This is a genomic window from Nocardia sp. NPDC055321, from assembly GCF_053645575.1.
In genome coordinates this window covers 1-228116 of sequence record NZ_JBSHMS010000017.1, presented here as the reverse complement: position 1 = coordinate 228116, position 228116 = coordinate 1, and the positions used below count along the sequence as shown (strand labels likewise).

212 protein-coding genes, 4 tRNA genes, 1 pseudogene and 2 riboswitches are annotated in these 228116 nt (G+C 69.3%); of the genes and pseudogenes, 110 read left to right on the top strand and 107 right to left on the bottom strand.

All coding sequences use genetic code 11. From position 1 onward, the window contains the following. Nucleotides 1-67 precede the first annotated feature (67 nt). Nucleotides 68-478, top strand: a complete 411-nt coding sequence (locus tag ACWIGI_RS27175; RefSeq protein WP_454205306.1) for a hypothetical protein — start codon at nt 68-70, stop codon at nt 476-478. Nucleotides 479-510: 32 nt separating this feature from the next. On the opposite strand, the gene ACWIGI_RS27170 is transcribed toward ACWIGI_RS27175, so the two are convergent. Beyond that, nucleotides 511-1488, bottom strand: a complete 978-nt coding sequence (locus ACWIGI_RS27170; protein WP_454205305.1) for a helix-turn-helix domain-containing protein — start codon at nt 1486-1488, stop codon at nt 511-513. A 406-nt stretch (nt 1489-1894) separates the two neighbouring features. Between ACWIGI_RS27170 and ACWIGI_RS27165 the strand changes: the two genes are divergently transcribed. The 6 genes from ACWIGI_RS27165 to ACWIGI_RS27140 all read left to right on the top strand — a co-directional run bounded on the left by ACWIGI_RS27165 (nt 1895) and on the right by ACWIGI_RS27140 (nt 7796). Continuing rightward, nucleotides 1895-2407, top strand: coding sequence for a hypothetical protein (locus ACWIGI_RS27165; protein ID WP_454205304.1), 513 nt, complete (start codon nt 1895-1897; stop codon nt 2405-2407). A 236-nt stretch (nt 2408-2643) separates the two neighbouring features. After that, nucleotides 2644-3978: an MFS transporter gene (locus ACWIGI_RS27160; RefSeq protein WP_454205303.1), complete on the top strand. Its 1335-nt coding sequence runs from the start codon at nt 2644-2646 to the stop codon at nt 3976-3978. A gap of 62 nt (nt 3979-4040) precedes the next feature. Next, entirely contained in the window at nt 4041-5333 is a 1293-nt protein-coding gene (locus ACWIGI_RS27155) for a family 1 glycosylhydrolase (RefSeq protein WP_454205302.1), read from the top strand. Between the two features lie 202 nt (nt 5334-5535). Continuing rightward, on the top strand, nt 5536-6096 hold the full coding sequence (locus tag ACWIGI_RS27150; protein WP_454205301.1) for an ATP-binding protein: 561 nt from the start codon (nt 5536-5538) through the stop codon (nt 6094-6096). Nucleotides 6097-6217: 121 nt separating this feature from the next. After that, entirely contained in the window at nt 6218-7156 is a 939-nt protein-coding gene (locus ACWIGI_RS27145) for an anti-sigma factor RsbA family regulatory protein (protein ID WP_454205300.1), read from the top strand. 304 nt (nt 7157-7460) lie between these two features. Further along, the gene (locus ACWIGI_RS27140; protein ID WP_454205299.1) at nt 7461-7796 is read left to right on the top strand and encodes an STAS domain-containing protein; all 336 of its coding nucleotides are present in this window, start codon (nt 7461-7463) and stop codon (nt 7794-7796) included. A gap of 57 nt (nt 7797-7853) precedes the next feature. Here the strand turns inward: ACWIGI_RS27140 and ACWIGI_RS27135 are convergent, their stop codons facing one another. Then, the gene (locus ACWIGI_RS27135; RefSeq protein WP_454205298.1) at nt 7854-8261 is read right to left on the bottom strand and encodes an ATP-binding protein; all 408 of its coding nucleotides are present in this window, start codon (nt 8259-8261) and stop codon (nt 7854-7856) included. Between the two features lie 188 nt (nt 8262-8449). Here ACWIGI_RS27135 and ACWIGI_RS27130 point away from each other — a divergent pair, with 188 nt between their 5' ends. Beyond that, entirely contained in the window at nt 8450-9289 is an 840-nt protein-coding gene (locus tag ACWIGI_RS27130) for an RNA polymerase sigma factor SigF (RefSeq protein ID WP_454205297.1), read from the top strand. A gap of 47 nt (nt 9290-9336) precedes the next feature. On the opposite strand, the gene ACWIGI_RS27125 is transcribed toward ACWIGI_RS27130, so the two are convergent. From ACWIGI_RS27125 to ACWIGI_RS27115, 3 genes are read right to left on the bottom strand one after another with little or no spacing between them, the layout of a single operon-like run. Continuing rightward, nucleotides 9337-9780: a response regulator gene (locus tag ACWIGI_RS27125; RefSeq protein WP_454205296.1), complete on the bottom strand. Its 444-nt coding sequence runs from the start codon at nt 9778-9780 to the stop codon at nt 9337-9339. Continuing rightward, on the bottom strand, nt 9777-11405 hold the full coding sequence (locus ACWIGI_RS27120) for a sensor histidine kinase (protein ID WP_454205295.1): 1629 nt from the start codon (nt 11403-11405) through the stop codon (nt 9777-9779). Before ACWIGI_RS27120 ends, ACWIGI_RS27125 begins: the two co-directional genes overlap by 4 nt. Then, a complete protein-coding gene (locus ACWIGI_RS27115; protein WP_454205294.1) occupies nt 11402-12679 on the bottom strand; it encodes a PP2C family protein-serine/threonine phosphatase in 1278 nt (425 codons plus the stop codon). The genes ACWIGI_RS27120 and ACWIGI_RS27115 overlap by 4 nt, the downstream gene beginning before the upstream one ends. Nucleotides 12680-13530: 851 nt before the next feature. On the opposite strand from ACWIGI_RS27115, the gene ACWIGI_RS27110 reads away from it, so the two are divergent. Beyond that, complete coding sequence (locus ACWIGI_RS27110; RefSeq protein ID WP_454205316.1) at nt 13531-14364, top strand: RNA polymerase sigma factor SigF; 834 nt, start codon at nt 13531-13533, stop codon at nt 14362-14364. 22 nt (nt 14365-14386) lie between these two features. Here the strand turns inward: ACWIGI_RS27110 and ACWIGI_RS27105 are convergent, their stop codons facing one another. Both ACWIGI_RS27105 and ACWIGI_RS27100 read right to left on the bottom strand, forming a co-directional pair. Next, on the bottom strand, nt 14387-15568 hold the full coding sequence (locus ACWIGI_RS27105) for a cation:proton antiporter (protein ID WP_454205293.1): 1182 nt from the start codon (nt 15566-15568) through the stop codon (nt 14387-14389). A 7-nt stretch (nt 15569-15575) separates the two neighbouring features. Next, nucleotides 15576-16058, bottom strand: coding sequence for a cation:proton antiporter regulatory subunit (locus tag ACWIGI_RS27100; RefSeq protein ID WP_454205292.1), 483 nt, complete (start codon nt 16056-16058; stop codon nt 15576-15578). A gap of 575 nt (nt 16059-16633) precedes the next feature. Here ACWIGI_RS27100 and ACWIGI_RS27095 point away from each other — a divergent pair. The 3 genes from ACWIGI_RS27095 (at nt 16634) to ACWIGI_RS27085 (ending at nt 21867) form a co-directional block, all read left to right on the top strand. Further along, a complete protein-coding gene (locus tag ACWIGI_RS27095; protein ID WP_454205291.1) occupies nt 16634-18775 on the top strand; it encodes an acyltransferase family protein in 2142 nt (713 codons plus the stop codon). An 85-nt stretch (nt 18776-18860) separates the two neighbouring features. Next, complete coding sequence (locus ACWIGI_RS27090) at nt 18861-20543, top strand: ABC-F family ATP-binding cassette domain-containing protein (RefSeq protein ID WP_454205290.1); 1683 nt, start codon at nt 18861-18863, stop codon at nt 20541-20543. Between the two features lie 388 nt (nt 20544-20931). Further along, nucleotides 20932-21867 (top strand): nitroreductase/quinone reductase family protein, encoded by a 936-nt coding sequence (locus tag ACWIGI_RS27085; protein ID WP_454205289.1) that lies wholly within the window; start codon nt 20932-20934, stop codon nt 21865-21867. Nucleotides 21868-21882: 15 nt separating this feature from the next. On the opposite strand, the gene ACWIGI_RS27080 is transcribed toward ACWIGI_RS27085, so the two are convergent. Continuing rightward, nucleotides 21883-22890, bottom strand: coding sequence for an LLM class flavin-dependent oxidoreductase (locus ACWIGI_RS27080; RefSeq protein ID WP_454205288.1), 1008 nt, complete (start codon nt 22888-22890; stop codon nt 21883-21885). A gap of 227 nt (nt 22891-23117) precedes the next feature. Between ACWIGI_RS27080 and ACWIGI_RS27075 the strand changes: the two genes are divergently transcribed. The 8 genes from ACWIGI_RS27075 (at nt 23118) to ACWIGI_RS27040 (ending at nt 28425) form a co-directional block, all read left to right on the top strand. Continuing rightward, on the top strand, nt 23118-24413 hold the full coding sequence (locus ACWIGI_RS27075) for a lipase family protein (RefSeq protein WP_454205287.1): 1296 nt from the start codon (nt 23118-23120) through the stop codon (nt 24411-24413). 100 nt (nt 24414-24513) lie between these two features. After that, nucleotides 24514-25695: a PucR family transcriptional regulator gene (locus ACWIGI_RS27070; RefSeq protein ID WP_454205286.1), complete on the top strand. Its 1182-nt coding sequence runs from the start codon at nt 24514-24516 to the stop codon at nt 25693-25695. Between the two features lie 216 nt (nt 25696-25911). Then, nucleotides 25912-26952, top strand: coding sequence for an alpha/beta hydrolase (locus ACWIGI_RS27065; protein WP_454205315.1), 1041 nt, complete (start codon nt 25912-25914; stop codon nt 26950-26952). 32 nt (nt 26953-26984) lie between these two features. Further along, nucleotides 26985-27791 carry an SDR family oxidoreductase gene (locus ACWIGI_RS27060; RefSeq protein ID WP_454205285.1) on the top strand — a complete coding sequence of 269 codons (807 nt, stop codon included), beginning with the start codon at nt 26985-26987 and terminating at the stop codon, nt 27789-27791. A 283-nt stretch (nt 27792-28074) separates the two neighbouring features. Further along, a tRNA-Pro gene (locus ACWIGI_RS27055) sits at nt 28075-28147 on the top strand. A 31-nt stretch (nt 28148-28178) separates the two neighbouring features. Then, a tRNA-Ala gene (locus ACWIGI_RS27050) sits at nt 28179-28252 on the top strand. A 10-nt stretch (nt 28253-28262) separates the two neighbouring features. Then, nucleotides 28263-28338, top strand: a tRNA-Glu gene (locus ACWIGI_RS27045). A gap of 11 nt (nt 28339-28349) precedes the next feature. After that, nucleotides 28350-28425: transfer RNA gene (locus ACWIGI_RS27040), tRNA-Glu, on the top strand. 166 nt (nt 28426-28591) lie between these two features. Here the strand turns inward: ACWIGI_RS27040 and ACWIGI_RS27035 are convergent. After that, on the bottom strand, nt 28592-29047 hold the full coding sequence (locus tag ACWIGI_RS27035) for a hypothetical protein (protein WP_454205284.1): 456 nt from the start codon (nt 29045-29047) through the stop codon (nt 28592-28594). A gap of 77 nt (nt 29048-29124) precedes the next feature. On the opposite strand from ACWIGI_RS27035, the gene ACWIGI_RS27030 reads away from it, so the two are divergent. The 8 genes from ACWIGI_RS27030 (at nt 29125) to ACWIGI_RS26995 (ending at nt 37026) form a co-directional block, all read left to right on the top strand. Continuing rightward, complete coding sequence (locus ACWIGI_RS27030) at nt 29125-29754, top strand: MerR family transcriptional regulator (protein WP_454205283.1); 630 nt, start codon at nt 29125-29127, stop codon at nt 29752-29754. 158 nt (nt 29755-29912) lie between these two features. Continuing rightward, nucleotides 29913-30108, top strand: a riboswitch (cobalamin riboswitch). Nucleotides 30109-30137: 29 nt separating this feature from the next. Beyond that, entirely contained in the window at nt 30138-31175 is a 1038-nt protein-coding gene (locus ACWIGI_RS27025; RefSeq protein WP_454205282.1) for an ABC transporter substrate-binding protein, read from the top strand. Next, a complete protein-coding gene (locus ACWIGI_RS27020) occupies nt 31172-32170 on the top strand; it encodes a FecCD family ABC transporter permease (protein ID WP_454205281.1) in 999 nt (332 codons plus the stop codon). Before ACWIGI_RS27025 ends, ACWIGI_RS27020 begins: the two co-directional genes overlap by 4 nt. A gap of 62 nt (nt 32171-32232) precedes the next feature. Beyond that, nucleotides 32233-33234, top strand: a complete 1002-nt coding sequence (locus ACWIGI_RS27015) for a FecCD family ABC transporter permease (RefSeq protein ID WP_454205280.1) — start codon at nt 32233-32235, stop codon at nt 33232-33234. Further along, nucleotides 33231-34019, top strand: a complete 789-nt coding sequence (locus tag ACWIGI_RS27010; protein ID WP_454205279.1) for an ABC transporter ATP-binding protein — start codon at nt 33231-33233, stop codon at nt 34017-34019. Before ACWIGI_RS27015 ends, ACWIGI_RS27010 begins: the two co-directional genes overlap by 4 nt. Next, nucleotides 34016-34732 (top strand): (2Fe-2S) ferredoxin domain-containing protein, encoded by a 717-nt coding sequence (locus ACWIGI_RS27005; RefSeq protein ID WP_454205278.1) that lies wholly within the window; start codon nt 34016-34018, stop codon nt 34730-34732. The genes ACWIGI_RS27010 and ACWIGI_RS27005 overlap by 4 nt, the downstream gene beginning before the upstream one ends. Nucleotides 34733-34817: 85 nt before the next feature. Continuing rightward, nucleotides 34818-36347, top strand: a complete 1530-nt coding sequence (locus tag ACWIGI_RS27000; protein WP_454205277.1) for an FAD-dependent monooxygenase — start codon at nt 34818-34820, stop codon at nt 36345-36347. 154 nt (nt 36348-36501) lie between these two features. Then, entirely contained in the window at nt 36502-37026 is a 525-nt protein-coding gene (locus ACWIGI_RS26995) for a hypothetical protein (RefSeq protein WP_454205276.1), read from the top strand. A gap of 31 nt (nt 37027-37057) precedes the next feature. On the opposite strand, the gene ACWIGI_RS26990 is transcribed toward ACWIGI_RS26995, so the two are convergent. Further along, nucleotides 37058-37984, bottom strand: coding sequence for a cyclase family protein (locus ACWIGI_RS26990; protein ID WP_454205275.1), 927 nt, complete (start codon nt 37982-37984; stop codon nt 37058-37060). Between the two features lie 156 nt (nt 37985-38140). Here ACWIGI_RS26990 and ACWIGI_RS26985 point away from each other — a divergent pair, with 156 nt between their 5' ends. Both ACWIGI_RS26985 and ACWIGI_RS26980 read left to right on the top strand, forming a co-directional pair. After that, nucleotides 38141-42031, top strand: a complete 3891-nt coding sequence (locus tag ACWIGI_RS26985) for a Pls/PosA family non-ribosomal peptide synthetase (protein ID WP_454205274.1) — start codon at nt 38141-38143, stop codon at nt 42029-42031. After that, complete coding sequence (locus ACWIGI_RS26980) at nt 42028-43365, top strand: M1 family metallopeptidase (protein WP_454205273.1); 1338 nt, start codon at nt 42028-42030, stop codon at nt 43363-43365. The genes ACWIGI_RS26985 and ACWIGI_RS26980 overlap by 4 nt, the downstream gene beginning before the upstream one ends. An 11-nt stretch (nt 43366-43376) precedes the next feature. Here ACWIGI_RS26980 and ACWIGI_RS26975 read toward each other — a convergent pair whose 3' ends face one another. Together ACWIGI_RS26975 and ACWIGI_RS26970 are read right to left on the bottom strand one after the other, a co-directional pair. Continuing rightward, nucleotides 43377-44336, bottom strand: coding sequence for an AEC family transporter (locus tag ACWIGI_RS26975; protein WP_454205272.1), 960 nt, complete (start codon nt 44334-44336; stop codon nt 43377-43379). 227 nt (nt 44337-44563) lie between these two features. Further along, complete coding sequence (locus tag ACWIGI_RS26970) at nt 44564-45346, bottom strand: hypothetical protein (protein ID WP_454205271.1); 783 nt, start codon at nt 45344-45346, stop codon at nt 44564-44566. A gap of 140 nt (nt 45347-45486) precedes the next feature. Here ACWIGI_RS26970 and ACWIGI_RS26965 point away from each other — a divergent pair, with 140 nt between their 5' ends. Further along, complete coding sequence (locus ACWIGI_RS26965; protein ID WP_454205270.1) at nt 45487-46626, top strand: hypothetical protein; 1140 nt, start codon at nt 45487-45489, stop codon at nt 46624-46626. A gap of 302 nt (nt 46627-46928) precedes the next feature. Here ACWIGI_RS26965 and ACWIGI_RS26960 read toward each other — a convergent pair whose 3' ends face one another. The 5 genes from ACWIGI_RS26960 to ACWIGI_RS26940 form a co-directional block, all read right to left on the bottom strand. Beyond that, the gene (locus ACWIGI_RS26960) at nt 46929-47933 is read right to left on the bottom strand and encodes an LLM class flavin-dependent oxidoreductase (RefSeq protein ID WP_454205269.1); all 1005 of its coding nucleotides are present in this window, start codon (nt 47931-47933) and stop codon (nt 46929-46931) included. Nucleotides 47934-48021: 88 nt separating this feature from the next. Further along, a complete protein-coding gene (locus ACWIGI_RS26955) occupies nt 48022-49551 on the bottom strand; it encodes a glycosyltransferase family 2 protein (RefSeq protein WP_454205268.1) in 1530 nt (509 codons plus the stop codon). Then, nucleotides 49548-50210, bottom strand: coding sequence for a methyltransferase domain-containing protein (locus ACWIGI_RS26950; protein WP_454205267.1), 663 nt, complete (start codon nt 50208-50210; stop codon nt 49548-49550). Before ACWIGI_RS26950 ends, ACWIGI_RS26955 begins: the two co-directional genes overlap by 4 nt. 161 nt (nt 50211-50371) lie before the next feature. Next, on the bottom strand, nt 50372-51103 hold the full coding sequence (locus ACWIGI_RS26945) for a DUF2334 domain-containing protein (protein ID WP_454205266.1): 732 nt from the start codon (nt 51101-51103) through the stop codon (nt 50372-50374). Between the two features lie 167 nt (nt 51104-51270). Next, nucleotides 51271-51765, bottom strand: a complete 495-nt coding sequence (locus ACWIGI_RS26940; protein ID WP_454205265.1) for a hypothetical protein — start codon at nt 51763-51765, stop codon at nt 51271-51273. Nucleotides 51766-52393: 628 nt separating this feature from the next. Between ACWIGI_RS26940 and ACWIGI_RS26935 the strand changes: the two genes are divergently transcribed. After that, entirely contained in the window at nt 52394-53416 is a 1023-nt protein-coding gene (locus tag ACWIGI_RS26935) for a hypothetical protein (protein WP_454205264.1), read from the top strand. A 174-nt stretch (nt 53417-53590) separates the two neighbouring features. On the opposite strand, the gene ACWIGI_RS26930 is transcribed toward ACWIGI_RS26935, so the two are convergent. The 3 genes from ACWIGI_RS26930 to ACWIGI_RS26920 all read right to left on the bottom strand — a co-directional run bounded on the left by ACWIGI_RS26930 (nt 53591) and on the right by ACWIGI_RS26920 (nt 55668). Further along, nucleotides 53591-53971: a GNAT family N-acetyltransferase gene (locus ACWIGI_RS26930; RefSeq protein WP_454205314.1), complete on the bottom strand. Its 381-nt coding sequence runs from the start codon at nt 53969-53971 to the stop codon at nt 53591-53593. A gap of 165 nt (nt 53972-54136) precedes the next feature. After that, nucleotides 54137-54652 carry a hypothetical protein gene (locus ACWIGI_RS26925; RefSeq protein ID WP_454205263.1) on the bottom strand — a complete coding sequence of 172 codons (516 nt, stop codon included), beginning with the start codon at nt 54650-54652 and terminating at the stop codon, nt 54137-54139. Between the two features lie 530 nt (nt 54653-55182). Further along, entirely contained in the window at nt 55183-55668 is a 486-nt protein-coding gene (locus ACWIGI_RS26920) for a hypothetical protein (protein ID WP_454205262.1), read from the bottom strand. Nucleotides 55669-55865: 197 nt separating this feature from the next. Here ACWIGI_RS26920 and ACWIGI_RS26915 point away from each other — a divergent pair, with 197 nt between their 5' ends. Further along, nucleotides 55866-56354, top strand: a complete 489-nt coding sequence (locus ACWIGI_RS26915; RefSeq protein WP_454205261.1) for a TY-Chap domain-containing protein — start codon at nt 55866-55868, stop codon at nt 56352-56354. Nucleotides 56355-56517: 163 nt separating this feature from the next. Here ACWIGI_RS26915 and ACWIGI_RS26910 read toward each other — a convergent pair whose 3' ends face one another. Both ACWIGI_RS26910 and ACWIGI_RS26905 read right to left on the bottom strand, forming a co-directional pair. Then, nucleotides 56518-57306: a DUF1963 domain-containing protein gene (locus tag ACWIGI_RS26910; RefSeq protein WP_454205260.1), complete on the bottom strand. Its 789-nt coding sequence runs from the start codon at nt 57304-57306 to the stop codon at nt 56518-56520. Nucleotides 57307-57406: 100 nt separating this feature from the next. After that, complete coding sequence (locus tag ACWIGI_RS26905; RefSeq protein WP_454205259.1) at nt 57407-57715, bottom strand: hypothetical protein; 309 nt, start codon at nt 57713-57715, stop codon at nt 57407-57409. A gap of 127 nt (nt 57716-57842) precedes the next feature. Here ACWIGI_RS26905 and ACWIGI_RS26900 point away from each other — a divergent pair, with 127 nt between their 5' ends. Next, on the top strand, nt 57843-58259 hold the full coding sequence (locus tag ACWIGI_RS26900; RefSeq protein ID WP_454205258.1) for a hypothetical protein: 417 nt from the start codon (nt 57843-57845) through the stop codon (nt 58257-58259). A gap of 107 nt (nt 58260-58366) precedes the next feature. On the opposite strand, the gene ACWIGI_RS26895 is transcribed toward ACWIGI_RS26900, so the two are convergent. Both ACWIGI_RS26895 and ACWIGI_RS26890 read right to left on the bottom strand, forming a co-directional pair. Then, complete coding sequence (locus ACWIGI_RS26895) at nt 58367-58684, bottom strand: hypothetical protein (RefSeq protein ID WP_454205257.1); 318 nt, start codon at nt 58682-58684, stop codon at nt 58367-58369. Between the two features lie 368 nt (nt 58685-59052). Continuing rightward, complete coding sequence (locus ACWIGI_RS26890; protein ID WP_454205256.1) at nt 59053-59709, bottom strand: hypothetical protein; 657 nt, start codon at nt 59707-59709, stop codon at nt 59053-59055. A 280-nt stretch (nt 59710-59989) separates the two neighbouring features. Between ACWIGI_RS26890 and ACWIGI_RS26885 the strand changes: the two genes are divergently transcribed. From ACWIGI_RS26885 to ACWIGI_RS26875, 3 genes are all read left to right on the top strand, one after another. Beyond that, nucleotides 59990-60376, top strand: a complete 387-nt coding sequence (locus ACWIGI_RS26885; protein WP_454205255.1) for a hypothetical protein — start codon at nt 59990-59992, stop codon at nt 60374-60376. 65 nt (nt 60377-60441) lie between these two features. Further along, a complete protein-coding gene (locus tag ACWIGI_RS26880) occupies nt 60442-61635 on the top strand; it encodes a hypothetical protein (RefSeq protein ID WP_454205254.1) in 1194 nt (397 codons plus the stop codon). After that, complete coding sequence (locus ACWIGI_RS26875) at nt 61632-62981, top strand: hypothetical protein (protein WP_454205253.1); 1350 nt, start codon at nt 61632-61634, stop codon at nt 62979-62981. Before ACWIGI_RS26880 ends, ACWIGI_RS26875 begins: the two co-directional genes overlap by 4 nt. Here ACWIGI_RS26875 and ACWIGI_RS26870 read toward each other — a convergent pair. Beyond that, nucleotides 62974-63951, bottom strand: coding sequence for a GlxA family transcriptional regulator (locus ACWIGI_RS26870; RefSeq protein ID WP_454205252.1), 978 nt, complete (start codon nt 63949-63951; stop codon nt 62974-62976). The two genes, ACWIGI_RS26875 and ACWIGI_RS26870, sit on opposite strands and share 8 nt — an antisense overlap. A 148-nt stretch (nt 63952-64099) precedes the next feature. On the opposite strand from ACWIGI_RS26870, the gene ACWIGI_RS26865 reads away from it, so the two are divergent. Further along, entirely contained in the window at nt 64100-64696 is a 597-nt protein-coding gene (locus tag ACWIGI_RS26865) for an isochorismatase family protein (protein WP_454205251.1), read from the top strand. On the opposite strand, the gene ACWIGI_RS26860 is transcribed toward ACWIGI_RS26865, so the two are convergent. Together ACWIGI_RS26860 and ACWIGI_RS26855 are read right to left on the bottom strand one after the other, a co-directional pair. After that, nucleotides 64657-65526: a helix-turn-helix transcriptional regulator gene (locus tag ACWIGI_RS26860; RefSeq protein ID WP_454205250.1), complete on the bottom strand. Its 870-nt coding sequence runs from the start codon at nt 65524-65526 to the stop codon at nt 64657-64659. The genes ACWIGI_RS26865 and ACWIGI_RS26860 overlap by 40 nt on opposite strands. A gap of 377 nt (nt 65527-65903) precedes the next feature. Next, the gene (locus tag ACWIGI_RS26855) at nt 65904-66263 is read right to left on the bottom strand and encodes a hypothetical protein (protein WP_454205249.1); all 360 of its coding nucleotides are present in this window, start codon (nt 66261-66263) and stop codon (nt 65904-65906) included. Nucleotides 66264-66619: 356 nt separating this feature from the next. On the opposite strand from ACWIGI_RS26855, the gene ACWIGI_RS26850 reads away from it, so the two are divergent. From ACWIGI_RS26850 to ACWIGI_RS26835, 4 genes are all read left to right on the top strand, one after another. Continuing rightward, nucleotides 66620-67954: a helix-turn-helix domain-containing protein gene (locus ACWIGI_RS26850; protein WP_454205248.1), complete on the top strand. Its 1335-nt coding sequence runs from the start codon at nt 66620-66622 to the stop codon at nt 67952-67954. Further along, nucleotides 67951-68532 (top strand): GNAT family N-acetyltransferase, encoded by a 582-nt coding sequence (locus ACWIGI_RS26845; RefSeq protein ID WP_454205247.1) that lies wholly within the window; start codon nt 67951-67953, stop codon nt 68530-68532. The genes ACWIGI_RS26850 and ACWIGI_RS26845 overlap by 4 nt, the downstream gene beginning before the upstream one ends. A 105-nt stretch (nt 68533-68637) precedes the next feature. Next, nucleotides 68638-69360: a GDSL-type esterase/lipase family protein gene (locus ACWIGI_RS26840; RefSeq protein WP_454205246.1), complete on the top strand. Its 723-nt coding sequence runs from the start codon at nt 68638-68640 to the stop codon at nt 69358-69360. A 132-nt stretch (nt 69361-69492) separates the two neighbouring features. After that, nucleotides 69493-70242 carry an SDR family oxidoreductase gene (locus tag ACWIGI_RS26835; RefSeq protein WP_454205245.1) on the top strand — a complete coding sequence of 250 codons (750 nt, stop codon included), beginning with the start codon at nt 69493-69495 and terminating at the stop codon, nt 70240-70242. Between the two features lie 234 nt (nt 70243-70476). On the opposite strand, the gene ACWIGI_RS26830 is transcribed toward ACWIGI_RS26835, so the two are convergent. After that, the gene (locus tag ACWIGI_RS26830) at nt 70477-70761 is read right to left on the bottom strand and encodes a hypothetical protein (protein ID WP_454205244.1); all 285 of its coding nucleotides are present in this window, start codon (nt 70759-70761) and stop codon (nt 70477-70479) included. Between the two features lie 281 nt (nt 70762-71042). Between ACWIGI_RS26830 and ACWIGI_RS26825 the strand changes: the two genes are divergently transcribed. The 4 genes from ACWIGI_RS26825 to ACWIGI_RS26810 all read left to right on the top strand — a co-directional run bounded on the left by ACWIGI_RS26825 (nt 71043) and on the right by ACWIGI_RS26810 (nt 75072). Further along, complete coding sequence (locus ACWIGI_RS26825) at nt 71043-71435, top strand: STAS domain-containing protein (RefSeq protein ID WP_454205243.1); 393 nt, start codon at nt 71043-71045, stop codon at nt 71433-71435. A 1-nt stretch (nt 71436) separates the two neighbouring features. Beyond that, a complete protein-coding gene (locus tag ACWIGI_RS26820; protein WP_454205242.1) occupies nt 71437-72204 on the top strand; it encodes an RNA polymerase sigma factor SigF in 768 nt (255 codons plus the stop codon). 260 nt (nt 72205-72464) lie between these two features. Beyond that, entirely contained in the window at nt 72465-73196 is a 732-nt protein-coding gene (locus ACWIGI_RS26815; RefSeq protein WP_454205241.1) for a S1 family peptidase, read from the top strand. Nucleotides 73197-73320: 124 nt separating this feature from the next. After that, on the top strand, nt 73321-75072 hold the full coding sequence (locus tag ACWIGI_RS26810; RefSeq protein WP_454205240.1) for a serine/threonine-protein kinase: 1752 nt from the start codon (nt 73321-73323) through the stop codon (nt 75070-75072). Between the two features lie 574 nt (nt 75073-75646). On the opposite strand, the gene ACWIGI_RS26805 is transcribed toward ACWIGI_RS26810, so the two are convergent. Continuing rightward, the gene (locus ACWIGI_RS26805; protein ID WP_454205239.1) at nt 75647-77107 is read right to left on the bottom strand and encodes a flavin-containing monooxygenase; all 1461 of its coding nucleotides are present in this window, start codon (nt 77105-77107) and stop codon (nt 75647-75649) included. A gap of 248 nt (nt 77108-77355) precedes the next feature. On the opposite strand from ACWIGI_RS26805, the gene ACWIGI_RS26800 reads away from it, so the two are divergent. Beyond that, nucleotides 77356-78057, top strand: a complete 702-nt coding sequence (locus ACWIGI_RS26800) for a hypothetical protein (protein WP_454205238.1) — start codon at nt 77356-77358, stop codon at nt 78055-78057. Between the two features lie 98 nt (nt 78058-78155). Then, nucleotides 78156-78878 carry a TetR/AcrR family transcriptional regulator gene (locus tag ACWIGI_RS26795; protein ID WP_454205237.1) on the top strand — a complete coding sequence of 241 codons (723 nt, stop codon included), beginning with the start codon at nt 78156-78158 and terminating at the stop codon, nt 78876-78878. 55 nt (nt 78879-78933) lie between these two features. Here the strand turns inward: ACWIGI_RS26795 and ACWIGI_RS26790 are convergent, their stop codons facing one another. Continuing rightward, nucleotides 78934-79929 carry an AurF N-oxygenase family protein gene (locus ACWIGI_RS26790; protein WP_454205236.1) on the bottom strand — a complete coding sequence of 332 codons (996 nt, stop codon included), beginning with the start codon at nt 79927-79929 and terminating at the stop codon, nt 78934-78936. Between the two features lie 139 nt (nt 79930-80068). Here ACWIGI_RS26790 and ACWIGI_RS26785 point away from each other — a divergent pair, with 139 nt between their 5' ends. After that, a complete protein-coding gene (locus tag ACWIGI_RS26785) occupies nt 80069-80461 on the top strand; it encodes an NUDIX domain-containing protein (RefSeq protein ID WP_454205235.1) in 393 nt (130 codons plus the stop codon). Here ACWIGI_RS26785 and ACWIGI_RS26780 read toward each other — a convergent pair. Next, nucleotides 80451-81704: a TMEM143 family protein gene (locus ACWIGI_RS26780; RefSeq protein ID WP_454205234.1), complete on the bottom strand. Its 1254-nt coding sequence runs from the start codon at nt 81702-81704 to the stop codon at nt 80451-80453. The two genes, ACWIGI_RS26785 and ACWIGI_RS26780, sit on opposite strands and share 11 nt — an antisense overlap. A gap of 132 nt (nt 81705-81836) precedes the next feature. After that, nucleotides 81837-82205, bottom strand: coding sequence for a hypothetical protein (locus ACWIGI_RS26775; protein WP_454205233.1), 369 nt, complete (start codon nt 82203-82205; stop codon nt 81837-81839). A gap of 378 nt (nt 82206-82583) precedes the next feature. On the opposite strand from ACWIGI_RS26775, the gene ACWIGI_RS26770 reads away from it, so the two are divergent. The 4 genes from ACWIGI_RS26770 to ACWIGI_RS26755 all read left to right on the top strand — a co-directional run bounded on the left by ACWIGI_RS26770 (nt 82584) and on the right by ACWIGI_RS26755 (nt 91295). Further along, a complete protein-coding gene (locus tag ACWIGI_RS26770; RefSeq protein WP_454205232.1) occupies nt 82584-88049 on the top strand; it encodes an ATP-binding protein in 5466 nt (1821 codons plus the stop codon). Between the two features lie 197 nt (nt 88050-88246). Then, nucleotides 88247-89236, top strand: a complete 990-nt coding sequence (locus ACWIGI_RS26765; protein ID WP_454205231.1) for an endonuclease/exonuclease/phosphatase family protein — start codon at nt 88247-88249, stop codon at nt 89234-89236. Nucleotides 89237-89267: 31 nt separating this feature from the next. Beyond that, entirely contained in the window at nt 89268-90245 is a 978-nt protein-coding gene (locus ACWIGI_RS26760) for an alpha/beta hydrolase fold domain-containing protein (RefSeq protein ID WP_454205230.1), read from the top strand. A 192-nt stretch (nt 90246-90437) separates the two neighbouring features. Continuing rightward, a complete protein-coding gene (locus ACWIGI_RS26755) occupies nt 90438-91295 on the top strand; it encodes a hypothetical protein (protein ID WP_454205229.1) in 858 nt (285 codons plus the stop codon). A gap of 12 nt (nt 91296-91307) precedes the next feature. On the opposite strand, the gene ACWIGI_RS26750 is transcribed toward ACWIGI_RS26755, so the two are convergent. From ACWIGI_RS26750 to ACWIGI_RS26735, 4 genes are all read right to left on the bottom strand, one after another. After that, nucleotides 91308-92159 (bottom strand): ABC transporter permease, encoded by an 852-nt coding sequence (locus ACWIGI_RS26750; protein ID WP_454205228.1) that lies wholly within the window; start codon nt 92157-92159, stop codon nt 91308-91310. Further along, nucleotides 92156-92875 carry an ABC transporter ATP-binding protein gene (locus tag ACWIGI_RS26745; RefSeq protein WP_454205227.1) on the bottom strand — a complete coding sequence of 240 codons (720 nt, stop codon included), beginning with the start codon at nt 92873-92875 and terminating at the stop codon, nt 92156-92158. The genes ACWIGI_RS26750 and ACWIGI_RS26745 overlap by 4 nt, the downstream gene beginning before the upstream one ends. A 10-nt stretch (nt 92876-92885) precedes the next feature. Beyond that, the gene (locus ACWIGI_RS26740) at nt 92886-93347 is read right to left on the bottom strand and encodes a hypothetical protein (RefSeq protein ID WP_454205226.1); all 462 of its coding nucleotides are present in this window, start codon (nt 93345-93347) and stop codon (nt 92886-92888) included. A 189-nt stretch (nt 93348-93536) separates the two neighbouring features. After that, entirely contained in the window at nt 93537-94199 is a 663-nt protein-coding gene (locus ACWIGI_RS26735; protein WP_454205225.1) for a helix-turn-helix transcriptional regulator, read from the bottom strand. Between the two features lie 92 nt (nt 94200-94291). On the opposite strand from ACWIGI_RS26735, the gene ACWIGI_RS26730 reads away from it, so the two are divergent. From ACWIGI_RS26730 to ACWIGI_RS26720, 3 genes are all read left to right on the top strand, one after another. Further along, nucleotides 94292-95086 (top strand): class I SAM-dependent methyltransferase, encoded by a 795-nt coding sequence (locus ACWIGI_RS26730; RefSeq protein ID WP_454205224.1) that lies wholly within the window; start codon nt 94292-94294, stop codon nt 95084-95086. Continuing rightward, the gene (locus ACWIGI_RS26725) at nt 95083-95442 is read left to right on the top strand and encodes a cupin domain-containing protein (RefSeq protein ID WP_454205223.1); all 360 of its coding nucleotides are present in this window, start codon (nt 95083-95085) and stop codon (nt 95440-95442) included. Before ACWIGI_RS26730 ends, ACWIGI_RS26725 begins: the two co-directional genes overlap by 4 nt. A 253-nt stretch (nt 95443-95695) precedes the next feature. After that, nucleotides 95696-97258, top strand: coding sequence for an adenylate/guanylate cyclase domain-containing protein (locus ACWIGI_RS26720; protein ID WP_454205222.1), 1563 nt, complete (start codon nt 95696-95698; stop codon nt 97256-97258). A 14-nt stretch (nt 97259-97272) separates the two neighbouring features. Here the strand turns inward: ACWIGI_RS26720 and ACWIGI_RS26715 are convergent, their stop codons facing one another. Both ACWIGI_RS26715 and ACWIGI_RS26710 read right to left on the bottom strand, forming a co-directional pair. Beyond that, complete coding sequence (locus tag ACWIGI_RS26715) at nt 97273-98172, bottom strand: bile acid:sodium symporter family protein (RefSeq protein WP_454205221.1); 900 nt, start codon at nt 98170-98172, stop codon at nt 97273-97275. 115 nt (nt 98173-98287) lie between these two features. Continuing rightward, nucleotides 98288-100543 carry a terpene synthase family protein gene (locus tag ACWIGI_RS26710; protein ID WP_454205220.1) on the bottom strand — a complete coding sequence of 752 codons (2256 nt, stop codon included), beginning with the start codon at nt 100541-100543 and terminating at the stop codon, nt 98288-98290. 304 nt (nt 100544-100847) lie between these two features. On the opposite strand from ACWIGI_RS26710, the gene ACWIGI_RS26705 reads away from it, so the two are divergent. From ACWIGI_RS26705 to ACWIGI_RS26685, 5 genes are all read left to right on the top strand, one after another. After that, nucleotides 100848-102212 (top strand): glutamine synthetase family protein, encoded by a 1365-nt coding sequence (locus tag ACWIGI_RS26705; RefSeq protein ID WP_454205219.1) that lies wholly within the window; start codon nt 100848-100850, stop codon nt 102210-102212. Further along, complete coding sequence (locus ACWIGI_RS26700; protein ID WP_454205218.1) at nt 102193-102993, top strand: gamma-glutamyl-gamma-aminobutyrate hydrolase family protein; 801 nt, start codon at nt 102193-102195, stop codon at nt 102991-102993. Before ACWIGI_RS26705 ends, ACWIGI_RS26700 begins: the two co-directional genes overlap by 20 nt. Beyond that, nucleotides 102990-104351, top strand: a complete 1362-nt coding sequence (locus ACWIGI_RS26695; protein WP_454205217.1) for an aldehyde dehydrogenase family protein — start codon at nt 102990-102992, stop codon at nt 104349-104351. The genes ACWIGI_RS26700 and ACWIGI_RS26695 overlap by 4 nt, the downstream gene beginning before the upstream one ends. A gap of 26 nt (nt 104352-104377) precedes the next feature. Next, complete coding sequence (locus ACWIGI_RS26690) at nt 104378-105145, top strand: 3-oxoacyl-ACP reductase (RefSeq protein WP_454205216.1); 768 nt, start codon at nt 104378-104380, stop codon at nt 105143-105145. A 69-nt stretch (nt 105146-105214) separates the two neighbouring features. Continuing rightward, the gene (locus ACWIGI_RS26685) at nt 105215-107224 is read left to right on the top strand and encodes a molybdopterin-containing oxidoreductase family protein (protein ID WP_454205215.1); all 2010 of its coding nucleotides are present in this window, start codon (nt 105215-105217) and stop codon (nt 107222-107224) included. Between the two features lie 127 nt (nt 107225-107351). On the opposite strand, the gene ACWIGI_RS26680 is transcribed toward ACWIGI_RS26685, so the two are convergent. Then, entirely contained in the window at nt 107352-107810 is a 459-nt protein-coding gene (locus ACWIGI_RS26680) for an SRPBCC family protein (RefSeq protein ID WP_454205214.1), read from the bottom strand. Between the two features lie 65 nt (nt 107811-107875). Between ACWIGI_RS26680 and ACWIGI_RS26675 the strand changes: the two genes are divergently transcribed. Further along, nucleotides 107876-108700, top strand: a complete 825-nt coding sequence (locus ACWIGI_RS26675) for a CPBP family intramembrane glutamic endopeptidase (RefSeq protein ID WP_454205213.1) — start codon at nt 107876-107878, stop codon at nt 108698-108700. A 99-nt stretch (nt 108701-108799) separates the two neighbouring features. Further along, nucleotides 108800-109738, top strand: a complete 939-nt coding sequence (locus ACWIGI_RS26670; protein WP_454205212.1) for a methionyl-tRNA formyltransferase — start codon at nt 108800-108802, stop codon at nt 109736-109738. 82 nt (nt 109739-109820) lie between these two features. Here the strand turns inward: ACWIGI_RS26670 and ACWIGI_RS26665 are convergent, their stop codons facing one another. The 6 genes from ACWIGI_RS26665 to ACWIGI_RS26640 all read right to left on the bottom strand — a co-directional run bounded on the left by ACWIGI_RS26665 (nt 109821) and on the right by ACWIGI_RS26640 (nt 114611). After that, nucleotides 109821-110237: a carboxymuconolactone decarboxylase family protein gene (locus ACWIGI_RS26665; RefSeq protein ID WP_454205211.1), complete on the bottom strand. Its 417-nt coding sequence runs from the start codon at nt 110235-110237 to the stop codon at nt 109821-109823. Beyond that, nucleotides 110237-111148 carry an NAD(P)-dependent oxidoreductase gene (locus tag ACWIGI_RS26660; RefSeq protein WP_454205210.1) on the bottom strand — a complete coding sequence of 304 codons (912 nt, stop codon included), beginning with the start codon at nt 111146-111148 and terminating at the stop codon, nt 110237-110239. Before ACWIGI_RS26660 ends, ACWIGI_RS26665 begins: the two co-directional genes overlap by 1 nt. After that, on the bottom strand, nt 111148-111897 hold the full coding sequence (locus tag ACWIGI_RS26655; RefSeq protein ID WP_454205209.1) for an SDR family oxidoreductase: 750 nt from the start codon (nt 111895-111897) through the stop codon (nt 111148-111150). The genes ACWIGI_RS26660 and ACWIGI_RS26655 overlap by 1 nt, the downstream gene beginning before the upstream one ends. Before the next feature lie 60 nt (nt 111898-111957). After that, a complete protein-coding gene (locus tag ACWIGI_RS26650) occupies nt 111958-113424 on the bottom strand; it encodes an aldehyde dehydrogenase (protein WP_454205208.1) in 1467 nt (488 codons plus the stop codon). 232 nt (nt 113425-113656) lie between these two features. Beyond that, on the bottom strand, nt 113657-113917 hold the full coding sequence (locus ACWIGI_RS26645) for a hypothetical protein (protein WP_454205207.1): 261 nt from the start codon (nt 113915-113917) through the stop codon (nt 113657-113659). A 112-nt stretch (nt 113918-114029) separates the two neighbouring features. Further along, nucleotides 114030-114611 (bottom strand): TerD family protein, encoded by a 582-nt coding sequence (locus ACWIGI_RS26640; protein ID WP_454205206.1) that lies wholly within the window; start codon nt 114609-114611, stop codon nt 114030-114032. A gap of 174 nt (nt 114612-114785) precedes the next feature. Here ACWIGI_RS26640 and ACWIGI_RS26635 point away from each other — a divergent pair, with 174 nt between their 5' ends. Then, the gene (locus tag ACWIGI_RS26635) at nt 114786-115055 is read left to right on the top strand and encodes a GlsB/YeaQ/YmgE family stress response membrane protein (RefSeq protein ID WP_454205205.1); all 270 of its coding nucleotides are present in this window, start codon (nt 114786-114788) and stop codon (nt 115053-115055) included. An 81-nt stretch (nt 115056-115136) separates the two neighbouring features. On the opposite strand, the gene ACWIGI_RS26630 is transcribed toward ACWIGI_RS26635, so the two are convergent. Beyond that, nucleotides 115137-116342 (bottom strand): helix-turn-helix domain-containing protein, encoded by a 1206-nt coding sequence (locus ACWIGI_RS26630; protein WP_454205204.1) that lies wholly within the window; start codon nt 116340-116342, stop codon nt 115137-115139. A 234-nt stretch (nt 116343-116576) separates the two neighbouring features. Here ACWIGI_RS26630 and ACWIGI_RS26625 point away from each other — a divergent pair, with 234 nt between their 5' ends. The 5 genes from ACWIGI_RS26625 to ACWIGI_RS26605 all read left to right on the top strand — a co-directional run bounded on the left by ACWIGI_RS26625 (nt 116577) and on the right by ACWIGI_RS26605 (nt 121611). Continuing rightward, the gene (locus tag ACWIGI_RS26625) at nt 116577-116933 is read left to right on the top strand and encodes a hypothetical protein (RefSeq protein ID WP_454205203.1); all 357 of its coding nucleotides are present in this window, start codon (nt 116577-116579) and stop codon (nt 116931-116933) included. A gap of 90 nt (nt 116934-117023) precedes the next feature. Beyond that, nucleotides 117024-117209: riboswitch (cobalamin riboswitch) on the top strand. Nucleotides 117210-117328: 119 nt separating this feature from the next. After that, nucleotides 117329-118642, top strand: a complete 1314-nt coding sequence (gene glyA / locus ACWIGI_RS26620; protein WP_454205202.1) for a serine hydroxymethyltransferase — start codon at nt 117329-117331, stop codon at nt 118640-118642. Between the two features lie 165 nt (nt 118643-118807). Further along, on the top strand, nt 118808-120211 hold the full coding sequence (locus tag ACWIGI_RS26615) for a lipase family protein (RefSeq protein ID WP_454205201.1): 1404 nt from the start codon (nt 118808-118810) through the stop codon (nt 120209-120211). A gap of 194 nt (nt 120212-120405) precedes the next feature. Continuing rightward, complete coding sequence (locus tag ACWIGI_RS26610) at nt 120406-121059, top strand: NADPH-dependent F420 reductase (RefSeq protein WP_454205200.1); 654 nt, start codon at nt 120406-120408, stop codon at nt 121057-121059. A 90-nt stretch (nt 121060-121149) separates the two neighbouring features. Beyond that, a complete protein-coding gene (locus tag ACWIGI_RS26605; RefSeq protein ID WP_454205199.1) occupies nt 121150-121611 on the top strand; it encodes an SRPBCC family protein in 462 nt (153 codons plus the stop codon). 163 nt (nt 121612-121774) lie between these two features. Here the strand turns inward: ACWIGI_RS26605 and ACWIGI_RS26600 are convergent. The 3 genes and pseudogenes from ACWIGI_RS26600 to ACWIGI_RS26590 form a co-directional block, all read right to left on the bottom strand. After that, nucleotides 121775-122780: pseudogene (locus tag ACWIGI_RS26600) on the bottom strand (DNA topoisomerase IB). Nucleotides 122781-122796: 16 nt separating this feature from the next. Then, nucleotides 122797-123408 (bottom strand): flavodoxin family protein, encoded by a 612-nt coding sequence (locus ACWIGI_RS26595; protein ID WP_454205198.1) that lies wholly within the window; start codon nt 123406-123408, stop codon nt 122797-122799. Nucleotides 123409-123477: 69 nt separating this feature from the next. Next, a complete protein-coding gene (locus tag ACWIGI_RS26590) occupies nt 123478-124923 on the bottom strand; it encodes a M6 family metalloprotease domain-containing protein (protein WP_454205197.1) in 1446 nt (481 codons plus the stop codon). A gap of 292 nt (nt 124924-125215) precedes the next feature. Here ACWIGI_RS26590 and ribB point away from each other — a divergent pair, with 292 nt between their 5' ends. Both ribB and ACWIGI_RS26580 read left to right on the top strand, forming a co-directional pair. After that, nucleotides 125216-125875 (top strand): 3,4-dihydroxy-2-butanone-4-phosphate synthase, encoded by a 660-nt coding sequence (ribB, locus tag ACWIGI_RS26585; RefSeq protein WP_454205196.1) that lies wholly within the window; start codon nt 125216-125218, stop codon nt 125873-125875. Next, entirely contained in the window at nt 125872-126561 is a 690-nt protein-coding gene (locus ACWIGI_RS26580) for an HAD family hydrolase (protein ID WP_454205195.1), read from the top strand. The genes ribB and ACWIGI_RS26580 overlap by 4 nt, the downstream gene beginning before the upstream one ends. A 30-nt stretch (nt 126562-126591) precedes the next feature. On the opposite strand, the gene ACWIGI_RS26575 is transcribed toward ACWIGI_RS26580, so the two are convergent. Beyond that, on the bottom strand, nt 126592-127122 hold the full coding sequence (locus tag ACWIGI_RS26575) for a hypothetical protein (RefSeq protein WP_454205194.1): 531 nt from the start codon (nt 127120-127122) through the stop codon (nt 126592-126594). 292 nt (nt 127123-127414) lie between these two features. On the opposite strand from ACWIGI_RS26575, the gene ACWIGI_RS26570 reads away from it, so the two are divergent. Both ACWIGI_RS26570 and ACWIGI_RS26565 read left to right on the top strand, forming a co-directional pair. Further along, the gene (locus ACWIGI_RS26570) at nt 127415-128071 is read left to right on the top strand and encodes a hypothetical protein (protein WP_454205193.1); all 657 of its coding nucleotides are present in this window, start codon (nt 127415-127417) and stop codon (nt 128069-128071) included. Then, complete coding sequence (locus ACWIGI_RS26565) at nt 128068-128469, top strand: hypothetical protein (protein WP_454205192.1); 402 nt, start codon at nt 128068-128070, stop codon at nt 128467-128469. Before ACWIGI_RS26570 ends, ACWIGI_RS26565 begins: the two co-directional genes overlap by 4 nt. Here ACWIGI_RS26565 and ACWIGI_RS26560 read toward each other — a convergent pair. The 7 genes from ACWIGI_RS26560 to ACWIGI_RS26530 all read right to left on the bottom strand — a co-directional run bounded on the left by ACWIGI_RS26560 (nt 128466) and on the right by ACWIGI_RS26530 (nt 140112). Beyond that, on the bottom strand, nt 128466-129872 hold the full coding sequence (locus ACWIGI_RS26560; RefSeq protein ID WP_454205191.1) for a cytochrome P450: 1407 nt from the start codon (nt 129870-129872) through the stop codon (nt 128466-128468). The genes ACWIGI_RS26565 and ACWIGI_RS26560 overlap by 4 nt on opposite strands. After that, nucleotides 129869-131035 carry an MAB_1171c family putative transporter gene (locus ACWIGI_RS26555; RefSeq protein WP_454205190.1) on the bottom strand — a complete coding sequence of 389 codons (1167 nt, stop codon included), beginning with the start codon at nt 131033-131035 and terminating at the stop codon, nt 129869-129871. Before ACWIGI_RS26555 ends, ACWIGI_RS26560 begins: the two co-directional genes overlap by 4 nt. Then, on the bottom strand, nt 131032-131532 hold the full coding sequence (locus ACWIGI_RS26550) for a hypothetical protein (RefSeq protein WP_454205189.1): 501 nt from the start codon (nt 131530-131532) through the stop codon (nt 131032-131034). The genes ACWIGI_RS26555 and ACWIGI_RS26550 overlap by 4 nt, the downstream gene beginning before the upstream one ends. 241 nt (nt 131533-131773) lie before the next feature. Then, on the bottom strand, nt 131774-132493 hold the full coding sequence (locus ACWIGI_RS26545) for a haloacid dehalogenase type II (protein ID WP_454205188.1): 720 nt from the start codon (nt 132491-132493) through the stop codon (nt 131774-131776). A gap of 104 nt (nt 132494-132597) precedes the next feature. Further along, nucleotides 132598-134955 carry a SpoIIE family protein phosphatase gene (locus ACWIGI_RS26540; RefSeq protein ID WP_454205187.1) on the bottom strand — a complete coding sequence of 786 codons (2358 nt, stop codon included), beginning with the start codon at nt 134953-134955 and terminating at the stop codon, nt 132598-132600. Further along, on the bottom strand, nt 134955-139205 hold the full coding sequence (locus ACWIGI_RS26535; RefSeq protein WP_454205186.1) for a HAMP domain-containing protein: 4251 nt from the start codon (nt 139203-139205) through the stop codon (nt 134955-134957). The genes ACWIGI_RS26540 and ACWIGI_RS26535 overlap by 1 nt, the downstream gene beginning before the upstream one ends. Before the next feature lie 247 nt (nt 139206-139452). Next, nucleotides 139453-140112, bottom strand: a complete 660-nt coding sequence (locus ACWIGI_RS26530) for a GNAT family N-acetyltransferase (RefSeq protein WP_454205185.1) — start codon at nt 140110-140112, stop codon at nt 139453-139455. A gap of 156 nt (nt 140113-140268) precedes the next feature. Between ACWIGI_RS26530 and ACWIGI_RS26525 the strand changes: the two genes are divergently transcribed. Both ACWIGI_RS26525 and ACWIGI_RS26520 read left to right on the top strand, forming a co-directional pair. Continuing rightward, nucleotides 140269-141288 (top strand): poly(ethylene terephthalate) hydrolase family protein, encoded by a 1020-nt coding sequence (locus ACWIGI_RS26525; RefSeq protein WP_454205184.1) that lies wholly within the window; start codon nt 140269-140271, stop codon nt 141286-141288. Nucleotides 141289-141463: 175 nt separating this feature from the next. Further along, complete coding sequence (locus ACWIGI_RS26520; RefSeq protein ID WP_454205183.1) at nt 141464-141925, top strand: hypothetical protein; 462 nt, start codon at nt 141464-141466, stop codon at nt 141923-141925. A 123-nt stretch (nt 141926-142048) separates the two neighbouring features. On the opposite strand, the gene ACWIGI_RS26515 is transcribed toward ACWIGI_RS26520, so the two are convergent. After that, nucleotides 142049-142426, bottom strand: a complete 378-nt coding sequence (locus tag ACWIGI_RS26515; protein WP_454205182.1) for a hemophore-related protein — start codon at nt 142424-142426, stop codon at nt 142049-142051. Between the two features lie 252 nt (nt 142427-142678). On the opposite strand from ACWIGI_RS26515, the gene ACWIGI_RS26510 reads away from it, so the two are divergent. The 3 genes from ACWIGI_RS26510 (at nt 142679) to ACWIGI_RS26500 (ending at nt 145220) form a co-directional block, all read left to right on the top strand. Then, complete coding sequence (locus ACWIGI_RS26510; protein ID WP_454205181.1) at nt 142679-143398, top strand: class I SAM-dependent methyltransferase; 720 nt, start codon at nt 142679-142681, stop codon at nt 143396-143398. Nucleotides 143399-143571: 173 nt separating this feature from the next. Further along, entirely contained in the window at nt 143572-144477 is a 906-nt protein-coding gene (locus tag ACWIGI_RS26505; protein ID WP_454205180.1) for a hypothetical protein, read from the top strand. A gap of 194 nt (nt 144478-144671) precedes the next feature. Further along, the gene (locus tag ACWIGI_RS26500; RefSeq protein WP_454205179.1) at nt 144672-145220 is read left to right on the top strand and encodes a DinB family protein; all 549 of its coding nucleotides are present in this window, start codon (nt 144672-144674) and stop codon (nt 145218-145220) included. Here ACWIGI_RS26500 and ACWIGI_RS26495 read toward each other — a convergent pair. Both ACWIGI_RS26495 and ACWIGI_RS26490 read right to left on the bottom strand, forming a co-directional pair. Further along, on the bottom strand, nt 145207-145665 hold the full coding sequence (locus ACWIGI_RS26495; protein ID WP_454205178.1) for a pyridoxamine 5'-phosphate oxidase family protein: 459 nt from the start codon (nt 145663-145665) through the stop codon (nt 145207-145209). The two genes, ACWIGI_RS26500 and ACWIGI_RS26495, sit on opposite strands and share 14 nt — an antisense overlap. Nucleotides 145666-145804: 139 nt before the next feature. Then, nucleotides 145805-146773 carry an RNA polymerase subunit sigma-70 gene (locus ACWIGI_RS26490; protein ID WP_454205177.1) on the bottom strand — a complete coding sequence of 323 codons (969 nt, stop codon included), beginning with the start codon at nt 146771-146773 and terminating at the stop codon, nt 145805-145807. Between the two features lie 112 nt (nt 146774-146885). On the opposite strand from ACWIGI_RS26490, the gene ACWIGI_RS26485 reads away from it, so the two are divergent. Both ACWIGI_RS26485 and ACWIGI_RS26480 read left to right on the top strand, forming a co-directional pair. Beyond that, on the top strand, nt 146886-147257 hold the full coding sequence (locus ACWIGI_RS26485) for a nuclear transport factor 2 family protein (protein WP_454205176.1): 372 nt from the start codon (nt 146886-146888) through the stop codon (nt 147255-147257). Between the two features lie 69 nt (nt 147258-147326). After that, nucleotides 147327-147629: a hypothetical protein gene (locus ACWIGI_RS26480; protein ID WP_454205175.1), complete on the top strand. Its 303-nt coding sequence runs from the start codon at nt 147327-147329 to the stop codon at nt 147627-147629. On the opposite strand, the gene ACWIGI_RS26475 is transcribed toward ACWIGI_RS26480, so the two are convergent. Then, nucleotides 147605-148021, bottom strand: coding sequence for a nuclear transport factor 2 family protein (locus ACWIGI_RS26475; RefSeq protein WP_454205174.1), 417 nt, complete (start codon nt 148019-148021; stop codon nt 147605-147607). The genes ACWIGI_RS26480 and ACWIGI_RS26475 overlap by 25 nt on opposite strands. Nucleotides 148022-148071: 50 nt before the next feature. On the opposite strand from ACWIGI_RS26475, the gene ACWIGI_RS26470 reads away from it, so the two are divergent. The 5 genes from ACWIGI_RS26470 to ACWIGI_RS26450 all read left to right on the top strand — a co-directional run bounded on the left by ACWIGI_RS26470 (nt 148072) and on the right by ACWIGI_RS26450 (nt 155276). After that, nucleotides 148072-148554, top strand: a complete 483-nt coding sequence (locus ACWIGI_RS26470; protein ID WP_454205173.1) for a MarR family winged helix-turn-helix transcriptional regulator — start codon at nt 148072-148074, stop codon at nt 148552-148554. A gap of 132 nt (nt 148555-148686) precedes the next feature. Further along, nucleotides 148687-150024 (top strand): hypothetical protein, encoded by a 1338-nt coding sequence (locus ACWIGI_RS26465; RefSeq protein ID WP_454205172.1) that lies wholly within the window; start codon nt 148687-148689, stop codon nt 150022-150024. A 398-nt stretch (nt 150025-150422) separates the two neighbouring features. Further along, nucleotides 150423-151913 (top strand): DUF222 domain-containing protein, encoded by a 1491-nt coding sequence (locus ACWIGI_RS26460; RefSeq protein ID WP_454205171.1) that lies wholly within the window; start codon nt 150423-150425, stop codon nt 151911-151913. Nucleotides 151914-152703: 790 nt separating this feature from the next. Beyond that, the gene (locus tag ACWIGI_RS26455) at nt 152704-154509 is read left to right on the top strand and encodes an alkyl/aryl-sulfatase (RefSeq protein ID WP_454205170.1); all 1806 of its coding nucleotides are present in this window, start codon (nt 152704-152706) and stop codon (nt 154507-154509) included. Nucleotides 154510-154661: 152 nt separating this feature from the next. Further along, a complete protein-coding gene (locus tag ACWIGI_RS26450; protein WP_454205169.1) occupies nt 154662-155276 on the top strand; it encodes a hypothetical protein in 615 nt (204 codons plus the stop codon). An 87-nt stretch (nt 155277-155363) separates the two neighbouring features. Here the strand turns inward: ACWIGI_RS26450 and ACWIGI_RS26445 are convergent, their stop codons facing one another. From ACWIGI_RS26445 to ACWIGI_RS26435, 3 genes are all read right to left on the bottom strand, one after another. Continuing rightward, a complete protein-coding gene (locus ACWIGI_RS26445; RefSeq protein WP_454205168.1) occupies nt 155364-155567 on the bottom strand; it encodes a hypothetical protein in 204 nt (67 codons plus the stop codon). Between the two features lie 172 nt (nt 155568-155739). Beyond that, nucleotides 155740-156339, bottom strand: coding sequence for a hypothetical protein (locus ACWIGI_RS26440; protein ID WP_454205167.1), 600 nt, complete (start codon nt 156337-156339; stop codon nt 155740-155742). 114 nt (nt 156340-156453) lie between these two features. After that, nucleotides 156454-156744, bottom strand: a complete 291-nt coding sequence (locus ACWIGI_RS26435; protein ID WP_454205166.1) for a hypothetical protein — start codon at nt 156742-156744, stop codon at nt 156454-156456. Between the two features lie 194 nt (nt 156745-156938). On the opposite strand from ACWIGI_RS26435, the gene ACWIGI_RS26430 reads away from it, so the two are divergent. Then, on the top strand, nt 156939-157361 hold the full coding sequence (locus ACWIGI_RS26430) for a DoxX family protein (RefSeq protein ID WP_454205165.1): 423 nt from the start codon (nt 156939-156941) through the stop codon (nt 157359-157361). A 6-nt stretch (nt 157362-157367) separates the two neighbouring features. Here the strand turns inward: ACWIGI_RS26430 and ACWIGI_RS26425 are convergent, their stop codons facing one another. Together ACWIGI_RS26425 and ACWIGI_RS26420 are read right to left on the bottom strand one after the other, a co-directional pair. Next, the gene (locus tag ACWIGI_RS26425; RefSeq protein ID WP_454205164.1) at nt 157368-157772 is read right to left on the bottom strand and encodes a hypothetical protein; all 405 of its coding nucleotides are present in this window, start codon (nt 157770-157772) and stop codon (nt 157368-157370) included. Between the two features lie 47 nt (nt 157773-157819). Further along, nucleotides 157820-158740, bottom strand: coding sequence for an SGNH/GDSL hydrolase family protein (locus ACWIGI_RS26420; protein ID WP_454205163.1), 921 nt, complete (start codon nt 158738-158740; stop codon nt 157820-157822). A gap of 115 nt (nt 158741-158855) precedes the next feature. Here ACWIGI_RS26420 and ACWIGI_RS26415 point away from each other — a divergent pair, with 115 nt between their 5' ends. Next, nucleotides 158856-160235, top strand: coding sequence for an acyl-CoA dehydrogenase family protein (locus ACWIGI_RS26415; RefSeq protein WP_454205162.1), 1380 nt, complete (start codon nt 158856-158858; stop codon nt 160233-160235). A gap of 8 nt (nt 160236-160243) precedes the next feature. On the opposite strand, the gene ACWIGI_RS26410 is transcribed toward ACWIGI_RS26415, so the two are convergent. Both ACWIGI_RS26410 and ACWIGI_RS26405 read right to left on the bottom strand, forming a co-directional pair. Next, entirely contained in the window at nt 160244-160843 is a 600-nt protein-coding gene (locus tag ACWIGI_RS26410) for a LemA family protein (RefSeq protein ID WP_454205161.1), read from the bottom strand. Further along, entirely contained in the window at nt 160840-161679 is an 840-nt protein-coding gene (locus tag ACWIGI_RS26405; protein WP_454205160.1) for a DUF3137 domain-containing protein, read from the bottom strand. Before ACWIGI_RS26405 ends, ACWIGI_RS26410 begins: the two co-directional genes overlap by 4 nt. A 174-nt stretch (nt 161680-161853) precedes the next feature. Between ACWIGI_RS26405 and ACWIGI_RS26400 the strand changes: the two genes are divergently transcribed. The 5 genes from ACWIGI_RS26400 to ACWIGI_RS26380 all read left to right on the top strand — a co-directional run bounded on the left by ACWIGI_RS26400 (nt 161854) and on the right by ACWIGI_RS26380 (nt 166052). Next, entirely contained in the window at nt 161854-162588 is a 735-nt protein-coding gene (locus tag ACWIGI_RS26400) for a pirin family protein (RefSeq protein ID WP_454205159.1), read from the top strand. Between the two features lie 143 nt (nt 162589-162731). Further along, the gene (locus ACWIGI_RS26395; protein WP_454205158.1) at nt 162732-163262 is read left to right on the top strand and encodes a dihydrofolate reductase family protein; all 531 of its coding nucleotides are present in this window, start codon (nt 162732-162734) and stop codon (nt 163260-163262) included. Between the two features lie 100 nt (nt 163263-163362). After that, nucleotides 163363-164160 carry a CPBP family intramembrane glutamic endopeptidase gene (locus tag ACWIGI_RS26390; RefSeq protein ID WP_454205157.1) on the top strand — a complete coding sequence of 266 codons (798 nt, stop codon included), beginning with the start codon at nt 163363-163365 and terminating at the stop codon, nt 164158-164160. A gap of 30 nt (nt 164161-164190) precedes the next feature. Next, a complete protein-coding gene (locus ACWIGI_RS26385; RefSeq protein ID WP_454205156.1) occupies nt 164191-164853 on the top strand; it encodes a hypothetical protein in 663 nt (220 codons plus the stop codon). Beyond that, a complete protein-coding gene (locus ACWIGI_RS26380; protein ID WP_454205155.1) occupies nt 164850-166052 on the top strand; it encodes a PrsW family intramembrane metalloprotease in 1203 nt (400 codons plus the stop codon). Before ACWIGI_RS26385 ends, ACWIGI_RS26380 begins: the two co-directional genes overlap by 4 nt. 198 nt (nt 166053-166250) lie before the next feature. On the opposite strand, the gene crcB is transcribed toward ACWIGI_RS26380, so the two are convergent. Further along, on the bottom strand, nt 166251-166613 hold the full coding sequence (crcB, locus tag ACWIGI_RS26375) for a fluoride efflux transporter CrcB (protein WP_454205154.1): 363 nt from the start codon (nt 166611-166613) through the stop codon (nt 166251-166253). Next, nucleotides 166613-167092 (bottom strand): FluC/FEX family fluoride channel, encoded by a 480-nt coding sequence (locus tag ACWIGI_RS26370; RefSeq protein WP_454205153.1) that lies wholly within the window; start codon nt 167090-167092, stop codon nt 166613-166615. Before ACWIGI_RS26370 ends, crcB begins: the two co-directional genes overlap by 1 nt. A 348-nt stretch (nt 167093-167440) precedes the next feature. Here ACWIGI_RS26370 and ACWIGI_RS26365 point away from each other — a divergent pair, with 348 nt between their 5' ends. The 3 genes from ACWIGI_RS26365 (at nt 167441) to ACWIGI_RS26355 (ending at nt 169754) form a co-directional block, all read left to right on the top strand. After that, complete coding sequence (locus ACWIGI_RS26365) at nt 167441-168067, top strand: hypothetical protein (RefSeq protein WP_454205152.1); 627 nt, start codon at nt 167441-167443, stop codon at nt 168065-168067. Nucleotides 168068-168074: 7 nt separating this feature from the next. Beyond that, nucleotides 168075-168776, top strand: coding sequence for a hypothetical protein (locus ACWIGI_RS26360; protein ID WP_454205151.1), 702 nt, complete (start codon nt 168075-168077; stop codon nt 168774-168776). A 72-nt stretch (nt 168777-168848) separates the two neighbouring features. Beyond that, nucleotides 168849-169754: a LysR family transcriptional regulator gene (locus ACWIGI_RS26355; protein ID WP_454205150.1), complete on the top strand. Its 906-nt coding sequence runs from the start codon at nt 168849-168851 to the stop codon at nt 169752-169754. 34 nt (nt 169755-169788) lie between these two features. On the opposite strand, the gene ACWIGI_RS26350 is transcribed toward ACWIGI_RS26355, so the two are convergent. Genes ACWIGI_RS26350 through ACWIGI_RS26320 form a run of 7 tightly spaced genes read right to left on the bottom strand, consistent with a single transcriptional unit; the run spans nt 169789 to nt 178144 of the window. Beyond that, complete coding sequence (locus ACWIGI_RS26350; protein ID WP_454205149.1) at nt 169789-170823, bottom strand: aldo/keto reductase; 1035 nt, start codon at nt 170821-170823, stop codon at nt 169789-169791. Continuing rightward, nucleotides 170820-171863, bottom strand: coding sequence for an aldo/keto reductase (locus ACWIGI_RS26345; protein WP_454205148.1), 1044 nt, complete (start codon nt 171861-171863; stop codon nt 170820-170822). The genes ACWIGI_RS26350 and ACWIGI_RS26345 overlap by 4 nt, the downstream gene beginning before the upstream one ends. Nucleotides 171864-171871: 8 nt before the next feature. Next, nucleotides 171872-173065: an acyl-CoA dehydrogenase family protein gene (locus tag ACWIGI_RS26340; protein WP_454205147.1), complete on the bottom strand. Its 1194-nt coding sequence runs from the start codon at nt 173063-173065 to the stop codon at nt 171872-171874. A 31-nt stretch (nt 173066-173096) separates the two neighbouring features. Continuing rightward, nucleotides 173097-174731, bottom strand: a complete 1635-nt coding sequence (locus ACWIGI_RS26335) for a dipeptide ABC transporter ATP-binding protein (RefSeq protein ID WP_454205146.1) — start codon at nt 174729-174731, stop codon at nt 173097-173099. Further along, entirely contained in the window at nt 174731-175531 is an 801-nt protein-coding gene (locus tag ACWIGI_RS26330) for an ABC transporter permease (protein WP_454205145.1), read from the bottom strand. The genes ACWIGI_RS26335 and ACWIGI_RS26330 overlap by 1 nt, the downstream gene beginning before the upstream one ends. After that, the gene (locus ACWIGI_RS26325) at nt 175528-176481 is read right to left on the bottom strand and encodes an ABC transporter permease (RefSeq protein ID WP_454205144.1); all 954 of its coding nucleotides are present in this window, start codon (nt 176479-176481) and stop codon (nt 175528-175530) included. The genes ACWIGI_RS26330 and ACWIGI_RS26325 overlap by 4 nt, the downstream gene beginning before the upstream one ends. Before the next feature lie 4 nt (nt 176482-176485). Then, nucleotides 176486-178144: an ABC transporter substrate-binding protein gene (locus ACWIGI_RS26320; protein ID WP_454205143.1), complete on the bottom strand. Its 1659-nt coding sequence runs from the start codon at nt 178142-178144 to the stop codon at nt 176486-176488. A 360-nt stretch (nt 178145-178504) separates the two neighbouring features. Between ACWIGI_RS26320 and ACWIGI_RS26315 the strand changes: the two genes are divergently transcribed. Genes ACWIGI_RS26315 through ACWIGI_RS26305 form a run of 3 tightly spaced genes read left to right on the top strand, consistent with a single transcriptional unit; the run spans nt 178505 to nt 182052 of the window. Next, entirely contained in the window at nt 178505-179608 is a 1104-nt protein-coding gene (locus tag ACWIGI_RS26315; protein WP_454205142.1) for an acyl-CoA dehydrogenase family protein, read from the top strand. Nucleotides 179609-179650: 42 nt separating this feature from the next. After that, a complete protein-coding gene (locus ACWIGI_RS26310; protein WP_454205141.1) occupies nt 179651-180715 on the top strand; it encodes an LLM class flavin-dependent oxidoreductase in 1065 nt (354 codons plus the stop codon). Then, nucleotides 180712-182052, top strand: coding sequence for an MFS transporter (locus ACWIGI_RS26305; protein WP_454205140.1), 1341 nt, complete (start codon nt 180712-180714; stop codon nt 182050-182052). The genes ACWIGI_RS26310 and ACWIGI_RS26305 overlap by 4 nt, the downstream gene beginning before the upstream one ends. Before the next feature lie 44 nt (nt 182053-182096). Here ACWIGI_RS26305 and ACWIGI_RS26300 read toward each other — a convergent pair whose 3' ends face one another. From ACWIGI_RS26300 to ACWIGI_RS26290, 3 genes are all read right to left on the bottom strand, one after another. Further along, nucleotides 182097-182705 (bottom strand): hypothetical protein, encoded by a 609-nt coding sequence (locus tag ACWIGI_RS26300; protein WP_454205139.1) that lies wholly within the window; start codon nt 182703-182705, stop codon nt 182097-182099. Nucleotides 182706-182707: 2 nt separating this feature from the next. Continuing rightward, nucleotides 182708-183313, bottom strand: a complete 606-nt coding sequence (locus ACWIGI_RS26295) for a hypothetical protein (protein WP_454205138.1) — start codon at nt 183311-183313, stop codon at nt 182708-182710. A gap of 370 nt (nt 183314-183683) precedes the next feature. Continuing rightward, nucleotides 183684-184793, bottom strand: a complete 1110-nt coding sequence (locus tag ACWIGI_RS26290) for a metallophosphoesterase (protein WP_454205313.1) — start codon at nt 184791-184793, stop codon at nt 183684-183686. 191 nt (nt 184794-184984) lie between these two features. On the opposite strand from ACWIGI_RS26290, the gene purN reads away from it, so the two are divergent. Then, nucleotides 184985-185602: a phosphoribosylglycinamide formyltransferase gene (purN, locus tag ACWIGI_RS26285; RefSeq protein ID WP_454205137.1), complete on the top strand. Its 618-nt coding sequence runs from the start codon at nt 184985-184987 to the stop codon at nt 185600-185602. A gap of 8 nt (nt 185603-185610) precedes the next feature. Here the strand turns inward: purN and ACWIGI_RS26280 are convergent, their stop codons facing one another. After that, nucleotides 185611-185847, bottom strand: a complete 237-nt coding sequence (locus ACWIGI_RS26280) for a hypothetical protein (protein ID WP_454205136.1) — start codon at nt 185845-185847, stop codon at nt 185611-185613. A gap of 398 nt (nt 185848-186245) precedes the next feature. Between ACWIGI_RS26280 and ACWIGI_RS26275 the strand changes: the two genes are divergently transcribed. After that, nucleotides 186246-187088 (top strand): hypothetical protein, encoded by an 843-nt coding sequence (locus ACWIGI_RS26275; RefSeq protein WP_454205135.1) that lies wholly within the window; start codon nt 186246-186248, stop codon nt 187086-187088. Between the two features lie 34 nt (nt 187089-187122). Here ACWIGI_RS26275 and ACWIGI_RS26270 read toward each other — a convergent pair whose 3' ends face one another. Then, nucleotides 187123-187488 carry a VOC family protein gene (locus tag ACWIGI_RS26270; protein WP_454205134.1) on the bottom strand — a complete coding sequence of 122 codons (366 nt, stop codon included), beginning with the start codon at nt 187486-187488 and terminating at the stop codon, nt 187123-187125. A 260-nt stretch (nt 187489-187748) separates the two neighbouring features. On the opposite strand from ACWIGI_RS26270, the gene ACWIGI_RS26265 reads away from it, so the two are divergent. Then, nucleotides 187749-189248 (top strand): DUF222 domain-containing protein, encoded by a 1500-nt coding sequence (locus ACWIGI_RS26265; protein ID WP_454205133.1) that lies wholly within the window; start codon nt 187749-187751, stop codon nt 189246-189248. Nucleotides 189249-190544: 1296 nt separating this feature from the next. Here ACWIGI_RS26265 and ACWIGI_RS26260 read toward each other — a convergent pair. From ACWIGI_RS26260 to ACWIGI_RS26200, 13 genes are all read right to left on the bottom strand, one after another. After that, the gene (locus tag ACWIGI_RS26260) at nt 190545-191879 is read right to left on the bottom strand and encodes an NtaA/DmoA family FMN-dependent monooxygenase (protein ID WP_454205132.1); all 1335 of its coding nucleotides are present in this window, start codon (nt 191877-191879) and stop codon (nt 190545-190547) included. Between the two features lie 23 nt (nt 191880-191902). Beyond that, a complete protein-coding gene (locus ACWIGI_RS26255) occupies nt 191903-192967 on the bottom strand; it encodes an LLM class flavin-dependent oxidoreductase (protein ID WP_454205131.1) in 1065 nt (354 codons plus the stop codon). A 27-nt stretch (nt 192968-192994) separates the two neighbouring features. Continuing rightward, the gene (locus ACWIGI_RS26250; protein WP_454205130.1) at nt 192995-194026 is read right to left on the bottom strand and encodes an aldo/keto reductase; all 1032 of its coding nucleotides are present in this window, start codon (nt 194024-194026) and stop codon (nt 192995-192997) included. Nucleotides 194027-194070: 44 nt separating this feature from the next. Continuing rightward, on the bottom strand, nt 194071-195285 hold the full coding sequence (locus tag ACWIGI_RS26245) for an acyl-CoA dehydrogenase family protein (protein ID WP_454205129.1): 1215 nt from the start codon (nt 195283-195285) through the stop codon (nt 194071-194073). After that, nucleotides 195282-196208: an LLM class flavin-dependent oxidoreductase gene (locus ACWIGI_RS26240; protein ID WP_454205128.1), complete on the bottom strand. Its 927-nt coding sequence runs from the start codon at nt 196206-196208 to the stop codon at nt 195282-195284. Before ACWIGI_RS26240 ends, ACWIGI_RS26245 begins: the two co-directional genes overlap by 4 nt. Nucleotides 196209-196236: 28 nt before the next feature. Then, nucleotides 196237-197481, bottom strand: coding sequence for an LLM class flavin-dependent oxidoreductase (locus ACWIGI_RS26235; protein ID WP_454205127.1), 1245 nt, complete (start codon nt 197479-197481; stop codon nt 196237-196239). Continuing rightward, entirely contained in the window at nt 197478-198734 is a 1257-nt protein-coding gene (locus ACWIGI_RS26230; protein WP_454205126.1) for an acyl-CoA dehydrogenase family protein, read from the bottom strand. Before ACWIGI_RS26230 ends, ACWIGI_RS26235 begins: the two co-directional genes overlap by 4 nt. After that, complete coding sequence (locus tag ACWIGI_RS26225; RefSeq protein WP_454205125.1) at nt 198731-200389, bottom strand: dipeptide ABC transporter ATP-binding protein; 1659 nt, start codon at nt 200387-200389, stop codon at nt 198731-198733. Before ACWIGI_RS26225 ends, ACWIGI_RS26230 begins: the two co-directional genes overlap by 4 nt. Then, entirely contained in the window at nt 200386-201180 is a 795-nt protein-coding gene (locus tag ACWIGI_RS26220; RefSeq protein ID WP_454205124.1) for an ABC transporter permease, read from the bottom strand. The genes ACWIGI_RS26225 and ACWIGI_RS26220 overlap by 4 nt, the downstream gene beginning before the upstream one ends. Then, complete coding sequence (locus ACWIGI_RS26215) at nt 201177-202211, bottom strand: ABC transporter permease (protein WP_454205123.1); 1035 nt, start codon at nt 202209-202211, stop codon at nt 201177-201179. The genes ACWIGI_RS26220 and ACWIGI_RS26215 overlap by 4 nt, the downstream gene beginning before the upstream one ends. A gap of 13 nt (nt 202212-202224) precedes the next feature. After that, on the bottom strand, nt 202225-203862 hold the full coding sequence (locus ACWIGI_RS26210) for an ABC transporter substrate-binding protein (protein ID WP_454205122.1): 1638 nt from the start codon (nt 203860-203862) through the stop codon (nt 202225-202227). Nucleotides 203863-204033: 171 nt separating this feature from the next. Beyond that, the gene (locus ACWIGI_RS26205) at nt 204034-204564 is read right to left on the bottom strand and encodes a dihydrofolate reductase family protein (RefSeq protein ID WP_454205121.1); all 531 of its coding nucleotides are present in this window, start codon (nt 204562-204564) and stop codon (nt 204034-204036) included. A gap of 166 nt (nt 204565-204730) precedes the next feature. Continuing rightward, the gene (locus ACWIGI_RS26200) at nt 204731-205327 is read right to left on the bottom strand and encodes a TetR/AcrR family transcriptional regulator (protein ID WP_454205120.1); all 597 of its coding nucleotides are present in this window, start codon (nt 205325-205327) and stop codon (nt 204731-204733) included. 64 nt (nt 205328-205391) lie between these two features. Between ACWIGI_RS26200 and ACWIGI_RS26195 the strand changes: the two genes are divergently transcribed. Further along, entirely contained in the window at nt 205392-206774 is a 1383-nt protein-coding gene (locus ACWIGI_RS26195) for a flavin monoamine oxidase family protein (RefSeq protein ID WP_454205119.1), read from the top strand. An 11-nt stretch (nt 206775-206785) separates the two neighbouring features. Here the strand turns inward: ACWIGI_RS26195 and ACWIGI_RS26190 are convergent, their stop codons facing one another. From ACWIGI_RS26190 to ACWIGI_RS26180, 3 genes are all read right to left on the bottom strand, one after another. Next, nucleotides 206786-207526, bottom strand: a complete 741-nt coding sequence (locus ACWIGI_RS26190; protein WP_454205118.1) for an SDR family oxidoreductase — start codon at nt 207524-207526, stop codon at nt 206786-206788. A gap of 108 nt (nt 207527-207634) precedes the next feature. Then, nucleotides 207635-207790, bottom strand: a complete 156-nt coding sequence (locus ACWIGI_RS26185) for a hypothetical protein (RefSeq protein WP_454205117.1) — start codon at nt 207788-207790, stop codon at nt 207635-207637. Between the two features lie 85 nt (nt 207791-207875). Beyond that, a complete protein-coding gene (locus ACWIGI_RS26180; protein ID WP_454205116.1) occupies nt 207876-209495 on the bottom strand; it encodes an FAD-dependent oxidoreductase in 1620 nt (539 codons plus the stop codon). A 234-nt stretch (nt 209496-209729) separates the two neighbouring features. Between ACWIGI_RS26180 and ACWIGI_RS26175 the strand changes: the two genes are divergently transcribed. After that, a complete protein-coding gene (locus tag ACWIGI_RS26175) occupies nt 209730-209999 on the top strand; it encodes a metal-sensitive transcriptional regulator (protein WP_354986153.1) in 270 nt (89 codons plus the stop codon). A 132-nt stretch (nt 210000-210131) separates the two neighbouring features. On the opposite strand, the gene ACWIGI_RS26170 is transcribed toward ACWIGI_RS26175, so the two are convergent. Further along, a complete protein-coding gene (locus ACWIGI_RS26170) occupies nt 210132-210542 on the bottom strand; it encodes a helix-turn-helix domain-containing protein (RefSeq protein WP_454205115.1) in 411 nt (136 codons plus the stop codon). Nucleotides 210543-210836: 294 nt separating this feature from the next. Here ACWIGI_RS26170 and ACWIGI_RS26165 point away from each other — a divergent pair, with 294 nt between their 5' ends. Then, nucleotides 210837-211547, top strand: a complete 711-nt coding sequence (locus ACWIGI_RS26165) for a VTT domain-containing protein (protein WP_454205114.1) — start codon at nt 210837-210839, stop codon at nt 211545-211547. Between the two features lie 66 nt (nt 211548-211613). On the opposite strand, the gene ACWIGI_RS26160 is transcribed toward ACWIGI_RS26165, so the two are convergent. From ACWIGI_RS26160 to ACWIGI_RS26145, 4 genes are all read right to left on the bottom strand, one after another. Continuing rightward, complete coding sequence (locus ACWIGI_RS26160) at nt 211614-212195, bottom strand: TerD family protein (RefSeq protein WP_454205113.1); 582 nt, start codon at nt 212193-212195, stop codon at nt 211614-211616. A 55-nt stretch (nt 212196-212250) separates the two neighbouring features. Continuing rightward, the gene (locus ACWIGI_RS26155; protein ID WP_454205112.1) at nt 212251-213258 is read right to left on the bottom strand and encodes a hemolysin family protein; all 1008 of its coding nucleotides are present in this window, start codon (nt 213256-213258) and stop codon (nt 212251-212253) included. Continuing rightward, nucleotides 213251-214612, bottom strand: coding sequence for a hemolysin family protein (locus tag ACWIGI_RS26150; protein ID WP_454205111.1), 1362 nt, complete (start codon nt 214610-214612; stop codon nt 213251-213253). Before ACWIGI_RS26150 ends, ACWIGI_RS26155 begins: the two co-directional genes overlap by 8 nt. Nucleotides 214613-214866: 254 nt before the next feature. After that, nucleotides 214867-215442 carry a TerD family protein gene (locus ACWIGI_RS26145; RefSeq protein ID WP_454205110.1) on the bottom strand — a complete coding sequence of 192 codons (576 nt, stop codon included), beginning with the start codon at nt 215440-215442 and terminating at the stop codon, nt 214867-214869. A 389-nt stretch (nt 215443-215831) separates the two neighbouring features. Between ACWIGI_RS26145 and ACWIGI_RS26140 the strand changes: the two genes are divergently transcribed. Beyond that, a complete protein-coding gene (locus tag ACWIGI_RS26140) occupies nt 215832-217100 on the top strand; it encodes a heparan-alpha-glucosaminide N-acetyltransferase domain-containing protein (protein ID WP_454205109.1) in 1269 nt (422 codons plus the stop codon). Nucleotides 217101-217115: 15 nt separating this feature from the next. Here the strand turns inward: ACWIGI_RS26140 and ACWIGI_RS26135 are convergent, their stop codons facing one another. Then, on the bottom strand, nt 217116-218270 hold the full coding sequence (locus ACWIGI_RS26135; RefSeq protein WP_454205108.1) for a hypothetical protein: 1155 nt from the start codon (nt 218268-218270) through the stop codon (nt 217116-217118). A 480-nt stretch (nt 218271-218750) separates the two neighbouring features. Here ACWIGI_RS26135 and ACWIGI_RS26130 point away from each other — a divergent pair, with 480 nt between their 5' ends. The 4 genes from ACWIGI_RS26130 (at nt 218751) to ACWIGI_RS26115 (ending at nt 223156) form a co-directional block, all read left to right on the top strand. Next, nucleotides 218751-219371, top strand: a complete 621-nt coding sequence (locus ACWIGI_RS26130) for a TetR/AcrR family transcriptional regulator (RefSeq protein ID WP_454205107.1) — start codon at nt 218751-218753, stop codon at nt 219369-219371. Nucleotides 219372-219517: 146 nt separating this feature from the next. Next, complete coding sequence (locus ACWIGI_RS26125; protein ID WP_454205106.1) at nt 219518-220852, top strand: flavin monoamine oxidase family protein; 1335 nt, start codon at nt 219518-219520, stop codon at nt 220850-220852. Nucleotides 220853-220977: 125 nt separating this feature from the next. Then, on the top strand, nt 220978-222576 hold the full coding sequence (locus tag ACWIGI_RS26120; protein WP_454205105.1) for a GMC family oxidoreductase: 1599 nt from the start codon (nt 220978-220980) through the stop codon (nt 222574-222576). A 211-nt stretch (nt 222577-222787) separates the two neighbouring features. Further along, the gene (locus tag ACWIGI_RS26115) at nt 222788-223156 is read left to right on the top strand and encodes a hypothetical protein (RefSeq protein ID WP_454205104.1); all 369 of its coding nucleotides are present in this window, start codon (nt 222788-222790) and stop codon (nt 223154-223156) included. On the opposite strand, the gene ACWIGI_RS26110 is transcribed toward ACWIGI_RS26115, so the two are convergent. Next, nucleotides 223144-224295 carry an NAD(P)/FAD-dependent oxidoreductase gene (locus tag ACWIGI_RS26110; protein WP_454205103.1) on the bottom strand — a complete coding sequence of 384 codons (1152 nt, stop codon included), beginning with the start codon at nt 224293-224295 and terminating at the stop codon, nt 223144-223146. The genes ACWIGI_RS26115 and ACWIGI_RS26110 overlap by 13 nt on opposite strands. Nucleotides 224296-224374: 79 nt before the next feature. Next, on the bottom strand, nt 224375-226486 hold the full coding sequence (locus ACWIGI_RS26105; protein ID WP_454205102.1) for an MMPL family transporter: 2112 nt from the start codon (nt 226484-226486) through the stop codon (nt 224375-224377). Between the two features lie 64 nt (nt 226487-226550). Here ACWIGI_RS26105 and ACWIGI_RS26100 point away from each other — a divergent pair, with 64 nt between their 5' ends. Then, on the top strand, nt 226551-227051 hold the full coding sequence (locus ACWIGI_RS26100; protein ID WP_454205101.1) for a MarR family winged helix-turn-helix transcriptional regulator: 501 nt from the start codon (nt 226551-226553) through the stop codon (nt 227049-227051). Between the two features lie 72 nt (nt 227052-227123). Here the strand turns inward: ACWIGI_RS26100 and ACWIGI_RS26095 are convergent, their stop codons facing one another. After that, complete coding sequence (locus ACWIGI_RS26095) at nt 227124-227822, bottom strand: hypothetical protein (protein WP_454205100.1); 699 nt, start codon at nt 227820-227822, stop codon at nt 227124-227126. Between the last annotated feature and the right edge of the window lie 294 nt (nt 227823-228116).

Here is a 228116-nt window from a genome sequence, read left to right as displayed (position 1 = left end):
CGCGCACAGGGGGTCCGAAGTTCACCGAAACCTGGACCGGCCCGATCCGCGTTCACATCATGGATCCATGACAGCCATCGAGGACACCGTCGTCGTATTCACCGCGAAGAGTTCCCGCACGATCCTCGCCGAGGGCGGATCCCAGTCGTGGAGGCTGAGCCCCGCGCGGGTCGAAGCCTGCGAGTGGCTCGTCTGCACCCAGAACGCGCACAACGACGAGCCCTACGCCGACGGCGCCGAACCGCACGGCAGCGCCTTCCTGATCGGCCGGATCTCCGGCGTGGGCCCGACGACCGCGCCCGACGAGGTCACCGGGCGCTGGAAGATCGCATTCAGCGAGTACGCGCGCGTGAGCGTGCCGCGGGTCTGGCCGGGGTTCCACAATCCCGTCCACTACACCGGTCTGGCGGCGCTGGGCATCGAGCTGGAGGGCCTGGAGTTCCACCGGATCGGGGCCGACGCCGGGGCCGGCGGCTGACACCGTCCGCGACCTACCGGGCGACACGCAGGTCAGCGGCGCAGGGTCCGGCTCGGGGGCTGGCCGTAGGCGCGGATGTAGAGCTGGGCGAACCGTCCCGGCTGCGGGAAGCCCCAGCGGGCGGCCACCGCGGCCACGGTGCGGCCGTCGCCGGGGGTGGCGGCGAGCAGGTCCTGGTGGGCCTGTTCCAGGCGCAGGCGGCGCAGATATTCCATGGGGGTGGCGTTGTATCGCTTGCGGAAGGCGTACTGCAGAGCACGCGGGCCGACGCCGGTGTGCGCGGCGAGGTCGCCGACGGTGACGGGCCGGGTGGGATGGGCGTGCAGGTAGTCGACCGCGCGCTGCAGGGTGGACGGGCTGACCGCCGGCGGGCGCGGGCGGTGCGGCCGGTCCATCGCGGGGTTGGGGAAGACCGTCAGCGCGGCCGCGGCCAGGGTGCGGGCCAGGTTCGCCACGACCAGGTCGGTCATGACGTCGGGGTCGGCCAGCGAGATCTCATGGTGCACCAGATCGAAGAGTCTGCTCCAGAAACGTTCGCGGGCCCGGTCGACCGGCGCCAGCGACTCGAAACGAAAGGCGGACAGCTCGATTCCCTGTTCGGCGGTGAGGTCGGCCAGGACCGCGTCGGGGATGTGCAGCATGTCGACGTCGTGGTTCTCGCAGTCCGCGCGAATCGGCACGTTCATCGGGTACACCGAGAACTCCTCGCGCTGCTGCCAGAGGTCGTGCCCGTCCCCGCGTAGTCGGATATTGCCCGACAGCGTCCGCTGGAAGTACACGCTGCCGGTGATCGGGGCGAGATGCCCGATATAGCCGACCGTGCTGCGGATTTCGGTGGCCATCACCGATCCGGCGATGGTGACGGCGTTGCGCACGCTGGCGCCGGGCGCGGCGCGCTGGAACTCGATCACGTTGCCGGTGTACAGCTTCGACACGTATTCGACGGTTTCCTCGGCCTCGCGCGTATGCAGTCGCGCACGCCGGATATCCACGAACCCCGGATCGACCATGTCATCCCTTCGCCGCTGAACCTGTTCCACAGCATGCCCTTTCGGGCCGAGCCCGATCACCGATTCACCGGCAATCCGGCCGAGCGGCCACGATCGGCGCCACCCGGGCCCGCGCCGAGCCATCACGCCCGGGGCACGGGACCGGTCCCCGGACCTGCTCTTTCGCACACCGATATCCGAAAAACGAAAGGTTCCGCAATGCCCGCGCGAGCCCCGCGACCGCGTCTAGGGTGCTGTTCGCGAAACAAATGCTCTCCGTTTCGTCTGCGCGGCCCGTCCTGTGGCAAGCCGGCTTCCGCGCAGGTTCGCTGCACCAGCGGAACGGGCTCGGAGGCCCGGCGACTCACCCCCACCCGGGCCTCCGCTGCCTCCCCGACACGCACCACCTCCCATCCGGGACACCGACGTGACCGAACAAGATGACGTGCGCCCAACGGCGGGCCCGACCCCGTACCTACCGCTGCTCCTGGATCTCGTCGCCTGCTACCTCGAGCGCGATCACACCCGCGTCGCCCGGCTCGCGACGGGCATCGGCGACGCGGGTCGCGCCGCGCTGGACGGAACCATGCACGAGGCGGGCACCCTCATCGCCCATCTGCACACCGTCGCCTTCTGCGCGGGCCAGTCCGTGCACATCGCCGACCTGCAGGACGAGCTGGTGCAGCTGGTGTCGCGGGCGGTGCCGCTGCATCACGAGTTCGCCATCGCCCGGGCCCTGGACGCGATCGTCACCGGCGCCGGCGACGGCTGCCCGTTCGGCCCCGGCGACACCGGCGACCTGCTGCTGTTGCACACCGCCGCGGCGTACTGCGCCCTGGCCGGTGTCACGATCTTCGGCCCGGGCGCCTTCAGCCCGCACGGTCTGCGGCTGATGAGCCTGGCCGCCCGCGCGACCCGGGACGACCGCCCGGACCGCTGACCCGGGCGCGCGCCCGTTCGCCGGACCCACCGCACCGGAAAGCCCCGACGTGACCGGGCTCACATCCCCGCCGCACGCCCCGGTCGGGGCAGGTCCGGCGCGACCGGTCGGCAACCGCTCCGGTTTGAGCAACCGTGAGCCTGGGTAACGGTTCTAACCGTGCGAAAGCTTCGGCGTTCTCCGCGCCGCGGCGGTACCGAGGAAGGTCCGTGGTGCGGGCTGGGAAGGCAGGCACGATGAGGAACGAGACGGCGGCCAATCCGCTGCGAAGATCGGTCGCGGCGTCCGCGATGGGCAATGCCACCGAATGGTTCGACTACGGCGTATACGCCGCTACCGCAACATATTTGACGGCAGCCTTCTTCCCCGGCGAACTCGGGACCCTGGGCACCATGCTCGGTTTCGCGGTGTCGTTCCTGCTGCGCCCGCTCGGCGGAATGGTCTGGGGCCCGCTCGGCGACCGGGTGGGCCGCAAGGTCGTCCTGGCCACCACCATTCTGCTGATGGCCGTGGCCACCGGTGCGATCGGCCTGCTGCCGACCCACGCCACGGTGGGCTGGTGGGCCCCGCTGCTGCTGATCGCGCTGCGCGTGGTGCAGGGCTTCTCCACCGGCGGTGAATACGGCGGGGCGGCAACCTATCTCGCGGAGTGCGCCACCGACCGCAAACGCGGATTCCTGGGCAGTTTCCTGGAATTCGGCACGATGGCGGGCTTCGTCGGCGGTTCGGCGGTGGTCCTGGCCTGCCAGCTCGTGCTGGGTTCGGAGGCCATGTACGACTGGGGCTGGCGGATTCCGTTCCTGATCGCGTTGCCGCTGGGCCTGATCGGCTGGTACCTGCGTGCCCGGCTCGACGAGTCCCCGGTGTTCACCGAGGTCGCCGAGCAGGACACCCCGCCGGCCGGACTGCGCGAGGTACTGACCACCTACCGGCGCGAGACCCTGACGCTGATGGGTCTGGTCATCGCGCTGAACGTGGTGAACTACACCCTGCTCACCTATCAGCCGACCTACCTGCAGAAGACGATCGGCCTGGGCGAATCGACGACCACCACCATGATGCTCATCGGCCAGCTGGTCATGATGGTGTCGCTGCCGTTCTTCGGGCGGCTGTCCGACCGGGTGGGACGGCGGCCGATGTGGCGGTTCTCGCTGATCGGGCTCGCGATTCTGGCGGTTCCGATGTACGCGCTGATGGCGCTCGGCCCGGTGTGGGCCGTCGTGGGGTTCGTGGTGATCGGGCTGCTCTATGTGCCGCAGCTGGCGACGATCAGTTCGACCTTCCCGGCCATCTTCCCCACCCATGTGCGTTATGCCGGTTTCGCTTTCGGCTACAACGTGTCCACCGCGGCGTTCGGCGGAACCGCGCCGCTGGTCAACGAGGCGGTGATCGAGGGCACCGGGTGGAATCTGTTCCCGGCGGTGTACATGGTCGGCGCGTCGCTGATCGGCCTGGTGGCGGTTGCTTTCCTGCGCGAGACGGCGGGTTGTTCGTTGCGCGGCACCGAGATTCCCGAAGCCGAACCGCACGAATCGGACTCATCGCCGAAACCGGCGGCGGTGGCGGGATGAACTGCCGCCCAATCTGATCGGACCGCCGCGAAACACGCTCGCGGGTAAGTACCCTCGATGCGATGGGACAACGTGCACTGTTCATCCTGGCATGCATCGTTCTGACGGTTTCGGGTGCGATCACCACACCCGGAGCCGCCACCGCCGACCCGGGGCCACCGCCGGTGGGCGGCAATTTCCTGTGGGGCGTATCGAGTTCGGGTTTCCAGAGCGAAGGCTCGGCGCCGGACAGCAACTGGCGGCGCTACGCCGATTCCGGCCGGGCCGAGAGCTACCGCGATTCGGTCGATTTCCTGCATCGCTACGGTGAGGACATCCAGCGCGCCGCGGACATGGGCGTCGGGGTCTTCCGGATCAGCGTGGAATGGGCTCGGGTGCAGCAGAATCCGGGCCAATGGGACTTCTCGTTCTACGATGCCCTCATCTCGCGGGTGCGCGCGGCGGGCCTGCGACCCATGATCACCCTGGACCACTGGGTGTTCCCGGGCTGGGCGGTCGATCGCGGCGGCTGGCGCAACCCCGGCATGGTCGAGGACTGGCTGGTCAACGCGCGCGCAGTCGTGGACAGATACGCGGGCGAGGATCCGCTGTGGGTGACGTTCAACGAACCGCTGGCCTACGTGTCGCAGGAGCAGCGGATCGGCGGCATCGGCGCGATCGACGTCTCGGCCATGATCGATCGCATGGTCGCCGCGCACCGCGCGATCTACGACCACATCCACGCGCGGCAGCCGGGTGCGCTGGTGACCAGCAACATCGGCTACTCGGCCATGACCGCGGCCCAGGACGACGCCCTGTTCGTCGACCGCGTCGCGGACAAACTCGACTACGTGGGCATCGACTACTACTACGGCGGTTCGCTGTCGGACCCGCCGAACGTGGCCGCTCTGCTGACCAATCAGCCCACGAGCCTGATCATCGAGCCCGAGGGCATCTACTACGTGCTGCGCCGCTACGGCCAGAAGTTCCCCGGCCGCCCGCTCTACATCGTGGAGAACGGCGTACCCAGCGACAACGGCTCCCCCACCACCGACGGCATGACCCGCGCGGATCATCTGCGCGACACCGTCTACTGGGTGCAGCGCGCCAAGGCCGAGGGCATCAACGTCATCGGCTACAACTACTGGAGCATCACCGACAATTACGAATGGGGCAGCTACTCCCCGCGATTCGGCCTCTACACCGTCGATGTGACCTCCGACCCGTCCCTGACCCGCCGCCCCACCGAGGCGGTCTGGGCCTACCGTGACATCACCGCGAACGGCGGTGTCCCGGCGGGCTATTCACCGGTACGCGCGCCGGCGCTGTGCTCACTGGTCGACCTGCCCTCGAGCTGCTTCGCGCCCGCGCGCTGAGCACGGTCCGGCAACCCGCCGGCGCGCCCCGCTCGCGGGTGGCGTCACTCACGATCACCCGGACCGGCCTGCAAGATCGACCCGAGTCCGGCGGCTGTCCGTTCCGCCACGTTTTCAGTCGCGCATACCCGGGTAGGCCAGTAGCAGAACAACGTGCAGATCGGACAACAACACTGCCTATCGATGCCAGGGGCGATGTGAGATGACGGGGCAATTCAGAACACGAGACACGGGCAAGAACAGGCCGCGACGCGGAACGGCCGGTGCGCACCTGCGGGTCGCGCCCGAGCCGCCGCACGGCATGTCGCCGCCCGCGTCGAACTACACCGAGGTCGCGGTGCGCACCCCGGCCGTGGCCGGGCAACTGGGCACCTTGCGCGCACTCGCCGAGACCGTATGCCTGATAGCCGACTTCGGCATCGACACCGCGGTCGACCTGCGGATAGCGGTGGACGAGGTGGCGTCCGCGCTGGTGCGGGCGGCGGTACCGGGTACCGAGATTGACTGCAGATTCCACTGCGACGAGCAGAGTATGGCCGTCCACATACACGGGGTCGTGGACGCGCTCACCGACTTCGAGACCGACGGGGTGGGCTGGCACATGCTGCGCGCGCTCACCGACGGCGTGCACGTGACCACCGAACCGTACGACCGTACGCTCGCCGGATTCCCGGTCGCCGTGCGCTTCGGGCGCACACGCGGAGAATTCGCCGGGCCGGACCCGGGCCCGTGGGTCGCCCGGGGCGAATCCACCCCGAGGTGAGCTTCCGCCGTCCGGAACGGCGCGTAGCATATGCGATAGTTTCCCCCTCCCGGAGACCGCGCGCGGCGTGGCACCAGGCGACAGCGTCCTCCGGGCAACCGACGATCGGGGCCGCTTGCCGATGACCACCGCCGCGACGACGAATCCCTTCGTGCACCCGGCTCTCTTCTACCGCGACAGTGATGAATACCTCACGGGCACATTGCGTTTCATCCAGGATGGCCTGGCGCTGGGCGAGCCCGTCGCGGTATCGGTGCCCACCGCGAAACTGGAGCTTTTGCGGACCGCGCTGGGCGCGGACGCCGATCGGGTTCGACTACTGGACATGACGATCGAGGGCCGCAACCCCGGGCGCATCATCCCCGGCGTGCTGCGGGCCTTCACCGACGCCCATCCCGCCGACCGGGTCCGCATCATCGGCGAACCGGTCTGGGCCGAGCGCTCCGAGGCCGAATACCCGGCCTGCGCGCTGCACGAAGCCCTGGTCAACTCGGCTTTCGCCGGACGCGCGGCCACCATTCTGTGCCCGTACGACCTGAGCACCCTGCCCGCGCACATGGTCGCCGACGCCTACGCGACCCATCCCACGCTCATCGACGAAACGGGCGAGAGCGTCAGCACCACATATGATCCCGACCACATCGTGGCCATCTACAACCAGCCGCTGGCCGACCCGCCCGCGACGGCGACGACCTACGCGTTCGACGCCTCGACGCTGTCCGAGGTCCGGCACGCCGCCGTGGAGTACGCCCGCCAGGCGGGCATGGGCGCGGATCAGCTCCTGGACGCCGAACTGGTCATCGGTGAGACCACCACCAATTCGGTCGTGCACGGCGGCGGCAAGGGCACGCTCGCGCTGTGGTCCCAGGGCCCGCACCTGTGCTGTCAGGTGCGCGACGCCGGCCATATCGCCGACCCGCTCGCGGGCCGCCTGCCCGCACCCGCCCACACCCTCGGCGGGCGCGGGCTGCTCATCGTCAATCAGGTCGCCGACCTGGTGCGACGACACACCGGGCCGGGCGGCACCACGCTGTACATCCGGCTCCCACTTGGACGCTGAGGTCCGCTCGTGCGGCACGAAAAGCATTGGGGTACGAGCGTGTTCCCGCGACGCCCAGCGAACCCGGGGATGACGGCGGGGTTCGGGCCGGGTAACCGGAACACGTCGAATGCGGCAACTTTTGCCGCCGCCCTCATCACTCGAATAGGGTAGCGGGGAGCGCGCGCAGTGGAGTCCTGCCGACGCCATGTATCCGGAGGTAGCTAACGGTGTCGATGGACGTAATCGGACGTATCAGGCAACATTCCGGCCACCGTGCCGGACTCGACATGGGTGCCACCGAAACCCGCGGGCGGGCCGCGCGGTGAGGGAACTGACCGTTCGTATGCACGCGGTCGAGTCCGCGATGGTGCTGTCCGCCTCGGGCGAGGTCGACATGGTCTCCGCGCCGAAGCTCTCGGCCGCCGTGGCCGAGGCCCTGGCCGGTGAATCCCCCGTGCTCGTCATGGACCTGACCGATGTCGGGTTCTTCGGCTCGGCCGGTTTGAGCGTGCTCGTGGAGGCCCTCGAGGTCACCGCGGGCAGGCAGTTTCGCGTCGTCGCCTCGGCGCCCGTGCGCCGCCCGGTCGAACTCACCGGGCTCGGCGATCTGCTCGCGGTCTACGACACGCTGGACGAAGCGCTCACCGCGGACTCCTGACCGCGTCCCGTCGGCTCGAACAACAGGCTCGAACCCGCCGCCTCCGGGGCGGCGGGTTCAGCGCGGGCTGTTGCGGCGCGCGTCCCGCAGGCGCCCGAACTCCACCACGGTCGGATAACCCCCGGCCGGAATCGCGTACACGCCCTGATCGGTGCTGAGCGAATCGGTCAGCGAGCGCACGATGTGCCAGCTCAGACCACGCTCGTCCAGGGCGTCCTCGGAGGTTGCCACGCCCGCGACCCGCACGGCCAGCTTCTCCTCGTCGTAGGTCAGCTCGCAGTCGAGCATCGATCCGGGAACCGCGGCCAGCATCAGCAGGGTCGCCACCTCGTCCAGGGCCAGCCGGATGTCGTTCACCTCGCCCAGGCCGAAATCGGCCACCAGCGTGACGGTTTCGGCGAGCGCTCGCAGCATCGTCAAGTGATCCGGTGTCGCGGGTACCCGCAGTCCAACCGTCGTCCCCATGGCATTCTCCGTTCCCGCGTGCATCCCCAACCGCCCGGTTCGGGCAGAGTACCCGCCCGAGTTCGCTCACACCGCAGCCGGTCCCGCCGACAGGCACTTCGGATATATTGCGACCGATCACGTTTGAGTAACTCGAACCCGGGTAAATCGCCACCACAGTCGGAATGGAACGGGAGTTAGGAAACCTCATGTCCGAGGCGCAACTTCGCACCCACGGGGGTCGGTCGGCGCGCGCGGCCGGCAATAGCTACGACGATATCGAACCACGGTTCGAGCAGCTGGCGGCATGCGCGGGTGATGTTGCCCGCCACTCGGCGTTGCGCGAGGAGATCATCCGGGACTGCCTGCCGCTGGCCGAGCACATCGCTCAGCGCTTCAGCGGCCGCGGCGAGACGTTCGACGACCTGCTCCAGATCGCCCGGGTGGGTCTGGTGCAGTCGGTGGACCGCTTCGACGCCGCGCGCGGCACCACCTTCCTGTCCTTCGCCGTGCCGACCATCATGGGTGAGGTCCGCCGGCACTTCCGCGACCGCACCTGGGCGGTGCGGGTGCCCCGGCGTACCAAGGAGTTGCAGCAGCAACTCGGTCAGGTGACCGAGACTCTCTCGCACCGGCTGGGCCGACTGCCGACCGCGCGCGAGATCGCCGCCGAACTGGACGTGGACCTGGTCGAGGTCACCCAGGCCATGATCGCGCGCAACGCGTACCAGGCCAGCTCGCTCGACGGCGCCCGCACCGACGACGACTACGCCCCGGTGCCGGTCGTGGAGACCCTCGGGCGGGAGGAGCCCAGCTACCGGCTGCTCGAGGACGCCATGTCGGTGCGCCCGCTGCTCGCGGCGCTGCCGCACCGCGAACGCCAGGTGCTCATCTGGCGCTTCTTCGAGAATCAGTCTCAGGCCCAGATCGGCGAACGGCTGGGCGTCTCGCAGATGCAGGTGTCACGCATCCTCACCAAGACCCTCAGCACCCTGCGCGAGCAGGCGATGGGGCCCGCGGAACCGCAGCGCAGGCTGCGCATCGCCTAGCGCGGACATGAGCTCACGGTCCGGCGGGCGGTGGGCTAACACCCGGCTCAGGCCAGCTTCGGCAACCGGACGACCTGGACGAAGAAGTCGTCGATCTGCTTGATCGCGCCGATGAACTGGTCCAGGTCGACCGGCTTGGTCACGTACGCGTTGGCGTGCAGCCGGTAGCTGCGCAGGATGTCCTCCTCGGCGGCGGAGGTGGTGAGCACCACCACCGGGATGTGCGCCAGATCCGGGTCGGACTTGATGCGCTCGAGCACCTGCCTGCCATCGTATTTGGGCAGATTCAGGTCGAGCAGGATCAGATCGGGCCGGGGTGCGTCGGCGTACGCGCCGCGGTGGTACAGGAAGTCCAGGGCCTCCTCGCCGTCCCGGACCACCATCAGCGTATTGCCGATTTTGTTGTGCTCGAAGGCTTCCCGCGTCATCAACTCGTCCCCGGGATCGTCCTCGACAAGCAGGATGACAATGGGCTCGATGACATCGGTCACGCGGGGGACTCCTGATTCGATTCTGCGAGTAGTTCGGCGGGCGCCGATCGCTGGGCGGATTCGACAAGTGTGAAACAGAATCGAGTGCCGCCGGTGTAGGCGGTGTCGATCCAGATCCGCCCGCCGTGGAACTCCACGATCTTCTTGCTCAGCGCCAATCCTATGCCCGTTCCGCTGTACTCGTCACGACTGTGCAGGCGCTGGAAGATGACGAAGACCTTGTCGGCGAACTCGGGCGCGATGCCGATGCCGTTGTCCGAGATCGAGAAGCGCCACCCGGTCTCCTCCCCCGGCTCGGCCTCGCACCCGATGCGCACGCGCGGGGGCTCACCGGAACGCTGGAACTTGATGGCATTGCCGATGAGGTTCTGCCACAGCATGATCAGCAGGGTCGGATCGCCGTTCACCTCGGGCAATCGTTCCGGCCGCTCCACCACCGCGCCCGAATCCTCGACCAGCGCTCCGAGGTTGGCCAGCGCCTTGTCCACGGTGTGGTCCAGGCCGACGGCGACCGTGTGATCGTTGACCCGGCCCACGCGCGAGAACGTGAGCAGGTCGTTGATCAGCACCTGCATACGCTTGGCGCCGTCGACCGCGAACTCGATGTACTGCTTGGCCCGGTCGTCGAGCTGATCGCCGTAGCGCTTCTCCAGCAGCTGGCAGAACGAGGCCACCTTGCGAAGCGGCTCCTGCAGGTCGTGCGAGGCGACGTAGGCGAACTGTTCCAGCTCGGCGTTGGAGCGGCGCAGTTCGGCCGACTGCGCGTCGAGATCCGCAGCCTGCTCGGCGAGCCTGGCCTCGGTGACCCGGGACGATTCGAGCTCGCTGACGATGCGCACGCGCATGCCCTCCACCGCCGCGGCCACGGTCATCAGATCGGCCGGGCCGTGCACGGTGATGTGATGACCGAAGTCGCCGCCCGCCACGCGCTCGGAGGCGGTCTCGAGGGCCTGCAGCGGGCGGGCGATCAAACGCCGCACCAGGACCGTCAGCGCGAGGCCCGTGACCAGGAAGGCCGCGACCATACCGATCAGGGCCGCGTCGCGGATGCTGCGGGTGCGGGCCAGGTCCGCGCGGTCGCGCGCGGCGGCGGTGTCGAGGTTGGCGTTCTGGGTCGTGAAGTGCTCGCGCAGCCGGTCGAAGGCGGCCTTGCCGCGCGCGGTCGCGACCGGGTCGGGTGTGCGCGTGCCGCCGGCGGCGACCGAGGCGATCAGCGGGTCCGCGTACGTGCTGCGCCAGAGCCCGGCCGCGTTCTCGAGCTCGTCGACGTCCAGGAGCAGTTCGGGCCGATCGTGCAGCAGCTCGCGCAGTTCGTCGTTCGCCAGCGTCTCCTCCCGTCTGCCCTCGTCGTAAGGCACCAGGAATTGCGGGTCGCCGGTGAGCGCGTAGCCACGCACGCCGGTCTCCTGGTTCGCCAGCGCGCCCTGCAGCCGGTACGCCTGGGTGACCGCGGGCTGGATCTGCTTGCCGAATCGGTCCGATACCTGAGTGGTCTTGGCGGTGGCCAGCGCCGACAGGCCCGCACCCACCACCACCACCAGCACCATGACCGCGAGGATCAGTTGGAACCAGGCCCGCACGGTCAGCCGCTGGGTCCAGTTCCGAGGTGGTTCGGGTGTGCTCATACTTCGCTGTCCCGCTCTCCGATGTCGTCGTTCCAGCGCAGGTACAGGACGGCGATGTCGTCGTCCAGTCCCCCGTGTCGTTCGGCCAGCGCCTCGGCGCGGCCGATGAGTTCGTCCAGGAAGACCGCGGGCTCACCGGCCCGCACCTCGCCCGCCAGGGCGAGCAGGCCCTCTTCACCCAATCGATCGTCGCCGACGCCGCTGTGGCCCTCGTAGAGGCCGTCGGTGAACAGCACCAGCCCGGTGCCGGGCGCCAGGATGAGTTCGGTGATGGGCCAATCCGCTTGCCGCGGAGCGAAACCCAGGGCGGGACCGCCGGAGACCTCGAGCCATTCCACGCCCGTCGCCGACCGCACCAGCATGCCCGGGTGCCCGGCGCGCATGACCTGGACCGCGTGCCGGCGCGGGCGCAGCACCAGGGTGGTCACGGTCACGAAGGTGTGTTTGCCGGTGCGCTCGGCCAGCAGCACCTGTTCCAGCAGCTGCAACTGCCGGGTGCCCGTGATGCCGCTGAGAACCAGTGTGCGCCAAGCCAATCGCAGCGCGACTCCGGTGGCGGCCTCGTCGGGCCCGTGCCCGGACACGTCGCCGATCACCACGTGCACCACGCCGTCGGCGTCCTGCACCACGTCGTAGAAGTCGCCGCCCAGCAGCGAGTGCGCGCTCCCGGGCCGATAGCGGGAGACCACGTCGACCACCGGCACGCCGCGCAGCAGCGGGGTCGGCAGTAGTCCCCGTTCCAGCCGTGCGTTCTCCCTGGCTCGCATCTGGCCGACGCGCAACGCCGCCGCCGCGCGCTCGGCCTGCTTGCGCTGGACCGCGTAGCGGACCGCGCGCCCGAACAGCTCGGGTTCGACCCGGCCCTTGGCCAGATAGTCCTGCGCGCCCGCCGTCACCGCGGCCAGGCCGATTCGTTCCTCGTCCAGCCCTGTCAGCACGACCACGGCCACGTCGGCGGCGGCCCGAATGCGCTCGAGCGCCTCGAGGCCGCGGGCGTCGGGCAGATGCAGGTCCAGCAGGACGCAGTCCGGAACCTGGGTCGCGAGCCACTCGCCCGCCTGGGTCACGGTCCGCACCCATTCCAGGGTGACCCCCGGGGCGGCGTCGGCGACCAGCTCCTGCACCAGCAGGGCGTCGCCCGGGTCATCCTCGACCAGCAGGATGACCATGTCCTTCTCGGCGCGCTCGGGCCCGAGCGGCAAGGCGGCGGGGTCGGCCTCGGCGCGCGGATCCGCGGGCAGGCCCACGGGATTCGGCGGCTGCCAGAAGGACATCGGTCGAGCTCCTTCCTTCCGGCACGGCGCGGCACGGCGCCGCTGCCGGAGCATGCTGGGACGAGAGAATACTGCCTCGCCCGGCCACCGTGCGCACACCGCGGCACGCCCGGCCCGACCGCCGCCCAGCCTGTCACAGTCAAGATCGTTCCGCCGACCCCGGGTCGGGTCGCCGGACGCTCCGCCCGCCCGGCTCCCGGCCGCCGCCGGCCCAAGCCTCGTGCCCTGCAACAAATCCCGATACCCACCCGGACGGCCGGGCGCACCCGCCCCGCCGCGGGCGCGGCGCGGCACCCCCAATCGGTGTCGCCCGGTGGCCGTGCCTGCTAGCCTGGACCTATCAACACAGTTCCACCGATGGATTGTGTGCAACGGCAGACTTTGCTGTCCCAGACCCCGGCAGTCGATTCCGTCTCGGCACGACGACGAAGGGTCGACATGCGTACTTCATCTTTTGCCTCGAGATGCCCGGCGTCTTCGGCACCACGATGTTCGACGGCGCCCCGGACCGCGAAGATCTCGCTCCCGTGCGGCGGTCCGGCCGGCGCGAGAGACCATTGCCGCCACAGCGAACAGCTGCAAGGAATCGGCTGATTCGACTGTCCCGCAACCACTTTCACCCGATGCCCCGAACACGGCGTGACCGTCTCCGGTAACGGGTTCCCGGCCATACCAACGGCGGGCGACGCCACCGAGGACCGGTGGCACACACAAGTAAGAGGTCGATACCACCTGCCTCGCCTGTACGCCTGCGCAGCAACCTGATTTCAGGAGACGCCATGCGCAAGTCCAGCAGCGGCACCCTAGTCGCCGAAACACCGCCCGATGACGAAGCAACCCTTCCGCAGGATGTGACGCCACCCGTCGCTCCCCCGTCCCAGGAGGCGCCCACACCCGGCACTCCGCCGCATCGTCGCGTACGCACCGACAGCTACGACGACATCGAGCCTCACTTCGCCGAATGGGCAGCCCTGGCGCCCGAGGATCCGCGACGCCCGATCCTGCGCGAGGACCTCATCCGCCGCTGCCTCCCGCTGGCCGAGCACATCGCCCGCCGGTTCGCCGGGCGCGGGGAGAACTTCGACGACCTGCTGCAGATCGCCCGGGTCGGCCTGTTGCACGCGGTCGACCGCTTCGACCCGGAGTACGGCTCGTCGTTCCTGGCGTTCGCGGTGCCGACCGTGATGGGCGAAGTGCGCAGGCACTTCCGGGACTACACCTGGTCGGTCCGAGTTCCCCGGCGGCTCAAGGAGATTCAGCAGACCATCGGCCCGGCGACCGAAGCGCTGGCGCAGCGCCTGGGCCGGATGCCCCGGGCCGGTGAGCTCGCCGCCGAACTCGGGGTCGATCAGATCGAGGTGACCCAGGCGCTCATCGCGGCCAACTCCTACCGCACCTCCTCGATCGACAGCGCCCTGGATTCGGAGACCGAGAACCAGGCGCTGTCACTGCTGGACGCGCTCGGCGCCGAGGAGCCCGACTACACCCGGGTAGAGGACTTCATCGCGGTGAAACCCCTCATCGAAGCCCTCCCCGAGAGCGAGCGGCAGCTACTGGTGCTGCGGTTCTTCGAGAATCGGACACAGAGCGAGATCGCCGCGCACCTCGGCGTCTCGCAGATGCAGATCTCGCGCATGCTGACCCGGGTGCTGGGCCGGCTGCGCGAACAGGCCCTGCGCGACTGACGCGGGGCCCGCCCGGGCGGTCTCACGCGACCGCCGGGGCCCGCCCGTCGAATCGGCGCAGCACCGGTTCCACCACGCGGGCCGCGATCGGGCCCAGCACCGCCATGATGAGCACGTACGTGGTCGCCATGGCCGCGAACGACGCGGGCACCGCACCGGCCGCCACCGCCAATCCCGCGATGACGATGGAGAACTCGCCGTGCGCGACCAGCGCCGTGCCCGCGCGCGCCCGCCCGTACTTCGAGGCGCCCGCCTGCTTGGCGGCCCACCAGCCGGTGGCCATCTTGGTCGCGACGGTCACCACGGCCAGCACGACCGCCCAGCCCAGCACCGGCGGGATACTGGCCGGATCGGTGCTCAGCCCGAACAGCACGAAGAACATGGCCGCGAACAGATCCCGCAGCGGCTCCAGGATCTTGGTGGCGGTGTGCGCGGTGGAACCGGAGATCGCGATACCGAGCAGGAACGCGCCCACCGCGGCCGAGACCTGCAGCGCCGAGGCCACGCCCGCGACCAGCAGCGCCGAGCCGAGCAGCTTGAGCAGGAAGATCTCCCGGTCCTCGCTGTCCACGATCATCGAGACGTATCTGCCGTAGCGCAGGGCGACCACGAGCACGATGGTCACCGCCGCCAGCGCGATGCCGAGCGTCTTGAGCCCGGCCGCGAAGCCCACCCCCGCCAGGACCGCGGTCAGCACCGGCAGATACGCGGCCATCACCAGATCCTCGAAGACCAGAATCGACAGGATCGTCGGGGTCTCGCGGTTGCCGAGCCTGCCCAGATCGCCGAGCACCTTGGCCACGATGCCCGAGGAGGAGATGTAGGTGACCCCGGCCATCGCGACCGCGCCGGTCAGGCCCCAGCCGAGCATGAGCGCGACGATTACCCCGGGCGTCGCGTTCAGCACGATGTCGAGCACGCCGGCCGCCCACGAACTGCGCAGGCCGGTGACGAGTTCGTTGGCCGTGTACTCCAGGCCCAGGAGCAACAGCAGGAGTACGACGCCGATCTCACTGGCCAGGTGAATGAACTCGTCCACGTGGTTCAGCTCGATCAGGCCGCCGGTACCGAAAACGAGGCCGCCTATGAGGTACAGCGGAATCGGCGACATTCCGATGCGCGCGGCGACCCTACCCAGCAATCCCAGACCAAAAAAGACCGCGCCCAGCTGTATCAGCGCGAGCGCGGTTTCGTGTGCCACCATCTACTTTTCAGCCATCCGTCAAAATTCTGGCGGCAGCCCCTAGGCTTTCCGCGGTACCTACAACTACGAGGACATCACCGGCGGTGAACAGGAAATCCGGGCTAGGGGACGGAATCGCGTGGCCGGCTCGCATGACCGCGACGATCGATACCGTTGTGCGCGAACGCATCTGGGTATCCCCCAGCAGCCTGCCGTCGTAGGGCGAACGCGCGCCGATGGTGAGCTGCCTGGTCACGATGTCGCCGAACTCGCGGTGCTCCTCCTGCAATTGCGCCACGAGCTGGGGTGCGCCGAGCAGATTGGCCAGCACCGCCGCCTCGTGCGAGGACAGTGAGATCTGGTCCATGGCATCGGGATTGCCGGGCTTGCTCACGATCAGATCGATCGTGCCGTCCTTGTGATCGATGATTCCGATCCGGCGGCGTGAGCCCGACAGCGAAAAGTCTTTGCGTACCCCGATTCCGGGCAACTGTGTAACCTCGACGTTCACAAATCCACACTAGCGGCAAATGACCGCGTGCTTCACGGGGAAGTCGGAACGATAGAGAAATCCCTTGCCACCCGCGGTGATGCACTGCGAAATCGAGATCTTCATCGCGTTTACATCGGAACCGAATGGGTACCGGCTGCCAACGGAATTCGCCGGCGCGCGGGGCGGATCGGGCGTGCGAAGTGTCGGCTACGGCCGATCGAGCTGGGGAAAGAGGTAGAGCATTGTTGAGTACGCAGGTCGCGTGAATGCCACGGGCAGCTCCTCTCGGGTCGATACACCATCACCATGGCTCGTGAGCCACGTGCCGACCAGCTTTGCCCGGCCCCTCTTATAAACGTAATGATTCCGTAAAGATCCGACATTGGCAAATCGAGAGCCACCCGATCCGGGTGCCCACCGGCGCGAATCGGCTTGGCGGCCAGCCACTTCTCGGCCACGCCCGGCCGCCGCTCCGGTCCGAGTTTGCCTGCGCCGTCGGTGATCGGGCATCTTGGGAGCCGTTGTGCCGAGAATCTCATCGGCATCCCCGTGCCGCACTCCGGGCCGGGGCCAACCGGTAGTGGGAGTTGATCGTGCGCATTCGTACCTCCGACACAGCGACGTTCACTGTGCCGGTCGAGCGAAACCACCTGCCCTCGCAGATCTCTCAGCACGACACCGACTACCTGCCCATCGTCCGGCCGGACTACCGCCTGGACCTCGACGGACTGCGCGGCGTCGCGATCGCGCTCGTCGTGGCGTTCCACGTGTGGATGGGCCGGGTCTCGGGCGGCGTGGACGTCTTCCTCGTACTGTCCGGTTTCTTCTTCACCGCGATGGTGTTGCGGCACACCGAGGCAACCGGCAAAGCGGGCACGCTGCGCGCCCTGCGCCGCACCGGCCGCCGGCTGCTGCCCGCGCTGCTGGTGGTCCTGGGCGCCATCACCGTCGCGACCGTCGTGCTGCGGCCGTACACCCAGTGGGAGGACATCGGCCGCCAGATCATCGCCTCGATGATCTACGGCCAGAACTGGTATCTCGCCACCGCCGAACTGGACTACCTGGCCCCGGACCCCTCGGTGAGCCCGCTGCAGCACCTGTGGTCGATGGCGGTGCAGGGGCAGTTCTACCTGGTGATCCTGGCGGTGGTCGCGGTCTGGTCGCTGGTGCGGCGCCTGATCCGCAATCCGCGCGCCAACCGCGTCCTGCTGCTGATCCCGCTGCTCGCCGGGGCGGTGGCCTCGTTCGCCTACGCCACCATCGGTGCGGGACAGCATCAATCGTGGACCTACTACGACTCCGGCGCCCGCGCCTGGGAGCTGCTCGTCGGCGCGGGGATCGCGGTCATCGCTCCCTGGATCCGGGTTCCCAAGTGGGCGCGCGCGATCGCGGCCACCGCGGGCCTGGCCATGGTGCTGTCCTGCGGGGTGCTGTTCGACGGCGCCCGCGAATTCCCCGGCCCCGCCGCGCTGTACCCGGTACTGGCCACCGTGCTGCTGATCCTGTCCGGCATGGGCCTGCCCGCCACCCATCGGCCGTGGGCCAACCGCGTGCTGGCCGGTCGACTCTGCACCGAACTCGGAACCCTCGCGTACCCGTTCTACCTGTGGCACTGGCCGATCCTGATCTTCTACCTGGCCGAGAGCGGTCGCGTGCACGCCGGGCTGGGCGACGGCATGGTGGTGATCGGGGTGTCGCTGCTGCTCGCGGTGGTCACCGCGCAGCTCGTCGAGACCCCGCTGCGCCGGCACGCGGGCATCGGCACGACCCCGGTGCTGTCGACCGCGATCTACCGGCGCGTGGTCGGGGTGTTCGTCGGGGCGGTCGGCGTCGCGGTGCTGGTGGCGACCGTCGGCTGGCAGATCGTCGTCGGGCCCGCGGCCACCCCCGAGCCCGCCGTCGTGGCCTCCCCGTCCTACCCCGGGGCGGGCGCGCTCACCAGCGGGATGATCCCGCTGCCGGAACCCTTGCGGCCCTCGCTGTTCCAGGGCTTCGCGGACGCGCCGCCGCCGACCCAGGACGGGTGCATCGTGCCCGACGCCGAGGTCAAGCGCTGTGTCTACGGCAACCCGGCGGGTGAGCGCACCATCGCGGTGGTCGGCGGATCCCATTCCGAGCATTGGATTCCCGCCCTCGAGGTGCTCGCCCAGGAGCAGGGCTTCCGCATCGTCACCTACCTCAAGCAGGGCTGTGCGCTGACCCTGGTGGACCAGCCGTCGTACTCCGAGACCCCGGACCCCGAGTGCAGGCAGTGGTCCACCGAGGTCATCGATCAGCTCGCGCTCGAGCAGCCGGACTGGGTGTTCACCATCTCGACCCGCTTCCGGCCCTACAGCGACGGCGACGAGGTCCCGCCGGAGTTCCCCGAGGTCTGGGCGGCGCTGGCCGATCGCGGCCTCAAGATCCTCGCGCTGCGCGACACCCCGCGCCTGCGCCGGGACGGCGTCTTCTACAAGGCCGTCGATTGTCTTGCCTACCACGGCAATTACGACAGCTGCGGGATGAACCGCAGTATCGCGCTCGATCCCATCGATCCGACCGGCGCGGCCGCGGCGTCCTACCCGTCGGTCTTCCCGCTGGATCTGTCGAACGCGGTGTGCCGCCCCGAACGCTGCCGGGTCAGCGAGGGCAACATCCTGATCTACCGCGACGAGCACCACCTCACCGCCAGCTACTCTCGTTCGCTGGCGCCCGAACTCGGCCGCCAGATCGGCGCGATCACCCAGTGGTGGTGAGCCGGCAGGCAACATCCGGCTATCGCCCGGCACGCGCCCGCTATTCGGTTGCGGTGAGCGCGCCGGTGCGGTTGTCTGGTCCCCCGTGGCCCACGTAGACGTTTCCGATGTCGAGTTCTTCCTCCCCGACGGCCGACAGCTTCTGGACGGGGTGAGTTTCCGGATCGGCGAAGGCGTCAAAGCCGCGCTGATCGGACCGAACGGTACCGGCAAGACCACCCTGGTCAAGATCATCGCCGGTGACCTCGCCCCCGAGGGCGGCTCGGTCGCCAGATCCGGCTCGCTCGGCATCATGCGCCAGTTCATCGGCCAGATCGACGACGAGTCCACAGTGCGCGACCTGTTGCTCTCGGTGGCCGCGGCGCCCGTGCGCGACGCCGCGCTCGCGCTGGACGCCGCCGAGAACGCGCTCATCGAAACCGACGACGAACCAACCCAATTGGCGTACGCGCACGCCCTGGCCACCTGGGGCGACGTCGGCGGCTACGAGATGGAGACGTTCTGGGACAACGTCACCACCAGCGCGCTCGGGGTCGAGTACGACCGCGCCAAATGGCGGGCGACCGCGACGCTCAGCGGCGGCGAGCAGAAGCGCGTCGTGCTCGAGGCGCTGTTCGCCGGACCGGACGAGGTGCTGCTGCTCGACGAGCCCGACAACTACCTCGACGTCCCCGGCAAGCAGTGGCTCGAGCGCACCATCGCGCAGTCGGGCAAATCGGTGCTGTTCATCAGTCACGATCGCGAGCTGATCGCCAACGCCGCCAACCGCATCATCACCCTCGAACCCGGGGTGAACGGCGCGACGAACTGGATTCACGGCGCAGGATTCGCGACCTATCAGCAGGCCCGCGAGGACCGCACCGCGCGCCTGGCCGAACTGCTGCGCCGGTGGGACGAGGACCACGCCAAGATCAAGGCCCTGGTGCTGCGCCTGCGCGAGAAGGCGAAGTTCAACGACGGCGTCGCCGCTCGCTATCACGCCGCGCAGACCCGCCTGGCCAAGTTCGAGGAGGCCGGACCGCCCGAGGCGGTGCCGCTGCGCCAGCACGTGTCGGTACGGCTGCGCGGCGGGCGCACGGGCAAGCGGGCGCTGGTGTGCACGGGGCTGGAGTTGACCGGTCTCATGCGGCCGTTCGACGCCGAGATCTGGTACGGCGATCGAGTCGCGGTGCTGGGGGCCAACGGATCCGGTAAATCGCACTTCCTGCGCCTGCTCGCCACCGGCGGCACCGATCCCGATCACGAGCACCGGCCGGTCAGCGATCTGGAACTGATCCCGGTGCCGCACACCGGAATCGCGGCGCTGGGAGCGCGGGTGCGGCCGGGCTACTTCGCCCAGACCCACTCCCGCCCGGATCTGGCCGATCGCACCCTGCTCGAGATCCTGCACACCGGCGACGAGCACCGCGACGGCATGGGCCGCGAGGCCGCCAGTCGCGTCCTGGACCGGTACGGACTGGTGAAGTCCGCCGAACAGCGCTTCGCGCACCTGTCCGGGGGTCAGCAGGCCCGCCTGCAGATCCTGCTGCTGGAACTGTCGGGCGCGACCATGCTGCTGCTGGACGAGCCCACCGACAACCTCGATCTGCACTCGGCCGACGCGCTCGAACAGGCGATCGCCGAATTCGAGGGCACGGTCGTCACGGTCACCCACGACCGCTGGTTCGCCCGCGAGTTCGACCGCTTCCTGGTGTTCGGCTCGGACGGGGTCGTCTACGAATCCGAGACGCCGGTCTGGGACGAATCCCGGGTCCAGCGCGCACGCTGAACGATCGCCCATCCGGGCCGTTCCGGATGGGCGTTCTCGTTCCGGCGCCGAAACGCGTGTGGCGCCGCGCCATTGCGGCCGGGTTGATGGGAATGCGCCGCCGATGCTAGATTCGTGACGAGCCCCGGATGGGCCTACTCACGGAGGTAGCGGCTACTTCAGCCACCACGAGCGTTCGACATCTCGACGCGAATCTCGCTCTTCATTTTCCAGCGCATAGCACTGCCTTTTCTGTCGGCCTGTGCGTTTCCGCGCGAAATGAATTGTGCCTCCGTGCTCTTCGGACCAACGCCCTTATCCGGCGCGCGCCGAAGTTCGATATTCCACCGTCCAGCGTTCGCGGTTTCGCGCGCCTCCGATCGATTTCACCATCATCGGAAGGATTCTCATGACCGACCACACGAATACCGACACCCCCGCAGCGGCATTCGACCGATTCCAACAGCAGGTGATCGCCGAGTTCCGCGCTAATTCCGGCCGGGTCGGCGGCATGTTCGACGGCGCCGCCCTGCTGTTGCTGACCACGGTCGGCGCCCGCACCGGCCGCACCCGCACGAGCCCACTGGGCCACCTGACCATCGACGGCCGGACGGTGGTAGTCGCCTCCGCGAACGGCGCCCCCGCCAATCCCGCCTGGTACCACAACATTCGACGGAATCCGATGGTCACCGTCGAATTCGGCTCCGAGACCTTCGAGGCCCTCGCCGCGATTCCCACCCCCGCCGAACGCGATCGCCTGTTCGAGCGGGTCATCGACCTCGAACCCGGCTACGCCGACTATCAGCGCAAGACGACCCGCGTCATTCCCGTGGTGGTCCTGCACCGCACGACACCGGGCGACGGCCTCGCCCGGGTACGCGGCCTGGGCGATTTCATCGTCGAGAGCCACGACTGGCTGCGCACCGAACTCACCGCCCTGCGCACGGCCGTGCGCGCCCTCGCCGCGGGCGGCGCGGACACCCCGCCCGCACCGAAACCCCCACTCGCCCACCAACTGCGCACTCACTGCCTGGATTTCTGCGGCGCCCTGCGCCGGCACCACACCGGCGAATCGCACGGCGCCTTTCCGATGCTCGCCCAGCGTTTCCCCGGCCTCGAACCGGTCCTGCGCGAACTCGCCGCCGACCACGACACCGTGTCCCGCCTGCAAGCGCGCATCGAGCACCTCGTCGAGACCTACGTCCCCGGCGACACCGACCCGGCGGCACTGCTCACCGAACTCGACGACCTCGCCGACCGGCTCGAAGCGCACTTCGACCGCGAGGAGCGCTCGCTCGTCGCCGCCCTCAACGCCCTCGGCCCGGCCCCGGACCACCTGCGCTGAGCCGTGCCGGCCGGGTCAGGCCGGGACGGGGGCGGCGACCGCCGCGGCCAGGCGGCGGTGGGAGTCCAGGCGGGCGGCGCGGTCGAATGTGCTGGTGTGCACCAGGATCTCGTCCGCGCCGGTCTCGGCCACCAGGCGGTCCAGCTCGGGCAGGACGGTGGCTTCGGGACCGTGGATATGACCGGTGAGGGCCTCCTCGAACAGGCGGCGCTGCCGGTCGGTCATGGGTTCGCGATCGATGTCCTCGGGCGCGAGCAGGGGCGGGAACTCGCCACGGGTGCGCGAGTAGGCGGCGGACCACGCCTCGGGCAGCAGCAGGCGGTGCGCCTGCTCGACGGTGTCGGCGATGACCACCGACGCCGAGACCATGACGTACGGCTCGGTCCCCCACGCGGTCGGCCGGAAGGTGTTGCGGTAGTTGGCGATCGCCTCGATCATCGGCTCCCGTCCCGCGACGGCCGCGATCACCAGCGGCAGGCCGAAACGCGCGGCGCGCTCGGCGCCGGAGCCGGTGGCGAGCAGGTACGCCGGGACCCTCAGCCCCTCGGCGGGCCAGGCGTGCACCCCGGCGCGGCCGCGCACGAAGTACTCGAGCAGCTCGGTCAGCCGGGCGTCGAAATCCTCGGCGTCGTCCCTGCCGTGCCCCAGCGCCCGGCGCACCCCGTCGGTGAATCCCACCGAACGCCCCACGCCCATGTCCACGCGGTCCGGGAAGAGCGCGGCGAGGGTGCCGAACTGCTCGGCGACCACCAGCGGCTGATGGTTGGGCAGCATCACCCCGCCGGTGCCGACCCGGATCCGATCGGTGGCCGCGGCGACCGCGGCGGCCAGGACGGTCGGCGCGGAACCGGCCACCCCCGGCACGCTGTGATGCTCGGCGACCCAGAAGCGGTGGTACCCCCACCGTTCGGCGAGCCGCGCGAACTCCACGGTCTCGCGCAGGGCCGCGGCGGGTTGCTGCCCCGCGCGCACTCGCGAACGGTCCAGGATCGAGAGCCGGGTCACCGGCGGCGCGGAGGTCATGTTGCATGGCAACGTTCGCGGCGCGCGTTGATTCCTGGCTGGTCGCGACGACCGCTTTCGTGCAGGTGCACAAAAACGTGACGCGGGACTCGGCGGACCGTCGATTGCGCCCGAATCGGCCATGGTGTGAGCTGAATCGCATGGGCCGATCCGCGAAAGTCGGCCGAACAATGGAGTTTGGAGGCTCGGTGAACAGGTCTCGTCGACGCCGGCTGATGGTCTTGACCATGTCGGCATGTTTGGCGGCGGGGGCAACCGCTACGGCTGCGGCGCAGCCGGAATATCCGCACACCTTCCCGCCGGATCAGAATCAGATCCCGCAATTACCGTCGGAGCCATGGCTGTACGACCAATTGCCGATTCTCACCCCGAGCGAGGATCCCTGGTACGCCGATCCGCCGAATCTGGCCGATTACGCACCCGGCGATATCGTGCGCTCGCGCGACGTGCAGACCCGGGTGCTCGGAATTCCGTTCCCGGTGTCGACCCGGCAGCTGCTGTACCGGTCGGAGAACGTGCACGGCGAGCCGATCGTCACCGCGACCTCGGTCATCACCCCGGGCATCCCGTGGCAGGGCAGCGCGCGCCCGGTGGTGTCGTTCCAGGAGGCCATCGACTCGACCAGTTCGAGCTGCAATCCCTCCTACACGCTGCAGACGGGCACGATGAAAGAGTCGGCACTGGTCATCTATTGGCTGATGCAGGGATTCGCGATCAACGTCCCGGACTTCGACGGCAAGTTCAACACGTTCAACACCTACGACGAGGGCAAAATGGTCCTCGACAGCCTGCGCGCGATGAAGAACGACACGGGTCTGGGTCTCACCGATTCCGGTATCGCGCTCTACGGATATTCCGGCGGCGGCTCCGGCTCGATTCGCGCCGCGGAATTGCGGCAGAGCTACGCACCCGATGTCAGGATTCTGGGTACCGCCATCGGCGGCACTCCCGGTGACCTGGTCGGCATCGCCAAGTACGCGTCCGAACCGCAGCCGGGCCTGGCGGGCACCAGCAATTTCACCATGTGGCTCGGATTCGCTTCCCTCGCACGCGAATACCCGGACGTGTTCGACCCGCAGGAGTTCCTGACCCCCGAGGGCCAGGGCCTGCTGGCGGACTTCCAGAACCGCTGCTACGCGACCATCGCGCTCGAGGGCGTGTACCGCCCGATCAGCGAGTACTTCCTGCCGGGCAAGTCGATCGACGGCGCCCCCGAGGTCCTGCGGGTGCTGCGCGACAACAGCCTGGGCAAGCACATCCCGGACACCCCGGTGCTGTGGTGGCACGGCTTCTGGGACGAGCTGATTCCGCCGTCCACGGTGCTGCCGACCGTGCAGTCCTACTGGGATCGCGGTGCCGACCTGCGGTTCTACACCGTGCCGGTGCCCGAGCACATCACCAACGCCGTCACCGGCTGGCCGCCGGCGGTGGCGTGGACCAGCGCGCTGCTGCGCGGTCTGGGGCCCGGCCCGAAGTTCAAGGCCGACTTCCAGCTGCTGCCCGAGGGCTTCCCGGGTCGCTGAGTCCGGCGTGGCGCGGCCGCGGGTCTGTCTGTTACGGCGTGTATCGCATAGTCTGTGCGCAGAGTGTTCGAAGCAGAGTCGCACGAACCAGGAGGTGGCGATGAGCGAACACGCCGGGACGACGGACACCGCGGCCGTCTACGACCTCCTGCGCGAACGGGCGGCCGAGCTGGCCGCCTCGTTCAGCGTCCAACTGCCGCCCGACGACGCCCTGCCGCACTCCCTGCGGGACGCCGACTTCGTGCCCAGCGCGCGGGTGAATCTCGACCTCTTCTTCCGCTATCTGCTCGACGGCGTGGAGCCCTCGATCGCCGACACCCAGCCGCTGATCGACCGCGTCATCACCCTCGTGCACGACGGCCTGCCGGTGGCCGAGGTGTGGCACAACTACCGCGCCGGCGCGGCGTTCTTCTGGTCGGCGCTGGTACCCCTGGTCGAGGAGTCCGACTACCGGGTCATTCCGCAGGTGAGCCTGCGCCTGACCGACTACATCGGACTCGTCATGGGCCGCATCGCCGGCGCGCTGGTCGAGGATGCCCGCCAGCCGCGCTGGGATCTGCTCGAACGGCAGCACGAACTCGCCGACGCCCTGCTCACCGGCCGCGACCCCGGCAGCTGGGCGCTGGATCCCGAGACCACGATCCCGCCGGCGTTCCTCGTCGCCGCGGTCCGCCTGGGCGACCCGACCCCCGGCACCCTGACCCGCATGCGCGGCCGCATGGCGAATCTGCCCGGGACACTGCTGCATCGGGACAGCGGCGGCTGGACGGCGCTGGTGCCGATGCCCGAGAACGGCGGTGATCCGGTGCGGGCGTTGAGCATCGCGCTCGCGCTGCCCCGCGACACCCCGCATCCACAGTTCTGGATAGGCACGGCCGTCGCGGCCACCCACGCCGCCATTCCCGCCGCCCACGCCGAGGCCCAGGTGGTCGCCGAGGTGGCGCGGAGCCTGGCGCTGCCGGAGGTGCTGTGCCGGCAGCAGGACATGATGTTCGAATACGCCATCGCCACAACGGGTTCCACCCGTTCGACGCTGGCCGCGGTGCTGGCCCCCCTGGACGATCAGCCGATGCTGATCCAGACCCTGGAGGCGTTCATCGACAACGAGTTCAATCACAACGCGGTGGCGCGGGCGCTGTTCATCCACCGCAACACCGTGACCTATCGGCTGGCCCGCGTCGCCGATCTCACCGGTTACGACCCGCTGCTGGCCTCCGGCATCTCCACGCTCATGGCCGCGCGCACGGCCCGGCGGCTGGATTCGGCGGCCGTGCGCGGGTGAGGATTCGCCGCCGAGTCCTCGCTCTGTGAACCCCGTTCACATCGCGGTCTCGACACAGGTGAGACAGATACCGATTCAACGGGAATTTCGCTCTGGGGCATGACAATCCGGATCCGAGACGTCAAGATGATCAGGGCCCAGGGGCCGCAGAACAGACACCGTTGTACAGAGTTCAGCGCTTCGGCCTTCGCGGCGCGGACAGGAGAAACCGTGGCAATGTCGCCGCAGTCGCCGCAGTCCTCGCCATCGCTCACGTCCGTGATCGTCGAGCAATCCGGGTCCGCCCGCATCGGCACCCGCATCGCGCATCCGGTGCTGCGCACCACGCTGCAGCAGTTCCTGCGCGCGGGTGCGTGGGTCGCCGATCGCGGTCCCGGCCCGGCGGAGCTGATCTTCCGGGCGACCCGCCTGTCCGAGGCTCCCGCCCGGGTGCTGGGCGCGCCGCGCGGCGTGCGCAGGCACCAGGTGTTCTTCGACAGCTTCCACGCCGAATGGCTGTGGTCCGAACCGATTCCGGACCCGCGCATCGCCCGGGATTCGGCGATCCTGTACTTCCACGGCGGCGCGTTCATCGCGGGCGGGCTGCACAGCTACCGCAGGCACACCGCGCGCCTGGGCACCCTCAGCGAGCTGCCGGTGTTCACCGTGGACTACCGGCAACTGCCGGACGCGCATCCCAACGAGAGCCTGAACGACGCGCTCGAGGCGTACCAGTACCTGCTGGACCACGGGTTCTCGCCCGAGAAGATCGTGTTCTCCGGCGATTCGGCCGGCGGCGGCCTGGCGCTGCGACTGGCGCTGACCGTGCGCGACCGCGGACTGCCGCTGCCCGCGGGGATCTCGGTCACCTCCCCGTGGGCCGACTTCGATTCCACCGCGCGCATGGCGCACCCCAACGCCAAGCTCGACGCGGTGCTGCCCGCGGCGGGCCCGGACATGGTCGTGCGCCGGGGCATCGCCGTCGACGGCGTGCTGGACCCGAGCTGGTCGGTGGTCAATCACGATTTCACCGGGCTGCCGCCGATGCTGGTTCAGGTCGGCTCGCGCGAGATGCTGCTCGCCGACGCGCTCGCGGTCGCCGAGCGCTGCGAGCAGGCACAGGTTCCGCTGCGCCTGCAGATCCGGGAGAGCGCACCGCACACCCTGATTCACCTGGGCGCGGGCCTGCTCGCCGACGGCCGGGACGCCGCCGCCGACGCGGCCGAGTTCCACCGTACGATTCTCGCGGCGGCCGACACCGGTCGCACCGCGGCCTGATTCCGGCGCCCCGGAGCAACCGAAAGGCTCGAATGTCCCAGTCTGCCAGCGCTTCCCGGCCCGCCGTCCTCATCACCGGCGCGGCCGCGGGCATCGGCCGCGCCATCGCGGCGCGGTTCGCCGGGGCGGGCTGGACCGTCGGGCTGTACGACGTCGACGCCGACGCGGTGCGCCGAACCGCGGCGGAGATCGGCGGCACGACGGTCACCGGCGCGTTCGACGTCACCGAGGCGGCGGGCTGGGAACAGGCGCTGAAGGAGTTCACCGAGACCACGGGACGGCTCGATCTGCTGGTCAACAACGCCGGGATCCTGTGCTCGGGCGCGTTCGGCGACATCCCGCTCGAACGCCAGCTCCGGGTGGTCGACGTGAACGTCAAGGGCGTGCTCACCGGCTGTCACGCCGCGCTGCCGCATCTGCGCCGCACGCCGGGCAGCCAGGTCGTCAACCTGGCCTCGGCCTCGGCACTGTACGGCCAGCCCGGACTGGCGACCTACGCCGCGACCAAGGCCGCCGTGCGCAGTCTGACCGAGGCCCTCGACCTGGAATGGCAGCGGTACGGGATCAAGGTGCACGACCTGCTGCCGCTGTTCGTGGCGACCGGGATGATGGACGAGGTCGAGCGCGGCTCCAAGACCTCGGCGACCCTCGGCGTGCACCTGACCGCCGCCGATATCGCCGACGCGGTCTGGCGCACCGCGACGAAGCCGGCCCGCCTGCGCGGGCCGCACGTGCTGGTCGGCATCCAGACCAAGGCGACCGCCGCCGCGGTTCGCCTGTCCCCCACCGCTTTCACGCGCGCGTTCGTCGGCTGGCTCAGCAAGTCCGATACCCTCTGAGCTGCGCGAACCCGTCCGCTCGAAAATAAGTGTCGCGCTCGGCAATTCGCTGTTAGCGTGGACCGCACACACCGACGAGAAAGGAATCGCAGCGATGACCGAGTACAGCATCCCCAGTCCCGCAGCGACTTTCGCCGTCGGCCCCGTCGCGCCGCCGGAACCGAGCACCGCGCCCGCCGCCGCCCTCGCGGAAAGCAGCCCCTAACCGGGCAGGCTTCCCCGACCGAGGGCCGCACCGGGCGCATATGCCCAGGGAGCGGCCCTTTTTCATGCCCTCCCGCCGCGGGACGTAGCTCAACGGATAGAGCGCCTGCCTTGGGTGCAGGAGGGTGCGAGTTCGACTCTCGCCGTCCCGACGATCGCGATACACCGTGCTCCACGGAGCCCGGGCCAGTAGCTCGACACGGAAGAGCGCCTGCCTTGCACGCAGTCGGTTGCGGGTTCGAATCCCGCCTGGTCCACGCATGACGCGGCGCAGTGCTGTGCTGGTTCGGCACCCTGACTTTCACTCAGGACCACGTCGGTTCGATTCCGACCTGCGTCACCACAACTCCACACGGCCTCGTGCTCTGCCGGTCGGGCACCCTGATTCTCAGTCAGGACTACGCGGGTTCGACTCCCGTCGAGGTCACCACCCCCGGGACCACCCGGGGCGGGGAGAGGCAACCGGGCGGGGCCCGGGACCGCTTGCTAGGCGGATCGAGGCGGTGACGCCTTGGGGATCGTGCCCTCGCCTCTCCGCGCACACCCGCGCACGCCGTGGATTCGGCTGTGCCGCGGGCGTTCTCCCCGCGCCGGAATCAGAACCGGTCGATGCCCGCGAGCAGGACGGTCGCGCCGGAGATGACGACGCCGGTGACGAGGGTGGCAGCGCCGAGCCACACCGCGGCGATCAGGCGATTCGGACGAACGGGGTCGGTGCCCAGCACCGAGAGGAAGAACCCGGCGGGCATCAGGATCGCCGCGGCCAGGACCGCGATCGCACCGCCGTTCGCCCAGCCGGGGCTGGCGCCGGCGGCGTTGCCGAGCACGGCCAGCAGCAGGCCGAGCATCACCAGGACCCCGGCGTGCGCGTGCCCGGCGCGGAAGAAGGATTTCTGCAGCTCGTTGGTCTCCTGACCGCCGGTGACGACGCGGAGCAGGAACGTCCCACCGAAGGCGATGGTGGCGACGGAGATGATGGTGGCACCGAGAACAATGCTGATCAGGGGATCGATCAGGGTGGCGTACACGAGGACTCCCGCGGGTTCGTACACTTGATTGGATACTGTTACTACCCAATATTGGATAGTGCTAGTACCTAATGTCAAGGCGCCGAGCGAAGGAGACCCGCGTGCTCATGTCGGAGTTGGCGGCACGGACCGGCGTGCCGATCCCGACCGTGAAGTTCTACCTGCGCGAAGGCGTGCTGATGCCGGGCGAGGCCACCAGCGCCACCCGCGCGCGCTACGGCGAGACGCACGTCCAGCGGATCGCCCTGATCAAGGCGCTGTCCGGGCTCGGCCTGTCGATGGCCCAGATCCGCGCGATCGTCACCCTCATCGACGAGCCCGGCCGCCCCCTGCTCGACACCCTGGCCACCGCCACCGCCCTGCTGCCGCCCGCCGTCGACCCCGGCGAACCCGCCGAGTACCCGCGCGCCCGCGCCGCGCTCACCGCCCTCGGCCTCGCCGTCCCCGACGACTACCCGGCCGTGGCCCAGCTCGAGCACGCCCTCGCCGCCGCCGAGGCCGCCGGGATGCCGATGACCGAGGAGCGCCTGCGCGCCTACGGCCCCGCCGTGCTGGCGATCGCCGAGTACGACATAGCCGAGATGCCCCTCGACTCCGCTTCCCGCGCAATCGAATACGCGGTGCTGGGCACAGCCCTCTACGAACCGGTCATCGCGGCCCTGCGGCGCGTCTCGCACGCCGAACTCTCCGCCCGCCGCCTCGCGCCGAAGCCGGATGGGCACGTCGAGTAGCACTCCCGGGCCACGCCCGCACCGACCGGGACACGAGCGGCAACTCCCCGGGTCGCGACGGCACGGGCCCGGGCGAACTCCCTCGAGCCCCTCACGCGGATCCGAGCACACCGGATCCGTCCGCACCCGAGCGCTTCCCGTGCTCGCGCGTGATCTTGGTACAGTCCCTCCGCCGTGGTGTTCGGGAAACCGGTGTGAAGCCGGTGCGGCCCTCGCCACTGTGATCGGGAAGTGAACAGATCTGTCCGGACGGAGTGATCCGCCGGGGCCACTGGGGTGCCCGCGCCCTGGGAAGGCCGATCGTTCACGCGGTATCCCGTCAGCCAGGAGACCGGCCACGGCAGGCAACACCCCATTCCACGAGGACCTGGAAGGCGGTCTCGGTGACCCCATCTGTTTTCGCGCGCCTGCGTACCGGCGCGCTGCTCGCCTGCGCGCTGCTGCTGACCGGTTGCGGCGTCCAGGCCGGACCGGCGGCCGACGGCGCGAACGCCGTCACCCGCGCAAACTGCGGTATCGACGTCGCCGTGCCGGGGCCGCCGCAGCGCATCTACGCCGCGTACCAGCCCTCCATCGAGATCGCGCACGCCCTCGGCGTCACCGACCGCCTGGCCGGGACCGCGTTCCTGGATTCGGCGGTGCTGCCGGAATACCAAGCCGCGCAGGCGAAATCCCCCTACGTGGAGAAGCTGCCGAGCCGGGACGAATTACTTTCACAGACACCGGATTTCGTGCTGTCCGGCTTCAACGGCGTGTTCGCGACGTCGTCGCAGAGCAGCGTCGGAACCCGGGCGAGCCTGCACGATCTGGGCGTGGAGACCTGGGTGCTGAGCCCGCTGTGCCCGAGCGCGGACGGTCTCGCGGACGAGGCCATCGACCCGGCGACCGTGCGCTTCGACAACGTGTACGCCGACCTGCGGGACCTGGGCGCGCTGTGGGGCGTGTCCGAGCGCGCGGAGACCGTTGTCGCCGACCTGAGTTCGCGCATCGAGGCGGTGCGCACCAAGGTCGAGGGCGCGGCCCGGCCGACGGTCGCGGTCGTCACGCCCAAGGACGACGGCTCCTACACCGTCGCGGGCGGCATCGATTTCGTCAGCCGGATCATCGAGGCCGCGGGCGGGGTCAACGCGTTCGCCGATCTCACCGAACGCCGCAACGTGCAGATCGGCGCGGAGCAGCTCATCGCCCGCGATCCCGACATCATCCTGACCAGCCTGTGCTGTAAGGCGAGCTACGTGCGCGCCGACGCGCAGCCGCAGGTGGACAAGCTCACCGGCAATCCCGCCTTCGCCAATCTGAAAGCCGTGCGCGCGAAAACGGTGCACCCGTTCCTGTTCGCCGATCGCGCCGCCGGGGTGCGCATCGCGTACGCCACCGAACTCGTCGCCGGACTGATCCACCCGGATCTGTTCGCGCGGTGATCGGCACCGTGCGCGGCGCCGGTCTGCTGCTGGCCGGGGCCGCGCTGGCCGCGACCTGCGCGGGCTCCATGCTGATCGGGACGCACCCGCTCGATCTGGCGGACGTGCTCGCGGCGTTCACCGATTTCCGGGGCGGCGACACGGACCGGATCGTGCGCTACATCCGCCTGCCGCGCACCGTGGCCGGGCTGCTGGCGGGCATCGCGCTCGCCCTCGCCGGGGCCGTCATGCAGGGCCTGACCCGCAACCCCCTGGCCGGGCCGGGGCTACTCGGCATCAACGCCGGCGCGTCACTGGCGATCGTGCTCGCCATGGCGGTTGTCGGACTGAGCTCGGCGGCGGGCCTGGTGTGGTTCGCGTTCGTGGGCGCGGCGGTGGCCGCGGTGTTCGTATACACCCTGGGCTCCTTCGGATTCGGCGGCGCGACCCCGGTGAAACTGGTCCTGGCCGGGGCCGCGTTCACGGCTCTGTGCGGGTCGATCACCACGGCGATCACCCTGCTGGACCGCACCACCTTCGACAACTTCCGCTTCTGGGTGGTCGGCTCGCTCACCCGGGCGAGCCTCGAATCCCTGTGGGCCGTACTGCCTTTCCTGGCCGTCGGCGCGGCTCTCACCGTCGCGGTGGCGCGTTCGCTCAACGCCCTCGCCATCGGCGACGACATGGCGCGCACGCTCGGCACCCGCCCGGTAGTGGTCCGAGGTCTCGGTGCGCTGAGCGTGGTGCTGCTGGCGGGCTCGGCGGTGGCGATCGCCGGTCCGATCGCGTTCATCGGCCTGGTGATTCCGCATATCGCCCGCGCGTTCGCCGGGCACGACTATCGCTGGGTGTTGGTCTGGTGCGCGCTGCTCGGACCGACCCTGCTGCTGTTCGCCGACATCGCCGGCCGGGTGCTCGCCCAGCCGCAGGAGATCCAGGTCGGCATCATCACCGCCTTCGCGGGATCGCCGTTCTTCCTCTATCTCGTGCGCAACCGGAAGGTGGCGACCCTGTGACAGGACACGAACCGAGCGTATTGCCCGGGGGGACAGTGCTGTTGCGCTCGCCCGGACAGCGAGTGGTCATTCGGGTCCAGCGCCGCTCGGCCCTGCTCACCGTGGCCCTCACGGCCGCGGCCCTGCTCGTGGCGGCGTGGTCGCTCACCGTCGGGCACTATCCGCTGACCGTCGCCGACGTGCTGCGGGTCCTGGGCGGCGGCGGCACGCTGATCGAGTACGACGTGGTGGTGGCCGATCGCCTACCCCGGGTGCTGACCGGCCTGGGCACGGGCGCGGCCTTCGCGATCTCGGGCGCGATTCTGCAGCGCGTCGCCACCAACCCCCTGGTCAGCCCCGAGATCATCGGCATCAATACCGGCGCGTCTCTGGGAGCGCTGGTGGTGAGCGTCGTGCTCGGCGGATCGGGCCTCGGCCTGGTCGGCGGCGCGCTCGCCGGGGCCTTCGCGGCCATGGCGCTGATCCTGGCGGTGGCGACCAAGGACGGGCTCGACGGCTACCGCCTGGTCCTGGTCGGCATCGGGGTCACGGCCATGCTGTCCGCGGCCATCGCGTTCATCCTGACCCGCGCGAACATCTACCAGGCCCATACCGCGGCCATGTGGCTCACCGGCAGCCTGACCGGACGCGATTGGCTCCACGTGGGATTCGCGACCGCGGCGGTGGCCGCGGTGCTGCCGCCGTTGATCGTGTTCGCCCGGGCGCTTCCGCTGCTCGAACTCGGTGACGACCTCGCCCACTCGCTGACCGGACGGCGCGCATCGCAGCGGACCACGCTCGTCGTGCTCGCCGCGCTGGCCGCGGCACTGGCCACCGCGGCGGCCGGGCCGATCGCCTTCGTCGCCCTGGTGGCACCGCAGATCGCGCGCCGCCTGCTCGCCGGCCGCGGCGCCGCGCTCGCACCCGCCGCGGCGGCCGGCGCGCTGCTGGTGGTCACCGCCGATCTGGCCGCGCGCCGGCTGTTCCCGGCCGAACTGCCGGTCGGGGTCGTCACCGCGATTCTCGGCGCGCCCGTTCTCGTCTACCTCCTCGCCCGCGCTACTCGAATCGGACACGCAGGATGACCGCACATCTGACCACCGCCGGACTCGGCCTCGCCTACGGCGGCGCCGCCGTCGTCACCGGCGCCGACCTGGACTTCCCCGCCGGCCGGTTCACGGTCATCGTCGGCCGCAACGGCTGCGGCAAATCGACGCTGCTGCGCGGCCTGGCCCGGCTGCTGCCGCCCGCCACCGGCGCGGTGCTGCTCGACGGCGCGGACATCGCCCGGCAGCCCGCGCGCACGCTGGCCCGCCGCCTCGGCATGCTGCCGCAGCAGCCCGTCGCGCCGGACGGGATCACCGTCGGCGATCTCGTCGGGCGCGGGCGGCACCCGCATCAGCGCTGGTTCCGGCAGTGGTCTGACGCGGACGACGCGGCGGTGCGGAAGGCGTTGTCCGCCACCGGAACCCTGGACCTGCTGGACCGCACCCTGGACGAGTTGTCCGGCGGGCAGCGCCAGCGGGTGTGGCTCGCGCTGGCGATCGCCCAGGATCCGGAGGTGATGCTGCTGGACGAGCCGACGACCTTCCTGGACCTGGCCCATCAGCTCGACATCCTCGACGTGCTGCGAACCCTGTTGCCGCGCACCATCATCGCGGTGCTGCACGACGTGAATCTGGCCGCCCGCTACGCCGATCACATCGTGGCGATGAAGGACGGCCGGGTGCTCGCCCAGGGCAGTCCGGCGCAGATCGTGCGGCCCGAGTTGATCGCCGAGGTCTTCGACCTGGACTGCACGGTGATCGAGGATCCGCTCACCGGCACCCCGCTGGTGATTCCCGCCCCGCGCACGGTGCGTACCGCATGAGCCGCCGGCACATTCTCGTCGCCCGGCCCACGCCGTCCGGGGTGGATCTCGTTGCCGTGCAACGCCTCGCCGACGCCTGCGGGATCGGCTACGCGGTGCTCGATCAGGACGAGCCGACCGTGCACGACGTGCTCGACGACGCGCTGCGCGACGGCGTACCCGTCACCCTGATCCCGCTGGCCGTTCCGCGCGACCGCTACCTGGAGACGTGGATCGCCCGCGCGGTGGCGAACTGGCGCGAGAGCCGCGGGGTGGACACCGAGGTACGAATCACCGCGGGCATCGACACCGCGACCGAATTCGTCGACCTCGTGCGCACCCGCATGAGCGAGGAGGGCACGGTGATCGGCGCGAGCCCGCGCGCGTTCCGCAGTCCCGCCTGGTCGGTGATCCCCGAGCACACCTCGCACATACTGGTCTGCCGCGGCCCGCGCTGCACCGTCTACGGCGCGGGCGAGCTCTACCGGGAACTGCGGCGTGACAACCCCGACGCGCTGGTGACCCCGACCGGCTGCCTCAACCCCTGCAACCTCGGCCCGCTGTACATCACCTATCCCGGCGGCGAATGGCATTCGCGCGCTGCCGGATCCGGGGCGTCCGGCGAGGCCGGGGCAGCGCACGATGGATCCGCGATCGGTGAAGAGATTTTCCGTCCGCTGGCGGCGCAAGCCGAAAATGAAGCCCCCCAACCCCTTCCCACTCTCAACTTATAGCGGAGAAGGGGGCTTGCGGCAAGACCCGGGTGATGCCGCAGAATCATCCGCCGTAGCCGAACCCGGCGGAATTGGAGTTGTACGAATGCCTGTGCTGGACACCGACGTCATCATTGTGGGCGCGGGACCGAGCGGCCTGATGCTGGCCGGCGAACTGCGTCTCGCGGGGGTGCGGACGCTGGTCTTCGAGCGTCAGCCCGCGATCCGGGACGTGCCCAAGGCCAGCGGGATCGGCGGCCGCATCCTGGATCTGCTGCGCTATCGCGGGCTGTACGAGCGCTTCGAGGCCGCGAGCAGCGATCCGCACCTCGCGCCGCGCTTCCCGTTCGGCGATGTGTACCTGGACTTCACCGCGATGGCCGAGCCTCCCATGGGAGCGCTGCCGCTGCCGCAGCGCGAAATCGAACACATGCTGGACGCGCACGCACGCGACCTCGGCGCGGAGATCCGCCGCGCCAGCACGGTGATCGGGGTGAACCAGGACGAGGAGAGCGTGACCGCGCGAGTACTGGGGACCGACGGCGAGTACGACGTCAGCGCCCGCTACCTGGTCGGCTGCGACGGCGGCCGCAGCCGGATCCGCGACCTGGCCGGCATCGACTTCCCGGGCACGACCTACCCGCAGGTCAACCGATTCGCGGCGGTCACGGTCTCGGACGCGGTGACCGTGCTCGACAACGGCGATATCGACGTGCCCGGCCTCGGCGTGGTGCACGCGGGCTTCACGCGCACCGATCGCGGCGCGTTCGCGTTCGCCGCCACGCCCGGCGGCCTCTCGCTCATGACCACCGAGGACGAGGCCGCCGAGTACGACGACGACGAGCCGCTGACGCTGGACGAACTCGGCGCGAGCATCACCCGGGTGCTCGGCGCCGAGGTGCCGCTCACCGGTTCGACCCGGCTCTCGCGCTTCACGTTCAAGGACCGCCAGGCCGAGAGGTACGTCGCCGGCCGGATTCTGGTGGCCGGCGATGCCGCGCACCTGTTCCCCGCAACCGGCACCGCCCTCAACGTGGGCATGCTCGACACCGTCAATCTCGCCTGGAAACTCGCCGCCGACGTGCACGGCTGGGCGCCCGCCGGCCTGGTGGAGACCTACCACGAGGAGCGCCACCTCGCGGGCGCCCGCGCCCGGCTGCAGACGCGCGCCCAGGTAGCCCTGCGCCGCGGCCACGATCCCGCCGCCGACGCCCTGCGCACGCTCGTCCAGGAACTCCTCGCCGACGAACAGCCCCTGCAACGCCTGGGCAACCTGGTCGGGCACAACGACATTCGCTACCCGATGCCGGACGAGAACCCCCACCCCCTCGCCGGCGTCTTCGCCCCGAACCTCGCCCTGCGCATCGGGGACGACGACACCGACGTCGCGACGCTGATGCGCCCCGCCCGCCCGATCCTGCTCGTTCTCACCGACCGCCCCGACCTGTCGGCCGTCGCCCGGGACTGGCACGACCGCGTCGACATCCACGTCGGCGAGATGACCGATCGCCCCGCCGACGCCCTGCTGATCCGCCCCGACGCCCACACCGCCTGGGCGGCCCACGTCGACGAGTCCCCCGACACCGCGGCCGAGTCCCTGCGCGCCGCCCTGACCACCTGGTTCGGCAAGTCCTGATCTGCGCGCGGCGACGGGGCGCCCGTGCCGTCCGGGTTCCGCGCACTCCGGGGTGACCCGCGGACGAACGCGTCGCGTCGACGCGATCGGGCACCCCGGTGCGGTGATCGCGCGGCGCGGTGATGAGGTGGACGGCGAGTAGAGAGGTAACGGGGTGGGAGACAAGAGAAAACTGGTCGGCTTCGCGACCCTGGGATGGATGCTCGTCACGGCGATCGCGGTGGTGCTGTTCTTCTCCGGGATCGCGCGCCTCACCCTGCTGATCGCGGGGTGGACCGACAGCGAGGTGCTGTACGCGCTGTCCTTACCGGTGACCGCGGTCGTGGGGCTGCTGCTCTGGCCGCAGGTGCTGGGGCTGCTGTGGCGGGCACGGCTCGCGAGCATGCGCCGGACCGGAGACAAGACCGCGGGCACCGTCGTCGAGACCGGCTACAAGCGGGTCCAACGCACCAACGGGCTCGATCAGCACCGGGTGCGGATCGAGACCGAGTTCCGGCACCCGGGCACCGGCGCCGAGCATCGGATTCGAAAGGAATACGTGTTCAACCAGTTCCGGCTCCGGCGCGCACGATCGCTCCAGGAGCGCTTTCCCGAGGGCTCGTCGGTACCCATGCGCGTGCGCGGCAACTACGCGGTCTTCGATATCGGCGAGCGGCCCACGTGGGGCGATATGTGGTGACCCGGCCGGCCCCGCACGGCCGGGCCGTTCCTCAGAAGATCGCGACCGGGGCCACCGGGGTGCCGGTCGCACCCACGAACGGCTCTGGGGTGGCCGTGAGCAGGAACTCGTAGCGGCCGTGCTCGGCGCAGGCCGCGGACAGCTCCTGCAGGTTCCAGTTCTGGCCCTGCAGCATGCCCATCTCCACCAGGTGCAGGGCGTGCACGCCGAGCCACACACCCTCGATCTCGGGCGGGAAGATCTCGAAGACCAGGGTGTCGTTGGCCACGGCGGCCACGTCGCGGGCATGGAACCACTCGGGGCAGCGAATCGAGAGCCCCGGCGAGGGGACGGCGTAGCCCTCGCGGTCACCGGCCAGGTAGAGCCCGATCTGGCCGGTGCGAATCAGCACGATATCGCCCTGTCGCACCCGCACTCGGCCGTATTCTTCTGCAGCGTCCAGGTCCTCCGGGGTGACGGCATGGTTGCTCGGCAGCCGTTCCACGCCGTGGGCCGCGGCGACATCGAGCAGTACACCGCGTGAGACGAGGTGCGTGGCCTTGTCGATCCCGCTGAACTTGGCGCCGCGGTGCGCGGTGATGGTGTCCGCGGGCCGGTTGTTGTAGATGCGCCCCGAATGCGAGACGTGGGTCAGCGCGTCCCAGTGCGTCCCGGCCTGCAAACCCATCGTGACCACGTCATCGCTGGTGGCGACGGTGCCGGGCCCGAACATCTCCCAGTTCACCGCGACCATGCTGTGTAGCGGGTTGACCCGGTTCGGGATCATGCCGGTCTGGATGCCCTGCTGGCTCAGGGGCACGGCCAGTGCGACCCGGTGCCCGGTGCGCACGGTGGCGGCCGCGGCGCGCACCACATTGTCGGTGATGAGGTTGAGGGTGCCGACTTCGTCGTCGGAACCCCAACGGCCCCAATTGTTCACCCGTTTGGCCAGGTCGTGGAAAGCCGATGGTAGTGCCATGCCGCATGAACTTACGGCCAACGGTGCACACCCGACAATCCGCACCACGGGTAGCGTAGACATTCGGTCACCGTGGAGTTCGCCCGCTGGTAACCCTCGTGTGAAACAACAGACGCCGAAGCGTTCGACAGTTCTATGAGAGGTTGGCACGACGCGATGCTGGAGCCCCAGGTCGATACCGCGCTGGGCGAAAGCCCCATGCTGCGGGCGGCGCTCGCCCCACCGGCCCGCACGCTGGTCGACATCCTGGCCGCCACCACGGCCGCGTTCCCGGACGCGCCCGCCATCGACGACGGCGACACGATCCTGAGCTACACCGAACTGACCCGCGCGGTCGAGGCCCGCGTCCGCGAACTGGGTGCGGCCGGGGTGCGCGCGGGCGATCGGGTCGGGGTGCGCATGCCCTCGGGGACGCGCGCGCTGTATGTGAGCATCTTGGCCGTCCTGCACGCCGGGGCCGCCTACGTGCCGGTCGACGCGGACGATCCGGACGAGCGCGCCCGCCTGGTCTTCGGCGAGGCCCGGGTGACCGCCATCCTGACCGCCGACGGCATCGAAACCACCGCCGCGGCAGCGCAATCGGCGGGCGGGCCCACCGCGGCCCCGGAACCCGGCGATGACGCCTGGATCATCTTCACCTCCGGTTCCACCGGCACGCCCAAGGGCGTGGCGGTCACGCACCGCAACGCCGCCGCGTTCGTCGACGCCGAGGCCCGGCTGTTCCTGCCCGCCGAGCCGATCGGCACAGAAGACCGCGTGCTGGCCGGTCTCTCGGTCGCGTTCGACGCCTCCTGCGAGGAGATGTGGCTGGCCTGGCGCAACGGCGCCTGCCTGGTGCCCGCGCCGCGCGCGCTGGTGCGCACCGGCGCGGACCTGGGCCCGTGGCTGGTGCGCCGGGAGATCAGCGTGGTCTCGACCGTGCCGACGCTGGCCGCGACCTGGCCCGCCGAGGCGCTGGACTCGGTGCGCCTGCTGATCTTCGGCGGCGAGGCGGTGCCGCCCGAACTGGCCGAACGCCTGGCCGGGACCGATGATCGCGAGGTGTGGAACACCTACGGCCCCACCGAAGCGACCGTGGTCGCGTGCGCGGCGCTGCTGGACGGTTCGTTCCCGGTGCGCATCGGACTGCCCCTGGACGGCTGGGATCTCACCGTCGTGGACGCGGCCGGAAACCCGGTGGGCGAGGGCGAATCCGGTGAACTCGTCATCGGCGGCGTCGGCCTGGCGCGCTACCTGGACCCGGCCAAGGACGCCGAGAAGTACGCGCCGCTGCCCTCGCTCGGCTGGGAACGCGCCTACCGCAGTGGCGATCTCGTGCGCAACGACGGCGCGGGCCTGGTGTTCCTCGGCCGCGCGGACGACCAGATCAAGCTCGGCGGCAGGCGCATCGAACTCGGCGAGATCGACAACGCGCTGCAGCACCTACCCGGCGTGACCGGCGCGGCGGCCGCCAACCGAACCACCAAGGCGGGCAACAAGATCCTGGTCGGCTATCTGACCGGCCCCGGCCCCGACTACGACGTCAAGGCCGCCAGGGCGATTCTGGCCGAACAGCTTCCGGCTCCCCTGGTGCCGCGCCTGGCGGTGGTCGCCGACATGCCCACCCGCACCTCGGGCAAGGTCGATCGCGACGCCCTGCCCTGGCCGCTGCCCAAGGCCACCGCCGCCGATCCCGGACTGAGCGAGACCGAACGTTGGGTGGCGGGGCTGTGGGACTCGATCCTGGGCGCGGAGGTCACCGATCCAGGCGCCGACTTCTTCGACCTCGGCGGCGGATCGCTCGCCGCCGCGCAATTGGTCGGCGCGCTGCGCGAACGCCATCCCCGCATCACCGTCGCCGATCTCTACGACTCCCCCCGCCTGGGCGCGCTGGCCGCGATGCTGGACGCCGCCGCACCGGTCGCCGCGGCCGCCGAACGCCTCGTGCGCCCGGTTCCGCTGCGCGCCCAACTGTTCCAGGTGCTGGCCACCGTCCCGCTGACCACGCTGACCGGCCTGCAGTGGCTCACCTGGCTGGCCATCGTCGGCAACATCGCGGCCTGGACCGAATCACTGCCGTGGCTCCCGCGCCTGTCCTGGTGGTGGGCGCTGCTGGCGTTCGTACTGTTCATCTCCCCGCCCGGCCGGATGGCGCTGTGCGTAGCCGGATCCCGGCTGCTGCTGCGCAACGTCGAGCCGGGCAGCTATCCGCGCGGCGGCTGGACGCATCTGCGGCTGTGGGCCACGGTGCGGCTGTCCGCGGCCAGCGGGGCCGAAAGCCTGTCCGGCGCACCGTGGATGGTGCCGTTCGCGCGGGCGCTGGGCGCGCGCATCGGCCGCGGCGTCGATCTGCACACACTGCCGCCGGTGACCGGCATGCTCGAGCTGGGCGACGGGTGCAGCATCGAACCCGAGGTCGATCTGTCCGGCTACTGGATCGACGGCGACCTCGTGCACATCGGGCCTATCAGCATCGGTCCCGGCACCGTGGTGGGCGCGCGGTCGATTCTGCTGCCCGGCACCAGGATCGGGAAGAACGCGGAGATCGCGCCGGGCTCGGCGGTCGCGGGCAAGGTCAAGGGCGAACAGGCGTGGGCGGGCTCACCGGCGGTGAAGGTCGGTAAGGCGCAGCACAACTGGCCCGATCACACCCCGGCGCGGGCTCCGCACTGGGTCGCGATCTTCGGTGTCACCTCCATGCTGCTGGCCGCGGTGCCGATTCTGGGCCTGGGCACCGGCGGCGCGTTCATCGCCTGGTGGATACGCGACACCACGACGCTGTCGCAGGGGCTCGGCCGCGCGTTCGCGATTCTGCCGGTGGCGACGCTGCTCAGTCTGGGCGTGTACGCGGCGGTGACCATCGTGGCGGTGCGATTGTTCAGTATCGGGCTGACGCCGGGCTATCACCCGGTGCGCAGCAGGGTCGGCTGGCAGGCGTGGGCCACCGAACGCCTGCTCGACGCCGCCCGCACGTTCCTGTTCCCGCTGTACGCGAGCCTGCTCACCCCGATCTGGTTGCGGTTGCTGGGCGCGAAGATCGGCAAGCACGTGGAGGCGTCCACCGTGCTGCTGCTGCCGAAGTTCACCACGGTCGCCGACGGCGCGTTCCTGGCCGACGACACCATGATCGCCAGCTACGAACTGGGCGGCGGCTGGTTGCACATCGGCGAGGCGAAGGTGGGCAAGCGCGCCTTCCTGGGGAATTCGGGGATGACCGCGCCGGGCCGCCGGGTGCCCAAGAACGGGCTCGTCGCGGTGCTCTCGGCCGCGCCGTCCAAGGCCAAGGCCGGCTCGTCGTGGCTGGGCAGTCCCCCGGTGCGGCTGCGGCGCACCGCCGGAAGCGGGGACACCGCACGCACTTTCGATCCCTCGCCGCAGTTGCGTGTGGCCCGCGCGATCGTCGAGACCTGCCGGTTGATCCCGGTGCTGGTGACCTTCGCCGTGGGGCTCGGGGTGCTGTTCACCCTGGCCTGGCTCGCCCAGACCGTCGGGCACCTGGCGACCGCGCTGCTGAGCGGACTGGTGCTGCTGGCGGCGGGCGCGGTGGCGGGTGCGGTGTCGGTGGCCGCGAAGTGGTTGCTGGTGGGGCGGATCGGGACCGAGGAGCATCCGCTGTGGAGTTCGTTCGTCTGGCGCAACGAGGTCGCGGACACCTTCGTCGAACACGTGGCCGCGCCCTGGTTCGCGCGCGCCGCGACCGGTACGCCCGTACTGAATCTGTGGTTGCGCGGGCTGGGCGCGCACATCGGCCGCGGGGTGTGGTGCGAGTCGTACTGGTTGCCCGAGGCCGACCTGGTGACCCTGGGCGACGGGGCGACCGTCGAGCGCGGCTGCGTGGTGCAGACACACCTGTTCCATGATCGAATCATGGCCATGGACACCGTGACTCTGGGCGCCGGGGCAACCCTGGGCCCGCATTGCGTCGCCCTGCCCGCCGCGAGTATCGGGGCGGGCGCCACCGTCGGTCCCGCGTCGCTGGTGATGCGCGGGGACACGGTGCCGCCGTCGACCCGGTGGTGGGGCAATCCGATCGCGCCGTGGTCCGGCAAGGGCGGGGCCGCCCGGTGAGGGTGCACAAATTCGCCGAGGAGCCGATCGACGACTACCTGCCGCAGAACGGCAATCGCGGGTACCGGGTGTCCCGGTACGAGCTGGACCTGACCTACAAGGTCGCGAGCAACCGGCTCGCCGGGCGCGCGGAGATCACCGCGGTGACGACCCGCGAGCAGGATCGGTTCGCGCTCGATCTGTCGCAGTCCCTGTCGGTCTCCAAGGTGCTGATCACCGGTGCTCGGGTGGCCAAATACACCCATCAGCACGGCAAATTGGTGATCACCCCGGCCCAGCGGATCCCGGTGGGCGGGGCGCTGTCGCTGGTCATCCAGTACGCGGGCACGCCGCGCCCGGTGCGCGGGCCGTGGGGTGAGGTCGGCTGGGAGGAACTGACCGAGGGCTCGCTGGTGGCCAGTCAGCCCAACGGCGCGGCGTCCTGGTTCCCGTGTGACGATCACCCGAGTTCCAAAGCCAGCTACCGGATTTCGATCACCACCGACACCCCGTACTACGCGCTGGCCAACGGCACGCTCATGCGCAAGCAGACCAAGGCCAGCCAGACGACCTGGGTGTACGAGCAGGCCGAGCCGATGGCGTCCTATCTGGCGACGGTGCAGATCGGGCCGTATCGCAAGCACCGCATCGACACTCGGCGCGGGGCGGTACCGATGCAGGCGGTGCTGCCGCTGCGGTTGCGCGCGGCGTTCGATCACGATTTCGCGCGCCAGCCCCGCATGATGGAGGTCTTCACCGAGGCGTTCGGGCCGTATCCGTTCGACGGGTACACCGTGGTCGTCACCGACGACGAGCTCGAGATTCCCATCGAGGCGCAGGGCATCTCCACGTTCGGCGCGAATCACTGTGACGGGCAGCGCGGTTCGGAGCGCCTCGTCGCGCACGAGCTGGCGCACCAGTGGTTCGGCAACAGCCTCACGATCTCCCGGTGGCGCGATATCTGGCTGCACGAGGGCTTCGCCTGTTACGCGGAGTGGATCTGGTCCGAGGCCGCGGGCGGGCCGAGCGCCGATCAGCTTGCCCGCACCGCGCACCGCACTCTCGCGCATCTGCCGCAGGACATCCTCATCGGCGATCCCGGTCCGGCGCGCATGTTCGACGATCGGGTGTACAAGCGCGGCGCGCTCACCCTGCACGCGCTGCGGCTGCTGCTGGGCGATCCGAAGTTCTTCAATCTGTTGCGCGAGTGGACGACCCGGCACCGGCATTCCTCGGTGACCACCGACGATTTCACCGATCTGGCCGGGCATTACAGCCCGAACCCGCTGCGGTCGCTCTGGGATGCCTGGCTGTACACCCCGGTACTGCCCGCGCTGCCGGCCACCCCGCGGTGACCCGGGCGCGGTCAGCCGGCGACCAGCAGGGCCGCCCAGATCGGCAGTAGCAGCAGCGATACCAGCGTCGATTTCACGACCGCGGCGGCGGCCAGATCGATCTCGGTGTCATAGCTCTGGGCGAACAGGAAGAGGTTCTGCGCGGTGGGCATGGCTGCGATCAGGGTCAGGTAGGCGAGCCACGGCTGGCCGACGTGGAACACCGCGTCCGCGATCAGCCACGTCAGGGCAGGGAAAGCCAGGCATTTGCAGGCGATCAGCCAGTATTCGCCGGGTCCGGCGGGGCGCAGGCGCAGGCCCGTCCCGCCCAGGTGCAGCCCGAGCGCGAACAGCGCGATCGGCGCGGCGGCCGCGCCGGCGGTGGACAGGCAGTCCAGGATCCAGCCCGGGATCGTGATGCCGGTGAGGTTGGCGGATATGCCGAGCCAGCAGGACAGCACCAGCGGGGTGGTCAGCGCGGCCCGGACTCCGCTCCACACCCGGGCCGCGGTGGTCCCGGCACCCGGCGCCGCGCCGTCCCCGGGCGCCGATTCGAGCAGCGCGATGATGATCGTGGTCAGGACGCAGACCTGCAGCAGCAGGACGGGGAAGATGGGTGCGGCGTCCCCGAAGAGCAAGGCGAACACCGGGATCGCCAGGTACGCCGTGTTGACCTGGCAGGCGGCCATGACACGCAACGCGATCCCCCGCACCCCGATCCCCCGGGCGTAGGAGACCCCCGCGACCAGGCAGGCGGTCAGGGAGACGGCGAGAACGTAGGCCCCCAGCGCCCACGGGTCGAAGACCCGGCCCAGGTCGGCCGTGTAGAGGCTGCCCAGCAGATACGCGGGGATCGCGAAGCGGAACGCGAACTCGGAGAACAGTTTCGAGGCCGACGCGTCGATGGTCCCGCGCCGCGCGAACACCACCCCCGCCGCGAACACGAACACCACCGGCGCCAGCTTCGCCGCCATGGCGGTCACGCCACCCACATCACCCTCCACACCGACCGGCCCCGGAGCCGCGCGGCCGCTCCTACCGGTTCTCGCACTGTTCCGTGCCCGTCACGAACGCGGCAACTGGCCGCGAGCGTACGTCGGGCCATCGGCTAGCGCGCGAGCGCCTATACGAGCCGAGTCATCGGAGCGCCGAGACGTGAAGCAGGTCCTCCCCCCTGATCGGCGACGGCGACCCCGCCGTGCGCGACCGTGCGCCGCTGTCAGCCGGTGATGTCATTGATGCAGTAGCCTTCCGGGCCCACCGCGACCGTGAACACCATCGGCTGGGTGACGCCGGAGGAGTTCGTGACCGGGACCGTCACCAGGACATCGGAGATCCCCGCCGGGACGGTGGTCATCTCACCGAAGCCGGTGGTGCCGGTCAGCCTGCCGGGGTTGTTGGCCAGAACCGACCCCGGGCAGACGAGAGGATATTTCCCCTCGATGTCGTCGGCGTTCACCGGCTTGCCGATCCACCGGGACAGGTAGCGGCGCACCGCGTATCGCGCGTCGGCGTCGTCGAACGCCCCGTCCGATCCGGTCGCGTACACCCGCGGGCACGCGTACCCCGACGCGATCTCGCTGCGCTTGACGCTGACGGTAGACACCGGCCCCTTCCAGAGGACCGCGAACTGCCCGTCGACCCCGGGCTGCGCGACGGCGGCGAGGATAGCGTCCTTGTCGCCGTACATGTTTCGCGCGTTGCCCGGTTCGATCGTCCAGCACTTACGCACGAGGGTCTCGAGGTCCTGCCCGGTGAGATCCCGTACCCACGGCCGCAAAGCCGCGGCGGCGCCAGGGTTACCAGGCACCTCCCCGACGGCGGCGGACGCACCCGAGGTGATCGGCGCGGCGCTGGTCGTCTCGGCGGAACTGACCGCCGCCGCGGCCGTAGGCAGGCGCGCCGGGGTATGCCCGTCGTGCTGCTCCCCGGATCCACACCCGGTCAGCACCACCAGCAGCAGTCCCAACCCGAGAACACCGTGCGCTCCACGCTCGATCACTCCCCCATGCTAGCGATCGCCCCATTCCCCCAACGTGACTCGACGCGCCGATCAGCACATTCGACCGTTTTGCCCGTTTTGATCACACGCCCATATAGTCCGGGGGCATTACCGCGACAAGATCGAAAACTGGGTGGGGAATGACAGACCAGGCCGAGTCCGAGGCCGCCGATACGACGACGGCTCCGGTGGTGAGACGCCGGAGACGGTGGGCGGCACTCATTGTGGCGGGCACGGTGCTGGCCGGAGCCATCACCGGGGCGAGCTGGCTCCTGCTCGGGGATCACCGGTCCGCGGACGAGATCGCGCTCGACGACTTCCGGACCGCACGTCAGAGCCTGGCCAAAGCCGCGGGTGCGCACTACACGGGGCAGGTCATCGACGATGCGGGCGAGAAGTTCGGTCTCGACCTGCGGGTCACCAATATCGGTGACTTCTCGGGCACCGTCGAGGTCGCACCCGGCCACGCGATGAATCACCTGCGGGTGGGCGACAAGAACTTCGCGAGGGCCGGCCGGGAGGTGTGGATCGCGGCGGGCGTGAGCGAGGATCAGGCGAACTCCGCTGACGGGAAACAGCTTTCGCAGCCCGCGACGATCCACGACCGCACCCTGCACTCGGAGCTCAATCCCTCGATCCTGGGCACGCGGCTCGACACCAGCGTGAGCACGGGCGCCGAGCTGGTGGTCGGCGACACCGTCACCGTCGACGATCAGGCGGCCACCCCGATCGTCAGCGGCGCGGTGACGACCTACGTACGCGACGGCCGGGTGGTCCGAATCGTCAACGCGAGCTTCGATATTCGAGTGACTCAGTTGAGCGCGGACCAGGTGTCCACGCTGTACGGCGACCTGCTCCCGACGGTGACCGCACTGGCGGATGCCAGCGACACGGAGAAAGAGCTGGCCCACGAACTGGGCTGGAGCGCCCCCTGCCCGGCGACGTGCGCGGCGCTGGCCACGCTGACCAGCACGGCGACACCGTTCGTCGAGATCACCATCCCGGGCGTCACCACGCCGGGCACCGACACCCCGGTGGCGTACAGCATCAGGCTCCGGATCGCCGGGGTCGACACCGACCGACCCGACTGCGCGGGCACCGTCGTCATCCCGGCCGGTGAATCGGTCACGGTGTCCTGCGCGTTCGAGGCCCCACCGGGATCTCAGATCAACTCGACCCTCCGGGCCCGCCCGATCCTGGGCCAGGCGCGGGCCGACCAGCTGGTGAAAGCCCTGCGGGACAACGCCGACTGCAGCCGGGCCAAGGCCGCCAACGGCTGAACCGCCGGGCGTCTCGCATGTGGTGTTCGCCGGGGCGTGCGCTCCTCGGCGACATAAAACGGAGAAATCCAGCAGAATCTGCGGATTCAGGACCAGCGGCCCGAGCGCTAGAACTCCAATTCCGCTACCCAGGCAACGATTTCGCCCGCTGCGTCGTGGCCCAGCCGAGCGGCGGAACGGGACGCGTTCGAGGTCATCGGCGTTCCCATGGGCTCGTCTTCCGTGGCCGACAACCGCGTACCCGAGGAGCTCCTCAGCCGGGGAAGTCCCTCGGGTCCGCCCCGGCGCACTTGATCACCGATTCATCGAACCGATTCCTGGGCAACGCGATCCGGGGTCGTGAGCTCGACCGAGCGGATGCGGTCGGCGATGTCGGTCGCGTGGTGGGCCAGGATCAACTCGTCGGCGTCGATCGAGGCGGCGAAGTCGTCGAGGTAGGCGCGGACCTGATCGGGGGTGCCGACCGCGGTGTAGGTGGTCATCGCCGAGAGCTGGGAGCCGTTGGGCGAGGCCAGGAACGCGTCGATCTCGTCGTCGGTGTAGTCGATGCCGGCGGCGCCGCGCTTGATCATCGCGCGAGCGCGGGCGCGGTAGGCGATCGTCTTCTGCGCGTGGGCGTCGGCTTCGTCCTCGGCGGCGAAGACGTTGGCCCCGGCCATGACGTAGGGCTCGGCCAGTTGCTCGGAGGGCTGAAAACCGCTGCGGTAGGCCGCGACCGCCTGGTGCAGGGCGTCGGGGGCGAAGTGCGAGGCGAACGCGTACGGCAGGCCGAGGTGGGCCGCGAGCTGCGCGCCGAACAGCGACGAGCCCAGAATGTAGAGCGGGACAATGCCTTCCGCGCGCGGCACGGCCTGGATGCCGGGGATGCGGGAGTTGCCGGACAGGTAGCCCTGCAGTTCGAGAACGTCCTGCGGGAAGGTGTCCGCCGAGGAGGGGTTGCGCCGCAGCGCGCGCATGGTCTGCTGATCACTGCCCGGCGCACGGCCGAGCCCGAGGTCGATGCGACCGGGGAACAGCGACTCGAGGGTGCCGAACTGTTCGGCGATGACCAGCGGCGAATGGTTCGGCAGCATGATGCCGCCCGATCCGATGCGAATCGAGTCGGTCTGCGCGGCCACGTGCCCGATCAGCACGCTGGTGGCGCTCGAGGCGATCGAGCGCATGTTGTGGTGTTCGGCGTACCAGACCCGGGTGTACCCGCTGCGTTCGGCGGCCCGCGCCAGTTCGACGCTGTTGTCGAAGGCGTCGCGCGCGGTGGCGCCGGGCGCGACCGAGGCCAGATCGAGCAGGGACAGTGCGGGGGCCATACGACGCCGCCTTTCGAAGGACCGGGTGCGATGTTCGGGGCGGGCGCGGTACGCACCCACCCCTGTGACAAGCGTCGCGGGCCCGAACTTATGCCCCGGCGGCCCGGTGAGTGCCGTTACAGTGCCGGCGCACCGCCCGCCGCAGCTCCGACAAACCCGCTCCCACCAGCGGTGATCGGGCCAGCGCGAGCACGCTGTGCGAGGAGGCGTCCGTGCTCGCGCAGCCCGCGAGCGCGGCACGGGTCGCGGGGTCGAGGCAGGCCGCCACGACGGCCGCGGCGATCGGATCGGCGTGGGCCGGGCCCAGGATCAGGACCGCCGAGCGGGCCAGGGTCCAGAGATCGTCGGCGCGGCGACACGGGTCCGGCAGTGAGCCGCGGTGCCGGGTTTCGAAGTCGATCCACGCGGCCGCACCGGTCGCCGGATCGATCAGGACGTTGCGCAGGACCGCGTCGCCGTGACTCTCCCCGGCGGCGTGCAGGGCACGCAGGGCGCGGGCGGCAGCGGTTATCACCCGGTCCGCGTGCTCGGCCGGGCCGCCGTAACCCGTGCGCGGCCCGGTCGATGTGTCCATCGCTTCGTCGGCCGGGACGCCGGGGCGGTGCGGGATGAGCAGACCACCGCGCTCGTCCGGTCGCACGTCCTGCCCGTACAGGGCACGGTGCACAGCATTCTCGCGTTCGTGCCACACCGATCCGGACACCACCCGCACCGGCTCGTCGCACAGTGTGAGCCACAGGTTCCACAGCGGCAGCAGTGGCGCGCGGGCGCGCCGCCTGCGCTTGTGGAACCACCGTCGTCCTGCCACCCGCACCGGTTCCAGATCGTGCATCGCGGTGCCCGCCACCAGCGCGGCGACCCGCAGCCGCCACGGTGACGGGTCCGGGATATCGGGGTGGTCGAGCGGGTGGCGGAAGTGGTCCGCGTATCGGTCGCGGCCACTGGAATGCAGCACCGCCCACACGTATTTCACGAACGTGCGGGTGTAGCCGAACGCCGAAAGCTCCATGCGCCGCGCGGAGGAGTAGACGGTGAGATCCCGGTCGTAGTGGAAGCGATCGCGACGGGCCCGCCACAGACCGGCGAGCAGCGGCCATTCCTCGGAGATCTGGACGCTCTCGTCGAAGGGCCCGAACGTGTCGAAGGCGTCGCGGGTGCTGAACATGAAGGCGGACATGGCTTTCGCGCGTGCGATCGGTAGTCCGCGCACCCGATTCCAGAAGGCCCACCACAATCGCGCGCGGCGGCCGCCGTCGAGTGCGCCGAGGCGGGTGAGCCCGCCGTGGTAGCCGTCGCGCACGTGAGCGAGCGTGCGCGCGAACGCATCCGCGGGAACCTGGGTGTCGGCGTCGACGAAGATCAGCACGTCGCCGGTGGCGAGTTCGGCGCCGAGATTGCGGGCGCGCGCCGCACCCGTCCGGTCCGCCACCGCGACCCGCACCGGACCCGCGGCGGCGAACGATCGGGCCAGGTCCGCCGTCCCGTCCGTACTGGCGCTGTCCACCACGATGATCTCGACCGGCCCACCCGCCGTGCGCGCGGCGATCAGCAGCGACCGCAGAGTTCCGTCCAGCGCCGCCGCCTCGTTGCGCGCCGGGACGATTACCGACAGCTTCATCGCGACCGCTCCAGCACGAACAGGTCGCGCCCGCCGAACGGCACCGGGAAGCGGTCCGCCTCGAACGCGGTGACCCGCAGTCCCGCGGCAGTGGCGGCGGCCCGCACGTCATCACGCGAGAAGACCCGCAGCACCCGCAGCGCCTGCGGGGCCGGCGCGACGTACCCCACCGCCCGAGCCACGCGAAACGCCAAGCGCCCGAACACGAATCCCCGCACCACCAGCGCCGCACGGCCGGCCGGTCCGCCGACGGTCGACTGCAGCACGACGACGCGAGGCGCTATTCGGCCCGCGTTGCGCAGCAGGGCGACCACATCGGAGGGGAACTGCAGCACGTGCAGCACCAGCGCCGCATCGAAGGCGTCGGCCGCGAACGGCAGGTCGCCGTCCCCGCACGGCACCGGCGCGGGCCCGACCACGTGCATGTCGACGACGTCGGTCTCGACGTAGCTCACCCGCGTGCGTGCCCGCAGCGCCTCGGTGTTGTGCCCGGTTCCGGATCCGATGTCGAGCACCCGACCGCTGCCGGGCAGGTGCGGGGGCAACGCGGGCCGCGATCCGCGCCGCCCGCCGGGTCGCGGCTCGCTCCAGCCGCTCGCGTACGAGTTCGCCGAGCCCCGCAGATGTGGATCGCGCGATCGGCGACGTCTCGAATCCACTCGCTGACCGCGATCGGTATCTGGGCGGTCGACGGTCCGCGGCGCTCATCGGGCGAGCCTGACGTGCGGGACGGAAGCAGCGGATCGCCCTCGGGCAGAACCGAATCGGTACCGCCGGGCGATGCCGGGGACTCGCGGACTCACCGACGGAAACCGGGCGCTCATCGGGTGCGCTCCCCGTCGAGCAGGTCGCGGATCAGTGCGGGCGAACGCCCGATGGCGAGTTGGGCGCGAACCGCGGCGAGGGCGTGCGGCAGGAAGCCGCGCCGAACGTCGAAGGGATGGATTGTGATGGTAGGAATCGCGCCCCGGCGCAGGTCGGCGACGTGGCCCACGGCCGCGGCCGCGCGCGACAGCGTCGCGAGCGGCGAGACGTCCCATATCCTGGTGGCCAGCCGCACGAACCCGCCCTCGACATCAGCCGCCGACCCCCATCCGACCCGGTATCGAAGTCCCGCCGCGGCAAGGGTTCTCGGCCCGACCGGACCCAATTGGTATGCGGGCGGCAGGAATCCCTCCACGGCGACCCCGAGCCGCTCGCTCAGCACGCCGCACCCCGCCAGCAAGCGCGCGCACGCGGCCCCGGCCGGGAGCCCCGAGAACTCGTCCGCGCGCCCGGTGAGCAGGCTGATCGCCCCGTAGCCCCGCTCGCGCCGATGTGACCACCCGTGCAACAGGATCTCCTCGGCCCGCCCCGCCACCAGCCGCTCGTCCCCAGCCCGGAGCGGCCGCCCGCCCCAGCGCGGCACGACCCCCGCGGACAGCCGCGCCCCGACCAAAGGCTCCAGCACGTCGAAGATCTCGCTGATCTCCGCACCCCACGCCGGTGTGACGTCGTGAACCGAGACGTGAAAGCGGTCGACCCCGGACCCGCTCGATGAAACTCTCCCCATGCGGCGAATTTACACGCGGGAGAGGTTCACACAGGTCGGGCCGGTTCCGGCTACCCGGCTCCTCGAACAGGCGGGGTTGCAACTGATCCGCGCCGTACGTCAGCCACGCGCATATCTCCTGACGGGAGCTCTGGGTGAGGCCAGGTTCTCGGGAGGTCGAGCGGATTTCAGCTGAAGCCGATGGTGAGGTAGATGTCGGCCGAGACTGCACTCCTGGTCACCATAACCCCCACCGAGTTCAGCGTTTGCCTGGATTCCCAAATCGCGAATGTTTCGAGTACCTGAGAACAGTCCAAACCCCAGCCAGCCCAATGGCTCTCCGCCGCGGCAGTGCATGGGATGGTCTTCGGCGGTGCCATATTGTCATCCCTCACCACGATCCGGGTGTAGAACTCGTCCGGCTTCGCAGTGAACTTGGCCATGTAGCCGCAGCTGCCCGTCCACGCCGGACAGTTGTGCTGGTACATGCGAATCAAGCGGAAACTGTCGGGAATTCGCACATTTTTCCGATCGATCACGCTCTGCGCTTCACTCGTCGTGAGGTCACGGTCCCTCGGTGCTTTCACCTCGAAATCGCGCACAGTGACATACCCGCAATACATCACGGCCGCTGTCGCTGCCACCACGATGACACGGCCCAGCCGCGCCAACTTCCGTTTCACCCGCCCAGACTGCCAGCACGCCGAACGATCCGAAACCGATGACGTCATCGGCCGAGCGGCGCGACGTGGCGATCAGCGGCGGAACAGCGCCGTCCCGCCCGAGTGCGCCGGCCTGTTCCCACTTCCGATCATCGACAACACGAAACCGATGAAGACGTAAGGGATTCACTCCAAGCCGGCCCCGTCGTCACAGTCGGTTGCGCGGCAATCGACTGGTACACCTCCGGCGGGCAGTAGGTCCCCGAACAGTCCGAGAAGTCGAACAAGGCGGGATTCTCCACCCACTTACCGAACACCCACAACCCGCAGGACAACACCAACAGCACCCCGAACACGACCACGTACCTCTTGAACCACACGCGCGCGATGCTAGCTCCCGATACGCCCCGTACATAGACGCGCTGAACTCGGTGCGCGCACTCGAGTTCTCTAAAGCCGGTTTAAAGTGAACCCACACTATCGACCTCTGGGTTGGTAGCGATAACCGCAGGTTGATTATCGACCCGTTCGTCCAGCAAGGCCCGGCGCTAATCCACTGTCCGTGAGGCGATCTCGACCACTGTTCGCCCCTTTCGTCACGTCCATCGAACCTCGGTCGGCTGCCGGTGTCCTGTCGGCGGAGGGCGCTATGTTCTCGATCATGAAGGTGATGGACAGAGAACGGTTCACGGCGGTCCTGCAGGCGTTGAACACCGACTTCGGCACCTGGAGCATGGAGGATGTGGCGGCCGCGTGTGCGCGGGCGGGGTGGGTGGTCGAGGACGATTTCTCCGGAGTGCGGATGCCCGAATGGCAAGGGGGAGCCTGGCTTTCCGATGAGGGTGCCGAGTATCTGCGTGCCGACCCCGCCCTTGCCCAACTTGGCCTACTCGCGGGCACTATCGAACCGCACCAGTTCCGCGACTACGTAGCTCTGGCGACCGCAGTCTGGGGAACGCCGTCGTTCCATGGGGGCGATCTGGGAGGAGTCTTCGTGCGCTGGCGTCAGCAAACGACAACGCGTGCACTGCATTTGCGCGACGACGGCCTCATGTCCATCTCGGCCTTCGCGTCCTACGCGATCGAGAGCATCGAGGACAGCGTCTGGAAGTACAACGAAGCCCTCGAAGAGGTTCCTTTCACCTGGCTCGGTGAGTTGGGCGGTGGTGACATGATCGGTTTCGGACACGGCCATCACCTCGTGAGCAGCTGGGATGACTTGACCGCCGCACTCACCTGGACGCTGCAGGACCTGCAACTAGGCATGCTCGCGTTGGGTAATCCCTTGACCGACAACGACGGTCCGCTCGAGGACATCGTCGTAATCACTCTCGAGCCCACCTCACACGATGACGACCGAGTCCTGCAAATCCTCCTCAACACGGAGGAGCCCGAGGTTACCCTCGGCGACGACGAGCGCTGGCACGATCAACTGGTCGCGCACGGATTCAATCCCCACCCCGACGACCCGCACTACCCGTGGCTGCGCAAAGTGCCGTTCGGCAGCGACGGATGCGCCGAATTGGCCACCCTCGCAGTGTCTTTTCTCCAATTACTCGGACTCGACCTGGACGCAGTCAATGTCGAGTTCTGGCGTTACAACGACCCCTACAAATTCTTCGAACTGACCTGCGTAGGTGTCCCCGAGGCACAGGTGGCGCGCTACCGCTGACCGGTGCCACCGCAGCCGGAACGGGCGTTCAAGACCAGATGGCAAGCGCAACATTCCGGAGAAGCAGACGTTGTGCACGACACCAGGTCTCCGCCACCCGGCACCCCGCGCTGGCCGGTTCCAGTCAGCGCGGGAAGCGGCAATATGGTGCGTTCGCTGATGGTATGAATGGGATCAGTCGGCTGGAACAAAGCGATAGACCTGGGACTCGCGAGCCCGGAAACCGAGGTGCTCGTACAAGCGATCGGCTGCGGTTCTCGATGGTCGCGAAGTCAGATCCAACGTTCGCGCGCCGGCGGCCGCGGCTCGGATTTTGGTTTCCCCGAGCAGCACTGCCCCGATGCCCTGGCCGCGAGCCGCGGCGTCAACCACTCCATCTTCAACGGTGCTCGAAGGCCCGAAGGGATCGGAAAGACCAAGCTCAGTGTTCCGACAATCTCTCCGCTGTGACGGGCGATCAGGACCGTGGCCGATTCGGTAGAGGCCGACTGCACCAACGCTTCTCGGTCCACTCTCTCGGCGGCTCGCGACAGCTGGGGCAGCCGATATGAGCATCGTCTGGACCAGACTCAACTCCGGCTGGATACAGACCGGTGTCAGGATCGGATCCGAGCCAGTTCAGCGCGTTCGCCGGCGAGCGCCGCGGTTGTCCAGATCCGAGTGGTCAGCGGCATCTCAGGCATCTCAGTGTGTTTGGTCTCGGTTGTCGTCGGACCGGCGTCAGGCTGGGGCCAACGGAAACCTGATCATCCGCACCCCACCGTGGCGATCGACCACGAACAGGCGGACGGTGGCAGGTTTGTTGTACGTCAGCCACCGCCGTGGTGGCGCGCATATCTCGTGAGGCCTGTCCTTAAGCCACCGGTCGGTGAAATCGATGTGCTGCAGTCGATCCGCGCCACGTAGGTACGACCGGTCGGTAGCGCCGCGCTGGTGAAGATAGCTTGCCAGCGCGGCGGCCGCGTCGGCCTGACTGCTGTACTGCCGCGCGCTCAACCGCAATCGGAAGCCGCTGTCGGTACTGGGGTCGGTGCCGATCTCGGCCCATGCCCACTCGTTCGCCCGCCAGGCCGAATCCTGCACCGCATGTGCCGGGTTCGTTGGTTCATCGGCTACTGGCGGACGACTGGCCGACACCACACCGGCTACGACGAGCGGGACCCACACAACCCCCACGGCGATCACCGCGGCCAACTCGTTGTGGGTCAGGAACAGAACACCGAGAAAGAGTCCCACTGTGAGACCGAACGCAATCAACGAATCCCACGACAACCGCATCATGACCCCCGCACGCTGATGATCTTGCCCGACCGGAGCCTATCGCAGTGCCATCTCTGGGGCCATGACCGCTAACACCCCCAGCGTCTGCACCACAGATCAAATTTGATCGATATCACCGACTACCAAACACATTGGTGGGCAATGCAACTCATCTGCCTCACTCCGGAGGCACCCTAAGGTCAGAAGGCTTCGGTGGCGAGACACGCGCGACCGGGACGCCATTTTTGGCGGCGATATCGGCACGCAGTCGAGCGGCAGCGCGCAGGCTTCATGGGCCTGCACACGGGCGCCGAGACTGACCGCATCGGCAAACATGGCCCGTTCGGCCGCCAGATCAGCTCAGCCGGATGGCCTACGCCTCGACCGCGCTCGCCGTTCGGCCAGAGCGGTAAGCGGTATGTCAGGGTGGCTGCGGGTGCGGGACGACGCCGACGTCGAGCCACCCGAGGGCAAGGCTGTTCAGCGGCGCTGTCGGAGAGTGGGAATCACCAGAACCGCCACCAGGTTCGAGCGGTACGCGCAGGCCGAAGTTGATCCAGCGGTAAAGGTATCTCCCACCTCAAGCCATCGCGATCGAGTCCCAGTGCCGTCCACTCCTGCTCGTCGTAGAACCTCAGTCGTCCAACCGGAATCGAACCGTCGGCGTTTCGAACGGATGGCTCGATCCACGATCTCAGCCAATCGAGGAACGAACACAAGGACCAGAGCTCTTCATCGTCCGCCTCCTGACGTGCGGTCAACCGCCACCCGTCGCCGTCACGACGACGGGCGAGCGCCGCGAACAGGTCTTCGTCGGATTCGAAATACGCCCCGCCGTGTGTGAAAGGCAGCGCCAGACCCTGCTCGATAGCCACCGAGCTTGGCGGGCGCGATCCCAGTCCCAGATGCCATCGCAGTTCGCTGATCTCGTCATCTGTCATCTGATCGGTGAGATCGAATGCGAACTCGACATGGTAGAAGGCGTTGACCATGGTCGAACCCTACGGCGCATCAACGGTTACACCTGTGCCCTTCAGACCCGCATCGACAAAGCCAACCAACTCGGCGACCGTGCGATCCGACATCGGCCAACCGGCTGCGCCGCCGCTGGACGGATCGGTCAGCGGATACCACCGCTGACCTATCAGCCGATACGGTGACGTCGATGTCGAGGACTCAGGAGGAACTGTTGACCGACACCGAACCCGACCCTTGGCTGTGTTTCGCCAGAACCCTGACCGAGGAGCTCATGGGCGCGAACGTCTACAACTTCGTCTCGGTCAAAGATGTTCACGGCACGGTATGGGCTCAAATTGCCTTGGCGGAAGGCAATCTCGGTGACCCCGGACCATTCGGCTGGACCGGCTGGCACAGCTGGCAGGGCAGGCTCGAGGTGGAGATCACCGACGTCACCTGCCCCGGGACTGCTGTCGGGGGCATAGCTCCGGCCGATCAGCCGCACATGCTCGAAGCTGGCTGGAGCCCCGAGCCACGAACACCGTTCTGGTCCCGCTCCATTGACTGGCACAACGACAAACCGCCATGTCAGGGCGTCGCCGACCTCGTCGTAGCGGCGTTCCGAGACATCATGCGCAAAGACACGCCGCCACCTCTGATCATGACCGAATGGGACGGCTACGACCGAGGTTACGGATTCCCCGAAGACTGGGAACTCTAACCAAGACGCCAGTGGAGGTTCCAGCGAGCGGCTTCCGACGTTCACTCAACTCGGCAGCTAAGTGCGTTCGCCGGTGAGCACCGCGGTAATCCAGAACCGAGCGGTCAGCGGCATCGCGGGATGCTCGCGGCACGCCCATCGGCGGTTGTGGCCGGCGCTGAGATCAATGGCTCTCCGAATACACTTGTGCGGCTTCGAGATCGCCGACAGCGAGGTCATCCGGGTCAATGAAGCAATACAGCTTCCCGCAATCTGCGAATACCATGTCGTTCGTATATTCGCTATCGATCTGTATTAGGAGGAGCGGCCCGCAAGGCTTGTCACGGTCGGCATAGAAGTGCTGCTCGGCCTCGCTACCGGGGAGCACACCACGGTCGTTACGGCCCTGAATTTCGCTTGCCCAGCCACCGATCTGATGCAGCGGCTGGTCCCCCGCCCGCCACGCCTCGTCGAACCTTTCGACCGCTTCGAAGAGTTGTTCGTCATAACACTCGTCGCGGAAATCCAACTCTGGCAACGGCATCTCGTATGCCGTGGGCAAGGTCGGAACCACGCTGTAGGCCAGTGGAACGCGCTCGTACAACCCCTTGTCGTCGATGAGGGACTGCGGAGGCGTGGCCTCATACGAGTTCTCCTCAGCGGGAACGTGCCGGAGCATGCCGCTCTCGCCGTCGTGGAAAATCGCGATCGTACCCGTGGTGGGCAGGTTCAGATCGATAGTCGGCAACTTGGCCAGATCAATGGTCGCGACATGTTCGAGGAAGTACCCTTCGTCGCTGGGCCATTCCTGGCCTGCGGACAACAGAGGCACACCGCCGAGCCAGCCGACCACCTCGTCGCCGTCCCGGGCCTTCCGCAGGAGAATCGCCCTCCGAACCGCCCTGTGGTAGTCAGCGTGCAGTCGCGGCGGAATGTGCTCTCGTAGCAACGCATCCAGGTCAAGCTGATCCACACCGACATCGAAGCACAGGCCGAGTTCGTGCGTTCTACCAACGGCCGCGCATGGCGCCATGAGCGGACGTAATTCGCACGTTGCGGCGGTACCAGACTGCCTAAACAGTGGGTGGAAACGGAGGATCGTCGAAATCCTCGCCCTCGAAGATGTACCGGTAGGACCTGTCGAGGAACTCGTACATAGTGGCATCGTCCTCGAACCACACGCTGGTCAGAAAACCATAGTCCCTCGCGGTCATCCATCGTGCCCGCAGAAGATCGGAGAACTGCGCTCTAGCCTTCGCCGGGAAGTCGGGATTCAGCTCCAGGAAAACCTGGTGCGAAAGCTGGTTACGCCAACCTTCCGACCAGTCGTACAGTCTCTCCGGGTGCATCGACCCGAGGACATCTTCAAGCTCTTCCTCCACGGAGGCATCGTAAGCTCCTACTGGTCGTCGAACCGTCTGCCCGACCGCACGTTACTCGGCGATATACGGTGCGTTCGGCACCTAACCTGTTGATCTCCCCTGCGCCGGCCGGTTAGGTCAGCACGGCATGCGGCATGTCAGTGCGTTCGGTTTGCAAAGTGGCTCAAGAATCGATGCGTACGGATTGCATGAGATGGCCCATATCGCTGCGGCGGCCGCGTGGATCATGCGGTGCCTCGATGGACCGGTGAGTGAGTGGTTCTCCCAACGGGACAGCCTGGACAAGCTGATCCCGCTGGCCAGGCACCCGAGACCGAACTTGGTAAATCGGCCGAATCCGAGCCCGCATGCCAAGCGGCTGCGCGCGACAGTGATCTTGTGCGTGCTCGACGGGCGTGTGACCGAGGCGGGCGGGCTCATGGGCTGGTATCTGGAGGGCGGTCAATTCAGTGCCGTCGATTCCTTTGACCGTGCAACAGCATTCGACGCTGCCCTGTGTGAGCGGTTCCCAGGCTATGCGGAAGCTCGAGCGTTGATGGTGTGAGCCGCGAGGGCGCCTACGGGCCGAATCTCCGAGAACGCCGCGTCGCACCGGTAGGTCAGCGTGGTACCGCGGCATGAGCGCGGGTTAGTAACCTGTCTCGTTGAGTTCTATTCGTCGATGATCGGGTACGGCGGATCATCCAGCCCGTGGTCGTCGAAGATGTAGTGGTATGTCCTGTCGAGGAACTCATATAGCCGGTCGTTGTCGTCGAATTCCACATCGGTGAGGGTGGCGTAGTCCGACGTGGTCATGCTTCGCGATGTCAGCAGAGCTGCGAACTGCGCCTGGACTTTCGTGGGAAAGTCAGGGTTGAGCTCTCGAAATCGCGGGAAGGGGTCGCGCACCTGTTCCCGCGCAAGCTCTGACCACTCGTAGAAGACCTCGGGGCTCATCATGCCGAGGAGGTATTTAAGCTCTCTTTCCACTCTGTGCAGTCTAAAGCTCGGCTATCCGCAACTCGGCGGCAGCGGATGTCCACAAGCTCAAATCGGCTCAGCTCGTTGATCTTCGCCCCACCTGCGCCAACCGCTCCGGCCAGCGCACCATGCGGCATGCACGGATGGTGGGTGTGCTCGAGTCGTAGCCTCGCTCGATCCATCTGGAACTCGTCACGATCATCGTCCAACGGGTCGCCCGAAACGCTGGTTGTCTTTCGCTCACCGGGCGGGATGACAGGGATCCTGCTCACGCAAGCGGACGGTGACCGTGCACAGCGGTCGACACAGGACGCGCTCGACGAAACCCCGCCCTCGCGAAGAATTCTCACGCCGGCCGAGCGCGTCCGGGGTCGAGGTCAGTTCCGGCTGCCCGGCTCCTCGAACAGCCGGGGCTGCAACTGTTCCTCGGCCCAGTCCAGGGTCTCCCGCAGATCCAGCCACATGCGGCGCCGGTTCGTCGCCGGATCGTTCATGCCGGTCTGAGCGTAGGTCAGTACGCCCCAGAGGATTTCGCGGCGCGCGCTCGGGCTCACGGCGGCGAACGCGACCGGGATGGCGATGCCGACCCGGGTCACGGTGAAGCGGTTCTCGGCGCCATGGATTCCGGCGGTCAGCTGGCGGGGGTCGTCGGTGACCTTGATCCATTCGACGATGGTGCCGGGGACCTGCTCGACGAGCATCGCGGTGATCTGCTCCCGGATCATCTCCTCGGGATCGAAGCCGAGGCGGCCGATGAAGGTGTCGTCGCTCGCGAGCCTGGAGAAATCGTCGGCGGGCGCGCCGTGGTTCGGGTTCTCCTCGAACTCGCCTGTCAGAGCGCCGTTCTCATCGACCAGCCAGCAGCCCTTGACCGCCTCCGCCGGGACGTACCCGTCGGGATCGTCGACGTACTCACGGTCGATCGCGGCGACCATGCCGCTGGGATTCTCCAGGGCCGCCGCCACCAGTCCGGCGTCGGGCACCCAGTCCGCGGGCGCCCGCACCACGCGGCGCTGCGAATTCGAAGAAGTCACCGTGCATCCCTTTCATCTCGTTACGCTCAGATTAGCCCGATGGCCCGGTGCGCCGACTCAGGCGACACGCCAAAGCCACGCTCCCGCAACAACACTGACCCTACGATCCGCGCCGGTCGTACCGCCGCCGCGTGACCACCGGGCCGAGGCGGGCGCGGTGAGCCCGCGCGGGATCGTGGATGCACGATAGCGGCCCCGCCCACACCGCGCTCCCCCACCCCGACACGCGCACCGCGCAGGTTCCGCTGATCCGCTGACCAGGGGTGGCACCCTGTCGCCTGTGACCGATTCGCTGACGATGGCCGCGATCGAAACCGTCTCTCGGACGGTCAATTCCTATGCGGTCGCGGCCGCCGGGAAACCCCTGCCGCAGGTGACCTGGATGTGGGAGTGCTGCGCCCGCCTGACCGCGACCCCCGCCGACACCTCACCCGAGGCCGAGTTCTGCGGCACCATCGACCCCGACCTGCCCAGCATCGAGGCGACTTCCCACCTCCTGCAGTGGGCACAGGCCCTGAACATGACCGAGACGACCACCGACCGCGAGGCCGCCGACGGCCGCCGCAGCTTCACCTGCGCCCTGGCGGACTCCCGGATCCGCCTGACCGCGTTCGTCGAATCCCTATGCCCCGCAACCGAAACCCAACCCCTGGTGATCATGTCCTGACAGGGCGTGCCAGCCTTCGCCCGAACCGTCGCTTTATCGCGGGTCCGATGGCTAATGTCGAGCACATGGACGCGGTGCACGTGCAACAAAAGCTCGAACTCTCCCCCGATGAGGCCTTTCTTCTCACGGTGTGGCAATACCGGTTGATGCAGCGCGACATCGCCGCGTCGAAAGGCAAGAACCTCCCGTCCAAGCGCAACACTCGCAACAGCTTCCGAGACCAAGCGGTTGCGGCCATCGTGGCGCGGGACCGCGAGGTCTGGGCGCCTGTCATCGCGACGGTGGTCGACCAGATCACCGCGGCAGGAGAAACCCCCGATCTCGAAGCGCTCGAATCCGCTGGGCCGGAGATCTTCTCGGTGTTGACGAGACGATCCCGAGCACTGCTCCTGCTCATCGACCTGTACGGCTTCGAGCCGTGGGAAGAGGGCAAATGGGAGAAGGCCGTCCGTGCCGAAATACTCACCGCCGCGCATCAATCGATGGGGCCGCTGCATCCCGAGGATCTACAGGGTGTGGAGACCGCGTACAAGGACGCGATCAAGAAGCTGTCGACCACCGGTAACTGGAGCAAGTACGCGCTGCTGGCCGGGGCGGGGCTCGGCCTCGGTCTCCTCACCGGAGGCTTGGCAGCACCAGCGATCGCGACCGCCTACGGCGCGGCGGTACTGGGCTATTCGGGAGCCGCCGCGACGTCCGCCGGCCTCGCCGCGATCGGCGGCGGTTCCCTCGCCGCCGGTGGTCTCGGCATGGCGGGTGGCACAGCCATCATCACCGGCGTCGGTGGCGCGCTGGGCATAGGGACGCTGACCGTCGCGGGCAAGGCTTCCGGGCTCACCGCGTCCCGCATCGCGGCGGACGCAGTCCGGCTGCACGTGGTGACCCAACTCGTACTGCGCGACATCGACGGAAACGAGGAGGCGGCCAAGGCCGTCATCGTCAGCCTCCGCGAACGCGTCACCAATCTCGGCAAGACCGTCGTCACGCTCGCCGAACGCATCGACGCACTGCGTGCGCAGGTGGAGGTCAAGCAGGCGGAGGTGGACGCCGAGCGAGAGGCTCGGGTGGCCGCCGAGGATCGCGTCGCCCGCTTCCGCGCCGTCGCCGACCGGCTAAAGGAAAGAGTCACCGGCCCGGCGGATGATGAGCTGCAGGCGCTGCTCGCGGAACTCGAGGAGCTGGAGGGAGAGAAGAAGACCGTCGAGACGCTCGCCCAAGGTGTCTCCCATCTGGCCGATGATCTCGAGAGCGCCGCGTGAACTCCGACGACCGGACCTCACCCATCGACGACGACTACATCGGCAATCTGGACGCGCTCACCCGCGATCTGGACGACATCGAAAAGCTTGCCGCGGCTGCGCTGTCGGATTCGCCGGGCGATCTTGCTGTGCGCGAGCGTATCGCGAGCACCCCGGGGGAACTCACCTACGCCGGCCTGACCGACCACCACCGGGATCGTCGCGCGGCCGAGGGGTGGGAGCCGGTCGAGATGGCCGATCTGCTGGATCCGATCGCACTGGCACAGCTCGACGCATGGCGAGCGGCGCAACGGATTCCCTGGAACCATGGCGACCTGATCATCGTGGGCATTGCTGGACTCATGGGTGCACTCGGAAACCTCTTCGACGAGAAGGTAGACGCTGCGGTCCTTGGTGGATTGGCCCTGTTGAAAAAGACCAAACTCCTCGCGGATTGGGAGAAAGACACCGCACGACTTCCCATCGATCACAGTGGTCCAAAGTTCGGTGGTCCCACGCACCGCGTCCGATCCGCTGGTCATGACGTCGGCCGCTTCTTTACCGCCCTCGCGCAGGTCCGAACCGGAACCTTCGAGGGCACATCGTGGGACAACGGACAGCGGGTAGTGATCAGGGCGACGACTACACCGTCGGGCCAACCGTTCAAGCAGAACTCCGAGTGGGAAGTAGCCCTCGCCCTTCTACTCAAGCACTGGGCAGCGGATTTCGTGACCAAGATGAGCCTTCCGATGCCGGGCTGGACGCTCCTTTACGAAATGCCCAGCAAGGCCGTGCGAACATTCGCTCACGACGCATACTCCGGTGCCAACTACGGCCAAGGACTCAACCTTCGCTCCGGAATCCTGACGCCCGGGCTGGGGATGCTCGCGACTGAGTTGATCATTCGGACTCACTCGCATCTCGATGCGTACTGCATCGATGACACGGTCCGCCTGATGTCCTCCAGAACTGCCAAACACGCTGAACTGATGCTCGCGGCTCACTCGGCGGCCGGGGCGATCAGCCTGTCGAAAACTGCGGCGGCGGCGGTCTCTGGCGAAAGCGCCCTAGCCGTTCGGCATCTCAATATTCCCGTGTTGCTGCGGATCGGCAAACTCGCTCTGCAGGTTCGTGCCGATACCGCCGCCCGCGCTTCCGCCGAAGCACCCTCATGGGAACAGCTGCTGGCCACCGAGGCGACGAGTTGGACGCTGCCCGAAGCGATCACCCTCGCGGACCTGCTCGAGGATTCCCGGGCGGAGAACGAGTACCCCGCCCCATCGGTTGGCGGATCAGGAACCGTTGTCGGCGAACCAATTTCACTGCTGAAGCAGCCAGGCGTACGGTCTCGCAACAGGTTCAGTTGATGCGGAAGCGATTTCGGTACTCGGTCGGGGTGACGTCGAGGGTCCGGCGGAAAGCCCGGGTCAGGGTGTCGGTCGTATTGAAGCCCGAGCGGGTGGCTATCCGATCCAGGGTCGCGTCGGTCGTTTCCAGCTGGTTGCGAGCCACTTCCACGCGGGCGGACTCGATGTAGGCGGCCGGGGACATGCCCAGCTCGGACTTGAAGATCCGGTTGAGCTGACGTTCGCTCATGTGGGCCTCGGCTGCCAGGTCGGTGACCGTGAGCGGGGACGCGATGTTGCGAGTGATGTAGTGCCGCAACGCGTCCACGCGGCGGGTGGTCGATATGGGTTCCAGGGACACACTGAACTGGCTCTGGCCGCTGGGGCGCTTGAGGTACATCACCAGCTGGCGGGCGACCCGCAGAGCGGGGGCGTCACCGAAGTCGTCGGCCACCAGCGCGAGCGCCAGGTCCAGGCAGGCGGTGAGGCCGGCGCCGGTCCAGACGTTCCCGTCGCGGATGAAGATGGGATCGGCGTCCACCTCGATCGCCGGGTGGTCGGCGGCGAGCTGTTGCGCGGTCGACCAGTGTGTGGTGGCGCGTTTGCCGTCGAGCAGGCCGGCGTCGGCCAGGATGTGCGCGCCCACGCAGACCGAGGCCACGCGCCGGGCCGCGCCGGACAGCGCGCGGACGCGGTCCACCACGGCGGGGTCGCTGACCGCTCGGACGCGGCGGCGTTCATCGATCTCGACCGCGCCGGGTATCAGCAGCGTGTCGATGGCGCGCCCGGTCAGCTCGTCGAAGGTCACGTCCGGCAGGACGCGCACCCCGGCCGAGGTGGTGACCGGATCCATGGTCTCGGCGGCCAGCACCACGTGATAGCCGGTGGGTTCGTCCATCTCCCGCTGCAGCAGTGCGAAGACCTCCGGCGGCCCGGTGACGTCGAGCAGGTCGACGCGGTCGAACAGCACGACGACGATCAAGCGCTCCACGGGTGACCTTTCCAGCGATCAGGGGATGTCCGATTCTGCAGGTTACCCGACATTCCCGACACACCGAATCCGGCCTAGCGTGGAACACGTCGCCCCTCGATGCGGAGTGCGATAGCGAAACCCACTGCGGCAGAAGGATATTGAAGAAATGACCCGGCAGAGCACCACCCTGCGCGACCTCAACGGCTTCGACTCGACCCCGGCGGCGCTGGCCGATTCGACGCTGATCCTGATCGACTACCAGAACACCTACACCCAAGGCGTCATGGAGCTGACCGGCTGGGAAGCGGCCCTGGACGCCGCCGCAGACCTCTTGGCCCGGGCTCGCGCGGCCGGTGCGGCGATCATCCACGTGGTCAACGACGGCGGCGTCGGCACCCCGTACGACATCACCGCCGAGATCGGGCAGATCCATCCCCGCGTCGTACCCGTCGAGGGCGAGCCCGTGGTGATCAAGACCGCACCCAACGCCTTCGTCGGCACCGGTCTCGCCGACCGGGTCGACGCCGCCGGCAACAAGCGGGTGGTGGTGGCCGGTTTCATGACCCACATGTGCGTCACATTCACCACCGAGGGCGCGTTCCTGCGCGGCAATGAGCCCACGGTGGTGGCCGACGCCTGTGCTACCCGCCCGCTGTCCTCGGCGGTCGGCGCGGTGTCCGCCGAGCAGCTGCACGCGTCCGCGCTGGCGACGATCGGCGATCTCTACGGCGTCGTCGTCCCGACCGCGTCCGCACTGGGCTGAGCCGCGGCCGCCGTCCCGGCCATGGCGCTCAGCAGGTGCAGGTTCTGTTCGGACGCCGAGCCGGGTTCGGCGTGATAGGCGATGAGGATCTGCCCCGACGCTCCGGTGACGGTGAAGGTCTCGTACGAGAGCGTCAGCTCACCGACCAGCGGGTTGCGAAAGCGCTTGACCCCACCGGCTTTGGCGCGCACGTCGTGCCGCGCCCAGAGCCGGCGGAAGTCCGCGCTGCGCAGCGAGAGTTCCCCGACCAGCTCGACGAGTCTGGGGTCGTCGAGGTCGTCCCCCGCGGTCGCGCGCAGGCTCGCGACGGTGTCGGCGGCGATGACGGGCCAGTCCGGGTACACCTCCCGCGCCTGCGGATCCAGGAACACCATCCGAACCTGGTTGACTCCCGGGACCGAGCACGCGTTGAGGATGGCCGCGAGCGGGTTGGCGGCCAGCACGTCCAAGTGCCTGCCCAGTACGACGGCCGGGGTATGCGGCCACGACTCCATCAGCCGCAGCAGCCCGGCCGCGACCTTCTCCGGCCGCCGTGCCGCCCGCCGACGCCGCGCGGCCGGCCGGGCCAGCCCCCGCAGATGCGCAGCAGCCTCCTCGTCGAGCGCGAAGACACGAGCCAAAGCCTCGAGCACCTGCTCGGAAGGACGCTTGTCCCGCCCCTGCTCGAGCCGCACGTAGTAGTCCGCACTGACCCCCGCCAGCAACGCGACCTCTTCCCGCCGCAACCCCGCGACCCGCCGCTGTCCACCCCCGGCCAGCCCGAATTCTTCCGGCCGGGTCAGCGCCCGCCGCGCCCGCAGGAATTCCCCGAGTTGGTTGTCGGTGCTCATCAGTCGAGCGTAGGGCGTTCGAGGCGAGGCTGGGTGGCCCTGTCACTCCCAGGAAGGTTGTGGTGCCGGGTCCACGTTCGAACTCCCGCCGCCCAGCTGGACGGCCGGCGCGCGGCAGAGAGCGGCCACTCCGGCGCCGTCGGGGCGGCCACCACGCGGCGGTCGGCGGCCACACTGCGTGCCGGGCGGGGTGCCAACGCACCGCCGGCCAATCGTGCCCACTGCTACGCAACGTGAAGAACCCCCGGCACGGTTGCGGTGGGCCGAGGGTTCGTCGCGCGATGGGTTGTGGAGCAACACCATCGGGTTGTCTGAATCGCTCTATCCATCACCCCTTTCCATATCCCGAGCATCGAAGTGGCTTCGAGCGGAATCGGTTACGCACCGTCCACACGGTCGCGCGGCAGCTCGGTCAGTAGCGAGGTCATCCGCCGGGCGTAGGTCTCCTCCGGATGCACGGTGATCACGTCGAGCTGCCGCACCAGACACCCCGGAACAACCGCACCTTCGAAATGCTCCGGCCCGGGAACGATGACCGCCTCTGCGTTCAACCGCGTCGCCTGCGCCTTCAACCGCGCCAGGGGTGGCCGCCCGAACCGAGGGTCGTAGACCACCATGTCGGCGAAGTCGTAGCCCAGGCGCTCAGCGAGCCTGCGAATTCGGCTCTGGTCCCACAATTGGGCCGGGCCGGACACGTCGGTCCGTAAGTAGCCCAGGCACGTTGGCTTGTAGGCCATCGCAGTTCCCTCCTTGCTCCCATCGAGTGCGCAAAAGTTGCGAAACTCGAGATACACCCCGCCGCCAGCGTCCAAATCGTCTACACCGGACCGGAACTCGAACACACCCCCGGAAACCTCGCGGATCCTCCTCCGTCGATTCATATCCCCGCCTTTCGCTGGTGCAGCAACCTGAATCCACCGACGGAAACCGGTCGGTCCACCCTTAGCGCTGATTCCGAAGCACGAATCCAACGAGAACGACCCGATTTCCGAAACGAGCATGCGCGCACTGATCTGCGTACTTCCAGAGAGGAAAGCGGAAGAATAGGGGTAGTTTCGCGCCTGCACCGTCCCACCGACCCGGAGTAGCCCCCATGGTCGATATCGACTGGACACCAAGTGAACTCGAAGCCCTGCGTACGGCACTACGGATGAACAAAGCCGAGTTCTGCAGGCTGATCGGGGTGACCGCACGCGCACATCGAGACTGGCTGACCGGGCAGACTCAGAATTTGCGTGAGTTCAACCGCCGTCGGCTGTTCGACGTTCTCGCCGACGCGGAGCCCGAGCAACGAGCCCGGTTCTGGGCATCGGTTCGCGCGGGCAACTATGTGGACGACAATGGGCATTCCGCGAGAGGTATTGCCGCCAAAGGACATTTCGACAACAGCGAGCTCGGGCTGTACGCCTGGGAAGTTGGCGAGGACGACGTGAGAAGACGAGACTTCGGCAAGGCAGCGCTGGCAGGTGCCGCGATCGTGTTGCCGGGGGCGAACCCCGGCCAGATCGGTATGACCGATGTGGGCCGCGTGCGTGAGGGGGCCGTGGCGCTGGAATCGGAAGACCAACGCACCGGCGGTGGGCGATTGGTGGACTTCGCGATCGCTGAGCTGGCCAAGGCCAAACACTGGCGTGAGGTAGGTGTTTACAGTTCCGCGGTCGGTGACGAATTCACGATCGCCACGGGGGAATTGGCAGTCATGGCCGGATGGCTCGCGTACGACGCCGACCGCCAGTCACTCGCACGCCGCTGCTACGCCGACGCCATGGCGCTGGGATGCGAGGCCGATGACCCCGGCCTGATCGCGCGCACCTGCCTGATCGGCGGCGGACAGCTGCTGGGACTCGCCCGACGCGGCAAGGCCCGCCCGCAGGTCGCTCTGAAACTCGCGATCCGCGCTCGGGACCTGATGCATGGCACGCCGCCGGGCCGAATTCACGCGCTCATCGCCGTACGAGAGGCGCAGGCATACGGACTGCTGTGTGAACGTTCGGCGTTCGAGCGCGCCATCGCCACCGCCTGGCGCGAGATGGATCAGGCGTTGCATCTCGAACCACTCGACGAGTGTCCGGGCTGGTTGTGGGCGGTCACCCCGGCCGAGATCGCCGCGCACGAGGCGCGCGGCCGTGCCGAATTCGAAGAGTACGACCGGGCCATCGATCTGTTCGACTCGGTGGCCGACGTGGAACACTTCCCCCGCAACGTCATCAACATCGCAGCCTGGCGAGCTGTCATCCGAGCACGCGCCGGCGATCTTCGCGGGGCAGTCACCGAGGCCATGCCGGTTCTCGACACGCTGACCGGCCTCACCTCGATTCGCACGCTGCGAAACCTCGAGCCCATTCGTGTATCCGTTGGCGAAAAAGCGCTCGGTGCCGAGTTTTCCGACAGATACGACACCCTCCTGACGAAGGCCATCACGACATGACCGCCCATCCCACCGGCGTGATTTTCGAGCACTACGACAAGGCCCACGCACACGAACTGCGGCCGGTCGTCGAACAGATCTACCGGCGGTCGTACATAGAAGCCATCGCGTCGGGCGGCACTTTCGACGAGCCCGAGGCATTCATGGCGCGGTTCGACGCCTACACGCACCCGGCCCAAAGGTCCCGGTTCGAGCTGGTTGTCGCGCGAATCGAGGGCGAGCCGGTCGGCCAGACGTGGGGCTGGCCGCTTCGACCCGACGCCGCCTGGTGGGGCAATCTCGAACTCGACGATCCGACTGCAGACCGAGCGGGGTTCGTCGCCGAATCCGGAAGGCGCACATTCGCTCTCAGCGAGCTGATGGTCTGCGCCGAGTACCAAAATCTTGGGATTGCGCGAGCCCTGCACGACGAACTCCTCGGCGGCCGACACGAGGAACGCGCGACATTGCTTGTCGAACCGGACAACTCGCGTGCCTACGCCAAATACCGCACATGGGGCTGGTCTCGCGTGGGCACGCTCCGCCCTCGGTGGCCCGAGGCCCCACGCCTGGACGTCCTCGTTCACACACTGGGGTGATGCTTCCGGGGCCGACCCACGACAACGACGGAGCATCGCATCGCCTCCTGCGCGGCTGGTCCCGAAACCCTGGACCTGGCAGGCGCTCTGAACCCCGCCGAGCACATGCGGTCACACCTGAGCCGCCGGACGCACGGGAGAATGGTCTTGATGATCGTCAATCCATCCGCCCGAACAGTCTTGTGCTTCGGAGATTCCAATACCTTCGGTCAACGGTCGGAAGGAAGTGGCAGATGGCCGGCTGACGTTCGTTGGACGGGGCTGTTGCAGACCGAACTGGGCATCGAATTCTCGGTTATCGAGGAAGGGTTGGGCGGGCGAACCACCGATCTGGACGACCCGGAACGTTGGGATCGCAATGGCCGGAACTACTTCCACCCCTGCCTGCGCAGCCATTCACCATTGGACATCGTCGTCATCATGCTGGGGACGAACGACCTCAAGGTCAGGTTCGACCGGAGTCCGGAGGACACGGCCACCGCGTTGCACGGATACATCGACGACATCGGCCAGGCAGCGTGGACACGCACGGGCAGAGTACCGACGACCATCTTGGTCAGCCCAATCCATCTCGACGCCGACGCGCCCGAATTCGTCGAGAGCACTTCGGAATTCAATGCTGACTCCGTACTGAAATCCCGCGAACTCGGCGCGGCGATTCGCACTGTCGCCGAGCGGCGTGGTGCGCTGTTCATCGACGCGGTAACCGCGGCGCGACCAGGCCGAGACGGATTACACCTGAGCCTGGACTCACACGAACCGCTGTCAAAGCTGGTCGCCCACGAGATTCGTCGAGCGGTCGACTTGCGGCGGCACACAACGCCGTGACCGCCCAGCCCGACGCTGCACGTTCGAGCACCAACCCACACCGAAACCGCCCGCAAGCCCCTGGGTAGCCCTGGCACTACCAGGAACTCCGCGACCTGGCACGGGCCACCGACCTGCACGAACGTTGTTCCCATGACGAACACACTTGCAGGACGTACCGCGGTGATCACCGGAGCCACCAGCGGAATCGGCGCCGCCACTGCGCGGCGCCTGGTCGCCGACGGCGCGCGGGTCGCGCTGCTGGGGCGGCGTAAGGAGCGGCTCGACGAGCTGGCGGGGGAACTCGGGGCGGGGGCCGTCGCGGTCCACGCCGACGTCAGTGACCGGCAGTCGGTGCTGGACGCGGCGGCCTCGGTCCGGGCCGCGCTCGGGCCGGTCGACGCCGTCGTCGCCAACGCGGGGGTCATGCTCGCCGCGCCGTACGAGTCGGCGCACACCGGCGAGTGGGACGAGATGGTCGGCACCAACATAAACGGATTGCTCTACACCGGAAGGGCTTTCATCAACGACCTGCTCGCCGTGGCCGGGGCCGGCGGGGCCGCGGACCTGGTCCACGTCGGCTCGATCGGCGGGCACCAGGTCTTCCCCAACTACGCCGTCTACACCGCCACCAAGGCCGCGGTCGCCCACCTGACCCGCAACCTGCGCGCCGAGTACGGTCCGCGCGGGGTCCGGGTACGCACCATCGAACCCGGCTTCGTCGGCACCGAACTCGGCGCCGGCATGCGCGACGAGACCCAGCTCGCCCAGCTCGAGCAGTGGCGCACCGGCTTCGAGATCCTGACCTCCGAGGACATCGCGAACGCCATCTCCTACTCCCTGGCCGCCCCGGCCCGCGTCAACATCGCCGAACTGATCGTCGTCCCGACTGTGCAGGGCTGAGCAGGGCGCGCTGGCGAGCGGGTATCGCTAGGTCGTCGGCTTACCAGATGGTCGCGTCCTCGCCGAAAGCTGTTGCAGGCCAAGGCGCGCCCCAACGGCGAACCGGCTATCGACCATCGGCAGCCGGGCACCGCCGCGACCGGCGGCGCGATATCTCCACCGGGCGGCAACCCCTCGACCCGTTCGGCCGGCTATCGCGGCGGCAGCCCGGCAATCCCGGCTGGAGCAACGCGCCTATCCGTGCACCTCCAGCAGCTCGAGCGCATCATCGTACGACGCACGAGCGTGGCGCACCTCGGCCACCACGACCACGAGGCCGGCGGCGAGACACACGAGGCTGGTGGCGGCACCGAGGGCGAGCCAACCGGGGGAACCGGAGGCGGCGGCGGTCAAGGTCGATCCGAGGGCGATGATGCCGACGAGTAGCAGGGCGAGGCCGGGGCCGTTGCAGGTGTCCAGGAGGGCCTCGGCGGGCTGCTGTCTCGTATCGGTGGCAGTGTCCGAAAAACGTGCGCTCATCGCGGGATCTCCTTCGGAAGTGTTCTCCCCACCCCCTTTGTTGCCAGCGGCGGCCGATCCGAAACCCGGCCGAAATTCGCACACCTCGCAGGCAACGGTTTGGCCACGCGCGGGGAGGGGTAACCCCAGAGGAGGTTGAGAATACAGCCGATCCTGGTCCGTGCCGCGTCCGGCGAGATCAGTCCACCTCTCGACAGCCGGACAGCGCACCGCCCGACCGCGGTGAGTTGCCGACATGGTGGATCGACGCGGATGGACACCCCCTCACGGGAGGTTTCGCCGTGTCCGCAACCGCAGCTCTGCCGGGGCGTATCGAGGTCGACCTGCCGTCGCCCCGCCTCGCGTCCCGGGCGCACGACGACTCCCCGCACGTGCACGCCATCATCCGCATCGAGGGCGAACTGGACGCCCTCGTGCTCCCCGAATTCCGCCGGACCCTGACCGACGCGCTGCGCGCGGCCGCCGCCATCGTGGTCCTCGACCTGCGCAACACCCGGTTCCTGAGCATCGGCAACGCGGCGGTGCTCATCTGCGCCGCGACCGAGGCCGTGGCGAACGGCGTGGATCTGCGCACGGTTGTCGGCCGGCGCGAGGTCGACCGCGTCCTGCGCCTCACCGGCGCGCGCGGCCTGCTCAACTCCTACCCCAACCTGCCCGCCGCGCTGGAGGTCTGAGGTGACGCGAGTCAACAGCTACGACGACATCGAGGCCGCGTTCGCAGAACTCGAGCAGGCCGGCGACACCGACCGTAATGTCCTGCGCGAGCACATAATCGAACGCTGCCTGCCGCTGGCCGAGCACATCGCGCGCCGCTTCGCCGGCCGCGGGGAGACCTTCGACGACCTGCTGCAGGTCGCCCGTCTCGGCCTGGTCCGCGCGGTCGACCGCTTCGAGGTCGCGCGCGGCTCGCCGTTCCTGTCCTTCGCCGTGCCGACCATCATGGGCGAGGTGCGCAGGCACTTTCGCGACTACACCTGGGCGGTACGAGTTCCCCGTCGCACCAAGGAAATTCAGGTCCAGCTCGGCTCCACGATCGAACTCCTGGCGCAGCGCCTGGGCCGCATGCCCAGGGCCCGTGAGATCGCCGAGGAGCTCGACATCGATCTACTCGAGGTGACCCAGGCGCTCATCGCCTCCAACGCCTACCAGGCGTCGTCGCTGGACACCACGATGACCGGCGACGACAGCGACAACGCCCCGCTCCCCCGGGCCGAGACGCTCGGCGGCGTCGAACCCGACTACGAGCTCATCGAACAGCGCCTGGCGGTGCGCCCGCTGCTGGCCGAACTGCCCGATCGCGAGCGCAGGCTGCTGACCATGCGCTTCTTCGAATGCAAGACCCAGACCCAGATCGCCGACGACCTCGGCGTATCCCAGATGCACGTGTCCCGCATGCTGACCCGGACCCTGAACCGCCTGCGCGAGGATGCGCTGCGCGAGTGAGCGCTCGGGCCGGGAACCGCCGAGCCCGCTCCACACATCCCAGGTCGGGGCCGGTTCGGGCCACCGAGCCACCCAGGCTGGGCGAGCGCGCCGAGCACCCGTCGAATTCGACGCAGCGCTCACTTGCTTAAACTGAACCGACCGGTATGTTTGTCCGGGCACAGCTTCACGGGTCCGCCTGGCGGGCGTTCTTCGCGAGTACGCGTCCCATCCGACACACACGAATGGCCTCAGTGGTATCCACACCCGGGAGGTTCGGCATGTTGTCTTTGGCAAGGATGTGCACCAGCGCCGGATCCCTCTCCGCCGCAACGCTCTTCACGCTCGCCGCACTGCTGCCCGGCAGCGCCGCCGCGAACGGGCCCGCCCCGATGGGCGGTGGTTCGGGCATTGCCATCGGCACCGGAGACCCCGGCGTGGTCGGCTTGTGCACCCTGACCGCCATCGGCTACGACAACGCCGATCGCCTGGTCGGCATCACCGCCGGGCACTGCGGAAACCCCGGCATGCCGGTCTGGTCCGAGGCCTCGCCCGGCACCGGGATCATCGGCCAATTCGTCGAGGTGGACCACTACTGGGACTGGGCGATCATCGAATTCGACGCCGCACGTGTCGTGCCGGTCCGCCAGGTCACCCAGAGCGTGATCAACGGCGTCGGCGCGCCGCCCGGACCGCTGTCCTGGGTGTGCAAGAACGGGCGCACCACCGGCTTCACCTGCGGGCCGGTCTGGGAGGACCTCGGCGGCGGGTTCAGCAGCCACGTCTGCGCGGACTACGGCGACTCCGGAGCGCCCGTGCTGGTCGGCGACCGGCTGGTGGGCATGATCATCTCCGGCCAGGCGATCCACCTGGGCGGCCTGGTCATTCGACTGCCCTCGTGTTCGAACCCGCTCAACCCGATTCACGAACCCGACGTGGCGACGGGCATCGACTTCATCCTCGGCGACATCGACCAGCGCGGCGGGGCGGGCGCCGGATTCCGCTTCCTCTGACCCGAGCCGGGCCGGCGGCTCGGATTCCCGTGTCGTACCGGCCATCCGGTCGACTGCGCTACATTCTCAGCGGGCCGCGACGCCGATTCGGGCGCGGCCCGCGGGTGTGTGCGGGGAGGATGCAGTGAGTTTGGCACCGGGGGCGGTCTTCGCCGGGTTCACCATCGAGCGCTTGCTCGGGGCGGGCGGAATGGGCGCGGTGTACCTGGCCGAGCATCCGCGCCTGGAACGGCAGGTCGCGCTCAAGGTGCTGGCCACCACCTTCACCGCGGACGCCAAGGCGCGCTCGGCGTTCACCCGCGAGGCCAATCTGGCGGCCGGGCTCGACCACCCCAACATCGTCCCGGTGTACGACCGCAGCGAACTCGACGACCCGGCGCTGTGGCTGGCGATGCGCCACATCGACGGCGGTGACGCGGCCGCGCTGCTCGAGCGCCACCCGCACGGCCTGGCCCCCGCCCGCGCGGTCCGGCTGATCACCGACGCCGCCCACGCCCTGGACTACGCGCACGCGCGCGGCGTCCTGCATCGCGACGTGAAGCCGGCGAACCTGCTCATCGAGCACAACCGCAGGCACGGCGAACGCGCGGTCCTGACCGACTTCGGGATCGCCCGCACCCTGGACGACACCGTCACCCTCTCCGGTATCGCCGCCACCTTCGCCTACGCCGCCCCCGAGCGCTTCGGCGACACCCCCGCCGACCACCGCGCCGACATCTATTCCCTGGGCTGCACCCTCTTCCAGCTCCTGACCGGCCGCCAGCCCTTCGCCCGCGAGGATCAGGCCGCCGTCATCGGCGCCCACCTGACCGCAACCCCGCCCTCCCCCCGCGAGGTACGCCCTGACCTGCCCGCCGACCTCGACGCGGTGATCGCCACCGCCCTGGCCAAGTCCCCCGATTCCCGCTACCCCACCTGCACCGCGCTGGCCGAGGCCGCCGCTCGCGCCCTCCCGCCCCTGGCACCCACCGAACGCGCTGCGCATTCTCGATCACCGGTCGCGCCCGAGACTCCCGCGCACTCTTCCTCCGCGACAACGGAATTCGAACGGCGGACAGCCGAACCGCGCGACACGGGAGGCGCTCGGGCCGATGACGCGCCCCGAGCGACCGACGCATCCCGCGCCGCCGACACAGATCGAGCCTCCACTGCCGGGGCGGCCGCCGCCGTCCATGGCGACAGCAACCCTCTCGAGGACAGCGCATCCCGCGCCGCCGACACAGATGGAGCCGCCGCTGCCGGGGCGGCCGCCGCCGTCCGTGGCGACAGGAACCCCCTCGAAGACAGCGCATTCCGCGACGAGGCGGCGATCCCCACCGTCATCGGCTCCCCCGCACCTCGCGTGCCTCCTGTCCCCATGCCGGTAGACCTCGGCAAGCCCGCGAACCCGCGCGTCGATCAGCCGGCGGCCGACGCCCCCGATTTGCCCGCCGCACAACCGAATTCCGATGATCGTCGCTTACTCCCCGCACCATCCGCTGCCGAGATCATCGACTCTCCGGCGCCCGCTCGTCCGAAGCGCCGAGCCGTCATCGCCTCCGGCGTCCTACTCACCGCGATCACCGCCACGATCGGCATAACACTGGCCATACGCAGCGGCTCCGAATCCCCCGCCACCACAGCGCCTTCCACCACAACCACTACCGCGCCGATCACGACGACCACCGCGCCGACAACCACCCCGCCCCCACCGCCGGAAACCACGACCGCCCCACCCGTCGAGGCTCCGCCCCCGGCCGAGACCGAGCCCTACATAGCCCCCGCCCCACCCGTCCAACAGGTGGTCCCCACCTACACCGCTCCCCGCCCCCAGAGCCCCGCGACCCAGGCCCCCGCGATCGTCCCCCAAACCCGAGTTCACCAGTGGCCGGGCTGATCCCGCCCACACGGTCCCACCACCACGTCCCTGACGACCGCAGTCACTCCACCCACCGCTGAGGCCACGCGAGAATCGGAACGGTCGCGACCGATACCGCCTACCGCATCACTCCCCTTCGCCACAAAGGCACACAGATGCGGCCTTCCAACCGATTCGCAGTTCTACCGATGAGCCGGACAGGACTCATCCATGCCATCCATCGAATCCGCCCGGTGCGATCGTGGCACCGCAGGGTGACGGATAGGTGCCGGCCCGGGGTGAAGAACCCGATGCCGCACGGGGATTGCACCGACGAGTTCGTGGTCAGCGCCGACCGGCGGCCACACACGGTCGCGTCACCACCGGGCGATGCGGCACCGAGATCGACTCGGAGGCCGTGCTGCCGAACAGCGCGCAATCGGCCGGGCACGGCGTCCCCGCCACCTGACACACCTCGTACGGATGCGTTACTCGCTATGGGTGAGTTTCCTGCATCCCGGTCCGATCGTTCTGCCCGCTATCGCGCCCGCGCACGGCCGTGTCCGGTGGCGGCCGGCCACGGATACGCGGGCGAACCGGTTCCGAGCGCTGCTCACCCTTTGGTCAGCTGAAAATCCTCGTCCTCCGGCGTAGCGAGCATCTCCTCCATCGTCCGGCGGTCGAACGGCAGCAGGTCGATGTGGCCACCCTCGGTGAAGTACCACGAGTTGCAGCCGGTGTTCCACACCGTGGGCCGCAGGGCCTCGCCGACCTGGTCGCCGAACCGGTCGGTGGCGGCCTCGGTCACCTCGACGGTGTCGAACTCGCCCGTGCTCCAGCGTCGGATCCAGGCGGTGATGTAGCGGGCGGTCACCTCGGCGGCGTGGTGCAGGGGAATCGAGCCGGTGGGTGAGTTCGGGCCCAGGACCGTGAAGAAGTTGGGGAAGCCGGGGATCGCGGTCATGCGGTAGGCGCGCGGGCCCTTGGCCCAGGCGTCGTCGATCGAGACCCCTTCGCGGCCGGTGAGTTTCATCGGGCGCATGTAGTCGTGCGCGCGGAAACCGGTGGCCAGCACGATCGTGTCGACCTCGTGGTGCCTGCCGTCCGCGGTGCGGATGCCGGTCGGGGTGATCTCCTCGATCCCGTCGGTGACGAGTTCGGCGTTGCGGGCGCGCAGGGCGCGATAGTAGCTGCCGGACAACACCTGTCGCTTGCACAGCGGCTCGTAGTCGGGGGTCAGCTCGGCACGCAGCTTCGAGTCGGTCACCTGGGCGCGCAGGCTCAGGCGCGCGTACTCCTGCACCGCGCGCCGCCGCCAGCTCGGCCGGGTGACGACATCGGTGAACACCTTCGCACCCGCCATACCGGCCTGATGCAGGGCCCGGTTCAGGGTCGGTAGCCGATCCAGCACCGCGCCGACGAACGCCGGCTGCGGCAACCACATCGGCGCCCAGATCACCCACTGCGGACTGCGCACGAAATGGGTGATGCGCTCGGCGGCGGGCTGCAGCGCGGACACCACCTGCACGCCGGTCGATCCGGTGCCGAGCACCGCGATCCGTTTACCCGCGGTGCGCACGGCGTCGTCCCAGCGCGCGGTGTGCACGACATCGCCGGTGAACTCGTCCAGCCCGGGGATCTTCGGCCAGGCGGGATGGTGCAGCACGCCGGTCGCGGAGATGACGAAATCCGCCTCGTGCACCTGCCCGCCGACGGTCTCGACCCGCCAGCCGTTCCCGGTGAACTCCGCCGACACCACCTCCGAATCGACGCGCACGTGCGGGCGCAGCCCGAAGTCGTCGACCACGTCGGCCAGGTAGCGCTGGATCTCCGGCCCGGGCGCGAACACCCGCGACCAGTCCGGTTTGGGCGCGAATCCGAACTGGTACACCTGCGAGGGCACGTCGCAGGTCAGCCCCGGATACCGGTTCCAATGCCACACCCCGCCCACGTCGGAGCCCTTTTCCAGGATGACGAAGTCATGGAAGCCGTTGCGCCGCAGCGTGATGGCGCTCGCGATACCGGACACCCCGGCCCCGATGATCACCACGCGCGGTTGCCGCGCCCCGCTCATCGCGCACCCGCCGCGAGCTCGGCGCCACCGCGACGGACCCGGTCCGCGCCGGTCCCTGGATACCTCATGTCCTATACCCCTCGTTCAACCACGGTGTTGATACCGACAGTATTCGAATACCGACGGTATTTCGATCCGCCCGCACTTGTCAACCGCCCGCCGATCCGGACACCAAGATCGATTCGGCCGCGACATGACACCGGTGCGGTTCCCCGGATCCGTCGGACCGCGCCAGTAATCTGCCCGATATGGCAACACCGGATTCGGCGCTGCGCCGCCTGATGCGAACCACGGGAAAACTGCTGGAGCCCTACGCTTTTGACGGCGACGAGCCGACCTGGACCCGGGTCGAGCCCGAAGGCGTTGCCGCCGTGGGCCGCACCCGCACCTTCCGCACCTACACCGGCGGGCAGCAGGTGCTGAGCTTCGGCCTGACCCTGAGCGCGACCCCCGCGCCCTGGTGGGAGTTCTGTAACTGGCGCGAGACCCGGCGCGGCGCCGACCCCGTCCCGCTCGCGGCCGCGACCGGCCCCGGACTGCTCACCGACTCCGCCCTGCCCGACTCCCTCACCGAGATGTGGTCCATGCGAATCCTTCCCGGCCATCCAGGACACGTGGATCAGGGCGACATCGAACTCATTCGCACCGAACTACCCCGCCGCGTCCACGCCTACGCGCGCCGGGCGCTGCGCCTGCTCGAACCCGGCCAATACCTCGAGGAACTCCTGAACCTGCCCGATCAGCACGCCGAGACCTGGGAGGCCATCGTCGTGCTGCTGGCCGAGCAGGGCCCGAGCGCGCACCTCGACGAAGCGGGAGAGCAGCTGGTGCGCGCCTGCACCCCGGACGGCGACACCGACTACGCCCGCGCCGTGGTCGATTACGCGCGCGAACGGGCGGCCGGGGCGGGCGGCGTCCTGACCGCCGCCGCGGCCGCGCACGAGGTCTGACACCGGAACCCGGTCCCCGCGAACACCTTCCGGCAAGGCCGCCGCGCCGCCCGCGCGCGCGACCCGGCGGCCGGACCCCGGTGTTCTAGACTCGGACCGTGCCGACCACGCAGCCATCCGCGCCTGCCGCCCCCGGTGGCAGGCAGGCGCGCTGGCAGCCGCACAACGATCAGCGCCGCGAGCGCATCATCGCGGCCACCATCGAACTGCTCGAGCAGCAGCACGCCGACGCCTCCATGCAGCAGATCGCCGACCGGGCCGGGCTGGCCAAGTCGGTGGTCTACCGCCAGTTCGACGGCCGCGACGATCTGGATCGCCGGGTGCGCACCGCCATCGGCGAACGCTTCACCGACACCCTCGACGCCGCGCTCGATGTCGGCTCCGGCTCGATCCGGGAGATCCTGGCGCGGGCGGTCTCGACCGTCGTGGACTGGTTCGAAACCCACCCGCGCCTGCACGATTTCCTGCGCAAGGGCCCGGCCGTCGACGATCCGGACGATCTCGACGCCGCCACCGGCCTGGCCACCGCCATCTCCGCGCGCACCCGGCGGCTGGTATCCGGCCTGGCCGGGGTGGTCGGCGTGGTGGACGAACCCGCCATCGACACCATGTGTTTCGCCATCGTGGCCATGACCGAGGCGACGGTGACCCGCTGGGCGCGGGACCCGAATCCGGACCTGGATCGCGCCACGCTGGTCACCACCGTGACCGGGTACATCTGGAGCGTGCTGGACGCGGTCACCCGCGATCACGGCATCACCCTGGATCCGGATCGCCCCCTGCTCGAGGTGCTCGCCGAACTGGCCGAGAACGCGTCGTGAGCCCGGGCCCGCAGCCGGCGATTCACGCGCCGGCCGCGACAACCTTCGCGAAACCCTAGGCCACGTGCCGGTTTCCGCGCTCGGGCTCGCTCCGGTATCGCGAGGGCTCGCCGCCCACGTTCAGCAGCGACCACAGCGGTTTGGTGACCATGTTCATCAGTCCCAGGTCACCGGCGAGCTTGCGCATGTCCCCGAAGTAGCCGGACAGGATGCGCCGCTGCTGCGGACCGTCCCAGAACGCCTCGGCGAACACCTCGTCGGGGATGTCGAACTGGCGCGCGAAGGATTTGGGCGGCGCCATGATCTCCCCCGCCAGCCAGCGCATGGCGAGCGGGAACGACACCGCGGCAACGGCTTTGGACACCGGATTCATCCGCGCCAGATGCGCGGCCAGGAATTCCCCGGCGAACGAGATGTGCCGCGCCTCCTCGGCGATGTGAATCTCCATGGTGCGCAGCACTGCCGGCGGCACCGAGTCACCGTCGCGAATGAGCGACTTCTGATAGTGATCGATGGGTTCCTCGCCGCCGAGGATGCCGATGAACAGGATCACGTGCGCGTACCCGCCGGCCACCCCGATGAACGGGGACAGCATCCGGAACACCCGCCGCATGCCCGGCACGTCCACGCCGATGCGATTGACCAGTTCCTGGAACATCTGGATGTGGTTGCACTCTTCGGTCATCTCGTGCAGGCAGTACCTGAACTCCGGCGACCCGTTGGGCAGCTTCATGATGTACTGCATCATCCCGCGGATGAGCACGCTCTCGAAGGCCGCGCCGACCTTGATGACATTGGCGATCCGCCATTTGCCGATCTCGATCTGCCGCTCCAGCGGCAGGTCCCGGTACCACTGCGTGGCGCCCAGCGGGTCGTACTCCGGCGACAGCACCCAGCGGGGGTCGTTCGGATCGATCGCGAATTCCGGTGCATCCCATGCGATGTCCAGGTACGGATCGAAACTGCGGTTGACGGACCCCTCGGACAGGGTCGCCAGCGCGTCTCGGTAGTCCTGATCGAACAGTGTGCTACCCGATTGCGACAGCGTCATCGGTGTCTCCTCGTTCGGGCCACCGGCGCTCCGGCCGTGTGGCGCGTCACAATCAGAATATATGGGACCGCGAGTCCCACACAACCGTTTGCGCGGAATCGTGATTGCCGCGCCGCCCCGCGCGCAGCATGATCGTCGGATGCGGGAGAAGAATTTGGTGTACTGCCGGGTCGAGCGCGCGGGCGCGGTGCTGCTGGTCCGGCGCGCACCCGGGGTGTTCCTGGCCGGGCGCTGGGAGTTGCCCGGCGGCGGCATCGAGGCGGGCGAGCGCCCCGAGGACGCCGCGGTGCGCGAGGTCGCCGAGGAGACCGGGCTGCGCATCGAGGTCGTCGCCGAACGGGCCGCGCACTCGTGGATGGACGTGGCCGGTAAACCCTTGCGCATCAACGCCCGCGTCTACGACGTCACCGAGAACGGCGGCGGCGCGGTCACTCTCAACCCGGCCGAGCACGACGACCACCGCTGGGTGTCCGCTCAGGAGGCGGCCGAGCTGGACCTGGCCGCCCACTTCCGCGAGGCGTTCATCGACTGACCGCGGGCACCTCCGCCGCGCCGGGCGCGGGCATCTGGAACAGATCGTCCCAGTGCCGATCCAGGCGGTGTCTGGCCTCGGGCAGCGCGATCGCGCCGAGCACGCCCTGCTCGTCCTCGGTGAGCAGATCCAGCTTCCGCAGGGTGCGCAGCCCGCCGCGCACGTCGAAGTCGAACGTGGTGTCCCAGTGCCTGCCGAACCACTGCTCCACCACACGATCGAGTCCGGCGGCGGTGAGCGGCTGTTCGGCGGTGCGCAGGAAGTGATAGGTCAGCAGGGTTTCCTTGACCTCGGATTCGGCGGCGGCGTCGAGCAGATGATGGAACACCCCCGCGCCGTTGCCGAGATTGCGGAAGTACAGGTGCTCCTGCAGCGTCTTCATCATCTTGATTCTGCGGTTCTTGAACTTGGAGAACTGCCGCCACAGGTAGCTGCCCAGGGCCGCCAGCCCCGCGAACAGGGTCACCAGCGCCGCCTGGTCCAGGCGCACCGACTCCTCCCGGATTCCGACCCAGAACGCCAGCAGCAGCACCATCAGACCCAGTGACGCGAGGAGTTTGGTGGCCAGCACCACGATGCCCGAGAGCACCGCGGGCACCCCGATGAGCAGCTTGTCCTTGGTCCGCATCCGCACGCGCACGGTCGGATACAGCATCTCCAGGTCGTTGCGCGGCACGTCCTGGAACATCTTGAGCAGCACCCCGCCGCTGGGTTCGCGCTCGGTCGCGTCCGGGCGCTCGGCGAAGGCGATGTACACCAGAACCTTGGCGTAGCTGGTGAACTCGACGGTGCGCTTGCGCAATCCGTAGAACGACTTCACCACTTCGGAGCACTCGCGGGTGCCGCGGCGGAAGAACATGACCGTCTCGATGCCCTCGTCCTCCACCTCGAGGCGCACCTTCATCAGATCGTGCTCGCTGAAGGCTTTCTCGATCTCCTCGGCGTCGATCCGCACGAAATCGGCCTCCGCGGCGAGGGCTACGAGTTCGCGTTCGACCACCGCGCGCGCCCGCGCCCGATCCGCCGCCGTCGCGGCCCGCACGGTGCGCACGTCCTCGGCGGGATCGACGATCTCGTAGGCGTCCAGCACCCGCTCGCCGCGCACGTGAATCCGGTACTGCGCCATCGCCGCCAGTAATCGCGCGAACTCCAGGAACGACTCCCGTTCGTCGGCGGGCAACTCCCCCGCGCACAGCGCGACGACCGTGCTCTTGCGAAACGGCAGAAAGTGTTCGGCGTCCATCGGCAACTCCTCTCGGCGGGCAGGCCCGTCGGCCTTCACCATAGAGGGATACCGACTGCATACGCGCCCAGTCGAATCCGATCCCCGGATCACGAAATGCGCACGAGGGCAGCGAGTACGCGGCGGGCCGGATCAGCCGAGCGCGTCGTCCGCGTCCGCGCCCGCCGCGGTCAATCTTTCGGCGGCGGCGCGAGCGATGGTGCAGGCCTGACGAACTCGGGCCTCGGGATGCGCGGTGCGCTGTTCCAGGGCGGCTCGAATGCGCTCGAAGGATTTGACGGCGTCGGCGTTCACCCCGCGCTGCACCGTGTACTGGTGCTCGATTTCGCGGTATTCCAGATCGAACTCGTCGCACCGCCGGTGCAATTCGGCGATGTGATCGATCAGGTCGAGGACCTCGCGGGTGGTCAGCGTGAGATCGGGCTTTTCCCGCCCCGACAGCAGCGCCTCGCCCGCGATCTCGGCCCAGCGCGCGTGCAGGACGTCGAGAATGTCGGTCACGCGGATCACCTCCTACACCGCGGCAGGACACCCGAGAGCCACTCGGCGACGCTGCCAGTTGGACGGCCCGCCGTCGCGGAGCCCGGAAAAGCTGTGGTGGGACAAGCTGAGAATGCGTAGCAGTGCATCGGACAGGTGCCGCTCGCGGCTGGACGCCTTCCTTGTTCGAGTCCGATTCGCGCGGTCCGTGTCCGGTACCGCGCGGCCGCTCACCGGAAATTCTCCCACCCGTGACCGGCCCAATACGAGGTATTCCCAAGGATACGTGCGAGTAACAACCACATGCCGTGTACCTGGGAGCAAATAGGTGCAGACTACGCGGGACCGATACTCGAAATCCGCGCCCGATCGGGCCAGTGCTGTGGAAGGAGCAGGCGAGTGTTCAGCCGCATCGCCATCGTGAACCGGGGCGAGGCCGCCATGCGCCTCATCCATGCTGTCCGAGATCTGGCCGCCGAGACCGGATTGCCGATACAGACGGTCGCCCTGTACACGGATGTGGATCGCAACGCCACGTTCGTGCGCGAGGCCGATGTCTCGTACGATCTCGGACCGGCTGCCAACCGCCCCTACCTGGACCTGAAGGTGCTCGAGCAGGCGCTGCTCGCCACCGGCGCCGACTCGGCCTGGGTCGGCTGGGGTTTCGTCGCCGAGGATCCCGCGTTCGCCGAACTGTGCGCGCGGATCGGCGTCACCTTCATCGGCCCCAGCGCCGACGCCATGCGCAAACTCGGTGACAAGATCGGCGCCAAGCTCATCGCCGAAGAGGTCGGCGTGCCCGTCGCGCCCTGGAGCCGCGGCGCGGTCGGCACCGTCGAGGAGGCCCTGGCCTCCGCCGCCGAGGTCGGCTACCCGCTGATGCTCAAGGCCACCGCCGGCGGCGGCGGTCGCGGCATCCGCGTCATCACCAACGAGGACGAACTGGTCGACGCCTACGAGCGCACCCGCCAGGAAGCCGCCCGCGCCTTCGGCAGCGGCGTCGTCTTCCTCGAGCGCCTGGTCACCGGCGCCCGCCACGTCGAGGTGCAGGTCATCGCGGACGGGCAGGGCACCGCGTGGGCGCTGGGCGTGCGCGACTGCTCGGTGCAGCGCCGCAACCAGAAGGTCATCGAGGAGTCCGCTTCCCCGGTGCTCTCGCCCGAGCAGGTCGCCGACCTCAAGGGTTCGGCCGAGCGGCTCGCGATCGCGGTGGGCTACTGCGGCGCGGCGACCGTCGAGTTCCTCTACCACCCCGGCGACAAGCTGTTCGCGTTCCTCGAGGTGAACACCCGGCTGCAGGTCGAGCATCCGATCACCGAGTACACCACCGGTTTCGACCTGGTGCGCGCGCAGTTGCAGGTGGCCTCGGGCATCCCGCTCACCGGGACCGCTCCGGCCGAGCGCGGCCACGCCATCGAGGCGCGCCTCAACGCCGAGGATCCGGATCGCGACTTCGCGCCCGCGCCGGGCCGCATCGTGCGCCTGGACCTGCCCGCCGGCCCCGGTATCCGGGTGGACACCGGCGTCAGCGAGGGCGACACCATCCCCGCCGATTTCGACTCCATGATCGCCAAAATCATTGCCTACGGCCGTGATCGCAGCGAGGCGCTGGGCCGGTTGCGCCGCGCCATGGAGCAGACCCGAGTGGTCATCGAGGGCGGCGCGACGAACAAGAGCTTCGTGCTCGACCTGCTGATCCAGCCCGAGGTCATCGACGGTTCGGCCGACACCGGCTGGATCGACCGCGTGCGCGGCGAGGGACGCCTGGTCTCGCAACGACATTCGGCCGTCGCGCTGGCCGCGGCCGCCATCGACGCATATGAGGACGAGGAGACCGCCGAACGGCATCGCCTGCTGTCCACCGCGTCCGGCGGCCGTCCCCAGGTGCAGCACGAGAGCGGGCGTCCGCACGATCTCAAGCTGCGCGGGGCCGGCTACCGCGTGCGGGTCGCCCGCATCGGCGCGCACCGGTTCCGGGTCGGCATCGAGGCCGGGGCCGAAACCCGTACCGCAGACGTCGATCTCGAGCGTTTCGACGAGCACACCGGCCAGATCGTGGTCAACGGCATTCGCTACCGCCTGACCACCGGCACGCACGGCCCCATCCACGTGGTGGACATCGACGGCGTCACCCATCGCATCAGCCGCGACGAGGGCGGCGTGGTCCGCTCCCCCGCGCCCGCGCTGGTGGTCGCGACCCCGCTCGCGGTCGGCGCGGAAGTCGAAGCGGGAGCGCCGATCCTGGTGCTCGAGAGCATGAAGATGGAAACGGTGCTGCGCGCGCCGTTCAAGGCGCGGTTGAAGGAATGCACGGTCTCGGTCGGCACCCAGGTGGAGACTGGTGCGCCGCTGATGCGGCTCGAGCCGATCGCCGACGACGACGAGGCCGGTGACGCCGCGGCCGTCGGTACGGTCGAGCTCGACCTGCCCGCCGGGGCCGTCGCGGCCAGCACCGCCGATCGCATGGCCCGCGGCCTGCAGGATCTGCGCAGCCTGCTGCTCGGCTTCGACGAGGACCCGCACGAGGAACAGCGCGTTCTCGAAGACTACCTCGCCGCCCGCCAGGACGCGCTCGCCGGCAATCGGCGCCCGCTGGCGGACGAGCTCGAACTGGTCGAGGTCTTCGCCGATCTCGCCGAGCTGAGCCACAACCGCTCGTGGGACGAGGACGGCTCGCAGAGCCACGTCCACAGCGCCCGCGAGTACTTCCACACCTACCTGCAGAGCCTGGACGTGGAGCGGGCCGGGCTGCCGGAGTCGTTCAAGGCCAAGCTCGGTAAGGCGCTGGGGCACTACGGCATCACCGAACTCGATCGCACCCCGGAGCTGGAGGCCGCGGTCTTCCGCATCTTCCTGGCGCAGCAGCGTCCGGCCGAGACCGTCGCGGTGATCGCCACGCTGTTGCGCAAGTGGGTCCGCGAGCCCGTGCCGAGCGGCGCGCTGCGCGAGCCGGTCGGCCTGGCGCTCGAGCGCTTGGTGGCCGCCACGCAGGTGCGGTTCCCGGTCATCGCCGATCTCTCGCGCGGTGTGGTCTACGCCTGGTACGGCCTGCCGCTGCTGCGCCGCAACCGCGCTCGGGTGTACACCAACGTCCGCCGCCAGCTGCGGCATTTCGACGAGAACCCGAACACCCCGGATCGCGCCGAGCGGATCTCCGAGATGGTCCGCAGCACCGAGCCTTTGGTGCGACTGCTGGGCCAGCGTCTCGAACGCGGCAAGATGGACAACTCGGCCATGCTCGAGGTGCTGACCCGCCGCTACTACGGCAACAAGGGCCTCACCGGCGTGCGCACCACCGAGGCCGACGACTGCACGTTCGTCATCGCCGAGCGCAAGGGCATGAGCCTGGTCTCGGCCGCGGTCAGCTTCCACGCGCTGGACACCGCGGTGCGCGGGCTCATCGAGCTGGCCGGTGGCGCCGCCTCGATCGAGGCCGACATCTACCTGGGCTGGGAGGGCCAGCCCGAGGACTTCGACGCCATGGCCGCGGCCCTGCAGGACGTGCTCAACGCCCAGCCCATGCCGAACCAGGTGCATCGGATCACCTGCACCGTCGCGGGCAGCGGCGGCGCGGTCATGCACCACCACTTCACCTTCCGGCCCTCCACCACCGGGCTGGACGAAGAGCGGCTCATCCGCGGTCTGCACCCGTACATCGCGCAGCGCATGCAGATGAAGCGCCTGCACAAGTTCGACCTCACCCGACTGCCGTCCTCGGACGACGAAGAGGTGTACCTGTTCCGTGCGGTCGCCAAGGAGAACCCGTCGGACGACCGTCTCGTGGCCTTCGCCCAGGTTCGCGACCTGGCCGCGCTGCGCGAGCACGACGGCCGCCTGCTGGCGCTGCCCACGGCCGAGACCACCATCGCCACCTGCCTGGATTCCATCCGGCGGGCGCAGGCGCAGCGGCCCTCGGCCAAGCGGCTGCACACGAACCGGATCGTCATGTACATCTGGCCGCCGGTCGATGTGACCCGGGCGGAGCTGGAAACCATTGCCGGGCACGTGCAGCCGACCACGGCGGGCACGGGGCTCGAGGAGATCCTGCTCATCGCGCGTCAGCGCGACGCGCGCACCGACGAACTGGTCAAGATCGCGGTGCGGATCTCCTTCGACGCCATCGGCGGCACCGAGGTCAGCATCGTCGACCGCTCCGACGAGCCGGTCGAGCCGCTGGACGAGTACCGGCAGAAGGTGCTGCGCGCCAGCAGCCGCAACACCGTGTACCCGTACGAATTGACCGGTGTGCTGGGCGATTTCACCGAGCACGACCTGGATTCGGACAACGTGCTGGTGCCGGTCAGCCGGCCCAAGGGCCGCAACAGCGCGGCCATGGTCGCGGGCGTGGTGACCACCCGCACCGACCGCTACCCGGACGGCATCACCCGCGTGGTGCTGCTGGGCGATCCGACCAAGTCCCTGGGCGCGCTGTCCGAGCCGGAATGCCGCCGCGTGATCGCCGCGCTGGATCTGGCCGAGCAGATGCGGGTTCCGCTCGAGTGGTACGCGCTGTCCTCGGGCGCGCGGATCTCCATGGAGTCCGGCACCGAGAACATGGACTGGGTGGCGGCCGCGCTCAAGCGGATCGTCGAGTTCACCCAGGACGGCGGCGAGATCAACATCGTGGTCGCGGGCATCAACGTCGGCGCGCAGCCGTACTGGAACGCCGAAGCCACCATGCTCATGCACACCAAGGGCATCCTGGTCATGACCCCGGATTCGGCCATGGTGCTCACCGGTAAGCAGTCCCTGGACTTCTCCGGCGGCGTCTCGGCCGAGGACAACTTCGGTATCGGCGGCTACGACCGCGTCATGGGCCCGAACGGGCAGGCGCAGTACTGGGCGCCGAACCTGACCGCGGCGCGCGAGGTCCTGATGTCGCACTACGACCACACCTATGTGGCCCCGGGTGAGAACGGCCCGCGCCGGGCGGCGACCACCGACCCGGTCGACCGCGACATCTCCGATTTCCCGCATGTGCTGGCGGACAGCGACTTCACCACCGTCGGTGAGATCTTCTCGGCGACCGCGAACCCGGATCGCAAGAAGCCCTTCGACATTCGCACCGTGATGCGGGCCCTGGCGGATCAGGATCACGAGGTGCTCGAGCGCTGGGCCGGTATGGCCGACGCCGAGACCGCGGTGGTCCAGGACGCGCGCCTGGGCGGAATCCCAGTGTGCCTGCTGGGTATCGAGTCCCGGGGCGTGGTGCGGCGCGGTCTCACCCCGACCGACGGTCCCGACACCTACACCGCGGGAACGCTTTTCCCGCGGTCGTCGAAGAAGGCGGCGCGGGCGATCAACACCGCGAGCGGCAATCGGCCGCTGGTGGTGCTGGCCAACCTCTCGGGCTTCGACGGCTCCCCCGAGTCGATGCGCAAGCTCCAGCTCGAGTACGGCGCCGAGATCGGCCGGGCCATCGTCAATTTCGAGGGCCCGATCGTGTTCTGCGTGATCTCGCGCTACCACGGCGGCGCGTTCGTGGTGTTCTCCAAGGCGCTGAACCCGAACATGACCGTGCTGGCGCTGGAGGGTTCGTTCGCCTCGGTGCTGGGTGGCGCTCCGGCCGCGGCCGTGGTCTTCTCCGGTGAGGTCAACGCCCGCACCGGCGGCGATCCGCGGGTGCGGGACCTGGGTGCGCGCGCGGCCGGCGCCATCGGCGCGGATCGTGCGGTGCTGACCGCCGAGCTCGACGAGATGCGTTCCTCGGTGCGGGCGGAGAAGCTGGGTGAGGTCGCCGCCGAGTTCGACGGCGTGCACAACATCCAGCGCGCGGTGCAGGTCGGGTCGGTCGACGCGATCATCAGCGCCGCCGAGCTGCGGCCGCGGATCATCGACGCGATCGAGGCGGGTCTGAAGAAGTAGTCGCCTGCCGCGCCCACCGGGGCGCGTTCGGCCGGACGGGTCCGGGGCTCCTCGTGAGTCCCGGACCCGCGTCGTTCGCGAGGCAGCTGTATGTGGCTCCGGGCGCGTCGGCTGTGGCCGGGGACGGGGTGCGCGCGGCGTCGCGTACTGTGGGCGGCGCATCCGGGGAGGGGAGAGTTTCAGTGACGATCGATGGGTTGGCAGAAGATCAGCGGGTTACCGAGCGCATAGCGCGCCCGCGCACACGGGGATGGCTGGGCCGGCTCGGGCTGGTGGCCGCGTCACTCGCGCTAGCGGCCGGGGCGACCGGGATCGGACTGCACTACAGCACGTCCGAGTGGGAGCCCGCGGTGCTCGCGGCGTCGTTCGCCTCGTATCTGATGGTGTTCGCCCTCGTGGCGATCATCCTGTTCGCGGTGACGCGGCAGTGGACGGGCACCGCGCTGGCCGTCGTGGTCGCCGGCTCCGGGCTGTGGACGCAGGCGCCGATGCTGTGGGCGGACGGTTCCCCGCCGCCGGGCACCGATGTGGTTGTCATGCAATCGAATCTGATGCTCGGGCACGGGTCTCCGACCGACGTGGTGACCGCGGCCCGCGACACCGGCGCCGAGGTCCTGACCATCGACGAGCTGACCCCCGATCTGCTGACGCGCCTGGACGCGGCGGGCCTGGCCGAGCTGTTCCCGCACCGTTTCACCGCGCCGTCCGGCGGCGGCCAGGGCACCGGCATCTTCAGCCGCTACCCCCTCGCGGACGAGGTGAAGTTCGACGGCTTCTGGCTGAACAACCTGCGCGCGACCATGATTCACCCCGAGCGCGGCCCGGTCACCGTCTTCGCCCTGCACCCGATCCCGCCCCTGTCCAACTCGGACGTCTGGGCCCGCGAGCTGCGCCGCATAGGCGAGATCCTCGAGGCGCAAACCGGCCCGGTAATAGTCGGCGGCGACTTCAACGCCACCTACGACCACACCCCCTTCCGGGCCCTGGTCACCGGCCGCTACGCCGACTCCGCCGAACTCCTCGGCGTAGGCGCGATGCCGACCTGGCCCACCGACCGCTGGTGGGGCCCGGTGGTGGGCATCGACCGCGTCCTGGTGGCGGGCGGCCATGCGCTGGAAGTACATTCACGCCATATCGAGGGCACCGACCACCGCGCGGTGGTGGCGCGCCTCCGCCTCAGCGAGTAGTAAGGGCAAGCCGGTGCCGTAAGGGAGCACGATGACGGTGTTCGAGCGGTTGTGCGCCGCAGGGGAATTCGTGGCGTCGGTGGCCGCTCGCGGGCGGGTGGGCGTCGCCGAGCGCCCGGACGGGGTGCGGTTCGCGGACGGCGGCCGCGCCCGCTACAACCTCGTGTTGGCCACCGTCCGGCCCGGTCGCGAGCTGGCGCTCGACCTGTACACCCCGCCCGCCGGCCGCTGGCCCGGCCCGCGCCCGACGGTGGTCTACATCCACGGCGGGGCCTTCGCCGCCTTCGATCGCGCGGGGGTGCTGCCGACCCTGGGGTTACGCAGTCCCGTGCGGATTTTCGCCGAACTGGTCGATCGCGGCTACGCGGTGGCGAGCCTGGATTACCGGCTCTCCGGCGAGGCACGATTCCCGGAGCCGCTGCACGATGTGAAGGCGGGCGTGCGCTGGTTGCGCGCGGAGGCCGGACGCTTCAACCTCGACCCGGACCGATTCGCGTCCTGGGGCGAATCGGCGGGCGGCTGGTTCTCCGCGATGCTCGCGACCACCGCCGATGGCCCGTCCCTCGAGGGCCCGCACGGCCCCGCCGGTGTCTCCAGCCGGGTCCGGGCCGCCGTCGACTGGTACGGCCCCACCGATTTCGCCCGCATGGACGAGCACCTGATCAGCCCCGTCCTGCTCCGCCACGATGTCGAGGATTCCCCGGAATCCCGCTTCCTGGGCCACGTCCCGTCCCGCCACCCCGCCCTGAACCGAGCGGCCAGCCCCCTGACCTACGTCACCCCCACGACCGCCCCCATGCTGATCCAGCACGGCACGGCCGACCACATAGTCCCGCCCCACCAGAGCCGCCTCCTATCCGAAGCCCTGACCGCAGCCCGGGTCCCCCACGAGCTGATCCTCTATCCCCGGTCCGACCACCTCTTCCTCGGCGACGGCGTCCTCCACCCGACCCGCGTGACGACTCCCTTCTTCACGTTCCTCGAATCCCATTTGGCCCCAACCACCTGACCCGGCCGGGGGCATTCGTCCGTCGGCTACGCCGGTGCAGCCCCGATCGGGCTGCGGCCGGATCGGACCGTGGCCGGATCGGCTCACGCGAAACGCGCTGGCAGCCATGCGCCCGGTACTCACGCGGGGGCGCGGCCGCAACTCCGGCCGGTAGGCTGCCGGGCACGGTCCTCGTACACATGGAGGTGGTTCGTGGGCGCTCCCCCGGCACCGGCGACCCGGGCGGGATTCTCCGGGCGTGCGATCGGTGTGCTTGCCGCGGTGGCGGTGGCGCTGGGAACCGCGTTCGTCTACGCGCCGCGCGTCCTGGCCGCGCGGGACGGGGCATCCTTCGCCGACGCGGGGGCGCTGCGGGCGGACTTTCGGACGGCATTCGACGCGTATTGGCGGGCAGGGGAATCGGCGTTCCCGGGTGACCTGCAGCGGATCGTCGACTACTGGTTCCGGTATCACCTGAGCAAAGCCGTCATCGCGGCCGCGCTGCTTTTCGTGCTGATCTCGCTCACGGTGGTGCTGTGGCGGGCGTTCCTCCGGGTCGGCGACTCCGGCACGAACCGCAGGGTTGCACTCGGTGCGGGCGGGGTCACGAGCGCGGGGCTGGCGCTGGTCGCGGTCGTGCTGGTTGTCGCCAACATCCAAGGGGCCGCAGCGCCTTTCGCTTCGCTCCTGCCTTTCCTCACCGACGGCGCGCCGGATCCCGCGCTCGCCGACACGCTCGAGCAGGTGCAGCAGCGGCTGGCCGAGGCATCGAGTTCGGGCGAGCGGGCGCCCGACGCGCTCGGTGTCATGGTGGACGACTTCGCGCGCTATCACGTCGTGATGGCCGTGGCCGCCGCGATTGTGGCGGCCGACCTGCTCGTGCTGAGCGTGCTGCTGTGGCGCAGATCCGTTGCGCGATCCGCCGATTCGCGGGTCAAGCGAGTGCTGAGGGGCTTCGCGATCGTGGCGGTGGCGGTGGCGCTGGGCGCGATCGTCGTGGCGGTGGCGAACACGACCAACGCCGGCGACCCGGTGTCCGGGCTCGCGGCACTGTTCGCCGGTGGCTGGTGACGCGCCGGACGACTACGCGGCGCTCGACGACGCGGTCGCTTCGCGGTGCCGCCGAGCACCTTTCAGGCGCGGCAGCATCGGCGGGCTCACCGCCAGACCGAACACCGCGACCGTGACCACCAGGAAGTAGATCAGCGACCCGTTCGGACCGAAGCGCGGCAGGAACGCCAGCTCCTGACCGGTCGCGGCGACCGCGTTCAGGAAGGGCGCGTACGCCTGCAGCGTGTACCCGTGCGGGAGCAGGCTGATCGAGTTCTCCACCACATAGACCCAGAACAGCAGCACCGCGACGGCCGCGGAGGGCGTCCGGATCACCGCGCCGAGCGCGACGCCCATGCCGCACGCCGCGAACGCGTAAACCGGTACGGTCCACAGGAATCGGAGCCCGGCCGCGCCGGTGAGGTCCACCTCCCCGTACACCAGCGGGTACAGCCGCGGCAGCGCCACCAGCACGATGACCAGCAGCACCACCGCCGCGACAGCCGCGATGACACCGTAGAAGACCCAGCGCGCCGCGGCGGCGATCCACGCGCGCGGGAACAGGAACGCCTCCAGATCTCGCACATCACCGCGCCGCTGGACCCCGTGCGCGTACGCCGCGGTCACCATCATGATCGCGGTCACGAAGGTGATCACCCAGTACACCGCGTTGGTGGTGCTCACCGAGGTGACCGCGACCTGCCCGGGAATCCGCGCGAATCGTTCGGCGACGGTAGCGATGCCGAACGTCACCACCAGCGGAAGCCCCACCGTGAGCGGCACCGCGACGGTCCAGAGGAAGCCGCGCCCCGAGGTGCGCGTCCACTCCGCGGCGACCGCACGCCACCAGCGCGCACCGAGCGAGGGGGCAGCGCCGGCCCTCACGACGCCACCCGCGCCGTCACATCGAGCCCGGTCAGCCGCAGATACACGTCCTCGAGCCGCTCCCCCGGCCCGACCAGCCGCGCGAGCGGCGCGGCGGCCAGCACCCGCCCCGGACCGAGCACCACGACCGCGTCGGCGTTGCGCTCCACCTCATCGAGCAGATGCCCGGTCACGAGCACGCACACCCCTTCCGAAGCCAAGCGCCGCAACAACTCCCGCAGCCACAGAATCCCCGCGATATCGAGCCCGTTGACCGGTTCGTCGAGCACCAGCGTGCGCGGTTCACCGAGCAGCGCGCCCGCGATACCCACCCGCTGCAGCATGCCCAGCGAGTACTGCCCGAGCCGGCGATCCGCCACCACCTCGAGATCGACCAGGCGCAGCACCGCGTCGACCCGGCCGACGGGAATGCCCCGCGCCCGGGCGATCCACCGCAGGTGCCGCCGCGCGGTATGCCGCGGGTCGAACGCCCGATAGTCCAGGTGCACACCGAGACTCGGCGGCGCACCGCGCCCGGCGGACACCGATCCACCGTCGACTCGCACCGTCCCGGTGGTGGGTGTGACGATCCCGCAGACGCACCGCAGCAGCGAGGTCTTGCCTGTCCCGTTGAGCCCGAGCAGATACGTCACCGACCCGTCCTCGATGGTCAGCTCCGGGACGTCGAGCACCGTCGCCTCCGCGTAACGCAGTGTGAGCCCGTCGATCTCGATCATCGCGGCGGAATCAGAACGTGCACGGAATGGGCAGGCCGACGGTCTTGACCCCCTCGCACAGCGAACTGTTGGCCAGCTTCCACACGCCGTCGATCCGCTTCCAGGTCACCTTCATGACGATGCCCGGGCGGCCCGCGGAATGGGAGTTCAGCATGGCGGTGTGCTCGTCACCGTTGTGCGTCTCGGGTCCGGTGACCTCGTTCCAGCCCTTGGGCGCGCGGAACAGTCCGAGGTTGTACACCGTGCGCGGCACCACGACCGCGTTCATGCCGCCCTCGAGGTTGGCGGCCTTGGCCTCGTCGGAGGCGGCGGTCTCCACCAGGAACCGGACCTGCTCGCCGAGATCGGCCAGGGTCGGCACCTCCCGCGTGATGCGAAAGTCCTCCGGCGCGGCGGTGGCGGTCGGCGCGAACACCGCGGTCGCGGCTGCGAGAACGGCGAGCACTCCGGCCGGGCTTCGGCGGTTTTTCATCTATTTAGCCTTTCGCGTGATTGACACAACAGCGCGGCGACGTGGTAAACATACTGTTGAAGGCGCTAAGTTAGCCTAGCCTAACGACATAGGTCAAGGATCATTTAAATAGCCCGAGCCGCGAGCGAGCGAGGGCGCGGACGATACCGGCGATCAGGAAAGCGGGGTGTACGAATGCAGGCGGAGAGCTCAGCCCGCGGTCGGCGCGCCCTGCGGTGCGCGGACGGTGAGCCGCAGCGTGACACCGCAGTCCCCGCTCGCGTCCGGCCGCACATCGACCTCGTACTGGGAAGCCAGCGCCGCCGAATGCCGTTCGAGAATCCGCTCGATCATCCCCTGCTGCACACCGACCACGATCTCCGGCGCACCGACGGCGATCCGCCGCAGCGGGCAATTGCACAGCTGGATCTCGTGCGTGCCGAAACTCGATACGGCACTGGAGATCTGGAATCCCAGCCGAGTCAGCGTCGTGGACAGCACGGTCACCGGATCCGGCAGCCCGGAATCGTCGGCGCCGATGCCGGTGAGGGTGTCCGCCCAGACCCGGCCCGCCACAGCGGCTTTCGCACGCCGTTCCGCCGGGGTGTCCCCCAGTTGGGCGAGCAGAGCGGCCAGCACCGGCGCGACCGGATCACCCCCGACGGCCACGTACCCCTTGCGCGGGCGGCCCACGGTCTCCGACGGCAGCCAGGTGCCCTCGACCAGACCCGCCTCGATGAGGGCGTTCAGATGAAAACGCGCCGTGGTGATGTGAATGCCCAGCGCCTGCGCGATGACCGGTGCGTCCAGCGGCTGCAGCGAATCGCGCACGAGGGCGAGGACCCGATCCCGTTGCCGGGGCATGGTGGCCATTTCGCTCCTCTCACGCCGCGACCGATGACGACTGACCCGATCGATTGTAGGACCGCCGCGACCAGCGGCCGAACCGACAGGACACCCGTGCCATGACCACACCCCTGCCCTTCGACGAACGCGACTCCGCGCACATCCCCGGCCACTGGCTGCTGGCCCGGCTCGGCAAGCGCATTCTGCGCCCCGGCGGCAAGGCCATGACCGAGCGAATGCTCGACGCCGCCGCGCTGCGCGGGGCCGAGGTCGTGGAACTGGCGCCCGGACTGGGCAAGACCGCCGCGCTCATTCTCGAGCACGGTCCCGCAAGCTATCGCGGGGTGGAAGCCGATCCGAACGCGGCCGCGCTCACCACCGCGGCCATCGGTGGCCGCGGCGAGATCACCGCCGGGGACGCCGCAGCGACCGGTCTGCCCGCCGAGTCCGCCGACGCGGTCGTCGGCGAGGCGATGCTGACCATGCAGACCGACCCGCACAAGGCCGAGATCGTCGCCGAGGCGTTCCGGGTGCTGCGGCCCGGCGGCCGCTACGCCATCCACGAGCTGGCCCTGCGCCCCGACGATCTGCCCGACGAGATCAAGACCGACATCCGCAAGGCGATGTCCCGCTCCATCAAGGTCAACGCCCGCCCGCTGACAGCCTCGGAATGGACGTCCACCCTCACCGCGGCCGGATTCGTCATCGACACCATCGATTTCGCGCCGATGGCCCTGCTGCGCCCGCGCCGCGTGATCGCCGACGAGGGCCTGCTCGGCACCGCCCGCATCATCCGCAACGTCCTGCGCGACCGCCCCGCCCGCGAACGGGTGCTGGCGATGCGCGCCACCTTCGAGGCCCATCGCGACAGCCTCATCGCCATCTCCATCATCGCCAGGAAGCCGAACGCGTGACGACCAGCACCGCCCCGACAGCCCACGACACGACCGCCTGGGTGCCGCGCGACGGCGCGACCCCCAACCCCCAGCGCCTGCTGCAGGGCACCGGACTCACGCTGGTACGCATCAGCTTTCGAGCCGGCCAGGTCCTGGCCGAGCACCGCGCCGCCGGCCCGATCTTCATCACCTGCGTGTCCGGCGAGATCGACCTGGATGTCACCGCCGCGTCCGGCACGACGTCCCACGTCCTGGCACCCGGCAGCGTGATCCACATCGAGGGCGGCGATCCCCACGAATTGCGGGCGCGCACCGACGCGGTCGTCCAGGTGGTCCTGCACCGCAACGTCCGAACAGATCCCCCCGCGAGCTGACCCGGGCCCACACCATCGCCCTGACCGGCCCGCACCGCTGACGAAACAGGCGGCGGGGCGAGCGAGCGGGTGACACGGCGTAGTCACCCGGCCCGCGTGCCCAGCCGAAGTCGTTGAACCTCACGGTCTCCACGCGGTCGCGAGCGGCCGGCGCGGACGGCTCCCAGAACGCGTTCGGCCGGGTTGGCGGGACGACGACCGTCGAACAGGGCTGGAGCGGTCGGCGGGACGGCATTTCCCCTAGGCTGGCCGCATGGTCGATGGCGGGGAGCGCAGGGCGCTGGGGTCGGCGCCGTGGGGGTCGCGATTGCTCGGGCCCGCGAACGAAGGGGCGCTGTCGCGGCGGGTGCGTGTACAGACGCTGCTCACCGTGCCGCTCATTCTGGGAAATCTGGTCGGGATCGCGGTGGCCATCGCGCTGATCGGGGCGGTGCTGCCCGGTCCGTCGGTGTTCACGCGGGATCTGATCCTGCTGAACTTCCTGGCCACGCCGCTGTACGCCGCGCTCGCGCTGGTGGTGGGCATGACGTGGGGCACGGTGTGGGGTGTGCGGACACTGCGGTGGGCCACCGACGACGACTACGTGCCCGACGAGAAGGAACGCCGGGCCGCCGCGCGGGTGCCGCGCCGGCTGGCGTTCCAGCAGGCCGCGCTGTGGCTCGGGGGCATGGCGGTGCTGACCCCGCTGTACGGGTTCATGGACCCGGTCTTCGTCCCGAAGTTCCTGCTCGGTATCGGGTTCAGCGCGATCGTGGTGTGCGCCAACAGCTATCTGGTCGCCGAGTTCGCGCTGCGCGCGGTGACCGCTCGGGTCTTGGACGCGACCCCGTCCCGGCAGGCCCGCGGCGTGGGCGTGTTCGGTCGTTCGGCCCTGGTCTGGGTGCTGGGCTCGGGTATCCCGGTCGCGCTGCTCATGGTGGTGGCGCTGCTCGCGCTGTGCGGCATGGACATCAGCACCGCGCGGCTCGCGGTCTGCGTGCTGTCGCTCGGCGGGGCGACCCTGGTGTTCGGCGGCCTGCTCATGGCCCAGACCCTCGCGGCCACCGTCGCCCCGATCCGCGGCGTGCGCAACGCGCTGCGCCGGGTCGAGAACGGCGATCTCGACGCCGCCGTCACCGTGTACGACGGCACCGAATTGGGAGAACTGCAAAGCGGTTTCAACCGCATGGTGCAGGGTCTGCGCGAACGGGAGCAGATCCGCGACCTGTTCGGCCGCCACGTCGGTCACGATGTCGCGGCCGCGGCCCTCGAACGCAATCAGGAGCTCGGCGGCGAGGAGTGCTACGCCGCCGCGATCTTCATCGACATCATCGGCTCCACCACCATGGCCGCCTCGCGCCCGGCCCCCGAGATCGTCACCATCCTCAACGAGTTCTTCGCCATCGTGGTCGACGAGGTCGAGCTGGCGGGCGGCCTGGTGAACAAGTTCGAGGGCGACGCGGCCCTGGCGGTCTTCGGCACCCCCGCGCCGCTGACCGACCCCGCCGCCGCGGCCCTGTCCGCGGCCCGCGCCATCCGTGCCCGATTGACCGGCGCCGCCCGCGAATTCGACGCCGCCATCGGTGTCGCCGCCGGGCGGGTGGTCGCCGGGAACGTGGGCGCGCACCGCCGCTACGAGTTCACCGTGATCGGCGACGCGGTCAACGAGGCCGCGCGCCTGTGCGAGCTCGCCAAGTCCTACGACGCGCGCGTGCTGGCCTCGGAGAACACCGTCGCCGCGGCCGACGCGGCCGAGCAGAAGCACTGGAATCTCGGCGAATCGGTCACCCTGCGGGGCCGGTTGCAACCGACGCGGCTGGCCAGCCCGCGCCCGTGAGGCCCCGGCCTCCTTCAGGAATCGGCGCGTTGCAGATCCGCCGCGTCGTGCCGCGGGTGCCGCGAGCGCGTCAGCAGCCAGCCGACGGCCGCGGCCATCGGCGTCATGAGAATGGCGTACACCGCCGCCGGCACGGCGATCTGGGTGCTGTCCAGCACGCTGATGGCGATGGTGATGGAGATGGCGCTGTTGTGGATGCCGATCTCCATCGAACAGGCGATGGCCTGGCGCCGCCCGATTCCGAGCCGGCGCGGCACGAAATAACCGGTGGTCAGGCTGAGCAGGCAGAACAGCGCGGTGATGGCGCCGACCTGGCGCAGATAGCCCGCCGCGTCGGACCGCTCGGCGCTCACGCCCACCACCACGACCAGCGCCAGCAGCACCACCGAGGCGATCCGCACGGGCTTGTCCATGCGCTCGGCGAACCCCGGGGCCGCCCGCCGCAGAATCATGCCGAACACCACCGGTACCAGCACGACCGCGAAGACCTGCACCACCTTGCCCAGCTGCAGCCCGATCGCACCGGTGTCGTCGACCGGCTCGAAATAGTCGATGGCGAAGTTCACCAGCACCGGGATGGTGACCACCGAGATCACCGAATTGACCGCCGTCAGTGAGACATTGAGCGCCACGTCACCGCGGAACAGATGGCTGAACAGATTCGCCGACGCCCCGCCTGGCGAGGCCGCCAGCAGCATCATGCCCACCGCGAGCAACGGCGGCAGATCGAACGCCAGAATCAACCCGAACGCGAGCGCCGGCAGCACCAGCACCTGGCAGATCAGCGCGATCGCGACCACCTTCGGATGCCGCGCGACACGCGCGAAATCGTCGATGGTCAGCGACAATCCCAGCCCGAACATGATCACGGCCAGCGCGATCGGCAAGGCCACCGATACCGCTCCGGTATTCACCTGATTCCCCCACCTTCCGCCGTCGAGCCTCCAGGGTAGCGACCGCACCGCGGGTCCCCGGAGCAATACGGCGTTCCGGGCGGCCCGGTTCGAGCCGCCCGGGGTCGTCGCCGGTTCAGCTGTGCACGGCGCGCGCCGCACCGAACCGGTACGCGGTGGTGCCGAGTCCGGACGGCCGGGTGAATCCCGGGGTCACCGGGGCGGCGGGCATCGGTGGTGCGGGACGGTACCGCGCGATCAACTGCTCCTCGCCGTAGCGCCGGCATTCCAGGTGCCAGTGCAGGATTCCCGCCAGCCAGTCCTGCAGTTCCCGGGCGCGCCGATCGAGCACCCGGCGCACGTCGGGTTCGAGCTCGTATTCCTCGTAGAGCGTGGGCAACTCCACGCTCACCACCCGCTCGAACTGCTCCATGCGCGCGGTCATCAGGTCGTTGACCACGGCGACGGCCCGATCCCGGTCGCAGCCCAGGAAATTGCGGATGACCCGGACGCCGTTGTGGAAGTCGCCCTCGAACTCGGTTTCCTTCTGATACGAGAACAGATCGTTGAGCAGCACGGCGTAGTCGGCCGCGGTGTTCTCCAGATTCGACAGCGTCTGGGTCCGGTAGATCTGCGGCGGAACGAGATTGCCGTGCGAGAGCCGGGACAGTGATTTGGTCAGGTCCGAACCGAAGGTGTCCCTGCGCATCTCGACGTAGTCGATGGGGTCGGGGATGCGGTGCAGCGTGTGATTGAGCACCTCCCACTCGCAGGCGGTCAGGAAACTCTGGATGGCCGTGCGGAATTCCCGCTTCTGCGCGCCGTCCATGGGCGCGGTGGTGCGTGACCACAGATCGGCCAGCCCGGCCTCGAGCGGATTGGCGGGTAGCTCGGCGGCCACCCCCTCGACCGGCATGAACTCGGCCAGCCGCACCCCCTGCGCCTTGGCCGCGACCACGTTCTTGGCGGGGAAGAAGACGGCCGGGTAGTAGTCGTCGAGATAGGTGCCCCAGGTGAGCCACTGACTCGACAGGTCGAGTTCGTCGCCGGTCGCGTCCGGGTCCAATCCGGCCGCGCAGAGCGGGAAGTCGAAATCGCGCAGATCGCGCTCGGACCAGATGTTCACCTCGATCCCGGGCGCGGGTTCGAGCATGCCCATCGCGCGCGCCCACTCCACGGTGCGCTCGCGCGCGCGGTCCACCAGCGGGTTGAGCCGCAAAGTGAAGGGCATGTAGATCTCCGGCAGCGGCGTCGGGCCGACCGGCTCCGGGGCGTGGGCGAAGCTGCGCACGCGGGGGCCGAGCCCCAGGGCGCCCGGGGTGAGGCGGAGCGCCGACATCCCGAGCCCGTTCGGCGCGAGCCCGGTGGCCAGGGCGGCGGTCGCGCTCTTGCGGTTGCCCGATTTGTTCATGTACCGGCTCGAGCGCAGATGCCATTCGTGCCCGCCGGCCTGCCAGTCCTGCAGCCCCTTGGCGTACGCGGCGACCGCCAGCTGCGCCCGGGGCGTGGCCCCGTATTCGGCGAACAGCAGCGGCAATTCGGTGAGCGCGGTGTATTCGAACTGCTGTACCCGCGAGGTCAGCAGGTCGTTGACGATCTCCGCGGCGGCCTGGGTCTCGCAGCCCAGGAAGCGTTCCACGACCAGGATGCCGTTGGCGTTCTCGCCCTCGGACCGCACCTCGCGCTCGTAGGAGAAGATGTCGTTGCGCAGGTGCACGCCGTCGGCGAAGGTGTCGCACAGCACGCGCAGCGGCCGGGTCGCGGCCAACTCGGCCGGAACCTCCGCCGCCACCGCGTGTTCCACCAGGTTCGCCGACCAGGGCGCCCCGCCGACCTTGCGCCGCATCTCGATGTACTCGATGGGGTTGGCGATGCGGCCCTCGGTGATGTTGGCCAGCTCCCACCGGGATTCCTCGAGCAGCGCCTGCGTGGTGGTGGCGAAGCGCCGCCGCCAGTCCAGGGACATGCTCGGCACGGTGCGCGGCCACAGATCGGCCAGGCCGCGCTCCACCGGGTTGGTGGGTTCGGGCATCTCGACGCTGTCCAGCGGCATGAAGGCGCGCAGGCGTTCGAGGTAGTCCCGGGCCCCGCGGGTGTCGCCGGTCTTCTTGAACAGCTCGAGGAAGTGATCGTCGAAGTAGAAGACCCACACGTACCAGTCGGTGATCAGGTCCAGTTCCGGGCCGTCACAGTCGGGGTGGGTGTAGGCGCACAGCAAACCGTAGTCGTGCCGTTCCAGGTCGGTCTCGTCCCAGATGTGATGGCCCCCCTGCGGTTCGAAGAAGCCCATCCGCGCGGCCCACCCCCGGGTGTGCGCGCGGGCCTGTTCGAGATGGGGATTGATCCTGGCCGGATACGGCATGTAGAAGTCGGGAAGTTCGAACGGCTGCACAGCAACCCCCTGGCCCTGTATCACAACGCTGACGGTGCATTCTCGAGCAAAGCAAAACCGCTGGACCACCGACCAGCGGAACCTTCTGTGCGGCATGGTGTTTCTGCCCTCCACTACGGTACGACCGCCGCAGCGAACTTTCAGGAAAATGATCGACCTTGCTCCCGGCGCACTCCGGTGTGGCATCGCGCCGGCGCGCGCGGCACCGGCCAGACTGGGTGCCGCCGAGCGCATCGCGCGTTCGGGCAGCCGACTGCCCGGACTTCGCTTAGCGTGATCGGCATTGCCGCCGAGAGGGGTCGTGATGCGAACCGGGATGCTGAGTGTTGCCGAACTGAAGCAGCGAATCGAGGCGGGGACGCTGGACACCGTGTTGGTCGCCATGACCGACATGCAGGGTCGCCTCCAGGGAAAGCGTTGCTCGGCAAGGTATTTCGTCGACGAGGTGCTCGACCACGCCACCGAGGCGTGCAACTACCTGCTGGCGGTGGACGTCGAGATGGCCACCGTGGACGGGTACGCCATGTCCTCCTGGGACACCGGCTACGGCGATTTCGTGCTGCGCCCCGACCTCGCCACCCTGCGGCTGGTGCCGTGGCTGCCCGGCACCGCGCTGGTGCTGTGCGACGTGGAACAGGTCGAGCCCGCCCGCACCCCGGTCACCGCGTCCCCGCGCCAGGTGCTGCGCGCCCAGCTGGACCGCCTGGCCGCCCACGGCCTGCGCGCCTACGTCGGCACCGAACTCGAGTTCCTGGTCTTCGACGACAGTTACGAGGCGGCCTTTCGCGGCGGCTACCGCGATCTCACCCCGGCCAACCAGTACAACGTGGACTACTCGATGCTGGGCACCACCCGCATCGAGCCGCTGCTGCGCCGCATCCGCACCGAGATGGACGGCGCGGGCATGTACACCGAATCGGCCAAGGGCGAATGCAATCCCGGCCAGCACGAGATCGCGTTCCGCTACGACGAGGCGCTGATCACCTGCGACAACCACACCATCTACAAGACCGGCGCGAAGGAGATCGCCGCCCAGGAGGGGCGCAGCCTCACCTTCATGGCCAAATACAATGAACGCGAAGGCAATTCGTGCCACATCCACCTGAGCCTGCGCACCGAGTCGGGTGATCCGGTCTTCCCGGGCGACGGCGCGATCGGCGAGTCGGCGATCCTGCGGCACTTCCTGGCCGGTCAGCTCGAATGCCTGCGCGAGTTCACCTACCTGCTGGCGCCGAACATCAACTCCTACAAGCGCTTCCAGGCCGGCAGTTTCGCACCGACGGCCATCGCCTGGGGCCGGGACAATCGCACCTGCGCGCTGCGCGTGGTGGGTCACGGCCCGTCGCTGCGCTTCGAGAACCGGGTGCCCGGCGGGGACGTGAACCCCTACCTCGCGGTCGCCGCGACCATCGCCGCGGGCCTGCACGGCATCGAGAACGCCCTGCCCCTGGAACCGGAGTTCCGGGGCAACGCCTACCGCTCGGACCGCCCCCGCGTGCCGAGCACCCTGCGCGAGGCCGCCCTGCTGTTCGGCGAGAGCAAGGCCGCGCAGACCGCCTTCGGCGCGGACGTCGTCGGCCACTACCGCAACGCCGCGCAGGTGGAACTCGACGCCTTCGACGCGGCCGTGACCGACTGGGAGCGTGTGCGTGGCTTCGAACGGCTCTGACCCCGGCAGCGCACCGGTGACCGCGGAAACCGCAGCGGCGGTGCGCGATCCGCGAGCGCCTGCCTTCCGGCCCGTGATCGGCCTGACCATGTACTCCGAGCGCGCTCGCTACGGGGTCTGGGATCAGGAATGCGCGCTGCTGCCGCGGGATTACGTCGATCTGGTCGAACACGCCGGCGGCACCGCCGTGCTGCTGCCGCCCGTGGGGACCGCGCGGCGCGAACTGGTGCGCCGCCTCGACGGCATCGTCCTGACCGGCGGGGCCGATCTCGAGCCGTCCCGCTACGGCGCGGCCCCCGATCCCGCGACCCGCGGCACCCGGCCCGAACGCGACGAATCGGAGTTCTCGCTGTTCGAACTGGCCCGGGCCGAGGGCATTCCGGTGCTGGCCGTGTGCCGCGGGCTGCAACTGGTGAACGCGGCGCTGGGCGGCACCCTGGTCCAGCATCTGCCGGATGTGCTGGGGCACACCGATCACGCCCGCACCCCCGGGGTCTTCGGCGCCACCCGCGTCACGACCGTCGCGGGCAGTCTGGTGGCCGCGATCATCGGTCCCGAGGTCAAGGCGAACTGCCACCACCATCAGGCCATCGAACGACTCGCCGAACCGCTGCGCGCCACCGCACACGCCGCCGACGGCACCATCGAAGCGATCGAATCGCGTGGCGAATCCTTCCTGATCGGTGTGCAATGGCACCCGGAGGCGGATCTGACCGATCATCGGCTCATGCGGGCATTGGTAGCGGCGGCAACGACATACGGACAGGAGCGCGATCGGTGACGACATCCCAGGTGATCAACCCCGCGACCGAGGAGGTCATCGCGACCGTCGAGGCGGCCGACATCGCCGCGACCGACGCCGCGATCGAGCGCGCGCACCGCGCCGCGCCGGGCTGGCGGGACGTCGCGCCCGGCGATCGCGCGCGGCTGCTGCGCCGCTTCGCCGACGCTGTCGACGCCGATCTCGAGAACCTGGCCGGGCTCGAGGTCCGCAACTCCGGGCACACCCTCGGCAACGCGCGCTGGGAGGCGGGAAACGCCCGCGACGTGCTGCACTACAGCGCCGGGCTCCCGGAACGCCTGCTGGGCAGCCAGATTCCGGTCGCGGGCGGGATCGACGTCACCTTCTGCGAACCACTGGGCGTGGTCGGCATCATCGTGCCCTGGAACTTCCCCATGCCCATCGCCGCCTGGGGTTTCGGTCCCGCGTTGGCCGCCGGCAACACCGTCGTCCTCAAACCCGCCGAGCTGACCCCGCTCACGGCGCTGCGTTTGGCGGAGCTGGCTGTTCAGGCGGGGTTGCCGGAGAACGTCTTCCAGGTGATCGCGGGCAAGGGTTCGGTGGTCGGGCAGCGGTTCGTCACCCACCCCGCCGTCCGCAAGGTGGTCTTCACCGGTTCCACCGAGGTCGGCAAGCAGATCATGACCGGCTGCGCCGAGCAGGTGAAGCGGGTGACCCTCGAGCTCGGGGGCAAGAGCGCCAACATCGTGTTCGCCGACGCGGATCTGGAGAAGGCCGCGGCCACCGCGCCCTACGCGGTGTTCGACAACGCCGGGCAGGACTGCTGCGCGCGGTCGCGAATCCTGGTGCAGCGCGGTGTGTTCGATCGCTTCCTCGAACTGCTCGAACCCGCGGTGCGCGGGGTGCGGGTCGGCGATCCGGCGCTCGAGTCCACCGAGATGGGACCGCTCATCTCCGCCGCGCACCGCGAGCGGGTGGCGAGCTTCCTCGAACCCTCGACCAAGGTGGCCTTCACCGGCGACCGCCCGGACGGGCCCGGGTTCTGGTTCGCACCCACCGTCGTACTCCCGCAGGGCCCGGCCGATCGGGTCCTGACCGAGGAGGTGTTCGGACCTGTCGTCGCGGTGCTGCCCTTCGAGGACGAGGCCGACGCCATCCGCATCGCCAACGACACCGAATACGGCCTGTCCGGCTCGATCTGGACCTCCGACGTGGGCCGGGCGCTGCGGGTGAGCCGGGCCGTGGAGGCGGGGAACCTGTCGGTGAACTCGCATTCCTCGGTGCGTTACTGGACGCCGTTCGGCGGTTTCAAACAGTCCGGCCTCGGCCGCGAACTGGGCCCGGACGCCGCGCGCGCGTTCACCGAGACCAAGAACGTCTTCATCGCCACCGACTGACCAACCCACCGAGCACCAGAGGAGATATGTTGCAGCGCTTACAGGATCGAGTAGCGGTCGTCACCGGCGGCGGCAGTGGGATCGGTCTGGCCACGGTCCGGCGTTTCGCCGCCGAGGGCGCCCGGGTCGTCGTCGCCGATATCGACGCCACCTCGGGACAGGCCGCCGCCGCGGAGGTCGACGGGCTGTACGTGAAGGTCGACGTCACCGACGAGACCCAGGTGCGGGCCCTGTTCCAGCAGGCCGCGGACACCTACGGCGGGGTCGACATCGCCTTCAACAACGCGGGCATCTCCCCGCCGGACGACGACTCCATTCTCACCACCGGGCTCGAGGCGTGGCGCCGGGTGCAGGAGGTCAACCTGACCTCGGTGTACCTGTGCAGCAAGTACGCCATCGAGCACATGCTCGTGCGCGGTAAGGGCTCGATCATCAACACCGCGTCGTTCGTGGCGGTCATGGGCGCGGCGACCTCGCAGATCTCCTACACCGCGTCCAAGGGCGGCGTGCTGGCCATGAGCCGCGAACTCGGCGTGCAGTTCGCGCGCCAGGGCATTCGCGTCAACGCGCTGTGCCCCGGCCCGGTGAACACCCCGCTGCTGCAGGAGCTGTTCGCGAAGGATCCCGAGCGCGCGGCACGGCGTCTGGTGCACATTCCGGTGGGCCGGTTCGCCGAACCCGAGGAGATCGCCGCCGCGGTCGCGTTCCTGGCCAGCGACGACTCGTCCTTCATGACGGCCTCGCAGTTCCTGGTGGACGGCGGGATCTCCGGGGCGTACGTGACGCCGCTGTAGGCGTGGCGGCCCGGTGATAGGACCCCGCACGCCGCGCCCCGGAACGGCCGGGGTCCTACGATCGTGATCATGAAGGTCCTCGGCGCCTGCCCGCTCGACTGCCCGGACGCCTGCTCCTGGGTGGTCACCGTGCGCGACGGAGCCGCGGTGGAACTGCGCGGCAACAAGGAACATCCGGTCACCCGGGGCGCGCTGTGCGTGAAGGTGAATCGCTACCTCGAACAGGTGCATTCACCCGAACGCCTGCGCTATCCACTGCGCCGGGTCGGCGCCAAGGGCGAGGGTCGATTCGAACGGATCAGCTGGGACGAGGCGCTCGGCGAGATCGCCGAGCGCCTCACCGGCATCATCGCCGAACACGGCGGCGAGGCCATCTGGCCGTTCCACGGCACCGGCAGTCTGGGATATCTGCAGGGCCTCGAGGGCTACGCCGGGCGGCGCCTGTTCAACGTGCTCGGCGCGAGCCTGCACAAGGCGACCATCTGCTCGATCGCCGGCACCACCGGGTTGAAATACACGCTCGGCGGGTCCGGCGGCATGGATCCCGAGGACCTGGCCCACTCCGGGCTGATCCTGCTGTGGGGCACGAACCCGCTCACCTCCGGGCATCACGTGTGGAAGTTCATCCAGGACAGCGGCGCGTACACCGTCGCGATCGATCCGATCCGCTCCAAGACCGCCGAACGCTGCGACGAGCACCTGGCCCCGCTGCCGGGCACCGACGCCGCGCTGGCGCTGGGGCTGCTGAACGTGATCGTCGGACTCGGCGCGCAGGATCAGGAGTACATCGACACCCACACCGTCGGCTGGCCCGAATTCCGGGACCGCATAGCCGAATTCACGCCCGAGCGGGTCGCCGGGATCACCGGTCTGCCGGTCGCTTCGATTGTGGCGCTGGGCGAGCGGATCGCCCGCACCCGCCCCACCGCCATTCGCGCCTCGCAGGGTATGCAGCGGCACGCGGGCGGCGGCATGGCCCTGCGGGTGCTGGCCTGCCTGCCCGGGGTCACCGGCGACTGGTCCATTCCCGGTGGCGGACTGCACTATTCGACCAGCGGGCACTTCCAGCTGGACGAGCCGGCGCTGCTGCGCATGGACCTGCTGCCGCATCCGGTGCGCACGCTGTCAATGACCCGGCTCGGCGAAGCGCTCACCGAGGTCGATGATCCACCGGTCAAGGCGCTGTTCGTCATCGCCGCCAACCCGGTCGGCTCGAACCCGGATCAGAACCGGGTGCGCGCGGGGCTGGCCCGCGAGGATCTGTTCACCGTCGTGCTCGAACACTTCCGCACCGACACCGCCGACTACGCCGACATCATCCTGCCCGCCACCATGCAGCCCGAGCACCTCGACGTCCTGGCCGGCTACGGGCACCTCTATCTGGTGTGGAACGATCCGGCCGTCGCGCCGCCGGGCGAATGCCTGTCCACCACGGAGACTTTCCGCCGGCTCGCGCACCGGATGGGGCTGACCGAACCCGCCCTGTACGACTCGGACGAGGCGCTGGCCGAACAGCTGCTGGCGGGCCACGACACCGCGCGCCTGCGCGCCGACGGCTTCCTCAAGATCACCCCGAAGCCGGTGCCCGCCGACAAGCTCCAGTTCCTGTCCGCCCGCGCCATGGCCGCCGGACACGATCCGCTGCCCGGCTACACCCCGCCCGCCGATCCCGGCGACGGCCTGGTGCTGATCTCGGCGGCCTCGCACTACTTCCTGAACTCCACGTTCGGCGCGAACCCGGAATTGCGCCGCCGCGCCGGGGAGTCGCGCGTCACCCTGCATCCCGACGACGCCGCCGCGCGCGGAATCACCGACGGGGCACCGATTCTCGTCGCCAACGACCGGGGCTCGTTCGAGGCCGTCGCCGAAGTCTCCGACCGGGTCCGGACCGGCGTCGCCGCCACGACCAAGGGCCGCTGGGCCAAACTCAGCGGCGGCTCGACCGTCAATGCCACCATCGCCGAACGGGATTCGGACTACGAGGGCGGCGCGGTCTTCCACGACAATCGCGTACGGATCACCCCGCTGCCCGCCGTCCATGTACTCACCACCGATAGCGCGGCATCCCCGGTGTCGTAAGCCGCACGCAACAGCAACACGCGAGTCTGCCGGGTGCACATCACACCGCTGATATCACCGCGTCGAGGGCGCGCTGAGCCACGCTCGGGCCGCCGACGCCGATCGCGTCACGACCCAGCCCGCGCCCTCACTTCTCCACGACGGCCTTGATCCGGTTCAGGGTCTCGCGCATGCCGTCCAGGTTCGTCTTGCCGCGCGTCCAGCCGGCCGCCAGCCAGTACAGCTTCACCGGCAGCGTCTCCTGATGCAGGTGGAACGACTCGGTCACGTCCGTGCCGCCCTCGACCGGCGTGAACTCGTAGCGCCAGGTATTGATGCCCATTCCGCCCGGCCCGAGCACGGTGAACGCGAACTCGCGGCCCGGCTCGCTCGCGATGATCCGGCACACGGTCCAGTACTTCAGCCCCCACCCGTTCCGGTTGACCCGGCCCCGGAACTTCACTCCGACAGCGGGACTCGTTGCGCCGCCCAGCCATTCGGCCGCGATGGTCTCCGGGCTGAACTTGCCGGTGTTGGTGATGTCGCTGACCAGCCCCCAGATCTCCTCGGCGGGCGCGGCCATTCGCACTGTCACACTGTTCTGCATAGCCCGCACGCTAGCAGCCGTCGGCGTGTCGCGGCCGCAACGCCGTCGTCGGTAGCGTGGGCGCGGTGAACACCGGCTCGCGAATTCGCACCGCACTGCTGTCCGCCGGGGCGGCGACGTTCCTCGGCGCGCTGACGATCCTGATCGTCACCGGCAACACCGAGGTGCGCTTCTCGGCGGACGACACCGACACCTGGTCGATCTGGCTGCTGGGCCTGCCCGCGGCCGCCGGGCTGGCCCTGGCCCGGCTGATCCCGCCGCGCACCCCCGCGCCGGACCCGTTCGCGGACCTCGACACCCGTGTCCGCGTCCGGCAGACCTGGTCACTGGCGGCGCTGGCCGTGGCCTTCGCGGTGGGCCTGCACCTGGCCGGCGGCGACGATCTCTGGTTCCTCGGGTTGAAAGCCGTACTGCTGCTGATACTTCCACTGGCCCTGCGCCTGGTGACCTGGCGCGAGTGGACGCGCACGGACCTGTCCGGGCGCTGGCTCCGCCCGCTGCCCGCGGTCGCGGCGTTCGTACTGATCACCTACGCGCTGGACCCCGCCGCGCCGGACTCGCTACCGGATCCGGTCACCATCGCGGCGGTCTTCGTGATCAACGCGGTGCTGGAGGAGGTCTTCTACCGCTTCTGGCTGCAGTCCAGGCTCGAATCGCTGTACGGGCGGTGGGCAGCGATTCTTGCGACCAGCGTGGTGTTCGCGGCCTGGCACGCGGCCATCCTGGGCGGCGACGGACCGGTGCTCGATCTCGCCGCGGCCGTCGCGGTCATCGGCGTGAAGAGCCTGTTCCTGGGCTATCTCTGGTCCCGCCATCGCAATCCGTGGCTCGTCATCGCCGTGCACGGTTTCGTCAACGCGCCCCTCGCGATGTGGATCGCCCTGTTCTGAACGGCCGCGACGGCACTCCCGCAGGCCGCGCACGTACTCGAGACACCGAGCAGTTAGTGAGGCTACCCTTAGTTCATTCCTCGACAGAAAGGTGCCCGAATGCGGGTGGTCACGTTCGGTTTTCAGACCTGGGGGCGCAGAACCCTGCAGGCCCTGCTGGATTCGCGGCACGAGGTGGTGCTCTCGGTCACCCATCCGGCGAGCGCGTCCTCGTACAAGGCGATCTGGAACGACTCGGTCGAGGAGCTGGCGCGTGCGCACGGGATTCCCGTCCACCTGACCGAGCGCGCCGACACCGAGACCATCGACCTGGTCAAGCGCGCCGAACCCGATGTGATCGTGGTGAACAGCTGGTACACCTGGATGCCCGCCGAGCTGTACGCCATGCCCCCGCACGGCACGCTGAACCTGCACGACTCGCTGCTGCCGAAGTTCACCGGTTTCTCCCCCGTGCTCTGGGCGCTCATCAGCGGCGCCACCGAGACCGGGCTCACCGTGCACCGGATGGACGAAAACCTCGACACCGGCGACATTCTCATCCAGAAGACCCTGCCCATCGGCCCCACCGCGACCGGCACCGAACTCGTGCTGGCGGGCATGGATCTGATTCCGGCGGCCGTGCACGAGGCCCTGGACGCGCTCGAGCAGGGCACCGCGGTCTGGCGCCCGCAGAACATGGCCGAGCGCACCTACTTCCACAAGCGCGCGGACATCGACAGCCGCGTCGACTGGTCGTGGGACGCAACCGATCTCGAACGCTTCGTCCGCGCCCTCTCGGCCCCCTACCCCCGCGCCTACAGCTTTTACCGCGGCGAGCGCGTGGAGATCCTGTCCGCCCGAGTCTCGGACTACCCGGTCGGCGGGACACCCGGCCGCGTGGTCGTGCTCGACGGCCAGGCCTCGGTGGTGAGCGGCCCCGCCGCCTTCCGCGGCGCCAATCACGCCCTGAACATCACCGCGGTACGCACCGCGGACGGCGCCGAGCCCCCGGTAGCCGAGTTCTTCGCGCGCGGAGGCTATCTCACCGATCAGCCCTGACCGCTCGCCGACCAAGCCCCGTCCGCGACCGGGACGGGGCTCGATCGCGGACGGGGATCCGCGTCGGACGCAGCGTGATCCGCTACTGACCGGACTTGGCGGTGGCCTTCCGGTGGTCGGCGACCGCCTTGCCGACCACACCGTCGAGGTTGGTTCCGGCCGGCCAGCCCACGTAGTGGCACAGGAACAGTGCGATCTCGCGCAGTTGTTCCGGGGTCAGCTCCTCGTTGCGCAGGGCCGCGCCGACCTGGATGGAGGCCACGTCGAACAAGCCCTGCGCGGTGAGCGCGCCCAGCAGCAGCAGGCGGCGGTCGCGCACCGACAGCTCGGGCCGGGACCAGATGTCGGCGAAGAGATGGTCGGCGGTGACGGCGAAGTGTTCGCCGGGGCCGTCCTGGAACTCCCAGCCGTAGACCTCGGACATCTTCGCCAGTCCACGCTCGCGGCGCGACTGCCCGTTCGCCGACTCCTGGCCGTTCACCGATTCCTGATCACTCATCACTGTTCCTTGTCGCTGGTCGAATTGTCCGCGGGCACACCGAGTCCGGGTCCCAGTCGTTCCACGGCGAGCTCCCCGAGCGGCAGCTCGACCCGCAGGCGCGCACCCAGTTCGAGGGCGAGCGCCAGGTCTTTCTCCCCCAGATTCCGCACGTGCCGCAGAATCGGCAGCCAGAAATCGCCCTCGGCGATCTCGCCGGTGTGATCGCGGAGCATGATCGCGCCCGGTCCGCCGGTCACCGCGTCCGAATGCCGCACCACCTTGCCCAGCACGGTGATGTCGAGCCCCGCGACCTCGGCCAGACGCTGCGCCTCGGTCGCGGCGGTGAAGGCAATGAAGTGGATCAGGTTGCGCGCCAGTTTCATTCGCGTGCCCGCTCCGGCCGGTCCGGCGTGCACCACCAGGTCGGCGAAGCAGGCGAAGGGCGCGCGCACCCGCGCGAAGGCGGCGTCGGTACCGCCGACCATGACCGCGAGCCGGCCGTTCTTGGCGCCGCCCGCGCCGCCGCTGACCGGCGCGTCGACGAACTCCACCCCGAATTCGGCACAGCGCGCGGCGAGTTCCTCGGCCAGCTGATCGCCGATGGTCGAGTGCACGGCCACCACCAGTCCCGGTGCCGCCGTGCGCAGCACGCCGTCCGGACCGTCGACCACCGCCCGCACCTGATCGTCACTGACGACCGCGACGCAGATCAGCTCGCAGGTCTTGGCCAGTTCGGCGCCGCTGGCCGCGAACTGTGCACCGCGCTCGGTGAACGGTGTCACGACGTCGGCGCGCATATCGCACACCGTCAGGCCGCCGGCCCAGTCCAGCAGGCGCTCGGCCATGGGCGCGCCCATGTTGCCGAGTCCGAGGAAGCCGACTCGCGGTGCGGACCCCTCCGGGGCCACCGTGTTCTCCGGTGTCGTCATCAGCGAAAGACCTGCCCGCCATCGACATTGAAGATCTGCCCGGTCACCCACGACGCGTCGTCCGAGAGCAGGTACAGGCACGCACCGACGAGATCCTCCGGGGTGCCCATGCGCTTGAGCGGCAGCCGCTTGACCATGTCCTCCACGATCACGTCCGGGGTCACGTTCTTGGTCGCGTCGGTGTTGATCGGACCGGGAGCGATGGCGTTCACCCGAATGTTCGCCCCGCCCAATTCGGTCGCCAACTGCTGGGTCAGACCGTTGACCCCCACCTTGGCCAGGCCGTAGAAGCTCGAGTACGTCCACGCGGCGGTGGAGGACTGGTTCACGATCGACCCGCCACCGGCCTTGCGCATGTGCTTCCACACCGCCCGCGTCATGATCAGCGCGCCGTCCATGTTCACGCTCATGAACTTCTTGTAGTAGTCCCAGTCGACGCTGAGCAGCAGATTCAGCTTCATGTCGCCGTAGATCGCGGCGTTGTTCACCAGGTGGTCGATGGCGCCGAACTCGCGCAGGGTGAGATCGGCCAGCGCGGTGGCCGATTCGGCGTCGGCCACGTCGACCTCGCCGAAGATCGCCGTCCCGCCCGCGGCGGCGATGGATTCCACGACCTCCTTGCCGCGTTCGGCGTTGAGATCGGCGACGACGACCTTCGCGCCCTCGGCGGCCAGCGCCCGGGCATAGGCGGCGCCGATGCCCTGGGCGGCGCCGGTGACGATGGCGGACTTTCCGGTAAAGCGTGACAAGTTCAGCTCCTGCGTGCGTGAAACATGATGTGACGGTGCGGTTTTCCCGGACGACGTGCGTCAGGCCATGCTGGCGACGAGTTTGGTTTCCAGGTACTCCTCGAACCCGGCGACGCCCATTTCCCGGCCGATGCCGGACTGCTTGTAGCCGCCGAACGGCGCGTCGGCGGCGTACCAGACCCCGCCGTTGACGCTCAGCGTTCCGGTGCGCACGCCCGCGGTGACCCGGGCGATCCGCTCGGGATCGGTGCCCCAGACCGCGCCCGACAATCCGTATGGCGAGTCGTTCGCGATCCGGATCGCGTCCTCGTCCCCGTCGTAGGGGATCACCACCAGGACGGGACCGAAGATCTCCTCGCGCGCGACCGTCGCGGCGTTGTCGACGTCGCCGATGAGCGTGGGCTCGATGAAGTAGCCGCGGTCCCGCGCGGCGGGCCGGCGCCCGCCGACCACTATGCGCCCGCCCTCGGACCGCGCGATATCGAGGTAGCGCTCCACCCGGGCCCGCTGCCGCTCGGAAATCAAAGGCCCGCAAATGGTTCCGGGTGCGGCCGGGTCCCCGGGGACGATGCGGCCCAGCGCCGCGGCGGCCGCGTCGACCGCCTCGGCGTAGGACGCGCGCGGCACCAGCAGGCGCGTGGTGAGCGCGCACCCCTGCCCGGCGTGCACCGCGACCGAGAATCCGGCCATGCCCGCGGCCGCGCCGATGTCGGCGTCGTCGAGCACGATGAACGCGGATTTGCCGCCGAGCTCGAGAAAGGTCTTCTTCAGCGTGGCAGCGGCATTGATCATGACCGTGCGCCCGGTCTGCGTGGACCCGGTGAAGGTGACCATGTCCACGCGCGGATCCCCGGACAGTTGCGCGCCCAGCTCGTGATCGGACGAGGTGACGATATTGACCACGCCCGGCGGGAAGTCGGTGTGCTCGGCGATGATGGCCCCGACCGCCGCCGCGCACAGCGGGGTGTCGGGAGCGGGCTTGAGCACCACGGTGTTTCCGGCCGCGAGGGCCGGTCCGAGCTTCGCGAAATTGATCTGGTGCGGGAAGTTCCACGGCGTGATCGCCCCGACCACGCCCACCGCCTCCCGCTGCAGCACGCGCCGGCTGCGAATACCCATGGGCGCGGCGACACCGAGATCGGTTTCCCACTCGTAACTTTCGGCGAGCTGCTCGGAGAACTCCAGATCCGCGACCGGCCCCTCGAGGTGCGGGCCGCGGGTGAGCATGACCGGCGCTCCCGCCTCGGCGACGGTCAGCGCGCGCAGGTCCTCGACATCGGCCTGCAGCGCGGTGCGCAGCTGGCGCAGGCAGTGCGCCCGGAAGGCGTGATCACGCGACCAGTCGGTGCTGTCGAACGCCGACCGAGCAGCCTCGATGGCCGCGCTCATATCCGCCTTGTCGGCATCGGCCGCGAACCCGTACGCCTCCTCGGTCGCGGGGTTGATCGTGACGAATTCACCGCCACCGCCGGTGGTCAGCTTGCCGCCGATCAAGAGCCGCGAGCTGTCTGCGGGCGGGAGAACCATGAACCACTCCAATGCTGTCTGGACAGGTGTACGGACTATAGTCCGCGCTCTTGAACAGACGCAAGGACCCGGTCGAGACCCTCGACGGCTTCCCGTGTGGCCCTGGCCAACGCAGCGCTACGCCCACCCGGTGCGAGAATTGCCGGCCATTGCCGAAGCTGTATGGCTGCCGATTCTCACCGGGTGGGCGTTCGCGCGTTCAACGATCCGGGCTGCGGCCGGTCGCCGTTATTTAGGGACTGGGCTGCGGAACGTCGACGTTGCAGTCGTCGATCTTCGGATTCACGCCCATGTAATTCAACGGACCGGCGAGAATTGTCACCGCGATGGTTCCGGTGCTCGCGCAGTTTGTCGGCGCGTTGTCGAAGTAATCGCGCTGGCCTGCGGCAATGGCGCCGATCAGCAGCCAAACCAAGACCAGCACACCAAGAATGCTGATACCACCCGAGCTGCGTACCACGCGCGTTCTCCCGTCGTCCCGATATGTTCTCATATCGAATCCTTCGTCCAATACCCGGCGTCACCGGCTATTACGGATCGTCTTCGTACTCTTCGGATACCCGGGATTTCGGAAACCTAACGGGGTCGATTTCCGTTCGTGAAAATCATTGTGCGGCCTGACTGTGCAGGTACTGCAGGACGTACGGAACCGCCTCGGCCGCGTGCAGCGCGGGGATGCCGACGCCGATGCCCTCGTATGCCCAGAACCCCGGGGTGCGTTCGAGTTTGCCCATCACCAGCGCGGTGTGCGGGCCGCCGCTGAGCAGGTACCGGGTTATCTCGGTATCGGTTCCGGCATCGAGCAGACGACAGTACGCGTTTGCGATGTTCGCGAAACTCTGACCGGAGTACGATGTGATCACGACGATGACCGTCGTGACCTCCGGGGCCAGGCGAGCCAGGTCCAGGACTATGACCTCATTGTCGCCGGCCCCCTCACCGGTCAGATTGTCTCCGGTGTGACGGACCGACCCGTCCCGCGAGGAGAGTTGCCCGTAGTACACGGCGTCCATCAACTGATCATCAGCACTGAAAAGCAGTGCGGCAACGTTCAAGTCGACCCGCACCCCCGGTTCGAGGGTGCCGTCGGGGTGAACCACGAGATCGAGGTCCGATGCGTCCCATCCCAACGCCACCGCGACGCATTCCAGCGCCGATCCGTCCGGGTTTCCCAACGCGATGGACACCGAGCATCTCCTTCGATCGCAATCTTGTCGCTCCCGGCATTCCCCCTGCTCGGAGCTTGAAACGCAGCGCGTCACCCGGGATTCTGCGGTACCCCCGCATCGTTTCCCCCGCGGCGGGTATGTGAGGAAGTGAGCGCCGGCGATCTCGGCGACGCTGATAGAAGGAGAAACATCATGCTCGGTCTGGGTATTCTCGGGTGGATCATCATTGGCGGTCTCGCTGGATGGATTGCCAGCAAGATCATGAAAACCGACGCTCAGCAGGGCATCCTGCTCAACATCGTCGTCGGTGTCATCGGCGGTCTGCTCGGTGGCTTCCTGCTCAAGCTCTTCGGTGTCGACGTCGAGGGCGGCGGTCTCTGGTTCAGCTTCTTCACCTGTCTCGGCGGCGCCGTCATCCTGCTGTTCCTGGTCAATCTGGTCACGCGACGATCGGTGCGCTGACCCCGAACCACTGAAATCGCCTGTGCCCGAGCGCCCCACCTTCCGGGGGGCGGCTCGGGCACAGGTGTGTACGGGGGTTGCTCAGCCGTTCACCGTCACCCCGCACCAGGCCGCGAAACCGCGAATTCCGTCGGTGCGCCTGGCATCCTGGCGGGCCAGCACGCGAATTGTCTCGTGCACCATCGGGTGGTAGCGGGTGAGCGAGGGCGAGATGCCCTTGGCGGTGTGCAGCGCGTCCAGCACCATGGCGCGGTCACCGTACAGCAGGTAGGCGCGGGCGAGATCGATGTAGTGGTGCCCGGACCGCGAGCGCGGGGTGCCCGCCGGAATGTACAGTCCCTCCGCTCTTTTCAGCGCTTCCCCGCCGTCCATCAGCTCCACCGCCAGCGCCACGGACCAGATGCCCGCGTTGGTCGGGCCGAAGACCAGCACCTCGTCGCGATCGTGCCCGATGCGCTTGGCGGTCGACTCGGCCTCGGCCAGATGCGAATCGGCCAGATCCCGGTTCCCGGCCCGCGCGGCCGCGAGCCCGGACTGCAGATGCAGCCCGCCCCAGGCGATGAGATCTCCGTCGGCGCCCGCACGCAGCAGGGCCTCGAGATCGGTGCGGCACTGCTCGAGAAAGACGAGCGCGGTCTTCCAATCACCGCCGTTGGTCAGCAGGCTCGCGCGATGGAATCGGCTCGCCGCGATCCACAGCGGATCCCCACTCGCGGTGGCGGCCCACGTCATTCGATCCACGGCGCTGGCCGCCAGGTCCACGTAGCCCAGTTTGTGCGCGAGGCTGCGCACGTTGTAGTACAGCTCGGCCAGCACGACGAACACCCGATCGCGGTCGTGACCGTGGCTGCGGTGCACCAGGACTCGGGTTTCGGTGAGCAGGGCGGGCAGCAGCGCGGCCAGTTTGGGGGCGGCGGCGTCGCGCCGGTACCGGCGGGCCCGGATGGCGGCGTCGGCGAGCGCGGCGAGCGGGCGCACCTCGATGTCGGAATCGGCCAGGTCGTAGGCGGCGAGTTCGTTGCGCAGCAGCGCGATCGCACCGTGCAGTTCCCGATCCTCCACACTGGTCGGCGCGAACGGCTGCCCCAGCAGTTCGGCGGTACTGGTGCGCAGGGCCTTCGCGCTCGCCGCGATGAAGGCCGGGGTGGCCGCGCGCCGGCCCTGTTCCACGGCGCTGATCAACGAGGTGGACACTCCGGTCTCCATGGACAGCCGGGCCTGGGTCCATCCCCGGAGCTTGCGGCCCTGCGCGACTCGCGAGCCGACTCCAGCCGATTCCTCACTCATCACGGCCTCGATTCAAGCGGTTCCCCGGTATCGAGACTGCCACAGATTGTGTGAGTCCGCCGCAGGTCGCGGCGGCACGCTGGATACAGCGACCAGCGCCGGAGCGGTTCGTCCGATTTGTCGAATCTTCGGCGCGACAGGCGCACTCGATGAATCCACACCGAAGGAACCGGACATGGAACGCATGCGCGCCGACGAGGATCCACGGCCCCTCGCCTCGGATGGGGGGTGCCGGTGATGTTCGAATGCCCCAAGGCCCTGGGCTTCCTGAACAAGGACGTCTCCGGCGGGCGGCAACCGTGGGACGAGCGCCTGATCCGCAGTGCCGCGGCCCGGCTCGGGTACGACCTGTCCAAGATCCTGGTGTTCGACGCCCATACCCAGGAGTGGGTGCACCGCCTGCGGGTCGCGGTGAACCGCACCGGCGCCACGGCGGTGTTCGTCCCGAACGTCGAACACTTCGACGCCGCGGTGGTTCCCACCGGACTGGTCGCGGTGGTCGATGTGATCACCGTCGAACCGGAGGAGACCTACGCGCGCGGCGGCGCGCGCGAGCCGGGCGGTCTCGACGCCCCCGGCACCGGCCACTGAACACCGATGCCTATCCTGGTGGCGCAGCTGGTTCGCTCGCGATGTGGCCCACGGAGCCCCTGACCCCATCGCGCGCGTCGAAGCCCGCGCGGCGGTGACGCCACCGCGGGTGAGAGGGAACCCGGTGAGAATCCGGGACTGTCCCGCAGCGGTGAGCAGGAACGACCGCCGTCACACGCACTGGACCCCGCGTCCGGGAAGCGACGGCCAGTAGGTGGACCCCGTGCGGGGCCGGTGCCCGCGAGTCCGAAGACCTGCCCGCTGTACCGGATACGCCGTATCCGGTGGTCGTCGCCTCGTGGACCGGGCGTATCACCGATCAGCACCGTCCCGGCAGCCCCGGGCGCGGGCGTCGGCGTGTGCGCGGATAGGGCGGCGATCCTCCGCACCGCCCCATGGAGCTTCCCGTGACCACCTCGAATACCCGTACGGCTTCGGTCAATACGCAATCACTCGGTGAACTCGATCCCGAACTCGCCGCCGCGATGGCGGGTGAGCTCGCCCGCGAGCGCGACACCCTGGAAATGATCGCCTCGGAGAACTTCGTGCCGCGCGCGGTGCTGCAGGCGCAGGGCAGCGTGCTCACCAACAAGTACGCCGAGGGCTATCCCGGACGGCGTTACTACGGCGGCTGCGAGAACGTCGATGTGGTGGAGACCCTGGCCCGCGAGCGCGCCAAGGAACTCTTCGGCGCCGAATTCGCCAACGTGCAACCACATTCGGGCGCGCAGGCCAACGCCGCGGTGCTCATGGCGCTCATGAACCCGGGCGAGAAACTGCTCGGGCTGAACCTCGCGCACGGCGGGCATCTCACGCACGGTATGAAGCTGAACTTCTCCGGCAAGCTGTACGAGGTGCACGCGTACGGGGTCAGCGAGCAGGACCATCGCATCGACATGGACCGGGTCCGGGAGATCGCGCTCGAGGCACGGCCCAAGGTGATCGTGGCGGGGTGGTCGGCGTACCCGCGGCATCAGGATTTCGCGGCCTTCCGCGCGATCGCCGACGAGATCGGGGCGTACCTGTGGGTCGACATGGCGCATTTCGCGGGTCTGGTCGCCGCGGGACTGCACCCGTCTCCGGTTCCGTACGCCGACATCGTCTCCTCGACCGTGCACAAGACCCTGGGCGGGCCGCGCTCGGGACTCATCCTGGCCAAACAGGAGTTCGCGAAGAAGCTCAACAGCGCGGTGTTCCCGGGCCAGCAGGGCGGACCGCTCATGCACGCCATCGCCGCCAAGGCCGTCTCCTTCAAGATCGCCGCCGGCGCGGAGTTCCGGGACCGGCAGGAGCGGACCCTGTCCGGGGCGAAGATCCTGGCCGAGCGCCTGGGCGGGGCGGACGTGAAGGAGCGCGGCATCAGCGTGCTGACCGGCGGCACCGACGTCCACCTGGTGCTGGTGGATCTGCGGCACTCCGAGCTCGACGGTCAGCAGGGTGAGGATCTGCTGCACGAAATCGGAATCACCGTGAACCGCAACGCGGTTCCGTTCGATCCGCGCCCGCCGATGGTCACCTCGGGCCTGCGGATCGGCACCGCCGCGCTGGCCACCCGCGGCTTCGGCGACGCCGAGTTCACCGAGGTCGCCGACATCATCGCCAGGGCCCTGGCGGGCGGAGCCGATCTCGACGCGCTGCGCGGGCGGGTCTCCACGCTCGCCCGCGACCTTCCGCTGTACGACGGCCTCGAGGACTGGAAGCTGCTCTGACACGCGCGGTCTCCGTTCCGGGCGCCATGAGGGGGCAACCGGAACGGAGACCGGCAATCTTTCGGCACACTGTCTCGGACGGATCTTGCTAGACGGTGGTGTGCAAGATAGTGTGCCCTCGATGTGAGTCAGTGTGGTCTCACATGGAGCAGATGGAGTCGACCTATGGCGCTGCGCGCGTCGCTGCCGGGCCGTATGGCCGTGGCGGCCCTGGCATTCACCGCGGTGGCGGGCACGTTCACCACCGCGACCGCGATGGGCGAGCCGGGCGGGTCCGCACCCGTCGCGGTCGCGCCCGCACCGGCGTTCGCGGTGCCCCCGGAACTGGATCCGGGCTTCTATCGGCCGTCCCCCGAGGTGGTGGCGAGCAAGGCGCCCGGTGAGATCATCGCCGCGCGGCAGGTCAACGTGGCCAACGCCGGGGTGATCCCGCTCAACGTCGATGCCTGGCAGGTGTCGTTCCGCTCCAACAACACTCGCGGCGAGGCGATTCCGGCCGTCGCGACGGTGCTGAAACCGCGCGGGTCCGCACCCGACAAGCTGGTCTCGATGCAGGTGGCCGAGGATTCGCTGGCCGCCTATTGCGCGCCCTCCTACGCCGTGCAGCAGTGGTCGGCGGCCGCGGCCGTCGGGCAGATCGTCGCGCCGCTGGAGTTCGTCATCGCGCAGGCTGCCATCCAACAGGGCTGGGCGGTGGTCATTCCCGACTATCAGGGACCCGACAGCGCGTTCGGCGCCGGGCCGCTGGCCGGGCGGATCACCCTGGACGGGATTCGCGCCGCCCGGGACTTCGAGCCGATGCGGCTGGCTCCGGACACCCGGATCGGCATGTACGGCTACTCCGGCGGTGCGATCGCGACCGGGCACGCCGCCGAACTGAAGGCTTCCTACGCACCCGAACTCAACGTGGTCGGCACGGCCGAGGGCGGCGTGCCCGCCGACTTCGGTCCCCTGCTCGACATCGGCAACGGTCAGATCTGGGCGGGCATGATCTTCTCCGCCGTCATCGGTCTCGGCCGCGAGTACCCGGAGTTCGGGGCGTTGCTCGATCGCGACCTGGATCTGCTCGGGCAGACGCTGAAGGTCGTCAAGGGCGGGCTGTGCGTGCAGTACAACACCGGGCTGTTCCCGTTCGCGAACATGAAGGGCATGCTGCGGGTGCCCGAGGGCGATCCGATGCGCAATCCGATCGTGCGCGACACCCTCGACCGCACCCGGATGGGCAAGGCCACCCCGGACATGCCGATGTTCATCTGGCAGGCCAATCCCGACGAGCTGATTCCGGTCGGACCGGTCAACACGCTGGTCGACACCTACTGCCAGGATCCGGCCGCGCGCGTCCAGTACACGCGCGAGCATCTGGGCGAGCACGTGACCACCGAGATCTCCGGCTCCACCACGGCACTGCTGTGGCTGCGCGACCGCCTCGACGGCAAACCCGCCGCCCCCGGGTGCGCTGTCTCCGACACCCCGCTGATGGCAACGAATGCCGAGGGCCTGGGTCTGCTGGGACAGACTCTCGGCGAGACGCTCGGCTCGTTCTTCGGCAAGCCGATCGGGGTGAAGTAGGTCCGGGTCGAGGTCGGTGAGGTGCCTCTTCGACGGTGATGCTCCCCGCGCCCCCGGCGGGCGCCTTCACCCGGTATGGGTGAGGTAGCAGGGGGTAGGGGCGACCTACCTTCGGTGCATCGAGACCGGAATGTCTGTTCCTTCGGGAGCGGACCACCGGACTTGCCACCACGGCTACGGACCAGGGGGTTCGGGTGAGAATCGGAGTGATCGGATCGGGCGCGGTCGGGTCGGCGGTCGGCAGGCTGCTGGGCGGCGCGGGGCACGACGTCCTGTTCGCGGGGCGCGACCCCGAGCGGGCGGCGGAGGCCGCGCTGGGGGCCGGTGGGCGGGCGGGGTCTGTCACCGACGCCATCGACCACGGGCGCGTGGTCGTGCTGGCGGTGCCGTTCGACCGGGTCGCCGACGTCGCGCTCGCCCACGGCCTCGATCTCACCGGCAAGATCGTCATCGATCCGACCAACCCCATGATCTTCACCCTCACCGAGATCGTGCCGATCGAGCTGCCCGCCGGCCTGACCGGCAGTCAGCTGCAACAGCAACGCCTGCCCGGCGCGCGAATAGTGAAGGCGTTCAACCACTTCCTGGCCGGTGACCTGCTGCGCCTGGGCAGGCAGGGCCAGGCCGGCCTAGCCGATCCGGTGGCCATGTTCTTCGCCGGCGACGACGAACTCGCCAAAGACGTTGTCACCGAACTGATACGCGACGCGGGCTTCACCCCCATCGACATCGGCGGCCTGGCCGAGACCCACCTCCTGCAGTACACCGCCCCCGACTTCCTCGGCGCGGACCCCCTGACCCCCGCCGAGGCCTTCACCCGCCTCGAACGCGCCGAACGCGCCCGCTGACACCGCCCCGTGTTTGCGTGTGAACCCCAGGGGTAGCACGCGGTTGATGCCGAAACCTCGGCATCCGTGACACAGGAAGCGAGGTCTCCCATGGGTACCGTTACCGCATCGACCGATGTCAACGTACCGATCCGCACCGCCTACAACCAGTGGACCCAGTTCGAGTCCTTCCCGCGTTTCATGGAGGGTGTCGAGCGCGTCGACCAGATCGACAGCACCCACACCCACTGGAAGGTCCACTTCGGTCCGGTGGAAAGGGAATTCGACGCCACCATCGTCGAACAGCACCCCGAGGAACGCATCGCGTGGCGCTCCGACAGCGGCCCCGAGCACGCCGGCGTGGTGACCTTCCACCGCATCGACGACACCACGACCCGCGTGATCACCCAGATGGACATCGACCCGGAGGGCTTCGTCGAGAACGTCGGCGACAAACTCGGCGTCCTGGACCGCCGCGTACAGGGCGACCTGAAGCGCTTCAAGCAGTTCATCGAGGAGCGCGGCCACGAGACCGGCGCCTGGCCCGGCGACGTCCCCCGCCCCGGCGTGTGACCCCACGTATCGGCCGGGCCGACAGCCCGCACCCCGCTCCGCCGGGGTGATCGTTCACCGGTCACCCCGGCGGGCCCGCCGGAGGCCGAACTCGACCGCCACCGCACCGAACTGACCGACGCCGTCGGCCTCGAACGCCGCGAGGGCTCGGCCTGAGTATCGGTCACCGAGTCCGGCGCAGCAGGCGGATAACCGCCCGGTCGATCAGCTCGCGCCGTTCGTCGGCGGTACGGCCGCCGCGGTCGGCCCTGCGCACCGCCGCCGCGATCGTGGTTCCTCGCCGGAACGCCGTCATCACCCGGGGATCGACGTAGGAGGCACGTGCCACGGCCGGGGTGTTGCCCAGCGCGTCGGCCACGGTCGTCATGATCTGCTTCTCCGCCCGTTTATGCGCGGCCTCCGACTCCGGCTCCGGCGACCGCGCGCAGGCGAGCGCGGCCGCCACGGTTCCCTGCCAGGTGCGAATATCCTTGGCGCTGAACTCTTCACCGACCTGTTCCCGCAACCGCGTGTTGATGTGCTCGGCGTGCAGCTCGTGTGTTTCGCCCGCTGTGCGGAACACGAGCAGCCGTCGCCCGGGCTCGGCTCCGCACAGCAGCGCTGCGACCGCCCTCGCGAGTTCTCGATCGCTGAGTCGAATCGATTGCCGGACACCGCTTTTGGCCTCGAAGTCGAACAGCATCTCATCCCCCGACACCCGCACGTGCTCGCACAGCAGAGTGGCGAGCCCGTGACTGCCGTTCTCCGCCAGGTACTCCTCACCACCGATTCGGAACACCCCGCGATCGAGCAGGTCGATCGCCACGGCCTCCACCCGGCGCCTGCGGAGTCCCCGGCCTCCCAGATCCCCTTTCACCTGTCGTCGCAATTCTGGCAATTGCCCGGCCATATCGAGAACCCGGTCGAACTTCTCCTCGTCTCGTTCGCGCCGCCACTGCTCGTGGTACAGGTATTGTCGCCGCGTCGACGCCGACCGCCTGAATATGCCCGTCGGGTTTGGCACAGATCCACACGCGCCGCCATGCCGGTGGAATCACCAGGGCGCGAATACGTTCCAGCGTCGCCGGGTCGGTGATGCGTTCACCGTCGGCGTCCGTGTAGCCGAATCCGCGCCCGCGGCGGATGCGCCGGAAGCCGGCCTCGTACGGAACACTGTGGCGCAGTCGCATTCGCAACCCGCCGCGGTCACGCGTACGGCGGGTAGGCGGCGTTGCGCAGCAACCCCGTCAGGTGGGCGGCGTTGCGTGCCAGGGCGGCCGTGTTCGAGGCGACTTCCTCGGGAGTGGTGTCCAGATCCCGATAGTCGGTGCTGCCCATGGCTTCTCCGGTCCAGTAGGTGCAGCCCTGGGCCGGGATCGTGAACCCGATGTCGTTGAGGCCCTGGAAGGTGTCGGCGACCACCTTGTGGGCGCCGTCCTCGTTGCCCACCACGCCGACCACCGCGACCTTGCCGACCATGGAGGGCCTGCCTTCGGCGTCGGTCTCGGACAGTTCGGCGTCCAGGCGCTCGAGCGCGCTCTGGGCCACCGAGGACGGGTGCCCGAGCCAGATCGGGGTCACCAGCACCAGGATGTCGGCGGCCACGATACGGGCGCGGATGACCGGCCATTCGTCACCGTCGCCCTCGTCGACGGAGACCCCGGGCCGGACGTTGTAGTCCGCCACCCGCATCGAGTCACCCTTGATGTCGTGCGCGGCCAGTTCGTCCAGGATCTGCCGGGCCAGCAGGTCGCTGCTGGACTCGGCCGGTGACTGCTTCAGCGTGCAGACGAGCGCGAGTGCGGTGGGTGCGGTCATACCCGGGCGCTACCCGGCCGATGCCTGGCAAAACGGGCCACCCGGGATCGGCCACCCGATCGAGACCTGTCACTCGATCGTGACGTCGATGGTCATTCGATCATCGCCCGGGGTGCCGTGGACGGTGATCGTGATCCCGGACCAGGTGCCGCCGGGCATGTTCAGGGCGGGGCGGGTCGACTTGCCGACCGTGGTGTTGCGCAGGGAGGGGTACAGGTCGTTCGCGTCGCCGCGGTTGCCGCCGCGGAAGATCGCGGCCAGATCGCGCTTCCCGTCGGCCTGCATCAGCTCGATCGCGAGGGCGGACTCGTCGTTGACGTTCTCGATCGCCTCGTCGACCACGTAGATCGCGATCCCCTCGTCGGGCAGGAAGGCGTCCTGGCCGCGTTTGCGGCGGTATTCCACCGCGACGTACTGGCTTTCGCGCGGCATGCGTTGCGCGTTGCGGATGAACACCATGCCGCCGCCCTCGGCCGCGGGCTCGAGGGCGATGCCCGCCGTCGTCCGAGTGACGACCTGGGGGGTGAGCCAGCCGTGGAAGGCCCGCAGCATGCCGTTCGGGTACACCGGGGTGATGCCGTGGTTGCCCCAGCTGCCCGCGGCCATCAGGCAGTAGTCGCCGAGGCCCGCCGAGCGGAAGTTCGCCGCCTGGGCGGTGTCGTAGTAGTCGGCCCAGCGGGCGGCCAGGTGACCCCATTCGTGGGCGCACACGCCCATGTTGCAGTCCTCGGGGACGGTCAGGAAGGTCGTCACCGACAGATTCGGCGCGACCGGCTCCCCCGCGCCCGGGATCGCCCACTTCAGACTCCAGATGTCGTCGGCCGAGCCGGTTTCCTCGGCCCCGCGACCCGCGTGCACGATGAACAGCGCGGTCACGATCCGCTCGCCCAGCACGTCGTACGGCCCGAAATCCACCCCTTCGGCGAGCGCCGCCTTCACCGCGTCCCGCGCCATTCCCGCCGCGTTGCGCGGGAATCCGTTGCCGGTCCCGGAACTGCCGTCGGTGTAGTAGGACAGCGGCTGCGGCAGCCGGAACCAGCCGTGGACCGCGCCCTGCACGTCGATGCCGGTCCCCGCCTCCGCGTCGAACCCGCTGACCGCGCGGTAGAAGTCCCGCATGCTGCCGGAGGGAAAGAGCTTGTCGCTGAACAGCATCGCCTCGTAGTACCCCGGCCCGTGCGCGGCCTCGTGCGGCTTGTCGGGAAAGTCGACCAGCAGCACGATCGTCCGAATCACCCCGTTGAGCCGCACATTGGGCCGGGTGATCAGCTCCCGGCCCTCGCCCGGCACGGTCCGCGTGGCGCCGTCGTCGAGCCCGACCAGATCCTCCCCGCGCCGCTGCGCGCGCCAGATCTCGTAGTAGTCCTCGAAGGACAGCGTCGAGGGCAGCCGATTCGCGCCGGTCAGATCGAGATAGGACAGGTACAACCGGCTCAGCGCCTGCGGCGACAGCGGCACCGGGCACGGCGCGCCCTCGCACCGATGGGCCGTGATGGGGGTGAGCGTGAGCCTCATACAGGTGTCCTCGCCTCGCCGACAGCACTCGCGACCGCACCGGCCGGCGCGGTCGCGTTCCCGAATATCGCTGTCCGGGAACCGGGTTCAATCTTGCCCGCAAGCGCGCGACCGCGTGCGGTGATCGCCCGCACCCACCCCGCCGACCGCGCGGCCCATAGCCCCTGACCACGGAGTATCTTCATGGACACGGGTGCGGCCGGTCTCCCCGCGCTCCCGCGATAATGATCTTGTTTCGGCTACCGTCTGCTGAGTCGTGCGCTCCATTCCATTCGAACGGAAGGCCACAACGATGACGATTCCGGTATCCACCCAGTACCGCGTGAACGTGTTCGACCAGGTCGACGAGGCGGTCCACGAGATCCGATCGGGCCACGCCGTCATCGTCGTCGACGACGAGAATCGCGAGAACGAGGGCGATCTCATCATGGCCGCGCAATTCGCCAGCCCCGAGGCGCTCGGCTTCTTCATCCGCTACACCGGTGGCGTCGTCTGCGCGCCCATGCCCGCCGAACGCGCCGATCTGCTCGGCCTGCCGCTCATGACCACCACCCACGAGGACTACAAGGAAACCGCGTTCACCCTCACCGTGGACGCCGTGGCCGGGGTGGTCTCGGGCATCAGCGCCGCCGACCGCGCCGCCACCCTGCGCGCGCTGGCCGATCCCGCGACCGGCACCGCGGACCTGCAACGACCCGGGCACGTCTTCCCGCTGCGCGCCCACCCCGGCGGCCTGGCCGCCCGTCAGGGCCACACCGAGGCGGGCGTGGAACTGATGCGCCTGGCCGGGCTCGCGCCCGTGGCGGTGATCAGCGAGGTCTGCCACGACGACGGCTCGGTCATGCGCCTGGGCGCCCTGCGCGCCTTCGCCGATTCCCATGGCCTGAAACTGATTTCGATCGATCAGCTGATCGATGGGCAGAGCGGCCCGGCCGCCGGCGGTCGCGCGTGACCGGGCGCGTGGACGCCGTGCTGTTCGATCTGGACGGCACCCTCGTCGGAACGATGGAACCGTGGGACCGGTGCTGGGTCGACTACGCGGCCCGGCACGGACACGACTGGAACGACTCCGATCGCGAGCGCACCCACGGCCACGGTGACTGGGCCGACCATCTCGCCCGCGTCTGCGGGCTGGACTCCCCCGCCCGGGTGATCGAGGTGTGCACCGACCTCATGATCGCGCGGATCCGGGACGGGCAGGTGGCCCTGCTGCCGGGGATCGCCGAGCTGATCGCGGCGGCCGCGGACAGCTCCATCACCGGCATCGTCTCGGCCTCACCCCGCCGCTTCGTGCACGCCACGCTGCGGCACTTCGAGCTGGACCGCTACTTCCCGCTGATCCTGGCCCGCGAGGATCACCCGCGCTCCAAACCGGATCCGGCCCCGTATCTGCACGCCGCCGAGCTGCTCTATCTCGACCCGGTTCACTGTGTGGCGGTGGAGGATTCCCCCGCGGGCATCCGCTCGGCGGCGGGAGCGGGCATGCGAGTACTGGCCATCCCCCATCCCGCGTCCCCGATTCCCCCTGCGGAGGCGAGCCTGACCGCGCACCTGGCCGCGGACGCCATCGCCGCCGCACCGTGGCTGCGCGCCCAGCTGGACCGGGCCGGCGAACCGGCCCTCCCGCTCGCCACCTGATCCGGATGTCGGAGGGCTCGCCCGGCGCGGTCAGGGACCGGCCAGCGCCGCGGCGACGGCGGCCAGCACGCCGAAGACGAACAGCCCGGACGCCGCGTACAGCGAGACCCGGGCGAAGCGCTGGATCAGCGTGATCTTGAAGACGGAGATCGCACCGCCCATCACCATCAGCAGCGCGAACGAGGCGAACATCGCGGCCGAGCCCAATCCGGCGGCGGCGGTGACGCTTCCGTTCACCGAGAGATCGTCACCGGCGTGCACCGGCACCCGGGTCCCGGGCGAGTAGGGACCTCCGCGCAGCGTTCTCTGCGCCGCCGCCTGGGGTTTCGAGTCCGGGACGAAGGTTCCCGCACAGATCGCGGCGCGACGCCCGCTCTCGGGATCACAGCGCTCGGTGACGAAGGTTCCGGCGACACCGGAGACACCGGTGGCGCGGGTCAGAACGGCGAGGCTCTCGGCGATGGCGAAGGTGGCCAGCACGGCGAGAGCGATCGCGCAGAGGCCGAACAGGATTCGCGGGACGTGGCCCCGGAGCGTTCGACCATCCCAGGGCAGAAGCACAGTTGCGGATCCTCGGTCATCGGTGAGCAGGGGCTGCGCCAAATGTACCGGGACAGTGGGTGATCGACCGCCCCCTTCGCGGTCGATCACCCAGCGCCAGTTCCCGGCCCGCGCGGGAATGCGGCTGCAACGCGGCGTCGGGATACGCAAATCATACGAAAATCATTGCCTGATTACAATGGCATCGGCGGTGTACATCTGCACAAATTTGCAGCTTTGCGACTGTGCAGGCCGGCGTTCCTCGCATTTCGAAGGTTCCGTTCCGCAGGATTTTCGTACTACTATCGTGCCCGTGACGGTGACCGGCGACGACGCGCCCGACGACGCGTCGGCCAGGCGATTGGCCCGGGTCGTGCTCGCCCGGATGGGCGCCATGCATCGATCGCGACGCCAGGTGCACCTGCACGGCGGGCCGACCGAGCCCACCATGCTCAAGATCGAGCGCGGCGAAGCGCGCGGCCTGACGCCGAAAACCCTGCGCCGCCTCGACATCGGACTGGACTGGACCTCCGGATCGGCCGAGAACGTCTACTTCACCGGCGGCAACCCCACCCCACTCAAGGAGCGCACCGGCATCGTCGCCGGACCGCCCGGGGTGTACGTCGACGCCGAGACCATCACCGAATTGATCACCGTCGCACGCGAGATCGGCGATCTCGCCGAGGCGGGCACACCCGCCGCACAGGCGGCCGCGCACCGGCTGAACGCCGCGATCCAGCCGCTGTACGGGCGCTATGTCACCCAACTGCTCGAGGCCAACCGCCGCCGGGGTGGCGCGCTGGGCCCGCTGGTCACCATCCTGGGCCCGTACCTGGACCGGCCCGTGGACCCGGCACACGACAACGAGGAGGAGGCGCTGTACCGGCGCTGGCTCGCCGGGATGCGCATCGACCTCGACGAGACGACCCGGCGGCGATTCGAAGCCAGATTCGCGGAGGCGAGCCTGTGACACCATCTTTGGCCCAGCGTGTGGACCTGCTCTTTCGTGCCCTGCACAGTCCGGAGGAGGGCGAACCGAGCACCGAACTGGTGGCCGCCGCCCTGCGCGACCGCGGCGTCGAGGCCACGGCGGCGACCCTGGACGCGCTGCGGGCGGGCACGCTCACCGACCCGCCGGCCGCGCTGCTCGACGGCCTCGCCGAGCACTTCAACCAGGCCGCGTGGTTCCTGCTCGAGCCCGGCGAGTCCGCCCGGGTCGCGGACACCTATGTGCAACTGGATCTCTTGCGCGCCCTGCGCGAGGCGGGCGTGCACCGCGTACGCCTGCGCGGGCAGCCCGCGACCTCGGATCGCCGAGCCCTGACCGCTGCCCTGCGCGCCCGCCTGCGCCGCGGCGAGCGACCCTAACCGCGCCGGGAGACCTTCAGCCGCAACCGATCCGGCTTGAGCGAGATGGTCTCCTTGACCCGCAGCCGATAGTCCGGATCGGGTTCCAGGTCGTAGTTCGCCAGGATGGTGGCCAGCACCAGCACGATCTCGTGGTAGGCGAACTGCCGTCCGATACACGCGCGCAGTCCCACCCCGAACGGCCGGTACAGCTCGGGGTGCCGGGCCCGAATCCGTTCGGGCAGAAAGCGGTCGGGGTCGAAGCTCTCCGGGTCCGCGCCCCACCGCTCGTGCCGGTGCAGCTGCAACAGCACGATGAACACCCACTCGCCCTTCTCGAACGGGTACCGGCCGCCCAGCAGGGTGTCGGCGTTGGCCTTGCGGAAGTAGCCGGGCGCGGTCGGCCACAGCCGCAGCGACTCGTCGACGATCCGGCGCATGTAGCGCAGTTTGGCGACGTCCTCGAACTCGAACTCCGCGCCGGTCCGGACCTTCGCGATCTCCGCGCGCGCCCGGTCGGCGATCTCGGGGTGCAGCGAGAGATAGTGCAGCGCGAACGCCATGACCCCGGCCGAGGTCTCTTGCCCGGCGGCCAGGAACGTCAGGATCTGGTGCCGAATGTTCTGCGCGTCCAGGCGTTCCCCGGTCTCGGGGTCGGCCGCGGTGAGCATGCGCTCGAGCAGGTCGTCGTGCAGGCCGGCGCCCGCGCGCTGCCGGGCCGCGATGACGGCGTCGACCTCGGCGTTGACGAAGGCGACGTCGGCCAGGTGCTGAGCCCGCTGCGTGCGAAAGACCGTGCGCTCCACCAGCGGATGCGAGTACGCCGAGCGGTTGATGTAGGTCAGCGCGCGCAGCATGGCCGCGACAACCGGATGCGGGTCGGTGCGGCCGAAGGAGTCGAACGAGTACCCGAATCCCGTGCGCCCGATGACCTCCAGGGCCACCTTGTTGGTGTCGCCGGGGATGTCGAGCCATTCCCCCGGCCTGCCGTCCCAGTGTTCGATGAGCTGCCCGGCGCACTCGCGCATCGTGGCGTGGTACCCGCGCATCGCCTGGGCCGTGAACGAGGGCGCCAGGATCGCGTGCGCCCGAGCCCAATTGGGTTCGCTGTTGTGCGCGGTGAAGAGCCCGTCGCGCGCCACCGAGCGCAGGTCGCGAATCGGGATGCCGAGGAATTTCGACCACAGCTTGTCGTCGTTGATCTCGGTCAGCAGGTCCGGTGAGCTGACATAGGTGACCCGGCTGCCGAAGATGTTGCGCTCGTAGATGTCTCCGTACCGCTGCGCCCCGCGCATTCCCCACTGGCTGGAATCGGTGACGTGCAGGTCCCAGACGTCGCCGAGCACGGGCAGGCGGTAGGGCGGATGCGGCAGCACCCGATCCGCGGCGCGGATGCGCCCGGTGGACGGCGTGGCGGTGGTCATCGGGCTGTGTCTCCATCCGATAGCGAACCGGCGTACGGGCGGGCGGTGGCCGCCGCCCAGTGGCCGGAAATGCGGCGCAGCGCGCGGGTTTCGTCGACGATGTCCCGGCCCGGCGCCGAGATCTGCAGTCGCCGATAGGTTCCCGGATCGGCCCCGGATTCCTTGCGCCGCAGCGCGGCCACGATCTGCGCGGTCTCCGCAGCGGGATCGCCGGGTTCGCCGAGGGCGTCGGCGGGATCGGTGTAGCGGCCCAGCACCAGGAGCGCGTCGCGGATCTCGACGGTCATGCGATGCAGCCGGTGCCGGGGTTCGGACAGCGGTTCGGGACTGGCGGGGCGCGGAATCTCCGGGCACGCGCGCACCAGGTCCCGCCACAGCGGGGTCAGCCTGCGCACGGTCCGCGAGGCGGGGTCCACGCGCAGGCGCCGCGCGATCTCGGCGACCACCCCGCTCGCGGCCACCAGCGTCCCGCCCGCGAGCAGGTAGATGTAGTTGTTCTCGTTGGCGCGGAAGCGGAATTCGACGAACCCGCTCGCGGTGCCGGTCCCGGCGCACAGCGAACTGAGGAAGATCAGCACCGCTTCCTCGAGCGCCCACAGTCCGACGACGAGGATGGTCACGAAGGTCAGCCGGTGCACCGGTCGTAGCGCGCCGGCCCGCAGTTCCCGAATGCTGGTGGCGGCCATGACCAGTCCGGTCAGGCCGCACCAGAACGAGAAGAACGCGAAGTACACCGGCGTCTGCCAACCCGCGGTGCGATCGATGTACTGCCCGACTTCGCGGGCGTGCGTGCCCACCAGCAGCATGAGCGCGGCCGAGGCGACGCCCGCGACCCAGCCGAGCCGGTTGATCGAGGCCACCCGCTCGGGCCAGCGGTCCGACCACGACACCGCCAGCAGGCACAGCGGGACGAAGGTCAGCACCATCACCGCGGTCGAGAGTTGGCGCGTGAAGGCCACGTCGAGGATCCCGGCCTCGGCGAGCCGATCCTGCACCGCGCGTTCGCGCAACAGACCCGAGGCGGTGCCGAGCAGCAGTCCGTAGGTGACCAGTCGTTCGCTCGGGCGCGCCCGGTCGAACAGCCACAGCACCCGCAACGCCGCCGCGATCAGCGAGCAGCTCAGGATCGCCCAGGCGATCGGCGCCGGGGCCGAGGAGGTCACCGCTCACCCCAGAACGAGCGCATCGGCCGACTGCTGCGATAGCGCGAGACGCCCGAGAGCAGCAGGTCCGCGAACAGCTCGGCCTCGTCCTCCTGATGGTCGGCGAACTCCGATCGCCGCAGCACCCGGCGAATGGTGGCCGGGTCGAGGTCGGGCAGCAATTGCAACAGCCCGGTCATGCCGTCGGTGCCCGCGTCGTGGTCGAGCACCATGTGGCCCGCTTCGTGGGCGATGATCTGGTCGACGTGGAAGTCGGTGGTCCCGGCCGCGTAGGCGATCACGTCGGCGTCCTCGGTGTCCAGCCACAGCCCGCAGGGTGTGCCGCGTGCCGGGGTCCACACCCCGGGCAGCGCGTCGGCCTCGACCGCCAGGAGCTGGATCGGGCGGCCGCGCCACTGTCCGAGCGCGCTCAGGAATTCGTCCCGGTCCCAGGGCGAGGGCACCAGATGGGCGATGGCCGACCGTCCGCTGAATACCCGGCCCGTCGAATCTTCCATCCCGCCACTGACACCTAACGATCGAACTGTTCCCGCCCGGGCTCGCGCCCCGATGCCTCGGACCGTACCCCGAACGGGCGTCCGGGCACGAGCCCGGGCTGTGCCCGGCCTCGCTGGTGGGCCGCCGGGTGACCGAGATCGAACGGCTCGCGCGGGGGCTGCGCGATGATCGGCGCGAAGGCCGTGCGGGCGGCCCGAGCCGAGCCCGGTCCGGGCGAATCGATCCCGGACCGGGGCGAGATCAACAGCCCAGCTGGTCGGCCAGATCCAGGAAGTCCACGGCGTTGATATCGAACTCGTCGGAGAATTCCGCGTCGGCGAGCGCCGGGTCGCCGAATTCGTCGGGCCGGGCGATGAACGCGGTCCGGAACCCGAGCCGCGCCGCCGCACGGATGTCGTACTTGTGGCTCGCCACCATCATGATCTCCGAGGGCGCGAGCCCGAGGTAGCGGGCCGCGAGGTGGTAGGCCGCCGGGTCCGGTTTGAACACCCCGGCCATCTCCGCGGTGAACACCGCGTGCCAGGGCAGATCCCCGTGCCGGGTGATGCTGACCACGGCGTCGACGTCCGCGTTGGACAGCGTCGCGAGCACGTGATCCCGCCGCAGCCGGTGCAGCCCCGGCACGACATCGGGCCACGGCGCCAACCGTTTCCAGGCCAGGTTGACCGCCCGCCGCTGGTCCTCGTCCAGCGTCAGGTTCCGCGCGTCGATCAGTTCGTCGAGCGTCGCCCGGTAAATGGAATCGACACTGACCCATTCGTCGGTCCCCCGCCGCTCACGCGCGGTCTCCCGAAAATACGCTGCCCGCCAAGCGTTCACGAACTCGGCCCAGTCGACGTCCGGGTTACCCGGCCCGGCCACGCTCCGCGCGGTCCCGGTGACGGTCGAGAAGAAGTCCGTCGCGGTGCCCTGCACGTCGAACAGCAGCGCCCGTGGTGATGGGCGATGCGAATTGGACATGCGTTTCCCCTTCGTTCGAGTAGGTCGGCCGGCCCCCCTGCCGATGCCGAAGTCTTTGTACCACTGGGCCTGACGAGCCTTCTCGCCCGTGGCCTGCCGCAGCGTCAGCGCGGCGGGCCCTGGCCCGGTTCCACCTGGATGCCGACCACGCAGGTGTCGTCGTCGGTGTCGGCGTCGCTGCCGTCGAGCAGGTGGTCGAGGAGATCGTCCAGGCCGCCGGTGAACTCGGCGGACACGCGTAGTAGGCGGTCCACGCAGACGTCGAGGTGTTCGGCGCGGCGTTCGATCAGGCCGTCGGTGTACAGCAGCAGGGTGTCGCCGGGCTCCAGGCGGACTTCGCCTTCCTCGTAACTGGTTTCGGCCAGCGCGCCCAGGATCATGCCGCGTAGCTCGGGCAGGTTGACGGCCCGGCCGCGGCGGATCAGCACCGGCGGGAGGTGACCGGCGCGCGCCCAGCGCAGGACGCGGGTCTGCGGATCGTAGAGTCCGCAGACCGCGGTCGCCAGGATGTGGTCGGTCAGGTGGTGCGCGACCAGATTCAGCCAGGTCAACATCTGGCCGGGGCCCGCGCCGGTGGCGGCCAGTCCGCGCAGGGCGTTGCGCAGCACCACCATTCCGGTCGCCGCGGTGATGCCGTGCCCGGTGATGTCGCCCACCGAGACCAGGATGTTCTTGGACGGCAGCACCATGGTGTCGTACCAGTCCCCGCCGACCAGGTGCTCCTGTTCGGTCGGTTGATAGCGCACCGCGATGCGCAGGCCGAACGCGTCCGTGGAGGGCTGGGCGTCGGGCATGATCGCCTGCTGCAGCTGGCGGGCCAGGCTGCTCTGCGCGGCGGCGTGCTCCTCGGTGTGGGTGAGCCGGTCCCGGGTCGCCGACAGCGCGATCTCGGTCCAATGCTGTGCCGAAATGTCTTGGTACGCACCGCGTACCGCGAGCAGATGCCCGGCCTCGTCGTGCACCGGTTCGGCGATGATCCGCACGTGCCTGGTCACGCTGTCCGGCCGGATCAGCCGGAACGCGCCCGAGGCCGGACGGCGATAGTGCAACAGCGTGCGCAGGAACCGCCGCACCGCTTCGGAATCGGCCTCGTGCACGTGTCCGGGCAGCTGCGCGAGCGGCACCGGATCCGCGCCCGCCGGCACCCCGTACAGCGCGAACAACTCAGCGCTCCAGGTGATCTCGCCCGAGGCGGCGTTCTCCTCGAAACCCCCGACCCGGCCGAGCCGCTGCGCGTGCTGCAGCAGCGCCGCCAGCCGCGCGGCGTCGTCCTCGAGCCGCCACACCATCAGCACCGCGTCGTCGTACCGGCCGATGCTGAGCGCGGCCGCGACCGTCAGCGGCACCTGGTCCACCAGTTCGGTCAGCAGCACCCGGTCCGCGCGAAAGCTCTCCCCCGTCGCCAGCACGTGCTCGAGCCGCTCGAACAGGCGCCCCTCGTACGCGACCATCGGATACGTCTCGAGCAGCAGCGCACCGTTGATCAACCCGCGCGGTCGCCCGGCCGGATCGGCGAAGCACGAATTCACATGGTGGATGCGGAAATCGGCGAGCGCGCCGTCGCGATCGCGCTGGGGCAGCAGGACCAGCGCCGGATCGAACAGCCCGTCGGCCAGGCGCACCAGCCCGGCCGCGTCGGTCCGATCCGAGGGCTGCACCGCGAGCGGATCCGCTTCGAAGGTGTGCGCGCACAGCTCCCCCAGCGCGGCGAGCTGGCGGCGCACCTGCGGCGGCTGCGGTTCGATGGGCTGGGGCCAGCACACCTCGAGGACCCCGCGCAGACTGCCGCCCGCGCCGATCGGAATGGCCGCGCGCCCGCCGCGCCGATCACCGATCGACGGCAGCCGGGAGGCGTCGAAATCCTCGATCCACACCGCCTCGCGCGTCAGCAGCGCCTGCCGCGCCGGGGTCGCCAATCCCGGTGGCACATACCGCCACCGCTCGGCCTCCTGCACTCCGATCCCCGCGAAACCCACCAGTGAGAGCGAGGCGTCGGCCCCCGCGGCCCAGATCACCACCGCCGTGGCGCCCAGCGGCGACAGCGCGTGCTCGAGCACCGACTCCGCCGCGCGCTGGGTGTCCCCGTTGGCGGCGAGCAGCGCGCTCTCCGCGGTCCGCAGCCGCACCGCGGTCTCGTCGGAACCGTTCGTGCCCCGCAGCAGCTGGCCGACGGCCTCGCTGATCTTGTCCTGGGCCGCCTGGTTCACCAGGTCCGCGGCCAGCTCGAGCACCCCGACCCCGGCCTGCCGGGACAGCGTCTCCAATTGCCGCGCCGCCTCCGCGGGCCCGCAGCGCAGGCGCTCGACCAGTACGCCCTTGGCCATCTCGATCAGCGCGCGCCCGTCGGCGGTGGACTGGGCCTGCTGAATCTGTGTCCGAAGCCGTTCCACGGTCGCCGCGAGCCGGTTCACCACGACCCCGTTCACCCCGGCGGTCTCGGCGTCGCGGTCCCCGGCGTTCATCAGACGCCGAGCCAGTGCTGGATCCGGCCGAGCAGCGCGCCCGCGTCCACCGGTTTGGTGACGTAGTCGTTCGCACCCGAAGCCAGGCTCTTGTCGCGGTCGCCCAGCATGGCTTTGGCGGTTACCGCGATGATCGGCAGATCCTCGTAGCGCGGGATCTCCCGGATGGTCGCGGTCGCGGTGTACCCGTCCATCTCGGGCATCATCACGTCCATCAGGATGAGATCGGTCTCGGGATGGGCCAGCAGTTTGTCGATGCCCTCGCGCCCGTTCTCCGCGTGCAGCACGCTCATTCCGTGCAGTTCCAGAATGCTGCTGAGCGCGAACAGGTTTCGCGCGTCGTCGTCGACGATGAGGACCGTGCGCCCGGCCAGCTCGCCGACCGGCTGCTGTGGCGCGACCGCCGGGGCGTCCTCGCGCCGCACCAGCGGCACCACGTCGCCGGGCGCCTGGGCCATGACGTGCAGGGCGATGCGCTCGCGCAGTTCGTCCAGACTCGACAGCAACTCGAGGGGCTGGCGTTCGATGCGCTGCTGGAGCAGTCGTTCCTGCTCGGAATCGAGTCGGTGGTTGTGGGCGAGCACGGGCACGCTGCTCAGCGCGGCGTCCCCGTCCATCGTCTGCAGGAAATCGAGCGCCGCGCCGCCGGGCAGGTCCAATTCCAGTACCACGCAATGGAATGCCTCCGCGGCCATGGCTGCGGCCGCCTCCTGCACCCCCGTCGCGCTCACCACCTGAACCGGCCCGCGCGGATCGTTGCTGTCGGCCAGGTCGGCCACCGCGCCCTGCGCGACCAGCGACAGCAGACCCTGCGGCCGCTGTTCGACGACCAGCAACCGGCGCTGCTGCAGCGGGCCGGCGGGTGCGAGCTCCGGGCGCGCGGCCGAGTGCTGGTCGTCCTCCCGCTCGGCGGGGGCGATCTCCTGGAAGTCCGGGCGCGCGACCGGCAGGTACAGGGTGAACGTACTGCCCTCGCCCAGAACGCTTTCCGCGGTGATGGCGCCGCCGAGCAGATAGGCGATCTCCCGGCTGATCGACAGTCCCAGCCCGGTGCCGCCGTATTTGCGGCTGGTGGTCCCGTCGGCCTGCTGGAATGCCCCGAAGATCGATTCCAGCTGATGTTCGGCGATGCCGATACCGGTGTCGACGACCCGGAAGGCGATCGCCGAGCCGTGCCTGCGCATGGCGGCGGGCAGCTCGCGGGCCTGCGGCGGTTCGATTCGCAGTTCGACCGTGCCGGTTTCGGTGAACTTGACCGCGTTCGACACCAGGTTGCCCAGCACCTGGCGCAGTCGTGAATCGTCGGTGAGCACGTCCAGGGGCAGTCCGGGCGCGGTGGTGATGGTGAAGCCCAGGCTCTTCTGGGTGGTCATGGGCCGGAAGGTGGCCTCGACGTAGTCGAGCAGTTTGCGCAGCGGTACCCGCGCGGGCGTGATGTCCATCTTGCCCGCCTCGACCTTGGACAGATCGAGGATGTCGTTGATCAGCTGCAGCAGATCCGATCCCGCGGAATGGATGATGCCCGCGTACTCGACCTGTTTCGGCGAGAGATTGCGAGAGGGGTTCTGCGCCAGCAGCTGTGCCAGGATCAGCAGGCTGTTGAGCGGGGTGCGCAGCTCGTGGCTCATATTGGCCAGGAACTCGGATTTGTATTTCGAGGCCAGGGCCAGCTGCTGGGCGCGGGTCTCCAATTCCTGTCTGGCCTGCTCGATTTCGAGGTTCTTGGCCTCGATGTCGCGGTTCTGCATGGCCAGCAGCGCCGCCTTGTCCTCCATTTCGGCGTTCGAGCGCTGCAATTCCTCCTGCCGGACCTGCAATTCCTCGGAGCGGACCTGCAATTCGGTGGTCAGACGCTGCGATTCGACCAGCAGCTCGTCGGTGCGCGCGTTGGCGATGATGGTGTTGACGTTCACCCCGACGGTTTCCATGAGCTGGTCGAGGAAGTCGCGGTGAATACGCGTGAACCGGTGCAGCGACGCCAGTTCGATCACCCCGAGCACCTGGTCCTCCACGCCGATCGGCAGCACCAGCAGCGTGGTCGGGGCGGTCTGGCCGAGCCCGGAGGCGATGGTCAGATAGTCGCCGGGCACGTCGTCCACCGCGATGGTGCGCCGGCTGCGGGCGGCCTGCCCGACCAGGGATTGCCCGAACGTGAACCGTTGCACGCCACCGGGTTCCTGCGGACTGCCGTAGGAGCCGATCAGGCGCAGTTCGGGTCGTTCGGCGGTGTCGTCGGCCAGGTAGAACGCGCCGTACTGCGCCGAGACCAGCGGCGCCAGCTCGTCCATGATCAGTTCGGCGACCACGTGCAGGTCCCGCTGGCCCTGCATGAGCCCGGAGATCCGCGCCAGGTTGGTCTTGAGCCAGTCCTGATCCTGGTTGGCCTCGGTGGTCTCGCGCAGCGACTCCACCATGGAGTTGATGTTGTCCTTGAGTTCGGCCACCTCGCCGGAGGCTTCGACGGTGATCGACCGGGTCAGGTCGCCCTCGGCGACCGCGCTGGTGACCTCGGCGATGGCGCGCACCTGCCGGGTGAGGTTACCGGCGAGCTCGTTCACGTTCTCGGTCAAGCGTTTCCAGGTGCCCGAGACGCCTTCGACCTCGGCCTGGCCGCCGAGGCGGCCCTGGGAGCCGACCTCGCGGGCGACGCGGGTGACCTCGGCCGCGAAGGCCGAGAGCTGATCGACCATCGTGTTGATCGTGGTCTTGAGTTCGAGGATCTCCCCGCGCGCGTCCACGTCGATCTTGCGGGTCAGGTCGCCCTGGGCGACCGCGGTGGTCACCTGGGCGATGTTGCGCACCTGATTGGTGAGGTTGTTGGCCATGGAATTGACGTTGTCGGTCAGGTCTTTCCACGTGCCGGCGACGTTCGGCACCCGCGCCTGCCCGCCGAGCATGCCCTCGGTGCCGACCTCGCGCGCCACGCGCGTCACCTCGTCCGCGAACGCCGACAGCGTGTCGACCATCGTGTTGATCACCCCGGCGAGCGCGGCGACCTCGCCCTTGGCCTCCACGGTGATCTTCTGGCTCAGATCGCCGCGCGCGACGGCGGTGGCGACCTGGGCGATCGAGCGCACCTGATTGGTGAGGTTGGAGGCCATCACGTTGACGTTGTCGGTCAGGTCCTTCCAGGTGCCGGACGCCCCGCGCACGGTGGCCTGACCACCGAGGTTGCCCTCGGTGCCGACCTCGCGGGCCACACGGGTGACCTCGTCGGCGAACGAGGACAGCTGATCGACCATCGTGTTGATGGTCTCCTTGAGTTCGAGGATCTCCCCGCGCGCGTCCACCCGAATCTTCTGCGTCAGATCACCACCCGCGACCGCCGTGGTCACCTGGGCGATCGAGCGCACCTGCGCGGTCAGGTTGTCGGCCATGACGTTCACCGATTCGGTGAGGTCCTTCCACGTGCCGGACACGCCCTTCACGTCGGCCTGACCGCCGAGTCTGCCGTCGGTGCCCACCTCGCGGGCCACGCGTGTGACCTCGTCGGCGAAGGCCGAGAGCTGATCGACCATCGTGTTGATGGTGTTCTTGAGCTCGAGGATCTCCCCGCGCGCGTCCACCCGGATCTTCTGCGTCAGATCACCACCCGCGACCGCCGTGGCGACCTGGGCGATCGAACGCACCTGCGCGGTCAGGTTGCCCGCCATGAAGTTCACCGAGTCGGTCAGGTCCCGCCAGGTGCCGGACACGCCCTTCACATCGGCCTGACCACCCAGGATGCCCTCGGTGCCGACCTCGCGCGAGACGCGGGTGACCTCGTCGGCGAAGGAGGACAGCTGGCCAACCATCGTGTTGATGGTGTTCTTGAGTTCGAGGATCTCCCCGCGCGCGCTGACGGTGATCTTCTGACTGAGATCGCCGCGCGCCACGGCGGTGGTCACCTGGGCGATGTTGCGCACCTGCGCGGTGAGGTTGCCGGCCATGGCGTTCACCGAGTCGGTCAGGTCCTTCCAGGTGCCCGAAACCTCCGGCACCTCGGCCTGCCCGCCCAGCTGTCCCTCGGTGCCGACCTCGCGGGCCACGCGGGTGACCTCGGAGGTGAACAGCGAGAGCTGATCGACCATCCCGTTGAATACGGTCGCGATCTCCCCGAGCAGCCCGTCGGTGTCGGTGGGCAGCCGGGTGCCGAAGTCGCCGTCGCGCACCGCGGTCAAACCGGCCAGGAGCTGACGCAGTTCGACCTGGTCGGTGTCGGCCCCGGCGGGCTTGGCCACCGCGCGGGCCGGTACTGACGCGTCCGTCATGTCTATCCTCGCTCTGGTCGATTCTTCGGACCGGGCATCGAGCTCGGTCCGAGTGCGAAAACCGGCCCGAACGATGCCACCACGTAAGGATTCTCGTCGATCGGTGCGCGCTCACCCGCAGCCGAACTCTACGTTTCCGCTCCCGGCCGTGTGAATCCATTGGCGCACAACCCGAGAGACCCGCTCGCGCAACGGCTGGCGGGTTCGCCGCGCGGCCAACCGCCCGGGGACACCCGGCGCCGGCGGTTCACGACGCGGCCGAGATCCCGAACAGCGGCAGCGATTCGGTGAGCCCGGTGATCTCGACCGGAACGGTCCGGTGCGCGGCCCAGCGCTCGCGCGTCAGGCGCAGCCGGCGCAGCGTCACGGGCACACCGCGGACCGCGTGCACCTCGGTCCCGTCGGGCTCGTACCCGAGTTTGGCCGACACCCCGTACGAAGCCACGTTGTCCGCGAGCGCGCCCGACACCGCCGAGCGGGCCCCGAGCCCGGTGAAGGCCAGATCCAGGACCGCGGCCCGCATCTCGGTGCCGATTCCCCGGCCGTGGTGCGTCAGCCCGAGCCAGGACCCGGTGTCCACCTCGGCGCAGATGCCGAAGTTCTTCGCCGCCAGCGCCTGCGTTCCGACCACTACCCCGTCCAGCAGGACGACCAGATTGAGCGTCCAGTCGTCGACGGTCCAGTCCGCCAGGCATTTCCAGTGCCAGTGCAGGACGCGCCGCGGCAGTTCGCCGGGATCCACGTCGGTCCACGCCACGGTGAACGGCTGCACCGCCGGGTCGTGGACGCCCCGCCCCGCCAGCCCGGCCAGCGCCGCGAGCTCCTCGTCACCGGGCACCCGCAATTCGAGCCGCGGGGTCCGGACCCGCAATCCCACCACCGGCCAATACGACGACAACAGACTCATGCCGGCAATCATCTCGACCGCGATGCGGTGGCGCGAAACGGTTTTCCGCGCCCCTTGTGTCGTGCGCCACATCGGGGTTACTGTCCGAATCAGAGACTGCGGGGTCTCAGAAATGAGCGGCCGGGGTTCGCCATCGGCCGGTGGGAGGCGGACACGATGAGGAAGTCCATTGCGGGGCAGCGTGTCCCGGCCCTGGTCGCGGCGTTCGGAATCGCGATCGGCATGGCCGGGTTGCATCCGGGAGCAGCTGCGGCGGATGACATCGCGCCGGGCACGACGGCGCAGAGCGTGTTCGACACGGTGGGCCCGCACGGGGTCTCGACCCCGACGGTCACCAGCGCGTGCCAGGAATCCGTGGCGGGCATGATCTCCCACATCGTGGTGCACCTGGCGGGCAACGCCGATGATCTCCGCTGCACGCAGGCGTTTCCCTATGGGCTGCAGTCCCCGGTCGGAGCGAACACCTACTACCCGGCGGATATCGCCGACCTGGACAGCGCTCCGCTGATCCTGTTCGAAGGCGGGATCCTGTCGAACCCCGGCCATTACGACACCCTCGTCCGGCAGTGGACCGGGCACGGCTTCGTGGTGGTCGTGTCCTATGACTTCTTCAACTCCCTCGCCTACGTGCCCGCCATCGGCCTGGCCGCCGCCCTCACCCAGAACCGGGATCCGAGTTCACCGCTGTTCGGCAAGATCGATCTGAGTCGCACGGTGCTGGCCGGTCATTCGGGCGGCGGGCAGGCCACACTCCAGGCGGCGGCACTGCTTCCGCCGATAGCCGGCTCGATCGATCCGACGCTGCGCGTCATCGGCGCGCTGGCGATCGAACCCGGCCCCCTGGCCGTCGGCGCGGCGGTCACGGTGCCCACCCTGTTCCTCACCGGCTACAACGATTTCGTCGTCCCCGATTTCGCCTGGGTCCGGTGGTGGCAGTACAACCTGATGCACGCCGCCCCCGCCTGGATCGCCAATGCCCGTGGGGTCGGCCACTTCTCACCGGTGGACGGCCCCGGCGAGTACCGCTCGTCCGGAACCGCCGTCGCCTGGCTGCGCTACATCGCCCTCGGCGACGACACGGCCGCCCGGTTCTTCGTCGGCCCGGACTGGCGCCTGCGCGAGGACCCCACCTACTACAGCGTGGAACGCAATCCGCGCGCGAACGCACTGCCCTAGCGGCGCGTCGAGGGGCACAATCCCTCCGGTCCGGAAACTCCGGATGCCCCTTCCACCAGGGTTTTCCACCGGATACGACCGGATCCCGGTCGCTCGTCCGGTGGCGCGACCGGCACGGTGTTTCCGAGCGCGGCATCGTGCCGGCCACCGATCGGAAACCATCAGGGGGAACGCCATGACCAACGAATACGCGCCGCAGGACACGAACGAGTCCACCGGTTACACGCCCTACCCGACCGGATACCACGTCGCCCTGGGCGCTGCCGTCGGCGTCGCGTTCGCGGCCCACAGTGTCGTCCCGGCCATCGCCACGACCGTCATGACGACCACGCTCGCCGTTGTTCCCGCGGTCATCATGTCCTGGACCGCCAAGCGAGGTGGCGTCCACGCCAATCCGAACAAGCACACCCCGCGAGCGATGGGGCTCTCCTGGCTGGTCGTCCTGCTCATCCTGGGCCTGGTCGGTGCGGGCGTGACCGTCAACAGCCTCGTCGACTTCCGATGGACCTGGGCGCTGTGCGGCGTCGTCGCCTTCGCGATCCTCCTCGTCGCCGGACCGCGCATCGACGCGGTCACCCGGCGCGAACTCGCCGAGCAGGATTCTCGAGACCTCGAGAACCCGGACGACCCCCGGTAGCCGGTGCGCCCGCGCACAACCGGGCTCACCCGAACGACGGCCCGGGTACGCGTGCTCCGCAGGCACGCGTACCCGGCCCGTGCGGCGCGGGTGTCACTCACACGAGTGGACCGCGCTCGGGACTCAGTACTGGTCGCAGGTTTCGACGACCTCGTCCATCTGGCTCGCGAAGGTGGAGCTGTCCTGCACACTGGCGCCCATCTGCTGCTGCTGGGCGATGAGCGCCTGGAACGCGGCGCGGCGCTGTTCGACCGGCTGGTCGTAGGCGGCCTGGATCGCGCTCTTCTGCGCCGGAGCGGCATCGAGCTGCGCGGCGGTCTCGGGCGCGACATCGTGCAGCGCGGCATCGATCTGACTGAACGAACAGCTCGAGTTCAGCATCGGCTCGAGATCGCTCATCGGATCGGCGCCCGCCGCGCCCGCCCCGGTCAGCATCGCCGACAGAGCGAAACCGGCGAGCACCGCCGAACGAGCGAAGCCATGCGAACTGATCAACCTCATGAAAAAGCGCTTCCTTCCAGTAGCTGCGATACGGTGCGACCCGGCCCCGAGATGAGCCGGACAGAAGGGATTTCGGAGCCGAGCCGCCGAAGGTTTGGTTATCTAGCGAACTTTCGGACAACTGTTTCGAGCACCCCGGACGGGGGTATTGAACCTCCAGACCTCTCCCCCGATCGGGCACGTGAGCCGGTGGCGGGCCTCAATTCCGGTCCGCGACACGCGGTATTGCAGCGACACGGGGAGAATGGTCCGATGCCGCCGAATCCCGTTCCGCCACTGCTCGACACCATCGCTCTGGAGCGATCCTCGGTGGTCGCCAACAACGCGATGAATCGCGATCGCGGACTCTCCGGCGTGAACAGTTACGCCCGTGATCTGGGCTTCGACCCCTACGAACACCTGGCTGCCATCCTGCGCGCCGACCCCGGCGCGACGGTTACCTGGATCGACATCTGCTGCGGGTCCGGCCGGGCACTGCTGGCGGCCGAACAGCGCTTCGCCGTTGAGTTCCCGGCCGCCGACATCACCCTGATCGGTGTCGACCTGGTCGGCCACTTCCGAGCGGCTCCCGCCACCTCGCGTCTGCGCCTGATCGCCGCCAACGCAACCGACTGGCAACCTCCAGTTCCCGCCGATCTGATCACCTGTGTGCACGGCCTGCACTACGTCGGCGACAAACTGGCGCTCCTGGCCGCGATGACTTGCTGGCTCACCCACACCGGAACCCTTGCCGCCCACTTCGACCCGGCCCTGATCCGCCATCCGGACGGCGCTCCCGCCACGCGCAAGGTCCTCGCGGAGCTCCGCGCGGCGGGTCTGGCCTACGACTCCCGCCACCACCGCCTCACCGCCCGCGCACCCGGCCCGGCCCGGTTCCGGGCCACCTACCTCGGCGCCGACGACACGGTGGGTCCCGGCTACACCGGGCAGCCCGCAGTCGCCTCCCACTACCGCTGGGACAGTTCGCGATAGGCACGGAGAGCCCGGCCCCCGGCGCCACCGCGGCCGAATCCCCGCTCGAAGGGCTGTTTCACGCCGGTAAGCGCCGAATCACTTGCCGCCCCGGCACTCTCGCACCGCGATGACCCGATCCCGCTCTCGCCGGACAGAACCCGGCGCGGGCCCGCGTCGAATATCCTGGATCGGTGGCGGCTCGAATGCGCGACGACGACCTGAACCCACGCCGGCTCTTCGGTCTGCTCTTCGCCGCCGCCTCCGACCTCGGCTACACCATTCTCCCGGTCGGCCCCGACGAGATCATGGTGTCGGACAACGACAGCATGACGAGCCTGACCCTCGAGCACATCCGCCGCCGCCTGCTCTTTGAACCCGCCGATCAGTGGCCGGTCATCGTCAGCGACCACCTCGGCACCGTGGTGGCCGCCACCGCCGTCGACCGTGACGCGCCCCTGGACGTCACCAACTTCGACGCCATGCGCGGCCTGCTCAGAACCCGCGTCTATCCCGCCCCCGCGGCCGCCCGCAACCTGGTGTGGCGCGACTGGGCTCCCGGCCTGATCCAGCGCCTGCTCATCGACAAGGTGCACACCGTCATGCCCGTCGAACGCGAATGGACCCGCCTATGGCCCGGTGACACCGAACTTTTCGCCCTGGCCGAGAACAATGTGCGCGCCGACGACGGCGTGGTCTGCGCGCCCCTGCCGCTGGGCGATTTCGACGCCCTCGCCAGGGACCTGCCCATCTTCCGCATGGCGGGCTCGGAGTACCTCACCACCAATCTCCGCTGGCTGGACGACTATCCGGTGGTCGGCCCCGCGGGCGCCCTCTTCACCGCCCCCGCCCGCCAGCGGATCTACTGCCACCCCATCACCGATCTCGAGGTCCTGCGCGCCCTGCTGGTCCTGGCCCGCTTCGGCACCCTGGTCTACGAAACCGACCCCTGGCCGATCAGCCCCTGGCTCTACCACTGGCACGAGGGCCGAATAGAACTGGCCGCGACCACAACCCACACCGGCACCCAGGGCGAGGTGGTCCCGACTCCCGCCTTCGAGACCTTCCTCAACGCCCTCGGCAGGCCCACGGATATGTGACGGCGTCGCACGGGCGACCGCTCCGGCAGCGCGGGGTTCGCGCCACCTTCGACTCGCAGGAACAGTTCTGAAACGGATCGCATCGCGCTCGCCACGCGCCGATCCGACGCCCCGGCCGCCATGTCACCCGCCCCCGGCGGCTCGCGGACCGAATTCGGTTGCCGGTCGTCGAGGGGGCCGGGCAGGATGCGGCCGTGAATATCTCGCGTATCGACGTGCTGCGTGACCAGTTCGAGCTGGTCTGGGCGCTGCTCGACTACCACCTCGAACGGCTGGAGGACGACGACTTCCGGTGGGAGCCCGCCGGGCTCACGTGGACGGTCCGGCCGGACGGGGACGGCGGATGGATTCCGGACTGGGAGGACTCCGAGCCGGATCCCATTCCCGTTCCCACCATCGCGTGGCTCACCTGGCACATCGGATGGTGGTGGACCGTGTCGATCGACCACCGCGAACAGCGAACGCCTACCGACCGCACCGAGATTCGGTGGCCGGGGCCCGGGGCCGACACCGTCGAGTGGTTGCGAAGGCTCCGCGAACGCTGGCTCACGATCCTGGACGCGATCACCGACACCGAACTCGACGCGCCGGCGGAATTCCCGTGGCCGAGCGAGGCGGGCAAGTCGGTGGTGCACATGGTCGCCTGGGTCAACGCCGAGTTGATGAAGAACGCCGCCGAGATCGGCCAGCTGCGGCTGCTACGCGCCGCGAACACCGCTGGGAGCGACGCTATCCCGCGCTGATGGTCCGGCGCGGGCTCGCCGGAAAGTTCTCTTCGTCGTACAGCACCCATTCGGCGACCGCGATCTCGTACAGCCGAGAGGCCGCATCGGGCATAGCACTCAGCACGCCGCTCGCCCTGGGCCAGCGCGCGGCGAAGGCGGCGGCCACAGCGTCGTTGCCCGTCCCCGGCAGCTGCCGCGCGGTACCGGTGAACGACACGCCCCGCCCGGTAATCCCGAGCTCGGCCGGCGGATCGACGATGATCGCCCCCGCCACAGCCGAGTTCCCGTCGATGTTCGTCGAGTGCACTCGATCCCGCCGCGAGATGAAGTACAGCCGATCCGGCCCGAAACTCGGCAGGTACCACACGCTGCACGCCCGAGGCGTGCCGTCGTCACCCACCGTGGCGAGCTGCATGAGCCCGCCCCCTGCGACGTACTCCTCGAGCAGTCGACGTTCCTCCATGGCTACACCGTAATCGCGCAGCCCTGAAGGACCGCCCGACCGGCCGCCGCCGCAAAGCGGATCGAACGCTCCACCGCGCAGAACCCGCGCACCGCGCTACCGACCGGCCGTCACACGGCCTGAATCATGTTGGTGCCACTCACGCTTCCAGCGTCATCGGCAGATCGAAGCGCGGGAACACCTCGGCAGGCGGGAAGTGGGTGAGCATACCCACGCGCTCCCCCTCAAGACCGAGGACGAGCAGACCCGTGGCACTGAACTCCGACTCACCCGCGAGCCTGGCGTAGACCCCGAACGCCGGACCACCGTTCGCGCGCGTAGCGATGAGCCGCAACGGATTTCGATCACGAAACGCCGGAACCCCGCGCAGGAACTCCGCGATCACACCCCGGCCCTGGTACTCGTGCGGCCACGGCGGCATCGTGAGCCACGCGTCGTCGGTCAGCAGCGCCACGACCGCATCGACATCGCGCGCCGAGTACGCGGCCGCGAACCGACGCGTCAACTCCCGCTCGGTATCCGAACCGCGCCCGGGTGGATCCATCACTTCGGTATCGCCGTGCAGTGTCGCCCGCGCTCGCTGCAGCGCGGCTTTCACCGCCGTGGTCGTGGTGCCGAGCATGTCGGCGACCTCGGACCCGCTGAACTCCAGCGCATCTCGCAGCACCAGCACCGCCGTCTGGCGCGGCGGCAACCGCTGCAGCGCCGAAATGAACGCCACCCCTACCGATTCCATCGCCTGGTAGCTCTTCTCCGGATCGAGCAGGCTGTCCGGAAACGGCTCGAGCCAGCCCACGTCCCCCGCCCGAGTGGGCTCGGGAACCTCGAACGGCAACGGCTGCGGGGGCCGGCGGCTCGCGTCGCGCCGGGCGTTCGAACAGCGATTCGTGGCGATCCGATACAGCCACGTCCGCACCGAGGAGCGTTCCTCGAACTCCGGCAGCGCCCGCCACGCCGCCAGCAGCGTCTCCTGCACGACGTCCTCCGCGTCGTGCAGCGACCCCAGCAGCCGGTAGCAGTGCACCCGCAATTCCCCCCGATAGGGCGCGGTGAGCTGCGCGAACGCCACCTCGTCCCCACTCCGCGCCGCCGCCAGTGCCTCGCTCATGCCGCCATCGTGACATCCGGGACCGACATTCGCCGGGACGCCACCGGTCCGTTCGCAAGCGGGTCGGTGTCTATACCCATGACCGTTTCCCACCGATCGAATCGAGACCGACATGATCACCAACGACAGCCCCGCCGTCCGCGTCGCTCTGGACTACTTCCACGCCTGGACCGGCAAGGACATGGACACCGCGATGAAGTACGTCGCCGAGGACATCGCGTGCGACGCCCCGGCGGGCCGCATCGAGGGCGCGGCCGCCTATCGCGCCTTCCTCGAGCCGTTCAGCCAGATGCTGGTCGGCGCGACGATGTTCGCCGCCTTCGGCAACGACACCACGGCCCTGGTCATGTACAACACCTCGACCCTCCCGGTCGCCAACGGCCCGGGGGCCGAACTCGTCACCATCGTCGACGGCCGAATCACGCAGAGCCGCTTCATCTTCGACCGCGTGCCGTTCGAGGCGGCGAGATCTGCGGCACACTGATCCCGAACGGTGCCCGGCCCGGATCAACCACCGGGCCGGCGCCCTCGGGCATCGACAATCGGAGGCGCGGTGAGCTTCTGGACCCTCATCGACTGGCTGGCGTGGAGCGCGAGCTTCGTGAACATCGCCGCCGTCGGCCTGCAACTGCGCCGCATGTGGGCCTCGCGCAGCGCCGCGGGCGTCTCGCTCGGCATGCTCGCGATCTTCGTCTACGTACAGTCCGTCTTCTGCCTGGTCGGCTATCACGAGCGTCAGTGGGCGCTGTTCTCCGGCATGCTCGGCAGCTTCGTGGTCACCTGCGTGACGATCGCGGTGGCGGTGCGCCTGCGCGCGACAGGCCGTCCGAATCAGGCGGGCACCAGCGGTTCGTAGCAGTCGTAGTTGCGCTGGGCGATGATCTTCCCCGCCCGGAATTCCAGCACGGTGGCGATGTGCGCCCGCAGGACGTGCCCGACCGGCAGATCCCGCACGGGCACCGCCAGCGTCCCGGTCCAGAGCACCTCCAGCGCGACCTGTTCCCCCATCGCGATCGCGTTGAGCACCTCGAAGTTCTGCGCGCTCAAGCCTTTCCGGCCCGCCGCCGAGGCGGCCCGCACCTGGTCGAGACTGCGCACGTTCCCCAGCGGGAACAGCGCGTTCGGCAACTCGTGGTGCGTGAAGTCCGGATGGAAGAACGCGGCCAGCTCTTCCCCGCTCGCGAAATCCGACACCGCCCGGTGGTAGCGCAGCGCGATCTCGACATTGGAATTCTCGATGTTCGACATATCCACAACCATAGTTGCACAACCATGGTTGTGCAACGCACAATAGCCCCATGCCCGCCGACCTCGATCCCCACTCACTCGACACCGGAACCCTCGCGCTGTTCGCGGGCCAAGCCGCCGCGGCGCGGGTTCAGGCGCACTTGGCCGAGGACGGCTTCGGCGATCTGCGCATGTCGCACGGCTACCTCTTCCAGCACCTCATCACCGGCGAGCCCACCATCACCGAACTGGCGGCACAGCTTTCGATGACCCAGCAGGGCGCATCCAAAGCCGTCGCCGAACTCGAACGCCTCGGCTACTGCGAGCGCACGCCCGACCCATCCGACGCCCGAGTCCGGCGCATTCGCCTGACCTCCCGCGGCCACGCCGCCGTCGCCGCCGCCCGCCGCGCCCGCGCCGACCTCGAGGCCCGGCTCGCTGCGCGGTTCGATGAATCCCGGCTCGCGGCACAGCGCGCGTTCCTCACCGAACTGCTCGCCGAACTCGGCGGCATCGAGGCCGTCGAACGCCGGGCCGTGCTCCCGCCCCACTGATCGCGGAGTCGGCGCGTCGTGCACGACTTGCCTTGCCGGGACATCGATTTCACCCGAACCGCTTGACCGGACCGGGCGCGTCGCCGGACCATCGAAACTCAGCATGGTCGGTGAGAGCGAAGCGAGAAGCCGATGAACAAGACCAGCTTGAACAGCGGCACCGCGCTCCCGCCCGCCGGGACGAACAAGGGCTCCGCGCTCGCGTCGGGGAAGTTCCTGCGGGTAGGCGACTATTTCTTCAAGCAGGGCCCGCTGTCGGGCTTCTACGCCGTGCTGCAAGCCAACGGCGATCTGCGGTTCTACTTCGCACGCCCCGGCGCGACCGGCGGCGCCTATGCCGACATCGACCCGAATCAGCCGTACTACTCCGCGGTCGGCGACGCCGGTTCCGCGCACATCGACCCGAAGTGGAAGTTCAATCCCGCCCAGACCAACGGCCAGTACTTCGCGACCGTCCAGAACGACGGCAATTTCGTCATCTATCGCGGAACCGGGCCGTCGGACAACAAGGGACCGTGCTGGGCCACGAACACCTGGCAGCGCGGCCCCGGGCCGAAATACTGGGCGGTCTTCGCGCCCGACGGCAATCTGCAGGTCGGATCCGCGCCCGAGGGCGTGGTTCCCGACAACGGACTCGATCCGGCGAACATCACCTGGCAGTCGGGCCAGAGCTACGCCGCCAACCGCGTCACCGTCGGCGGCACCCTGCAAGCGGGGCAATGGATTTCACGCAACACCCTGCTGACGTCGGCGAACGGGAAGTACGGCCTGACGCTCGCCGACACCGGCGCGCTGAGCCTGGTGTGCGGCACCCCGCCCGACAGCGGTGTGCAGACCACTTGGCAGACGTACTGGACCAATCGCGTTGCCAAGCCAGCGTTTCCGTGCTTCGCGATCATGCAGACCGACGGCAATCTCTGCGTGTACAAGGGCACCGATCCCGGGCACAACCAGGGCCTGTACTGGGCGATCTCGACCAAGGCCCGCGCGCAGGGCAGCTATGTCGCCACGATCGACGACGCGGGGACCCTCGCGGTCTACGCGGGGACGACCCCGAGCACCGCCGCCCTCTGGACGAACGCCGGAACCGCCGACCCCACCGCCGCCGTGCTCACGATCGTCTCCGGCAACAACCAGACCGTGCACGGCGGCGGCATAGGCAACGACTGGACCTCCGCCGCACCCCTGTCGGTGAAGTACGGCAGGGCCAACGGCGTCCCCTTCCCCGGCGTCTCCATCTACTTCGCCCCCTACAACCCCAAGGGCCAGGCGATGCGAATCTCGTTCGACGGCAACTCCGAACGGGCCTACGCCTCCTACCCCACCGACAGCGCCGGCGTCGCCACCACACCCAAGGTCTGGGTCTTCATCCTCAGCACCGCGGGCACGACCTTCGACATCCGCGCGGCCGTCGGCAGCCACCGGGGCGAACCGTATGTCGATTTCCGAATCAACGGTTTGGACCCGTAGGGGTCGTTTGGGAGTCCACCCCGGGGTCGGCTGCGGTAACCGTCTCGGGTCTGGATAACCCAGCGGTTCTCCTTCATCAGCATCAGGGTCGAACCCGTCACCAACCCGACGGCTCCCACACCATCGACTTCGGCCTCGAACGCCTCGCCGACATCCGGATATGCCGCACGAATTCTTGATCGGATACGGCATCAGAGAATTGCACCCGACCGAATCGCGATCATGAAAGCCCGAATCCAGCGTCGGTCGGGTTGGCTGCGCTATGTAGCAATGGACGTCGGCCTTTGTAGAGCGCAGTTTGGACTTCACTCGATTATTGGGGTCGCTTTGACCGAATTGCGTTGTATCCCAATAGAATTGGTCTATTCATTCTCGCTATCAAGGCGTAGAATAGAGGCATGGATTCGAGGAAGGTACCCACCATCGCGACGAGCGCCAAAGCACTCGCCGCCGCGGTGGAGAACCTGCTCGAATTGCCGATGTACTCGTTGGCCAAGGACGAGGTCATCGAAGTTATGCAGGAGCTCGAGACCAGCTTCCGAAAGCTCGAAGCGGTGAAGCAGCGGTTCGCGCTCGAGTGTGGAGCGCGGGACTTGGGCCCTCGGGCGGGTGTGAAGAGCTTGATCCTGTTCCTGCAGCAGACCCTGCGGCTGTCCTACGCCGAGGCCGCCGCCCGCGTTCGCAACGCTGATCTGCTGTCGACGGTGTCGGCGGGTTCGAGCACCCGGCCACCGAAATTGCCGCTCGTAGCTAAAGCGCAACGGGCCGGGGAGATCTCCGCCGATCATGTGAAGGCGATCAAGGACGCGCTCGAGCGGATCCCCGACGCCGCCGGTGCGGAAGTGAAGGATCACGCCGAGGAGCATCTGACCTCTTATGCCCGTGAGGGTGATCCGAAGGGTGTGACCAAGCTCGGGGTCCACATTTTGGCCCACGTCGATCCGGACGGGCGTTTGACCGAGGACCGGGACCGTCAGCGGGTCCGGAGCGGGCATCAGGGCATCGACGGCATGTACCCGATCTCGGGTTTCCTGACCCCGCAGTTGGGTGCGGTGATGATCCCGATGTTCGAGAAGTTCGGGCGACCGGGCATGTGCAACCCCGATGATCCCGAAAGCCCCTGGACCACCGCTGAACTGGGTCTCGATACCGAACTCGACGACGGCGACGACACCGGCGACGTCGATGTGGACGACCCGTCGTTGACCCCGGCCGAACGTGCCCGTGCCGCCCTTCGAGCGAAGCTGCGCGCGGCCGCCAAACGCGATCACCGCAACGCCGAGCAGCGCAACCATGATGCCTTGATGGTGTTCTTCCGCCCGGATATGGGGCCTACGAAGCTGGGATCGCATCGCGGCCTGCCGGTCTCGACGATCATCACCATGAGCATCGAGGACCTCGAACGCCGCGCCGGGGTAGCGACCACCGCGACCGGTGGCACGATGTCGATCACCCAAGCACTCCAGGTGGCCAGGAACTCCACCCCGTACCTGGTGGTACTCGACCGCAACGGCCGACCACTGCACCTGTCCCGAGGCCAACGTCTCGCGAACCCGGCACAACGACTCGCGCTCACCGCTACTGAGCGGGGCTGCACTCGCCCGGGATGCGACGCGCCAGCGAGCCGCTCCGCTGTCCACCACATCCGAGAATGGGCCGATGGTGGCGAAACGGACATCGAGAACCTGACTTTCGCGTGCGATGCCTGCCACGCCCAGATCAATACCGGCCCGAACGGGTGGGAAACGGTTGTGATGGGCGAGGATTCGGAGAATCCGGGCAAAACCGGATGGATTCCTCCACCGCACATCGACCGAGCTCGTAGGCCACGTGTGAACTTCCGTCATCATCCCCAGTTTCCGGGTATTCCCGCGCGATGGCGCTGTTAACCACCCACCCCGTCTCGACTCGTCACGCGCCGTATTCCACGCTGCCTCTTCGGCTTTCCCATGCCGAAGGGGCTCTTTGCGCGCCCAAGCCCTGGCCCGGCCTTTCCACCCGTGCAGCGGGTGCGACCACACGCATCAGTGTTCACGCCCGTGGCCGACGTAGCCCGAACCCGCACTCACCCTCCGGCTTCCAGCGGGGTTCGGGAGAGCAGGCAAAACAGATGCGACAGTGCTGGTTACCTCGCCTGCCGTACCCGACCTTCGGCTCCCCAGCCGAGAGCGCCCTCGCCCTTCCAGCCGAGTCGACTGGCCGTGGGAACCTTCTCGAGACCTACAGACAAAGACTCGTCATCAGCACAATGAGGGTGATGCCTATGGCGGTGATTGCCGCACCCGGCCCGGGTTCGGAACTCGGCCACGCATCCGAGGGCTTCGATCCCGTTGATCGGCCCGGAAGGGCTGGAACCGCCGTCGGGGCACCCAACCTGGCCCGGCTGGTACTCCGTTATCCAGGCGACCTTCCCCCGGTAGGGCACCCAACCACCGTCGAGGCTCCCGAGGTGCCCCCGCTGGTACTCCGTTATCCAGGCTTCTCTCCTGCGGCAGCGCACCCAACCACCACCGCGGCTCTCGACGTACCCCGCTGATACTGCGATACACACCTCCGGAACGACGGCGGTGCCAGCGGAATCGCAATGCCAACCTCACCCTCGCCGGGTGAGGTCGGAACCGGCGTAGACCTCGACAATCGACCCCGCCCCCATTCGAATGCTCGACACGAGGAGCTGGCATGGCGTTGGACTACGAGGACCGCACCGACTTCGAGAACGCCGATCGCGGGTTCATCGCCACATTGAGTCCGATGACCATTCGCGACGCCGACGGAACGATCGTGTTCGACACCTCCGGATACGCGTTTCTCGACGGGCCGTGCCCGGACACGGTGAATCCCAGCCTGTTCCGGCAGGCCCAGCTCAACGTCAAGAACGGGCTATTCCAGGTCGTCGACGGCATCTACCAGATCCGCGGTTTCGATATCTCGAACATGACCATCGTCGAGGGCGATACCGGGGTTATCATCATCGACCCGCTCATCTCGACCGAATGCGCGGCCGCCGGGCTGGCCCTGTATCGCGAGCACCGGGGGGACCGCCCGGTCACCGGCGTCATCTACACCCATTCGCACGGCGACCACTTCGGCGGCGTCGCCGGCGTGCTTCCCGACGGGCCGGGTGAGGTGCCGATCTTGGCCCCAGCGGGGTTCATGGCCGAGGCCGTCGCGGAGAACGTGTACGCGGGCACCGCCATGACCCGCCGCGCGAGCTACATGTACGCCATCGGCCTGACACCGGCACCCGATGGGCAGATGAGCACCGGCCTCGGCATCCAGACCTCCACCGGTACGTTCAGCCTGTACCCGCCCACGATCGACATCACCGCGACCGGGCAGCGCGAGACGGTGGACGGCGTGCCAATCGTGTTCCAGATGACCCCGGGTACCGAGGCCCCCGCGGAGATGAACTTCCACTTCCCGAATCACCGCGCGGTCTGCCTGGCCGAGAACGCCACCCACAATCTGCACAATCTGCTCACCCTGCGCGGCGCGCTGGTGCGCGATGCCCGCGTGTGGTCGCACTACATCGACGAGGCCATCGACATGTTCGCCGCCGATTCCGATGTCGCCTTCGCCTCACACCACTGGCCGACCTGGGGTACCGACAGCCTCATCGAATTCCTCAGCGTGCAACGCGATCTCTACTGCTATCTGCACGATCAGACCCTCCGCATGCTCAATCAGGGCTTGACCGGCGCCGAGATCGCCGAGCAGATCGAGCTCTCGCCCGGCCTCGACGACGCCTGGAGTGCGCGCGGCTACTACGGATCGGTGAGCCACAACGTCAAAGCCATCTACCAGCGCTATCTCGGCTGGTTCGACGGGCACCCCAGCTCGCTCTGGCAGCATCCGCCCGAGGCCGCCGCGACCCGCTATGTTCGAGCGTTCGGCGGTGTCGACGCGGTCATCGCCAAGGCCGCCGAATTCACCGGCGAGGGCGATCTGCGTTTCGCCGCCGAGCTGCTCAAGCACGCGGTCTTCGCCGACCCGGACAACACCGCCGCCAAGAACGCGCTCGCCGAGGTCTACACCCGGCTCGGATACGGCGCCGAGAACGCCACCTGGCGCGGCTTCTACCTGATGGGCGCCAAGGAACTTCGCGAAGGCGTCTACCCCACCGCCCTCAGCCTCGCCGGTGGCATGGCCGCGGCCCTGTCCATCGAGCAGCTCTTCGACACCGTCGCCATTCGCGTCAACGGTCCCCGCGCCGCGGCCGAATCATTCGTCATCGACTGGCATTTCAGCGATCTCGACACCACGATGCGGCTGACGCTGTCCAACGGAGCCCTGATCCGCACCCTCGACCCGCGCCGCAAGACCGACGTCGATCTCACCCTCACCCTCACCAAATCGCAGCTCATCGCACTGCTGGGCGGTCAGGGACCGGAGGGGGTGAACCACACCGGCGATATGGCTGTCCTGCAACGTCTTCTCGCACTGCTCGACGAACCCGACCCGAATTTCGCCATCGTCACCCCCTGAACCGGAGGCGTTCTCGGATAGTCGCCGAGATGTCATCGGCCCGCTGTACGGTCTGGGTGTATTGATACGAAACACGCGCCCGACGCCGCTCCCTAGTCGGCAAGGGCGTACGTGCCGAACCGAGTTCGGCACCGCCGCAAAGGACTCGATCCATGGGCTATCCGGGATACCCACCCAACCCGCAGCAGCCGTGGGGCGCGCCCCAGCAGCCGGTCAAGCCGTCGCTGTGGTGGATTGTGCCCGGCATCGTGGCGATCGTCGCGGGCATCGCCGGCGCCGCGATCTTCGGGTTCAGCTCGCTGTTCTCGGCGCTGGGCGAGGTCGATGACTATCAGCGCGTGAAGAGCCCGGGGTCGGGTGAGGTGAGCTTGGCCGCCGACACCGATTACACGGTCTACCTCGAGTACTCCGGCGCGTCCGAGCAGAGGCCCGGCGGTGATGTCACGGTCTGGCTCACCGACCCCTCGGGGGAAGCCGTTGACCTGAAGAACGTTTCGGTGACCTCGACCTATCAGATCAATGCCCGCGAGGGCCGGGCTGGGTTCTCGTTCCACACCGATCAGTCCGGAACCTACGAGCTGAGGTCCGAGAGCACCACCCGCCTGACCCTCGCGGTCGGTGAAGGGTCGTCCTCGGCGGCGTTCGGGACGGTCGGGATCGCGCTGGCGATCGCGGCGATCGGATTCGTCGTCGGCCTGGCGATCATCCTGACGGTGGTCATCCGCCGGGGCCGCAATCGCACGCCGTTCGGGTATCCCACGCGGTAGCCGGGGAGGTTGGCAGGGCCGGGAACGGCCCTGCCACGATGCTCCGTCGCCCCGAGCAGCCCACGTGCAGGGCTGCCAAGCGAATCATCAGCGCACGGAACCGCTTTCGATGAACTCGCGGATGAAGCAGAGCGGGCAGATGGGGTCGAACGGGGCGTAGCTCCGGGTCGCCACTTCGGTGGGTGTTTCCACCGCCGGTCCGCTCGGTGCGGCTGCGGCGAGCGCCGGTTGCAACGCGACCGCGAGGGCGAACGAGCCGCCGACGATGACATTCAGCACGGGACGGTACATAAGTTCCTCCTTGTTGCTGCGATGAGTTGTGAACGTATCAAGGGCCGGGCGGGGCGGTCATGCCCCCAAAACCCTGCGCAGCGTGTGGGTCTCGACGGCCGAGCCACCAGCGGACGGCACGGTGAAGCCGCCGGACGCTTCCGGGAAAGTCCGCCACACCCGTCCGCGATTCCTAGGCGGACCAGGCGCTGATCCGCACGATCGTCTCCGTCGGGGTTCCCGCGACGAGCACATTGCCGCGAAAACCGGTACTGCCCCGCCCGGTCAGCTCGCTCAGCACCAGCTGCGGCGGGTTCGCGCAGTCGATGTCCGAGGCCAGCTCGAGCAGATTCCGGGCCGTGAGATCCGCGCAGGTGATGGGCTGGGCGGGAGGTTGATCCACCGTATGAGGAGGGCGGGCGCGGAAGAGAGTCGGGTACCGGTCGAATTCGGTGGGCGGGCCGGTGAACGCGCCGTTGAACACGCAGCTCTTGACGTCCGCTCCGCCCTCGCAGGTGGAGGTCATCGACACCAGCCGCCAGTTGTCCGGGATGTGGATGTGGAACTCCCTGGACAGTTTGTCCCGGGCGTCCCCGTCGGACAGGTTGGACTTCACGACTTCGGGAACGATGAGCGAGTCCGCGAGTCCCGCGAACCGCCCCCAGACCAGAACGAGCACGACCGCGAGCAAGGCACTGACCGACAGCAGTCCCAGCGCGATGAACGCCGAGACCTTCGTACGTCTTCGAAACTTCTTCTCCACCGAACTGCCTTGCCGCGCAATAGTTCCCATCCGTTCCTCCCTGCCCGAGATCCTACGCAGGGAGCGGTTCACCGGATGCCTTTCATCCCGGACACGGGCCTGGAACACACCGCGACGCCGAGCCGTATCGATCGTCGAGGAACGTCACTGCTCACCGGGCGAGGCGAGTGCGTTCCGGTAGGAGGTCCAGAGGTCACCGCCGGGTTCCCCGAGAACGACGGTGCTGATGACCAACTCGATCATCACGCGGTCGTAGTCGTCGCTCCGGTCATGCCCGCGATCGGGATCGGTTTCGACGACGGCGGAGGTGATTCGACGCCCGCCGTCCGATGCCGGGGCGAAGGACACCTCGTAGATTCCGTTGCCGGTCCAGCTGCGATGCAGGAAGACGGTGTCGCCCTCGGCAAAGACGTTCCACTTCTCGTCCATGCTCATCGCGCGCCGACCGGCCCGGATCCGATCCCATTCCGCCGCGGTCCAGATCCGCCCTGGCAACCGGGAAACCGGGTGCGGGGCAACGATCGGATTGATCCTCCGGAAAGAGGCTCGGGTCAGCGGTAGAGCGGGTTCCATAGCCCGATCCTAGGCCGCAGCGGCTAGGGTGCAACCGTGACGCTGGGAGGTAGCTGATGGCGGGTGGTGACGGGCATGCGCAGGAGCTGCGGCCCTACGTGCTGTTGCTGGCGAGGCTGGTGCTGGGCGTGAACTTCGTGCTCTCGGGCACCTCCGCGCTGGCGGGGTGGCCCAACGCGAGCCCGCAGGCGACGCCCGGCGAATGGCCGTACTGGTGGGCGGGACTGTTCGAGGTGGTGGTCGGGGTGCTGCTGATCCTCGGGGCCTACACCTTCTTCGCCGGGCTGTTCGGGGCCGGAATGATGGCCTACGCCTACATTTTCGTGCACGCCGCCGGAAACCCGGACCGCTGGTGGGACGCGTACGGCAACGGCGGGCAGGCGGCCTCGGCGTTCGGGGTCGGGCTGCTGCTGATCGCCTTCTTCGGGCCCGGCGCCGCCGCCCTCTCGGCCGGCGCGAAACGCCCGGTGCGCCGCTGACCGAATTCAGCGGCGCGCGGCGGGTTCCACCCAGCGGCGCAGGGCGTCGATGGTGCTCTCCGGCGAGGTGTTGAAGCACAACCGGGTTCCCGGCGAGACCTCGATGATCGCGTTGACCAGGCGCTCGAACAGCACGGTGTGCTCGGCCGCCATCCGCACCCCCGCGCCGATCATCGCGGCCCGGAAATCACCCCGGGACAGGCACTCTCGCAGCTGTGTCTCGGCCGCGTCGGGGTCGGCCGGCAGCAGGCACGAGACGAGGTCGAATCCGGCGTCGCGCAGTGCGGCCTCACCGGCGGCGATCCGGGAGGTCAGCGTGGCCTCGTCCAGCCCGGGGTAGCGGCTGTAGTCGACCGCGCCGGGATGCAATCCGATCGACAGCACCGTGGCACTCGAATCCTGTTCCGCCATGGGGTGATTCTCCGTTTCTCCGCGAGAACTCGAACCTACCCGCGCCGTCACCGTCCCGCCCGCGTCAGCTGTTCGACGATGATGCGGGCGAAGTTCGCCTCGCCCAGGCCCGTCGGGTGCAGCGGCACCAGACCGTCCTGGGGACGGCGGGCGACGATGCCGTTGACCCAGTTCTCGAGGGTGTCGCAGCCGTCGTGGCCCGCGCCGGGACCGATGAAGTCGACGAACTCCGCCTGGTGTTCGGCGGCCAGGGTCTGGGTGAGAGCGGCCATCCGGTCGATGAGGTCCTGCAGGTAGGTGGCGTCGCGGGGCCAGACCGGCTGGTTGGCGCAGCCGCCGTCGCGGGTGTAGAGGGCGTAGCTGGTGATAAGGACGCGGGCCTTCGGGGATCGGGCATGGATGGCGTCCAGGACCGCGGCGATCTTGGGACCGGTCGCGTCGATCGCCTGGGCGCCGCGGTCGACGCCGTCCGCGGTCAGCCGGTCACGACACGACGTGCCATCGGGTTCGGGGTTGTTGTTGACGCACTGGTTGGCGATGGTGAGCAGCCCCGCGTCGTTGCCGCCGATGGTGAGGGTCACCAGGGTGGTGTCCGGGGTCAGGGCGTCGAGCTGGATCGGGACCGTCGCCTCGGGCGTCCGGCCGGTCTGCGGGGTGGTCAGGATGTTCTCGGTGCGCGCGCCGCTGCAGGTCACGTCGCGAAACTCCTTGACGCCCAGTTGTTTCGCGACCAGCTGCGGGTAGTTGACCGCGGATCGGAAACAGGGGTCACCCATGCTCGGCGGCGATATCCCCGGGCCGGCGGCGAACGAGTCGCCCAGCGCCACGTATTCCCCCAGCAGCGCGCTGTCGACCGCCGGTTCCCCGGCCGGCGCCGGTTCGGACGAGCAGCCCGCCACCAGCGTCGCACCGGCCACCAGCCCGGCGACGACGGCGTGTGCACGAGCGCGCGCGGGAGAGGGCCACATGCCGACCACCCTAACCGGGTGAATCACCGGCCCCGGGCCGCCGCACGCCGACCGGAGTTCCGGCGGAACCGGCCGACGGCTGAATCAGACCGCGCGGACCGGGTATCGCCGACCCGTGACCTTCGACTTGACGCCCACCGCCGCGCAACAGGATCTCGTGCGCCGGGTCCGGGACTTCACGCGCGAGTGCGTGCGGCCCGCGGCCGCGCACTACGACCGGGCGCAGGAGTTCCCCTGGCCGATACTGCAGGAAGCGGCCGAGCGGGGGTTCTACAGTCCGCTGTTCTACCGCGATCTGATCGGCGATCCCAGCGGCTTGTCGCTGCTCATGTTCATGGAGGAGCTCTTCTGGGGTTGCGCCGGAATCGGATTGGCGATCGTCATGCCCGCGCTGGCGCTGTCCGCGATCGGTCAGGCCGCCACGCCCGAGCAGATGTTGCGCTGGGCGCCGGAATGTTTCGGCACGCCGGGTGATCTGAAGCTGGCCGCGCTGGCGATCTCGGAGCCCGAGGGCGGCAGCGACGTGCGGAATCTGCGCACGCGTGCGGTGCGCGACGGCGACGACTGGGTGATCGACGGGCACAAGATGTGGATCGGCAACGGCGGCATCGCCGATGTGCACGTGGTGAACGCGGTCGTCGACGAGCGACTCGGGCATCGCGGCCAGGCGCTGTTCGTCGTGCCGGGCGGGACGCCGGGGCTCGAGCTGGTGCGCAAGCTGGACAAACTGGGATGCCGGGCCTCGCACACCGCGGAACTGCGGTTCGACCGGGTTCGGGTGCCCGGCGATCACCTGCTCGGCGGACCGGACAAACTCGAGCACAAGCTCGCCAAGGCGCACGCGGCCGCGGCCGAGGGCGGGCGAACCGGCTCGGCGACGCTGGGCACCTTCAACCAGACTCGGCCGATGGTCGCCGCGCAGGCGCTCGGAATCGCCAGGGCGGCGCTGGAATACATGACCGAGTACGCCAACGGCCGGGAGGCGTTCGGCGCCCCGATCATTCAGCACCAGGGCATCGCCTTCCCGATCGCCGATCTGGCCACGCGCATCGATGCCGCGCGGCTGCTGACCTGGCGGGCGGCCTGGATGGCGGCCAACGGGGTGCCGTTCGAGCGTGGCGAGGGGTCGATGGCGAAACTGGCGGCCAGTGAGGTCGCGGTGGCCGCGACCGAGCGCGCGATCCAGACCCTGGGCGGCTGGGGTTACATCACCGACCATCCGGTGGAGAAGTGGTATCGAGACGCGAAGCTGTACACCATCTTCGAGGGCACCAGCGAGATCCAGCGCATGGTGATCTCCACGGCCCTGGGCGCGGCCGAGGGCAAACCGCCGCTGCACGTCGAGCTCGAGCCCTCGGGCGGGTCGCTGAATCGCATGTTCGGCCGCGGCACCGAGATGCGGACCCGGGCGGCGTCCGCGGCGCTGGCGATGAAGGACCGCATGCCCCGGCCCGTCGTGACGGCGGCGATGCGCCTGTTGCGCCCGCCACGCTGAGGGCCGGGTCAGTGGTTCGACGGGGGCCCGAACAGGTCCCGCACCGCCACCGGCGTCCGCGCCTCCGAGGTCGCGAGGTCGAAGTACTCCGCGGGGGTCACACCGTGCAAGGACGCCACCGCCGCCGCGGGGATCGACTCGATCTTCGTGTTCAGCGCGCGGACGTTGGCGTTGTAGAGGCGGCGGGTGGCCGCGATGCGGTCCTCCACGTCGCTCAGCTCGGTCTGCAGCGCCAGGTAGTTCCGCACCGCGCCGAGGTCGGGATACTGCTCTGCGACCGCGGACAGCCGGGACAGGGCGGTGGTCAACGCGTTCTCGGCCGTGGCGACGCCGGCGACCTCGAGCCCGGATCCGGTTGCGGCGGCGGCGTTCACGCGCGCGGCCGTCACCGCTTCGAGGGTGTCGCGCTCGAACGCGGCGGCGCGCTCGGCCGTCGCGACCAGGTTGGGCACCAGCTCGTGGCGGCGCTGCAATTCGACGTCGACCTGTTTCCAGGACTCGGCCACGAGGTTGCGCAGCCGGACGAAGTCGTTGTGCACCGCGAAGTACCACAGGACGGCGATCACCGCGACGGCGATCACCAGCAGAATGGTGACGGTGGTGCTCATGCGCTGCGTCCTTCCGGGCGCGGCCCGGCGTGCGCCGGGTCCGAATGGGTGGTGCCGTAGTCGTTCCAGACGAATCGCGGAATGCCTTCGGCGAGAACGTGCATCGCGGAGAAGACGCCGGTGATCTCGTCCGGCCGGTTGCCCAGCGTGGTGATGGCGACCAACTCGGCTCCGGCGATCTCGAACCTGGTGACGGTCACCGCGCCGTCGGCCAGCCGCGCCAGGTCGACGAGCTTGTCGATGGTGCGCGGGGTGAGCACCGCGTGCGCGAACGCCGGATCCTTGCAATAGACGTAGAACTGCCTGTTGAAGTCCGCCGATTCGAATTTCACGCGGTCCCCGATGGTGGTGTCGATCACCGCGCCCATCGTCAGCCGGGGCAGCGCGGCGGGCAGCGCCAGGGTGAACACGTTGCGATAGTGCGTGCTGACATTGACGCGATTGTTGTGCAGCCAGGTGAGGTGGAAGAAGCTCGCCGCGTAGCCCCCGACCGTGCCCGACATGTCGTCCCGCACGCGAAAGCGCCGGGCCCGCCCGATGGTGAACGGCGGGAAGTTCCAGTTCGGCACCGGCCGGTCGGACGTGCGCCGATAGTCGAACCCGTTCGCCCGCGCCCACCCCGCGGTCCAGCGCTTGCGCAGCAGTTTCACGATGATCCCCGCCGGCAGGAAAGCCAGCAGCGGCGTGAGCGGCAGCAGGATCCACGAGAGCGGCCGCCCGTGCTCCTGCCACCACCGGTATTGCACGAACACCAGCAGCACGAACGTGATCAGGGACAACACGTTGAGCGCCCGCGGCCGAGACCACACCGCCTCGCGCCCACTACTCCCGGTCACATCACCCACGATTCCCCCGCTCCCCACACCACCCGTTCCGGACGGTCGCACCGATTCTCGCAGGCGCCCGCAACGGAATTTCGGGCTCACACCCCGGCGTCGGGCGCTCGCCGGGGAATAGCGGGCAACCGATCGGCATTGCACGGGGCATCGATCTTTCGTGGAGGTTGGGCAGTGTCCGAGGTCAAGGTGGTTCGCGGGGACGAGCGGGGGCGGTGGCGGAACGAGTGGCTCGAGTCACGGCAGTCGTTTCCCGCGACCGGCAACTTCGACCACGCGCGGTACGCGCACGGGATGCTGCTGATCCACAACGAGGACCTCGTCGACGCCGGGGAGGGCTTCGACACCCATCAGCACCGGGACACCGAGATCATCACCTGGGTGCTGGAAGGCACCGTCGTACACCAGGATTCGCAGGGCAACTCGGGGTTGATCCACCCGGGGCTGGCGCAGCGGATGAGTGCGGGAACCGGAATTCTGCACTCGGAGAAGAACGGCGCCACCCGCGCCGAGCGCGAGCGGCTGCACGTCGTGCAGATGTGGGTGCCGCCCGATACGCCGGGGGCCGCGCCCGGGTATCAGGAGATGGACATCGGTGATGCGCTGCGGCGCAACGAATTGCTGACCGTCGCCTCGGGTATGGCGCGCTACCGCGATGACACGGCCGTCACGCTCGGCAATCGATTCGCCGCCTTCCACGCCGCACGGCTGGACGCCGGGTCGGAGATCCAGGTCCCCGACGCCCCGTACGGGCACGTGTTCGTCGCGCGCGGGAGCGTCGAGTTCGAAGGATCCGGCGTGCTCGAGCAGGGTGATGCGGTGCGGCTCACCGCGACCGGCGGCCACCGCGTCCGCGCGCGCACCGACGCCGAGATCCTGATCTGGGAAATGCACGCGGTCGCCGTCTGATTCGCGATCGGTGGCCGCGACATCCCCCGAGCCTCCGCGATTTCGCCGGGCGCATGCGTACATTCGTGGGGATCGCGATCCGGCCGGGGGGTCTCGTCCGCCCTTCGGCCGACGCACGCCGCCAGTCGCCGAGGAGCCCTCCGATGCTGCCCGTGATCTACTCGATGAGCGTGTCCCTGGACGGTGTCACCGCCGGGCCGCACGACGACATCCGCTGGACCGCACCCGATCCCGAGCTCACACGCTTCCGCGACGACCAGACACGGCAGGTGTGCGCGCACGTGTGCGGCCGCAGGATGTACGAGCGGATGCGGGCGACCACCGAGCGGACGCGGGCCACCCCCGCCCGCCCGGTTCCCACCGTGGTGTTCTCCCGCACGCTGAACACGGTGCGCGGCAACGCCCGGCTGGCCACCGCGGATCTGGCCACCGAACTGAACCGGCTCTGCGACGGCCCCGGCGAGGGTGTGGTGGCTCTCGGCGGCGCGCAGTTGTCCGCCGCCGCGGTCACCGCGGATCTGATCGACGAGTACCGCCTGTTCGTGTGCCCGGTGACCGTCGGCGGCGGCGCCTCGAACTTCCCGCCGCTCCCCCAGTCCCTGGATCTCCAACTGCTCGAGTCCCGGACCTTCGAGTCACACGTAGTCTACCTGCGCTATCGCCGCGTGCGCTGACCCGCTGTGGCCGCAGACGGGTTGCCATTGGATAGCCATCGGTGATGAAACATGGCTCTATCGCATGCGTCCAGCTTCGTGGAGCGCTAGCTTTACCTGCATGAGCACGCCCGAGACCGCGTCATCGGCCACAGTTGCCGGGCGGCGCCACCTGTCCTATCCGATGTTCGCGCTCGTGGTGATCGTGTACCTGGCGATCATCCAGCTCGGTGGTCTGCTGATGACCGCGCTGACCGGGGAGGACGATTTCCTGTCCACCCGCGGGGTGTTCTACGGCATGATCATCCCGCTCGGCGTCGCGCTGGTCTTCACCTACGGCGTGATCGCCTATCTCGGCTGGCTGCGTCCGGTTCTGCGCGATGATCGCCCGGTTCGGTCCTGGGTGCGGGTGGTGCCGATCGTGTTCCTGGTCGCGATCGTGTTCGGCATCAACTACAGCGCCCTGTCGGACAAGGGCCTGCTGTACACGCTGGTGCTGTTGATCGCGACCCAGTTCGTCGGGTGGGGCGAGGAAGGTATGTTCCGCGGGATCGGGGTCGTGGTGCTGCGCGACCACGGACTCGCCGAGGGGCGGGTCGCGCTGTGGTCGAGCATCGTGTTCGGCGCGGTGCATCTGACCAACGGAATCACCCACGGCGCGAACGCGATCGGACAGGCGATCATGGTCAGCCTGGCGGGCTATTTCTTCTACCTGACCCGCCGCGTCACGCGCGGCAACACCGTCAACTCGGTGCTGCACGGACTGTTCGACTTCACGCTGCTGACCGGTACGTCGATCCTGGTCGACCAGACCTTCTATGCCGGCGCGCTGCTGCCGATCCTGTTGTATCCGGTGCTGGCGATCGTGCTGCTGGTCAAACGTCGCACCATCGAGCCCGCCGCCGCGCAGGCCGCCTGAACCGTTAACCGAACGAGCACGGAGACGCACGTGGGAACACATCAGGCCGAGGCCGAACAGGTCTTCTCCGAACGGTATTTCGACCCGGGAGACCGCTGGGTCCCGGCCGATCGCCGCTGGCTCGGCATCGACAAACGAACGATCCTGCCGGCACTGGTCGTACTCGCCCTGGCCTTCCTGCAAGGGGTCCTGCTGCCGCGGATCAACGACTCGATCGCGGAGAAGGACGTGACCGTCGCCGGAGACGTGATCGTCGTGCGGGGGCAGGTGGGCTTCACCGCCGCTGCCGGCTGGTCCCTGGTCGCCGGGGAACGACGAGGTGACGAGCCCAGCGGGCAGGGCTACCCGGCGCAAGCGGTCCTCACCCGCGGCGGCGCCCAGTTCGTGGTCCGCACCGGCACATTCGGCGGGGACGCTCCCGCACTGCTCGAGCAGATCGAGCGCACCGACGAACTCCTCGGCGGGGCGTTGACCGCGACCGGCGACCCGGTCGCGATCGCCACCCGCGCCGGTCTGAACGGGGTCATCACCCGCTACGCGGCCACCGGGATCGACGGTGTGCTCGCCGCGTTCGTCCACAACGGCACCGGAATCGAGGTCGTCGCGATCGGCCCCGCCCAGCCGGGCCGGGACATCCTCGGCGAGGTCGCCGAGATGATCGCCGGTATCGAACCGATCGGAGCAGAACGATGACCGCCGCCGATAAAGACCTGGCGCAGGACCGGTTCCTGGCCATCGAGAACTCCGGCTGGGGCCGCACCTTCACCTTCTACCAGCCGCGCAACCTCGCATTCTGGGTGTATCTGCTGATCACCGGATCCGGGGCGATGCTGTTCATCTCCCGCATCGCCACCAGCTACCCCGCCTACGGGCGCGCCATCGCGGTCACCGCCGCGGTGTTCACCGTCTACGGGGCGCTGTTCTGGTGGTTCGTCGCCCATATCGACCGCTACGCCCGCCAACCCACGAAACTGCTTGTCGCCGCGTTCTGCTGGGGCGGGTTCGCCGCCACCTGGTCCATGGCCTCCTATGCCAACGACGCACTGATCGCGATCTACGGCAAGGTCTTCGGCCACGCGTGGGCGCAGGATTGGGGCGCCGGTCTGGCGGCGCCGTTCACCGAGGAGACCGCCAAGGGCTTCGGCCTGCTGCTGTTCATCGCCCTCGCGCCGCGCCTGATCCGCACCGCCTTCGACGGGTTCATCGTCGGCGCGTTCCTGGGTCTCGGTTTCGAGATCATCGAGGACATCGCCTACGGCATGAACGCCGGCGCCTCCCAGTTCGGCGCCAACCAGGTCGACGCTTCGCTGAGCACCGTCGTACTCCGCGTGCTCACCGGCGCCACCGGACACCTGCTCTACACCGCGCTGTTCTGCGCCGGCCTGGTGTACCTGCTGGGTCGTCCCGCCGAACCCCGCAGGATCGGGCGCGGACTCGGCCTGATCGTGATTGCGATGCTGCTGCACGGGTTCTGGGATTCGATGGCCAACTTCGCCGGCGACAGCTCCCTCGGTGCGATCGGGTTCATCGTCGGAATCATGATCATCGCCCTCTCGATCGCCGCGGGCGTCTTCGCCGCCACCGTCCCCCGCGAACGGGATTTCCTGGCCCGGATCCTGGCGCCCGAGGTCGCCCACGGCACCCTCACCGACGTCGAAGCGGCGGCGGCATGCGCCGATGCCAAGGGCCGCAAGCGATTCCGCAAGAACGCGCCGGACCGGAGCGGACGCCGGCGCAACGCGCATCTCCTCGAGGCGATCTACGACCTCGCGGACGCGCTCGCCACCGACCACGGTGGCGAAACCCCGCGCGTGGAGTTCGCGCGCTCGGAAGTCGCCCGGATCCGCGACGGACGCCCGGTGACCGAGGCACAGCTCCCGGTTCGTATCTGACCCCGGCGTCGACCTTCGCGGGCATTCCGTCCGCCAAAGGCCATCGCCGATGCCGACCGCTGCAACGCGCCGGGCTCGCGTCGTCCCTGGCCAGCTGGTCGAGTTCGCTGGTGCGGCGCGCGGGACCGGGGCGAGGGTGAAGTAGCGGACTATCCGGTGCAGTCCGGCCCAGGTGCCGACGGTGTCACGGCCCGCCGGCTAAGCGAACAGCGCAGCGGTCGCGGCGTACCCCGCGACGGCAGCGAGCAGCCCGGCGACCACGCTGACCGTGACGTAGAGAACCGCGGAACGGTGAGCGCGCTGCTCGGTCAGCCGCACCGCCTCGTAGCTGAAGGTGCTGTAGGTGGTGAAGGCGCCGCAGAACCCGGTGCCCGCCAGCAGCATCCAGGAGGGTGCGAGGCCGGCGCCGGTGAGCGCGCCCAGCAGCAGGCAGCCCGACACGTTGACCACCAGGGTGCCGAGCGGGAACCGGCCGCCGCGCCGGGACTGGATCGCGCGGTCGAGCAGGTAGCGGCAGGGCGCGCCGAGCGCGGCGCCGAGGATCACCAGCAACGCGTCCATCAGCGCACCTCCGTCCCGAGCAGGCGCGCCGCGCGGCGGGTGAGGGCCAGTGCGCAGGCGGCGGCCGTCAGCGCGGCGGCGAGGGTGCCGACCAGGTAGGCGGCCGCGACGGCGACCGTGCCGGGATCCAGCAGCGCGCGAATGTCGTTGGCGTAGGTCGAGAACGTGGTGAAGCCGCCGAGTATCCCGACGCCGAGGAACGGGCGGACCAGGGGGTGGGCGGGGCGGATCTCGGTGATGACGACCATCAGCACCCCGAGCAGGAAGCTGCCCGCGACGTTGATGACGAACACCGCCCACGGGAACCCGCCCGCGGGGGTGGGCCAGGCGAGGGTGAGCCCGTAGCGGCCGAGCGCGCCGATCGCGCCCCCGGCGGCGATGGCGGCGAGCACACTCGCCTGCGCCGCACCGGGTTCGGGCCGGCGACGAGTGTCGTCCGCGCCGAGATCGGGGTCGATGGGCAGCGGTTCGTCGGGCACGAGTTCTCCTACTCCATGGCCGCGCGCACGCGGATGTGGGGTAGGGACCGTCGGCGGCGGTTCCGCGGTTGTTCCGAATCCAGGTCCGGAGCGGCGAGCCCCACCGCCGCGCTTCGGATCCTAGACCGGACGACCGCGCCGGATGTGCGGGGCCACGCCGGTTCGGCTGCCCGGCGTTCGGAAGCCGCGTCCCTCACCGGCGTTCGGGACTGTTGTCCCCGGTACCGGCGTTCACAACTCGTGTCCCTCGGACCCGCGTTCGGGAGTCGCGACGGTGTCGGAGGCGGGTTCTAGGATGGCCGGGGGCTCGGGACGATGGGCGCCCGTGAGATCGATGAGGAGCCGGTTGTGTCGGACACGTTCGTGGTTGCCGCGCGAATTCCCATGGGGCGGGAAGCTTTCGAGGAATGGCTCGAGACGCCCGCGCCGGAGCCCGGGGTGATCGAGAACCCGGACGCCATGTTCGACGGGCGGTTCTGGGACGGCAAAGCGGCCGACTGGGGGCAGGCGGAGGTGGGGGTCACGCCCCGGGAGTACCTCGCGGACTGTTTCGGGGAGGACACCGGCGGGCTGACCTACGTGCTCACCTATCGGGAGGGCGCGCTCGAGGCGTACCTCATGCACTTCGGCTTCTGCGAGTCGAACATCTACACCGCGCTGCTGATGCTCGCCGCCGCCGGCCGGGCGAGCACCGCCCGCAGCACGGTCCTGTTCTGGGCCGAGACCAGCGGATCGATGTTCGCCGCGGACTCGAACGGCTGGCTGGCGACGCTGTCGGTGGGCGCCGACGGCGCGCGGTTCGCGCCCGACCTCGACCTCACGGCGACGATCGCGGACCTGCGGGTCGCCGAGGCGAGCTACTTCGATCTTCTCATGCGGTTGGCCGGGGCCGAGGAATCGGACGGTGCGACGGGCTTCGGCGCGATCGGCCGCGACCCGCGCTACGTGGACGCCGCCGTCCTGACCCGGGACTGAGCCGCGCGTGTCCCTGCATGTCATCGAGGACCTGGTCGAGCAGTCGATCCGGTTGCTGCACACCGCGTCCGCGGCCGGTGACCCGGGCGTCCGGGCGCGGATCGCGGCGCTGTACCGCTTCCAGGGCGACTACGACTGCTCCTTCACCCATTTCCGGCTGATGGAGATCCTGCTCGAGCGCGGGTACACCCACCGCTTCGAACTGCGCCGGCATCCCGAATACAGCACCCGGGCAGCGTATTTCGACGGCCTGACCGACTTCACCGCGCTCGCGGAGATCGGCGACGAGGAAGATCCCGCCGGCTGGCTCGAACAGGGGTATGTCGACCCGCCCCACCTGTACTGCGACGCCGGAACCGCGCTGTGGCACAACATGATCGAGGCCGGGCACATCGGCGGTCCCGCCGCCGAACCGCTCGGCCCGGCGCCGCTGGCCGAGGTGGTCCACGAGGTCGCCCGCGCCGCCGAGCGCGCCGGGGACATCGACACCATCGCCCTGTGGCACGCGTTCGGGTGGAACGTCCTGGCCGAGGACGCCTGGATCCATCACCCCGCCGACGATCCCACGCTGGCGGCGATTCGCGATATCGCGGTGCGCACCGGCGCGCTCACCCATGAGCTGCCTAGCGGATACCGCCCGCCGCCGGTGTACTACGAGGACGATCCCATCGACGCCTGGTGGTTCGGCGACGATACAGAATCGCCCTGAGCCAAAGCATGTTCCGCGCGCCCGCTCGAGCCGAAGATCAGGGTTCCAGCCGGGGGCGAAAGCGAGGCAGACGTGTACGACATCCGACGTCTCATCCTGTTGCGTGACCTCGCCGAACACACCACGATGACGGCGGTCTCGGAACTGCACGGCATCACGACCTCGGCGGTGTCGCAGCAGTTGCGCATCCTGGAGGAGGAGGTCGGGACGGTCCTGACCCGCCGCGAGGGCCGGGTACTGCGCCTGACCCCGGCCGGGCGGGTGCTGGTCGATCACACCTCGCGGGTGCTGGCCGCACTGGAGGAGGCCGAGAGCGCGGTGGCGGCCACCGCCGAGCAGATCAGCGGTGTGCTCACCCTCGCGACCTTCCGGACCGCGCAGGTCGGTCTGGCGCTGCCGGTGGTGGTGCAGATGCGCGAGGCGTATCCGCGCCTGCGTATCCGCGTGGTGGATCTGATGCCGGTGGACTCGGTGCCCGCGGTGCGCCAGCAGGAGGTGGATCTGGCGATCACCTACTCGTATTCCTTCCGCACCCGCGACCTGCCGCTGGGCATGGCCTCGGAGTTCCTGTTCAGCGACCCCCTGGTCCTGCTGGCCCCGGAAGCGTTGCGCGAGCGCGTGAGTCAGCACGGCCTGGCCGCGGTGCGGGACGCGGATTGGATCACCGCCCGCGACGGCGCGCCCTCGATCGCGTCGGTGCTCTACGCCTGCCGGGAATCGGGCTTCGCGCCGCGGATCGAACATCGCAGCGCCAGTTTCGAAGCCATGGCCGAGATGGTGGAGTACGGGCTCGGGGTGACCATCGTGCCGCAGATGTCGGTGGCGCCCGAACACCATCACCTCATCGCCTGCCCGGTGGCCGGGGGCAGCCGGCAGGTCGGGGTGACCTACCGGCGTGCCTCCCTCGAACGCCCGGCGGTGGCGGCGGCCATTCACGCGTTGCGCGCGATCGCCCCGCCGTTGGAACAGGCCGGCTGAGCGATCGCGCGCCGGGCACGGCGATCGCCGCGGATCAGACCGTGCGGCGCAGCGCCGGGTCGGCCAGCGCGGGCGGGATCGCACCGCTGTCCCGCTCGTGGAAAAGCGTTCCCGGCGGCACGATCTCGTCGATACGGTCCAGGATGTCGTCGCCGAGCACGACGTCGGCCGCCTTCAGATACGCGGTCAGGTGCGCCTCGGTGCGGGGGCCGATGATCGCGGAGGTGACGTCGGGGTGCGCCAGGACGAATCCGATGGAGAGGTCGATGAGCGAGAGCCCCGACTCCTCTGCCAGGACCGACAGCGCTTCGGCGGCAGCCAGTTTGGCGGCATTGTGGGCCGAGGCGATGTCGAACCGGCCGGGAATCAGGTCCGCGCGGAAGGATTCGGGCTGCTCGGCGCCCACCCGGTAGTTGCCCGAGAGCCAGCCCGCGGCCAGCGGACCGAAGGTGATGACCCCCAGACCGTATTCGCGGGCGATCGGCAGGGTCTCGCGTTCGATGCCGCGCACCAGCGGCGAGTACGGAACCTGTTCGGTGGCCGGGCGATTGAGTTTGCGGCGGTCGGCCACCCACTGCGCCTCGACCAGTTCGCCGGGTGAGAACACCGAGGTGCCGTAGTACCGGATCTTGCCCGCGCGCACCAGATCATCGAGCGCGCCGACGGTTTCCTCGATCGCGGTCACCGTTTCGGGCCGGTGCACCTGGTACAGGTCCAGGTGATCGACCTCGAGCCGGCGCAGCGAATCCTCCACCGCGCGCACGATCCACCGGCGCGAATTGCCGCGGTGGGTGAGGTCGTCGTCGACCACGCCGTGGAACTTGCTGGCCAGCACGACCCGGTCGCGGCGCCCGCGCAGCGCCTTGCCGACGATGATCTCCGACTCCCCGCGCGAGTAGGTGTCGGCGGTGTCGATGGTGTTGATCCCGGCGTCCAGCGCCCGGTGGATCAGGGCGATCGATTCCTCGTGGGTAGTCTTGGCGCGGGCGCCGAAGTTCATGGCGCCCAGCGTGAACGGGCTCACGCGCACGCCCGTGCGGCCCAGGGTGCGCAGGTCGGAAAGGCTCATCGGACGGCTCCTGACAGGGTGCGGCGGCGGGTGCGGGAATCGGTGAGCGAGGGCGGCAGATAGCCCTCGTCGGCGGGGCTGATGGTGACCCCGGGTGCGACGATCTCGTCGATGCGGTCCAGCACGTCGGCGCCGAGCCGCACGGTCACCGCGTCGAGCTGGGTCTCGAGCTGGTCCAGGGTGCGCGGGCCGATGAGCACGCTGCTGACCGCGGGGTGCTGCAGTACGAACGCGAGCGCGAGCTGTACGAGCGTGAGCCCGGCCTCGTCGGCGAGTACGGCGAGCTGCTCGGCGGCGGCCCGTTTGCGCTGGTTGGCGGCCAGCGCCGGATCGTGCCGGTGCGGCTGCCGGGTCAGGCGGCTGGATTCGGCCGCCGCCGCGCCCGGCCGGTACCGGCCCGAGAGCCAGCCGCCCGCCAGCGGACTCCAGGTCAGCACGCCCAGACCGTATTTCGCGGCGATCGGCAGCGTGGCGCGTTCGGCGCCGCGGGCCAGGATCGAGTACGGCGGCTGTTCGGTGACCGGCCGCTGCAGGTCGCGGTCGTCGGCCACCCACTGCGCGGTGACCAGCTGATGGGGTTCGAAGGTGGTGGTGCCGTAGTACCGGATCTTGCCCGCGGCGACCAGGTCGTGCAGCGCGCGCAGCGTTTCCTCCAGCGGCACCTCGGGATCGGGCCGGTGCACCTGGTACAGATCGAGGTGGTCGGTGTTCAGCCTGCGCAGGCTGTCCTCGACCGCGCGGATGATCCAGCGCCGGGAATTGCCCTGGCTGTTCGGATCGTCCCCGATCTGGCCGTGGAACTTGCTCGCCAGGAACACCTCGTCGCGCCTGCCCGCCAGGGCCTTGCCGACGATGGTCTCGTTCTCGCCCTGGGAGTACACGTCGGCGGTGTCGACGACGGTGATGCCGGCTTCGAGGGCCCGGTGCACGATGCGCACGGCGTCGTCGTGGTCCCGGTTGGCCCAGGCGCCGAAGTTCATGGCGCCCAGCGCGAGTGGGCTGACCAGCACGCCGGTGCGGCCGAGATAGCGCAGTGTCATGGGGTGATTCACTTTCTGCCGGAGTCCGGCGCGACGGGTGCGGACCGGGCGATGGCCGCCCGGCCCAGACCGGTGATGACGAGATCGCTCTGCGGGGAATGGATGCGCCCGACCATGGCGTCGCGGTGGTGGCGTTCGAGCGGATGCCGCCGATCGAGTCCGGGATTGCCGGTGAGGTCGAGCGCGGACTCGGTGACCCGGATCGCGGTGGTGGTCGCCACGTGCTTGGCCAGGCCGGGCAGCGGGGTGGCGTCGTCGTCCGCCAGCTCGGTGACGGCGCGGCGCAGCAGGGCGCGACTGGTCAGGACGGCGGCCTCGATGTCCCCGACACGGTCGTGGAAGCGGGGCACGGTGGCCAGGGACGCGCCGAGCGCGGTCGGGACGCGGGTGTGCAGGTACCCGGTGAGCCAGTCGCGGGCGGCGATGGCGACCCCGTTGTAGTTGGCCGCCAGCAGCACCGGGAGCGCCTGGCGTCCGGGGCGCGGCCCGGGCGCGCCGGGTGCGCGCAGTTCGAGCAATCTGCTGTGCGGCGCCACGGTGCCGTCGAAGACCACCGACTGGGTGTCCGAGGCGCGCAGTCCCAGATGATTCCAGGTGGGTTCGATACGCCAGTTGGCGGCGCCGCGATCGAGCAGGAAGGTCGCGATCCGGGGCTCGGGTTCGGCGGTGGTCGTGGTGACGGTGAACCAGGTGAGTCCGGAAACCCCTGTCGCGTACGCCTTCTCACCGTCGATGCGCCAGTCGCCCGAGGGCAGGCGGGTGGCGGTGGTCGCGGGCACGCCGCCGCGGGCCAGGCTGCCCAGCTCGCGTTCGACCGCGAAGCCGTTGAACAGCGCGCCGTCGGTCGCGGCCGAGCGCAGCACCGCCTCCTTGAGTTCGGCGGGCCACGGACAGTCCTCACGGACGAGCGCCAGGTGGTTGACGAAGTTCCACTGCAGGATCAACCCGACCGAGGGATCTGCCGCGCCGATGCGCTCGATCACCTCGACCGCTTCGGCCAGACCCGCTCCCCTGCCGCCGTATTCGACGGGGACGGTCAGTCCCGGCACGCCGGCCTCGCGCAGCGCGGCGAACGAATCGGCCGGGAACACCGCCGCGCGGTCGTAGCGTTCGGCGTTCCCGGCGACCACCGCCAGGGCCGCGGCGAAGTCCTCCTCGTCCAATCCGGTGGCGGGGGTTGCTTTTTCGGCTACCGCGGTCATGGCGGGTCACCTTCCTTCTCGTAGTGGGGTATCAGGCCCGGACCAGCTGCGGCACGACCGCGCCGGGCACCGCGGCGAGCAGCTCGCGGGTGTAGTCGGCGCGTGGATCGGTGAAAACGTCCGCGACCGTGCCGGTTTCGACGACGCGGCCCGCACGCAGGACCGTCACCTCGTCGGCGATGAGCCGGACCACCCCCAGGTCGTGGGTGATGAACAGGTAGGTCAGGCCCTGCTCGTGCTGGAGATCGACCAGCAGTTGCAGGATCTGGGCCTGGACCGAGACGTCCAGGGCCGAGACCGCTTCGTCGAGCACGAGGATGCGCGGCGAGGCGGCCAGTGCGCGGGCGATCGCCACGCGCTGGCGTTGCCCGCCCGACAGCTCGGCGGGCTTGCGATCGAGGAACTTCCGGTCCAGGGCCACGGCGTCGAGCAGTTCGCGCACCCGCCGCCTGCGCTCCTGGCCCGCGGCCAGGCCGAGCGCCGAGAGCGGTTCGGCGATGATCTGCCCGACGTCGAAGCGCGGATCCAGCGACGAGTACGGGTTCTGGTGCACGAACTGGATCCGGGTGCGCACCGGGCGGAATCGGCGCCGGGACAGCCCGGTGACGCGCTGATCCTCGATCCAGACGTCGCCGGAGTCGGCGGGGGTGAATCCGACCGCGATCCGGGCGACGGTGGATTTGCCCGCACCCGACTCGCCGACCAGGGCGTGGGTGGTGCCCGCGGTGACGTCGATGGAGACGTCGCGCACGGCGGGCACCCCGGCGAAGGATCTGTTCAGCGCGCGCAGGCGCACGATCGCGCGGGGCGACTCCTGTTCGGCGGCAGGCGCTTTCGCGGCGGGCCGAGCGGGAGCGAGCCGGGTCGTGTGCGCGGACGGGGCCGCCTCGATGAGCCGACGGGTGTACTCCTCGCGGGGATCGGACAGGATCTCGGCGGTCGGTCCCTGCTCCACGATGCGCCCGTCCCGCATGACGATCAGGCGGTCGGATCGCTCCGCGGCGACCCCGAGGTCGTGGGTGATGAGCAGGACGCCCAACCCGAGGCTGACCCGCAGTTCGGCCAGCCGGTCCAGGATGACCTTCTGTACGGTCACGTCCAGCGCCGAGGTCGGTTCGTCGGCGACCAGCAGCGCCGGATCGCTGGCCAGCGCGATGGCGATCAGCACGCGCTGTTTCATTCCGCCGGACAGCTCGTGCGGATACTGCCGGGCGACCCGCTCGGGATCCCCGAGCCCGGCCTGGTCGAGTTTGGCGAGCACCAGCGCGCGGCCGGTCTCGGCGTCGACGCGGCGGTGCAGGCGCGCGGCCTCCACGATCTGGGCGCCGACGCGTTTGACGGGATTGAGCGAGGTGCCGGGATCCTGCGGCACGAAACCGACGAACGGCCCGCGCAGCCGGGCGAGTTTGCGATCGCCCCAGCCGCGGGTGTCGCGGCCGTCGAGTTCGAGCGCGTCGGCCCGCACCCGCGCTTCGGGGGGCAGCAGATGCAGGGCGGCGTGCACGGTGGTGCTCTTGCCGGAACCCGATTCGCCCACCACCGAGACGAATTCGCCCGGTCGCACCGCGAGCGACACCCCGTCCACGGCGGGCGCGGCGCTCGCCCCGGCGCGCGAGCGGTAGCGCACGCGCAGATTGTCGATGCGCAGCAATGGTTGTTCGCTCATCACGAGCCTCCCAGCGATCGTCCGATGCGGTTGGTGGACAGCACGACCACGGCGATCAGTACGCCGGGCAGGATGGAGATCCACGGGTAGGTGGCCAGGAAATCCCGGCCCTCGGCCACGGCCAGACCCCATTCCGGTTGCGGCGGCGGCGCGCCGTAGCCCAGGAACCCCAGCGCCGCGACGGCCAGTACCGCCGAGCCGCACTCCAGGGCGGCCAACGCCACCACCGCGCCGACGGAATTGGGCAGCACGTGCCGCCACACCACCCGGGCGAAGCCGGCGCCGGACCCGTAGGCGGCCTCCACGTAATCGCTGCCCGCGACCTTGAGCACTTCCGAGCGCATCACGCGCGCGAACGCGGCGACCGCCGAGATACCCACCGCCACCGCGATATTGATCGTCCCGTAGCCCAGGGCGGTGACGACGGTCATGGCCAGCAGCAGACTCGGGATCGCCAGCAGCACGTCGACGAACCGCATGATCACCGCGTCGACCCGGCCGCCGGCGAACCCGCTGAACAACCCGATCGCCGCGCCGATCACGAATCCGATCGCCACCGCGAGCAGGGTGGCGGTGACCGTGGTCGAGGTGCCGTGAATCGTGCGCGCCAGCAGATCCCGGCCCAGCCGGTCGGTGCCGAACAGATGCTCGAGACTCGGCGCGCTGAAGCTCGCGTCGGAATCGCCCTCGTTCGGGTCGTAACCGGTGAACCACGACGGCAGCAGCGCCCACAGCACCACCACGCCGATCACGGCCCAGGAGATCGCCAATCCCAGCGGCACCCGCCGCAGCGCGCTCATGCCGCGCTCCCGGCCCGCAACCGCGACCGCAGCCGGGGATCGAGCAGCGGATAGATCAGGTCGACCGCGAAATTCACCGTGACGAACACCAGCGCGGCGAAGACCACCACCGCCTGCACCACCGGGACATCCTGGGTGCGCACGGCGGTTTCGGTCAGCCGGCCCAGCCCCGAACGCGAGAAGATCGTCTCCACGATCACCGCGCCCGCGAGCAACTGGCCCAGGGTCACCCCGGCGATGGTCAGCGCGGGCAGCCCCGCGTTCTTGAGCACGTCGCGCACCAGCACCTGGAATCGGGTGGCGCCCTTGGCCACCGAGACCGTCACGTAGCCCGCGCGCAGGCCCAGGTCCAGATTCTTGATCAGCAGCTGCGCGATCGGCGCCGAGACCGGGATGGCCAGGGTGATCGCCGGGAGCACCAGCGCGGCCGCGCCGTCGTTGCCGATGGGCGGGAACCAGCCGAGCTGGAACGAGAACACCTGCAGCACGGCCAGTCCCACCAGGAACACCGGGACCGAGACACCCGCCGCCGGGACCGTGGCCAGCAGGTCCGCCAGCCATCGGCTCCGGGTGTAGGCCGCGGCCAGCGCCACCGCGAACGCCAGCGCCACCGCGAGCGCCAGGGCGACCCCGGCCAGCAGCGCCGTCTGCGGCAGCACCGACAGGATCAGCGGCCACACCTGCTCGCCCGTGCGGGTGGAGATGCCGAAATCCCCACGCGCGGCATCGAGGAGGCGATTCAGGTACTGCCCCGCCAGGTTGTGATCGAGGCCGTAGTACACGCGCGCGTCGTGCTTGTCCTCGGCGGTCATCATCTCGCCCTCGGTGGGGTTGAACAGCATGTCCACCGTGTCGTACGGCAGCACGTACAGCAGCAGGAAGGTCACCGTGTACGCGCCCCACACCACGAACACCGCCTGCCCCGCCTTGGCGAGCACATATCGGGTCATCGCACTACTTCGCCTCGATCCAGGTGTCGTAGAAGACGTTCCGGGACTGCGCCTCGTAGCCCACGTTGTGCACGCGCGGGTTGGCCGCGGTCACCTGGGCCGGGTTGTAGACCGGGACGGTGAGGATCTGCTCCTCGAGCAGGAAGCGCTGGGCCGCCTCGGCGGCCGCGGCTCGCGGACCGGCCTCCAGGGTCTTGCTCAGCGCGCTCAGGACGTCGATCGCCCGCTGATAGGCCGGATTCTCCGGGGCCAGTTTCGTCATGTTGGTGTACTGCGGGGAGTAAACCTGTTCCAGCACCGCGATATCGGCGCGACTCTGGTTGGCCACCTGGATGTTCCAGCGCTGCTGCTGGGTCGCGGCGGCGGTGTAATCCGGGATCGGCAACACGTTCAGCCGCACCTCGATGCCGATCTTGCGCAGGTCCTGCTGGATCAGCTCGTAGGCGGGCTTGTTGTTGACCAGATTGTTGATCCCGAGCAGATCGAGCTCGAGCCGGCGGCCGTCGCGATTCACCCGGATGCCGTCCGAGCCCTTGGTCCAGCCCGCCGCGTCCAGAATCTGCTCGGCGCGGTCGCGGTCCTGCTTCAGGCTCGCGGAGAAGTCGACCCAGCCGGGCACCCGCTGGGACACCACCGAGCTCGACACCGTGTAGCTGGGGGTCAGCACGGTCTTGGCCAGCGCGTCCCGGTTCCAGCCGAGTTTGACGGCCTCGCGGACCGCGCGATCGTCGGTCGGGAAGCGGTCGGTCTTGAGATCGAGGGAGATGTCGCGGCCCGGAATGAGCTGGGGCACCAGGCGATAGCCCTCGGCCTGCAACGGCGCCTCGTCGGTGTTGTTCACATCCAGGATGGCGTCCACGGTCCCCGCGCGCAGCGCGCCGGTGCGCACGCCCGCCTCGGGGATGACCGAGATCTCGACCGTGTCCAGGTACGCCTCACCCTGATGCTTGCGCGACCCCGGCGCCCAGTTGTAGCCCGGCCGCTTCTTCAGCACGGTCTTCTGCTGATAGACGTGCTCGGCGACGGTGAACGGGCCGGTGGCCACGATGTTCTTCGCCAGCGCCCGCTGCTCCTTGGGCAGCTGCAGCGTGGAATGCCCGACGATGCCGGAGAAGTACAGCGAAAGCGCCTGCGGGAAACCGGCATTGGGGCGGTCGAAGCGCACCTTGACGGTCACCGGGTCGATCACCGTGGTCTCGGCGTAGCCGACCCAGTAGGCGGTCACCGGAACGACGCCCAGCGCCTTGTCACCGCGACCGAGCAGGTCGAAGTTCTCCTTGACCGAGTCCGCGGTGAACTTGCTGCCGTCACTGAAGGTGACGTCGTCGCGCAGGTGGAAGGTGAACTCCCGCAGCGTCGGATCGATGTCCCAGGACTTGGCCAGCCAGGGTTCGATGGCCCCGGTCTCGGGATTCTGATAGGTGAGTTTGTCGGTGATATTGCTGGTGATCAACGACTCCGGATAGGAACTGCCCGAATGCGGGTCGAGATTCGCCGGAGCGTCCAGCACCGCGAATCGCAATGTCCCACCGGACACCGGCGGACCACCGTCGTCGCCGCCGGAGACCTTGTTCCCGGATGCCGCGCATCCGGTCAATACCGCCGCGACGAGTGCAGTGGCCACGGCGAGCGCGCTCGCCTTCGCGAATTTGCCTGAGGGCATGTGAGAGAACTCCTGAATGAATCGAATCTGCCGCAAGTGTGCATAGGCGGCCCGAGCGGAACAACCAAGCTGATCTACCGGATTCGTTCAGTTTTCGTGAAAGGTTCATGCGGATAGCGCGCTTCGGACCTGCGGTTTTCACGAAACAGGCCCGGGATTCGCGGCGCGGAACAACTGGAATCGCGGCGAATTTATTTGCGCCGCGGGCGCTTCGCGCAGATCAGGAGCCGTACGCGAGTTCTCGGCGCAATCGGTATTCGCGGCGCGGCCGATTTCCGGGTTGATAATCCGGATATCGATATGCCGCCGACGGTACGCACCCGGCCGCATTCTTCAGCTGAACTGAACGAAAGGTGCTCGATGACAGCGGGTAATACGGCAACCGATCCGGCCGCCGCCGTCACCGCGGCCGACGCGCATCCGCTGGTGATCCGGGCCCGGGAGTACGCCGAGACCGTCCTGCGGCCCGCCGCGCTGGTCACCGACCGCGACGGGGTCCCCGCCCGGCGCATCGGCGAACTGGCCGCGCTCGGACTGCTCAATCACACCGCACCCGCGGAGTTCGGCGGGGCGGGCATCGACCGCAACACCGAACGGCGGCTGCACGAGATCATCGCCGGGGCCTGCTTCAACACCTGGCTGGTCTGGGCGCAGCACGCGCCCATGGCCGGGCGCATCGCCGAATCACACACGCCGGGAACGGTATTGCCCGAGCTGGCCGAACGCGTCCTGCGCGGCGAGGTGCTGCTGGGAGCCGGGGTCAGCGACGTGCGCCGCTATCCCGAGAACTATCTGCGCGCGCACCGATCGGCGGGCGGCTGGACGTTCGACGGCACCATCTCCTGGGTCAGCGGCTGGGGACTGCACGCCGCGCTGGCGCTGGCCGCGGTGGATCCGGACACCGAGTCGGTCGTGACCGCCCTGGTCCCGGCCGGCGAACGGATCACCAGTGCGGGACCGCTGCCGCTGAGCGCGGTCACCGGCAGCCGGACCGCGCGGGCGCGGGTCGACCGGGTCTTCGTCCCGGACTCGCACGTGCTCACCACCCACACGCTCGCGCATTCCCGCCACCTCGACATCGGCGTGGCCAGCGACGCGCGCGGGCACCACTTCGGGCTGGCCGAGACCGTCCTGGGTGAGCTCGAGCGCACCGAGTCCGCCCGCGAGGTCGTGCGGACCTGGCGTCCGCGCGTCGCCGAGATCCGTTCCACCGCCTACGCACTCGCGGACGAGGCGACCGGCCGCGGCGGCGGCGATCATCGGCTGCCCGAGCGGCTCGCGACCAAGGTCGCCAGCGGCGAGGCGCTCGCGGTGCTCACCCGCGCCCTGCTCATCGCCCGCGCCGGTCGCGGACTCGGCACCGACGACACCGCCCAATTGCACGCGCGCTCCGCGCTTTTCGTCCTGGTCCAAGGACAGACCACCGATGTGCGCCGCGCCCAGCTGGCCCGGCTCGCCCGCTGATCGCGACGACAACTCCCTTCCCACGACAGGAACCACGCTCCGATGAGTCTCGAATTCCTCTGGTACATCCCGAATCAGGTCACCCCCGGACACCGCGGCGAACCGGTGACCGCCGCGCACAACAGCCTGGAGACGCTCACCTCCCACGCGCTGGCGCTGGAGAAGCACGGCTGGCAGGGCGCGCTGCTCGGCACCGGCTGGGGCCGCCCCGACACCTTCACCACCGCCACCGCACTGGCCGCGCGCACCAGCACGTTCGAACCGCTCATCGCGATCCGGCCCGGCTACTGGCGGCCCGCGAACTTCGCCGCCGCCGCGGCCACCCTCGATCACCTGACCGGTGGGCGGGTGCGCGTCAACATCGTCTCGGGCAAGGACGACCTCGCCGCCTACGGCGACAGCGACGGCGAGCAGGCCGACCGCTACTCGCGGACGAAGGAGTTCCTGCAGCTGACCCGCAAACTGTGGACCCAGGAGCGAGTCACGTACCGGGGCGAGCACTTTCGGGTGACCGACTCGACCGTGCAGCCCCGGGTCGTGCCACGCACGGGCCGGCCGCATCCCAAGCTGTACTTCGGCGGGGCGTCCGAGGCCGCCGAGCGGGTCGCGGCGGCCGAGGCCGACGTGCAACTGTTCTGGGGCGAACCTCTCGAGGGCGTCCGCGAGCGCATCGAACGCCTGAAGGCGCTGAGCGCGGAACTCGGCCGCGAACACGCTCCGCTCGAATTCGGTTTGCGCATAACCACTTTCGTGCGCGACACCACCGAACAGGCGTGGGCCGAAGCGGAGGCGAAGGTCGCCGAGATGGCCGCCCAGCACGGCGAGGCCGGGCAGAATCCGCACCGTCGCACCGCGGTCGGGCAGCAGCGCCTGCTCGACCTGGCCGCGCGCGGGGAGGTACTCGACGACAACCTCTACACCACGCCCGGCCGCTACGGCGGTGGCGGCGCGGCGACCACATGGCTCGTCGGCTCCGCCGAGGACGTCGCGAAATCGCTGCGCAAATACCGCGATCTCGGCATCACCCACTTCGTGCTCTCGGACACCCCCTACCTGCGGGAGATCGAACGCCAGGGCGATCAGCTGCTGCCGCTGCTCGCCGAATGAGCGCGGGCGACCGACCCATCGCCACCACCCGGGACCGCGGCCCGCTGCGCCTGATCGTGGTCTTCGCGATCACCCAGACCGTCAGCTACGGTGCGATGATCCAGGCCTTCACGGTCCTGCTGCTGCCCATGTCGGACGCGCTCGGGGCCTCCCGGACCGCGATCGCGGCCGCCGCGACGATCTCCACCCTGGTGGGAGCGCTGGCGGCGGTCCCGGTCGGGCGACTGCTGGACCGCTACGGCGGACGCGCCCTGATGGCGGCCGGGTCCGGGGTGGGTGTCGTCGCGGTGCTGCTGTGGTCGCAGGCGCAGAACCTGGCCCAGCTGTACCTCGCCTTCACCCTCATCGGGGTGTCACTGGCGATGTCCACCTACGAGGCGGCCTTCGCGGTGCTGGTGGTGGCGGCCGAACCACGCCATCGCGACAACGCCATCATCGCGGTCACCATGATCTGCGGGCTGGCGACCAGCTTCTACTACTTCCTGGTCGGGCATCTCGACGCCCGATTCGGCTGGCGCACAACACTTGTCCTGCTGGCCGTGGAACTGGCGGTGATCGCCGTACCGGCGCACCTGTGGGCGGTGCCCGGGCGCGCGGCGCATCGGGGCCGCATCTCCACACTGCCCGGCGTCTCCGAGGGCGGCGCACTGCGCGATCACCGATTCTGGCTGCTGGTCCTGGCTTTCGTGGCCCAGTCCGCGTCCACCTCGGCCTTTCTCACCATGATGGTCACCTACTTCCGCGACGCGGGCTTCGCCGCCACCACCGCGGCCACGCTGCCCATCACCATCGGCGTCGCGCAGATCGGGTCGCGGCTGGCCCTGGCTCCGCTGGCCCGCCGCTACGGCATGACCGGCGTCACCGCGGTGTCCTTCGCCTTCCAGGGGACGGGACTGCTGGGGCTCCCCCTGGCCGGCGCCTCGCTGCCCTGGACGCTGGTGTGCGTCATAGCCTTCGGGCTCGGCTACGGGACCAGCGTCGTTGCCCGGCCGTCGATCGTCGCCGACTCCTTCGGGGTGGCGCGGTTCGCCGGGATCGCGGCGCTGATGACCGTGCCCATCGCGCTGTCCCGCGCGGGCGCGCCGCTGGCCGCCGCCTGGCTGCGCGACTGGCGCTTCCTGGTGATCATGGGCGCCGCCGCCCTCGTCGCCGCGCTGGCGCTCGTCCCGCTCTCGCGTCACCGATCGCCGGTCCCGGAACCGCCGATCGCACCGCCCGAATCCCCCGCCACCGGAACGACACCCGTGTACGTGATCGAGTCTCCGGGGGTCGCGGACTCGGACGGCGTGGTCGCGGCGGGCGCGCCCGAGCCCACCGCGGGCGCGCGCCGAGGGTAGGCGCGGCTCGTTCTCCCGGTGACGGCGAGGTCGCGACAGCTCGGTCAGACGTCGTCACCGTCCCAGATGTCACCGGGCCCTTTGCGGCCGCCGTCGTCGTCCAGGTGCCACGGATCGTCGCTGCTCCCACCGCCACCGCTGTCACCGCCACCGCCGCCGGAGTTCGGATTCCCGTGGTCCTGCGGCTGATCGTCCGGCCAGAAGCCGGCGTCCTCCGGGAACGGCACGGCGAACGGGGAGGGGAACACGCCCTCCAGCGCGACCGCCCCGGACTCCGAGGCGCTCGCCACGGCCTCGATGGAGCCGGATTCGCTCATGATGTAGGCCACCAGGGGAAGTGAGATGATCGCGAGTTCGGGGATCTCGACCACCACGTCCCGGAGCGAACTGCTGATGGCGTCGGCCGCGGTGGTGAACATCTGCACCGCCAGCGGGCTGAGGTGGACCGTGTAGCGCAGGTGCAGGAACCCGTGTGTATCGGCGCGCACCAGTTGATCGCTGTCGGGGTCCTGCTCGGCCTGCAGCATCCGCCGCGCGGTGGCGTCCAGGTCGAAGACCCGGCTCAGGTCGAGCCCGGCGAGCCGATGGTTCGCCAGGGTGGCCTCGAGCTGCGAGACCTGCTGCCGCACTTGCTGTTCGGTGATGTTCGACATGATCAGATCCCACTTCCACGGTGCTTGCGATGCAGCGGATTGCGGTCCGGGTCGCCCTCCCACCCGCTGGTGTGCCCGAGCTGGTCCTTCAGATCCTGGTCGAGGTCGCCGTCGCCGCCGTGATCGGCGCCGGCCTGTTCCCGCACGAGCTCCCGTTCGATATCCCAGTAGCCGGCCGACTCGGGCACCGGGACGACGAACGGTGAGGGCACCGCGCCCTCGAGCCGGATCGCACCGCCGGGCGCCTCGGCGACGATCTCACCGGCGTGTGTGGCCAGGAAATCCGAGAGCGGCCGCACGACGGCCGCGATCTCGGGGAAGCTCGCGACGGCCGCGCCGAGCGCGGCGTCGAAATCCGACCGTCCGAGCGCGGCGACGGCCTGGGCGCTCAGATGTATCGAGTAGCGGAAGTCGCCGTCCATATCGACGATGATCAGTGGCGTCCCGTCGGAGTCCAGGCGCGGTTGCAGACCCGCCGTGCTCCGGGCCGCGGCCGTCAGATCCACCCCGGCGGCCGGATCGAAACCCTCGAGTTTCCACCGGCTCAGCGCGCCCTCCATGTCCCCGGCCCTGGCCCGTACGACTTCGTCCGACACTTCATCCGCCATGATTCCGGCCCTTTCGTGAGTCACCTCACATCTATTGAGCCGCAACCGCTCTCGGCACTTCGAGGCCGTTGGCCTCTAGCCGGACGCCGGTTCGTGTGCTTGGCTGGACGCTGTCGCGAGAGTTGGCACGGGCGTGAGATCCGTTGGCATGGAATGTCATTGAACAGACCGGGTGGGCGCGCACAGGGGCGGCATCGGCCGGCTCCGCACCGTGCGCGCCGGCGTCCCGTTTAATCGGTGGCGGACGGCGGCGCGGGTCGTTATCGTTGTCGCCGCGACGCGGGGAAGCTCCTGGATCTATAGCTGGGGGCCGAGTTGAGTTCCCCAGCGTCGTCCAAACTTCCCACCCCGAACGGGGATACCCGCGGGCTCAGCCGCGCCGCAGGGTCAGGATCGAGATGTCGGGGCGCGCGCCGATGCGAACCGGCGGACCCCACGCCCCGACGCCCCGGGTGGTGTAGAGCCGCATACCCGCTTCGCTGTCGAGTCCGGCCACCGTGCCGTTGACCCAGCCGACGACGTAGTTCAGCGGCCAGATCTGGCCGCCGTGGGTGTGGCCGGAGACCTGCAGGTCGACCCCGTGGGCGGCGGCCTCGGGCGCCTGGCGCGGCTGGTGCGCGAGCAACATGACGAAGCGGTCGTCGCGGTGCCCGGCCAGCGCCGCGTCGATATCGGGCCCGTACGGGTCGGGCGCGGCGAAGTCGTAGACGCCCGCGATCTCGAGCGTCGCGCCGTTGACCAGGACCTCGGCCCGCGCGTTGCGAAGGGTCTTCAGCCCCAGCCGATCCCAGTAGTCCATCCAGTCGGCGACGCCGTCCACGTACCCCTCGTGGTTGCCCGCGACCGCGAACTTCCCGTACTTGGCGGTGAGCCCCGCGATCGGCGCGATGTCGGGCCCGACGAGTTCGACGGATCCGTCGATGAGATCACCGGGCAGCACGATGACGTCGGGCCGCTGCGCGTTGACCAGGTCCACGACCCGCTGCGTGAACGCCGCCCCGCGCGCCGCCCCGACGTGGATGTCGGCGACCACCGCGACCCGGATACCGTCCAGCTCGGCGGGCAGCTTCGCCGAACTCACCTCCACCTCGAGCACTGCCGGATCGTTCGCCTCCCGCACCCCGTACGCGACCGCGCCCACCGCCGCCACGACGAGCACCCCCGACAACACGCGCAGCAGCCCCTGACGATCGGCCATCCCCGCGGTCCGGGCGATCACCAGCACGAGCCCGATCAGCACCAGCCCGAGCACGAGATAGAACAGCACCGCCGTCCACACCAGCCCGGTCCACACGATCCCCCGGACCGGTTCCGGCGAGTACAGCACCCCCGCCCCGAACGCGACGACCACCGCGGCCCACAACACCCCCAGCAGGATCGCCCCCGCCACCCGCACCCGCGCGGGGACCCCCGTGGCCCGCAACAGCCGCCGATACAACACCCAGTGCACCAGCGCGAACACGACCGCACCGACAACCATCCGCAGCACGCGCCGCCCTCTCGTTCACCCGACCGCCGGATGTGGCCGGCGCGCCGGGGCGCACGGCCCACACCGGCCACTGGTGTCGAGAGTAATCCGCGATCGGCGAGCCCCGGACTGCCACGTGCGCGCGGAGGTTTGTTGGAGCGCCGCGTCCGATCCGGTGAGCCGCCTGTGCGAGACTTCCGCCCATGCGACAGCTCCGGGTCGGCGTCCTCGTCTCACACACCGGCTCGAACCTGCGAGCGCTGCACCGGGCGTCACTGGAGGCGGACGCGGGGTACGAGATCGTCGCCGTGGTCAGTAACAACAGCGGATCGCTCGGACTCGCGTACGCGCGCGAAAACGACATCCCGACGCGGCATCTCTCCGGGAGCACACATCCGAATCCGGAGGAGCTCGACGACGCGATTCGCGGGACGTTCGTCGACCACTCGGTCGACCTGATAGTCACCGCCGGCTACATGAAGAAGCTCGGCCCGCGCACACGCGCCGCGTTCGCCCCTCGGATCATCAACGTCCACCCTGCCCTGCTCCCGCTCTTCGGCGGGCACGGCATGTTCGGCGCACACGTGCACCGCGCTGTACTCGACGCGGGCGCAGCGGTCAGCGGGCCGACCGTTCATTTCGTGGCGGACGAGTACGACACCGGAAGCGTCATCACGCAACTGGAGGTTCCGGTGCTGGCGGACGACACCGTGGAGTCCCTCGCCGCGCGTGTTCTGGTCGCGGAACACGAGCTGCTGCCGCGCGTTGTGCGGGAGATCGCTGCTGGGCAGCATCTCGGCGGCGGTATCCGATTCGACTGAGCGCGAGGTCATCTCGGGAGCTCGAGGTTCGAGCGGTCGGCGGATCCGGCCGATTCGATCGGAACATGAGCGGAACTAATGTTTAGATGCGCATATTTCCATCGGCCGATTTCTATCGCTGGCACACCCCGGAGCTCCTGCGCGGCGGGCAGCGTCCAGGTCATGCGGTTGTACGTGGCACTGGCATCGCGCATGCGCACGCGATCCCAATGCTCGGCCGCGATCCGGGTCTCGAGGTCGAACAACCGCTGCACGATGCCGGCCGCGTCCGCGAAACCCGCTCCGGCGGTGATCTTCTCGAGGTGGACGCCCGAGCACGCGGAGAAGCGCGCGGCCTATCGGGTTCCACCGCACGCCGCGCGGCCTGGGGCAGGCACGCAGTCTGGCGCTCGTCCACCACGTCTGCGCGATGACCGCCGTCGTCGGGTCACCATTCGCTGAAGACGGCGGCGTTTCGACGGTGCGCCCGTGCAATGCGAGTGGCGTTTCAGGGAGCACGCCCCGATGCCGAACGGGTGCCCGGTGTCCGGCGAATCATGATGTTCAGCAACGAGTTCGAGTAAGATCGGCGGGCAGCGCCGCCAGCGGGGGTCGGGGACGCGCCCGAGGCTCGACGGCGGTACAGCGGAGCGAGGAGTGGGCTATGGCCAACCTGCGTGCTTGTGCGGTTTTGACGGCGGTGCCGGCGGTGCTGGCCTTCGGGTCCGGGACGGCCGCGGCGCAGCCCGGAGTTGGCGGACCGCTCGACGAGGGGCGCGGTCCGGCCGTCGGGGCACCCGTGGCGACGACCGACACCCTGCGGGTCGGGACCGAGTACGTGCAGCTGCCGCTCGGGGTCGACGGGCGCATGTTGGAGCCGATCCAGAACTATCTCGACGGTGTCGGGGTGCAGATCGCGGCGACGTTCGACGGAATCGGCTACTCCCCCAACGAATCCGAACGGCGCGGGGCCGCGACCATGGCAGGGCAGGTTGTCGGCGCGCTGATCGGCAAGGCCGCTGTATTTCCGCTCGAGATCGTCGGATGCGGGGTGGGAGCGACCGTCGGAGCGATCGCGGGCGGTGTCATCGGCGGACTGCCGAGCGTGGGAGCCGGGGTGCCGATCGGAGCGGCGGTGGGCGGGGTCGCCGGGTGTCTCCTGGGCGGGCTGGCGGTCGCCATTCCCGTGGATATCGCTGGACTGGCGGGTGGGGCGGCCATCGGCGGGTTCGTCGGGGGTGCGCTCGCCGGGACCGGCGCGAGCCCGGCCGAGCCCGCGCCTGCTGCCGTCGATGCCGTAGCGGCCCAGCGCGTTCCGATCGCTGCCGATGCGGTAGCAGTCGATCCGATCGCCGCCGTGAGTGCCGCAGTGGGCCCGGACGCCGCCAGCGCTGTCACCTCGCTGCGTACGGCTGTGAAGTCGATGCCCAAGCTCGCACCGGACGCCCTGGGCCCGCTCACCCAGTCCGCCAACGATCTGTTCGCCGCCGTCCAGGCAGCTCTCTGACCCGACCGCCGCGTCTGCCCGGAGGCAATTCGCCTCAGTCCAAGCAGAATTCGTTGCCCTCGATGTCCTGCATCACCAGGCACGACTCGTTCACCCCGTCCGCCCGCAGCAGGCGTACCCGCGTGGCGCCGAGCGCGATCAACCGCGCGCATTCGGCCTCGAGCGCGTCCACGCGCTCCTCCCCCACCAGGCCGGTACCGACCCGCACGTCGATGTGCACGCGGTTCTTGACGACCTTGCCTTCGGGAACGCGCTGAAAATACAGCCGCGGACCCACACCCGACGGGTCGGCACACGATCGGCCGCGATGCTCATATCCCAGTACCGCTGCCCAGAATTCGGCGACGCGCTCGGGTTCCGCGCAGTCGAAGGTGACTTGGATCTGACGCACCGATGCCATTGCTCCACCTTAGATCGATCTCGATGTTCGAGGGTGGGGCGAATGCGGTGACGGGTCTGACGGGCGATCCGCCAGGACGGGCGAAATAGGTACCGCAGTCGCCGATCGCTCGAATCGAGATAGGCCGGCACGGAGACTTCGCCGGGGACACAATTTCGTCAGAATATTGCAGTAGTTCAAAACACCGCTGGATCTGAATAGCGCTGTATCACAATGCAATTGGGCTATTCATGCTTGCTATCAAGGCGTAGAATAGAGGCATGGAATCGAGGAAGGTACCCACCATCGCGACGAGTGCCAAAGCACTCGCCGCCGCGGTGGAGAACCTGCTCGAATTGCCGATGTACTCAATGGCCAAGGACGAGGTCATCGACGTCATGCAGGAGCTCGAAACCAGCTTCCGCAAGTTGGAGGCGGTGAAGCAGCGGTTCGCGCTCGAGTGCGGAGCACGGGACTTGGGCCCTCGGGCGGGTGTGAAGAGTTTGATCCTGTTCCTGCAACAGACCCTGCGACTGTCCTACGCCGAGGCCGCCGCCCGCGTTCGCAACGCCGATCTGCTGTCGACGGTGTCGGCGGGTTCGAGCACCCGGCCCCCGAAATTGCCGCTCGTAGCTAAAGCGCAACGCGCCGGGGAGATCTCCGCCGACCATGTGAAGGCCATCCACGATGCGCTGACGCGGATCCCCGACACCGCCGGTCCGGAAGTCAAAGACCATGCCGAGCAGCACCTCACCTCATACGCCCGCGAGGGTGATCCGAAGGGTGTGACCAAGCTCGGGGTGCATATCCTCGCCCACGTCGACCCCGACGGGCGATTGACCGAGGACCGGGACCGCCAGCGAGTCCGGAGCGTCAAGATCGGGCATCAGGGCATCGATGGCATGTACCCGATCTCCGGATACCTCACCCCGCAGCTGGGTGCGGTCATGATCCCGATGTTCGAGAAATTCGGACGACCCGGCATGTGCAACCCCGACGACCCCGAAAGTCCCTGGACCACCGCAGAACTCGGGCTCGACACCGAACTCGACGACGGCGACGACTCCGACGACGCCGATGCGAACGACCCGTCGTTGACCCCGGCCGAACGCGCCCGCGCCGCCCTTCGAGCGAAACTGCGCGCCGCCGCCAAGCGCGATCACCGCAACGCCGAGCAGCGCAACCACGACGCTCTGCTGGTGTTCTTCCGCCCCGACATGGGACCCACGAAACTCGGATCACATCGCGGACTGCCGGTCTCCACCATCATCACCATGAGCATCGAAGACCTGGAGAAGCGCGCGGGCGTGGCGACCACCGCAACCGGCGGCACCATGTCCATCACCCAAGCACTCCAGGTCGCCAGGAACTCCACCCCGTACCTGGTCGTGCTCGACCGCAACGGCCGACCCCTGCACCTGTCCCGCGGACAACGTCTCGCCAACCCGGCACAACGGTTGGCGCTCACCGCGACCGAACGGGGATGCACGCGCCCGGGATGCGATGCGCCAGCGAGCCGCTCGGCTGTCCACCACATCAAGGAATGGTCTGCTGGTGGTGAAACGGACATCGAAAACCTGACCTTGGCGTGCGATGCCTGCCACGCACAGGTGAACACCGGCCCGAACGGGTGGGAAACCGTTGTGATGGGCGAGGATTCGGAGAATCCGGGCAAAACCGGATGGATTCCTCCACCACATATCGACCGAGCTCGTAGGCCGCGCGTAAATTTCCGTCATCATCCCCAGTTTCCGGGTATTCCCGCGCGATGGCGCTGCTAGCCCCTCGCCCGATCGCAGCTCCCCGCTCACAGCTTTCGACGCTGCCTCTTCGGCTTCCCCATGCCGGAGAGGCTTTCGCGCGCCGACCCACCCCCACCCAACCCAGCGCGACGAACCCGCCTGCATTCCACCACCACCCCAGGTACCAGGCATCCCCGCACGGCGACTCTGCCAGCGACCGCACCCCAGGGTCTCGATACCCGCCCCACTGCTCAACGCACTTACCGCTCTCGACCTCATCGGCCTTCGAACCCGAACGGGCACACTCCCACCCGCCTTCGCCATAGCCCGGCCATCCCACCCGGACAGCCGGTGCGTCCACACGCATCAGTGTTCACGCCCGTGGCCGACGTAGCCCGACCCCACACCCACCCGTGCGCTTCCAGCGGGGTTCGGGAGAGCGGGCAAAACAGATGCGGCAGTGCTGGTTACCTCGCCTGCCGTACCCGACCTTCGGCTCCCCGGCTGGGAGCGCCCTCGCCCTTCCAGCCGAGTCGACTGGCCGTGGGAACCTTCTCGAGACCCACAGACAAAGACTCGTCATCAACACAATGGGGCTATGTCCCCGGCGGTGATTGCCGAACCCGGTCCAGGGTCGCGAACTCGGCCACGCATCCGGGGCTTCGATCCCGTGTATCGGCCCGGAAGGGCCGGAACCGCCGCCGAGGCACCCAACCCGCCCCCGCTGGTACTCCGTTATCCAGGCGTCCTTTCCCGGTAAGGCTCCCAACCGCCGTCGGGTCTCCCAACGTGCCCCCGCCGGTACTCCGTTATCCTGTCTTCTTTCCGGCGGTAGGGCTCCCAACCGCCGCCGAGGCACCCGCGTCTTCCCGCTGGTACTCCGTTGTCCAGGCTTCTCTCCCCCGGTAGGGCTCCCAACCGCCATCGAGTCTCCCGACGTGCCCCCGCCGGAACTCCGTTGTCCTGTCGTCTTTCCGCCGGTAGGGCACCAAACCACAGCCGAGGCTCCCAACGTGCCCCCGCTGGTATTCCGTTGTCCTGTCTTCTTTTCGGCGGTAGAGCACCCAACCGCAGCCGAGGCACCCAACCCACCACCGCAGGTACTCCGCCTTCCTGGCTTCTCTCCTGCGGTAGGTCACCCAACCGCGATCGAGTCTCCCGACGTCCCCATGCCGGTACTCCGTTATCCAGGCATCTTTCCCCCGGCAGCGCACCAAACCGCCACCGAGGCACCCAACGTGTCTCCGCCGGTACTCCGTTGTCCTGGCTTCTTTTCTGCGATAGGACTCGACCCGCCGTCGAGGCTCCCGACGCCCCCAGGACGCCCTGTCCGGATCAAGCGGATACTGCAGCGGCGGGCTCGCGCCCTGGAAGCGGGAGGCCGAACCGCTCGCGCAGAGTGGGGGCGGTGTACTCGCGTTGGAAGAGGCCGCGGTCCTGGAGGAGCGGCACCACCAGGGACGTGAACGCGGGTAGGTCCACGGCGGTCTCGGCGGGCATGATGGTGAACCCGTCGGCGGCGCCGGCCGCGTACCACTCCGCCAGATCGTCGGCGATCTGTTCGGCCGAGCCGACCAGCAGGCGGTGGCCGGAACCGCCCGCACCGCCCTGAATCAATTCGCGCGGGGTGCGGGGACCCTCGGTGATGAGAGCGCGGGTGGAGACGGCGAAGCCGGCGGAGAACGCCCCGGTGGGAATGGCGTCGGGGAGATCGGCTGCGGTGATCGGATCGTCGGGGCCGAAGCTGCCTGGCGGCAGGCCCAGATCGTTGAGGAGATTGGCGGTCAGGCGCTCGATCGGCAAGTGCGCGTACAGTTCTCGTTCGCGATCGCGAGCTTCCGCCTCCGTGGCGGCGACCAGCACGACAACGCCGAGGGAGATCTTCACCGAATCGCGGTGGCGCCCCGCAGCCGCCGCGCGGCGACGGATGTCCTCGCGAAATGCGATTGCCTTGCCGCGGGTTTGCGCGACCGTGAAGACCACGTCCGCGAAATCGCCCGCCAGTCGCAGACCGCCCTCCGACCCACCGGCCTGCACCACCACCGGACGTCCCTGCGGTCCCGGCGCCACCGGCAATGGCCCTGCCACGGAGAAGAATTCGCCCTCGTGATCGATGCGGTGAATCTTACTCGCGTCCGCGTAGCGGCCGGTGCTCTTGTCCGCGATGAGCCAGTCCGCCTCCCAGCTGTCCCACAGCCGGGTCACCACATCCAGGAATTCCCACGCCCGCCGATAGCGGGTGGTCTTGTCCGGGTGCTCGTCCAGCCCGAAATTCGCCGCGGCGGCGGGAGTTCCGGTGGTGACGATGTTCACCGCCGCGCGGCCCTTGGTCACATGGTCGAGCGCCTGGAAGCGGCGGGCCAGGTTGTAGGGCGAGTTATAGGTGGTCGAGGCGGTGATGACCACGCCGAGCTGCTCGGTCACCGCCGCGAGGTTGCCGAGCAGCACCAGCGGATCGATCCCGGTGCCGGGCGATTCCTCGATTTCCCCGCGCAGCGCGGGCCCGTCACCCAGGAACACGGCGTCGATCTTGGCCGCCTCGGCGATGCGCGCCAGCCGCTGGAAGTAGTCGATATCCAGGTACGCCAGCGGATCCGCGTGCTCGGCGCGCCAGGCGTGACGGAAATGCCCCGGGGTCATCAGGGACAGGTTCAGATGGAATCCAGGCATGAAAAGTCTTTCGTGACAGAGGGTCAGGACGCGGCCGGGGTCCAGCCCAGCGCGGGGGCGAGTTCGCGGGCGCTCGCGGCCAGCAGGCGAATGTGTTCGTCCGGTTCGGGCACCCCGGGCACGAAATTCAGCAGCAGGTCGGTGATTCCGGCCAGCGATGGATCGGCGGCCAGCTCTCCCGCCAACTCCGGCGCGGGACCGACCAGGGCGTGATCGGCAGTGAGATAGTCCGCGACGCTCAACTTGTCGATCCCCCGATCGGCGGGCGCCCAGCTCTGCCAGCGCCGCACGCCCGGTTCGACCAGCCGCAGCGCCGCCTCCCGATCGGGATGCGGATACACCGCTCGCGAGGCCTGGATGCGCGGGGCGGCGTCGGTGCGGGTCCACGCCCCGCGATAGGACTCGATCCACGCCGCCTGATTGCGCTGTGCCGCTTCGATACTCCCGTCGCGCCAGCTCGTGGCGCGCGAGAGCTGCAGACCGTCCCCCGCCCGCGCCGCCGCCACGGCCGCCGCGTGCGCGCGCCCGGGCTCACCGGTGGTGGCCTGCCAGAGACGCTGCCGCACACCGGCGCCGGGTGGATGCAGCACCTCGCCCAGGCTGTTGAGCGGTCCGCCGTCCAGCACTTCGTGCAATCGGGCGACGGCCGCTTCGTATTCCTCGTGCTTGCGGTTCAGATCCCTGCCGAAGGCTTCCCAGGCGCCCGGGAAGGGACCGGATCCGACTCCCAGTTCCAGTCGCCCGCCGCTGATCTCGTCGAGGGTGGCGGCGTCCTCGGCGACGCGCAGCGGATCCTCCAGCGGCAGGACCAGCACCCCGGTTCCCAGCCGGATACGGGAGGTGTGCGCCGCGATGGCGGCCAGCACGACCAGCGGCGCGGACACGTGTTCGCGTCCCTGGCGGAAATGCCGCTGGATCACCCAGCCCGAGTCGTAGCCCAGGTCCTCCGCCGCCTGGAAGAGGTCGATCGCTTCCCGATAGGCGTCGGCGGGCGGGATATCGCGATCGAGGTGGAGCAGGAATCCCAGCCGGAAGTTCCTGCCGTCCTCGACACCCGCGCCGAGGGTGGTGTGCCGGACCGCTGTCATGGTGTTCTCCCGTGAATCAGCCGGACGTCAGAGTCGAAGTCCGGTGCCGTGGACGCCGTGTTCGTCGATGAGAGCCAGTTCCTCATCGGTGAAGTCGGGGAAGTTCACGGCGGCGATGTTGTGGTCGAGCTGCGCGGTGGAGCTGGCGCCGATGAGCGCGGAGGTGACCTCGGGTCGGCGCAGCACCCACTGCAGGGCCAGCTGGGCGAGGGATTGCCCGCGGGCGGCGGCGATCTTGTTCAGCTCGGCGGTGCGCTGCCGGTAGGTCTCGTCGATCACGTCCGGCGACAGGAAGGTGCTGTTGACCGCACGCGCGCCGGCCGGGATGGTCTCGAGGTACTTGTCGGTCAGCAACCCTTGAGCCAGTGGCGAATACACGATGACGCCGAAGCCGTCCCGCTCCGCGGTCTCGAGCAGGCCCTCGCGCTCGGGCCGCCGATCGTAGATGGAGTAGCGGGCCTGGTGGATGAGCAGCGGGACCCCCGCGGCGCGCAACTGTTCGGCGATCTCGTGGGTGCGGTCGGACTTGTAGTTCGAGATGCCGATGTACAGCGCCTTGCCCTGCTCCACCGCGCTCACCAGGGCGCCGACGGTCTCCTCCAGTGGAGTGTCCAGGTCCGGCGAGTGGTGGTAGAAGATGTCGACGTAGTCGGTGCCCAGATCCCGCAGGCTGTGCTCGAGCGAGGTCAGCAGCGATTTACGGGAGCCGCCGCGCAGGTACGGGCTCGGCCCGATCGCGTTGCCCGCCTTGGTGGACAGGATGAGCTCGTCGCGGTACGGCGCGAGATCCCGGCCCAGCACCTTCCCGAAGTTCTGCTGTGCCGCGCGATGCGGCGGGCCGTAGCGGTCGGCGTTGTCGAAGTGCGTGATGCCGAGATCGAACGCGTGCAGGATGATGTCGCGCTGGGTGGCGAACGGGTAGTCGGTGCCGAATTTCTGCCACAGGCCGAAGGAGAAGGCCGGCAGGTCGAGTCCGGATCGACCGGTGCGCCGGTAGGGCACTTGCTCGTAGCGGTTCTCGGCCGCGGTGTAGGTCGTCTCGAAGGGGCCGTAGTTCATCGGTGTCGTTCTCTTTCCATTGCTCGGGGTCGAAATCTCGGTGGTCAGAACAGGCCGGTGGTGGGCGGATCCTCGCCGGTGAGGTGGTACGCGCCCGCGACGGCCTGTTTCCATTGGCGTGGATTGTGATTGGCCGCGGTGCGCGCGTTGCGCCAGTGCCGGTCGAAGCCGTGGCCGCGATCGGTGATGGAACCGCCGCCGACGTCGAACAGCAATTCGCTCGCGCGCAGCGCGGATTCGATGGCGATCACACCCGCCTGCGCGACGTGCACGGCGGCCGCGGCTCCGGCGGTGCGCGCGGCCGCGCCGATCAGGCCGCGGTTCTCCTGGAGTTGTTCGGCGGCCAGCAGCACCACCGCGCGCGCGGCCTGGGCGCGCGCGGCGATCTCGCCGATCGTCTGGCGCACATAGGGGTCCTCCGCGCTGGTGGCAGCGGTGCTGTGCTTGATCGGCCGCGCCTTCTCGCGCACGTACACCACCGCGTCGTCGAGAGCGCGCGCGGCGATACCGGCCTGCACGGCGGCCAGGTACAGCTGCGCGAACGACCCCGCCCACGGGTTGTCCGCCACGTTCTCGATCAGTCCGCCGGTGGTGATCTCCGACCCGGCCACCCGCACCTCGGTGAAACGCGTTGTCCCGCTGGAGGTCAACCGCTGACCGACGGCGTCGAAATCGTCCAGGATCTCGATGCCGGCGCGATCCGCAGGCACCGTGAAGCGCAGCAGCGTGCCGTCCTCGGTGACCGCCTGGGTGGAGAACCAGGTGGCGTACACCCCGCCGGTGGAGTAGTACTTCTCGCCGTTGACGATCCAGTCCGCGCCGTCGGGCCGCGCAGTGGCGTAGGTCTGCCCGCTGACACCGCCGGTGCGCTCGTTGGCGGTGCCCGCGAACAGTTCCCGGTTGCGCAGGCGCTCGAGCACCAGGTCGCGCTGGGGCAGATCCGGCCGGTTCACGACCTGGTACGCGATGAGGAAGGTGCTGCGCAGGGCTTGCGCGACATTGGAATCCGCGCGGGCCAGGTCGATGACGAGGTCGGCGACGTCGCGGACGGTGCCGCCCGCGCCGCCCTCGGCCACGGCGATGCCGGTGAGCGCGATACCGGCCGCGGCCAGCTCGCGGACATCGTCGACGGCGTAGTCCCGCACGGTTTCCCGGTGTCGCGCGGACGCGGCCAGCCGGTCGAGGGCGGGTTGTACGGCCGCGCGGATGCCCGCCAAGGTCAGCAGGGTGGTGGGCTGACCGGTGCGCACGGCGGTCATCGCACCGCTCCCGCCGGAGTTCTCAGCCCGAGCGCTTCGCGCAGGGTCGGGCCCGTGACCGGGGTGGCGAGCAACGGCACCAGCGCTTGGACGGCGGCCACGATCTCGACCGCGTCACCCGTCGGCGCGAGCGCGAGGCCGTCGAGCCCGTCGGCGGCGACCCAGGCGGTGAGTTCGTCCGCGACAGACTGGGCCTCGGCAGGTGCGGAGACCTCGACGCCACCCAGCAGCACGATCTCGGACCGCTCGCGCCCGGTGCCCGCCAGCGCGGCGGTCAGCGCGGCGTTCGCCCCGGCCGCCCGATCACGTTCCACCACAACCACATCCGCGATGTGCGCCACGACATCCCAGCCCAGCTCGTGCGGGTCGGCGGCCGCCAGCACCGGCCTGCCCTGGATCGAGGACGGACCGTCGAGCGGCCCCGCCACGCGGTAGTACGACCCGTCGTGGTCGATACCGGAGATCAGCTCGTCGTCCACCACGAGCGCCCGCTCCTGATCGGCGAGAAGCGCTGCACGGGGGAAGGATTCCCAGAGCCGGGTGAGCACGATGGCGTACTCCGCCCAGCGCCGCGCCGGATCGGCGGCCGTGGGATCGGGTGCGGTCGCCCGGCTCACCTCGTCGTCCGCGCCGGGCCGCAACACCACGCCCGAGCGGCCCGCGGTGGCGCGATCGAAGGACAGGATGCGCCGCGCCGCGTTGTAGGGGGCGTTGCCGGTGGTCGGCACATCCACCAGATAGCCGATGTCCCCGGTGGTTCCGGCCAGGTACGCCGCGATGACGCTCGGGTCCAGGGCGGGCCGGTCCCCCGCCGTGTCACGCACACGCACCCCGGCCGCGCCCGCGGCCTGGGCGGCCGCCGCGATGGTCGCCGCCGCGGCGGGATCAGCCGCGGCGATATCGATCAGAATCGGAAAACTCATTGTCCTGCCTGTTCTTTCGGGCGATCGCTCAGCGCGCGGCTTCGAGCGGACCGCGTTCCCAGACCCCGGTGGGAACGGGCGGCAGCCCGAGGCCGAGGTGATCGCGCAGCGTGGTCCCGTCGTAGTCGGTGCGGAACAGTCCGCGCCGGCGCAGTTCGGGTACGAGGTGGTCGGCGAAATCGTCGAAGCCCGAAGGCAATACGTCCGGCATGACGTTGAAACCGTCGGCCGCGCCCGCCCGGAACCAGCGTTCGATGTCGTCGGCGACCTGGTCAGGGGTGCCGACCACGATGCGGTGACCGCCGCCGCCGGAGAGCTTCTTCAACAATTGGCGCAGGGTCGGGTTCTCACGATCGATCAGGCCGCGCACGACGCGGTAGAAGGTCTGCGAGCCGCCGGCGGCATCGGGTTCGACGAGCAGTTCGGGCGGGATCGGCTTGTCGTCGTCGAGCCCGTCGAGGGAGAAGCCGAGCTGTCCGGCCAGCCGCCAGCGGGCGTAGGCGTCCGGGAGCAGATCGTCCAGGAGTTCGCGGCGTTCGAGCGCCTCGGCTTCGGTGCTGCCCAGTACCGTCGACAAGCCCGGCAGCACCACGATCTCGTCCGGATTCCGCCCGAAGTCCGCCGCGCCGGAACGCAATTCGTCGCGGAAGGCCCGCGCCTTGTCGATGTCCTGCTCGGCGGAGAAGATCACCTCACCGACTCGCGAGGCCAGGCGCTTACCGTCGCTGGATCCGCCCGCCTGCACCACGACCGGACGACCCTGCGGCGAGACGAAATCGGTGCGCTCGGCCCAGGAGGCCACCACCCGTTCCACGAATTCCGCCGCCCGCCGGTACCGCAGGCCGTGATCGGGTTCCCCGTCACGCCCGAAGTTGGCGGCCGCGACCGGGCCCGCGGTGGTGACGACGTTCCAGCCGAAGCGGCCGCCGCTGACGTGATCCAGATCGCCCAGCCTGCGGGCCAATTCGACCGGATCGTTGTAGGACGAGGACAGGGTGGCGATCAGCCCGACCCGCTCGGTCTGCGCGGCGACCCGGGCCAGCACCGTGGTGGGCTCGAGGTTGTTGCCGGTGCGGTGTTTGATCCCCGGGTCCAGTACCGGCCCGTCGGCGAGGAAGACCGCGTCGAGCTTGGCCTCCTCGGCCTTCTTCGCGATCGAGGTGTAGTGCTCGATGGAATAGGAAGCGGCGCCGTCGGTTCCGGGAAAGCGCCAGGAACCGCCGAAGACGCCGGCGTTGAGGATGTTGACGTTGAGGTGCAGCAGTCTGCTCACTGCGCGATCCTTTCCTCGGCGTCGGCGGCCGACGGGCGATTGACGTAGTAGCCGGGAACCGGTGCGACGCCGTTGATCACGAAGTCGCCGATCACCCGCGGCTTGTAGACGACGGGATTGTGCGAGGCCAGGGTGCGGGCGTTGCGCCAGTGCCGGTCCAGGTGCGCGCTGTTGCGCACGGTCGAGGACCCGCCCGCGTCGAAGGCCCGGGTCGCGGCGTCCAGTACCGCTTCGATCACGGCGACCTGGGCGGCGGAGGTGTCGAGATAGGCGGCGGTGTAATCGGATTCGACGCCGGAGGCGTGGGCGGCCTCGAGCCGTTCGGCGGCGTGGCGCAGCAGGGTGTCGGCGGTGAGGCGGCGGGCCTGGAGCAGGCCGATCACCCCGAGCACCTCCGGATCGGCGGCGGCGTCCTGGGTCAGCGCGTGCAGGCTGGTACGGGTGCGCGCCCGCACGATCTCGGCCGTCTCGGCGACCAGGCTGCGGGCGATTCCGGCGAGATTGGCCAGGTGCACGATCTGTACGAAGGAGTCCAGGCCGCGCAGCGATTCGCGGAAGCGGCCGATGTCGCCGTTCGGCTCCACCGGAACCTCGTCGAACAGCGTGGTGCCGCTGCCGGTCTGACGCTGGCCGATGCCGTCCCAGTCGTCGACGTGGGTGACGCCGGGGTGGCGTGCGGGGATCACCACGAAGCCACGCACGCCGTCCTCGCCCGCGACCGCGGCGCGAATGTAGTCCGCGAAACGCGATCCGGTGGAATAGAACTTGGTGCCCGAGACAACGCGGTTGCCGTCGGCGTCGGCGCGGACCCGGGTGGTGGTGACGCCCCATCCGGTCGACTCCCCCGTGGCCGCGACCGCTTCGGCGACGATAGCCGACGGCTCGGACTGGGCGTTGCCGAAGACCGCGCCCTGTCCGGCCACGCGCAGCCAGTGTTCGCGCACCACGGGATCGGTTTCCGCGCGCAGTACCTCGGTCGTGGTGAAATGCCCGCGCCAGATCTGCGGAATGTTGGAATCGGCCTGACCGGCTTCGGCCAGAAATTCGAACAGCGTCGGCAGATCGACGCCGAAACCGCCGAATTCCACCGGGACGCGCAGCCGTCCGAAACCCGCCGCGGCGAGGGCGCGGATCAACGCGTCCGGGTGTTCGAAGGCCAGGTCGCGTTCGCCCGCGCCCTTGGGGAATTCGGCCAGGACCGCGCGGATGCGCGGCAGGGCGTCGGCGAGGGTGGCCGGTTGTGCGGTGGTCATGACAAGCCTCCGGGAAGTGAGCGACGGCCGGCGATCGCGTCGAGCAGGCGGACCGTGTAGTCGTCGGCGGGATCGGTGAACACCTCATGCACCGTGCCCTGCTCGACGATTCGGCCCTGCCGCATGACCGCCACCCGGTCCGAGATCGCTCGGACCACGGCCAGGTCGTGGGAGATGAACAGGTAGGTGAGGTCGCGTTCGTCCTGCAGGGTGCGTAGCAGTTCCAGAATCCGGGCGGCCACCGAGACGTCCAGGGCCGAGATCGGTTCGTCCAGCACCAGCACCGACGGCTCGAGGATCAGGGCGCGGGCGATGGCCACGCGCTGACGCTGACCGCCGGAGAGTTCGCGCGGATGCCGGTTGACGAAATCGGCGGGGAGAGCGGCGGCTTCGAGCGCGGCCACCACCCGGTCCTCGTTCGGTCGCTTGCGCCGCCGCAGCCCCCGCCGCGGCTCGAACGAGCGCAGCGGTTCGTCGACCACGTCGTAGACGTCGAAGCGCGGATCGAAGGAGGAGAAGGGATTCTGGTAGACGATCTGGACCTCACGGCGCAGCGGCCGGAACGCGCGGGCGCTCAGCCCGGTGATGTCGGTGCCGAGCAGGTCCACACGGCCCGCGGTGGCGGCGGTCAGTCCGGTCAGCACGCGGGCGGTGGTCGACTTGCCGCTGCCGGATTCGCCGACGATGGAGAAGGTTTCGCCGCGGCCGACCCGGAAGGAGATGTCGTCCACCGCGGTCGCGTCACCGTATTTCTTCACCAGGCCGGTGACCTCGATGATCGTGTCGCGCGCGGTCGCCGGGGCGGGTGCGCCGGTGCGGGCGTACCCGATGCGGGCGGGCACGCTGTCGAGTAGATGCTTCGTGTACTCGTGCCGTGGTTGGGCGACAACGTCTTTCGTGGCTCCGAACTCGACCAGCCGGCCCCGGCGCATGACGCCGATGCGGTCCGAGCGGTCGGCGGCGACGCCGAGATCGTGGGTCACCAGCACGACACCGGTGCCGGTACGGCGGCGGATATCGTCGATCAGATCGAGTACCTGCTGCTGCACGGTGGCGTCCAGGGCCGAGGTGGGCTCGTCGGCGATGATCAGGTCGGGTTCCGCGGCCACCGCCGCCGCGATCAGCACCCGCTGGCGCATGCCGCCCGACAGCTCGTGCGGGTACTGCCGATAGCGGCGCTCCACCTCGGTGAAGCCGACCAGGTCGAACAGTTCGTGCACGCGGCGGCGGCGCGCCTCGGCGTCGAGATCGGTGTGCAGCAGCAGGACGTCCTCGACCTGGTGGCCCACCCGGCGCACCGGATCCAGCGACGAACCCGGATCCTGGGGAATCAGGCTCACCGCGCGGCCGCGAATGTCGCGCCAGCCCTTGGGCGATAGCTCGGTCAGCTCCTGATCGCGGAAGGCGATGCGCCCGCCGGACACCGAACCGTTCTCCGGCAGCAGGCCGAGGATGGCGTGCGCGGTGGTGGTCTTGCCCGAACCGGATTCACCGACCAGGGCCAGCACCTCGCCCGGGGCCAGTTCGAAGGAGACCTCGTGCACCACCGGTTCGAAGCGGCGGCGCACCCGGTAGCCGACGGTCAGGTTCGAGACGGCCAGTAGTGGAGCGCCGGTGGACTTTTCGAGACGACTCGGCTCGTGGACGACGGTCATGTCGACGCCCTCCTGGAGAGATGGTGGGAGATGTGGTTGGTCGCGAGCACGACCGCCACGACCGTGAGTCCCGGCCACAGGGTGAGCCAGCCGCGGGTGGCGATGTAGTTGCGGCCGTCCGAGACCAGGCGGCCCCATTCCGGATCCGGCGGTTGCGCACCCAGGCCGAGGAAGCTCAGCGAGGCAATCCAGATGATCGCGATGCCGAACTGCACGGTGATCAGCGAGACGGTGGAGGCGATCGAGTTCGGGACCACGTGCCGCCGCAGGACCCCGAAAGTGGTTGCCCCGCTGGTGATCGCGGCCTCGACGTAGTTGCTGGTGCGCGCCTCGAGGACTTCCGAGCGGATCAGGCGGGCGAAGGTCGCCGCCGAGGTCAGCCCGACCGCGATGCCCGCCTGCAGGACACCGAAGCCCAGCAGCACCACGAAGGTGATGGCCAGCAGGAAGCCCGGGATCGAGAGCAGGATGTCGATGACGCGCATGACCACGTTGTCGGTGACGCCGGCGAACCAGCCCGCGGTCACCCCGAGCAGCGAACCCACCGCCACGCCGACGGCCACCGCGATGGCCGAACCGGTGAGCGAGGCCCGCGCGCCGTAGACGACCCGGGCGTAGAGGTCGCGCCCGAGTTGATCGGTGCCGAACCAGTGTTCGCCGGACGGCGGCCGCAGCTTCGCGGCCGGATTCACCGCCAGCGGATCGATCGAGGTGAACAGCTGCGGCACCGCGGCCCACAGCACCACCAGCGCGACGACCGCCACGGCCGGGATCAGGCTCCAGCGCTTCATGGCATGGCCGCCTCGACCGGCAGCGGGCGCGGGGCGGGCAGTACGGTCGCGACCGCGGGCTTGCGCCGCAACGCGGCGACCGCGGTGACACGGCGGGTCCTGCCGTCCACCAGCACCCGCGGATCGATGAGCGGGTAGGCCAGATCCACGGCCAGATTGACCAGGACGTAGACCAGTGTCGACAGCAGCACCACGCCCTGCACCACCGGCAGGTCCTGGGTGTTCACCGCGCCGACGGTGAGCTGGCCGATGCCGTCGCGGGCGAACACCGATTCGGTCACCACCGCGCCGGCGATGAGTTCACCGAAGGCCAGGCCCAGCAGGGTCAGCACGGGCAGCGCGGAATTGCGCAGCACGTCCTTGCGGAACACGAAGCCCTCCCCCGCGCCCTTGGCGTGCAACACGTGCACGAAGGGCTGACGGCGGGTGGTGCGGATGGAACCGGTGAAGACCTGCGACAGCGGGGCCGCGATCAGCAGGCCCAGGGTCGCCGACGGCGCGAGCAAGGCCCGGAAGGTGCCGTCGTCGACCGAGGGGATCAGGCCGAACCGGAACGAAAGGTATTGCAGGGCAAGGATGCCGACCACGAAGGTGGGCACCGAGGCGAACAGCGCCGGTACCGAGCCGATCAGCCCGCGCAGCCAGGCCCAGGGCGCGTAATTGGCCGCCACCGCGACCACGGCGGTGAACACCAGCCCGAAGGCCAGCCCGAGCGCCGCGAGCTGCACGGTGCCCGGCAGCGCCTCGCCGATCAGTTCCTCGACCGGTTTGCCGTTGGTGAGCGAGAAGCCGAAGTCGCCGCGCCACAGCGCCGCCAGACTGTGCAGGTACTGCTGCCAGACCGGGCGGTCCAGGCCGTAGTACTCGAGCATGATCCGCCCCGCCTCGGGGGTGATCTGCGCTTCCGGATTCTGGATCCGGTTGTTGACCGAGTCGCCCGGCAGGGCGCTCAGCAGCACGAAGGACAGGGTGTAGGCGGCCCACAGCACCACCGTCGCCTGTCCCAGGCGCTTCGCGGCATAGATAAGCAATTCTCGCTCCCGCCTACTCGGCGATCCAGGTGTCGTACAGCCAGGTGCGGGCCGTGGACTCGGTGCTGAAGCCGTGCACCGACGGGGCCAGGCCGAAGACCTGGGTCTCGTCGTACAGCGGAATCACGTAGCCCTCGCCGAACAGGTGATCCTCGATGGCCTGGATGGCGGCGGTGCGCTTGGCCGGATCGAATTCGAACGCCTGCGCCCGGACGAGCTCGTCGAGCTTGGCGTCGGGCGTGTTGGCGTGCAGCTCGTTGGTGGCGCCGCTGTCGAAGGCCGTGCGCAGCACATCGGCTTCCGCGCGCGAGGTCTGGCCCTGCACCAGTGCCCAATTGTCCGGGCGCGCGAGCTGAGTGGCCTCGTAGTCGGTCAGCGAGGTCGCGTTGATCTTCAGTTCGACGCCGGCCTTGCGCCACTGCGACTGCAGCAGTTCCTGCACGGGCTGGGCGACCTGGTAGTACGGCGCGACCCAGATGTCGAGCTGCAGGCGCTTGCCGTCCTTGACCCGGATGCCGTCACCGCCGGGCCGCCAGCCCGCCGCGTCCAGCAGCGACTTCGCCTTGTCCAGGTCGTAGCCGAGGAAGCGGGAGGAGTCGCCGCGGTTCGGAGTGCCCTGCACCAGAATCGATTTCGGCACCGGGTAACTGGGCGACAGGACCGTCTCGTTGATCTCCTGCCGGTTGGTGGCCGCCTGCAGGGCCAGGCGCACGTTCTTGTCCAGGATCGGGGTGACCGAATCCAGTTGGAACGAGAGCTTGTTGGTCTGGCCCTGCACCGGGAACGCCTCGATGACGCCGCCGCCGGCGGTGACCGTCTCCTCGTCGTACGGCGCGATGTTGCGCGCGATGTGCGCCTCACCGGACTTCAGCGCGCCGACGCGGGTACCGGCCTCGGGCACGGTCTTGAACACGACCTTCTCCAGGTACGCCCGGCCCTGGTGGCCCGCGCCCTCCGGCGCCCAGTTGTAGTCCTCGCGGCGCTTCAGGGTGATACCGGTGGTGCCCTGCACCGACTCGATCACGAAGGGACCGGAGCCGATCCAATTCTTGGCCTGCCCCTGACCGTTCAGATCCTGTGCCAGGAAAGGCTTGGCCAGAATCGACCCCGCGCGATAGAACGAAGCCACCTGCAGGAAGCCCACATTCGGTTTGGTGAACGAGACCCGCACGGTGAGCGGATCGACCACCTCGGTGGACTTGTAATCGGAGAAGAAGCGGTCCGGGGGAATTCCCAGCGCCTTGTCGCCCAGTCCGTGCTGATCGTAATTGGCCTTCACCACTGCGGCGTCGACCGGATCGCCATTGCTGAAGGTCACGCCCTCGCGCAATGTGAACGTGTAGGTCAATTTGTCGTCGCTGATCGTCCACGACTTCGCCAGCCACGGCTTGATCTCACCGGTCTCGGGATCCTGCCAGGTCAGGCGCTCGGCCAGGTTGTTGGTGACCTGGCTGTTGGACCAGATCGAATTCGTCGGCAGCCAGGCCGTGTACTCGATCGGGTCGTAGAACTTCAGCGTGCCACCGAAAACCGGGTCACCGGCCGGGCCATTTCCCGACGAACCCGAGCCACCGCAGGCGGTCAGCGCCGTCGCGAGGGCAATGGCCACCGTGCCCGTTGCCATGAGCGTGCGGAATCGTTTTATCCTCATCGCGATGATGCGTCCTTCTGCCGTCCTGCGTATCTCCAAGGAGGCTAGGCGCGACCGGGCGATATTCCGCGACTTCCAATCGACAAGAGTCCCTACACGAATACTGAAGTTTCGCTTGAGCGCATTGGATTCACGGTGAGGAAAATACGGGCGCGGCGGCGATCGCCGGACTCACTCGCGGACGACCTCGTAGCGCACGCAGACCAGCTCGCCGTTCTGGGTCGCCTCGACCGTGTTGAGCTCGACCCGCCAGGGCAGCAGGGGAATTCCGGAGCCGAGGGTGACCGGGGCGTAGGAGACGATGATCTCGTCCAGCAGATCGTGGGCGGCGAACTGGGCGGCGAGGTTCCCGCCGCCGACCACCCAGATCTTGCGCCCGGCCGCGGCCTGCTCGAGTTCGGCGTAGATCTCCGGAATCGGGCCGCTGCCGAACCGGATGTCGCGGTCGCTGCGGGTCGCGAAGCGCTGGTGGGTGATGATCCACGCGGGCACGTCGTAGGGCCAGGCGGCGGGGTCGTGGTCGATCACCCACTGATAGGTGTTGGCGCCCATGACGATCGCGCCCACGTCGGCGATGAAGGCGTTGTAGCCGAGCGGGCCGTCGGGATCGGTGTCGCGGGATTCGAGCCAGTCCAGCGAGCTGTTGTCATCGGCCAGGAAGCCGTCGGCGCTGGAACCGGTGTAGTAGCTGGCGAATCCCATGTCGGCCTCTCTACGGTGCGGTGATCGCGGACGGGGCGCTCGAGCACGCGACCGCGCGCGAGCGACCCAGCGCCAGGCTAGCAATCAATCAGCAAATATCAGCGCAGCGTGGCCCGGCGACGTAGAGCGGTTGATTCACAGAACATTTGGCGAACCCGGCAACCCCTCAGGCCGGGCCGAGGCTGTCGAGCAGGCGTTCGAGCATGCGACCGGCTTCGTCGCGGGCACGGGCGGGGTCGTCCGACGCGGCCAGCACGAACGACATGTCGGTCAGGCCGCCGTAGAACATGGCGGCCACCAGTTCGGGCGAGAAGCCGGTCAGCCCTTGCTCTTTCAGCAATTCGACCTGGGCGACCAGCAGACCCGACAGGGACAGGCGGTCGAGTTCGCGCCAGCGATCCCAGCCCAGCACCGTCGGGCCCTGCACCAGGACGATCTGGCGGTAGTCGCGCTCGGTGCAGACGTCGAGGAAGGTGTTCATCCCGGCGATGGTCTTCTCGCGCAGGCCCGGCGGCGCGCTCATGGCGGCGGCGATGCGTTCGGCGGCGGCGTTCTCCAGATCCGCGAACACCGCCGCGAACAGGCCCTGCTTGCCGCCGAAGTGGTGATAGAGCGCGCCCCGGCTCAACCCCGCCGCGGCGACGAGCTCCTCGGCGGACACGTCCGCGAACGGCCGATCGGCGAACAGCGCCGCGCCCGAACGCACCAGTGCCTCCCGGGTGCTCTGCGCGTATTCCTCGCGCCTGCTCTTGACAGCACTCATACGTCATGGATATCACATACAGTGTGTATGCGAGATACACTCTGTATGTGAGAGGTGGTCCCCCATGGATACGCGAGTGATCGAGACGGACGCGGTTGTCGTCGGCGCGGGGGTGTCCGGACTCGTGGCCGCACGGGATCTGGTGGCGGCCGGGCGCGAGACGGTGGTGCTGGAGGCGCGCGACCGAATCGGCGGCCGGTTGCTCAACGCGCGACTACCCGGCGGATCACCCATCGAAGTGGGCGGGCAGTGGATCGGCCCCACCCAGCATCGCGCGCTGGCGCTGGTGGCCGAGCTGGGACTGACCACCCACCCCACCTACGACCAGGGCCGCAACATCGTCGAATTGTGCGGTGCGCGAACCACATACACCGGGCGCATTCCGCGGTTGAGTCCGTTCACGCTCGCCGATCTCGCGCTGGGACAGCACCGGATCGCGCGTGCCGCCGCGGCGATCGATCCGGCCCGGCCGTGGGACGCCGAACACGCCGAGGAACTCGACGCGCAGACCTTCGGGGGCTGGATCCGGGCCCACTTCCACACCGCGCGCGGGCGCGGATTCATGCGGATTCTCACCCTGGCGGTGTTCGCCACCGAACCGGAGGACCTCTCCGCCCTGTGGGCCCTGTCGTACATCTCGGCGGCGGGCGGCCTGGACGCCCTCATCGAGACGCGCGGTGGCGCGCAACAGGATCGCGTGGTCGGCGGCACCGAACGCATCGCCGTCGAACTCGCCGCGCGCCTGGGCGATCGGGTGCTTCTCGCCCAGCCGGTCGAGCGGATCGAGTGGAGCGACGACGGCGTGCGGGTGACCGCCGATGGGATCGAGGTGCGGGCCCGGCACGCGATCGTCGCGGTGCCGCAGGCGCTCAACGATCGCGTGCGCTACACACCGGCCCTGCCCACGGACCGTGTGATGCTGCTGCAGCGCATGCCGGCCGGGCGGGTCATCAAGACCAACACCGTGTACGCGACGCCGTTCTGGCGCGCCGACGGGTTCAGCGGGCAGGCCAACAGCGACCTGCGCTTGATCAGCACGGTGTTCGACAACACGCCCCCGGACGGGACGCCCGGGGTGCTGGTCGGGTTCTTCGAGGGCCGCGCCGCCGACGTCGCCGCCCGCATGTCCCCCGCCGAACGGAGACAGCGGGTGATCGACGACCTGACGGGGTACTTCGGGCCGGCCGCCGCCGACCCCATCGACTACATCGAACAGGATTGGGCGGCAGAGGAATACACCCGAGGCTGCTACGGGGCGTTCACCACACCCCAGGCCCTCACCAGCTTCGGCCGGGCGCTACGCGCACCGGTCGGCCCGGTGCACTGGGCCGGCTCGGAGACCGCGGTCACCTGGACCGGCTACATCGACGGCGCGATCGAGGCCGGACAACGCGCGGCCGCGGAGGTAGTGACCGCATCGGCGGCGAAACTACCGGTCGCACACTGAGGAAACCGGCCTCAGGCGCGGCCCGCTGTCATTCCGCCGTCGACCACGAACTCCGCCCCGTTGCAGTAGCTCGACTCCTCGCTCGCCAGGAAGACCACCATCGAGGTGACCTCGGCGGGAGAACCCAAGCGGGCGAGGGGATTCGCGGCGCGATCGACAGGGGCATCCTCGGGCGCGCCGAGCATCGGGGTCAGGATGCCGCCCGGATGCACGGAATTCACGCGGACGCCGTGCGGGGCCAACTCCAGGGCGGCCGACTTGGTGAGGCCGCGCACGCCGAACTTCGACGCGGTGTAGCCGTGCACTCCGGGGACGCCCTGGATACCGGCCGCCGAGGAGATGTTCACGACCGACGCCGGGGCCGCGGCCACGAGGGCGTCCCGCGCCGCGGTCAGGCCCAGGAACGGGCCGGTGAGGTTGATGGCGATGATGTTGTTCCACTGTTTTTCGGTGTACGTGCCGAGCGGGCCGCCGTCGAGGATGCCCGCGTTGTTGACCAGCACGTTGAGCGCGCCGAAGCGGTCCACGGTGGCCGCGACCGCCGCCTCCCAGTCGGCGAGGCGGGTGACGTCCAGGTGCACGGACGCGGCGCGGTCGCCGAGTTCGGCGGCCAGCCGGGCCGCGGCGTCATCGGCGATATCGCCCAGCATCACCGCGGCGCCCTCGGCGATGAAGGCCCGCGCGTGCGAGGCGCCCATCCCCGACGCCGCCCCGCTGATCAGGGCCACCCGTCCGGTCAATCGTCCGGTCATCGTTCAGTTCTCCTTCGACGTCGAGAGGCCAACGGCGGCTTCCCGATCGACAGAAGTAGAACATGTTTCAATCGGTAGTTCAATCATTGATTGAACGCGGCCGGGCAGCTAGCGGCCGAAGGGCCACAGCTTGCGCGCGGGACGTTCGGCCGCGCACGCGCAGCGGCCCGCCTTCGGCACGTCACCCAGGACCTGCTCGACGTGGTTGCCGCACCCGGTGAAACCGGGTTTGCCACAGGTGCGGCACGTGATTCGCTGACACATGGGGGTTCGTCTCCTGGTTCGTCGATATCATTCGGGAGGGCGGCCGCTGATCGGTTGCGGCCGTGCGGCTTTCGCGCCGCGGGAATCACTCGGCGACGCCGGCGTGCCAGGTGCGATAGCCGCCGTCGAGATTCATCGCGTCCCGGCCCAGCTGGGTGAGCAGCCGGGTGGCGCTGTTGCCGCGCTGCCCGACCTGGCAGAACGCGAGCACGGGACCGGCGGGGATCTCGTCCGCGCGCTCGCGCAGCTCGTCCAGCGGGATGTTGCGGGCGCCCGGAATCGAGCCGCCCTCGTACTCCCCCGGCGAACGCACGTCGACCAGCTGTGCGCCGTTCGCGACGGCCTTGTCGACCTCGTGCCACTGCGCGGTGCGCACGCCGCCGGTGCGCAGGTTGTCGGCCATGTAGCCGAGCATGTTCACCGGATCCTTGGCCGAGCCGAACTGCGGCGCGTACGCGAGTTCGAGATCGAGCAGGCGCGAGGCGCGGATGCCGCCGGCCATCGCGGTGGCCAGCACGTCGATCCGCTTGTCGACGCCGTCGCCGCCGACCGCCTGCGCGCCCAGGATCTCATCGGTCTCGGGATCGACCAGCAGTTTGATCGACAGTGCCCGGGCGCCCGGGTAGTACCCGGCGTGCGCCATCGGATGGGCGTGCAGCGCACGGTAGGGCCGACCGGCCGCCACCAGGCGCTTCTCGCTCCATCCGGTCATGGCCGCGGTCAGCTCGAAGACGCCGACGATGGCGGTGCCCCGGGCGGGCGGGTCGGTCACGGGCAGCCCGGCGATGACGTCGGCGGCCGAACGACCCTGGCGATTCGCCGTGTTGGCCAACGGAATCAGCGCGCCCTGTCCGCTCACCGCGTCCCGCTTCTCGACCACGTCGCCGACCGCGTAGACGTGGGGCGCGGACGTACGCAGCCGATCATCGACGACGATGCCGCCGCCGGAACCGATGTCCAGCCCGGCCGCGCGGGCCAGGGCGCTCTCCGGGCGCACACCGATCGCCATGACGACCAGATCGGCGGGCACGACGCGCTGATCGGACAGCGTGACGCTGTCGGCGTCGATCCGCTCGAGTTCGACGCCGGTCTCCAATCTGATTCCGTGCCCGCGCATCTCGGCCGCGACCGGGGCGGCCATCTCCGGATCCAGCGTGCCGAGCACCTGATCGCCGCGCTCGACCACGGTGGTCGAAATGCCACGGCGGGTGAGGTTCTCGGCCATTTCGACGCCGATGAATCCCGCGCCGACGACGACCGCGGTCCGCGCCCGCCCGGCCGCGTCGGCCAGGCGATCCACGTCCGCGACATCGCGCAGGACCAGGGCGCGCTCCACGCCGGGCAGAGGCGGCACGATCGCCGAGGCGCCGGTGCTGAGCACCAGCTCGTCATAGGATTCGGTCGACTCCCGCCCCGAATCCAGGTCCCGCACCCGCACGGTGCGCGCGGCCGGGTCGATCGCGACGGCCTCGTGCCGCACCCGCACATCCAGGCGGAAGCGCGCGGCGAGCGACTCGGGGGTCTGCAGCAGCAGCGCCTCGCGCTCCTCGATCACCCCGCCGACGTAGTACGGGAGTCCGCAGTTGGCGAACGACACGTGCGCGCCGCGCTCGAGCACCACGATCTCCGCGGTCTCGTCGAGCCGCCGCAGCCGCGTCGCGGCCGACATGCCACCGGCCACACCACCGACGATCACAACCTTCATCTCGCACCTCCTCGCGGGGGAAGACCCGCGCTATCCATACCCCCCGGGGTATCCGACTCGACTTCGACCATACCCCCGGGGGTATACTTCGAGTACGTGATCCCCGCCTCCCCCGAGCCATACCCGGCCGGTGAGTTCCGACACGGGGGAGGTCGCCGACATACCCCTAGGGGTATCTTCATTCGATAGACGGACTGGCCGGAACAGTCCGGATCCACTGCTCAGGAGGCAGACATGGTCGGCGACGAACAAGCCACCGCCGCGGTTCTCAATCGGCTGCGCCGCGCACAGGGCCAGCTCGCCGGGGTCATCACCATGATCGAACAGGGGCGCGACTGCAAGGACGTGGTCACCCAGCTCGCGGCCGTCTCGCGCGCCCTGGACCGCGCGGGGTTCAAGATCGTGGCCAGCGGCCTGCGCGAATGCCTCACGGGTGAGGGCGCCGAGGGGCGCGAGCCGCTGACCGAGGCCGAACTGGAGAAGCTCTTCCTCGCACTGGCCTAGCGCGCCGCCGCTCGACGCGGTGGCGCGAATTCACAACGGCCGGAAGCCGACCCGGGCGCACTCGGACGGAAGTCAGTGCACGGCAGCCGGATCCGGGTGCGCCGCCGCGTCGGCGAGCGACCACCCGGACGGTCAGAGCATCGGCAGGTCGGGCGGGAGTTGCAGGGCGACGGTCAGCAGCGACTGCACCCGGGCCGCGATAATGCTGAGCAGACCGTTCATCTCACTGGGGGCGACCTCGGCGGCGGTTTGCAGCGACTTGAGGTCGGTGTCTATGCGGGCCAGCATCTCGGCGACGTCGTCGGGCTGGGAATTGAGCGCCTTGGCGATCTCCTCGAGCGAGATGCCCTGCGCCTCCAGGGTCTGGATGAGGTGGATGCGCTCGACGTCGGCCGGATCGTACATCCGGTAGTTGCCCGCGGTGCGTTCGGCGGGAACGAGCAGTCCCAGGCTGGTGTAGTAGTCGATGGTGCGGGAGCTGACCTCGGCGCGGGAGGCGAGTTCTCCGATTCTGACCAGGCCCTCCGGCATCAGCACCTCCATCCTCGAAAGATCTCAACCATACAGCGATCCGGGTCACCGTCCGGCGTCCGAACCACGATCACGGGCCCGTGCGGGCGCCGTTCGCACCCGGACAACCTTACAGTGCCGCGTGCTACTGTGGCCTGCAGGTGGGGCGCGGCATGTCCGATCGGCCTGTGTGGTCGCCGCGCGGGGGTCTCACCGGCAGGGCATCGACCCTGTTCTCGGCGTAATGAAACATCCGAAGGAGACCAAGCACGTGGCAATCGACCACACCCGGCCCGCCCGATCGACGAGCACCGAACGGCGGAGCAGATGACGACGATTACCACCGCGATGGATTCGACCACCACGAATCTCGCACTGCTACCGGGCTTCCTGGATCCGGTGAACCTGCTCAACTCCTTCGGCACCTGGATGCTGGTCGGCCTGCTCGCGGTCGTCTTCATCGAATCCGGTCTGCTGTTCCCGCTGCTGCCCGGTGACTCGCTGCTGTTCACCGCCGGATTGATCGCGGCCTCCAAATCGACCGAGATCGAGCCCTTCGCGCCGATCGAGGTGCTGCTCATCCTGATTCCACTCGCCGCCATCGCGGGCGACCAGGTCGGATATCTCATCGGCGCGCGCGGCGGCACCGCGCTGTTCAAGAGCGACGACGCCCGCTTCTTCAAGAAGTCCTACATCGACGAATCGCACGCGTTCTTCGTCAAACACGGGCCCATCACCATCGTGCTGGCGCGCTTCGTGCCCATCGTGCGCACCTTCGCGCCGGTCGTGGCCGGCGCGGCCAAGATGAAGTACCGGGTCTTCGTGACCTACAACATCATCGGCGGCGTGCTGTGGGGCTCGGGCCTGACCTATCTGGGCTACCTGCTCGGCCAGATCGCCGCGGTGCGCGACAACATCGACCTGATCTTCCTGGTGATCGTGGCCGTATCGGTACTGCCGATCGTGTACGAGGTGGTCAAGCGCTCGATCGCCACCCGCAAGGCTCGGGCGGCGGCCGAATCCGAATCGGTGCACTGACGATCGACCCCGAAAGGCCCTGCCCGCGAGCGAGATCGGCGGGCAGGGCCTATGCGCGTCTCCGGGCTACTGCAGGGCGAAGCGCAGCAGGGCCTGCATGTCACCCTGCTTGATCTTGCCCTTGCGATCGACGACCTCGAGCTGCCAGGCCGGGCCGTTGCGGAACGCGCGGGCGATGGCGTTGGCGTTGTCCCCGCCCAGCAGCGACGGCCAGATGTCGGCCACCTGCTGGGTGCCGCCGCCGGTCGCGTCGTAGATCTTGAACGAGACGTTGTTCGCCTTCTCGAAGCTCGAACCCTTCTTGAACGCGGCCGCGACGAACACGATCGAGTCGATGCCGCCGGGCACGTCGGCGAAGGTCACGTGCACGGTCTCGTCGTCACCCGCGGCCGCGCCGGTCTGCTCGTCGCCGCTGTGCAGCACCGACCCGTTGCCCAGCGGATCCAGCGAATCCAGGCCCGCGAACCGCACCGGTTCGCTGCCCTGCATCAGAATCGCGATCAGATCCAGATCCACGCCCTTCTTCCGCCGGGCGATGCCGAGCAGCCCGCCGCTGGCGCCGGCCGAGGGGTCCCAGCTGACGCCGACACTCATCTTGCTGATGCCCGCGAGATCGGCGGCACCGTCTTCTTTTCTGAGCGTGATCACGAACTCAACCTGTCTTCTCGTCGAAATATCTTGTGGAACAGTGGATATGGACTTGTCAGACCGCGGCCGCGGGGAGCAGCCGCTCGAGCACGTCGGTGAGGGTGACGAGCCCGATCAGGCCGCCGGGACCGGCGACGACGCCGATGTGACCGCGGGTCTCGCGCATGACGCCCAGGGCCTCGTAGACCGGCAGGGCGGCGTCGAAGCGCAGCACCGGGCGCATGAGATCACGCGCCACGGTGGTGTCGGGCACGCCCAGACTGTCGCGCACGTGCAGCACGCCGATCAGTTCGTCGCCTTCGCGCACGAACAGGCGCAGATGGCCCGTCGAGCGCGAGACCCGCTGGATCGTGCGCGCGTCCGCGTCCGGCGCCACGGCGCTCGGATCGGTGTTCGGGCGCACGATGTCACCGACGGTCAGCGCTTCGAGTTCGAGTGCCGCGGTGAGGTTTCCGCGATAGCGCTCGTCGAGCGTGCCCGCGGTGGCGGAGTGCTCGATCAGATGCCGCAGCGCGGCGGGGTCCTGACCCGCGTCGACCTCGTCGACCGGGGTGACGCCCACGCGCACCAGGCACCAGTTCGCGAGCCGGTTGAGCGCGGACAGCAGCGGCCGGGTGAGCCACATGAACGCGCGCATCGGCAGCGCCAGCAGAATGGCCGACCGCTCGGGATGCGCGATCGCCCACGACTTGGGCGCCATCTCCCCCACCACCAGGTGCAGGAACGTCACCACGATCAGGGCGAGCACGAAACCGGCGACGTCCGCCAGCCACAGCGGCGCGCCCAGCGTCTCGATGAGCGGGGTGATCCAGTGGTGCACGGCGGGTTTGGTGATGGCGCCGAGCGCCAGCGTGCACACCGTGATGCCCAGCTGCGACCCCGCCAGCAGCACCGAGAGCTCCGAGGCGCTGCGCAGCGCGGCCCGCGCCGGGGCGCTGGTCGCGGCCGCGTCCTCGAGCCGATGCTTGCGCGCCGCGATGAGCGCGAATTCCACCGCGACGAAGAACGCGCTAGCGCTGATCAATCCGATGGTGATGACCACCACGACCCAGGGATTACTCATCGCCACTCACCTCCGCGTCGACCGCCGGGGTGATCAGCACGCGGGAGGGCACCCGCTTGTGCACCTGCCGCACCCGCGCCAGCACCGTACGCCGGCGCGGATGTTCGGCGAGGAGTTCGGACGCCTCGGGTTCGAGCTCGATCTCCACGGTGTCGCCGACCTCGGGCAGGCCGCCGAACCGCGTGATCACCAATCCGGCCAGGGTTTCGTAATCCCCTTCGGGCAGTTCGAGATTCAACAGCCTCGACACCTCGTCCAGGTGCAGGTCGCCGGCGACGAGCCAGCCGCCGTCGACCGGTACCACGTCGTCGTTGACTTCCGGATCGTGTTCGTCGTCGATCTCGCCGACCAGTTCCTCGGCGATGTCCTCGATGGTGACCACGCCCGCGAAGCCGCCGTACTCGTCGATGACCAGGGCCATTTCCTGTTTCGCGGCGGTGATCGCGGTGACGACGTCGGGCAGCGACAGCGACTCGGGCACCATGACCGCCTCGCGGCAGTGCCGGCCCGCGCGCTCGTCCGGATCGACGTCGAGCAGGTCGTGCAGATGAATGATGCCTCGCAGATCGTCACTGGTCTCCCCGGTCACCGGGTAGCGGGTGTGGCCGGTGCTCATGCGATCGCGCACCGCGCCCACCGTGTCCCCCGCCGCGACGACATCCACCCGGGCACGGGGGATCATCGCGTGTTCGGCGGTGCGCGTGGGGAAGTCGAGTATGCGATCCAGCAGCGTCGACAACTCCGGGGGCAGTTCGCCCGCGTTGCGCGAGGCCGCGACGATGTGCTCGAGATCCCTCGGGGTCGCCGAATGCTCGACATCGTGCACCGGTTCGATGCGCAGCGCGCGCAGCAGCACGTTGGCCGACTGGTCGAAAAGCTTGATGAGCCAGCCGAAGACCTTCAGGTACATGGTCGTCGACAGCGCCAGGGCCCGGGCCACCGGTTCGGGGCGGGCGATGGCGAGGTTCTTGGGGAACAGCTCGCCGAAGACCATCTGCACGACGGTCGAGAACAGCACGGCCAGGATCGCGCCCACCGCGATGCCGACGCCGGTCGGCACGCCCACCCCGCCCAGCAGTTCGCCGAGGCCGCGACCGATGAGCGGTTCGGCGACGTAACCGACCAGCAGACCGGTCACGGTGATGCCGAGTTGCGCGCCGGACAGCATGAACGAGGTCCGTCTGGTCACCGCCAGGGCGCGGCCGGACGCCGCGTCCCCCGCTTCGGCGCGGGCCTTGAGACGCGAGCGGTCCACGGCCATGTACGCGAATTCCTGGGCCACGAAGTAGCCGGTCAGCGCGGTGATCGCCAGAACGACGAGAACACCGAGTCCAACACTCAGCGCGGTGAGCACGGCGTCACCCCCGTGAAGGGAAAGCCGCGATCAGCTCGGGGCGGGTTGGGTAATCGGTATTTGCGCTTCGCGCGTCTCATCTGCTCGCTTCTGTGAGATGTCCGTATTGCCGGGTGTATCCGACGCTAACACGGACGATAGAACTGTTCGGGGACATGAAACCGCTTGTCACGCCCCATTTCCGCACCGGCCGAGCGGCGAGCGCCACGCGGGTTGACCGCGCTCGCCGCCGGCCGGGTGTCAGGACCGAATCCTCAGAGCCCGACGCCGAAGTCGCGGGCGATGCCCTCGAGGCCGGAGGCGTAGCCCTGGCCGATGGCGCGGAACTTCCACTCGGCGCCGTTGCGGTACAGCTCGCCGAAGACCATGGCGGTCTCGGTCGAGGCGTCCTCGCTCAGGTCGTAGCGGGCGAGCTCGGTGCCGTTGGCGCGGTCGACGACGCGGATGTAGGCGTTGCGGACCTGGCCGAAGCTCTGGCTGCGCGAGACGGCGTCGTAGATCGAGACCGGGAACACGATGGACTCGATGCTCGCCGGGGTGGCCGCGAGATCGACGTTGATGACCTCGTCGTCGCCCTCGCCCTCACCGGTGCGGTTGTCACCGGCGTGCTCGATCGCGCCCTCGGGGGACTTGAGGTTGTTGAAGAAGACGAAGTGCCCGGGGGACACGACCTTCTTGCTCCCGTCGACGCCGATGGCGCTGGCATCGAGATCGAAATCGGTTCCCGTGGTGGTCCGCAGGTCCCAGCCCAGGCCGACCGCTACCGCGGTCAGGCCCGGCGCGGCCTTGGTCAACGACACGTTGCCGCCCTTGGACAAACTCACACCCATGCCAACCATCTCCTGTCGATCGTTGTCGCGGCGGGCTCTGAGAAGCCCGCCGTCGCGTTTCGGAACCACAAGGGAACCGCACCTGCGCGAGGCGCGTTGCCCGAGTGGGTCGATACGTCAACATTCGGGACGCGAAAGTGGTTCCCCGCGCTGCCCCCGAAGCCGAACGCACACTATCACGTGCCACTGGATGGTTGGCTCGGCAAGGGTCGGGCAACACCGCCCCCGAGGTGATCGGCGGCCATGAGACCGGCGGACGATTGCGTTTGCTGCGATGTCCACTCCGAGAGTGATCTTGCCCCCGATTCGACGTCGGGACCGCCTTTTTCGCGAGCTCTTGAATTAGCCTGCCGATAACTAGCATTCGACGATCGGGAGGTGGGCTCGCTGTGACGGCGGCGCGAACGGTGGAATCGGAACACTCGGCGACCGGGCCCGGCCTTCCACGGGTGCTCGCGCTGGACGCGGCGCGCGGCATCGCCGTGCTCGGCATGTTCGCGGTACACACCGGACCACCGGAACAGGTGATGTCGGGGTGGCTCTCGATCTTCGCGGGGCGATCGGCGGCGCTGTTCGCCGTCCTCGCGGGCGTCTCGCTGAGCCTGATGACCGGCGGCCGCACACCGCGCACCGGACGCGCGGCCCAGCGCGATCTGGTTCGCGTCGCCGCGCGGGCGGTGCTGATCGCCGCGCTGGGAATCGCACTGGCGCAACTGCACTCCGGCATCGGGATCATGCTCATCCTGAGCTACTACGGCCTCTATTTCCTGCTCGCCCTGCCCCTGCTGCGGCTCGGCGCACCGGCACTCACCGCGCTCGCGGCCGGGTGGACGATCGCGGGTCCGATCGCGTCCTTCCTGATCAGGGCTCACCTGGACCAGTCGACCGTCGGCGGCCACCCGAGCGCCGACATGTTCACCTCCTGGTCCGGGCTCGGTGACGTCGCCACGATGCTGGTGTTCACCGGCGCGTACCCGGCCATCACCTGGATGCCGTTCGTCCTGGCCGGAATGGCGCTGGGCCGCTGGGGCATCCGAGAACTACGCGCCCTCCCGCTGCTGGGAATCGGCGCGGCGCTCGCGCTGCTCGGCTACGGCGGCTCGTGGCTGCTGCAGCACCCGTTCGGCGGGCGCTCCCACCTGATCGATCTGCTGACCGGCATGGGGATCACCGATATCGATCCGGGCGAGATCATCGATCTGGCCGGGCTGGGCACCGTCGGCACCAACAGCTGGTGGTGGCTGACGGTCGACAATCCGCACAGCGGAACACCGTTCGAGATCGCCGGATCGATCGGCGTCGCGCTCGGCGTGATCGGCATGCTGACCGCGCTCCTGCCGACGGCCCGAATTCCGCTGTACCCCTTGATCTGTGCCGGCTCGTGCGCCCTGAGCCTCTACATCCTGCAGGTCGTGGCCCTGTGGGCGCTGGTGCCCGCCACCGGCACTCCCCCACCCGGCGTGCTGCACGGCCCGTCCTGGCAGCTGCTGACCCTGCTGGCCGCCGGCTCGCTGACCCTGGCGACCCTGTGGCGCACCCTCTTCCGCCGCGGTCCGGCGGAGTGGCTGCTCCACCAGGTAACGATGGGAATCACGAACGCACTGGTCCCGATGCCGGCCACGGCCGGTCCCGGCGCGACCGATCGGCACGCCGGGTGACATAGGCCGAACGGGCTAGGCCGCTCCGGCCGCCAGGCCGACGACCGTTCCGGCGCCCGCGCCCACGGCGGTGCCCAGCGCACCGGCCAGGGCGCCGCCGAGCGCCGCGCCCGCGGTGCCGCTGACGATGCCGCCGCCGATCCCACCGGCGGCCAGTCCGGCCAGCCCGCCGAGGGCACCGACCGTGGTGCCGCCGATGAGCGCGCCGCCCGCCGCCCCGAGCACCGCGCCGCCGACCACACCGGCGGTGACGCCGATGGCCGCGCCCGCCGCGGCGCCGATGGCCGCGCCGATCGCACCGCCGGCGACGGTGCCCACCGAACCCGTGACGGGGGTGACGACGATGCCGACGCCGGTGAGCGCGGGCAGGCCCACCCCGGCGGTCCCGCCGATCGTGCCGCCGATCAGACCACCCGCGATGGCACCGATCGCGGTGCCCGCCGCGAGACCGAACGCGCCGCCGCCGACCGCGCCCACCCCGGTGCCGATCACTCCGCCGCCGACGCCACCGAGCGCCGCGCCCGCGAGCGCACCGCCCGCGCCCACCGCGAGTCCGCCGACGGTCGCGCCACCGACGCCGCCCAGCGCCGCACCCGCCGTACCGCCCGCCACCGCCGCGGGCACGCCCACCGCCGCGGCGCCCGCGGTCGCGCCGAGCAGGCTCTTGGCGGCGAGCTGATCGGAGCGGTTGGGCGAAATGCCCAGGGACCGCGCGAAGGTCGAGATCTCGGCTTCGACGCCGGCGGCCGCGCCGTTCACGCCGTCGACCAGACCCTGCGGCACCACGGCGCCGACGGGCGCGCTGAAGTCACCGACGCGCACGGTCCCCGGATCCGGAACGATGTTCGCCACGCGCGGGACGGGCTCGGGCGCGTGCAACTCGCCGAGATTCAGGGGCGCGGTGTACGCGGGCTGCGGAACCTGGCGCGCGACGCCGAAATCGGTGTCGGGGGCGGCGAAATCCATTGCCACCTCCGGTGAATCGGCGGGGGCGATCGTGACGCCCGGCTGCCGCGCGCTCGGCGGGGTGTTCACGCCCGGCTGCGGCGCGATGAACTGCGGGCCGGCCGCGGCCGCGCCCGCGAAGGTGATGGCCGCGACCACGGGAATCGCACCCACCGACCCGCGCAATGCCTTACTCGCCGACGACATCTTCCGGTGGCGCCCCATCTGCCTCACCAATCCCCTTCTCGGATCCTGCTTTTCGACACGCTCGATAACGATGGGGAAAGCTGCAAATCCCCCCCCGGATCGAGTAATACTCGAGATCGAGCCGAACGAATAGAACCGGCTGGGACACCCGAAGTCAATTTCGGAGCGGGGGCGCGTGATCCACGTCTCCCGAGGTGGGGCGCTGCTCTGTTCGATTCGACGGCCGGGCGCCGTGAACAGCCGAGGACCCGATTTCGCACCCTGGAGCCGATGGTGGAAAGGTGCACCAGAACGACACGAATTCACTGTGCACATCGTGCGCGAATTCCCGATCGCCGATGACCATTCGGCGCGCGATTGCCGACCGCCCGCCACGGACCTTGCACCGAGCGAATCTCATCGGCGGCCGAATGGCGTTCGGCGCCGCCCGGTGGGTTGCGGAGCGGGCGGGTGGGGGCGGCGTGCGAGACTCGTGGGAGCCGACGAGGAGGGAACGGGTTGGCCTACGTCAAAGCCGCCGAACGGGAAGCGCAGATTGTCGCCGCGGCGATCCGGGTGCTGAGCACGGTGGGGGTGGCGGGCACTACCCTGCGGGCGGTCGCCGCCGAGGCGGACATCCCGCTGGGCACCATGCACTACGTGTTCCCCGCCAAGGACAAGCTGCTGCGGGCGGTCATCGCGGCCGTCGAGCGCGACGTCGCCGCCGCGCTCCGCGTGCGGGTCGACGTCGGTCACGGTGTGGCACACACGATTCGGCAGAGCGTCGACAACTTCTGGACCGCGCTGGTCGAGAACGAGATCGGCCTGCAGGTCATGCAGTACGAACTCGCCATGTACTCCGCGCGCCACGAGGGCGCCGACGGGCTCGGCCGGCTCCAGTACCAGGGCTACACCGCGCTCGTCGCCGAGTTCTGCGAGCGGGCGGCCGCGGCCGCGGGCGAACGCACCGCGGTCGACTTCGGGACCCTCGGCCGCCTGTCCCTGGCGGTGATGGACGGGCTGATCGTGCAGTACGTGACGAACCCCGATCCCGAGCGCGCCCGCCGCGACCTCGACCACGCCGTCGACATGATCGTTCGCTTCGCCGATCCGCGGCCGCTCGCGGACACCCCGGACTAGCGGGCACAACCTCCCGGACCCTTGCGCTCACCGGCCCGATGTGGCTTACTGAAAAAAGTCGGTCGGTTGTACGACTTAGTTCTCAGTCGGCTGCCCCGCACCGAGCGCGGCGGTCCCGAACAGCGCGAATACGGAAGGGGCACCGGATGCAGCAGGATCCGTCGCGGGAGCGCGAGTCGACACCCGAGACCGCGGTGGCGGTGATCGGAGCCGGGGTCGCCGGCCTGACCGCGGCGCGCGAACTACGGCGGCGCAGGGTCGAGGTGATCGTGCTCGAGGCCGCCGACCGGGTCGGCGGGCGCACGCTGAGCGAAACCACGGCCCTGGGCACGCGCGTGGACCTCGGCGGCCAGTGGATCGGCCACGACCACCATCGGGTGACCACCCTCGCCGCCGAACTCGGCCTCACCCCGTTCCCCATGCACACCGGGCGGCTGCCGGTCATCGTCGACGGCGCCCGCCGCGTGCGCGTCGCGGCGCCCGCGACGTTCGCCGCGCTGACCGCGCTCGGCGCGCTGGAAGTGTTGTCCCGCACCGCGTTACCGCGACGCTGGAACGACGTCACCGTCGCTACGTGGCTGCGCCGCATGCCCGGGCGCACCGCGCGGCGGCTGCTCGAGGTGATCGCCACGACGTCGTGGACGGCGGACCTCGACCGGTTCTCGGTGGACACCATGGCCCGCCTGATCCGCTCGCAGGGCGGCCTGGCGACCATGCTCGCCACGCGCGGCGGCGCACAGGATTCCCTGCTGGTCGAGGGCATGGGGTCGCTGTCCGAGGCGATGGCCGCCGAACTCGGCGACCGAATTCGCCTGGGCCACCGCGTCGAATCGATCACGCGGACGAGCGAGGGCCTGTCCATCGGCACGACACGGGGCGAGATCCGCGCGGGCAAGGCGATCCTCACGGTGCCGCCGCCGCTGCTCGAGCGGATCGACTTCGACCCCGCGCTACCCGCCGCACAGGCCGACCTGGCGCGGCACTCATACATGGGCTCGGTGTACAAGGCCATCGCGGTCTACGACCGGCCCTTCTGGCGCGACGGACTCGGCGGCGAGTTCCTGGTGCTCGACAACCCCGGCCGGGCGGCCTTCGACACCACCCCGCCCGGCGACGGCCCCGGTCACCTGTGCGTCCTCGTCCCCGGTCTCGAGGCACACGCGCTCGACGGCTTGGACGCCCGCGCGCGGCGCGACGCCGTCCTCGGCCCGCTGGCCCGCCACCTCGGTCCCGCCCTGCTCGATCCGGTCAGCTGGCACGAAAAGTCCTGGCATCGTGACGAATTCGTCGGCGGCGGCTACTTCGCGATCCCCGACCCCGGCACCGGCGGCGACTTTCCGCCGATCCCGTCCGCGCCCGCGGGCGACCTCTACTGGGCGGGTACCGAAACCGCGGGTGACCATCCGGGCTACGTGGAGGGCGCCATCGAATCGGGCACGCGCGCGGCCGCGGAGGTGCTGCGGGAACTGTCCCGGCGCTAGGACGGCGCCGGCTCCCGCCCTCGACGGTGAATCGGGCTCCCGCTCGCCGGTTTTCGAGTACGTTCGGCAACACGTTCTAGTTGCCGGTGACTCGCGGCGACACCGTCTGGGGAGAGGGGCCGACGATGTCGGTTACGGACTACATAGTCATCGGTTCCGGCAGTGCCGGGGCCATCATCGCACGCAGACTGGCCGACTCCGGCGCGACCGTCACGCTTATCGAGGCCGGGCGCCGGGACAACACCCGCCTGGTCCGGACGCCCGGCCTCATCGGGCCCATGCACGCCGTGCCGCAGCTGAAGAAGATCGTCGACTGGGGGCACTACACCGTCGAGCAGAAACACGCACTGGGGCGCAAGGTTCCGCAGACGCACGGCAAGGTGGTCGGCGGATCGAGTTCGATCAACGGCATGGTGTTCGTGCGCGGGAACCACCGCAATTTCGACGACTGGGCGGCCGAGGGCAACACCGGCTGGTCCTACGCGGACGTCCTGCCGAGTTTCAAGAAGTTCGAATCCTTCGAGGACGGCGCCAGCGAATTCCGCGGCGACGCCGGGCCGATCAAGGTGATCCGGGCCCGCGAGCTGACCGAGGCGTCCGAGTCGTTCATGTCGGCGCTGACCGAAACCACCGGCGCGGCACACAATCCCGACTACAACGGGGCCGAGCAGGACGGGGTATCGCTGCTGCAGCAGAGCAACAGCGCCGGCCTGCGATACAGCACCTCGGTCGGATACCTGGACTCGCGGCCGAAGAACCTGACGGTGCTGCCCGATACCCAGGTCACCCGGATCGTGATCGAGAACGGCCGGGCGACCGGGGTCGAGTACCGGACGGCGCGCGGTCTCCACACCCTGCGGGCCGACCGGGAAATCATCGTCAGCGCGGGCACTTTCGGCTCCGCGCAGCTGCTCATGCTGTCCGGCATCGGCCCCGCCGACCACCTGCGGGCCTTCGACATCGAGGTCGCCGCCGACCTCCCGGTGGGCGACAACCTGCACGACCACCTGTTCGTGCCGATGAGCTTCGCCATGCCGACCGCCGTACACCGTTCCGCGGCAGGCTATTTCGCCCGCGCCCTGGTGCGCGAGTCGCTGCGCAGGAACAGCACCTGGCTGGCGCGCAGCGTCTTCGAGGTGGTCTCGTTCCTGCGCACCCCGTACTCCACCGGCACACCCGACCTGCAACTGCACGTGCTGCCGTGGAGCTACCCCGGCCCCAACCAGGACGCGCCCATCCGGCACACCCCGGACCCCCGCCGCGCGCTCACCATCCTGGTCACCATGATCTACCCGCAGAGCCGGGGCACCCTGCGCCTGACCTCCGCCGATCCGACCGCGGCGCCGGCCATCGATCCCAACTATCTCGCCGAACAGCGGGACCTGGACACCCTCGTGCACGGCATGGAACTGACCCGCGAGATCATGTCCGCGCAATCCATCGGCCCCGCGGTGGACGCCGAGATCGAGCCCGGCACAAAGCATCCCGGCCGCGCCGAACTGGCGGCCGAGGTACCCAACCGCGCCACCACCGTCTACCACCCGGTCGGCACCTGCCGCATGGGCGTCGACGAGCGCGCGGTCGTGGACCCCACGCTGCGGGTGCGCGGCATACAGGGTCTGCGCGTGGCCGACGCCTCGATCATGCCCAGCATCGTCGGCGGCAACACCAACGCGGCGACCATGATGATCGGCGAACACGCCGCCGCTCTCATCCTCGGCTGACCCGGTATTTCGGGGTCGACCGGCCCGGCGCCACGGCCGCCGGGCCGAGCGCGGTTACCCGTGCCGGAACGGCTCCCGTGCAACACTTCTGCCCTGAATCACGATCACACACCGGAGTGGGCAGCGCACTCGGGGGTACTTCGATGCCCCGGCTCGATCAGCTCGGTATCCGTTACACGATGGCCGCACGGCCTGTTGGGAGGATTTCGATATGAACAAGGCGATGCTCGCCGCCACACGGGTCACGGCAGCCGCGGTGCCGGTGCTCGGACTGGCCGTGGCCTTCGGTTCGGGGACCGCGCAGGCCGCGCCGCAGGACTGCGTCATCACGCGGGATCTGGTGAGCGCCTCGGCGGTCTGCAACGACGTCGACGCGCCGCCCGGACGCGAATACACGGTGGTCACCGAGTGCTGGGGGCTGGCCGGCATTCCGAACGCCTGGCCGTTCATGGGCATCGGGCCCTACCGCGGCAGCTGGGGCGGCTCGTTCGGCCCGGCCGGACAGGGCTCGTCCTCATGCCTGGGTCCCGCGAGCGTGGGCACCCTCACCAACGCGTACGTGGCGGTCTACCGGGAGTGAGGCGGGCCGGGGTGGCGGAGTCCGCCGTAGATCCCACGCCCCACGATGAGCGGCTGTAGCGCGGACCAGACCGGAATCGGGTAGCCCCGGCCACCGGGGCCGAACACCTCCAGGACGTTGCGCTGCGGCCCGACCACCGAACCCCAGCGGCGGGTCGCGGGCACGAACGGCCGCGGCGGCCTGCCGGTCAGCTCGGCGCGAATGTTGTGCGCCAGCAGACCATCGGCGCGACTGCGGGCCGAGGTCCGCAGCGGGTCGGTGGCGGCGACATCGCCGATCGCGTACACCCCGGGCAGACCGGGGACGCGCAGGTAGTCGTCGACGCGGACGAAACCGCCGTCGTCCAGCAGCTCGCCGGGCAGCCAGTCCGTGTTCGGCCGGACCCGCCCGATGGTCCACAGCACGGCGTCGGCGGTGCTCGCGGGCTGGCCCGTGCTCCATTCGACCGGACCGGCCGTGATCTCGTCGCACGCGAAGCCTTCCGGGACCACCGCGCGATGATGCGGATGCAGACCGACGCCGAGCCGCTCGAGTCGCGGGCGCAGTGTGCGCCACACCCGGAGGTGATGCAGCGGCAGCGCGCGGTCGCCGGGAAAGTAGAGGTCCACCCGTGTGCGCGGCCACACGGTCGCGACATTCAGCGCACTGCTGACCGCCGCCGCGCCGCCACCCAGCACCAGCACCGAGTCCGCGCGGGCGAGGCGTTCGTGCGCGGCGGCGATCTCGGCGTCCACCTCGTCGCGGGTCTGCAGGCCGGGCCTGCGCCAGAAGCCATTCGTCACACCGGTCGAGATCACCAGCGCGTCATAGGATTCCGAGCGCGCGGCCCCGGAGTGATCGACGAGGTGAATCTCGCGCGCGGCGGGATCCAGGCCGGACACACTCCCGTGCACGATCCGCACCCCGTCGAGCCGGCGGTAGCGGTCGAAGGGAACCCGGTACTCGCGCGCCCAGTCGTGCGGGCGAGCCAATCGCAGGCCGAGTTCCTGCCCGCTGACCAGGCCCGGTTTGCTCGAAACACCCACCACATCCGCGTGTTTCGCGAGGTGGATGGCGGTGAGCAGGCCCGTATCGCCCAGCCCGGCGATCACGATCCGCGGGCGGTTCCCGGCCCGGACTGACGGTGCGGTCGCGCTCATGCGCCGACCGTACTGGAACAAGTTCTAGTACGTGGGGATTCGGCGGGTACGGTGCGGGGCGCGCACCCCGCACCCGATATCACCCGTGGGCGTGCGCCGAATCCGCCCGCGCGTCCCGGTTCTCGGTCTCCGCGGCGGCGGCCAGCGGGCTCGGCCACCAGATCCGCGATCCGATCACGCTGAACAGCGCCGGAATGATTACGGTGCGCACCACGAACGTGTCGAGGAGGATGCCGATGCCCACGACGATGCCCAGCTGGGTCAGCGTGATCAGCGGCAGCACACCCAGGACACAGAACACCGCGGCCAGCACCAGCCCCGCGCTGGTGATGACGGCGCCGGTCGAGGACACCGCACGCACCATGCCGTGCCGGGTGCCGTGTTCCGGGGTCTCCTCGCGCGCCCGGGTGACCAGGAAGATCGTGTAGTCCACGCCCAGCGCGACCAGGAACAGGAACGCGAACAGCGGGACACCGGTGTCCAGGGCGGGGAAGCCGAACACGTGCACGCTCACCCAGCTGCCCAGGCCGAGCGCGGCCAGCGCGCCCAGGACGGTGACCGCGACCAGCAGCAGCGCGGCGGGCACGGCCCGCAGCAGCGCCAGCAGCACCACGCAGACCACCAGCAGGATCAGCGGGATGACGACCATGCGATCACGCGCGGCGGCATCGCTGGAATCCAGTGCGCGCGCGTCGTTTCCACCCACCAGGGCGTCGGCGCCGGGCACCTCCCCCAGGCGCGTGCGCAGGGCCTCGACGGTGTCGAAGGCGGCCCGCGAACCGGGTGCGGCGGAGGTGAGCACGGTCCAGCGGGACCAGCCGGAATCCGAGGTCCCGGTCGCCGCCGCGCGCACGACACCGGGCGTGCCGGCCAGGATGTCGGTGACCGCAGGCGCGGCCGACGACCGCGCGACGACCTGGGTCGGGTCGGCCGATCCGGACGGGAAATAGGCCGCGAGGGTCTCGAATCCGCTGACCGATTCGGTGCGGGTGCGGAACTGCTCGGTCTGGGACAGACCCACGTCGACGGTGAACAGTCCCAGGGTGCACACGCTCAGCACCGCCAGGGTGCCCGCGGCGATCGGCACCGGCTTCGCGACCACCCGGGTGGCGACGCGGTGCCAGACGCCCTCCTCGGCGTAGTCCCGATCGTCGGGGCGAGGAACGTAGGGCCAGAAGATGTTTCGCCCGCACAGCGCGAGCGCGGCCAGCAGTCCGAGCAGGACGAACACCAGTGCCACCAGCAGCCCGGTCGCGGCGAAGAGCCCGAGGCTGCGGGTGCTGGGCACCGAGGCCAGCAGCAGCACGAGCAGCGCCAGCACGACCGTCAGGTTGCTGGCGAGGATCGCGGGCCCGGCCCGGCGCACCGCGTGCCGCAGCGCCCGCCGATGATCGGTGGTGCGGTGCAGTTCGTCGCGGTAACGCGAAATGAGCAGCAGCGCATAGTTGGTGCCCGCGCCGAAGACCAGCACGCTGGTGATGCCCGAGGTGGAACCGTCGAAGGAGAGCCCGGTCAGCTGGGCCAGGCCGGTGCCGACGCTGACCACGACCCGATCGGCCAGGCCGATGATCAGCAGCGGAATCAGCCAGAGCACCGGGGAGCGGTAGGTCAGGATCAGCAGTGCCGCGACGACGATCGCGGTGACCGCCAGCAACGTGACGTCGGCGCCCGCGAACGCGTCGGCGATATCGGCGGCGAACGCGGGGCCGCCGGTGATCTCGACCCGCAGGCCCGCGGGCAGATCCGCGCGGGCGGCCTCGCGGACGAGGGTGATGTGCTCGGTGAGCGCGGCGCCGTCGAGGGCGCCCGACACCGGCACCTGCCCGATCGCCGCCTGCCCGTCCGGCGCGGTCTGCAGGGCGACGGCCGGATCCGGGACACCGCCCGCCGCCCGCGTCGCACGCTCGACGACGCCGCGGGCGGCGGCGAGGTCGGCCTCGGTCAGCGGCGCGTCATCGGTACGGGTGACGACCGCGATGGCGACCGCGGCGTCCGCGTCCGGGAACTCGTCGAGCACCTCGGCGACGCGCGCCGACTGGGCCGCGTCGGGTACCGACCGCGGCGCCTGCCCGGCCGCGTCGTTCTTTCCGATCCCGCCGATCAGGCCCGCCGCCAGCACGAACAGGGCGACCAGCAGCAGCCACGACCTCCGGTGGCTGACCAGGCTTGCGTACCGATTCCAGAAGCTCACCCGGAAACTGTTTCATGTTTTTAAATGTTAAGCAACGGAGAGAATTGGGGGCTAGGCTGTTCCGGTGATCGCGAACGACGGCGCCGACGCGGAGGCCACCGCACAGCGCTTTGCGCTCGAAACCGAGATCGGCGCGGACCTGCGCGCCCTGACAGCGGTCTCCGAGCAACTCGGCCACACCTTCGCGCGACAGAACAACCTACGCGCCAACGACTTCCGTGCCCTGCTGCACATCGCCACCGCGGAGTTCGCCGGTCGACCCCTCACCGCCGGGCAACTCGGCAAGCTCATGGGGATGTCCTCGGCCGCCATCACCTACCTGGTGGAGCGCATGATCGAGTCCGGCCACCTGCGCCGCGGCGCCGATCCCGGCGATCGCCGGCGGGTGCTGCTCCACCAGGACGACCCGGGCCGTGCCGCCGCCGCGGACTTCTTCCTGCCCCTGGGCGGGCGCAACCGCGCCGCCATGACCGAGTTCTCCGACGCCGAACTCGATACCGCCCACCGCGTGCTCACCGCCATCACCGCCGCCCTCCACGAGCACCTCGACGAGGTCGGCGGTTGACCCGGCCCGGACGCCCCGGACGCGAAACAGCCCCCCGTCGCTCGGTGACGGGGGGCTGCCGGGCGGGCGCGATCAGCTGGGCAGATGCGTGATGACGTCGGCGGCAATCGCTTTCGCGGCCCCGATGGATTCCTCGGCCGTGCCGAAGCCCTTGAAGGTCAGCACCAGCACCGCGTTGCCCTTGCGGGCGGCGATGCGCGCGTCGGACTGGGGAATCACCGCGTAGGCGTAGTCCCCGGACATCAGGTACGCCTTGTCGAACTGGGGCAGGGTGATCTCGTCGATCTGCGCCGCGTGGTGACTGGCCTGGAAGCTGCGCACCGCGTCGTCGTAGCTCTCGGTGAACAGGCTCTCCGCGGCCGGGGTCAGGGTGAGGCCGAGTTCGATCTGGGTCGGCACGCTCGTCGCGGATTCGACCGTCCACGACGGCCCGTAGGTGCGGACGCCGTCGCCGTTGTTCATACCGCTGAAGGCCTGTGCGGCGCAGTTGGCCCCGGGCACGTAGGTATCCAGCGTGGCCCTGGTGACCAGCTCGCATTCCTTGTCGACCGGCAGGAAGGTCTTGCTGAGCGCCGGACCGGGGCCCGAGTCCGACCCCGAGGTGACCACCGCCACGCCCACGCCGCCGGCCACCAGGGCCAGCGCGGCCACACCCGCGATCCACGGTCCCCGCGACGGCGAGGACGCGGGCGCGTCGGCGGCTACGCGACGACCGATGGCGGGCTTCTTGTGCTGGGTATCGGGTTCGGTAGATCGCCCGGTGAGCGTCATCGTGTACGGCCCTATTCTTTGTCGATCTCGAGGTCGACTGAAGATAACAGACGCGAAGGTCCGGGGCCTCGGCCGAATCCGCCGAATTGCATTGGGCTGCAGCACTAATTGAGAGCAATTGCAAACCGGCGGTCGCAATGGGATATGCCGATCGGCCGCAACGTCCTCCACCGCAATAAGTTCCGGCTCATCCGCGTGAACAATCCCGTGATCGGATTCACCGGGATCGACCGTGGCATCGGGTCCCGGTGTGAGAACCGCGACAGCCGGGCGCCCCGCCGCGGCCGCTGGAAC

Excerpts from the sequence above, each read along its gene's own strand:
- ACWIGI_RS27175 (WP_454205306.1), top strand. The coding sequence starts at position 68 with ATGACAGCCATCGAGGACACCGTCGTCGTATTCACCGCGAAGAGTTCC.
- ACWIGI_RS27170 (WP_454205305.1), bottom strand. The coding sequence starts at position 1,488 with ATGGTCGATCCGGGGTTCGTGGATATCCGGCGTGCGCGACTGCATACG.
- ACWIGI_RS27160 (WP_454205303.1), top strand. The coding sequence starts at position 2,644 with ATGAGGAACGAGACGGCGGCCAATCCGCTGCGAAGATCGGTCGCGGCG.
- ACWIGI_RS27155 (WP_454205302.1), top strand. The coding sequence starts at position 4,041 with ATGGGACAACGTGCACTGTTCATCCTGGCATGCATCGTTCTGACGGTT.
- ACWIGI_RS27150 (WP_454205301.1), top strand. The coding sequence starts at position 5,536 with ATGACGGGGCAATTCAGAACACGAGACACGGGCAAGAACAGGCCGCGA.
- ACWIGI_RS27145 (WP_454205300.1), top strand. The coding sequence starts at position 6,218 with ATGACCACCGCCGCGACGACGAATCCCTTCGTGCACCCGGCTCTCTTC.
- ACWIGI_RS27135 (WP_454205298.1), bottom strand. The coding sequence starts at position 8,261 with ATGGGGACGACGGTTGGACTGCGGGTACCCGCGACACCGGATCACTTG.
- ACWIGI_RS27130 (WP_454205297.1), top strand. The coding sequence starts at position 8,450 with ATGTCCGAGGCGCAACTTCGCACCCACGGGGGTCGGTCGGCGCGCGCG.
- ACWIGI_RS27120 (WP_454205295.1), bottom strand. The coding sequence starts at position 11,405 with ATGAGCACACCCGAACCACCTCGGAACTGGACCCAGCGGCTGACCGTG.
- ACWIGI_RS27115 (WP_454205294.1), bottom strand. The coding sequence starts at position 12,679 with ATGTCCTTCTGGCAGCCGCCGAATCCCGTGGGCCTGCCCGCGGATCCG.
- ACWIGI_RS27105 (WP_454205293.1), bottom strand. The coding sequence starts at position 15,568 with ATGGTGGCACACGAAACCGCGCTCGCGCTGATACAGCTGGGCGCGGTC.
- ACWIGI_RS27085 (WP_454205289.1), top strand. The coding sequence starts at position 20,932 with ATGACCGACCACACGAATACCGACACCCCCGCAGCGGCATTCGACCGA.
- ACWIGI_RS27080 (WP_454205288.1), bottom strand. The coding sequence starts at position 22,890 with ATGACCTCCGCGCCGCCGGTGACCCGGCTCTCGATCCTGGACCGTTCG.
- ACWIGI_RS27075 (WP_454205287.1), top strand. The coding sequence starts at position 23,118 with ATGTCGGCATGTTTGGCGGCGGGGGCAACCGCTACGGCTGCGGCGCAG.
- ACWIGI_RS27070 (WP_454205286.1), top strand. The coding sequence starts at position 24,514 with ATGAGCGAACACGCCGGGACGACGGACACCGCGGCCGTCTACGACCTC.
- ACWIGI_RS27065 (WP_454205315.1), top strand. The coding sequence starts at position 25,912 with ATGTCGCCGCAGTCGCCGCAGTCCTCGCCATCGCTCACGTCCGTGATC.
- ACWIGI_RS27060 (WP_454205285.1), top strand. The coding sequence starts at position 26,985 with ATGTCCCAGTCTGCCAGCGCTTCCCGGCCCGCCGTCCTCATCACCGGC.
- ACWIGI_RS27010 (WP_454205279.1), top strand. The coding sequence starts at position 33,231 with ATGACCGCACATCTGACCACCGCCGGACTCGGCCTCGCCTACGGCGGC.
- ACWIGI_RS27005 (WP_454205278.1), top strand. The coding sequence starts at position 34,016 with ATGAGCCGCCGGCACATTCTCGTCGCCCGGCCCACGCCGTCCGGGGTG.
- ACWIGI_RS27000 (WP_454205277.1), top strand. The coding sequence starts at position 34,818 with ATGCCTGTGCTGGACACCGACGTCATCATTGTGGGCGCGGGACCGAGC.
- ACWIGI_RS26990 (WP_454205275.1), bottom strand. The coding sequence starts at position 37,984 with ATGGCACTACCATCGGCTTTCCACGACCTGGCCAAACGGGTGAACAAT.
- ACWIGI_RS26985 (WP_454205274.1), top strand. The coding sequence starts at position 38,141 with ATGCTGGAGCCCCAGGTCGATACCGCGCTGGGCGAAAGCCCCATGCTG.
- ACWIGI_RS26965 (WP_454205270.1), top strand. The coding sequence starts at position 45,487 with ATGACAGACCAGGCCGAGTCCGAGGCCGCCGATACGACGACGGCTCCG.
- ACWIGI_RS26960 (WP_454205269.1), bottom strand. The coding sequence starts at position 47,933 with ATGGCCCCCGCACTGTCCCTGCTCGATCTGGCCTCGGTCGCGCCCGGC.
- ACWIGI_RS26955 (WP_454205268.1), bottom strand. The coding sequence starts at position 49,551 with ATGAAGCTGTCGGTAATCGTCCCGGCGCGCAACGAGGCGGCGGCGCTG.
- ACWIGI_RS26945 (WP_454205266.1), bottom strand. The coding sequence starts at position 51,103 with ATGGGGAGAGTTTCATCGAGCGGGTCCGGGGTCGACCGCTTTCACGTC.
- ACWIGI_RS26935 (WP_454205264.1), top strand. The coding sequence starts at position 52,394 with ATGTTCTCGATCATGAAGGTGATGGACAGAGAACGGTTCACGGCGGTC.
- ACWIGI_RS26930 (WP_454205314.1), bottom strand. The coding sequence starts at position 53,971 with ATGCTCATATCGGCTGCCCCAGCTGTCGCGAGCCGCCGAGAGAGTGGA.
- ACWIGI_RS26920 (WP_454205262.1), bottom strand. The coding sequence starts at position 55,668 with ATGGTCAACGCCTTCTACCATGTCGAGTTCGCATTCGATCTCACCGAT.
- ACWIGI_RS26900 (WP_454205258.1), top strand. The coding sequence starts at position 57,843 with ATGCGGCATGTCAGTGCGTTCGGTTTGCAAAGTGGCTCAAGAATCGAT.
- ACWIGI_RS26880 (WP_454205254.1), top strand. The coding sequence starts at position 60,442 with ATGGACGCGGTGCACGTGCAACAAAAGCTCGAACTCTCCCCCGATGAG.
- ACWIGI_RS26865 (WP_454205251.1), top strand. The coding sequence starts at position 64,100 with ATGACCCGGCAGAGCACCACCCTGCGCGACCTCAACGGCTTCGACTCG.
- ACWIGI_RS26860 (WP_454205250.1), bottom strand. The coding sequence starts at position 65,526 with ATGAGCACCGACAACCAACTCGGGGAATTCCTGCGGGCGCGGCGGGCG.
- ACWIGI_RS26855 (WP_454205249.1), bottom strand. The coding sequence starts at position 66,263 with ATGGCCTACAAGCCAACGTGCCTGGGCTACTTACGGACCGACGTGTCC.
- ACWIGI_RS26850 (WP_454205248.1), top strand. The coding sequence starts at position 66,620 with ATGGTCGATATCGACTGGACACCAAGTGAACTCGAAGCCCTGCGTACG.
- ACWIGI_RS26845 (WP_454205247.1), top strand. The coding sequence starts at position 67,951 with ATGACCGCCCATCCCACCGGCGTGATTTTCGAGCACTACGACAAGGCC.
- ACWIGI_RS26840 (WP_454205246.1), top strand. The coding sequence starts at position 68,638 with ATGCGGTCACACCTGAGCCGCCGGACGCACGGGAGAATGGTCTTGATG.
- ACWIGI_RS26835 (WP_454205245.1), top strand. The coding sequence starts at position 69,493 with ATGACGAACACACTTGCAGGACGTACCGCGGTGATCACCGGAGCCACC.
- ACWIGI_RS26830 (WP_454205244.1), bottom strand. The coding sequence starts at position 70,761 with ATGAGCGCACGTTTTTCGGACACTGCCACCGATACGAGACAGCAGCCC.
- ACWIGI_RS26815 (WP_454205241.1), top strand. The coding sequence starts at position 72,465 with ATGTTGTCTTTGGCAAGGATGTGCACCAGCGCCGGATCCCTCTCCGCC.
- ACWIGI_RS26805 (WP_454205239.1), bottom strand. The coding sequence starts at position 77,107 with ATGAGCGGGGCGCGGCAACCGCGCGTGGTGATCATCGGGGCCGGGGTG.
- ACWIGI_RS26800 (WP_454205238.1), top strand. The coding sequence starts at position 77,356 with ATGGCAACACCGGATTCGGCGCTGCGCCGCCTGATGCGAACCACGGGA.
- ACWIGI_RS26790 (WP_454205236.1), bottom strand. The coding sequence starts at position 79,929 with ATGACGCTGTCGCAATCGGGTAGCACACTGTTCGATCAGGACTACCGA.
- ACWIGI_RS26785 (WP_454205235.1), top strand. The coding sequence starts at position 80,069 with ATGCGGGAGAAGAATTTGGTGTACTGCCGGGTCGAGCGCGCGGGCGCG.
- ACWIGI_RS26780 (WP_454205234.1), bottom strand. The coding sequence starts at position 81,704 with ATGGACGCCGAACACTTTCTGCCGTTTCGCAAGAGCACGGTCGTCGCG.
- ACWIGI_RS26760 (WP_454205230.1), top strand. The coding sequence starts at position 89,268 with ATGACGGTGTTCGAGCGGTTGTGCGCCGCAGGGGAATTCGTGGCGTCG.
- ACWIGI_RS26745 (WP_454205227.1), bottom strand. The coding sequence starts at position 92,875 with ATGATCGAGATCGACGGGCTCACACTGCGTTACGCGGAGGCGACGGTG.
- ACWIGI_RS26740 (WP_454205226.1), bottom strand. The coding sequence starts at position 93,347 with ATGAAAAACCGCCGAAGCCCGGCCGGAGTGCTCGCCGTTCTCGCAGCC.
- ACWIGI_RS26735 (WP_454205225.1), bottom strand. The coding sequence starts at position 94,199 with ATGGCCACCATGCCCCGGCAACGGGATCGGGTCCTCGCCCTCGTGCGC.
- ACWIGI_RS26730 (WP_454205224.1), top strand. The coding sequence starts at position 94,292 with ATGACCACACCCCTGCCCTTCGACGAACGCGACTCCGCGCACATCCCC.
- ACWIGI_RS26720 (WP_454205222.1), top strand. The coding sequence starts at position 95,696 with ATGGTCGATGGCGGGGAGCGCAGGGCGCTGGGGTCGGCGCCGTGGGGG.
- ACWIGI_RS26705 (WP_454205219.1), top strand. The coding sequence starts at position 100,848 with ATGCGAACCGGGATGCTGAGTGTTGCCGAACTGAAGCAGCGAATCGAG.
- ACWIGI_RS26690 (WP_454205216.1), top strand. The coding sequence starts at position 104,378 with ATGTTGCAGCGCTTACAGGATCGAGTAGCGGTCGTCACCGGCGGCGGC.
- ACWIGI_RS26685 (WP_454205215.1), top strand. The coding sequence starts at position 105,215 with ATGAAGGTCCTCGGCGCCTGCCCGCTCGACTGCCCGGACGCCTGCTCC.
- ACWIGI_RS26680 (WP_454205214.1), bottom strand. The coding sequence starts at position 107,810 with ATGCAGAACAGTGTGACAGTGCGAATGGCCGCGCCCGCCGAGGAGATC.
- ACWIGI_RS26670 (WP_454205212.1), top strand. The coding sequence starts at position 108,800 with ATGCGGGTGGTCACGTTCGGTTTTCAGACCTGGGGGCGCAGAACCCTG.
- ACWIGI_RS26665 (WP_454205211.1), bottom strand. The coding sequence starts at position 110,237 with ATGAGTGATCAGGAATCGGTGAACGGCCAGGAGTCGGCGAACGGGCAG.
- ACWIGI_RS26660 (WP_454205210.1), bottom strand. The coding sequence starts at position 111,148 with ATGACGACACCGGAGAACACGGTGGCCCCGGAGGGGTCCGCACCGCGA.
- ACWIGI_RS26650 (WP_454205208.1), bottom strand. The coding sequence starts at position 113,424 with ATGGTTCTCCCGCCCGCAGACAGCTCGCGGCTCTTGATCGGCGGCAAG.
- ACWIGI_RS26645 (WP_454205207.1), bottom strand. The coding sequence starts at position 113,917 with ATGAGAACATATCGGGACGACGGGAGAACGCGCGTGGTACGCAGCTCG.
- ACWIGI_RS26635 (WP_454205205.1), top strand. The coding sequence starts at position 114,786 with ATGCTCGGTCTGGGTATTCTCGGGTGGATCATCATTGGCGGTCTCGCT.
- ACWIGI_RS26630 (WP_454205204.1), bottom strand. The coding sequence starts at position 116,342 with ATGAGTGAGGAATCGGCTGGAGTCGGCTCGCGAGTCGCGCAGGGCCGC.
- glyA (WP_454205202.1), top strand. The coding sequence starts at position 117,329 with ATGGAGCTTCCCGTGACCACCTCGAATACCCGTACGGCTTCGGTCAAT.
- ACWIGI_RS26615 (WP_454205201.1), top strand. The coding sequence starts at position 118,808 with ATGGCGCTGCGCGCGTCGCTGCCGGGCCGTATGGCCGTGGCGGCCCTG.
- ACWIGI_RS26605 (WP_454205199.1), top strand. The coding sequence starts at position 121,150 with ATGGGTACCGTTACCGCATCGACCGATGTCAACGTACCGATCCGCACC.
- ACWIGI_RS26595 (WP_454205198.1), bottom strand. The coding sequence starts at position 123,408 with ATGACCGCACCCACCGCACTCGCGCTCGTCTGCACGCTGAAGCAGTCA.
- ACWIGI_RS26590 (WP_454205197.1), bottom strand. The coding sequence starts at position 124,923 with ATGAGGCTCACGCTCACCCCCATCACGGCCCATCGGTGCGAGGGCGCG.
- ribB (WP_454205196.1), top strand. The coding sequence starts at position 125,216 with ATGACGATTCCGGTATCCACCCAGTACCGCGTGAACGTGTTCGACCAG.
- ACWIGI_RS26560 (WP_454205191.1), bottom strand. The coding sequence starts at position 129,872 with ATGACCACCGCCACGCCGTCCACCGGGCGCATCCGCGCCGCGGATCGG.
- ACWIGI_RS26550 (WP_454205189.1), bottom strand. The coding sequence starts at position 131,532 with ATGGAAGATTCGACGGGCCGGGTATTCAGCGGACGGTCGGCCATCGCC.
- ACWIGI_RS26545 (WP_454205188.1), bottom strand. The coding sequence starts at position 132,493 with ATGTCCAATTCGCATCGCCCATCACCACGGGCGCTGCTGTTCGACGTG.
- ACWIGI_RS26540 (WP_454205187.1), bottom strand. The coding sequence starts at position 134,955 with ATGAACGCCGGGGACCGCGACGCCGAGACCGCCGGGGTGAACGGGGTC.
- ACWIGI_RS26535 (WP_454205186.1), bottom strand. The coding sequence starts at position 139,205 with ATGACGGACGCGTCAGTACCGGCCCGCGCGGTGGCCAAGCCCGCCGGG.
- ACWIGI_RS26530 (WP_454205185.1), bottom strand. The coding sequence starts at position 140,112 with ATGAGTCTGTTGTCGTCGTATTGGCCGGTGGTGGGATTGCGGGTCCGG.
- ACWIGI_RS26525 (WP_454205184.1), top strand. The coding sequence starts at position 140,269 with ATGAGGAAGTCCATTGCGGGGCAGCGTGTCCCGGCCCTGGTCGCGGCG.
- ACWIGI_RS26520 (WP_454205183.1), top strand. The coding sequence starts at position 141,464 with ATGACCAACGAATACGCGCCGCAGGACACGAACGAGTCCACCGGTTAC.
- ACWIGI_RS26515 (WP_454205182.1), bottom strand. The coding sequence starts at position 142,426 with ATGAGGTTGATCAGTTCGCATGGCTTCGCTCGTTCGGCGGTGCTCGCC.
- ACWIGI_RS26510 (WP_454205181.1), top strand. The coding sequence starts at position 142,679 with ATGCCGCCGAATCCCGTTCCGCCACTGCTCGACACCATCGCTCTGGAG.
- ACWIGI_RS26495 (WP_454205178.1), bottom strand. The coding sequence starts at position 145,665 with ATGGAGGAACGTCGACTGCTCGAGGAGTACGTCGCAGGGGGCGGGCTC.
- ACWIGI_RS26490 (WP_454205177.1), bottom strand. The coding sequence starts at position 146,773 with ATGAGCGAGGCACTGGCGGCGGCGCGGAGTGGGGACGAGGTGGCGTTC.
- ACWIGI_RS26485 (WP_454205176.1), top strand. The coding sequence starts at position 146,886 with ATGATCACCAACGACAGCCCCGCCGTCCGCGTCGCTCTGGACTACTTC.
- ACWIGI_RS26475 (WP_454205174.1), bottom strand. The coding sequence starts at position 148,021 with ATGTCGAACATCGAGAATTCCAATGTCGAGATCGCGCTGCGCTACCAC.
- ACWIGI_RS26470 (WP_454205173.1), top strand. The coding sequence starts at position 148,072 with ATGCCCGCCGACCTCGATCCCCACTCACTCGACACCGGAACCCTCGCG.
- ACWIGI_RS26465 (WP_454205172.1), top strand. The coding sequence starts at position 148,687 with ATGAACAAGACCAGCTTGAACAGCGGCACCGCGCTCCCGCCCGCCGGG.
- ACWIGI_RS26460 (WP_454205171.1), top strand. The coding sequence starts at position 150,423 with ATGGATTCGAGGAAGGTACCCACCATCGCGACGAGCGCCAAAGCACTC.
- ACWIGI_RS26455 (WP_454205170.1), top strand. The coding sequence starts at position 152,704 with ATGGCGTTGGACTACGAGGACCGCACCGACTTCGAGAACGCCGATCGC.
- ACWIGI_RS26450 (WP_454205169.1), top strand. The coding sequence starts at position 154,662 with ATGGGCTATCCGGGATACCCACCCAACCCGCAGCAGCCGTGGGGCGCG.
- ACWIGI_RS26445 (WP_454205168.1), bottom strand. The coding sequence starts at position 155,567 with ATGTACCGTCCCGTGCTGAATGTCATCGTCGGCGGCTCGTTCGCCCTC.
- ACWIGI_RS26440 (WP_454205167.1), bottom strand. The coding sequence starts at position 156,339 with ATGGGAACTATTGCGCGGCAAGGCAGTTCGGTGGAGAAGAAGTTTCGA.
- ACWIGI_RS26435 (WP_454205166.1), bottom strand. The coding sequence starts at position 156,744 with ATGAGCATGGACGAGAAGTGGAACGTCTTTGCCGAGGGCGACACCGTC.
- ACWIGI_RS26430 (WP_454205165.1), top strand. The coding sequence starts at position 156,939 with ATGGCGGGTGGTGACGGGCATGCGCAGGAGCTGCGGCCCTACGTGCTG.
- ACWIGI_RS26425 (WP_454205164.1), bottom strand. The coding sequence starts at position 157,772 with ATGGCGGAACAGGATTCGAGTGCCACGGTGCTGTCGATCGGATTGCAT.
- ACWIGI_RS26420 (WP_454205163.1), bottom strand. The coding sequence starts at position 158,740 with ATGTGGCCCTCTCCCGCGCGCGCTCGTGCACACGCCGTCGTCGCCGGG.
- ACWIGI_RS26410 (WP_454205161.1), bottom strand. The coding sequence starts at position 160,843 with ATGAGCACCACCGTCACCATTCTGCTGGTGATCGCCGTCGCGGTGATC.
- ACWIGI_RS26395 (WP_454205158.1), top strand. The coding sequence starts at position 162,732 with ATGCTGCCCGTGATCTACTCGATGAGCGTGTCCCTGGACGGTGTCACC.
- ACWIGI_RS26390 (WP_454205157.1), top strand. The coding sequence starts at position 163,363 with ATGAGCACGCCCGAGACCGCGTCATCGGCCACAGTTGCCGGGCGGCGC.
- ACWIGI_RS26380 (WP_454205155.1), top strand. The coding sequence starts at position 164,850 with ATGACCGCCGCCGATAAAGACCTGGCGCAGGACCGGTTCCTGGCCATC.
- crcB (WP_454205154.1), bottom strand. The coding sequence starts at position 166,613 with ATGGACGCGTTGCTGGTGATCCTCGGCGCCGCGCTCGGCGCGCCCTGC.
- ACWIGI_RS26350 (WP_454205149.1), bottom strand. The coding sequence starts at position 170,823 with ATGAGCCTTTCCGACCTGCGCACCCTGGGCCGCACGGGCGTGCGCGTG.
- ACWIGI_RS26345 (WP_454205148.1), bottom strand. The coding sequence starts at position 171,863 with ATGACACTGCGCTATCTCGGCCGCACCGGCGTGCTGGTCAGCCCACTC.
- ACWIGI_RS26340 (WP_454205147.1), bottom strand. The coding sequence starts at position 173,065 with ATGACCGCGGTAGCCGAAAAAGCAACCCCCGCCACCGGATTGGACGAG.
- ACWIGI_RS26335 (WP_454205146.1), bottom strand. The coding sequence starts at position 174,731 with ATGAGCGAACAACCATTGCTGCGCATCGACAATCTGCGCGTGCGCTAC.
- ACWIGI_RS26330 (WP_454205145.1), bottom strand. The coding sequence starts at position 175,531 with ATGAGCGCGCTGCGGCGGGTGCCGCTGGGATTGGCGATCTCCTGGGCC.
- ACWIGI_RS26325 (WP_454205144.1), bottom strand. The coding sequence starts at position 176,481 with ATGACCCGATATGTGCTCGCCAAGGCGGGGCAGGCGGTGTTCGTGGTG.
- ACWIGI_RS26320 (WP_454205143.1), bottom strand. The coding sequence starts at position 178,144 with ATGCCCTCAGGCAAATTCGCGAAGGCGAGCGCGCTCGCCGTGGCCACT.
- ACWIGI_RS26315 (WP_454205142.1), top strand. The coding sequence starts at position 178,505 with ATGACAGCGGGTAATACGGCAACCGATCCGGCCGCCGCCGTCACCGCG.
- ACWIGI_RS26310 (WP_454205141.1), top strand. The coding sequence starts at position 179,651 with ATGAGTCTCGAATTCCTCTGGTACATCCCGAATCAGGTCACCCCCGGA.
- ACWIGI_RS26305 (WP_454205140.1), top strand. The coding sequence starts at position 180,712 with ATGAGCGCGGGCGACCGACCCATCGCCACCACCCGGGACCGCGGCCCG.
- ACWIGI_RS26300 (WP_454205139.1), bottom strand. The coding sequence starts at position 182,705 with ATGTCGAACATCACCGAACAGCAAGTGCGGCAGCAGGTCTCGCAGCTC.
- ACWIGI_RS26295 (WP_454205138.1), bottom strand. The coding sequence starts at position 183,313 with ATGGCGGATGAAGTGTCGGACGAAGTCGTACGGGCCAGGGCCGGGGAC.
- ACWIGI_RS26290 (WP_454205313.1), bottom strand. The coding sequence starts at position 184,793 with ATGGTTGTCGGTGCGGTCGTGTTCGCGCTGGTGCACTGGGTGTTGTAT.
- purN (WP_454205137.1), top strand. The coding sequence starts at position 184,985 with ATGCGACAGCTCCGGGTCGGCGTCCTCGTCTCACACACCGGCTCGAAC.
- ACWIGI_RS26275 (WP_454205135.1), top strand. The coding sequence starts at position 186,246 with ATGGCCAACCTGCGTGCTTGTGCGGTTTTGACGGCGGTGCCGGCGGTG.
- ACWIGI_RS26270 (WP_454205134.1), bottom strand. The coding sequence starts at position 187,488 with ATGGCATCGGTGCGTCAGATCCAAGTCACCTTCGACTGCGCGGAACCC.
- ACWIGI_RS26265 (WP_454205133.1), top strand. The coding sequence starts at position 187,749 with ATGGAATCGAGGAAGGTACCCACCATCGCGACGAGTGCCAAAGCACTC.
- ACWIGI_RS26260 (WP_454205132.1), bottom strand. The coding sequence starts at position 191,879 with ATGCCTGGATTCCATCTGAACCTGTCCCTGATGACCCCGGGGCATTTC.
- ACWIGI_RS26255 (WP_454205131.1), bottom strand. The coding sequence starts at position 192,967 with ATGACAGCGGTCCGGCACACCACCCTCGGCGCGGGTGTCGAGGACGGC.
- ACWIGI_RS26250 (WP_454205130.1), bottom strand. The coding sequence starts at position 194,026 with ATGAACTACGGCCCCTTCGAGACGACCTACACCGCGGCCGAGAACCGC.
- ACWIGI_RS26245 (WP_454205129.1), bottom strand. The coding sequence starts at position 195,285 with ATGACCGCCGTGCGCACCGGTCAGCCCACCACCCTGCTGACCTTGGCG.
- ACWIGI_RS26240 (WP_454205128.1), bottom strand. The coding sequence starts at position 196,208 with ATGAGTTTTCCGATTCTGATCGATATCGCCGCGGCTGATCCCGCCGCG.
- ACWIGI_RS26230 (WP_454205126.1), bottom strand. The coding sequence starts at position 198,734 with ATGACCACCGCACAACCGGCCACCCTCGCCGACGCCCTGCCGCGCATC.
- ACWIGI_RS26225 (WP_454205125.1), bottom strand. The coding sequence starts at position 200,389 with ATGACCGTCGTCCACGAGCCGAGTCGTCTCGAAAAGTCCACCGGCGCT.
- ACWIGI_RS26220 (WP_454205124.1), bottom strand. The coding sequence starts at position 201,180 with ATGAAGCGCTGGAGCCTGATCCCGGCCGTGGCGGTCGTCGCGCTGGTG.
- ACWIGI_RS26210 (WP_454205122.1), bottom strand. The coding sequence starts at position 203,862 with ATGAGGATAAAACGATTCCGCACGCTCATGGCAACGGGCACGGTGGCC.
- ACWIGI_RS26205 (WP_454205121.1), bottom strand. The coding sequence starts at position 204,564 with ATGGGATTCGCCAGCTACTACACCGGTTCCAGCGCCGACGGCTTCCTG.
- ACWIGI_RS26200 (WP_454205120.1), bottom strand. The coding sequence starts at position 205,327 with ATGAGTGCTGTCAAGAGCAGGCGCGAGGAATACGCGCAGAGCACCCGG.
- ACWIGI_RS26195 (WP_454205119.1), top strand. The coding sequence starts at position 205,392 with ATGGATACGCGAGTGATCGAGACGGACGCGGTTGTCGTCGGCGCGGGG.
- ACWIGI_RS26190 (WP_454205118.1), bottom strand. The coding sequence starts at position 207,526 with ATGACCGGACGATTGACCGGACGGGTGGCCCTGATCAGCGGGGCGGCG.
- ACWIGI_RS26185 (WP_454205117.1), bottom strand. The coding sequence starts at position 207,790 with ATGTGTCAGCGAATCACGTGCCGCACCTGTGGCAAACCCGGTTTCACC.
- ACWIGI_RS26180 (WP_454205116.1), bottom strand. The coding sequence starts at position 209,495 with ATGAAGGTTGTGATCGTCGGTGGTGTGGCCGGTGGCATGTCGGCCGCG.
- ACWIGI_RS26175 (WP_354986153.1), top strand. The coding sequence starts at position 209,730 with ATGGTCGGCGACGAACAAGCCACCGCCGCGGTTCTCAATCGGCTGCGC.
- ACWIGI_RS26170 (WP_454205115.1), bottom strand. The coding sequence starts at position 210,542 with ATGGAGGTGCTGATGCCGGAGGGCCTGGTCAGAATCGGAGAACTCGCC.
- ACWIGI_RS26165 (WP_454205114.1), top strand. The coding sequence starts at position 210,837 with ATGACGACGATTACCACCGCGATGGATTCGACCACCACGAATCTCGCA.
- ACWIGI_RS26155 (WP_454205112.1), bottom strand. The coding sequence starts at position 213,258 with ATGAGTAATCCCTGGGTCGTGGTGGTCATCACCATCGGATTGATCAGC.
- ACWIGI_RS26145 (WP_454205110.1), bottom strand. The coding sequence starts at position 215,442 with ATGGGTGTGAGTTTGTCCAAGGGCGGCAACGTGTCGTTGACCAAGGCC.
- ACWIGI_RS26135 (WP_454205108.1), bottom strand. The coding sequence starts at position 218,270 with ATGGGGCGCCACCGGAAGATGTCGTCGGCGAGTAAGGCATTGCGCGGG.
- ACWIGI_RS26125 (WP_454205106.1), top strand. The coding sequence starts at position 219,518 with ATGCAGCAGGATCCGTCGCGGGAGCGCGAGTCGACACCCGAGACCGCG.
- ACWIGI_RS26120 (WP_454205105.1), top strand. The coding sequence starts at position 220,978 with ATGTCGGTTACGGACTACATAGTCATCGGTTCCGGCAGTGCCGGGGCC.
- ACWIGI_RS26115 (WP_454205104.1), top strand. The coding sequence starts at position 222,788 with ATGAACAAGGCGATGCTCGCCGCCACACGGGTCACGGCAGCCGCGGTG.
- ACWIGI_RS26110 (WP_454205103.1), bottom strand. The coding sequence starts at position 224,295 with ATGAGCGCGACCGCACCGTCAGTCCGGGCCGGGAACCGCCCGCGGATC.
- ACWIGI_RS26095 (WP_454205100.1), bottom strand. The coding sequence starts at position 227,822 with ATGACGCTCACCGGGCGATCTACCGAACCCGATACCCAGCACAAGAAG.